Annotated in this window: 209 protein-coding genes and 3 tRNA genes (1 of these 212 only partly in view); 132 read left to right on the top strand and 80 right to left on the bottom strand. The window is 68.0% G+C overall.

What is annotated here, in order from left to right; translation table 11 throughout:
* Together H5395_RS01055 and H5395_RS01050 are read left to right on the top strand one after the other, a co-directional pair.
* Positions 1-211, top strand: the 3' end of a protein-coding gene (locus tag H5395_RS01055) for a DUF5671 domain-containing protein (protein WP_182790663.1). It extends 410 nt beyond the left edge of the window; 211 of the gene's 621 nt are visible here — the last part of the coding sequence; its start codon lies off the left edge, out of view; it ends in the stop codon at positions 209-211.
* On the top strand, positions 201-644 hold the full coding sequence (locus H5395_RS01050; RefSeq protein ID WP_182790662.1) for a hypothetical protein: 444 nt from the start codon (positions 201-203) through the stop codon (positions 642-644). Before H5395_RS01055 ends, H5395_RS01050 begins: the two co-directional genes overlap by 11 nt.
* Before the next feature lie 93 nt (positions 645-737).
* On the opposite strand, the gene H5395_RS01045 is transcribed toward H5395_RS01050, so the two are convergent.
* Both H5395_RS01045 and H5395_RS01040 read right to left on the bottom strand, forming a co-directional pair.
* Complete coding sequence (locus H5395_RS01045) at positions 738-4,172, bottom strand: pyruvate carboxylase (protein WP_182790661.1); 3,435 nt, start codon at positions 4,170-4,172, stop codon at positions 738-740.
* Between the two features lie 63 nt (positions 4,173-4,235).
* The gene (locus tag H5395_RS01040) at positions 4,236-4,682 is read right to left on the bottom strand and encodes a nucleoside deaminase (RefSeq protein WP_182790844.1); all 447 of its coding nucleotides are present in this window, start codon (positions 4,680-4,682) and stop codon (positions 4,236-4,238) included.
* A gap of 117 nt (positions 4,683-4,799) precedes the next feature.
* Here H5395_RS01040 and H5395_RS01035 point away from each other — a divergent pair, with 117 nt between their 5' ends.
* The gene (locus H5395_RS01035; RefSeq protein ID WP_255440435.1) at positions 4,800-6,845 is read left to right on the top strand and encodes a pseudouridine synthase; all 2,046 of its coding nucleotides are present in this window, start codon (positions 4,800-4,802) and stop codon (positions 6,843-6,845) included.
* 383 nt (positions 6,846-7,228) lie between these two features.
* Positions 7,229-7,465, top strand: a complete 237-nt coding sequence (locus tag H5395_RS01030) for a hypothetical protein (protein WP_182790659.1) — start codon at positions 7,229-7,231, stop codon at positions 7,463-7,465.
* A 124-nt stretch (positions 7,466-7,589) separates the two neighbouring features.
* On the opposite strand, the gene H5395_RS01025 is transcribed toward H5395_RS01030, so the two are convergent.
* From H5395_RS01025 to H5395_RS01010, 4 genes are all read right to left on the bottom strand, one after another.
* Positions 7,590-8,243 (bottom strand): YjbF family lipoprotein, encoded by a 654-nt coding sequence (locus tag H5395_RS01025; RefSeq protein ID WP_182790658.1) that lies wholly within the window; start codon positions 8,241-8,243, stop codon positions 7,590-7,592.
* Positions 8,240-10,459 (bottom strand): YjbH domain-containing protein, encoded by a 2,220-nt coding sequence (locus tag H5395_RS01020; protein WP_182790657.1) that lies wholly within the window; start codon positions 10,457-10,459, stop codon positions 8,240-8,242. The genes H5395_RS01025 and H5395_RS01020 overlap by 4 nt, the downstream gene beginning before the upstream one ends.
* 102 nt (positions 10,460-10,561) lie before the next feature.
* Positions 10,562-11,056 (bottom strand): hypothetical protein, encoded by a 495-nt coding sequence (locus tag H5395_RS01015; protein WP_182790656.1) that lies wholly within the window; start codon positions 11,054-11,056, stop codon positions 10,562-10,564.
* A 97-nt stretch (positions 11,057-11,153) separates the two neighbouring features.
* Complete coding sequence (locus H5395_RS01010) at positions 11,154-12,536, bottom strand: L-serine ammonia-lyase (protein ID WP_182790843.1); 1,383 nt, start codon at positions 12,534-12,536, stop codon at positions 11,154-11,156.
* 351 nt (positions 12,537-12,887) lie between these two features.
* Here H5395_RS01010 and dusB point away from each other — a divergent pair, with 351 nt between their 5' ends.
* The 5 genes from dusB to H5395_RS00985 all read left to right on the top strand — a co-directional run bounded on the left by dusB (position 12,888) and on the right by H5395_RS00985 (position 20,107).
* On the top strand, positions 12,888-13,910 hold the full coding sequence (gene dusB, locus H5395_RS01005; protein ID WP_182790655.1) for a tRNA dihydrouridine synthase DusB: 1,023 nt from the start codon (positions 12,888-12,890) through the stop codon (positions 13,908-13,910).
* A complete protein-coding gene (locus tag H5395_RS01000) occupies positions 13,907-15,004 on the top strand; it encodes a nitrogen regulation protein NR(II) (protein ID WP_182790654.1) in 1,098 nt (365 codons plus the stop codon). Before dusB ends, H5395_RS01000 begins: the two co-directional genes overlap by 4 nt.
* Positions 15,004-16,374: a sigma-54 dependent transcriptional regulator gene (locus tag H5395_RS00995; protein ID WP_182790653.1), complete on the top strand. Its 1,371-nt coding sequence runs from the start codon at positions 15,004-15,006 to the stop codon at positions 16,372-16,374. Before H5395_RS01000 ends, H5395_RS00995 begins: the two co-directional genes overlap by 1 nt.
* An 83-nt stretch (positions 16,375-16,457) precedes the next feature.
* On the top strand, positions 16,458-18,722 hold the full coding sequence (locus H5395_RS00990) for an ATP-binding protein (RefSeq protein ID WP_370576328.1): 2,265 nt from the start codon (positions 16,458-16,460) through the stop codon (positions 18,720-18,722).
* The gene (locus tag H5395_RS00985) at positions 18,719-20,107 is read left to right on the top strand and encodes a sigma-54 dependent transcriptional regulator (protein ID WP_182790652.1); all 1,389 of its coding nucleotides are present in this window, start codon (positions 18,719-18,721) and stop codon (positions 20,105-20,107) included. The genes H5395_RS00990 and H5395_RS00985 overlap by 4 nt, the downstream gene beginning before the upstream one ends.
* A 145-nt stretch (positions 20,108-20,252) precedes the next feature.
* Here the strand turns inward: H5395_RS00985 and hflX are convergent, their stop codons facing one another.
* The 6 genes from hflX to H5395_RS00955 all read right to left on the bottom strand — a co-directional run bounded on the left by hflX (position 20,253) and on the right by H5395_RS00955 (position 28,457).
* Entirely contained in the window at positions 20,253-21,656 is a 1,404-nt protein-coding gene (gene hflX / locus H5395_RS00980) for a GTPase HflX (protein WP_182790651.1), read from the bottom strand.
* Positions 21,657-21,890, bottom strand: coding sequence for an RNA chaperone Hfq (gene hfq / locus H5395_RS00975; protein WP_020949330.1), 234 nt, complete (start codon positions 21,888-21,890; stop codon positions 21,657-21,659). It lies immediately after the preceding gene.
* 297 nt (positions 21,891-22,187) lie between these two features.
* The gene (locus H5395_RS00970; protein ID WP_182790650.1) at positions 22,188-23,813 is read right to left on the bottom strand and encodes a potassium transporter TrkG; all 1,626 of its coding nucleotides are present in this window, start codon (positions 23,811-23,813) and stop codon (positions 22,188-22,190) included.
* A complete protein-coding gene (gene trkA, locus H5395_RS00965; protein ID WP_182790649.1) occupies positions 23,813-25,186 on the bottom strand; it encodes a Trk system potassium transporter TrkA in 1,374 nt (457 codons plus the stop codon). Before trkA ends, H5395_RS00970 begins: the two co-directional genes overlap by 1 nt.
* Positions 25,187-25,281: 95 nt before the next feature.
* Positions 25,282-26,715, bottom strand: a complete 1,434-nt coding sequence (locus tag H5395_RS00960) for an HlyD family type I secretion periplasmic adaptor subunit (RefSeq protein ID WP_182790648.1) — start codon at positions 26,713-26,715, stop codon at positions 25,282-25,284.
* A complete protein-coding gene (locus H5395_RS00955; RefSeq protein ID WP_370576326.1) occupies positions 26,712-28,457 on the bottom strand; it encodes a type I secretion system permease/ATPase in 1,746 nt (581 codons plus the stop codon). Before H5395_RS00955 ends, H5395_RS00960 begins: the two co-directional genes overlap by 4 nt.
* 172 nt (positions 28,458-28,629) lie before the next feature.
* Between H5395_RS00955 and H5395_RS00950 the strand changes: the two genes are divergently transcribed.
* Both H5395_RS00950 and H5395_RS00945 read left to right on the top strand, forming a co-directional pair.
* The gene (locus H5395_RS00950) at positions 28,630-29,364 is read left to right on the top strand and encodes a VacJ family lipoprotein (protein ID WP_182790647.1); all 735 of its coding nucleotides are present in this window, start codon (positions 28,630-28,632) and stop codon (positions 29,362-29,364) included.
* Positions 29,354-29,950, top strand: coding sequence for a phospholipid-binding protein MlaC (locus tag H5395_RS00945; RefSeq protein WP_182790646.1), 597 nt, complete (start codon positions 29,354-29,356; stop codon positions 29,948-29,950). The genes H5395_RS00950 and H5395_RS00945 overlap by 11 nt, the downstream gene beginning before the upstream one ends.
* 62 nt (positions 29,951-30,012) lie before the next feature.
* Here the strand turns inward: H5395_RS00945 and H5395_RS00940 are convergent, their stop codons facing one another.
* Positions 30,013-32,643: a transglycosylase domain-containing protein gene (locus tag H5395_RS00940; protein ID WP_182790645.1), complete on the bottom strand. Its 2,631-nt coding sequence runs from the start codon at positions 32,641-32,643 to the stop codon at positions 30,013-30,015.
* Positions 32,644-33,033: 390 nt separating this feature from the next.
* Here H5395_RS00940 and H5395_RS00935 point away from each other — a divergent pair, with 390 nt between their 5' ends.
* Positions 33,034-34,311, top strand: coding sequence for an ammonium transporter (locus H5395_RS00935; RefSeq protein WP_255440460.1), 1,278 nt, complete (start codon positions 33,034-33,036; stop codon positions 34,309-34,311).
* A 136-nt stretch (positions 34,312-34,447) separates the two neighbouring features.
* Here H5395_RS00935 and H5395_RS00930 read toward each other — a convergent pair whose 3' ends face one another.
* The gene (locus tag H5395_RS00930; RefSeq protein WP_182790644.1) at positions 34,448-35,449 is read right to left on the bottom strand and encodes a polyprenyl synthetase family protein; all 1,002 of its coding nucleotides are present in this window, start codon (positions 35,447-35,449) and stop codon (positions 34,448-34,450) included.
* Positions 35,450-35,522: 73 nt separating this feature from the next.
* Between H5395_RS00930 and H5395_RS00925 the strand changes: the two genes are divergently transcribed.
* From H5395_RS00925 to phoB, 9 genes are all read left to right on the top strand, one after another.
* The gene (locus H5395_RS00925) at positions 35,523-35,729 is read left to right on the top strand and encodes a DUF2007 domain-containing protein (protein WP_182790643.1); all 207 of its coding nucleotides are present in this window, start codon (positions 35,523-35,525) and stop codon (positions 35,727-35,729) included.
* Positions 35,726-36,469 (top strand): tRNA1(Val) (adenine(37)-N6)-methyltransferase, encoded by a 744-nt coding sequence (locus H5395_RS00920; RefSeq protein WP_182790642.1) that lies wholly within the window; start codon positions 35,726-35,728, stop codon positions 36,467-36,469. The genes H5395_RS00925 and H5395_RS00920 overlap by 4 nt, the downstream gene beginning before the upstream one ends.
* Positions 36,470-36,535: 66 nt before the next feature.
* Positions 36,536-36,700, top strand: a complete 165-nt coding sequence (locus H5395_RS00915; protein WP_182790641.1) for a YdcH family protein — start codon at positions 36,536-36,538, stop codon at positions 36,698-36,700.
* Between the two features lie 224 nt (positions 36,701-36,924).
* Complete coding sequence (locus H5395_RS00910; RefSeq protein ID WP_182790640.1) at positions 36,925-37,956, top strand: substrate-binding domain-containing protein; 1,032 nt, start codon at positions 36,925-36,927, stop codon at positions 37,954-37,956.
* 98 nt (positions 37,957-38,054) lie between these two features.
* Positions 38,055-39,236: a phosphate ABC transporter permease subunit PstC gene (gene pstC / locus H5395_RS00905; protein ID WP_182790639.1), complete on the top strand. Its 1,182-nt coding sequence runs from the start codon at positions 38,055-38,057 to the stop codon at positions 39,234-39,236.
* Positions 39,233-40,600: a phosphate ABC transporter permease PstA gene (pstA, locus tag H5395_RS00900; protein WP_182790638.1), complete on the top strand. Its 1,368-nt coding sequence runs from the start codon at positions 39,233-39,235 to the stop codon at positions 40,598-40,600. Before pstC ends, pstA begins: the two co-directional genes overlap by 4 nt.
* A 32-nt stretch (positions 40,601-40,632) precedes the next feature.
* Complete coding sequence (pstB, locus tag H5395_RS00895; RefSeq protein ID WP_255440459.1) at positions 40,633-41,427, top strand: phosphate ABC transporter ATP-binding protein PstB; 795 nt, start codon at positions 40,633-40,635, stop codon at positions 41,425-41,427.
* A 12-nt stretch (positions 41,428-41,439) separates the two neighbouring features.
* Positions 41,440-42,174, top strand: coding sequence for a phosphate signaling complex protein PhoU (gene phoU, locus H5395_RS00890; protein WP_182790839.1), 735 nt, complete (start codon positions 41,440-41,442; stop codon positions 42,172-42,174).
* 33 nt (positions 42,175-42,207) lie between these two features.
* On the top strand, positions 42,208-42,897 hold the full coding sequence (gene phoB, locus H5395_RS00885) for a phosphate regulon transcriptional regulator PhoB (RefSeq protein ID WP_182790636.1): 690 nt from the start codon (positions 42,208-42,210) through the stop codon (positions 42,895-42,897).
* Positions 42,898-43,158: 261 nt separating this feature from the next.
* Here phoB and H5395_RS00880 read toward each other — a convergent pair whose 3' ends face one another.
* From H5395_RS00880 to queA, 5 genes are all read right to left on the bottom strand, one after another.
* On the bottom strand, positions 43,159-43,941 hold the full coding sequence (locus H5395_RS00880; protein WP_220494731.1) for an endo alpha-1,4 polygalactosaminidase: 783 nt from the start codon (positions 43,939-43,941) through the stop codon (positions 43,159-43,161).
* 260 nt (positions 43,942-44,201) lie between these two features.
* Positions 44,202-45,593: a dihydrolipoyl dehydrogenase gene (lpdA, locus tag H5395_RS00875; RefSeq protein WP_182790634.1), complete on the bottom strand. Its 1,392-nt coding sequence runs from the start codon at positions 45,591-45,593 to the stop codon at positions 44,202-44,204.
* 38 nt (positions 45,594-45,631) lie between these two features.
* The gene (locus tag H5395_RS00870) at positions 45,632-46,216 is read right to left on the bottom strand and encodes a DUF924 family protein (protein WP_182790633.1); all 585 of its coding nucleotides are present in this window, start codon (positions 46,214-46,216) and stop codon (positions 45,632-45,634) included.
* Complete coding sequence (locus H5395_RS00865) at positions 46,213-47,466, bottom strand: MFS transporter (protein ID WP_182790632.1); 1,254 nt, start codon at positions 47,464-47,466, stop codon at positions 46,213-46,215. The genes H5395_RS00870 and H5395_RS00865 overlap by 4 nt, the downstream gene beginning before the upstream one ends.
* Positions 47,460-48,521, bottom strand: a complete 1,062-nt coding sequence (gene queA / locus H5395_RS00860) for a tRNA preQ1(34) S-adenosylmethionine ribosyltransferase-isomerase QueA (protein WP_182790631.1) — start codon at positions 48,519-48,521, stop codon at positions 47,460-47,462. Before queA ends, H5395_RS00865 begins: the two co-directional genes overlap by 7 nt.
* 117 nt (positions 48,522-48,638) lie before the next feature.
* Here queA and hisC point away from each other — a divergent pair, with 117 nt between their 5' ends.
* Together hisC and H5395_RS00850 are read left to right on the top strand one after the other, a co-directional pair.
* Positions 48,639-49,736: a histidinol-phosphate transaminase gene (gene hisC / locus H5395_RS00855; RefSeq protein ID WP_182790630.1), complete on the top strand. Its 1,098-nt coding sequence runs from the start codon at positions 48,639-48,641 to the stop codon at positions 49,734-49,736.
* The gene (locus H5395_RS00850; RefSeq protein WP_182790629.1) at positions 49,733-50,665 is read left to right on the top strand and encodes a prephenate/arogenate dehydrogenase family protein; all 933 of its coding nucleotides are present in this window, start codon (positions 49,733-49,735) and stop codon (positions 50,663-50,665) included. The genes hisC and H5395_RS00850 overlap by 4 nt, the downstream gene beginning before the upstream one ends.
* Here H5395_RS00850 and H5395_RS00845 read toward each other — a convergent pair.
* Positions 50,662-51,678, bottom strand: coding sequence for a DUF2125 domain-containing protein (locus H5395_RS00845; RefSeq protein ID WP_182790628.1), 1,017 nt, complete (start codon positions 51,676-51,678; stop codon positions 50,662-50,664). The two genes, H5395_RS00850 and H5395_RS00845, sit on opposite strands and share 4 nt — an antisense overlap.
* Before the next feature lie 61 nt (positions 51,679-51,739).
* Here H5395_RS00845 and H5395_RS00840 point away from each other — a divergent pair, with 61 nt between their 5' ends.
* Positions 51,740-52,285 carry a gamma-glutamylcyclotransferase gene (locus tag H5395_RS00840; protein WP_182790627.1) on the top strand — a complete coding sequence of 182 codons (546 nt, stop codon included), beginning with the start codon at positions 51,740-51,742 and terminating at the stop codon, positions 52,283-52,285.
* Here the strand turns inward: H5395_RS00840 and H5395_RS00835 are convergent.
* Entirely contained in the window at positions 52,282-53,223 is a 942-nt protein-coding gene (locus H5395_RS00835) for a glycosyltransferase (protein WP_182790626.1), read from the bottom strand. The genes H5395_RS00840 and H5395_RS00835 overlap by 4 nt on opposite strands.
* Before the next feature lie 88 nt (positions 53,224-53,311).
* On the opposite strand from H5395_RS00835, the gene rnr reads away from it, so the two are divergent.
* Positions 53,312-55,570, top strand: a complete 2,259-nt coding sequence (rnr, locus tag H5395_RS00830) for a ribonuclease R (RefSeq protein WP_182790625.1) — start codon at positions 53,312-53,314, stop codon at positions 55,568-55,570.
* A gap of 229 nt (positions 55,571-55,799) precedes the next feature.
* Here the strand turns inward: rnr and H5395_RS00825 are convergent, their stop codons facing one another.
* Positions 55,800-57,395, bottom strand: a complete 1,596-nt coding sequence (locus H5395_RS00825; protein WP_182790624.1) for a phosphoenolpyruvate carboxykinase — start codon at positions 57,393-57,395, stop codon at positions 55,800-55,802.
* Positions 57,396-57,513: 118 nt separating this feature from the next.
* On the opposite strand from H5395_RS00825, the gene H5395_RS00820 reads away from it, so the two are divergent.
* From H5395_RS00820 to H5395_RS00795, 6 genes are all read left to right on the top strand, one after another.
* The gene (locus H5395_RS00820; RefSeq protein WP_182790623.1) at positions 57,514-57,957 is read left to right on the top strand and encodes an HPr kinase/phosphorylase; all 444 of its coding nucleotides are present in this window, start codon (positions 57,514-57,516) and stop codon (positions 57,955-57,957) included.
* Positions 57,958-58,013: 56 nt separating this feature from the next.
* Entirely contained in the window at positions 58,014-58,988 is a 975-nt protein-coding gene (rapZ, locus tag H5395_RS00815; RefSeq protein WP_182790838.1) for an RNase adapter RapZ, read from the top strand.
* The gene (locus H5395_RS00810; protein WP_182790622.1) at positions 58,985-59,392 is read left to right on the top strand and encodes a PTS sugar transporter subunit IIA; all 408 of its coding nucleotides are present in this window, start codon (positions 58,985-58,987) and stop codon (positions 59,390-59,392) included. The genes rapZ and H5395_RS00810 overlap by 4 nt, the downstream gene beginning before the upstream one ends.
* Positions 59,389-59,664, top strand: coding sequence for an HPr family phosphocarrier protein (locus H5395_RS00805; RefSeq protein WP_182790621.1), 276 nt, complete (start codon positions 59,389-59,391; stop codon positions 59,662-59,664). The genes H5395_RS00810 and H5395_RS00805 overlap by 4 nt, the downstream gene beginning before the upstream one ends.
* Before the next feature lie 12 nt (positions 59,665-59,676).
* The gene (locus H5395_RS00800) at positions 59,677-60,285 is read left to right on the top strand and encodes a TetR/AcrR family transcriptional regulator (protein WP_182790620.1); all 609 of its coding nucleotides are present in this window, start codon (positions 59,677-59,679) and stop codon (positions 60,283-60,285) included.
* 90 nt (positions 60,286-60,375) lie between these two features.
* Positions 60,376-60,783 carry a DUF2852 domain-containing protein gene (locus H5395_RS00795; protein WP_182790619.1) on the top strand — a complete coding sequence of 136 codons (408 nt, stop codon included), beginning with the start codon at positions 60,376-60,378 and terminating at the stop codon, positions 60,781-60,783.
* A 30-nt stretch (positions 60,784-60,813) separates the two neighbouring features.
* Here the strand turns inward: H5395_RS00795 and H5395_RS00790 are convergent, their stop codons facing one another.
* The gene (locus H5395_RS00790; protein ID WP_182790837.1) at positions 60,814-62,175 is read right to left on the bottom strand and encodes a glutamate--cysteine ligase; all 1,362 of its coding nucleotides are present in this window, start codon (positions 62,173-62,175) and stop codon (positions 60,814-60,816) included.
* 143 nt (positions 62,176-62,318) lie between these two features.
* On the opposite strand from H5395_RS00790, the gene H5395_RS00785 reads away from it, so the two are divergent.
* The 5 genes from H5395_RS00785 (at position 62,319) to pgi (ending at position 67,909) form a co-directional block, all read left to right on the top strand.
* Entirely contained in the window at positions 62,319-63,539 is a 1,221-nt protein-coding gene (locus tag H5395_RS00785) for an RSP_2647 family RNA methyltransferase (protein ID WP_182790618.1), read from the top strand.
* Positions 63,536-64,081: an RSP_2648 family PIN domain-containing protein gene (locus tag H5395_RS00780; RefSeq protein ID WP_182790617.1), complete on the top strand. Its 546-nt coding sequence runs from the start codon at positions 63,536-63,538 to the stop codon at positions 64,079-64,081. Before H5395_RS00785 ends, H5395_RS00780 begins: the two co-directional genes overlap by 4 nt.
* 66 nt (positions 64,082-64,147) lie before the next feature.
* On the top strand, positions 64,148-65,584 hold the full coding sequence (gene zwf / locus H5395_RS00775) for a glucose-6-phosphate dehydrogenase (protein ID WP_182790616.1): 1,437 nt from the start codon (positions 64,148-64,150) through the stop codon (positions 65,582-65,584).
* A 19-nt stretch (positions 65,585-65,603) separates the two neighbouring features.
* Entirely contained in the window at positions 65,604-66,272 is a 669-nt protein-coding gene (gene pgl / locus H5395_RS00770; RefSeq protein WP_182790615.1) for a 6-phosphogluconolactonase, read from the top strand.
* Positions 66,273-66,298: 26 nt separating this feature from the next.
* Positions 66,299-67,909, top strand: a complete 1,611-nt coding sequence (gene pgi, locus H5395_RS00765) for a glucose-6-phosphate isomerase (RefSeq protein ID WP_182790614.1) — start codon at positions 66,299-66,301, stop codon at positions 67,907-67,909.
* A 270-nt stretch (positions 67,910-68,179) separates the two neighbouring features.
* Here the strand turns inward: pgi and H5395_RS00760 are convergent, their stop codons facing one another.
* Positions 68,180-69,100: an alpha/beta hydrolase gene (locus H5395_RS00760; protein ID WP_234450703.1), complete on the bottom strand. Its 921-nt coding sequence runs from the start codon at positions 69,098-69,100 to the stop codon at positions 68,180-68,182.
* Between the two features lie 68 nt (positions 69,101-69,168).
* Entirely contained in the window at positions 69,169-69,453 is a 285-nt protein-coding gene (locus H5395_RS00755) for an SCP2 sterol-binding domain-containing protein (RefSeq protein ID WP_182790612.1), read from the bottom strand.
* 159 nt (positions 69,454-69,612) lie between these two features.
* On the opposite strand from H5395_RS00755, the gene H5395_RS00750 reads away from it, so the two are divergent.
* The 5 genes from H5395_RS00750 to H5395_RS00730 all read left to right on the top strand — a co-directional run bounded on the left by H5395_RS00750 (position 69,613) and on the right by H5395_RS00730 (position 74,650).
* The gene (locus H5395_RS00750; protein ID WP_255434587.1) at positions 69,613-70,080 is read left to right on the top strand and encodes a tetratricopeptide repeat protein; all 468 of its coding nucleotides are present in this window, start codon (positions 69,613-69,615) and stop codon (positions 70,078-70,080) included.
* Between the two features lie 70 nt (positions 70,081-70,150).
* Complete coding sequence (locus H5395_RS00745; protein WP_182790836.1) at positions 70,151-73,108, top strand: helicase-related protein; 2,958 nt, start codon at positions 70,151-70,153, stop codon at positions 73,106-73,108.
* A gap of 25 nt (positions 73,109-73,133) precedes the next feature.
* Positions 73,134-73,463 (top strand): RNA-binding S4 domain-containing protein, encoded by a 330-nt coding sequence (locus H5395_RS00740; RefSeq protein WP_182790610.1) that lies wholly within the window; start codon positions 73,134-73,136, stop codon positions 73,461-73,463.
* 80 nt (positions 73,464-73,543) lie between these two features.
* Positions 73,544-73,882 carry a ferredoxin FdxA gene (gene fdxA, locus H5395_RS00735; RefSeq protein ID WP_182790609.1) on the top strand — a complete coding sequence of 113 codons (339 nt, stop codon included), beginning with the start codon at positions 73,544-73,546 and terminating at the stop codon, positions 73,880-73,882.
* Positions 73,883-74,140: 258 nt separating this feature from the next.
* The gene (locus tag H5395_RS00730; RefSeq protein ID WP_182790608.1) at positions 74,141-74,650 is read left to right on the top strand and encodes a CarD family transcriptional regulator; all 510 of its coding nucleotides are present in this window, start codon (positions 74,141-74,143) and stop codon (positions 74,648-74,650) included.
* A 46-nt stretch (positions 74,651-74,696) separates the two neighbouring features.
* Here the strand turns inward: H5395_RS00730 and H5395_RS18680 are convergent, their stop codons facing one another.
* Both H5395_RS18680 and H5395_RS00725 read right to left on the bottom strand, forming a co-directional pair.
* The gene (locus H5395_RS18680) at positions 74,697-74,825 is read right to left on the bottom strand and encodes a hypothetical protein (protein ID WP_255440433.1); all 129 of its coding nucleotides are present in this window, start codon (positions 74,823-74,825) and stop codon (positions 74,697-74,699) included.
* Positions 74,826-75,238: 413 nt separating this feature from the next.
* Entirely contained in the window at positions 75,239-76,624 is a 1,386-nt protein-coding gene (locus H5395_RS00725) for a dipeptidase (protein WP_182790607.1), read from the bottom strand.
* A gap of 178 nt (positions 76,625-76,802) precedes the next feature.
* Here H5395_RS00725 and hemA point away from each other — a divergent pair, with 178 nt between their 5' ends.
* The 3 genes from hemA to ispG all read left to right on the top strand — a co-directional run bounded on the left by hemA (position 76,803) and on the right by ispG (position 80,559).
* The gene (gene hemA, locus H5395_RS00720) at positions 76,803-78,032 is read left to right on the top strand and encodes a 5-aminolevulinate synthase (protein ID WP_182790606.1); all 1,230 of its coding nucleotides are present in this window, start codon (positions 76,803-76,805) and stop codon (positions 78,030-78,032) included.
* Between the two features lie 195 nt (positions 78,033-78,227).
* Positions 78,228-79,373 (top strand): helix-turn-helix domain-containing protein, encoded by a 1,146-nt coding sequence (locus tag H5395_RS00715; protein WP_255440432.1) that lies wholly within the window; start codon positions 78,228-78,230, stop codon positions 79,371-79,373.
* A gap of 64 nt (positions 79,374-79,437) precedes the next feature.
* Positions 79,438-80,559, top strand: a complete 1,122-nt coding sequence (ispG, locus tag H5395_RS00710; RefSeq protein WP_182790605.1) for a flavodoxin-dependent (E)-4-hydroxy-3-methylbut-2-enyl-diphosphate synthase — start codon at positions 79,438-79,440, stop codon at positions 80,557-80,559.
* A gap of 192 nt (positions 80,560-80,751) precedes the next feature.
* On the opposite strand, the gene H5395_RS00705 is transcribed toward ispG, so the two are convergent.
* Positions 80,752-81,501, bottom strand: coding sequence for a DsbA family protein (locus H5395_RS00705; RefSeq protein ID WP_182790604.1), 750 nt, complete (start codon positions 81,499-81,501; stop codon positions 80,752-80,754).
* A 137-nt stretch (positions 81,502-81,638) separates the two neighbouring features.
* Between H5395_RS00705 and H5395_RS00700 the strand changes: the two genes are divergently transcribed.
* The 4 genes from H5395_RS00700 (at position 81,639) to prfB (ending at position 87,759) form a co-directional block, all read left to right on the top strand.
* Entirely contained in the window at positions 81,639-82,781 is a 1,143-nt protein-coding gene (locus H5395_RS00700) for a pyridoxal phosphate-dependent aminotransferase (protein WP_182790603.1), read from the top strand.
* A 2-nt stretch (positions 82,782-82,783) separates the two neighbouring features.
* Entirely contained in the window at positions 82,784-83,989 is a 1,206-nt protein-coding gene (locus tag H5395_RS00695; protein ID WP_182790602.1) for an N-acetylmuramoyl-L-alanine amidase, read from the top strand.
* 73 nt (positions 83,990-84,062) lie between these two features.
* Positions 84,063-86,552: a PBP1A family penicillin-binding protein gene (locus tag H5395_RS00690; RefSeq protein ID WP_182790601.1), complete on the top strand. Its 2,490-nt coding sequence runs from the start codon at positions 84,063-84,065 to the stop codon at positions 86,550-86,552.
* A gap of 79 nt (positions 86,553-86,631) precedes the next feature.
* Positions 86,632-87,759 (top strand): peptide chain release factor 2, encoded by a 1,128-nt coding sequence (gene prfB / locus H5395_RS00685; RefSeq protein ID WP_182790600.1) that lies wholly within the window; start codon positions 86,632-86,634, stop codon positions 87,757-87,759.
* Here prfB and H5395_RS00680 read toward each other — a convergent pair.
* A complete protein-coding gene (locus H5395_RS00680; RefSeq protein ID WP_182790599.1) occupies positions 87,756-88,169 on the bottom strand; it encodes a DUF2267 domain-containing protein in 414 nt (137 codons plus the stop codon). The genes prfB and H5395_RS00680 overlap by 4 nt on opposite strands.
* Before the next feature lie 87 nt (positions 88,170-88,256).
* Here H5395_RS00680 and H5395_RS00675 point away from each other — a divergent pair, with 87 nt between their 5' ends.
* Positions 88,257-89,309: a patatin-like phospholipase family protein gene (locus H5395_RS00675; protein ID WP_234450700.1), complete on the top strand. Its 1,053-nt coding sequence runs from the start codon at positions 88,257-88,259 to the stop codon at positions 89,307-89,309.
* Positions 89,310-89,495: 186 nt separating this feature from the next.
* Here H5395_RS00675 and H5395_RS00670 read toward each other — a convergent pair whose 3' ends face one another.
* The 3 genes from H5395_RS00670 to tyrS all read right to left on the bottom strand — a co-directional run bounded on the left by H5395_RS00670 (position 89,496) and on the right by tyrS (position 92,618).
* On the bottom strand, positions 89,496-90,404 hold the full coding sequence (locus H5395_RS00670; protein WP_182790598.1) for a pseudouridine-5'-phosphate glycosidase: 909 nt from the start codon (positions 90,402-90,404) through the stop codon (positions 89,496-89,498).
* 73 nt (positions 90,405-90,477) lie between these two features.
* Positions 90,478-91,374, bottom strand: a complete 897-nt coding sequence (locus H5395_RS00665) for a PfkB family carbohydrate kinase (protein WP_182790597.1) — start codon at positions 91,372-91,374, stop codon at positions 90,478-90,480.
* Entirely contained in the window at positions 91,371-92,618 is a 1,248-nt protein-coding gene (gene tyrS, locus H5395_RS00660) for a tyrosine--tRNA ligase (protein ID WP_182790596.1), read from the bottom strand. The genes H5395_RS00665 and tyrS overlap by 4 nt, the downstream gene beginning before the upstream one ends.
* Positions 92,619-92,682: 64 nt before the next feature.
* Between tyrS and H5395_RS00655 the strand changes: the two genes are divergently transcribed.
* The 6 genes from H5395_RS00655 (at position 92,683) to H5395_RS00630 (ending at position 96,880) form a co-directional block, all read left to right on the top strand.
* Positions 92,683-93,774, top strand: coding sequence for an anhydro-N-acetylmuramic acid kinase (locus H5395_RS00655; protein ID WP_182790595.1), 1,092 nt, complete (start codon positions 92,683-92,685; stop codon positions 93,772-93,774).
* A 110-nt stretch (positions 93,775-93,884) separates the two neighbouring features.
* On the top strand, positions 93,885-94,688 hold the full coding sequence (locus H5395_RS00650; RefSeq protein WP_182790594.1) for a PRC-barrel domain-containing protein: 804 nt from the start codon (positions 93,885-93,887) through the stop codon (positions 94,686-94,688).
* Between the two features lie 140 nt (positions 94,689-94,828).
* Positions 94,829-95,950 carry a hypothetical protein gene (locus tag H5395_RS00645; protein WP_182790593.1) on the top strand — a complete coding sequence of 374 codons (1,122 nt, stop codon included), beginning with the start codon at positions 94,829-94,831 and terminating at the stop codon, positions 95,948-95,950.
* A gap of 173 nt (positions 95,951-96,123) precedes the next feature.
* Positions 96,124-96,200 (top strand) — tRNA-Asp (locus H5395_RS00640).
* A 27-nt stretch (positions 96,201-96,227) separates the two neighbouring features.
* Positions 96,228-96,304, top strand: a tRNA-Asp gene (locus H5395_RS00635).
* 108 nt (positions 96,305-96,412) lie between these two features.
* Complete coding sequence (locus H5395_RS00630) at positions 96,413-96,880, top strand: SspB family protein (RefSeq protein ID WP_182790592.1); 468 nt, start codon at positions 96,413-96,415, stop codon at positions 96,878-96,880.
* A 3-nt stretch (positions 96,881-96,883) separates the two neighbouring features.
* Here the strand turns inward: H5395_RS00630 and betI are convergent, their stop codons facing one another.
* Entirely contained in the window at positions 96,884-97,459 is a 576-nt protein-coding gene (betI, locus tag H5395_RS00625; RefSeq protein WP_182790591.1) for a transcriptional regulator BetI, read from the bottom strand.
* Between the two features lie 101 nt (positions 97,460-97,560).
* On the opposite strand from betI, the gene choX reads away from it, so the two are divergent.
* From choX to choV, 3 genes are read left to right on the top strand one after another with little or no spacing between them, the layout of a single operon-like run.
* Positions 97,561-98,496 carry a choline ABC transporter substrate-binding protein gene (gene choX, locus H5395_RS00620; protein WP_182790590.1) on the top strand — a complete coding sequence of 312 codons (936 nt, stop codon included), beginning with the start codon at positions 97,561-97,563 and terminating at the stop codon, positions 98,494-98,496.
* 1 nt (position 98,497) lies between these two features.
* Positions 98,498-99,355 (top strand): choline ABC transporter permease subunit, encoded by an 858-nt coding sequence (gene choW / locus H5395_RS00615; RefSeq protein ID WP_182790589.1) that lies wholly within the window; start codon positions 98,498-98,500, stop codon positions 99,353-99,355.
* A complete protein-coding gene (gene choV / locus H5395_RS00610) occupies positions 99,352-100,380 on the top strand; it encodes a choline ABC transporter ATP-binding protein (protein WP_182790588.1) in 1,029 nt (342 codons plus the stop codon). The genes choW and choV overlap by 4 nt, the downstream gene beginning before the upstream one ends.
* Before the next feature lie 169 nt (positions 100,381-100,549).
* On the opposite strand, the gene H5395_RS00605 is transcribed toward choV, so the two are convergent.
* The 5 genes from H5395_RS00605 to fumC all read right to left on the bottom strand — a co-directional run bounded on the left by H5395_RS00605 (position 100,550) and on the right by fumC (position 103,912).
* Complete coding sequence (locus tag H5395_RS00605) at positions 100,550-101,170, bottom strand: LysE/ArgO family amino acid transporter (protein ID WP_182790587.1); 621 nt, start codon at positions 101,168-101,170, stop codon at positions 100,550-100,552.
* 60 nt (positions 101,171-101,230) lie between these two features.
* A complete protein-coding gene (locus tag H5395_RS00600; RefSeq protein WP_182790586.1) occupies positions 101,231-101,977 on the bottom strand; it encodes a YebC/PmpR family DNA-binding transcriptional regulator in 747 nt (248 codons plus the stop codon).
* Between the two features lie 31 nt (positions 101,978-102,008).
* Positions 102,009-102,257, bottom strand: coding sequence for a ribbon-helix-helix domain-containing protein (locus H5395_RS00595; RefSeq protein WP_182790585.1), 249 nt, complete (start codon positions 102,255-102,257; stop codon positions 102,009-102,011).
* On the bottom strand, positions 102,247-102,426 hold the full coding sequence (locus tag H5395_RS00590) for a DUF4169 family protein (protein WP_182790584.1): 180 nt from the start codon (positions 102,424-102,426) through the stop codon (positions 102,247-102,249). The genes H5395_RS00595 and H5395_RS00590 overlap by 11 nt, the downstream gene beginning before the upstream one ends.
* Positions 102,427-102,517: 91 nt before the next feature.
* Positions 102,518-103,912, bottom strand: coding sequence for a class II fumarate hydratase (gene fumC / locus H5395_RS00585; protein WP_182790583.1), 1,395 nt, complete (start codon positions 103,910-103,912; stop codon positions 102,518-102,520).
* A gap of 187 nt (positions 103,913-104,099) precedes the next feature.
* On the opposite strand from fumC, the gene polA reads away from it, so the two are divergent.
* Both polA and H5395_RS00575 read left to right on the top strand, forming a co-directional pair.
* Positions 104,100-106,907 (top strand): DNA polymerase I, encoded by a 2,808-nt coding sequence (polA, locus tag H5395_RS00580; RefSeq protein ID WP_182790582.1) that lies wholly within the window; start codon positions 104,100-104,102, stop codon positions 106,905-106,907.
* A gap of 203 nt (positions 106,908-107,110) precedes the next feature.
* Entirely contained in the window at positions 107,111-108,046 is a 936-nt protein-coding gene (locus H5395_RS00575; protein WP_182790581.1) for a cation diffusion facilitator family transporter, read from the top strand.
* A gap of 205 nt (positions 108,047-108,251) precedes the next feature.
* Here the strand turns inward: H5395_RS00575 and H5395_RS00570 are convergent, their stop codons facing one another.
* Positions 108,252-108,494, bottom strand: a complete 243-nt coding sequence (locus H5395_RS00570; RefSeq protein WP_182790833.1) for a zinc-finger domain-containing protein — start codon at positions 108,492-108,494, stop codon at positions 108,252-108,254.
* A 97-nt stretch (positions 108,495-108,591) separates the two neighbouring features.
* On the opposite strand from H5395_RS00570, the gene H5395_RS00565 reads away from it, so the two are divergent.
* Complete coding sequence (locus H5395_RS00565; protein WP_182790580.1) at positions 108,592-109,548, top strand: ABC transporter ATP-binding protein; 957 nt, start codon at positions 108,592-108,594, stop codon at positions 109,546-109,548.
* On the opposite strand, the gene H5395_RS00560 is transcribed toward H5395_RS00565, so the two are convergent.
* Positions 109,536-109,910, bottom strand: a complete 375-nt coding sequence (locus H5395_RS00560; protein WP_182790579.1) for an HIT domain-containing protein — start codon at positions 109,908-109,910, stop codon at positions 109,536-109,538. The two genes, H5395_RS00565 and H5395_RS00560, sit on opposite strands and share 13 nt — an antisense overlap.
* An 11-nt stretch (positions 109,911-109,921) precedes the next feature.
* A complete protein-coding gene (locus H5395_RS00555; RefSeq protein ID WP_182790578.1) occupies positions 109,922-111,499 on the bottom strand; it encodes a DUF5928 domain-containing protein in 1,578 nt (525 codons plus the stop codon).
* A gap of 140 nt (positions 111,500-111,639) precedes the next feature.
* Here H5395_RS00555 and H5395_RS00550 point away from each other — a divergent pair, with 140 nt between their 5' ends.
* Positions 111,640-112,458 (top strand): sulfotransferase family protein, encoded by an 819-nt coding sequence (locus H5395_RS00550; RefSeq protein ID WP_182790577.1) that lies wholly within the window; start codon positions 111,640-111,642, stop codon positions 112,456-112,458.
* 147 nt (positions 112,459-112,605) lie between these two features.
* Here the strand turns inward: H5395_RS00550 and hemN are convergent, their stop codons facing one another.
* Positions 112,606-113,961, bottom strand: a complete 1,356-nt coding sequence (gene hemN, locus H5395_RS00545; RefSeq protein ID WP_182790832.1) for an oxygen-independent coproporphyrinogen III oxidase — start codon at positions 113,959-113,961, stop codon at positions 112,606-112,608.
* Positions 113,962-113,999: 38 nt separating this feature from the next.
* Between hemN and fnrL the strand changes: the two genes are divergently transcribed.
* The gene (gene fnrL / locus H5395_RS00540) at positions 114,000-114,761 is read left to right on the top strand and encodes a transcriptional regulator FnrL (protein ID WP_182790576.1); all 762 of its coding nucleotides are present in this window, start codon (positions 114,000-114,002) and stop codon (positions 114,759-114,761) included.
* A 15-nt stretch (positions 114,762-114,776) separates the two neighbouring features.
* Here the strand turns inward: fnrL and H5395_RS00535 are convergent, their stop codons facing one another.
* Complete coding sequence (locus tag H5395_RS00535; protein WP_182790575.1) at positions 114,777-115,616, bottom strand: universal stress protein; 840 nt, start codon at positions 115,614-115,616, stop codon at positions 114,777-114,779.
* 196 nt (positions 115,617-115,812) lie between these two features.
* Here H5395_RS00535 and ccoN point away from each other — a divergent pair, with 196 nt between their 5' ends.
* From ccoN to ccoS, 8 genes are all read left to right on the top strand, one after another.
* Entirely contained in the window at positions 115,813-117,429 is a 1,617-nt protein-coding gene (gene ccoN, locus H5395_RS00530; RefSeq protein WP_182790574.1) for a cytochrome-c oxidase, cbb3-type subunit I, read from the top strand.
* Positions 117,430-117,441: 12 nt separating this feature from the next.
* The gene (gene ccoO, locus H5395_RS00525) at positions 117,442-118,167 is read left to right on the top strand and encodes a cytochrome-c oxidase, cbb3-type subunit II (RefSeq protein ID WP_182790573.1); all 726 of its coding nucleotides are present in this window, start codon (positions 117,442-117,444) and stop codon (positions 118,165-118,167) included.
* Between the two features lie 13 nt (positions 118,168-118,180).
* Positions 118,181-118,390 (top strand): cbb3-type cytochrome c oxidase subunit 3, encoded by a 210-nt coding sequence (locus H5395_RS00520; RefSeq protein ID WP_182790572.1) that lies wholly within the window; start codon positions 118,181-118,183, stop codon positions 118,388-118,390.
* 242 nt (positions 118,391-118,632) lie between these two features.
* Positions 118,633-119,514, top strand: coding sequence for a cytochrome-c oxidase, cbb3-type subunit III (ccoP, locus tag H5395_RS00515; protein ID WP_234450944.1), 882 nt, complete (start codon positions 118,633-118,635; stop codon positions 119,512-119,514).
* A gap of 251 nt (positions 119,515-119,765) precedes the next feature.
* The gene (gene ccoG / locus H5395_RS00510) at positions 119,766-121,226 is read left to right on the top strand and encodes a cytochrome c oxidase accessory protein CcoG (RefSeq protein ID WP_182790570.1); all 1,461 of its coding nucleotides are present in this window, start codon (positions 119,766-119,768) and stop codon (positions 121,224-121,226) included.
* A gap of 1 nt (position 121,227) precedes the next feature.
* Positions 121,228-121,695, top strand: coding sequence for a FixH family protein (locus tag H5395_RS00505; RefSeq protein ID WP_182790569.1), 468 nt, complete (start codon positions 121,228-121,230; stop codon positions 121,693-121,695).
* Positions 121,692-123,872: a heavy metal translocating P-type ATPase gene (locus H5395_RS00500; protein ID WP_182790568.1), complete on the top strand. Its 2,181-nt coding sequence runs from the start codon at positions 121,692-121,694 to the stop codon at positions 123,870-123,872. The genes H5395_RS00505 and H5395_RS00500 overlap by 4 nt, the downstream gene beginning before the upstream one ends.
* A complete protein-coding gene (gene ccoS / locus H5395_RS00495) occupies positions 123,872-124,030 on the top strand; it encodes a cbb3-type cytochrome oxidase assembly protein CcoS (RefSeq protein WP_182790567.1) in 159 nt (52 codons plus the stop codon). Before H5395_RS00500 ends, ccoS begins: the two co-directional genes overlap by 1 nt.
* 474 nt (positions 124,031-124,504) lie before the next feature.
* Here ccoS and H5395_RS00490 read toward each other — a convergent pair whose 3' ends face one another.
* Positions 124,505-126,082, bottom strand: coding sequence for a D-alanyl-D-alanine carboxypeptidase family protein (locus tag H5395_RS00490; protein ID WP_182790566.1), 1,578 nt, complete (start codon positions 126,080-126,082; stop codon positions 124,505-124,507).
* A gap of 278 nt (positions 126,083-126,360) precedes the next feature.
* Here H5395_RS00490 and clpS point away from each other — a divergent pair, with 278 nt between their 5' ends.
* Entirely contained in the window at positions 126,361-126,681 is a 321-nt protein-coding gene (gene clpS / locus H5395_RS00485; RefSeq protein ID WP_182790831.1) for an ATP-dependent Clp protease adapter ClpS, read from the top strand.
* On the top strand, positions 126,682-127,677 hold the full coding sequence (locus H5395_RS00480) for a methyltransferase (protein ID WP_182790565.1): 996 nt from the start codon (positions 126,682-126,684) through the stop codon (positions 127,675-127,677). It abuts the gene before it with no gap.
* Here H5395_RS00480 and H5395_RS00475 read toward each other — a convergent pair.
* Positions 127,659-128,069, bottom strand: a complete 411-nt coding sequence (locus H5395_RS00475; protein WP_182790564.1) for a hypothetical protein — start codon at positions 128,067-128,069, stop codon at positions 127,659-127,661. The genes H5395_RS00480 and H5395_RS00475 overlap by 19 nt on opposite strands.
* 78 nt (positions 128,070-128,147) lie before the next feature.
* Between H5395_RS00475 and hemF the strand changes: the two genes are divergently transcribed.
* On the top strand, positions 128,148-129,008 hold the full coding sequence (hemF, locus tag H5395_RS00470; protein ID WP_182790563.1) for an oxygen-dependent coproporphyrinogen oxidase: 861 nt from the start codon (positions 128,148-128,150) through the stop codon (positions 129,006-129,008).
* Between the two features lie 4 nt (positions 129,009-129,012).
* On the opposite strand, the gene H5395_RS00465 is transcribed toward hemF, so the two are convergent.
* Together H5395_RS00465 and hemE are read right to left on the bottom strand one after the other, a co-directional pair.
* On the bottom strand, positions 129,013-129,882 hold the full coding sequence (locus H5395_RS00465) for a DMT family transporter (protein WP_182790562.1): 870 nt from the start codon (positions 129,880-129,882) through the stop codon (positions 129,013-129,015).
* A gap of 4 nt (positions 129,883-129,886) precedes the next feature.
* Positions 129,887-130,954: a uroporphyrinogen decarboxylase gene (gene hemE, locus H5395_RS00460; RefSeq protein ID WP_182790561.1), complete on the bottom strand. Its 1,068-nt coding sequence runs from the start codon at positions 130,952-130,954 to the stop codon at positions 129,887-129,889.
* A gap of 118 nt (positions 130,955-131,072) precedes the next feature.
* On the opposite strand from hemE, the gene hemC reads away from it, so the two are divergent.
* Entirely contained in the window at positions 131,073-132,047 is a 975-nt protein-coding gene (hemC, locus tag H5395_RS00455; protein WP_182790560.1) for a hydroxymethylbilane synthase, read from the top strand.
* Here hemC and H5395_RS00450 read toward each other — a convergent pair whose 3' ends face one another.
* A complete protein-coding gene (locus tag H5395_RS00450) occupies positions 132,048-132,476 on the bottom strand; it encodes an iron-sulfur cluster assembly scaffold protein (protein ID WP_182790559.1) in 429 nt (142 codons plus the stop codon).
* Between the two features lie 58 nt (positions 132,477-132,534).
* On the opposite strand from H5395_RS00450, the gene hisI reads away from it, so the two are divergent.
* Positions 132,535-132,891, top strand: coding sequence for a phosphoribosyl-AMP cyclohydrolase (gene hisI / locus H5395_RS00445; RefSeq protein WP_182790558.1), 357 nt, complete (start codon positions 132,535-132,537; stop codon positions 132,889-132,891).
* A 4-nt stretch (positions 132,892-132,895) separates the two neighbouring features.
* Here the strand turns inward: hisI and gluQRS are convergent, their stop codons facing one another.
* The 6 genes from gluQRS to H5395_RS00415 all read right to left on the bottom strand — a co-directional run bounded on the left by gluQRS (position 132,896) and on the right by H5395_RS00415 (position 138,541).
* Positions 132,896-133,810: a tRNA glutamyl-Q(34) synthetase GluQRS gene (gluQRS, locus tag H5395_RS00440; protein WP_182790557.1), complete on the bottom strand. Its 915-nt coding sequence runs from the start codon at positions 133,808-133,810 to the stop codon at positions 132,896-132,898.
* Positions 133,792-135,129: a methylenetetrahydrofolate--tRNA-(uracil(54)-C(5))-methyltransferase (FADH(2)-oxidizing) TrmFO gene (trmFO, locus tag H5395_RS00435; protein ID WP_182790556.1), complete on the bottom strand. Its 1,338-nt coding sequence runs from the start codon at positions 135,127-135,129 to the stop codon at positions 133,792-133,794. Before trmFO ends, gluQRS begins: the two co-directional genes overlap by 19 nt.
* A 506-nt stretch (positions 135,130-135,635) precedes the next feature.
* A complete protein-coding gene (locus H5395_RS00430; protein WP_182790555.1) occupies positions 135,636-136,262 on the bottom strand; it encodes a 50S ribosomal protein L25/general stress protein Ctc in 627 nt (208 codons plus the stop codon).
* Between the two features lie 121 nt (positions 136,263-136,383).
* Positions 136,384-136,731, bottom strand: a complete 348-nt coding sequence (locus H5395_RS00425; protein WP_182790554.1) for a hypothetical protein — start codon at positions 136,729-136,731, stop codon at positions 136,384-136,386.
* Positions 136,732-136,876: 145 nt separating this feature from the next.
* Positions 136,877-138,040 carry an alpha-hydroxy acid oxidase gene (locus tag H5395_RS00420; protein ID WP_182790553.1) on the bottom strand — a complete coding sequence of 388 codons (1,164 nt, stop codon included), beginning with the start codon at positions 138,038-138,040 and terminating at the stop codon, positions 136,877-136,879.
* 21 nt (positions 138,041-138,061) lie between these two features.
* Positions 138,062-138,541 (bottom strand): hypothetical protein, encoded by a 480-nt coding sequence (locus H5395_RS00415; RefSeq protein ID WP_182790552.1) that lies wholly within the window; start codon positions 138,539-138,541, stop codon positions 138,062-138,064.
* A 283-nt stretch (positions 138,542-138,824) separates the two neighbouring features.
* Here H5395_RS00415 and H5395_RS00410 point away from each other — a divergent pair, with 283 nt between their 5' ends.
* From H5395_RS00410 to H5395_RS00395, 4 genes are all read left to right on the top strand, one after another.
* Positions 138,825-139,412 carry a TetR/AcrR family transcriptional regulator gene (locus H5395_RS00410; RefSeq protein WP_182790551.1) on the top strand — a complete coding sequence of 196 codons (588 nt, stop codon included), beginning with the start codon at positions 138,825-138,827 and terminating at the stop codon, positions 139,410-139,412.
* A 7-nt stretch (positions 139,413-139,419) separates the two neighbouring features.
* Entirely contained in the window at positions 139,420-141,333 is a 1,914-nt protein-coding gene (dnaG, locus tag H5395_RS00405; protein WP_182790550.1) for a DNA primase, read from the top strand.
* Between the two features lie 128 nt (positions 141,334-141,461).
* Positions 141,462-143,441, top strand: a complete 1,980-nt coding sequence (rpoD, locus tag H5395_RS00400) for an RNA polymerase sigma factor RpoD (protein ID WP_182790549.1) — start codon at positions 141,462-141,464, stop codon at positions 143,439-143,441.
* A gap of 116 nt (positions 143,442-143,557) precedes the next feature.
* Entirely contained in the window at positions 143,558-143,971 is a 414-nt protein-coding gene (locus tag H5395_RS00395) for a BLUF domain-containing protein (RefSeq protein WP_182790548.1), read from the top strand.
* Between the two features lie 3 nt (positions 143,972-143,974).
* Here the strand turns inward: H5395_RS00395 and H5395_RS00390 are convergent, their stop codons facing one another.
* Entirely contained in the window at positions 143,975-144,529 is a 555-nt protein-coding gene (locus H5395_RS00390) for an NADPH-dependent FMN reductase (RefSeq protein WP_182790547.1), read from the bottom strand.
* A gap of 106 nt (positions 144,530-144,635) precedes the next feature.
* Here H5395_RS00390 and rmuC point away from each other — a divergent pair, with 106 nt between their 5' ends.
* From rmuC to ribD, 3 genes are all read left to right on the top strand, one after another.
* Positions 144,636-146,288 carry a DNA recombination protein RmuC gene (rmuC, locus tag H5395_RS00385; RefSeq protein WP_255440430.1) on the top strand — a complete coding sequence of 551 codons (1,653 nt, stop codon included), beginning with the start codon at positions 144,636-144,638 and terminating at the stop codon, positions 146,286-146,288.
* Between the two features lie 110 nt (positions 146,289-146,398).
* On the top strand, positions 146,399-146,857 hold the full coding sequence (gene nrdR / locus H5395_RS00380) for a transcriptional regulator NrdR (RefSeq protein WP_182790546.1): 459 nt from the start codon (positions 146,399-146,401) through the stop codon (positions 146,855-146,857).
* Between the two features lie 23 nt (positions 146,858-146,880).
* Entirely contained in the window at positions 146,881-147,864 is a 984-nt protein-coding gene (gene ribD / locus H5395_RS00375) for a bifunctional diaminohydroxyphosphoribosylaminopyrimidine deaminase/5-amino-6-(5-phosphoribosylamino)uracil reductase RibD (RefSeq protein WP_182790829.1), read from the top strand.
* Between the two features lie 217 nt (positions 147,865-148,081).
* Here the strand turns inward: ribD and H5395_RS00370 are convergent, their stop codons facing one another.
* The 3 genes from H5395_RS00370 to H5395_RS00360 all read right to left on the bottom strand — a co-directional run bounded on the left by H5395_RS00370 (position 148,082) and on the right by H5395_RS00360 (position 152,677).
* Positions 148,082-150,079: a capsular polysaccharide biosynthesis protein gene (locus H5395_RS00370; RefSeq protein WP_182790545.1), complete on the bottom strand. Its 1,998-nt coding sequence runs from the start codon at positions 150,077-150,079 to the stop codon at positions 148,082-148,084.
* 2 nt (positions 150,080-150,081) lie between these two features.
* Positions 150,082-151,194 carry a polysaccharide biosynthesis/export family protein gene (locus H5395_RS00365; protein ID WP_255434565.1) on the bottom strand — a complete coding sequence of 371 codons (1,113 nt, stop codon included), beginning with the start codon at positions 151,192-151,194 and terminating at the stop codon, positions 150,082-150,084.
* A 145-nt stretch (positions 151,195-151,339) separates the two neighbouring features.
* Positions 151,340-152,677, bottom strand: a complete 1,338-nt coding sequence (locus H5395_RS00360) for a capsule biosynthesis protein (RefSeq protein WP_255440429.1) — start codon at positions 152,675-152,677, stop codon at positions 151,340-151,342.
* 183 nt (positions 152,678-152,860) lie between these two features.
* On the opposite strand from H5395_RS00360, the gene H5395_RS00355 reads away from it, so the two are divergent.
* The 7 genes from H5395_RS00355 (at position 152,861) to H5395_RS00325 (ending at position 158,197) form a co-directional block, all read left to right on the top strand.
* Positions 152,861-153,454 carry a riboflavin synthase gene (locus H5395_RS00355; protein ID WP_182790544.1) on the top strand — a complete coding sequence of 198 codons (594 nt, stop codon included), beginning with the start codon at positions 152,861-152,863 and terminating at the stop codon, positions 153,452-153,454.
* Between the two features lie 94 nt (positions 153,455-153,548).
* Positions 153,549-154,661 (top strand): 3,4-dihydroxy-2-butanone-4-phosphate synthase, encoded by a 1,113-nt coding sequence (gene ribB, locus H5395_RS00350; protein WP_182790543.1) that lies wholly within the window; start codon positions 153,549-153,551, stop codon positions 154,659-154,661.
* A gap of 6 nt (positions 154,662-154,667) precedes the next feature.
* Entirely contained in the window at positions 154,668-155,225 is a 558-nt protein-coding gene (locus H5395_RS00345) for a 6,7-dimethyl-8-ribityllumazine synthase (RefSeq protein ID WP_182790542.1), read from the top strand.
* On the top strand, positions 155,222-155,701 hold the full coding sequence (gene nusB, locus H5395_RS00340; protein WP_182790541.1) for a transcription antitermination factor NusB: 480 nt from the start codon (positions 155,222-155,224) through the stop codon (positions 155,699-155,701). The genes H5395_RS00345 and nusB overlap by 4 nt, the downstream gene beginning before the upstream one ends.
* A gap of 68 nt (positions 155,702-155,769) precedes the next feature.
* Positions 155,770-156,081, top strand: coding sequence for a hypothetical protein (locus H5395_RS00335; protein ID WP_182790540.1), 312 nt, complete (start codon positions 155,770-155,772; stop codon positions 156,079-156,081).
* A gap of 368 nt (positions 156,082-156,449) precedes the next feature.
* Positions 156,450-157,364: a YdiY family protein gene (locus H5395_RS00330; protein ID WP_182790539.1), complete on the top strand. Its 915-nt coding sequence runs from the start codon at positions 156,450-156,452 to the stop codon at positions 157,362-157,364.
* 365 nt (positions 157,365-157,729) lie between these two features.
* A complete protein-coding gene (locus tag H5395_RS00325) occupies positions 157,730-158,197 on the top strand; it encodes an MmcB family DNA repair protein (RefSeq protein WP_182790538.1) in 468 nt (155 codons plus the stop codon).
* A 163-nt stretch (positions 158,198-158,360) separates the two neighbouring features.
* Here the strand turns inward: H5395_RS00325 and H5395_RS00320 are convergent, their stop codons facing one another.
* A complete protein-coding gene (locus H5395_RS00320) occupies positions 158,361-158,597 on the bottom strand; it encodes a DUF6324 family protein (protein WP_182790537.1) in 237 nt (78 codons plus the stop codon).
* A 108-nt stretch (positions 158,598-158,705) separates the two neighbouring features.
* Between H5395_RS00320 and H5395_RS00315 the strand changes: the two genes are divergently transcribed.
* From H5395_RS00315 to H5395_RS00260, 12 genes are all read left to right on the top strand, one after another.
* A tRNA-His gene (locus H5395_RS00315) sits at positions 158,706-158,782 on the top strand.
* A gap of 74 nt (positions 158,783-158,856) precedes the next feature.
* A complete protein-coding gene (locus H5395_RS00310) occupies positions 158,857-159,561 on the top strand; it encodes a GntR family transcriptional regulator (RefSeq protein ID WP_182790536.1) in 705 nt (234 codons plus the stop codon).
* Positions 159,562-159,663: 102 nt separating this feature from the next.
* Positions 159,664-160,623: a dihydrodipicolinate synthase family protein gene (locus H5395_RS00305; protein WP_182790535.1), complete on the top strand. Its 960-nt coding sequence runs from the start codon at positions 159,664-159,666 to the stop codon at positions 160,621-160,623.
* A gap of 131 nt (positions 160,624-160,754) precedes the next feature.
* A complete protein-coding gene (locus H5395_RS00300) occupies positions 160,755-161,564 on the top strand; it encodes a transporter substrate-binding domain-containing protein (protein ID WP_182790534.1) in 810 nt (269 codons plus the stop codon).
* A 58-nt stretch (positions 161,565-161,622) separates the two neighbouring features.
* On the top strand, positions 161,623-162,288 hold the full coding sequence (locus H5395_RS00295) for an amino acid ABC transporter permease (RefSeq protein ID WP_182790533.1): 666 nt from the start codon (positions 161,623-161,625) through the stop codon (positions 162,286-162,288).
* A gap of 7 nt (positions 162,289-162,295) precedes the next feature.
* Positions 162,296-162,949 carry an amino acid ABC transporter permease gene (locus H5395_RS00290; protein ID WP_182790532.1) on the top strand — a complete coding sequence of 218 codons (654 nt, stop codon included), beginning with the start codon at positions 162,296-162,298 and terminating at the stop codon, positions 162,947-162,949.
* The gene (locus tag H5395_RS00285) at positions 162,942-163,664 is read left to right on the top strand and encodes an amino acid ABC transporter ATP-binding protein (RefSeq protein WP_182790531.1); all 723 of its coding nucleotides are present in this window, start codon (positions 162,942-162,944) and stop codon (positions 163,662-163,664) included. Before H5395_RS00290 ends, H5395_RS00285 begins: the two co-directional genes overlap by 8 nt.
* Before the next feature lies 1 nt (position 163,665).
* Positions 163,666-164,916 carry an FAD-binding oxidoreductase gene (locus H5395_RS00280; protein ID WP_182790530.1) on the top strand — a complete coding sequence of 417 codons (1,251 nt, stop codon included), beginning with the start codon at positions 163,666-163,668 and terminating at the stop codon, positions 164,914-164,916.
* On the top strand, positions 164,913-165,914 hold the full coding sequence (locus tag H5395_RS00275) for a 4-hydroxyproline epimerase (protein ID WP_182790529.1): 1,002 nt from the start codon (positions 164,913-164,915) through the stop codon (positions 165,912-165,914). Before H5395_RS00280 ends, H5395_RS00275 begins: the two co-directional genes overlap by 4 nt.
* Positions 165,911-167,578 (top strand): aconitase X, encoded by a 1,668-nt coding sequence (locus H5395_RS00270; protein WP_182790528.1) that lies wholly within the window; start codon positions 165,911-165,913, stop codon positions 167,576-167,578. The genes H5395_RS00275 and H5395_RS00270 overlap by 4 nt, the downstream gene beginning before the upstream one ends.
* Before the next feature lie 9 nt (positions 167,579-167,587).
* Entirely contained in the window at positions 167,588-168,616 is a 1,029-nt protein-coding gene (locus tag H5395_RS00265) for a proline racemase family protein (protein WP_182790527.1), read from the top strand.
* Positions 168,617-168,641: 25 nt separating this feature from the next.
* A complete protein-coding gene (locus H5395_RS00260; protein ID WP_182790526.1) occupies positions 168,642-169,673 on the top strand; it encodes an Ldh family oxidoreductase in 1,032 nt (343 codons plus the stop codon).
* A 443-nt stretch (positions 169,674-170,116) separates the two neighbouring features.
* Here the strand turns inward: H5395_RS00260 and putA are convergent, their stop codons facing one another.
* Complete coding sequence (gene putA / locus H5395_RS00255; protein ID WP_182790525.1) at positions 170,117-173,524, bottom strand: bifunctional proline dehydrogenase/L-glutamate gamma-semialdehyde dehydrogenase PutA; 3,408 nt, start codon at positions 173,522-173,524, stop codon at positions 170,117-170,119.
* Positions 173,525-173,636: 112 nt separating this feature from the next.
* Between putA and H5395_RS00250 the strand changes: the two genes are divergently transcribed.
* The 5 genes from H5395_RS00250 (at position 173,637) to H5395_RS00230 (ending at position 178,792) form a co-directional block, all read left to right on the top strand.
* A complete protein-coding gene (locus tag H5395_RS00250; RefSeq protein WP_182790524.1) occupies positions 173,637-174,098 on the top strand; it encodes an Lrp/AsnC family transcriptional regulator in 462 nt (153 codons plus the stop codon).
* Positions 174,099-174,164: 66 nt separating this feature from the next.
* A complete protein-coding gene (locus H5395_RS00245; RefSeq protein WP_182790523.1) occupies positions 174,165-175,394 on the top strand; it encodes a putative DNA modification/repair radical SAM protein in 1,230 nt (409 codons plus the stop codon).
* Complete coding sequence (locus tag H5395_RS00240) at positions 175,394-176,827, top strand: UdgX family uracil-DNA binding protein (protein ID WP_182790522.1); 1,434 nt, start codon at positions 175,394-175,396, stop codon at positions 176,825-176,827. The genes H5395_RS00245 and H5395_RS00240 overlap by 1 nt, the downstream gene beginning before the upstream one ends.
* A 111-nt stretch (positions 176,828-176,938) precedes the next feature.
* Complete coding sequence (locus H5395_RS00235) at positions 176,939-177,985, top strand: AI-2E family transporter (protein ID WP_182790521.1); 1,047 nt, start codon at positions 176,939-176,941, stop codon at positions 177,983-177,985.
* Between the two features lie 57 nt (positions 177,986-178,042).
* A complete protein-coding gene (locus tag H5395_RS00230; protein WP_182790520.1) occupies positions 178,043-178,792 on the top strand; it encodes a DUF2243 domain-containing protein in 750 nt (249 codons plus the stop codon).
* On the opposite strand, the gene H5395_RS00225 is transcribed toward H5395_RS00230, so the two are convergent.
* The 10 genes from H5395_RS00225 to H5395_RS00180 all read right to left on the bottom strand — a co-directional run bounded on the left by H5395_RS00225 (position 178,773) and on the right by H5395_RS00180 (position 188,320).
* A complete protein-coding gene (locus H5395_RS00225; protein WP_182790519.1) occupies positions 178,773-179,228 on the bottom strand; it encodes a GNAT family N-acetyltransferase in 456 nt (151 codons plus the stop codon). The two genes, H5395_RS00230 and H5395_RS00225, sit on opposite strands and share 20 nt — an antisense overlap.
* 108 nt (positions 179,229-179,336) lie before the next feature.
* Positions 179,337-179,645, bottom strand: coding sequence for a hypothetical protein (locus H5395_RS00220; RefSeq protein ID WP_255440426.1), 309 nt, complete (start codon positions 179,643-179,645; stop codon positions 179,337-179,339).
* A complete protein-coding gene (locus H5395_RS00215; protein WP_220494730.1) occupies positions 179,642-180,523 on the bottom strand; it encodes a hypothetical protein in 882 nt (293 codons plus the stop codon). The genes H5395_RS00220 and H5395_RS00215 overlap by 4 nt, the downstream gene beginning before the upstream one ends.
* A gap of 5 nt (positions 180,524-180,528) precedes the next feature.
* Positions 180,529-181,557: a UDP-glucuronic acid decarboxylase family protein gene (locus tag H5395_RS00210; RefSeq protein WP_182790518.1), complete on the bottom strand. Its 1,029-nt coding sequence runs from the start codon at positions 181,555-181,557 to the stop codon at positions 180,529-180,531.
* A 4-nt stretch (positions 181,558-181,561) separates the two neighbouring features.
* A complete protein-coding gene (locus H5395_RS00205; protein WP_182790517.1) occupies positions 181,562-182,647 on the bottom strand; it encodes a glycosyltransferase in 1,086 nt (361 codons plus the stop codon).
* Positions 182,644-183,735, bottom strand: coding sequence for a glycosyltransferase (locus H5395_RS00200; RefSeq protein ID WP_182790516.1), 1,092 nt, complete (start codon positions 183,733-183,735; stop codon positions 182,644-182,646). The genes H5395_RS00205 and H5395_RS00200 overlap by 4 nt, the downstream gene beginning before the upstream one ends.
* A complete protein-coding gene (locus H5395_RS00195; RefSeq protein ID WP_182790515.1) occupies positions 183,732-184,841 on the bottom strand; it encodes a glycosyltransferase in 1,110 nt (369 codons plus the stop codon). Before H5395_RS00195 ends, H5395_RS00200 begins: the two co-directional genes overlap by 4 nt.
* Complete coding sequence (locus H5395_RS00190) at positions 184,838-186,073, bottom strand: glycosyltransferase (protein ID WP_220494729.1); 1,236 nt, start codon at positions 186,071-186,073, stop codon at positions 184,838-184,840. The genes H5395_RS00195 and H5395_RS00190 overlap by 4 nt, the downstream gene beginning before the upstream one ends.
* 25 nt (positions 186,074-186,098) lie before the next feature.
* Positions 186,099-187,205, bottom strand: coding sequence for an SDR family NAD(P)-dependent oxidoreductase (locus H5395_RS00185; protein ID WP_370576324.1), 1,107 nt, complete (start codon positions 187,203-187,205; stop codon positions 186,099-186,101).
* The gene (locus H5395_RS00180; RefSeq protein WP_234450696.1) at positions 187,202-188,320 is read right to left on the bottom strand and encodes an SDR family NAD(P)-dependent oxidoreductase; all 1,119 of its coding nucleotides are present in this window, start codon (positions 188,318-188,320) and stop codon (positions 187,202-187,204) included. The genes H5395_RS00185 and H5395_RS00180 overlap by 4 nt, the downstream gene beginning before the upstream one ends.
* A gap of 132 nt (positions 188,321-188,452) precedes the next feature.
* Here H5395_RS00180 and H5395_RS00175 point away from each other — a divergent pair, with 132 nt between their 5' ends.
* The 4 genes from H5395_RS00175 to H5395_RS00160 are packed head-to-tail and all read left to right on the top strand — an operon-like array spanning position 188,453 to position 191,887.
* Positions 188,453-189,046, top strand: a complete 594-nt coding sequence (locus H5395_RS00175; protein ID WP_182790512.1) for a histidine phosphatase family protein — start codon at positions 188,453-188,455, stop codon at positions 189,044-189,046.
* Between the two features lie 11 nt (positions 189,047-189,057).
* Positions 189,058-189,822 carry a TIGR04290 family methyltransferase gene (locus H5395_RS00170; protein ID WP_182790511.1) on the top strand — a complete coding sequence of 255 codons (765 nt, stop codon included), beginning with the start codon at positions 189,058-189,060 and terminating at the stop codon, positions 189,820-189,822.
* On the top strand, positions 189,819-190,751 hold the full coding sequence (locus tag H5395_RS00165) for a glycosyl hydrolase (protein ID WP_182790510.1): 933 nt from the start codon (positions 189,819-189,821) through the stop codon (positions 190,749-190,751). Before H5395_RS00170 ends, H5395_RS00165 begins: the two co-directional genes overlap by 4 nt.
* 11 nt (positions 190,752-190,762) lie before the next feature.
* Positions 190,763-191,887: an inositol-3-phosphate synthase gene (locus H5395_RS00160; RefSeq protein ID WP_255440425.1), complete on the top strand. Its 1,125-nt coding sequence runs from the start codon at positions 190,763-190,765 to the stop codon at positions 191,885-191,887.
* Here H5395_RS00160 and H5395_RS00155 read toward each other — a convergent pair.
* Positions 191,827-192,438 (bottom strand): DUF1003 domain-containing protein, encoded by a 612-nt coding sequence (locus H5395_RS00155; RefSeq protein WP_182790509.1) that lies wholly within the window; start codon positions 192,436-192,438, stop codon positions 191,827-191,829. The genes H5395_RS00160 and H5395_RS00155 overlap by 61 nt on opposite strands.
* A gap of 83 nt (positions 192,439-192,521) precedes the next feature.
* On the opposite strand from H5395_RS00155, the gene H5395_RS00150 reads away from it, so the two are divergent.
* The 10 genes from H5395_RS00150 to H5395_RS00105 all read left to right on the top strand — a co-directional run bounded on the left by H5395_RS00150 (position 192,522) and on the right by H5395_RS00105 (position 201,779).
* Complete coding sequence (locus H5395_RS00150) at positions 192,522-193,487, top strand: zinc-binding dehydrogenase (protein ID WP_255440424.1); 966 nt, start codon at positions 192,522-192,524, stop codon at positions 193,485-193,487.
* Between the two features lie 115 nt (positions 193,488-193,602).
* Positions 193,603-194,586: a Gfo/Idh/MocA family protein gene (locus H5395_RS00145; protein WP_182790508.1), complete on the top strand. Its 984-nt coding sequence runs from the start codon at positions 193,603-193,605 to the stop codon at positions 194,584-194,586.
* Positions 194,587-195,642 (top strand): polysaccharide pyruvyl transferase family protein, encoded by a 1,056-nt coding sequence (locus H5395_RS00140; protein WP_182790507.1) that lies wholly within the window; start codon positions 194,587-194,589, stop codon positions 195,640-195,642.
* 83 nt (positions 195,643-195,725) lie between these two features.
* On the top strand, positions 195,726-197,024 hold the full coding sequence (locus H5395_RS00135) for a Coenzyme F420 hydrogenase/dehydrogenase, beta subunit C-terminal domain (RefSeq protein WP_182790506.1): 1,299 nt from the start codon (positions 195,726-195,728) through the stop codon (positions 197,022-197,024).
* Positions 197,025-197,520: 496 nt separating this feature from the next.
* Positions 197,521-198,186: an amino acid ABC transporter permease gene (locus H5395_RS00130; RefSeq protein WP_182790505.1), complete on the top strand. Its 666-nt coding sequence runs from the start codon at positions 197,521-197,523 to the stop codon at positions 198,184-198,186.
* Between the two features lie 12 nt (positions 198,187-198,198).
* The gene (locus H5395_RS00125; RefSeq protein ID WP_182790504.1) at positions 198,199-198,846 is read left to right on the top strand and encodes an amino acid ABC transporter permease; all 648 of its coding nucleotides are present in this window, start codon (positions 198,199-198,201) and stop codon (positions 198,844-198,846) included.
* Between the two features lie 26 nt (positions 198,847-198,872).
* Complete coding sequence (locus H5395_RS00120; RefSeq protein ID WP_182790503.1) at positions 198,873-199,682, top strand: transporter substrate-binding domain-containing protein; 810 nt, start codon at positions 198,873-198,875, stop codon at positions 199,680-199,682.
* A gap of 45 nt (positions 199,683-199,727) precedes the next feature.
* A complete protein-coding gene (gene aroQ / locus H5395_RS00115; protein WP_182790502.1) occupies positions 199,728-200,168 on the top strand; it encodes a type II 3-dehydroquinate dehydratase in 441 nt (146 codons plus the stop codon).
* Between the two features lie 4 nt (positions 200,169-200,172).
* A complete protein-coding gene (locus tag H5395_RS00110; protein WP_182790501.1) occupies positions 200,173-200,919 on the top strand; it encodes an amino acid ABC transporter ATP-binding protein in 747 nt (248 codons plus the stop codon).
* Entirely contained in the window at positions 200,919-201,779 is an 861-nt protein-coding gene (locus H5395_RS00105) for a shikimate dehydrogenase (protein ID WP_234450693.1), read from the top strand. The genes H5395_RS00110 and H5395_RS00105 overlap by 1 nt, the downstream gene beginning before the upstream one ends.
* A gap of 401 nt (positions 201,780-202,180) precedes the next feature.
* On the opposite strand, the gene H5395_RS00100 is transcribed toward H5395_RS00105, so the two are convergent.
* Both H5395_RS00100 and H5395_RS18675 read right to left on the bottom strand, forming a co-directional pair.
* Positions 202,181-202,957: a phosphotransferase family protein gene (locus H5395_RS00100; protein WP_370576323.1), complete on the bottom strand. Its 777-nt coding sequence runs from the start codon at positions 202,955-202,957 to the stop codon at positions 202,181-202,183.
* Positions 202,851-203,303 (bottom strand): TRAP transporter large permease subunit, encoded by a 453-nt coding sequence (locus H5395_RS18675; protein WP_182790499.1) that lies wholly within the window; start codon positions 203,301-203,303, stop codon positions 202,851-202,853. Before H5395_RS18675 ends, H5395_RS00100 begins: the two co-directional genes overlap by 107 nt.
* A 296-nt stretch (positions 203,304-203,599) precedes the next feature.
* Between H5395_RS18675 and H5395_RS00090 the strand changes: the two genes are divergently transcribed.
* Entirely contained in the window at positions 203,600-204,277 is a 678-nt protein-coding gene (locus H5395_RS00090) for a FadR/GntR family transcriptional regulator (protein ID WP_234450691.1), read from the top strand.
* On the opposite strand, the gene H5395_RS00085 is transcribed toward H5395_RS00090, so the two are convergent.
* Positions 204,225-205,538, bottom strand: coding sequence for an ABC transporter substrate-binding protein (locus H5395_RS00085; RefSeq protein ID WP_182790497.1), 1,314 nt, complete (start codon positions 205,536-205,538; stop codon positions 204,225-204,227). The genes H5395_RS00090 and H5395_RS00085 overlap by 53 nt on opposite strands.
* Before the next feature lie 168 nt (positions 205,539-205,706).
* Here H5395_RS00085 and H5395_RS00080 point away from each other — a divergent pair, with 168 nt between their 5' ends.
* The 5 genes from H5395_RS00080 to H5395_RS00060 all read left to right on the top strand — a co-directional run bounded on the left by H5395_RS00080 (position 205,707) and on the right by H5395_RS00060 (position 211,973).
* A complete protein-coding gene (locus tag H5395_RS00080; protein ID WP_182790496.1) occupies positions 205,707-207,137 on the top strand; it encodes an NAD(P)-binding domain-containing protein in 1,431 nt (476 codons plus the stop codon).
* Between the two features lie 9 nt (positions 207,138-207,146).
* Entirely contained in the window at positions 207,147-209,519 is a 2,373-nt protein-coding gene (locus H5395_RS00075) for a DUF1989 domain-containing protein (RefSeq protein ID WP_182790495.1), read from the top strand.
* 83 nt (positions 209,520-209,602) lie between these two features.
* The gene (gene folD / locus H5395_RS00070) at positions 209,603-210,490 is read left to right on the top strand and encodes a bifunctional methylenetetrahydrofolate dehydrogenase/methenyltetrahydrofolate cyclohydrolase FolD (RefSeq protein ID WP_182790494.1); all 888 of its coding nucleotides are present in this window, start codon (positions 209,603-209,605) and stop codon (positions 210,488-210,490) included.
* Between the two features lie 140 nt (positions 210,491-210,630).
* Positions 210,631-211,515, top strand: a complete 885-nt coding sequence (gene purU, locus H5395_RS00065; protein ID WP_182790821.1) for a formyltetrahydrofolate deformylase — start codon at positions 210,631-210,633, stop codon at positions 211,513-211,515.
* A 101-nt stretch (positions 211,516-211,616) separates the two neighbouring features.
* Positions 211,617-211,973, top strand: a complete 357-nt coding sequence (locus tag H5395_RS00060; protein ID WP_182790493.1) for a cupin domain-containing protein — start codon at positions 211,617-211,619, stop codon at positions 211,971-211,973.
* Between the two features lie 565 nt (positions 211,974-212,538).
* On the opposite strand, the gene H5395_RS00055 is transcribed toward H5395_RS00060, so the two are convergent.
* The 5 genes from H5395_RS00055 to H5395_RS00035 are packed head-to-tail and all read right to left on the bottom strand — an operon-like array spanning position 212,539 to position 217,353.
* Positions 212,539-212,967 (bottom strand): cyanoglobin, encoded by a 429-nt coding sequence (locus H5395_RS00055; RefSeq protein WP_182790492.1) that lies wholly within the window; start codon positions 212,965-212,967, stop codon positions 212,539-212,541.
* 14 nt (positions 212,968-212,981) lie between these two features.
* Positions 212,982-214,313, bottom strand: coding sequence for a type III glutamate--ammonia ligase (gene glnT, locus H5395_RS00050; RefSeq protein ID WP_182790491.1), 1,332 nt, complete (start codon positions 214,311-214,313; stop codon positions 212,982-212,984).
* A 41-nt stretch (positions 214,314-214,354) separates the two neighbouring features.
* Positions 214,355-215,680: an FMN-binding glutamate synthase family protein gene (locus tag H5395_RS00045; RefSeq protein ID WP_182790490.1), complete on the bottom strand. Its 1,326-nt coding sequence runs from the start codon at positions 215,678-215,680 to the stop codon at positions 214,355-214,357.
* Between the two features lie 10 nt (positions 215,681-215,690).
* Positions 215,691-216,452 (bottom strand): GXGXG domain-containing protein, encoded by a 762-nt coding sequence (locus tag H5395_RS00040; RefSeq protein WP_182790489.1) that lies wholly within the window; start codon positions 216,450-216,452, stop codon positions 215,691-215,693.
* Between the two features lie 4 nt (positions 216,453-216,456).
* On the bottom strand, positions 216,457-217,353 hold the full coding sequence (locus tag H5395_RS00035; protein ID WP_182790488.1) for a glutamine amidotransferase family protein: 897 nt from the start codon (positions 217,351-217,353) through the stop codon (positions 216,457-216,459).
* A 611-nt stretch (positions 217,354-217,964) separates the two neighbouring features.
* Between H5395_RS00035 and H5395_RS00030 the strand changes: the two genes are divergently transcribed.
* The 5 genes from H5395_RS00030 to H5395_RS00010 all read left to right on the top strand — a co-directional run bounded on the left by H5395_RS00030 (position 217,965) and on the right by H5395_RS00010 (position 223,719).
* Entirely contained in the window at positions 217,965-219,758 is a 1,794-nt protein-coding gene (locus H5395_RS00030; protein WP_182790487.1) for an APC family permease, read from the top strand.
* Positions 219,759-219,911: 153 nt separating this feature from the next.
* Complete coding sequence (locus H5395_RS00025) at positions 219,912-221,045, top strand: aminomethyltransferase family protein (RefSeq protein ID WP_182790486.1); 1,134 nt, start codon at positions 219,912-219,914, stop codon at positions 221,043-221,045.
* 17 nt (positions 221,046-221,062) lie between these two features.
* On the top strand, positions 221,063-221,683 hold the full coding sequence (locus tag H5395_RS00020; RefSeq protein WP_182790820.1) for a dimethylamine monooxygenase subunit DmmA family protein: 621 nt from the start codon (positions 221,063-221,065) through the stop codon (positions 221,681-221,683).
* A complete protein-coding gene (locus tag H5395_RS00015) occupies positions 221,680-222,645 on the top strand; it encodes a PDR/VanB family oxidoreductase (protein WP_182790485.1) in 966 nt (321 codons plus the stop codon). Before H5395_RS00020 ends, H5395_RS00015 begins: the two co-directional genes overlap by 4 nt.
* A gap of 9 nt (positions 222,646-222,654) precedes the next feature.
* Entirely contained in the window at positions 222,655-223,719 is a 1,065-nt protein-coding gene (locus H5395_RS00010; RefSeq protein WP_182790484.1) for a DUF3445 domain-containing protein, read from the top strand.
* Here the strand turns inward: H5395_RS00010 and H5395_RS00005 are convergent.
* Positions 223,716-224,369, bottom strand: coding sequence for a cupin domain-containing protein (locus H5395_RS00005; protein WP_182790483.1), 654 nt, complete (start codon positions 224,367-224,369; stop codon positions 223,716-223,718). The genes H5395_RS00010 and H5395_RS00005 overlap by 4 nt on opposite strands.
* Positions 224,370-224,751: the final 382 nt, after the last annotated feature.

Raw genomic sequence — 224,751 nt, 5'->3', positions numbered from 1 at the left:
TGCAGGCCGCCGCAGGTCGCTGGTCCGCAGATGGTTCGCGGCGGTCACGCTGCTGCTCGCGTCGCTTGCGCTGCTGGGCGATCTGGTGGCGGTGATCTACGCGCTGCTGAATGGCGAGCTGACGGCGCGCTTCTTGGCCAAGACCCTGCTGATCGCAATGATCGGCGGGCTGGCCTTTGCCTGGTGGCGGGATGAACTGGATGACCGCTAGAAGGACGCAGGGCTGGGCAAGCTGGGCCATCGCGGCCCTTGCGGGCGCAACCGTCGTGGCCGGCCTCGCCATCGGCGGGGGACCATTGCAGGCCCGCAAGGAACGCCGTGACGATGCCCGGATGGAGGACCTGCGCCGCCTTGCGGGCCATGTCGTCTGCCTTGCCGATGAAAGCGAAACGCGCCGACTGCCCGCCGACCTGTCGCCCACGCCCGGCTGCCCCGACACGGTGCCGCTGACCGACAGCCGCTCAGGCGAGCCTTACCGCGTCGAGGCGCTCAAGGCGGGCAAGTTCCGTCTCTGCGCCGCCTTCGAATTGCCGCCGGAGGATCAACGCTGGGTCGCGAACCGCCGTGACGGCGATTGCATCGTCGAGGACCTGCCCCGCCGCCTGCGCGATGACCCGGAAGCCCCCTCCGGGATCGAACGCTGATTCTCCCCCTTCCTAGGCTTCGGACGGTTTCAAATATCCTCGAGGCGGGTGAATGCCGGGCAGCGGCAGAGGGGGCGCGAGCGCCCCCTTCCTTCACTCCAGTTCGACCATCAGGTCCTTGGCGTCGATCTGCTGGCCAGGGCTCACATGGACCGCCTTCACGATGGCCTCGCGGTCGGCGTGGATGCCGGTTTCCATCTTCATCGCCTCGATGGTCAGCAGCAGGTCGCCCGCGCGGACCTTGGTCCCCGCCAGCGCCGCCACCGTCGCCACCACGCCGGGCATCGGCGCGCCGATATGGCCGGGGTTCGCGGGATCAGCCTTGGGCCGTGCGGCAGTCACACCCTTCGCGCCACGGTTCGGCACCCGCACGGTGCGGGGCTGCCCATTGAGTTCGAAGAACACCCGCACCTCGCCCGCGTCATCGGTGTCGCCGATGGTCTGCAGGCGGATCTCCAGCGTCTTGCCGGGGTCGATCTCGACGCTGATCTCCTTGCCCGGCTCCATCCCGTAGAAGAAGGCGGGGGTGGGCAGGGTGCGGACCGGGCCATAGGTCTTGTGGCGCTCGGCATAGTCGCTGAAGACCTTGGGATACATCAGCCAGCCGTTGAAGTCCTCGTCGTCGAGCGCGACGTCCAGCTTGGCCTGAACCTCGACGCGGGCGGCCGCCAGATCGACGGGCGGCATCAGGGCACCCGGACGGTTGGTGATGGGCGCCTCGCCCTTCAGGACCTTGCGCTGCAGCGCCTCGGGCCAGCCGCCGGGGGGCTGACCGAGGTTGCCGCGCATCATGTCCACGACCGAGTCGGGGAAGGCGACCTCGACGGCCGGGTCCTCGACCTGCGCGCGGGTCAGCCCTTGGGCCACCATCATCAGCGCCATGTCGCCCACGACCTTGGACGATGGCGTGACCTTCACGATGTCGCCGAACATCCGGTTCACCTCGGCATAGGTCTCGGCCACCTGATGCCAGCGGTCCTCCAGCCCCAGGGACCGCGCCTGCGCCTTGAGGTTGGTGAACTGCCCGCCCGGCATCTCGTGCAGGTAGACCTCCGATGCCGGGGCGCGGCTTCCCGCCTCGAAGGCGCAATACTGGTCGCGCACCCGTTCCCAGTAGTTCGAGATTTCCCGGACCCTGCCGATGTCCAGCCCGGTGTCGCGGTCCGTCCCGTCCAGCGCCGCGACGATGGACCCGAGGCAGGGCTGCGAGGTGCCACCCGAGAAGGCGTCCATCGCCGCGTCCACGATGGCCACGCCCGAGTCCGCTGCCGCCAGCACCGTGGCCCCCGCGATGCCGCTGGTGTCATGGGTGTGGAAGTGGATCGGCAGGCCGACTTCCTCGCGCAGCGCCTTGAACAGCACCCGCGCGGCGGCGGGCTTCAGCAGGCCCGCCATGTCCTTGACGCCGAGGACATGCGCGCCCGCCTCCCGCAGCTGCCGGCCCATGTCGACGTAATAGGCGAGGTCATACTTGGACCGATCGGGGTCCATCAGGTCGCCGGTATAGCAGATCGCGGCCTCGCAAAGCTTGCCCGAGTCCACCACGGCGTCCATCGCCACGCGCATGTTCTCGACCCAGTTGAGCGAATCGAAGACGCGGAACACGTCCACGCCGGATTGCGCCGCTTGCGCGACAAAGCTTTGCACCACGTTGTCGGGATAGTTGGTGTAGCCGACGCCATTGCTGGCGCGCAGCAGCATCTGCGTCATGATGTTGGGCATGGCCGCGCGGATGTCGCGCAGCCGCTGCCAGGGGCATTCCTGCAGGAAGCGATAGGCCACGTCGAAGGTCGCCCCGCCCCAGCATTCGACCGAGAAAAGGCCGGGCAGGTTCGCCGCATAGGCCGGCGCCACCCGGATCATGTCGATGGACCGCATCCGCGTCGCCAGCAGCGACTGGTGCCCGTCGCGCATGGTGGTGTCGGTCAGCAGCAGCCGCTGCTGGCGGGACAGCCAGTCCACCACGCCCTGCGGCCCCTCACGGTCGAGAAGATGCCGGGTGCCCTCGGGCGGCTCCTGCCGCGGGGCAGGGGGGACGGGCAGCTTGGACTCGGCGGGGCGCGGGCGGCCTTTGGTCTCGGGATGCCCGTTCACGCTGATGTCGGCGAGATAGGTCAGGATCTTCGTCGCCCGGTCCTGCCGGGGCGAGAAGTCGAACAGCTCGGGCGTCGTGTCGATGAACTTGGTTGTCGCCTCGTTCGACAGGAAGACCGGGTGCTTCAGCAGGTTGATGACGAAGTCGATGTTGGTCGAAACGCCCCGCACCCGGAACTCGCGCAGGGCGCGGTCCATGCGCCGGATCGCGGCCTCGGGCGTCTGCGCCCAGGCGGTGACCTTCACCAGCAGCGAATCGTAGTAGCGGGTGATGACCGCGCCTGCATAGGCCGTGCCGCCGTCCAGCCGGATGCCGTTGCCGGTGGCGGTGCGATAGGCGGTGATGCGGCCATAGTCGGGGATGAAGTTGTTCTGCGGGTCCTCGGTCGTCACCCGGCACTGGATTGCGTGGCCCGAAAGCGTCACGTCCGCCTGCGAAGCCATGCCCGTCGCCTCGGAAAGCGTCGCGCCTTCCGCGATGCGGATCTGGGCCTGCACGATGTCGATGCCGGTGACCTCCTCGGTCACGGTATGCTCGACCTGGACGCGGGGGTTCACCTCGATGAAGTAGAAGGACTGGGAGTCCATATCCATCAGGAACTCGACCGTGCCCGCATTGCGGTAGCCGACGGCCTGACCGATCTTCAGCGCCAGCCCGCAGACCTCGGCCCGCTGCTCGGGCGTCAGGTAGGGGGCGGGCGCGCGTTCCACCACCTTCTGGTTGCGGCGCTGCACGGTGCAGTCGCGCTCATACAGATGGTAAAGCCCGCCGTGGCTGTCGCCCAGAAGCTGCACCTCGACGTGGCGGGCGCGAAGGATCATCCTTTCCAGATAGCCCTCGCCGTTGCCAAAGGCGGCCTCGGCCTCGCGCCGGCCCTCGCGCACCTTCTCGGGCAGTTCCGCCGCCGACAGGATCGGCCGCATCCCCCGCCCGCCGCCGCCCCAGGATGCCTTCAGCATCAGCGGATAGCCGACTTCCTCGGCCGCCCGCGCGACCTCGGCCATGTCATCGCCCAGAACCTCGGTCGCGGGGATGACGGGGACGCCCGCGGCAATCGCAACGCGGCGGGCCGAGGCCTTGTCGCCCAGCGCCCGCATCGTGTCGGCAGTGGGCCCGATGAAGGCGATGCCCGCGGCGGTACAGGCATCCACGAAATCCGGGTTCTCCGACAGCAGCCCATAGCCCGGGTGGATCGCATCCGCGCCCGAGGCTTTCGCCACGCGGATGATCTCGGGGATCGACAGATAGGCCGCGACCGGCCCCAGCCCCTCGCCGATGCGGTAGGCCTCGTCCGCCTTGAAGCGGTGGAGGCTCAGCTTGTCCTCCTCGGCATAGACCGCGACCGTGCGCTTGCCCATCTCGTTGGCCGCCCGCAGCACCCGGATCGCGATCTCGCCACGGTTCGCCACAAGGATCTTCTGGAACATCTGCACCCCCGGAGGATTTGCGCGGCACCTTTCAGCAGCCGGACCCCGAGCGCAAGGGCGACGATAAGCTCAGCGCCGCGCGGCGAAGAAGCGGCGCAGCAGATCGGTCGCAGGCTCGGCCGCGATGCCGTCATAGACCTGCGGCCGATGGTGGCACTGGGGATGGTCGAAGACCCGCGCGCCATGGGCGACGCCCCCCATGCGGGGGTCTGGGGCGCCGTAATACAGCACCTCGATCCGCGCGGCGGAAATGGCGGCGGCGCACATGGGGCAGGGCTCCAGCGTGACCCACAGGCGATGGCCGGGCAGGCGTTCGGACCCGACGGCCGCGCAGGCCGCGCGGATGGCAAGGATCTCCGCATGGGCCGTGGGGTCCGACAACTCGCGCGTGCGGTTGCCGGCGGCGGCAACGACGCTGCCCGACGGATCGGTCAGGACGGCACCCACCGGCACCTCGCCGCGTTCGGCGGCGGCGCGGGCTTGCGCCAAGGCGGCATCCATGTGGCTGCGGAACATGCCTGCGGGATGCCGTGACACGGCGCCCTGCGCAAGAACCGCTTTCGCCTCGGCTGCGTTGGGGCTAGACCCGGCACCTTGCCGCCACACCACCGCAGCGATGCGCAGGAGATCGCCATGACCGACCCGAACACGCCCCCCGATCCCGACACCCCCCGCGACGAAGACGAAGCTCTGCCGCCCATCGAGGGCGCAGAGGAAGAGGATACCGACCAGATCGAGCTTGCCGCCGAGGACAAGGCGGGCGAACCCTTCGACGACGACGACGACGACGACGACGACGACGACGACGACGACGACGACGACGACGACGACGACGACGACGACGACGACGACGACGACGACGACGACGACGACGACGACGACGAGCCGGAGAAGGGACCCAAGCCTGTCAAAGCCGCGGCTGCCAAGAAGCCCGCGCAGGCGGCAGGCGGCGAGCGCATTGCCAAGGTCATGGCCCGCGCGGGCGTGGCCAGCCGCCGCGAGGCCGAGCGGATGATCGTCGAAGGCCGCGTCACCGTGAACGGCCGCAAGATTTCCAGCCCGGCGCTGGACGTGCTGCCCTCGGACAAGGTGACGGTGGACGGCAAGCCGATGGAAGCCGCGCAGGAAACGCGGCTCTGGCTTTACTACAAGCCCGTCGGCCTTGTGACCTCGGAAGCCGATGAGAAGGGCCGCCAGACCGTCTTTGACGCGCTTCCCCGTGACCTCCCGCGCGTGATGAGCGTGGGGCGGCTCGACTTGAATTCCGAAGGCCTGCTGCTGCTGACGAATGACGGCGAGCTGAAGCGGCGGCTGGAACTGCCCTCGACCGGCTGGCTGCGCCGCTACCGCGTCCGGGTGAATGGGCAGCCGAACGACCTGACCTTCGACCCGCTGCGCCGGGGCGCCACCATCGAAGGCGAGGAATTCGCCCCGATGGAAATCAAGCTCGACAGTCAGCAGGGCGCCAACGCCTGGCTTACCGTGGGCATCCGCGAGGGCAGGAACCGCGAGATCCGCCGCGCGATGGCGCATGTCGGGCTGATCGTGAACCGCCTGATCCGCATCGGCTACGGCCCCTTCAAGCTGATCGGGATGGAGGAGAACGAAGTGCGCGAGGTCAAGCGCCGCGTCTTGCGCGACCAGTTGGGCGGGTTGCTGACCGGCGACACCGACGCGGCGGAGGAACGCGGCGAACGTCCGGCCCGGAACGCCACGGCCCGCGGGTCCCGCCGCGATGACGCTGCCCCGCGCCCGCCCCGTGTCCCGCGTCGGGATGGAGACGGCGAGCGCAGGCCCCGCACCGAAGGGGACCGCAGGCCATGGGCGGCCGACCGTGCCGAGAAGGACCGGGCGCCGCGAAAGCCGCGCCATGGCAGCGACGGGGGCGATCACCCCGCCCGTGCGGGTGCCGGGCGCGGCGGCCCCGCGCGCGGCGGGCCGGGCGACGGTTACGACCGCAAGCCTCGCGCGTTCAGCCCGGATCGCCGTGACGACGGGGCAGGCCGTGGCCCCCGGCAGGCTGGCTTCGACCGCCGCGGGGAAGGCCGCCCCGATCACGCGGCCGGGTCCACGGGCAAGCTCCACTCCCGTTCCGGCGAGGGCGGCGAGCGGGGACCGCGCCCGCCGGGCCGCTTCGGGCGGCCGGGTGACGGGCCGCGGCCCGAGGGGGACAAGCGCCCCCGCACCCCCCGGGCCGAAGGCGGGACCGAGCGCAAGGGCTTCAGCCCCCGGCCAGAAGGCGCGGATCGCCCCCGCGGACCCAGGCCGCAGGGCGAGCGTCCTCGTTCCGATCACACGCGCGCCGAAGGCGGCAGGGACTTTGACCGGGACCGTTCCGACAGGTTCCGGCCGGATCAGCCGCGCGGCGACCGCAAGCCCTGGGCCGCGCGGGACGACCGGGACGGGAACCGCCCGCCGCGTCCGCCCCGCGAAGGCGGTCCGCGCAGCGCCGAGGCCGAGGGCGGCTTTTCGCGCAAGCCCCGCGCGGCCCGGCCGGATCGCGCCGGTGCCTCGGGTCCGCAAGGGGACCGACCGTTCCGCGGACCCCGGCCCGCCGGGACAGGTGGACGGCCCCCGAAGCCCGGCACCGGCCCGCGCGGGCCTGCGCCCTCGGGCCGTGGACCGGGCGGCAAGCCGGGGCGGGACGGAGGTCCCCCGAAAGGCGGTGGGCGGCGCTGACAGCGACGGCTTGGGGCAGGGGGGAACCATGCCCTTGGCCCGACGATGCGGGGCGTCCGGGAAAAGCGCGTCAGGAACGGACCGGGGAACATCTGCAAGGCCGCTAGGGATCAGAGGAGATGGTTCCCTTCCGCCTCAGTAAGCCCTCGGAAAAGCTACTGCTTTCCGTCACCGGAACTGCAGTGCGGTGCATAACGGCCACAGGTCCGATCGTGCACGAGGCAAAGCGGAACCAAGCCAACCAGAAGGGGTTGGCGATTATGCAACAGTGAGCGCTGACCCGCAGCGGAACCGGTCGTTAGCCGCTTTTCAACTTGAGGGCTTTGTGTAACTGTCGCCTCGATGCTGTCGGGAAACCGGCAGACTTCACAAGAATACGGAGCATGATCATGACCAAATTCGCTACCTTTGCCGCGGCTCTTGGCCTGTCGGCCTCGACCGCACTCGCCGGCGGCTACGTCGCCCCGGTCGTCGACGTCGAGCCCGTCGTCGTCGACACCCGCCCGGCGTCGACCAACGCCGGTCTCGTCGTCCCCGCCCTGCTGCTGCTGGGCGTCATCGCTGCCGTCGCTTCGGACGACGATGACGATGATGACGACGACACCCCCGACAGCGAGTAATCTCGCATCGGTACCGATCAGGGGTCAGTCTTCGGACTGGCCCCTTTTCTTTTGCCTGTCCGGCTGCCCAGCGCATGAAAAAAGCCCGCCATGAGGGCGGGCCTTGGATAAAACGTGGGATGGATCAGTTCCGCAGCACCTGGATCGTCGCATGGCCCAGGCCCGGCCCGATCCACTGGCGCGAGACGCCGGCCGAGGGCAGGTAGCTGTTCTCGAACTGCAGCCCGTGCCCATCGCAATTCTCGACCATGACGCCGGGGTTGGGGCCGCGGCCGATCTGGCAGGCGAAGACAAGCGGCCGTTCCTGCCCGTCGCCGCTGTAATAGCGCATCACCCGCCGCGCCGGCCCGGATTGTCCGGCGGCGACAAGGGCTGCGGACTGTTCGGCCTCGGCCACTGACAGGTCGTGGCCAAGGCCGCGGGTGCCCGTCAGCATGAAGCCGCGCATGATCAGCGCCTGCTCATTCTTCGTCATGTAGGTCCGCATTCCCCGGTTCTCGCCGGTCATGGCAAGCACCTGCGTGGTGCCGAGCCGTTCCAGCCCGACAAGGATCAGCGGGCCGGGGTTCACGGCCAGCGCCTCGGCCGCCATCGCCTGCGGATCGGGCGCGGCTGCCGGTTCTGCCGGGGCCTGGCGCTGGGACAGCACGGCGCGGGCCAGCGAGCCGCCGATCCCCGGTCCCGTCCCCGCGTCGCCCGAGGCCGAGCCCCCCGAGCATCCGGCGGCCAGAAGGGGCAGGGCCAGTGCCAGCGCGGCGCCCCGGATCATGCCGTTCATCGCCAGAATCTCCCCCAGCCGTCATACATCTTGGTCGAATGGCTGTCGCGCACGGCGTCGTACAGCCGGCCCCCCACCCGCACCCGCTGCCCGCCGTCGCGGTTGAGCGAGCTGATCGTGCCGCCCACCGTCCGCTTGGACGGCGTGCCGACCGCGAAAGACAGCGGCACGCGGACGGTGATGCCCTTGTCGAACGAGCCTTCGCCATATTCCTCGGCCGACAGGTCGGTCTTGGTGGCATAGGCGCCGACCGACCAGCCGCTGGCGAATTCGCGCGTCAGCGTCACCGTGGCGCCATCGTCGCCGGCCAGATAGCGGCCCACGTCAAGCTGGCCGACAAAGCCGCCCCCGAATTCGTAATAGGCCGAGACATGGCCGGTCGTGACCTCGTAATCGAGAAACTCGAAGGCGTCGCGGTAGTCGCGCTTGCGGACCCGGTTGACCTCGGCCCCGAGCGCGAGGCGCGAGTTCACCGGCTTCCACAGCGCTTCGGTCGAGACGCCGCCATACATGTTTTCCAGCAGGCCCACGGTCACGCGGGTATAGACCGTCTCGGTCGGCCGCGCGTTCCAGTTCAGCGTCAGGTTCGGGATGCGCGGATCGTCGTTGCCGGAATACATCCGCCCGTCCGAACGGACGCGGTAAACGCCGTTGTTGCGGTCGGCGATCTCCTCGTCCGACAGGGCAAGGTAGTCGTCGACCGAGAGGCCGCCCGGCGCGTCCTGCTCGGCATTGCCGAACAGCCGCTGCCGCACCGTCCCGTTCAGCGTCAGGCCCGGCAGGATCTCGTAGGTGGCGCGGGCCGAGATGCCCACGTCATAGCGCAGCGGCTCGTCGGGATCGAACAACCCGGTATTCAGCGAGGGTCCGATGGACCACTGGAAGCGCGGCGTGATGCCGGGGCTCTGCACCAGCCCGGCGGGGCGCGGGTGGGCGTCGGTCATCACCGCGGCATTGGCGATATGGCTGACCTCGGTGTTCTCGAGCCGCTCGACATCCGCGCGTCGGAAGGTCAGGGACGAGGTCGGCATCCCGTTCTCGACCGAGGTCACGACCAGCGTTTCCACCGAGGGCGGCAGGGCGCGGGTCATCAGGCGGACCGTGCGGCCCACGGCCTCGGCCTGCTGGATGTAGCGGTTGTTGCGGATGCGGACCTCGGCGCGGGTTCCGGTCAGCGTCATCGACTGCAGCGTCTGGCCTTCCTTGGCCAGCGCATCGCCCAGCGCCTTCTGGATCGCCGGCTGTGCGGTCGGGTCCGCCGACCAGGTGCCCGCCCACCCTTCCGGGTCGGCGGCGACGGCGGGACGTGGGCGCACCGGCGCGGGGCCTTTCTCCAGCCCCGAGGGGTAGGGCGCCTGACGCGGGTTCAGCGTCATGCTGGCGGTAACGCCGAAATGCGTGCCACCCAGCACATAGGCGCCGATCTGGTAGTTGCGCCCGGCCTGGTAGGTCAGCCCGAGGTTGATGTTGTTCGACAACTCGTCTTCGTCGCTGAGCCAGGCCGAGCGGGCGCAGTTGTCGGCATCCCCTGTCTCGCAGGCGTAGTCGTCGCCGGAATACTCGGCCAGCAGGGTCAGCTTGTCGGTGGCCTTCCACTGGACGTTCAGGAAAGGCGCGGCCTCGCCCCGGAACCACTGGTCGGTGTTCAGGGTGCCGCCTTCCGCCTCGTCAGGCCCGCCCCGGTCATCGATCAGCGAACCGATGCCGCCCGAACTCGCCAGCCGCCCCCAGCCAAGGCCCGCGCTGACGCGCAGGCGCGGCGACAGCGTCTTGGTCGCAACGATGTATTCCGAGGCATAGAAGCCGGTGCCGATCATGTCCTGCAGGCCAACGGCCATGGCGGGGCGCCAGCCGTCCGGGGCCTCGTCCAGCAGAGACAATCTCAGGTCGAAGGAGCGGTCGCGGACATAGCCGCGCCGCTGCTCGGTGCTGTCGAACTTGCCGTAGCGCAGCACCACCGTCGCGCGGGGCAGGATCTGGAAGCTGAGGCCGACGGTGTTGCCGACCTCGGCATAGCTGAGGACCGCGCCGAGGGTGGCGTCGGGCATCATCTCGGCCGTGGGGGTGTCGATCGCGCCCGGCAGGCCGTAGCGGTTGGTGACGGCACCGATCATCGGATCGGCGAAGCCCGCGCCGGCCGGGACCAGCGCCACCGCAACCGGCAGCGCCGTGGCCAGCAGGCGGCGGGTCAGGGGGGACGGGCGGGCCTTTGTCATGCGGACAGTCCTTTTGCGGTCAAGGCCGGGCGGGATGAAAGGGCGCCGGGCGCTGGGATCCGGCGGGGTAGGCCGGGGCGGTCCTGCCGCCCCAGGCCGCGATCAGGCGGCACTGGCAGGCGTGGCGCAACCGGGCAGCGTGGTGCCGCGGGCGCGCAGGGTCGCGGTCAGCGGCTGGCCGCCGCAGTCCTGCGCGTTCACCCGCAGCACGAAGGGCTGGCCGCCGAGGACGCCGATATATTCGACGCCGCCCGAATAGGGGATGCGGCGGACATCGATGTTGCTGGCATTGCCGCCCGCGGGCTGGAAGCGGGCGGTCGAGCCGGTGACGGATGCCGTCCAGCCCTCGCCCGCGGCGGTCAGGTTCGTCACCGCCAGCGTCTCTGCCTCGGCGGTCGAGACCTTGGCGGTGGGACCTGCGACCTCCAGCGGCTGCACGGTGGGCGAGGCGCCGGTGGGTTCGGGGATCGTCGGCAGGCCGGGTTCTGCAGGGGCTTCGGGGGCGGGCGGCGGGTCCCAGGGCATGCGGAAATCCTGCATCTGGTCACAGGCGGCCAGCGCAAGCGGCAGCGCCAGCAGGGCAAAGCGCAAGGTCATCTTCTATCCTGTCCCACGTATCCGTTTTGCGTTCAGCCTTAGACAGCCCGTTCCACCAGCACAAGCATCCGCGGGTCCTGACGGCACCCTTTCGCCGTCAACAGTTCGGCACGTTGACCGCGAGGCCCCCCAGCGAGGTTTCCTTGTATTTCTCGCTCATGTCGCGGCCGGTCTGGCGCATCGTCTCGATGGCGGCATCCAGCGGCACGAAATGCTTGCCGTCACCCCGCAGCGAGAGGCTGGCGGCGCTGACCGCCTTGATCGCGCCCAGGCCGTTCCTTTCGATGCAGGGCACCTGCACCAGCCCGGCGACAGGATCGCAGGTCATCCCGAGGTGATGTTCCAGCGCGATCTCGGCCGCGTTCTCCACCTGCTCGGGCGTGCCGCCCAGCACCGCCGCCATCCCCGCCGCCGCCATGGCGCTGGCGGACCCGACCTCGGCCTGGCAACCCGCCTCGGCCCCGGAAATCGAGGCGTTGTGCTTGACGAGTCCCCCGATGGCCGCCGCCGTCAGCAGGAAGGTGTCCAGGTCGCGTTCCGAGGCGCCGGGCACATGATCCAGCCAGTAGCGGATCACGGCGGGCACCACCCCCGCCGCGCCGTTGGTGGGGGCGGTCACGACCTGCCCGCCGGCGGCGTTTTCCTCGTTCACCGCCATGGCATAGGCTGACATCCAGTCGTTGATGACATGGGGGGCGGTCAGGTTCTGTCCGCGTTCGGCCAGCAGGGCCTCGTGGATGCCTTTCGCCCGGCGGCGGACCTTCAGCCCGCCCGGCAGCGTGCCTTCCGCCGCAAGCCCCCGGTCCATGCAATCGCGCATGACCTGCCAGATCCGGGCCAGACCGTCGCGGATCTGCGCCTCGCTGCGACAGGCCCGCTCGTTCGCCAGCTTCATCCGGGCGATGGACAGGCCCGATTGCGCGGCCATCTCAAGCATCTGGGCGGCGGTCGAGAAGGGATAGGGGACGCTGGACGCCGCGTCGCTGCGCCGGTCCGAGGCGCGGTCCTCCAATTCCGATTCCGTCAGCACGAAGCCGCCGCCAATGGAATAATAGGTTTCGCGCAGGATCACGTCGCCCTGCGCGTCGGTGGCCATCAGGATCATGCCGTTGGCATGGCCGGGCAGGGGGCGGTCAAAGTCGAAGATCAGGTCGCGTTCCGGGTCGAAGTGCAACTCGCCCAGGCCTTCGGGATGCAGCAGCCCGGTCTGGCGGTTCCGTTCCAACGCGGAATCCGCCGCCTCGCGCTCCATCGTCTCGGGAGTGAAGCCCGCAAGCCCGAGGATCGTCGCCCGGTCGGTCGCATGGCCCTTGCCGGTGAAGGCGAGGCTTCCGTGCAGGCTGGCCCGCAGCCCATGCGCCCCGAAGCGCGCCGCCCGCAGCAGGTCGAGGAACCGTGCCCCCGCTACCATCGGCCCCATCGTATGCGAGGACGACGGCCCGACGCCGACCTTGAAGAGATCGAAGACCGACAGGAACATGGCTGCGCTTTCCCCCTCAGATTCCATGTGAACCTATGGGTGTCGCGGCTTGCGCGCCAGTATGGCTCCGCTTCGTGGCTGGCAAAGCCCGCAGATTTCTTCTTTGTAGAAATATCCTCGGGGGTGCGGGGGCAGACAGCCCCCGGCTCCGACGCTTGACGCCAATCCAGCCTCCGCTGCCTACAACGGGCTTTGTGCGTCGTCGCGCTTGCCTGATTCAGCATTTACAATCTGCCTAATTATTGGGCATATCGGCGGTGTACGCGGCAGATGCCGCCGCGGCCCCATGCCATCAGCCTCATCTGCCGTCCGCCTGCTTTCCGTCCTCTGCCTGCAAGGTCAACTGAACCCATGACCAACGAACCCATCCGCCTTGGCGCCGCCGTGCTGGACCCTCCGGTGTTCCTGGCCCCGATGGCCGGGATCACCGACCTGCCGTTCCGCCGTGCCGTCGTCCGCCACGGGGCGGGGCTGGTGGTCAGCGAGATGGTCGCCTCGACCGAGATGGTGACGCCCCGCCCATCCACCCGCGCGGCCGTGCGCGCCAAGGCGATGGTCGAGGAGAACGGCGTCCCCGTCAGCGTCCAGATCGCCGGGCGGGAACCGGGGCCGATGGCGGAAACCGCGCGGATCGTGGCCGGCATGGGCGCGGGGATCATCGACATCAACATGGGCTGCCCCGCGCGCAAGGTGACGGGCGGGCTGTCGGGCGCGGCGCTGATGCGGGAACCCGACCGCGCCCTGTCGCTGGTCGAGGCGGTGGTCGCCGCCGTCCCCGACCTGCCGGTGACCCTGAAGATGCGGCTCGGCTGGGATGCGGACTGCCTGAACGCTCCCGATCTCGCTCGCCGGGCGCGGGACGCGGGCGTGCGGATGATCGCGGTCCACGGGCGAACCCGGGCGCAATTCTACACCGGCCGCGCCGATTGGGCCGCCATTCGGGCGGTTCGGGCGGCGGTGCCGGACTTGCCGTTGGTCGGCAACGGCGACGTGGTGGATGCGGGTTCGGCCGCCCGTGCCCGCGAATTGTCGGGGGCCGATGCGGTGATGGTCGGGCGCGGTGCGCAGGGCGCGCCCTGGCGGCTGGCGCAGATCGCTGCCGTGAACCACGGCCTTCCCGCCCCGGATGTGCCGCAGGGCGCGGCGCTGGCAGATGCGGTGGCGGAACACCACGCCGACATCCTGTCGCACTATGGCCGCGACCTCGGGATGCGGGTCGCCCGCAAGCATCTCGGCTGGTACGCCGAAGCGGCGGGCCTGCCCGACCTTCCGGCCGCCCGCGCCGCGCTGATGGCCGCAGCAACGCCCGAGGCCGCAGCCACCGCGATCCGCGCCGTCTTTTCGGATGCGCCTGCCGAGGCGCAAGCGGCATGACTGACGCCCTCGCCTCGCCCGACGCCCGCGAGGTGCTGGAGGCGCTGCCGATCCCGGTCGCAACTTTCGACGCCACGGCGCGCTTTACCGGCCTGAACGAGGCGGCGGAACTGTGGCTGAACCTTTCGACGCGGGGCGTCGCCGGGCTACGAACCGATAACCCCTCGCTTTTCGCCCGCCTGCGGGTCGAACCCGAACTCGGCCCCCTTGTCGCGCAGGCGGCGAGTGTCGGCGAGGCGGTGCATCCCTGCGTCCGCTTCCAGATCGGCGACCGCGCGGGCGGCTGGACCGCGCGCCGCGCTGGCCTGCACCTGACCGCGCTGCCGGGTGGCGGGGTCGTCGCCCTGATCCGGCCCGAGCCCGAGGCCGAGAACGTCTTGCCCCGCCGCGCCGCCCGCAGCGCCATCGGCATGGCCGAAATGCTGGCGCATGAAATCAAGAATCCGCTCGCCGGCATCCGCGGCGCGGCGCAGCTTCTGTCCGAGGGCCTCGGCCCCGAGGACCGGGAGCTGACCGACCTGATCGTGGCCGAAAGCCGCCGCATCGTCGCCCTGCTGGAGGAGGTCGAGCGTTTCGGCGATACCTCGCGCCCCCAGCTTCAGCCGGTGAACATCCATGACATCCTCGACCGCGCCCGCCGCAGCATGGCGCTGGGCGGGACTGCGCCGCGCATCGTCACCGATTATGACCCTTCGCTGCCGCCGGCGCTGGTTGATCCGAGCCGCATCATGCAGGTCGTCCTGAACCTTCTGCGCAACGCCGCCGAGGCTCTGGCCCGCGAGGCCCCCGCCGCTGACGGCGGTCCCGCGCTGATCCGCCTTCGCACCGCCTTTGACGGCGAGTCGCGGACGCCGGAGGGCGCCCATTTGGGCTTGCGGGTCGAGGTCGAGGACAACGGCCCCGGCATCCCCGAAGCCATCGCCGACCAGATTTTCGAACCCTTCGTCTCAGGGCGCGAGAACGGCACAGGCCTCGGCCTCGCTCTCGTCAGCAAGATCGTGACCGAGCATGGCGGCTTGGTCCGCGTGGACAGCCGCCCCGGCCGCACCCTGTTTCGCCTATCCCTGCCGCTCGCCGGAAAAGGAGACCCCTGATGGATGGAACCGTATTGATCGCGGACGACGACCGCACCATCCGCACCGTGCTGACGCAGGCGCTGACGCGGGCGGGTTGCCGGGTCCATGCGACCGGCAGCCTCGGCCAGTTGATGCGCTGGGTCGAGGACGGGACGGGCGATCTGGTCGTGACCGACGTGATGATGCCTGACGGCAACGGGCTGGACATGATCCCCTCGATTTCCCGCGCCCGGGCGGACCTGCCGGTGATCGTGATCTCGGCGCAGAACTCGATCGTGACGGCGATCCGGGCGACGGAAGCGGCGGTCTTCGACTACTTGCCCAAGCCCTTTGACCTGCCGGACCTGATGGCGCGGGTGCGGGCGGGCCTCGAACGCCGCAAGCGCCGCGAACCCGACGCGGTGGCCGAGCCGCCTGCCTCCATGCCGCAGAGAATCTCGCTCATCGGCCACACGCCGGTGATGCAGGCGCTGTTCCGCAGCGTGGCGCGGATCGTCAACACCGATCTGCCCGTCGTGGTCGCGGGAGAGCCGGGGGCGGGCCGCAGCACGCTGGCGCAGGCATTGCACGAACTCAGCGACCGCCGCGGCGGCCCGCTGGTCCGGCTAGGTTCGGTGGACAGCGCCGAGGCGCTTGCCGTCCGGCTGGCCGAGGCGCAGGGCGGCACCCTGATTCTTGAGGATGCTGCGGCGATGGAGCCGGGACTGCAGGCCCGCCTTGCCAGCCTGATCGAATCCGCCGAAAGCGGCCCCGACCGCGCCCACGCGGCGCGACTGGTTGCCACGACCGGCCCTGACCCCGAGGGCGATGCCGAGGCGGGACGGCTGCGGCCCGACCTTTATTACCGGCTGGCGGGCATGGTGGTGATGGTGCCGCCGCTGCGGGCGCGTCTGGACGACCTGCCGGCGCTGGCGCGGCTGATGCTGGACCGCGTGGGGCACGGGAATGCCGCGCTGTCGGACGACGCGCTGGAGGCCCTGCGCGCCTATCCCTTTCCCGGTAACCTGCGCGAGCTTGACAACCTGCTGCGCCGCCTCGCCCTGACAGCCCAAGATCCCCGGATCGGGGCCGAGGATGTCGCGGCCGCCCTGCCTGCACCGGGGGCGCGCGTCACCTCGCCCCGCATCGACCCCTCGCGACCGTTGTCCGAAGCGGTCGAGCAGCATCTGCAACGCTATTTCGACCTGCATGGCGACCAGCTTCCGCCCCCCGGCCTTTACGAGCGAATTCTGCGTGAGGTTGAACGTCCCCTGATCCAGATCGCGCTGGACGCGTGCAACGGAAACCAACTGCGGTGCGCCGATCTTCTGCAGATCAACCGGAACACGCTTCGCAAGAAAGTGAACGACCTGAATATCGAGGTGACACGGCGCCGTCGCCTGATGTAAAACGGTCACAGAGACACAGGATCGCGTAACGCCTGTGCAACAAGAAGCCGCGACACAGCGGCGACCGAGGCGAGGCAGACACGGTGGCACACGCAATCGCGGGGCGACCTTGGGAACGGCTGGCGCGGCTGCGCCGGCAGCGACGCGTCCGCACCGCGGCCACGCTGTTCCTGGCTGTGCTGGGGCCGGTGCTGGCGGTCGCGACCTATGTCGTCATGGGCCCGCTCAGCCAGCATACGGCCAGCACCGGGCTGCGGCTGATCTTCCTGGCCGATCTCATCTACATCCTGCTGCTGACGGGCGTGGTCGGCGCGCGCATGGCCGCCATCCTGACCGCGCGCAAGTCGGCCGCCGCCGGGTCGCGGCTGCACATGCGGCTGGTCGGCGTCTTCACCGCACTGGCGCTGTTCCCGACGGTGCTGGTCGCGTTGTTTGCCGGGCTGACTGTCAACATCGGGCTTGAGGGCTGGTTCTCGGGACGGGTGCAGCAGGTGGTCGCCACCTCGCTGTCGGCGGCCGAGGCCTATCAGGACGAACACCGCCATGATCTGGCCGAGGATGCCCAGCTTCTGGCCCGCGTGCTGAACGACGGCGCCCGCGCCTTGCCCTTTCTGGACGACGGCACCATCCGCGCCGTGCTGACGGACGGGCAGGCGCTGATCCAGCGCGGGTTGCGGGAAGCCTATGTCATCGACGCGACCGGCGCGATCCGCGCACGCGGCGACCGCAGCTACCGCTTCTGGTATGAGCAGCCCTCCGAGGCGCAGTTCCTTGCCGCCGACCGGGATGGCACGCTGCTGGTCGAGGACTGGCAGAACAACGAGTTCCGTGCACTTGTCCATCTCGACCGGCTGCCGAACCGTTACCTTTATGTCACCCGCGACGTGGACGGCGACCTGCTGGGCCTGCTCGACGACACCCGCGCCACGGTGGGCGAGTACCAGCAGCTTGAACGCACCCGCAGCCGGGTACTGTTCGAGTTCTCGCTGCTTTACCTCGGCTTTGCGCTGCTGCTGGTGGCCGGAGCGATCTGGCTGGGGCTGTGGTTCGCCGAACGGCTCGCCCGTCCCATCGGTCGGCTGGCGGCGGCATCCGAACAGGTGGGCGAGGGGAACCTGGACGTGCAGGTGCCCGAGCCGGACACCGGCGACGAGATCCAGACGCTGGGCCAAAGCTTCAACCGCATGACCCAGGCGCTGAAGCAGCAGCGGGTCGCGCTGGTCGAAAGTTATCGCGTGACGGATGAACAGCGGCGGCTGTTCGACAGCGTGCTGACCTCGGTCACGGCGGGGGTGATCGGGCTGGGGGACGATCAGCGGATCGACTTCGTCAACCGCTCGGCGCTGCGGCTGCTGGGACTTGATCCTTCCGCCGAGGACCAGCCGCTGCTGGACGTGGTGCCCGAGTTCGGCCCCCTGTTCGCGCGGCTGCAGGGATCGGTCGCCGACAGCGTGCAGGACGAGGTGCGGCTGCACCGCGACGGCCGCATCGAAAGCCTGCTGGTGCGCATGGCCGCGCGGCAGGCCGAGGACGGGTCCGTCGCGGGCTATGTGATCGCCTTCGACGACGTGACGGAACTGGTGACGGCCCAACGCATGGCCGCCTGGGGCGACGTGGCCCGGCGCGTCGCGCATGAGATCAAGAACCCCCTGACGCCCATCCAGCTTTCGGCGGAACGCATCCGGCGCAAGTTCGGCAAGCTGGCGAGTTCGGACGAGGACCGCGAGGCGCTGGCCCAATATACCGATGTCATCATCCGCCAGACCAACGACCTGCGCCGGATCGTGGACGAGTTCAGCCGCTTCGCCCGGATGCCCGATCCCGACCGCAGCGAAACGGACATCGCCGCGCTGCTGCGCGAGGCGGTGGTGCTGCAGAAGGACGCGGTTGAGGGCGACATCTCGACCGAGATTTCCGCGGGTCCGGTGATCGTGGACTGCGACCCGGGCATGATGGGGCAGGTCTTCACCAACCTGCTGAAGAACGCGGGCGAGGCGGTGCGCGACCGCCCGGCGGGCGACTGGACCCCCCGCGTCGAGGTCGTGCTGGATGCCCGTCCCGACGCGGTGACGATCCGCATCTGCGACAACGGCGTGGGTCTGCCCGAGGACCGCGCCCGGCTGTTCGAGCCTTACGTGACCCTGAAGCAGGGCGGCACCGGGCTGGGACTGCCCATCGTCAAGAAGATCGTCGAGGAGCATGGCGGCAGCCTTGTGCTGACCGATGCGCCCCCCGACGCCACCGGCCATCGCGGTGCGATGGCCGAAGTCAGACTGCCCCGCGAACGCCAGCCCGTGCGGCTGGCCCATCCGCGCAAACATAAACTCGAAGAGGCGACAGGCACATGAGCGACATCCTGATCGTGGACGATGAGCGCGACATCCGCGAACTCATCGCCGACATCCTGGGCGACGAGGACTTCAAGACCCGCACCGCCGCCAATGCCGACGAGGCGCTGGCCGCGATCAATGCCGAGGAACCGGCGCTGATGATCCTGGACATCTGGCTCAAGGACAGCCGGATGGACGGGATCGACATCCTCAAGCAGGTCAAGCGCAACAATCCCTCGGTGCCGGTGGTCATCATCTCGGGGCACGGCAACATCGAGATCGCGGTCGCGGCGATCAAGCAGGGGGCCTATGACTTCATCGAAAAGCCCTTCAATATCGACCAGTTGATGGTGGTGATCACCCGGGCGATGGAGACCAGCCGGTTGCGCCGCGAAAACAGCCAGTTGCGCCGGCGCGAGGTCGCGGCGACCGAGATGCTGGGCCATTCCGCCGCCTTCCGGCGGCTGCGCGACAATCTCGACAAGGTCGCCAAGTCGAACGGTCGGGTGATGCTGACGGGCGAGCCGGGCGCCGGCAAGGAACTGGCCGCCCGCTATATCCACGCCCAGTCGCCCCGCGCCGAGGCCGCTTTCGTCGCCGTCCCCTGTGCCACCATCGAACCCGAGCGCATGGAGGAAGTGCTGTTCGGCCGCGAGACGCCCGAACGCGGGATCGAGCCGGGCCTGCTGGAACAGGCCCATGGCGGCGTGATCTATTTTGATGAAGTGGCGGACATGCCGCTGGGCACCCAGCCCAAGATCCTGCGGGTGCTGACCGAACAGCAGTTCACCCGCGCGGGCGGCAGCGACCGGGTGCGGGTGGACCTGCGGGTGATCTCCTCGACCAACCGCGATCTTGGCAGCGAGATCGCCGCCGGCCGCTTCCGGCAGGAGCTTTACGACCGCCTGAACGTGGTCCCCGTGCAGGTGCCCGGCCTTGCGGAACGGCGCGAGGACATCGCCGAACTCGCCCGCCACTTTATCGAGCAGTTCCACGCGAGTCAGGCCCTGCCGCTGCGCGCCCTGCCCGATGACAGCATTGCCGCCCTGCAGGCGATGCGCTGGCCCGGCAACATCCGCCAGCTGCGCAACGTGATCGAGCGCGTGCTGATCCTGGGCGAGGGCAGCGGCCCGATCCAGCCCGCGGAACTGGAGCCCCAGGGTGCGACCCCCGACAACGGCGAGGCGCTGGCGCTGGGTCCCCAGATCACTGCGCTTGCCTTGCGCGAGGCGCGGGAGCTCTTCGAGAGGGAATACCTGCTTGCGCAGATCAACCGCTTCGGCGGCAACATCAGCCGCACTGCGCAGTTCGTGGGGATGGAGCGGTCGGCCTTGCACCGCAAGCTCAAGTCGCTGGGCGTCGTGGGCGGGATGCGGGTCGAGGACGAGGTGATGGCGAAATAGGCCTTCGGACACCGTGCCGGCATCCCCGCTCCGACGCCTCCGGCGGGGATATTTAGGGCCGAAAGACGCAGCATTAGCCTTTTGCGGGCTTTGTCTTTCGGCTGCAAATATCCCGGGGGTTCGGGGGCTGGCCCCCGATCCGGCTTCAATCCTTGGCCAGAGGGTCCCATCCGCCCATGCGTGGGGGCGGATCGTCGTCATCGTCGTCTGGTTCCGTGCGAGCCATCTCGCCACTCAGGGCGTCGAAGGCCGTCTGCTGGCGGCGGGTCCAGAGGACATTGAGGCGAGGCCCTTCCTCGGTCTGCTCCTCGCTTTCCACGACGCCGGCCTCGTGCAGCCAGGCGCGGCGGCGGCCCTCGGCGTGAGACAGCGTCACCACGCCCGGCTCGCGCGGTTCGTCCAGAACCTCGGACAACCGCTGGTCGATGGCGGCGATGAGGTCCGGCAGGCCCTCGCCCGTGAGCGCGCTGACCGCCTGCACATCGGCGCGGCGGGCGTCCGTGCGGCGCAGGGCGGCGCGGGTTTCGTCGGACAGCGCGTCGATCTTGTTCCAGACCTCGATTAGCGCCACGTCCTCATCCACGCCGAGGCTGTCGAGGATGTCGCCCACATCTCCCGCCTGCTCCTCGGTTTCGGGGTGGCTGATGTCGCGGACATGCAGGATCAGGTCGGCCTCCAGCACCTCCTCCAGCGTGGCGCGGAAGGCGGCGACGAGTTCCGTCGGCAGGTCCGAGATGAAGCCCACGGTGTCCGAGAGGATGATCCGGCGGCCCCGCGCTTCGCCGTCGGCGGCAGGAAGGTGGATCGCCCGCATCGTCGGGTCCAGCGTGGCGAACAGCATGTTTTCCGCCAGCACCTCGGCCCCGGTCAGGCGGTTGAACAGCGTGGACTTGCCGGCGTTGGTGTAGCCGACAAGGGCAACGATAGGATAGGGCACCTTGGCGCGGGCGGCGCGATGCAGGCTGCGGGTGCGCGTCACCCGTTCCAGTTGCCGCCGCAGGCGGACCATCTGGTCGTCGATGGCGCGGCGGTCGGCCTCGAGCTGAGTCTCGCCGGGGCCGCCGACGAAGCCGAAGCCGCCGCGCTGGCGTTCAAGGTGGGTCCAGGCGCGCACCAGCCGCGTGCGCTGATAGGACAGCGCCGCGAGTTCCACCTGCAGCACGCCTTCCCGCGTCCGCGCGCGGTCGGCGAAGATCTCAAGGATCAGTCCGGTGCGGTCCAGGATCTTCACGTCCCAATGCTTTTCCAGGTTCCGCTGCTGGACCGGGGTCACGGGGCCGTCGATCAGGACCAGCTCGGTCTCGGCCGCATGGATCGCCTCGCCCAGTTCCTCGAGCTTGCCGGATGAGAACAGCATCCCCGGCGAAGGGTTGCGCAGCTTGGTTACACCGCTGCCGACGACCTCGATCGCCGGCAGCGCGCGGGCCAGCGCCACCGCTTCCTCAAGCGCAAGCTCGGGCGTGCGGCGCTGGTCGCGGCGCGAGCCGAGGTCGGGGTGTATGACGAAGGCGGGCGTGGGCCGCGTTTCGGTCGCCTGTGGCTCGGCCACTCAGTCCTCGCCTTCGTACAGGCTGATGGGCTGGCCCGGCATGATGGTCGAGATCGCGTGCTTGTAAACCAGCTGCGACTGGCCGTCGCGGCGCAGCAGGACGCAGAAATTGTCGAACCAGGTAATGACGCCCTGCAGCTTGACGCCGTTGATCAGGAAGATCGTGACCGGCACCTTGGCCTTTCGGACATGGTTCAGGAAGGCGTCTTGAAGGTTCTGCTTGTCGCCGGCCATGCGGGACACCTTTTCTTGTTATTGCGGCATTGTGTTCACATTAAGGTCATCCTTTGCAATGTGACAAGGCGGGCAGGGAAATGCGCCACAGGTGTTTCCCTTTCGCCACGCTGCGCCATCGTCGGGCGGACCGGCGAGAATAGGCCGCGATACCGCCGCCTTCCACCTGGCCGGTCACGTCACCGATCCAGATAAGGAGTGCCGCCGGAGCCGAGCTTCAGCCCCAAGTCCGGTTCAAGGCCAGCCGGGCAGGCAAGGGGCGATGTTCTTCCGCAACCCTTGGGGCATCTTCTCCTGTCAGCGCTGCCAGGCGCCGGGAGTCAGCAGGGCGAGAATCGCCAGCATCTCGAGCCGCCCGGCCACCATGGCTGCCGCAAGCACGGCCTTGGTGAAGGGGGCAAGCCCGGCCCAGCCCTGCCAGGGCGCCCCCGCGATCCCGGCGCTGCCGTCGAAAACGGGGGTCAGCGGGATCGCCTCGGCCAGATGGCCGGTATTGGTCAGGGCGGCGACGCTGAGGATCGTCGCCGTCTCGAAGGCAACGGGCCGCAATGACACCAGCGCGATGGTCAGCACGACGGACAGTGCGAAAACCATGAAAAAGATGAAGGACAGGTAGGCTCCCGGACCCCTCAGCCGCCGGATCACGGGACTGCCGCCCGCGACCGAGGCGGGGTGGACGATCTTGTCCAGTTCGCGCCTTGCATGCAGCGCCAGCGCAAAGACCCGCAGCAGCTTGACGCCCCCTGCGGTGGTGGCGACGCCGCCCCCCATGATGGCCAGACCCGCCAGCATCAGCCCCGGCGCCGACAGCCCCGCCCAGGCCCGCGCCCCTTCCCAGTGCATCGAGGTCCAGCCGGTCGTGGTCAGGAACGACAGCGCCGTGAACAGGCTGCCCCAGGCGGCCCCGGCCGCGCGGGCCAACCCGCCGGCAAGGTTCGGGGCCGCCGGCTCGGGCGTGGTCACCGGCTGGACGTCTTCCAGGAAGGCGCCGATGAAAGGGCGCAGCACCAGCGTCAGCATCACCAGCGCCACCAGTCCTGCGGCGACGCGCAACTCGGGATCGTGGCGCAAGCGGCGGGTGACCTGCAACTCGCCCCCGCCCGGCCAGGCGCGGCGGGTCAGGGCGGTCAGCATGAAGGCGGCGACCAGCGCCTCGGCCGCCATGCCGCCGCTGGCGCCGACGGGCCGCGCGTCAAGGCCGACGCCGCTGGTGGACAGGGTCCCCATGGCGCGGATCAGCGCGTTCAGCGCATGGTCCCCGGTCATCATCAGCCCCAGCCACAGCGCCCCGGTCGCACCCGCGTAAAGCGGCGCAATGGCAAGGCCCCAGCGGATCAGCCGCAAGGCCGGGTCGCCGAGATGGGCGGCATGGTCCCGGTCCGGGGGCAGCCCGGAGCCGCCGCCCAGCCGCTCGAACCGTTCATCCGCGCCGGTGGCGCGGTCCATGATCTCGAACCCGCCCACGCGCACCGGCGCCATAAGGGCGATCGCGGCGACAAGGATGAACAGCCCGCCCAGCCAGCCCACGAGGCCGCGCCACAGGTGCAGCGTCGGGGCTACCAGGTCGGCCGCATAAAGCGTGGCGCCGGTGGTGGTCAGGCAGGACAGCATCTCCCACCAGGCGTTGAACAGGCCGGTGTCGGGCATGACCAGGGCAAAGGGGAAGGCGCAGACCAGCGGCAGCCCGGCATAGACGCCGAGAAGCGTGCCCAGCACCCCGCGCGAGGGCGCGGAGGCGGGCGTGGCGGCCGTCGCCAGCGCCAGCATCGCGCCCAGCACCAGCGCGCCCGCGGCCGAGCCTGCGAAGATGGCGGCGATGCGGCGGTCGCCGATGGCCTCGGCATGGGCGGCGGGAATCAGCATCGCCAGCCCAACGGCCAGCCCGGCGATGACCAGCACGGGCAGGCGGGCGAGCCAGCCCATCAGAACCAGTCGGCCGAGACCTGCAGCAGACGCTCGACCTCCTCGATGTCGCCCGACAGCGCAAAGATCAGCACCAGGTCGCCGGGGTCCAGCCGGGTGTCGGGCCGCGGCTTCAGCAGCGCGCCGGGCTTCTCGATGGCGGCGATCAGCGCCCCTTTCGGCAGTTCGAGGTCGCGCACCGCCTGTCCGGCGAGCGGAGAGCCGGGCAGCACCTGCGCCTCGATCAGTTCGGCCTCGGCATCGCCCAAGGCATAGACGTCGCGGACTCGACCGCGGCGGATGTGACGCAGGATGCTCGACACGGTGACGGCACGCGGGCTGATCTGGGCGTCGATCCCGAGGGATGAGGCCAGGGGCAGCAGCGAGGGGTCGTTGATCAGAGCCACCACCATGCCAGCGCCCGCTTGCCGCGCCCGAACGGCGGCAAGGATGTTGACATGGTCGTTGGCGGTCAGCGTCAGCACCGCGTCGGCCTTTGGCACCCCCGCCTCGGCCATCAGGTCGATCGACATGCCGTCGCCGTGCAGCACGACCGCGCGGCGCAGCCGCTCGGCCGCGACCTCGGCTCGCTCGCGGTCGGCCTCGATCAGCCGCAGCGTGACCTCGGGGCTGTTGTCCAGAACATGGGCCACGGCGCGGCCGATGTTGCCCGCGCCGATCAGGACGACCCGGCGGATCGGGCGCGCGGGCAGGCCGAAGATGTCGAGGGTGCGGGCCACGTCCTCCTCGGGCGTGACCACATAGGCGCGGTCGCCCGCGTGCAACTGGTCATACGGCTCGGGCGCGAAGAACCGGCCGCCGCGCCGCAGCCCGACCACGACGGCGCGCAAGCCCCAGAAGGTCTGGTCCAGATGCCTGAGCGGCGTGTTCAGGATCGGGCAGTTGTCCGTCAGCGCCATGGCGAGCAGCCTCACGCGCCCGTCCATGAAGGTTTCCGTGTCGAATGTCGTCGGCGCGTCCAGCCGCGAGAGCGCCGCGGCGGCGACCTCCTGTTCGGGGCTGATGACCACGTCGATGGACAGGTTCTGCGCCTGGTAGAGATCGGCATATTCAGGCCGCATGTAGGCCGGCGCCCGCAGCCGGGCGATTCGGCGGGGGACGGAAAACAGCGCCGCCGCGATCTCGCACGACACGATGTTGACCTCGTCGCTGGCGGTGGCGGCGATCAGCAGGTCGCAGTCGGCGGCCCCGGCGCTGTCCAGCACGTCGGGGTGGCTGGCGTGGCCGGCAATGCCCCGCACGTCCAGCGCGTCGTTGACCTGCTGGATCAGCCGCTCGTCGCGGTCGATCAGCACGACGTCGTGTCGCTCGCCCGAAAGCTGCCGCGCGATCTGCCAGCCGACCTGTCCAGCACCGCAGATGATGATCCGCATGAGCCTGTCCCGCGGTGAACGTCAGCTTGCAGCCATAGGCCCCGGCGGTTCGCCCGGCAATGGGAAGCGTTGTGCGCCCCGGTTGCTGGCCTGTGCTATTCCTCGCGGAAGGCGCGGGTGAAATAGTCGCTCAGCGGCTTCATCAGGTAGGCGAGCGGGCTGCGCTCGCCGGTCTGGATATAGACCTCGACCGGCATCCCTGGGATCAGGGACAGATCGCCCAGCTTGTCGCTTTCGGCGGGCGGGATCGTCACCTCGGCGCGGTAATACTGCATCTGCGTCGCCTGATCGGTCACGGCATCGGCCGAGACGCGGTTCAGCGTGCCGTGAATCTCGGGCGTCGTGCGGCTGGAGAAGGCCGAGAAGCGCAGCACCACGTCCTGCCCCACGGACACCTCGTCGATGTTGATGGGGGGGATGCGGGCCGCGATCACCAGCGGGCGATCCTGCGGGATCAGGTAAAGCACCGGGTCGGCGGGCCGGATCACTGCGCGCGGGGTCGTCACCTGCAACTGGTGGACGATGCCCGACACCGGCGCCCGGATGTCCAGCCGCGCGATCTGCTCGGCCAGCGAGCGCCTGCGTTCGGCCAGTTCCAGTTCGCGGTAGCCCATGTCGCGCAGCTCGGTTTCGGCGGTCTCGCGGCGCTCGGCGGCCTCTTTCAGCCGGGTGATGCCGATCTCGGTCAGGCGCGTCTCGCCCTGGGCACGCATCGCCTGCGTCTCGCCCAGTTGCCCGTCCAGCCGTGCGGCCTCGCGTTCCAGCGACAGCACGCGCGTTGCCTGCGCCAGACCCCGATCGAAAAGGCTCTGCTGGTCGGTCAGTTCTTCCTGGATCAGGTCGCGCTGGATGCGCAGTGCGGCGATCTGCGCGTCGATGCCCTCGATCTGGTTGCGGACCTGCTGGGCCTGCTGGTCAAGCTGATCGGTGGATTGCCTGAGCGTGTCCAGCCGGCTTTGGAAAAGCTGGGTCTGCCCCTGCATCATCGCCGCGACATCGGGCCGGGTGGCGGAAATCTGCACCAGTTCCTCGGGGAAGGTGATCTCGGGGTTGTCGGCGCGCTCGGCCTCCAGCCGGCCGCGGCGGGCGAGAATCTCGAAATACTGGCCCTCGACGATGGCCAGTTCCGTTCGCAGCAGGGTGCCGTCAAGACGGATCAGCACCTCGCCCGCTTCGACGGTCTGACCCTCGCGCACGGGGATCGCCTCGACCACGCCGCCTTCGAGGTGCTGGACGACCTGGCGGTGCTGTTCCACCTCGACCTGGCCGGGCGCGACCACGGCGCCGGCGATGCGCGAGGCCACGGACCAGCCGCCGAAGCCCCCGACCAGCAGGATCATGGCCGCCAGTCCCAGGATCAGCGCCCCGCGCGCCGACCAGTTGTTCCCCTCAGGGCGCGGCGGAGCGGGGGCGGGGGGCGGCGGCGCGGAAGGGCGCGCAGCGCGGCGGGGCCCGGCATCCTCGATGGTGCCGACGGGCGCGACGCCGATGCGGGCGGGGCCGGCCGCCTTCGCGGGTTTACGGGTCATGTCACACCTCCGCCCGCGCCTCGGGTGCGGGTGATCGTTTCGGCGTTGCGGACGGTCGAGCGCAACACCTCGTCGCGCGGCCCGAAGGCGCGTCGCATCCCCTGTTCCATCACCAGCAGCATCTCGCATTCCGCGATGGCGGCCGGGCGGTGGGCCATGATGATGACCGCGCCGCCCCGCGCCTTGATCGAGCGGATGGCGAGGTTCAGCGCCTCTGACCCCTCGTTGTCGAGGTTCGAGTTCGGCTCGTCCAGGACGAACAGCACCGGCTCGCCGTAAAGGGCGCGGGCAAGGCCGACGCGCTGGATCTGCCCGCCTGAAAGCCGCCCGCCAGCCTGCGACAGCGGCGTGTCATAGCCCTGCGGCAGGTCGAGGATCATCTTGTGCGCGGCGGCCGCCGTCGCGGCGCGGACGATGGCGTCGGGGTCGGGGCGTTCCGACAGGCGGGCGATGTTCTCGGCGATAGTGCCGTCGAACAGCGTGACCTGCTGCGGCAGATAGCCGATCAGCGCGCCAAGCACGTCCGGGTCGTATTGTTCCAGCGTCGCGCCATCCAGCCGGATCGAGCCGCCCGCCGCGGGCCATGCCCCGATCAGCGCCCGCGCCAAAGTCGACTTTCCCGCGCCCGATGGCCCGATCACCCCCAGCGCCTGGCCGGGTTCCAGCGTGAAGCTGACGCCCCGCAGGGTGGCCGCGTTCTGTCCCGGCGGCACCACCGTCAGGTTCGAGACATCCAGCCGCGCGGCAGGGCGCGGCAGGGGCGTGCGCTGCGGCTGCGGCGGGCGGCGCGAAAGCAGTTCGCCCAACCGCTTCCAGCCGTCCACCGCCCGTTGGACCGACGCCCAGCCGCCGACGATCTGTTCCACCGGCGCCAGCACCCGACCCATCAGGATGGAACTCGCGATCATCGCGCCCGGCGTCAGTTCCTGCCGCAGCACCAGCCAGGCGCCCGCTGCCAGCAGCGCCGATTGCAGGAACAGCCGGAAGGTCTTGGAGAACACCGAGAAGCCCAAGCCCCGGTCGCTGCCCGCGATGGTCGCCTCGGCCGAGCGGTCGCGGAAGCGGCGCCACCGGCCGAAGGCCGCCCCGCGCATCCCCATGGCGCCGATCAACTCACCCTCGTCCCGATAAAGATCAGCGGCGCGGTCGGCGGTCTGGCCCGCGGCCATCGCCTGCTGCAGCGGCCGGCGGGTCATCGACTGGTTCAGCCAGGTGATGATCACCAGGATCACGGCCCCCAGCGTCGCCACGATCCCCATGACCGGATGGAAGAGGTAAAGCCCCGCCAGAAAGACCGGTGCCCAAGGCAAGTCGAACAGCGCCATCAGCACCGGCGAACCCATCATCTGCCGCACCGCCTCAAGGTCGCGCAGCCCCGCCTGGGCCGAGGCCGTCTGCCCTGTCACCGCCCCCTCGGCCAGCGCCGCCTGAAAGACCCGGTTCTGGATACGCTCCTGAAAGCGCATTGCCACGCGGGCCATGACCCGGCCGCGGGCGAGGTCGATCAGCCCCATCATCAGGAACAGGAACGCCACCAGCCCGAACAGCGCCACCAGCGTCGGGACCGAGCCGCTGCCCAGCACCCGGTCATAGACCTGCATCATGAACAGCGGGCCGGTCAGGTTGAGCAGGTTCACCGCGACCGAGAACACGGCCACCGCCGCGACCAGCCCCAGATTGCCGCCGCGCGCCGCGCGCAGTTCGGCATACCCGTCATGCATTGCAGATGTCGTCCGGACCATCACCTGTCCTGTCCATGCGCGGCGAACAGCCGCCATTTACCCCGTTGCACCAACCACCGTTGCCGGCGCAAGGCGCGCTGTCTATCCCGTTCCGAACCGTTCAGACAGGTCCGGCCCGCGAATCCCATCCTTGATGAGCCAAGCTTCGCCGATGGATATTAAGGAGAGATTGATGCGCGCAGCCCTGGTCACGCTGGCCCTGTGTCTTGCCGGCTGCGCCGCCGCCCCGCCGGGCGGGATCCCCGATCCTTACGAGCCGATGAACCGCCGGGTCCATGCCTTCAACAAGGCGCTGGACGCCAGGGTGCTGCGACCGGTGGCAGGGGCCATGCCAAGGGACGCAGCGCCCCGGCCCGAATTAGAAACCCGGCCCCCCGGTCCGATTGAAATGGTTGGAAACTTCGGCGCCAACCTGTCGCTGCCCGGCAAGGTGGTCAACAGCCTGCTGCAGGGCCGGCCGGGACCGGCGATCCACAACGGCTTTCGCTTCGCGGTCAACAGCACGGTGGGAGTCGGGGGAATCCTCGATCCGGCAGGCGAAGGATTCGGTCTGCCCGAGATCGACACCGACTTCGGCGAGACGCTGCATGTCTGGGGCGTGCCCGCCGGCGCCTATCTGGAACTGCCGCTGCTGGGGCCGTCGAATCAGCGCGACCTTGCCGGCAAGGTCGTCGATTTCCTGCTGATCGATCCCTTGGACAACGTCCTGACCGACGAGCAGAAGCTGGCGGGAACGGCGGCGCGGGTCGTCTCAAAAGCCGGTGAGCGGGGGCGATTCGGCTCGACGGTGGACTCGGTCCTGCATGAAAGTGCCGACAGTTACGCCCAGACGCGGCTGCTTTACACGCAGCACCGCCGCTACGAGCTGAAGCAGGAAGAGGACGCCATTGACCCATATGCCGAATAGCACCCGACGCGGGTTCCTGGGACTTCTTGCGATGGGCGGCGCGATGGCCGTGACGCCGGCGCAGGCGATGACCGCGCATGAGGCCTCGGCCTCGATCCGCCGCGCGGTGGACGAGGTGCTGGCGGTGGTCAACTCGGGCCAGCCGCCGGCGCAGCTTTTCGCGGCCTTCGAGACGATCTTCGCCAAGCGCGCCGACATCGACGCCATTGCCCGCTCGGCGCTGGGACCGGCGGCGCGGCAGATGGAGGCCGCGAACTTCCGCGAGTACCGCGAGGCGATGACGGGCTATATCGCCCGCAAATACGGCCGGCGCTTTCAGGAATTCCTCGGCTCGCGCATCGAGGTGGGGGCGGCTCGGCCGCTCAAGTCCTTCTGGGCGGTCAGTTCGACGGCCCATCTGAACGGCCGCAGCCCGATGGAAGTCGAGTGGCACATTTCGGACAAGACCGGGCAGCCGCGCTTCTTCAACCTGATCATCGAGGGCGTGAACATGCTGGCCTCGGAACGTGAGGAGATCGGCGCCATGCTGGCCCGCCGCCGCGGCGACATGGACGCGCTGATCAGGGACCTGCGGCAACTGGGCTGAGGCTTCCCGAGCGAAAAGGAAAAGCCCCGCAGCGACGAGGCTTTTCCATGTACGGGGCCGGATCAGTTCAGCCCGGGAATGCCCCGCAACGCCTGCATCAGCGCATCGTCGGCTGATGCGTCGCTTGCCAGATCGGCAGGGGCGGGCGGCGAGGCGCCTGCTTCCGCGACCGCGGCCTCGATGGCGACATTGCCGGGGGCGCCGGACGGCCGGTCCGAACTGCTGACCGTTGCGGCCGCGGTGCGTGGCGGCGGCGAAGGGGCAGGCTCGGACGGCGGAGCCGGGTTGTCCCCCGCTTCGGTGATCGGGCCGGACCGGACCGGCACGGGGGCCGGAACCGGGGCAGGCGGCGGTGCCGAGGGCGCGGGTTCGGCGAAGAACACCGGCTCGGGCGCGGGCTCGGGCTGTCCCATCGCCTCGGCCAAGGCGGCGGCCAGCGGGTCCACGCTGCCGTCGGGCGAGGTCGTGACGATCGGCGCGGCATCGACCGGCATCCCCGTCGCATCGCCGGGCAGGGCCACATCGGCCACGCGGCCGTCCACCGGCTGCGCCGCTGCCACCGCCTGCGCCAGCGCGGCGGCCAGCGGGTCGTCGGCATCGGCCGAAACGATGTCGCTGGCCACGATCAGGTTGCCCGCGCCGTCAGGCGCGATCACACCCAGTGGATTGGCGGGCAGACCCTCGTGGATCTCGGCCATCACCGCCTGCCAGATCTCGGCCGGCAGGCCGCCGCCGGTCACGCCCTGCAGCGGCGTGTTGTCATCATAGCCCATCCAGACGCCGGTCACATACTGCTCGGTGAAGCCGATGAACCATGCGTCCCGATAGGACGAGGTCGTCCCGGTCTTGCCCGCCACCTCGCGCCCCGGCAGCTTGGCGCGGCCGCCGGTGCCGTTTTCCACCGCCTGCTGCATCATCCAGATCAGCTCGGACGCGGCCTTGGGAGAAATCACCCGCTGGCCCATGCCGCCGATCTGCCCGATCAGCGGATTGTCGTTGCCCTTGATCCGCAGTTCGATCAGGCCATAGGGGCGCACCGCCGTGCCCCCGTTGCGGATACCCGCATAGGCCCCGGTCATCTCCAGCAGCGTGGTTTCCGCGACGCCGAGGCCCATCGAGGGGCTGGCCATGATGTCATTGGCAAAGCCGAAGTCCCGTGCCACCCGGCGGACGTTGTCGCGGCCCACGGCTTCCTGCAGGCGGATGGTCGAGGTGTTGATCGACTTCGATATCGCCGTGGTCAGGGTGATCTCGCCCATGTGGTTGCGGGTATAGTTCTTGGGCGTCCAGGGCTTCGAGCCCTTGATGTGAATTGTGATCGGCGCGTCCAGGATCGTATCGTTGGGCGAATAGCCTTGGTCCAGCGCCGCCGCGAAGACAAAGGGCTTGAAGGCCGAGCCGGTCTGCCGCTTGGCCTGGGTCGCGCGATTGAAGGTGCCGACCGTGGTGGTTTCCCGCCCTCCGATCATCGCCCGCACTGCCCCGTCCGCCGACATCACGACGACCGCCGCCTGCGCCTTGGAGCCGTCCTTCACCTTCTCGTCGAAGATGCGCTTCAGCGCCCGTTCGGCCTGCCGTTGCACGGTCTGGTCGAAGGTGGTGGTAATGGTCACGTCCTCGGTCGTTTCCGAGGTCAGAAATCCGGGGCCGGATTCCATCACCCAGTCGGCGAAGTAGCCGCCTGCACGGGCAGCGGCTGCACGCGACAGGACGGCGGGGTTCGCGCGGGCCTCGGTCAGCTGCACGTCGTCCAGGTAGCCCTGTTCGTGCATCAGGCCGAGGATCAGGTTCGCCCGGTCCTGCGAACGTTGCAGGTTCGAAGTCGGCGCGAAATAGCTGGGCGCCTTCAGCAGGCCGGCCAGCATCGCCGCCTCGGCCGCGTTCACCTCGGCCGCGGACTTGCCGAAATAGCGCTGCGCCGCCGCCTCGAAGCCGCGGGCGCCGGCGCCCAGGTAGCTGCGGTTCATGTAGATGTTGAGGATGTCGTCCTTGGAATACCGGGCTTCCATCGCCAAGCTGTAGGGGACTTCCTTGACCTTGCGCCACAGCGAGGACTTGCGGCAGTCGGCCTCGTATTCGGCCTCGGACTTCCACTTGATGGGGTCGAATTCTTCGCCGAGGCACAGAAGCTTCGACACCTGCTGGGTAATGGTCGAGCCGCCGTTGCCTTCAAGCGGGCCTCGGCCTTCGGACATGTTGATGCGAATGGCGCTGGCGATGCCGCGCGGGTCCACCCCGAGGTGGCTGAAGAAACGCTTGTCCTCGGTCGCGACCACGGCGTTGCGCAGCACCGGCGCGATCTGGTCGCCGCTAGTGGTGTTGTAGGTTTCCCCGCGCCAGGCGAAGACGCGGCCGTCGCGGTCCAGCATCGTGACTGATCCGCGGGCGCGTCCGTCGAACAGTGCCTGCGGGTCGGGCAGGGTGGAATAGTAATAGGCGACCGTCAGCCCGAGGATCAGTGCAAGCGTCGCGCCCGTCCGCCAGAACGAGCCCCAGACAACGCGCCAGAACAGCGACACCGTGCCGGCAACGCCGCGTGTGACGAAGTTGCCGCGCCGGGCCGGACGCTTGGGCGGGGCGCGGCGCTGCGCCTGCTGCGGCGGCAGCCCGCCGCCCGAGGGCGCCTGTGCGTCAGAGGGGGCGGCATAGCGCCGGTCGGCGGCAAGGCGCCGGGGCTTGTCGGGTTTCTTCATGCCTGCATCCAATGGGCCGTTTCCCGGCCTTTTCGTCCGCCCACATATAGCAGTTGCCCTCGCTTGAGAACACGGCGCCTGGGCCTGCGCACCCAGACGTGACCTGCCGTTTTATCGCGCATTTTCCGCAAAATCTGCCGGAATGGCGGGCAGAACCCGCCTGATGCCGGCCGAAATCCGCCTGCTGCTGGACGCGGAACGGGCAGTTGCCGCGTGATCGGGCTCATGGGCGGGCCGGCGCAATGGCCTGCCGCAAGCGACGAGGACATGCCGATGAGCCAGATCTTACCCCTTTCGAGCGCACGGCCTGCGGGCCATGGAACAAGAGCCTTCCGCAAACCATGCACCACCGGCGCGGCGCTTGCTCTGGCCTTCCTGGCCGCCAGCGCGATGCCCGTCCTGGCACAGGTTGCGCCCGTGATGGACAAGGGCGACACGGCCTGGGTGATGATCTCGGCGGTGCTGGTGATGATGATGACGCTGCCGGGACTCGCGCTGTTCTACGGCGGGCTGGTGCGGTCGCGAAACGTGCTGTCGGTGCTGATGCAGGTGCTGTCGGTCTTCGCGATCATGTCGATCCTCTGGGTCGTCGCCGGTTATTCGCTGGCCTTCACCGGGGCCGAGGGGGATGCGGCAGGCCCGCTGACCCCCTTCATCGGCGGTCTGGGCAAGGCCTTCCTGGCCGGCGTCACCCCGGGTTCGCTGGTCGACACCTTCACGGCGGGCGTCCAGATCCCGGAATACGCCTTTGTGGCCTTCCAGATGGCCTTTGCCTGCATCGCGCCCGCGCTGATCGTCGGGGCCACGGCCGAGCGGCTGAAGTTCCCCGCCATCCTCGCCTTTGTCACGATCTGGTTCTTCCTGTCCTACCTGCCGATGGCCCACATGGTCTGGTGGAGCGGCGGATACCTGTTCGCCCATGGCGCGCTGGACTTCGCGGGCGGCACCGTCATCCACATCAATGCGGGCGTGGCCGGGCTGGTCGCGGCGATGGTCGCGGGGCCGCGCCTCGGCTATGGGCGCGAGCCGATGGCGCCGCACAACCTTTCCATGACGATGATCGGCGGCTGCCTGCTGTGGATCGGCTGGTTCGGCTTCAACGCAGGGTCCAACCTCGAAGCCAACGGGCTGACGGCGCTGGCCATCATCAACACGGTCGTGGCGACCTCGGCGGCGGCGCTGGCCTGGGCCGGGGGCGAGTGGGTCATGCGCGGGCATCCCTCGCTGCTGGGCGGGGTCTCGGGCGCCATCGCGGGGCTGGTCGGGATCACCCCGGCGGCGGGCTTCGTGGGTCCGATGGGCGCGATCGCGATCGGGATCGTGGCAGGGCTTGCCTGCCTCTGGGTGGTGGTCTCGCTGAAGCGGCGCATCGGGATCGACGACAGCCTTGACGTCTTCGGCATCCACGGCGTGGGCGGCATCGTGGGCGCCATCCTGACCGGGGTCTTCGTCGCGCCCTCGCTGGGCGGCACGGGGCTGGAGGGCTATGCGATGGGTCCGCAGGTCTGGGTGCAGGCGCTGGGCGTCATCCTCTGCATCGCCTGGTCGGGCGCGGTGTCCTTTGCCGCGGCGCACCTGATCCGCATGACCCTCGGCCTGCGCGTCCCCGCCAGTGACGAGCGGCAGGGTCTCGACCTGACGACCCACGGCGAGAACGCCTATAACTGAGGCAGACCGCCAACCGACAAGGCCCGGTCGCCGTGCCGGGCCTTTCTCATGAGCGGGTTCTTCTTCGTTCAAATATCCTGGGATGAATGGGGGTGGGACCCATTCATGCCGAAGGCCGGGGGCAAAGCCCCCATCTTCACGCCACCCGCGCGACCACGAAATCCGCAAGATCCGCCAGCAGCCCGCGGATCTCTCCCTCCGGCAGCGCCTGCAGCGCCTTGCGCCCGCGCGCGGCCCAGTCCAGCGCATCGGCCCGCGCCGCCTCGATGGCGCCGTGCCGGGCCAGGATCGACAGCGCCTGCTCAAGGTCGCCGTCCCGCTGGTCGCCCTTCTCGATGGTGCGCTGCCAGAAGGCGCGTTCCCCGGTGTCGGCCTTGGCCACCGCCTTGATGACCGGCAGCGTCAGCTTGCGCTCGCGGAAGTCGTCACCGATATTTTTCCCGATGACCTCGGCCGTGCCGCTGTAATCGAGGATGTCATCGACGATCTGGAAGGCGATCCCCAGCGCGTCGCCGTAATCGTAAAGCGCCTGCACCTGCGCATCGGTGCCGCCCGCGATCACGCCGCCGACCTCGGTCGCGGCGGAAAACAGCGCGGCGGTCTTGCCGCGGACGACCTGCAGGTAGATGTCCTCGTCGGTCTTCAGGTCCTGCGCGGCGGTCAGTTGCAGCACCTCGCCTTCGGCGATCACGGCCGAGGCGTTCGACAGGATCGACATGACCCGCATGTTGCCGGTCTCGGTCATCAACTGGAAGCTGCGGGCGAAAAGGTAATCGCCGACCAGCACGCTGGACTTGTTGTCCCACAGCAGGTTCGCGGTCGGACGGCCCCGCCGCTGGCGGCTTTCGTCCACCACGTCGTCATGCAGCAGGGTCGCGGTGTGGATGAACTCGACCGTCGCGGCCAGCAACTGGTGATGCGTGCCCTGATATCCCAGCAAGCGGGCGGCGGCGATGGTCAGAAGGGGCCGCAGGCGCTTGCCGCCGGCGCCGACCAGATGTGCCGTGACCTCGGGGATGCGCGGGGCGTGGCGACTTTCCATCCGGCTGCGGATCAGGGCGTCCACCGCCCTCATGTCCTCGGCCAGCAGTGCGGCCAGGAGGTCCAGCGGTTTCGCCACGGTTTCGTTCACACCCATGAGAGCACCCCTTTTCGTCGCGCCCCTTGCCATGTCGTGGACAGTTTCGCAACCGCGCCATAGCGTGGCGGCGATGAGGGAAGTCCTGCGCACTACCGATCCGCTGACCATGGTCCGGGCCGCCGATCTGCTGGCGGCCGAGGGAATCATGGCCTTCCAGTTCGATCAGCACATGAGCGTGCTGGAAGGCTCGATCGGCATCCTGCCGCGCCGGCTGATGGTGGTGGACCGCGATCACTTCATGGCCGCGGCGATCCTGCGGGACCACGGGCTGGAATGACGCGCGACGACGCCTTTCTGGGCGGGCGGCTTCTGCTGCGCCAGCCCGCGCGGGGCTATCGCGCGGGGGCGGACGCGGTGATGCTGGCCGCCGCCTGTCCCGCGCAGCCGGTCCAGAGGGTGCTGGAACTGGGCTGCGGGGCAGGGGCCGCGCTGTTCTGCCTGGGCGCGCGGGTGCCGGGCGTGGCCCTGTCCGGGCTGGAGCGGCAGGAGGCGCTTGCGGAACTCGCGCTGCACAATGCCGCTGCCACGGGCATTGCGGCGCGGATCGTCACGGGCGATCTTGCCGCCATGCCAGCCGGGCTGCGGGCCGAGCTCTTCGACCATGTCATCGCCAACCCGCCCTTCTTCGCCGCGGGCACCCGCGCCCCCGACGACAGCCGCGCCCATGCGCGGCACGAGGATACGCCGCTGGAAGCCTGGATCGACGCGGGGCTGCGCCGGCTGGCCCCCGGCGGCCGGCTGACGCTGATCCACCGGGCCGAGGCGCTGGACCGGATTCTGGCCGCCCTTTCCGGCCGGGCTGGGGCGGCTGCCGTCCTGCCCGTCGCCCCCCGGCAGGGCCGCGAAGCCGGCCGGGTGATCGTCTCGGCCTGCAAGGGCGCGCGGGGTCCGCTGCGGCTGCTTTCGCCCTTCGTCCTGCACGGAAAACCGGCGCATGAGCGGGACGCAGAGGACCTGACGCCCGCCGCGCAGGCAGTGCTGCGGCACGGGGCCGCCATCGACATCAAACCTTCATGAGCGGCGTGACAGTGCGGGCGAATCGTGCTGCACTGCCCTTCTCGACCCCAGAGAAGGAGTAAAAGAATGTCGGTTCAGTCGCATGTCGCGGAACTGCGCAGGAAACACCAGGTTCTCTCGGACGAAGTCGAACGCGCCCAGCGGGCGCCGGGGACGGACGACCTCAGCATCTCGACCATGAAGAAAGAGAAACTGCGGTTGAAGGAGGAGATCGAGCGTCTTACCCAGTGACGCCGCGACCGGCCACCATCGGGCCGCTTGACCGGCATGTTTCGGGATCGGCGGAAGCGCCGGTCCCTTTCGTTTTCGGCGAATCGGGGGCAGCGCCTGATCACGTCCGTCATGCGTCTGGCGCATAGGCACTTCACGCCGATGCCGTATTTCTGTCACATGACTGACATGCAAGGGGTCTAACCGGTTGCAGGCCTTCATGGCCCACACCGCAGGAGCTGCCAATGAACACCATGAAATTCTCTGCCTCGGCCCTCGCAATCCTGGCTGTCTCGGCCACGGCGGCCGCCGCACGCGACCAGATCCAGGTCGCGGGTTCGTCCACCGTCCTGCCCTATTCGACGATCGTGGCTGAAGCCTTCGCCGAGAACATGGATTTCACCGCCCCCGTCGTCGAAGGTGGCGGCACCGGCGCCGGTCTCAAGCAGTTCTGCGCCGGTGTGGGCGAGAACACGCTGGACATCGCCAATGCCTCGCGCCCGATCCGCGAGGCCGAACTGGCCGAGTGCCAGGCAAACGGCGTCACCGACATCATGGAAGTGCAGTTCGGCTATGACGGCATCGTCTTCGCCTCGTCGATCAGCGGCCCGGATTTCGTGCTGACGCCCGCCGATGTCTACAAGGCGCTGGCCGCCCAGGTCGTCGTCGACGGCCAGATGGCGGCCAACCCCGCCACCACCTGGGCCGACGTGAACCCAAGCCTGCCCACGCAGGAAATCACCGTCTATGTCCCCGGCACCAAGCACGGCACCCGCGAGGTCTTCGAGGAAAAGGTCATGGTCGCCGGCTGCGAGGAATCTGGCGCGTTGGAAGCGATGACCGCCATGTCCGACGAGGACACCGCCGAGGAGGCCTGCGTCACGCTGCGCACCGATGGCCGCTCGGTCGACATCGACGGCGACTACACCGAAACGCTGGCCCGCATCGGCAGCAACCCCAACGGCATCGGCATCTTCGGCCTGTCCTTTTACGAGAACAACACCGACAAGCTGAAGGTCGCCACCATCGACGGCGTCGCGCCCTCGGTCGAAACCGTCGCCTCGGGCGAATATCCGGTGTCGCGCCCGCTGTTCTTCTACGTCAAGAAGGACCACATCGGCGTGATCCCCGGCCTGAAGGAATACGCCGAGTTCTTCGTCGCCGACGCCATCGCCGGTCCCGGCGGCCCGCTGTCCGAATACGGTCTGGTGCCAGACCCGGAACTGGCCACCGTCCAGCAGGCCGTCGCCGGTGAAACGGTGATGGGCGCCAACTGAGCCCCGCCTGACGCTGCACGGGCGGGCCGCCGACGGCCCGCCCCCTTCACGATCATCACGGCTGCCCAGCCGGTTTTCCGCCGCGAGCCCGAGGTCCGATGCCGCCCTTCTGGATAATGATCGCCGTCCTTGCCCTGGCCACAGCAGGCTTCCTGCTGGGACGAAGCCGCTCGATCCGTATGGTCGAAGGCAACACCCGCGTGCTGCATTCGCGCCCCACCTATCACGGCTGGAACGTCGTGCTGTTCACCGCGATTCCCGCCCTGCTGCTGCTGGCGGTGGCGCGCTTCCTCGAGGGGCCGGGCTGGCTGATGTGGGCCGCACTGGCCCTTGCCCTTGCGGGGCTTGCCTTTTCGCTGTCGCGGGTCGCGCCCGAGTTCCGTGCCCGCGACGCGGTCGAACGGATCGTCCGCGGCATCCTGATCGTCTGCTCGCTGATCGCCATCGCGACAACCGTCGGGATCGTGCTGTCGCTGGTCTTCGAATCGGCGCGCTTCTTCCAGATGTATCCCTGGCAGGACTTTTTCTTCGGCACGGAATGGACGCCCAGCTTCGGCGGCGGGTCCCGGCTGGGGATGCTGCCGCTGCTGTGGGGCACGCTCTACATTTCGTTCATCGCCCTGCTGGTCGCGGTGCCGATCGGCCTTTATGCGGCCATCTACATGTCGGAATACGCGACGCCCCGCGTCCGGTCCGTCGTGAAGCCCGCCATCGAGGTGCTGGCCGGCATCCCCACCATCGTCTACGGTCTTTTCGCGCTGGTCACGGTCGGCCCCCTGCTGCGGGACTGGATCGCGCAGCCGCTGGGGCTGGGCAACAGCGGCTCATCGGTGATGACGGCGGGGCTGGTGATGGGGATGATGCTGATCCCCTTCGTCAGTTCACTGTCCGACGACATCATCAACGCCGTGCCGCAGTCGCTGCGGGACGGGTCATTGGCGCTGGGCTCGACACCCTCCGAAACCATCCGTCAGGTCGTCGTGCCCGCCGCCCTGCCGGGGATCGTCGGCGCGGTGCTGCTGGCCGCGTCCCGCGCCATCGGCGAGACGATGATCGTCGTCCTCGGCGCGGGCGCGATGGCCCGGATGGACCTCAACCCCTTCGAGGCGATGACCACCATCACCGTCAAGATCGTGGGCCAGCTGACCGGCGACAACGACTTTGCCAGCCCCGAGACGCTGGTGGCCTTTGCCCTCGGCCTGACGCTGTTTGTCATGACGCTGGGGCTGAATGTGCTCGCCCTCTACATCGTGCGGAAATATCGGGAGCAGTACGAATGACCGACGCCGCCTCGCAGCCGCCCCGGCCGGTGAACCCGCCTGCCGCGCCCGCCCGCAAGTCGCTGCTGGTCGAGGACGCACGCACAAAACGCCGCAACGCAGCGGAAAGGCGGTTCCGCGCCTATGGCGTGATCGCCATCGCGATCGCCATGGCCGCGCTGATGTTCCTGCTGTTCACAATCTTCCGCGACGGCAGCAGCGCCTTCTTCCAGACCTATGCCCGCATCCCCGTCGCCATCGAGGCCGAAGTGGTCGATCCGGCCGGCAACCGCGATCCGGCCGAGATGCAGAAGGTCCTGACGATGGGCTACGGCAAGCTGCTGGAAAACTCGCTTGCCACCTATGTCGAGCAGAACGGCATCGAGGTCGAGGGGCTGGGCGACCGCGACCTTTCCAGCTTCTTCTCGTCGCAGGCGCGTGCCGATCTGCGCGACGCGGTGCTGGCGGACCCCGATCTGGTCGGCACCGTGGCCGAGGCGCCCGCCATGACCTCGTCGCGCGTGGACGGGATGTTCAAGGGCCGCGTCACCCGCGAATCCGCCGCCATCGACGCCAAGACTTCGGTCGCGCAATATGACCTCGCCATGGCGCTGCAGGAGCGGGGCGATCTGCGCACGCAGTTCAACTGGGACTTCATCACCTCGACCGACAGTTCGGACAACCGGCCCGAGGCCGCGGGCCTGGGCGTCGCGATCCTGGGATCGTTCTACATGATGCTGATCGTGCTGGTGCTGGCGCTGCCCATCGGCGTCGCGGCCTCGATCTACCTGGAAGAATTCGCGCCGAAGAACCGGCTCACCGACGCGATCGAGGTCAACATCTCGAATCTCGCCGCGGTGCCCTCGATCGTCTTCGGCATCCTCGGCCTTGCGGCCTTCATCAACTTCATGGGCCTGCCGCGATCCGCGCCCATCGTCGGCGGGCTGGTGCTGACGCTGATGACGCTGCCCACGATCATCATCTCGACCCGCGCCGCGCTGAAGGCGGTGCCGCCGTCGATCCGCGACGCGGCGTTGGGGGTCGGGGCCTCGCGGATGCAGACGATGTTCCACCATGTCCTGCCGCTGGCGATGCCGGGCATCCTGACCGGCACCATCATCGGGCTGGCGCAGGCGCTGGGGGAAACCGCGCCCTTGCTGCTGATCGGCATGGTGGCCTTTGTCACCACCTACCCCTCTGCCCCGCCGGAAGGCTTCTTCGAGCCTGCCTCGGCCCTGCCGGTGCAGGTCTTCAACTGGACCCAGCGCGCGGACCCGGCCTTCTTCGAACGGGCTTCGGGCGCGATCATCGTGCTGCTGGTCTTCCTGCTGGCGATGAACCTTCTGGCCATCACCCTGCGCCGCAAGTTCGAGCGCCGCTGGTAAGTCCCGGAACAAAGGACCACATCATGAACGACATGCGATTGGCGGAGCGAGCGGTGGACATCGACGCGCGGGAGATCAAGTTCCAGTGCAAGGACGTGCAGGTCTTCTATGGCGACAAGCACGCCATCAAGGACGTCAGCGTCGACCTGCTGGACAAGACGGTGACGGCCTTCATCGGCCCCTCGGGCTGCGGCAAGTCCACCTTCCTGCGCTGCCTGAACCGGATGAACGACACGATCAGCGTGGCGCGCGTCGAAGGCCGGATGCTGCTGGACGGCGAGGACATCTATGACCGCCGCGTGGACCCGGTGCAGTTGCGCGCCCGCGTCGGCATGGTCTTCCAGAAGCCGAACCCCTTCCCCAAGTCGATCTATGACAACGTGGCCTACGGCCCCCGCATCCACGGGTTGGCCCGCAACCGGGCCGAACTCGACGAGATCGTCGAAAAGGCCCTGCGCGGCGCCGCCCTGTGGAACGAGGTCAAGGACCGCCTGCAGGAAGGCGGAACCGGCCTCTCGGGCGGTCAGCAGCAGCGCCTGTGCATCGCCCGCGCCGTCGCTACCGCCCCCGAGGTGCTGCTGATGGACGAGCCCTGCTCGGCGCTGGACCCCATCGCCACGGCGCAGGTCGAGGAACTGATCGACGAGCTGCGCGCGACCTTCTCGGTGGTGATCGTCACCCACTCGATGCAGCAGGCCGCCCGCGTCAGCCAGAAGACGGCGTTCTTCCACCTGGGGAACCTGGTCGAATACGCCGACACCGACGACATCTTCACCCGCCCGCGCGATCCGCGGACGGAAAGCTACATCAGCGGCCGGATCGGCTGAGAAGGGGGCATGATGCACAGGGACAAGCATATCCTTTCGGCCTTCGACCGCGACCTGGAAAGCATCCAGGCCGAGGTCATGCGCATGGGCGGCATGGTCGAGGCGGCGATTTCCGAAGCCGGCCACGCGCTGGAAACCCGCGACGAGGAACTGGCCGAGGAAATCCGCCGCCGCGACCGCGCCATCGACCAGCTCGAGGCGCAGATCAACGAATCCGCCGCCCGCCTGATCGCGCTGCGGGCGCCCACCGCGACCGACCTGCGGCTGGTGCTGTCGGTCATCAAGATCGCGGCCGCGCTGGAACGGGTGGGCGACTATGCCAAGAACATCGCCAAGCGCACCAATCAGCTGTCGCAGCTGCCGGTGATCCCCGGCAGCGGCTTGTCGCTGCGCCGGATGGCCACCACGGTCGAGGAGATGCTGCGCGACGCTTTGGACAGCTATGTCCAGCGCGACGCGGCGCTGGCCGCCGACGTGCGCGCCCGCGACCTCGAGGTCGACCAGATGTACAACGCGCTCTTCCGCGAGTTCCTGACCCACATGATGGAGGACCCGCGCAACATCACGACCTGCATGCACCTGCATTTCATCGCCAAGAACATCGAGCGCATGGGCGACCACGCGACCTCGATCGCCGAGCAGGTGCTGTATCTCGTCTCGGGCGAGCTGCCCGAGGATCCCCGCCCCAAGGGCGACAACGTCACAACCGAGCCGGTCGATCCCGCCACCCCCGGCAGGTGGGGCTGACGCGCAAGCCACCCAAGGCGAAAGGAGTCCGAGATGAGTGTTCAGCAACCCTGTGTCCTTCTGGTCGAAGACGAGGGCGCCCAGCGCGAGGTCCTGACCTACAACCTCGAATCCGAGGGCTTCCGCGTGGTCGAGGCCGAGACCGGCGACGAGGCCATGCTGCTGGTCTCCGAAGAAGCGCCCGACCTGATGGTGCTGGACTGGATGCTGCCCAATGTCTCGGGGATCGAGATCTGCCGCCGCGTCAAGGCCGACCCCGGCACCCGTCACATCCCCATCATCATGCTGTCTGCCCGTTCCGACGAGGGCGACCGCGTCCGCGGCCTGGAAACAGGTGCCGACGACTATGTGGTGAAACCCTATTCCGTGGTCGAACTGATGGCCCGCGTCCGCACCCAGTTGCGCCGTACCCGCCCCACGACCATGGGCGAGCGCCTCAGCTTCGAGGACATCTTGCTTGATTCCGGTGAACACCGCGTCTTCCGCGCAGGTCAGCCCCTGCACCTCGGCCCGACCGAGTTCCGCCTGCTGTCCACGCTGATGGAACGTCCTGGCCGCGTCTGGACCCGCGAGCAGTTGCTGGACCGCGTCTGGGGCCGCGACATCTACGTGGACAGCCGCACCATCGACGTCCATGTGGGCCGGCTGCGCAAGGCGCTGATGGCGAACGGCGGCTCGAACCCGGTGCGGACCGTGCGCGGGACGGGGTATGCGCTGGGGTGAGACGGGGGCGGTCCCGGGCCTGAAGGAAAGCTGCATGATCGCCGGTCTTCGGCGGCATTGCTGGAGAGGAAAGCCGCGCACCCTTTGCAGGATGGCTGGACCTCTTGCGGCGGCGCGTGGATGGCCTGTCTGCCAGCGGCGGTGTCGTCCGGGCGGCAGCGAGACAGCGAGCGGTAGCCGTAAGAAGGGCACGTCGCTCCGCCGCTCGACGCAACGAGGGCAGTCCGCGTGCACGGGCTGCCGAGAAGCCTAAGCGAAGATTCAGCGGCAGGTCTCGTGATGATGGCCCGGCGCGCCTGCCGGAGCCAGTTCCCGGTCGCGCAGCACGACCGATCCGGTCCGGCCCCGTTCGCGGCAAGCGCGTTCGAAAGCCGCTCGGGGCGTGTCGGTATATTCGATTTTGAGCACACGCGGACCATAGACCTCCGCATAGCTGTCGCATTCCCCGAAGACCTCGCAGGATTCGGCAATGGCAAAGCCGAAGCCCGCTGCACGGCCCGCCCTTCCCAGTTCGACCGCGTTCTTCTGCCCCGAGGCAAGGCCCAGCGCAGCCGCCCGTTCATTCAACATGCGGGCGAAATCGAGATTGTCGGCCGCCGTGAGCAGCCCGCCCGACCGTGAGAAGCTGTCGAGATTGTCAGCCTCGATGGCGTCATACCCGGCAGCGGCGCAGCCCTGCAGCCAGGGAGTCATGACAACCAGCAGCGCCTTGCGCTTGCTGGCCGAACCCGTGTCCAGCAGCAACTCGCCCGGCCAGTTTCTATCCTCGACGGGCAGGCCGTCGCGGCGCAGGATCAGGCCGGGGTGGGTTGCAAGCCACCATGCCGTCTCGTCCGGCTGGGTCTGGAAGGCATTGACGTAACAGATGTTGTAAAGCCCGGTTGCGGGCGGGTCCTTGCGGTCGCGGCTGACGATCCGTGTGCCCGGCGGCGGCGCATAGGCGCCGCTCAGCTGGCTGTCATAGGCCCCTCCCGCAGGAGGCAAGAGCGGCTCTGCCGCCAGCGGCGCAGCGCTGACCAGCAGGGCGAGGATCGGAAGCCTCATCTGCATGTCCCTTGGCTGCTGACCTGATCCTGCCGCCGCAGGATGCGATCGCCGTCAGGGGATGGGAACTGCCTGCATGATGCGTCTTGTTGCCGGATCATCGTGGGCGTGTTCCAGAACACATCGGCTGACAGCATCTTTCCCCGTCATCGTGACTCCGAGCCGACGACAGCCTGCGCCGCGTGATGGCGCAGGATCACATCCCTTGAAAGCGAATGCTGCGGCAAGCAGGGGGGCGCCTTCGCTTACCCGGGGCAACTTCAGAAATGGATCACCCGCCCGTAGGCGTCCAGCACCGATTCATGCATCATCTCGCTTAGCGTCGGATGCGGGAAGACGGTGTGCATGAAGTCTTCCTCGGTCAGTTCCGCCGTCTTGCCGACCGTGTAGCCCTGGATCAGTTCGGTTACTTCCGCACCGACCATGTGGGCGCCCAGAAGCTCGCCGGTCTTGGCGTCGAACACCGTTTTCACCATGCCGTCGGGCTCGCCCAAGGCAATGGCCTTGCCGTTGCCCATGAAGGGAAAGCGGCCGACCCGGACCTCGTGGCCCAGTTCCTTGGCCTTGGCCTCGGTCAGCCCGACCGAGGCCACCTGCGGCTGGCAATAGGTGCAGCCGGGGATGTTCGAGGGCTTGACCGGATGCACGTGCTTGCCCGCGATCAGTTCCGCCACCATCACGCCTTCATGGCTGGCCTTGTGGGCCAGCCAGGGTGCGCCCGCGACGTCGCCGATGGCGTAAAGGCCCTCGACCCCCGTGCGGCAGTATTCGTCAGTCAGGACATGGGTGCGGTCGATTCTGACGCCCAGTTCCTCCAGCCCCAGCCCCTCGACATTGCCGACGATGCCCACGGCCGAGATCACCGTGTCGAAGTCATGCGTCTCGGTCTTGCCGCCCGCCTCGATATGGGCGGTCACGGTCCCGCCCTTGCGGTCGAGCTTCCTGACCGTGGATTTCTCCATGATCTTCATGCCCTGCTTGACGAACTGCTTTTTCGCAAAGGCGCTGATCTCGGCATCCTCAACGGGCAGCACGCGGTCCATGACCTCGACCACGGTGGTGTCGGCGCCGAGCGTGTTGAAGAAGCTGGCGAACTCGATTCCGATGGCGCCTGAGCCAATCACCAGCAGCTTTTTCGGCATCCGCTTGGGCACCAGCGCGTGCTTGTAGGTCCAGACGAGTTCGCCGTCGGCTTCCATCCCCGGCAGTTCACGCGCCCGCGCGCCAGTTGCCAGCACGATGGACTTGGCCGCCAGTTCCTCAACGCCCTTGTCGGTCTTCACCGAAACCTTGCCGGGCGCGGTCAGCTTCGCCTCGCCCATCACCACTGTGACCTTGTTCTTCTTCAGAAGGTGCCCAACGCCGCCCGCCAACTGCTTGGCGACCCCGCGCGAGCGTTGAACCACAGCGTCCAGATCATAACCGAACTCGCCCGCCTTCAGGCCGAAGTCCTTGGCCCGCTCGAACAGATGGAACACCTCGGCCGAGCGCAGCATGGCCTTGGTCGGGATGCAGCCCCAGTTGAGGCAGATGCCGCCCAGATGCTCGCGTTCGACGCAGGCGACCTTGAGGCCCAACTGCGCTGCGCGGATCGCGCAAACATATCCGCCGGGGCCTGACCCGATCACCACTACGTCGAAATCTTGTGCCATCGGAACCTCCTGCGGGGCGTCGTATCAGATTTGCAGGCTCAGGGCAGATCGGCAAGCGACAGCTTGCCCGAAACCAGCGCGCCGTAGCCGCCCGCCTCCATCACCATCCGCTCGGCCTCGGTCGGGATGCGGCCCAGCGCCTCGTTGCGCCAAGGGAAGCGGCCGAACTTGGCGATGGTGTCTCGGTGGATCTCGGCATGGATCTGGTTCTCGCCGGGCATCCGTTCGGCGAAAAGCTCGACGGCGCGCTGCTGGTCGGGCAGCTGCTCGCTGTGTTCGAAGGGCAGGTAGAAGAACTGCCGCGCGGGTTCGGGAGTGGCAAGGTCGTGGCCTGCGTCTATTGCGTCGATGGCGATGCGCAGCGCCAATGGGTCGGTCGAATAGGCCCGCGCGTCGTTTCGGAACATGTTGCGCGGGAACTGGTCGGTCAGGATCAGCGCGGCCAGCGTCCCTTCGGCCGTGCCCGCCCATTCCGCCGCCAGCCGGGGGGCGTCGATCCAGGCGGCCATGAAGCGGTCGCGCACCGTCCGGTCCAGATCGTCGCTCTGGCTGTACCAGCCCTTGGGGCCGACCTCGTCGATCCAGAAGCGGATGATCCCGGCCGGCGTGACTTCGGTGGTCATGGCGTGCTCTCCTGCGATGTGGGGGTGCTGTCGCCGGCCTCGGCCAGCGCGGTCTCGACGGCGAAGGTGGTGGCGCTGGGCGACAGGACCGCAAAGCTCTGGTCGACATCGGGGGTGGCGCGCTGCGTCATCCGCCAGCCGCCGTAAAGGCTCAGCGCCCCCAGCAGGACGGCGATATAGACCCAAAAGCCTTCCGGCCCGATGACGGCCATCAGCCAGCCGGTCAGGATCGGCCCGAAGACCGATCCCATCCCGTTGATGAGAAGCAGCCCCGCCGAGGCCGCCGCCATGTCCGCGGTGTCGAGGAAGTCGTTGGTATAGGCGATCAGCAGCGCATAGATCGGGTTTGCGACCCCGCCGACCAGCGCCGCGGCCAGCAGGTAGCCCCAGATGCCGATTTCGCTTGCCGCGACGACCGCCGCAACGCCCGTGCCGAAGACCGCCAGCACCGTGATCAGCACCCGCCGGTCCAGCCGGTCCGACAGCCAGCCGATGGGATATTGCGCGAAAAGCCCGCCGATCCAGATCGCCGCGACAAAGGCCGAGATCTCGCGCACGGACATCCCGATGGTCGCCGCCCAGACCGCGCCCATCCCCAGCACGGCCGCGAAGACCCCGCCGATCAGGAAGATGCCGACGCAGCCCAGCGGCGAGGCGCGGTAAAGCTGCCGTATGCTCATCGGCTTGATGGTCTCGAAACGGGGCGCGGGGACCTGCGCCAGCAGGATCGGGGTGAAGGCCACCGACACCAGCACCGAGGGGATGACGAACAGCATCCAGCCGCCCGGATCGCCCACGTTCATCAGCACCTGCCCGCTGACGAGGCCCAGCATCTGCACGATGAAATAGGTGGACATGGCCTGGCCGCGCGTCTCGTTCGCGGCGCTGGCGTTCACCCAGCTTTCGGCAGTGATGTAGACCCCGCAGAAGCAGAAGCCGATCAGCAGCCGCAGAAGCGCCCAAGCGATCCAGTGCGGGATGGCGGCATAAACGATCAGCACCGCCGAGATCAGCGAGGCGAGCGCCGCGAAGACCCGCACATGGCCCACGCGCTGGATCATCCCCGGCACGATCCGGCTGCCCAGCACGAAGCCGCCGAAATAGCCCGCCATGACGACGGACATCTGGGTGGTCGGGATGCCCTCGATCTGCCCGCGGATGCCCAGCAGCGTGCCCTGCATCCCGTTGCCGACCATCAGCATCAGAATGCCCAGCAGCAGGGGCCAGGTCGAGCGCAGGACGGTCAGCATGATTCCTCGGGCAGCAGCAGGGAGGCGTCGCCGTAGCTGAAGAACCTGTAGTTCTCGTGAACGGCATGGGCGTAGATGGCGCGGATGCGGTCGGTTCCCATCAGGGCGGACACCAGCATCATCAGCGTGGACCTGGGCAGGTGAAAGTTCGTCATCAGCCCGTCCGTGACCCGGAAGCCGTATCCCGGGCGGATGAAAATGTCGGTCTGCCCGTCGAAGGGCCGGACGCGGCCCTTCGCGTCGGCGGCCGATTCGATCAGGCGCAGGGCGGTGGTGCCGACGGGGATCACGCGGCGGCCTTCCATCTTGGCGGCGTTGATCGCGGCGGCGGCTTCCTCCGTCACGATGCCGCGCTCGGCGTGCATCCGGTGCTGGCTCACGTCGTCGGTCTTGACGGGCAGGAAGGTGCCCGCGCCGACATGCAGGGTGACATGGACCCGCTGGACGCCCATCTTGTCCAGCGCCGCCAGCAGCGGTTCGTCGAAATGCAGGCTCGCGGTGGGCGCGGCGACGGCGCCGGGGCGCTCGGCCCAGACGGCCTGGTAGTCGGTGCGGTCCTGTTCATCGGGCGCGCGCAGCGCGGCGATATAGGGGGGCAGGGGCATTGCGCCGACCTGAGCGAGCGCGGCGTCGAAGGCCTCGCCCGTCGCGTCGAAGGACAGGGTCAGGCCCGCGTCCGTGATCGCCTCGACGCGGGCCGACAGCGCCTCGCCGAAGCGGATGGTCTCGCCTTGCCGCAGCTTGCGCAGGGGCTTGGCCAGCGCCTGCCACTGGCCACCGGGGGCGGGTTCCAGCAGTGTGACCTCGATCCGCGCGGTGGCGGGGCCCTGGGCGGAATCGCGGGTGCGGGTGCCGGTCAGCCGGGCCGGGATCACGCGGGTGTCGTTCAGCACCAGCAGGTCGCCCGGTCGCAGGAAACCGGGCAGGTCGCTGACCCGTGCGTCGGTCATGGAATCCCCACGCGCGACCAGCAGCCGCGCGGAACTGCGCGGACGGGCGGGACGGGTGGCGATCAGCCGCTCGGGCAGGTCGAAGTCGAAGTCGGACAGGCGCATGACCGCCTTGTCGGCGCGGGCGCGGGCAGGGTCAACAGGGGCCGCGCGGTCCCCAGCCCCTTTCCATCGCGCCCCCGCTTGCCTAAGACGCCGGCAGTCGCAGCCGAGAGCCTCTCCATGACCCAGACGCCCCCCCTTCAGGTCACGCCCCAACCCGGCATCATGGAGATCGCGCTGTATGAGGCCGGCAGCGCCACGCTGTCGGGCCGCAGCGACGTGCTGAAGCTCAGTTCCAACGAAAACCCCTTCGGTCCCTCCGAGAAAGCCCGCGAGGCGGTGGCCCATGCGGCGCAGGCGATGCACCGCTATCCCTCGACCGACCATGCCCGGCTGCGGGCGGCCATCGGCGAGGTCCACGGGCTGGACCCCGACCGGATCATCTGCGGCGTGGGTTCGGACGAGATCATCCATTTCCTCTGCCAATCCTATGCGGGGCCGGGGACCGAGGTGCTGTTCACGGAACACGGCTTTTCCATGTACCGCATCAGCGCGCTGGCGGCCGGGGCCACCCCGGTCGAGGCCCCCGAGCGCGAGCGGACCACCGACATCGACGCCCTGATCGCGGCGGCGACGCCCGAGACGCGGCTGGTCTTCGTCGCCAACCCGAACAACCCGACCGGCACGATGATCGGGACGGCGGAACTGGAGCGGCTGGCGCTGGCTGTTCCGCAAGCCATTCTGGTGATCGACGCGGCCTATGCGGAATATGTCGGCGCGGACTTCGACGGCGGTGCGGAACTGGCGACGCGCCTGCCGAATGTCGTGATGACGCGGACCTTCTCCAAGATCTACGGCCTCGGCGGGCTGCGAGTCGGCTGGGGTTATGGCCCGCGCCCCATCATCGACGTGCTGAACCGCATCCGCGGACCCTTCAACCTGTCGAACCTCGCGCTGGAAGGGGCCGAGGCCGCCGTGCGCGACCGCGCCCATGTGGACCACGCGCGGGCCGAGAACGCCCGGATGCGCGACTGGCTTGCCGGAGCGCTTGCCCGGCACGGGGTGCCCTCGGACCCGTCGCATGCGAACTTCATCCTCGCCCGGTTTGCTGACGAGGCCACCGCCACTGCCTGCGATGCCGCCCTGCGCGAGGACGGGATCATCGTCCGCCGCGTCGGCGGCTACGGCTTGCCGCAATGCCTGCGGATCACGGTCGGGGACGAGGCTGCCTGCCGCCGCGTGGCCGAGGCGATCGGCCGGTTCACGGCCGCGCGATGACCGAGGGTCCGATCTTCCAGCGCGTCGCCCTGATCGGCCTTGGCCTGATCGCCGGGTCCATGTCGCTGGCCATGCGCGAGCAGGGACTTGCCGCCCATGTCGTGGGTTATGCCCGCTCGCCCGAGACGCGAGATACCGCCCGCGAGATCGGGCTGGTGGACGAGGTCACGGAAACCGCCGCCGAGGCGGTGCACGGCGCCGATCTCGTGGTCCTGGCCGTCCCGGTCGGCGCAATGGGCGAGGTCGCCGCCGAGATCGCCCCGCATCTTTCGCCCGGCGCCATCCTGACCGACGTGGGGTCCGTCAAGCAGTCGGTCATCGACGCGGTCGGTCCCCATGTGCCCGAGGGCGTCCATTTCATCCCCGGCCATCCACTTGCCGGGACGGAACATTCCGGCCCCCGCTCGGGCTTCGCCGCGCTGTTCAAGAATCGCTGGTGGCTGCTGACACCCCCGCCGGACAGCGACCCGGCTGCGGTCGAAAAACTGTCCATGCTGGTCCGCGCCATGGGTGCCAACGTGGACAGGATGGAGGCGCCGCACCACGATCTCGTGCTGGCTGTGACCAGCCATGTGCCGCACCTGATCGCCTACACGATGGTGGGTGTCGCCGACCACCTGCGGCGCGTCACCGAATCCGAGGTCATCCGCTATTCCGCCGCGGGCTTCCGCGACTTCACCCGCATCGCGGCATCCGACCCGACGATGTGGCGCGACGTGTTCCTGCACAACAAGGAGGCCACGCTGGATATCCTCGGCCGTTTCGCCGAGGAGCTGTTCGTCCTGCAGCGCGCCATCCGGATGGGCGACGGCGAGCATCTGCACAGGTATTTCACCGGCACCCGCGCGATCCGGCGCGGGATCATCGAGGCCGGGCAGGACACCGCTGCCCCCGACTTCGGCCGGGCGGCGGCCAAGGACGCAGGCTAGGCGCCGGCCGGGAAGGGCGGCGCGTCGCCCAGCGGCAGCGGGCCAAGGAAAACCTTGCCGTCCCGGAAGATCAGCGGGATGCGCTTTTCGCCCCGCGCGGGGTCCGGCGGGGCAGGGGTGCCGGGCGGCAACGCGACCTCGGTCTGCGCCACCTGATCCAGCGCGGTGTTGGCCAGGGCGACCGTGACTGCGGGAATCGCGCCCAGGTCGGCGGCAAGCTGCAGCCATGGGCGGGCGTCGGTCACATAGATGAAGGCCGCGCCCTCGGCCCTGCCGTTGTCCCCTGCGTAGATATTGCCCGCAAGCCGCAGCGATTGGTCCCCCAGGGTCAGCGTCACCCCGTCCGAGGTCAGACCCACCAGTCGGGGCACGGGGGCATCGGCCCCTTGCCGCAAGGGCGCGGTCAGGAAGACCCGCGCGGCGCCGTCCAGCGAGATCGCCCGGTCGGCAAGCGCCGGCGGCAGGGGCAGCAGCCCCGTGCCGGTCAGGTCGCGCAGCCCGCCGGCGAGGTCATAGGCCGCACGGGCGTCTCGGGGCGCGGCCGCACCCATCGCCACAAGCTGCGCCTGCGCGTCCAGCGCCGCCAGCAGCGGGCGGCCTTCGATCGTCACCGGGCCGCTGGTGGCCCCGGCGCGGCTGATCGCCATCTCGCTGCCGGGCGAGACGCGCAGGGTCAGCAGGGCATCCTCGGCCGTGACGGCGATGCCGCGCCCCATCACCGGTAGGGTCATCCGGGGCGGCAGGGCCGCGTGGAACTGGGTGGGCGAGGTCGGTGCCGCCCAAAGCTCGACCTCGGGCAGCAGGGCCGGGCCTGCGGGAGTCGTGACCTCGACATCCGTCAGGCCGAGGCCGATGCGGCCGATCTCGCGCAGCGGCGCCACCGTTGCCGCCCCGACGCGCCCGTCTGCGGTGATCCGGCGCTGGGCCTCATGGGCCAGCCATGTCTCGCCGCCCAGCCAGGCCCCGGCCACGGTTCCGCCGACCAGCAGCATCAGGATCACCAGTGTTCGCACGGCGCCTCTCTTGAAATCATGCGTCTCTCGCCTAACCTGCAGGCGAGGGAAAGGGCAAGCGATGGATGACGGCTTCTGGGTCTTCGGCTACGGCTCATTGATGTGGGCGCCCGAGTTCCCGGTGGCGGAATCGATCATCGCCCAGGCCGACGGCTGGCGGCGCAGCTTCTGCCTGCGGTCCGTCACCTACCGGGGAACCGAGGCCTGCCCCGGCCTCGTCCTCGGGCTGGAACCGCATCCGGGCCGGGACTGCACCGGCCTTGCCCTGCGGGTCGAGAACGCGCTGTGGCCCGAGGTGATCGACGCCATCCGCGCCCGCGAGCTGGTGACGCAGGCCTACCGCGAGATGCTGCTGCCGCTTGCGCTTGCCGATGGCCGCCGGGTCCGGGGGCTGACCTATGTCATGCGGCCCGGCCACGGGCAGTATGCCGGCGGCCTCAGCCTTGACGAGCAGGCGGCGATAATCGCGCTCGCCTGCGGCGGGCGGGGACCGAACGCGGATTATCTTTACAACACCGTCGCACATCTGGCCGATCTGGGTATCCCCGACAATGATTTGGCCGACCTTGCCGCGCGGGTCCGGGCGTTGCGGGGTGCTGCCGCCTAGCGCGGGTCGAGCAGCGTGTATTCGTCGGGAAAGCGGTTCAGGTAGTCCAGCATCGGCCCCGCCGCGCGCCATTGCCTGAGCAGCGCCCGGCCGAGACCGCGCTTTTCGGGCCAGTGGCGGCGGTCCAGTCCCTCGGAGGCTCCGGGCAGGGCGGCATAGGGGGCGCGCCAGCGCATCGGCACGATTCCTTCAGACCGTTTCAACCACGGCTTGTCCGGCCCGATGAAGTGGACAAGGCAGGGGTCCGTCATTGCCGACAGATGCGCCGAGGCCCAGGTGAACTGCCAGTTCCACAAGGGGCTGATCTCGGCCCAGTCGCCGCGCAGCACGCCGTTCAGCAGCGCCTGGTCGCGGCCCAGCCCGGCCAGATGCCTGCGCGCGAAAGCCGCGCAGCGGGCGGGCAGATCCTGTGTGGCCCAGGCCTCGGTGTCCACCATCACCACGCCTGCGTTGAAATAGGGCGCGGCGGGCCAGCCGAGCTTCTTGAAATCCGGTACCCGCTTGCCCGGCTGCCGCCATTGGCGGTTGTCGCGCACGGCGGCGACTGCCCGGCCCCGCATGTCGGCGGTCATCAGCCGCGCCGGATCGCCGCGCTGAAACAGGATATCGGCGTCCAAGACGAGGATGCGCCGCCAGCGCCCCTTCAAGGCGCCCGCGAGGAAAACGTCCATGTAGGTGGCGACCGATCGCCGCCCGTCCAGCGGCAGAGCAGCCTCCAGCGCCGCATCGCGGGCGGCGACATGGCCCACGCCTGCGCTGGTCAGCGCGGATGAAAGCTCCAGCGGCTCGGGCGAGCCGATCAGCACGTCGTAGCCGCGCCCCTTGGCCGCAAGCTGGCCCGCCACGACCGAGGCATAGGGCAGGTAGCCCGCGTCGCAGGCCACGATCACGGCGCGGTCGGAGGTCTGACGGAAGCCCGGCGAGATCACGGCATTCATGGACCCGATCTCCACGCCTTGAAACCGAAAGGCAAGCGCAGGCTTTCCCCTCTAACCCTGCCGCGAGCGGCGTGATAGCGTGACACACATGGTCCAGATCCCTTCCCGCCAGCAGATCCTTGACTGGATCGCCGACAACCCCGACGCCACCGCCAAGCGTGACATCGCCAAGGCCTTCGGCATCAAGGGCAGCGACCGCATCGAACTCAAGCGCATCCTGCGCGAGCTTGAGGACGAGGGCCTGCTGGAACGCCGCCGCCGCCATTACCGCGACCACGAGAAGCTGCCCCCCGTCAGCGTGGTCGAGATCCTGCCCCCCGACGCCGATGGCGACATCTTCGCCAAGCCCTTGGAATGGCAAGGCACCGCGCCCATGCCGCGCATCCTCTTCGCCCCCCGCAAGGCCGACCCCGCCGTCGCGCCGGGCGAGCGCGTGCTGGTCCGCCTGGCCGAGGTCGAGGGCGAGGACTACCAGTACCAGGCCCGCCTGATGCGCCGCATCGGCACCGCGCCCCACCGCATCGTCGGCATCTTCCGCAAGGAAACCGAGGGCGGGCGGATCGTCCCCATCGACAAGGGCGTGGACCGCCAATGGCGCGTTCTGGCCGATGCCACGCAAGAGGCGCAGGACGGCGAGCTGGTCGAGGCCGAGCAGGTCGGGTCGCGCAACCGCATCGGCCTGCCGCAGGCCCGCATCATCGAACGCCTGGGCGATCCTTCCGCCCCTCGCGCCGTCAGCCTGATCGCCATCCACCAGCACGGCATCCCCGACGACTTCCCTGATGCGGTGATGGCCGAGGCCGACGCCTCGACCCCCGCGACCATGAAGGGTCGCGAGGACCTGCGGAATGTCCCGCTCGTCACCATCGACCCCGAGGACGCCCGCGATCATGACGATGCCGTAGCGGCGATGCCCGACGACGACCCGAGGAACGAAGGCGGCATGATCCTGTGGGTCGCCATCGCCGACGTTGCCCACTACGTCCGCCCGCAATCCGCGCTGGACAAGGAAGCGCGGCACCGGGGCAACTCGACCTATTTTCCCGACCGCGTGGTGCCGATGCTGCCGGACGTTCTGTCGGGCGATCTGTGTTCGCTGCACGAGGGCGTGGATCGCCCCGTGATCGCCGTCAGAATGCGGATCGACGCGCAGGGCAACAAGATCGGCCACGACTTCCATCGCGGCATGATGAGCAGCCTCGCCTCGCTGTCCTACGAGCAGGCGCAGGCCGCCGCCGACGGCAATCCCGACGATCAGGCCGTGCCGCTGATGGACAGCGTGATTCGCCCCCTGTTTGCGGCCTACGAACTGCTGAAGGCCGCGCGGAAGCGGCGCGAGCCGCTGGACCTCGATCTGCCCGAACGCCGGATCGAACTGACCCCGGATGGTCGGGTGAAATCCGTGGCCTTCCGCGAGCGCTTCGACGCCCACCGGCTGATCGAGGAGTTCATGGTGCTGGCCAACGTCGCCGCTGCCGAGGAACTGACCCGCCTGCGCCGCCCGCTGCTGTTCCGCGTCCACGAGGAGCCCAGCCCCGAAAAGCTGAATGCCCTGCGCGACGTGGCCGAGGCCTCGGGCTTCGCGCTGGCGAAAGGGCAAGTGCTGCAGACGAGCCAGCTGAACCGGCTGCTCGCGCAGGCGCAGGGGACCGACTTCGACGAACTGATCAACGTCAGCACGCTGCGGTCGATGACGCAGGCCTATTACAACGCCGAGAACCTCGGCCATTTCGGGCTGGCGCTGAAGAACTACGCCCATTTCACCTCGCCCATCCGCCGCTATTCCGACCTGATCGTGCATCGCGCGCTGATCTCGGGGCATGGTTGGGGCAAGGACGGCCTCTCGGCGCAGGACATCGAGACGCTGGAGGACACCGCCCAGCACATCTCGGATACGGAACGCCGCAGCATGGCGGCCGAGCGCGACACGACCGACCGCTATCTCGCCGCCTACCTGGCGGACCGCGTGGGGTCGGAGTTTGCGGGCCGCATCAGCGGCGTCCAGCGCTTCGGCGCCTTCGTCAAGCTGGGCGAGACGGGGGCCGACGGGTTGCTGCCCATCCGCGAGATCGGGCGCGAGTATTTCCACTATGACCGCGACGCGCAGACGCTCGTGGGCTCGGACACGGGCATGGTGATCGGCATCGGCCAGCGCGTCACGGTGCGCTTGGCCGAGGCGATCCCGACCACGGGCGGCCTGACGCTGGAACTGGTCGAGGTCGAGGGCCGCAGCATCGCCAAGGGTCCGCAGGGCCGCCGCGGCAAGCCCCCGCGCCGCCGCGACGCCCAGAACGCCAAGGCCGGCGACGCCCGCGCCCGCAAGCTGCGCCGCATCCGAAAGCGGTGATTTCCCGCAGGTAGCTGCGCCAGCAGGAACTGGCACAACAGCGCATGGGAAATCTCCCTAAGTCCTTGCGGTTCAACCGGCCTCTCCAGCTCAGGCTGTGGCGTCGGCTCCGCTCTTTCTTCTTTGCTTAAATATCCCGGGGTCCGGGGCAGCGCCCCGGTCCGGCGGTGACGCAAAAGAGGAGGGCGGCTCCTTTCGGAACCGCCCTTTCATCAGCTTGGAAGCGAAATCAGATCGCCGCGTCGCGGACGTCCTGATCGACCTTGTCCTCATATTTCCTGAAGTTCTCGCGGAACATGCCCTTCAGCTTCTCGGCCTGCGCGTCGTAAGCCGCGCCGTCGGACCAGGTCTGGCGCGGGTCAAGCAGCTTGTCCTCGACGCCCGGTACCGAGACCGGCACCTCGAAGCCGAAGTTCGGGTCGCGCTGGAACTCGACGTTGTTCAGCGATCCGTCCAGCGCCGCGGTCAGCAGCGCGCGGGTGGCCTTGATCGGCATCCGCGAGCCCGTGCCGAACGGCCCGCCGGTCCAGCCGGTGTTGACCAGCCAGCAGACAGCATCCGACTTCTCGATCCGCTCTTCCAGCAGACGCCCGTATTCCTCGGGGCGGCGCGGCATGAAGGGCGCGCCGAAGCAGGTCGAGAAGGTCGGCTGCGGTTCCACCACCCCGTCCTCGGTCCCCGGGGTCTTCGAGGTGAAGCCCGACAGGAAGTGGTACATCGCCTGCTGCGGCGTCAGCCGCGCGATCGGCGGCATCACGCCATAAGCGTCCGAGGTCAGCATGATGACGTTCTTCGGCTGCCCCGCCATGCCGGTTTCGGACGCGTTCGAGATCGCCTCCAGCGGATAGGCGCAGCGGGTGTTTTCCGTGATCGAGTCGTCGGCGAAGTCCAGTTCCAGCGTGTCGGGGTCGAAGACCATGTTCTCGACCACCGTGGCGAAGCGATGGGTGGTGGCGTAGATTTCCGGTTCGGCCTCGGGCGACAGGTTGATGGTCTTGGCGTAGCAGCCGCCCTCGAAGTTGAAGACGCCCTTGTCCGACCAGCCGTGTTCGTCATCGCCGATCAGCACCCGCGAGGGGTCCGCCGACAGCGTGGTCTTGCCGGTACCCGACAGGCCGAAGAAGATCGCCACGTCGCTTTCGTCGCCCGGCGCGTGGTTGGCGGAACAATGCATCGGCATCACGCCGCGTTCCGGCAGGATGTAGTTCAGCAGCGTGAAGACGCCCTTCTTGTTCTCGCCCGCATAGCCGGTGTTGGCGATCAGGATCATCCTGCGGTCGAAGTTCAGCGCGATCACCGTGTCACTGCGGCAGCCGTGACGCTCGGGGTCCGCCTTGAAGGACGGGCAGTTGATGATCGTCCAGTCGGGGGTGAAGCTCGCCAGTTCCTCGGCCTCGGGACGGCGCAGCAGGTGGCGGATGAACAGGTTGTGCCAGGCCAGTTCGCTGACAACGCGGACGTCAAGCTGATGTTCGGGGTCGGCGCCGCCGAACAGGTCCTGCACGAAATATTCGCCGCCCTTCATATGGGCCAGCATGTCCTCATAAAGCCGGTCAAACGCCTCCGGCTCCATCGGCGGGTTGTTGTCCCACCAGATCGAATCCTCGACCCCCGGCGTGCGGACCACGAACTTGTCCTTGGGCGAGCGGCCGGTCTTGGCGCCGGTAGACACGAGGAAGGCGCCGCCGAGGCCCAGCTTGCCCTCGCCGCGTCGGATCGCGGCCTCGACCAGCGCGGGTTCCAGCAGGTTGTAGTGGACCTCCCCCAGCCCCCGGATGCCCTGATCTTCGAGTTTGCAGTTCGGGTTGACGCGGGGTTGTGACATACCGGGACTCCTGTGGATCGCGCGCTGCGGCTTTGCCGCCCCTATAAACATGGCGAAATGATGAAGATAGACCGGCAATTGCAAGAGTTAGCGCAACCATCTGCCGTTAGCGATATCAATGATAAAACGGTTAACTGCCAAAAAGGGAAATGACCCCACGATCCACGCCAGCGCGGTGGAAATCGCCGGGCGGGGGCTGCTGATCCTCGGTCCCTCCGGCTCGGGCAAGTCGTCGCTGGCGCTGGCGCTGATGGGGATGGGGGCGCGGCTTGTGGCGGATGACCGGGTGATCCTGCGGGTCCGGGGCAGCAGCCTTGTCGCCGAATGCCCCGCCCCGATCCGGGGGCGGATCGAGGCGCGGGGGATCGGCCTCCTGCAGGCCGAGGCGGCAGGGCCGGTCGCGATCGCGCAGGTGGTGGATCTGGGGCAGGCAGAGACCCGGCGGCTTCCGCCCCCCCGCAGCATCATGCTTTCGGATCTGACGCTGCCCCTTGTCTTGGGACCGGCCGGCCCGCATCTTGCACCGGCGCTGATGCAACTGATGCGCGGCGGGCGCGGCTGACGGCGGGCGCCCTGATGGACGGGTTTGGCGTGAACGGCGGACAGGGGATGGAATCGATGGGCAGCGCCGAGCCGGGCGCCCAGCGGCTGGTGCTTGTCACGGGGCCGTCGGGGGCCGGACGCTCGACCGCGATCCATGCGCTCGAGGACATGGGCTTCGAGGCCATCGACAACCTGCCCCTGTCGCTGATCCCGCGGCTGCTGGACGGTCCCGCGCGGCCGGTGCCGCTGGCGCTGGGGTTGGACGTGCGCAACCGCGACTTTTCCGCCGCCAGCCTGATCGAGCTGATCGACGCGCTGACCCGCAACCCGGCCTTCGCGCCCGAGGTGCTGTATCTCGACTGCGCGACCGAGGTGCTGGTGCGCCGTTATTCCGAAACCCGCCGCCGCCACCCGCTGGCCGATGGCGGCACGCCTGCCGAGGCGATCGCGGCCGAGCGCGACCTGCTCGATTCCGTCCGCAACCGCGCCGATGTGCTGATCGACACCACCGACCTCAGCCCGCACGACCTGCGCGCGGAACTTGCCGCCGCCTTCGACCTGCGGGGCGGGCGGGGCCTGTCGGTGTCGGTCCAGTCCTTCAGCTACAAGCGGGGGGTGCCGCGGGGTCTGGACATGATGTTCGACTGCCGCTTCCTTGCGAACCCGCATTGGGAACCCGCCCTGCGGCAACTGGATGGCAGGAATGCAACGGTTCAGCATTACGTGACGACAGACCCCCGGTTCGAAACCTTTTTCCAGAAGGTTCGAGACCTTATACTCTTTCTGTTGCCCGCGCAGGTGGACGAGGGCAAGGCGCATCTGGCGATTGGCTTCGGCTGCACGGGCGGACAGCATCGTTCCGTCACCTTGGCCGAGCTTGCCGCCGACGCGCTTGCGAAAGAGGGTTGGCAGGTGTCTAAAAGGCATCGTGAATTGGAACGTCGCGCCTCGGTGCTGCGCCCGGCGGAAATGACGCCGGCCGAGCAGCGAACGGGTGCGTCTAGCGAAGCGACCGCGCAGAAGCCGTCGCGAGTGGTGGAAGGCAGTTGATCGGGATCGTCATCGTCGCGCATGGGGGACTGGCGCGTGAATATGTCGCTGCCGTCGAGCACGTCGTCGGGCCGCAGCGTGGAATCAGGGCGGTCACCATTGAGGAAAACCACGACCGCGCCGCCAAGGAGGCCGAAATCTGCCTGGCCGCCAACGAGGTGGATGCCGGCGACGGGGTGGTGATCGTCACCGACCTGTTCGGCGGCTCGCCGTCGAACCTGTCGATGCCTGCCTGCCTGCCCGCGCGCCGCCGCATTCTTTACGGCGCGAACCTGCCCATGCTGGTCAAGCTCGCCAAGTCGCGCCACCTTGAGGTCGAGGATGCCGCCGTCATGGCCGCCGAGGCCGGGCGCAAGTATATCGATTTCTACGCCCCCGAACCGGCGGAGCGAGCCGTGCTGTGACGGAACTCAGCCGCGAACTGCGGATCATCAACGAAAAAGGACTGCACGCCCGCGCCTCGGCCCGATTCGTCGAGACGGTGGAACGATTCGATGCCCGCGCCACGGTCGAGAAGGACGGAGAGCGGGTGGCGGGTGATTCGATCATGGGCCTGCTGATGCTCGTCGCGCCCCGCGGCAGCACCATTCGCATCACCACCAGCGGACCCGATGCCGAGCCGCTGATGCAGGCGCTGACCGACCTCGTGGGCGACTACTTCGGCGAAGGCCGCTGAGGGCCGCGCCCCGTGGCCCGCGACAGCTATCACCACGGCAACTTGCGGCAGGCACTCGTCCAGGCGACCGTCGCGCTGATCGAGAAAAAGGGACCGGCAGCCTTCACGCTGGCCGAGGCCGCGCGGCAGGCGGGCGTCAGCGCCGCCGCGCCCTACCGCCATTTTACCGGGCGCGAGCAACTGCTCGAGGAGGTCGCGCGGCAGGGCTTCATCGACTTCGCCGCGCGGCTTGAGGCCGCCTTTGACGACGGCCGTCCCTCGGCGCTGTCGGCTTTCCTGCGGATGGGGGAGGCCTATCTCGGCTTTGCGGCCGAAAAGCCGGGCTTCTACATGGCGATGTTCGAATCGGGCCTTTCGATCTCGGGCAACGCCGATCTTGCCCTTGCCGCCCAAGCCGCCGAGGCCGCACTGTTCCGGGGCGCCGAGGCGCTGTTCGCGCGTCTGCCCACCGCTCGCCGTCCGCCGGCGACCATGGTCGCCAACCATGTCTGGGCCATGTCCCATGGGGTGGTCGAGCTGTTCGGCCGCGGCCGTCCCGGCGCGCGCAGCCCGATCTCGGCCGACGAGATGCTGGAAAGCGGGGTGCTGATCTACCTGCGGGGCCTTGGCGTCATCGAATGAGATTCTTCGTGCAGGGGGATTGACGCAGACCCTCTGGACTCCGACATTGTTAATGTGATTAACATTCACATCGACTCACGGAGCATCCTCATGACCCCAGCCTATGAACCTCGCAGTTATCCGCCCGCAGAAGGCGTCGTTCAGTCCGTTCGGCAGCTTTTGCTGCATGTCCGCGACTGGCTGGACGCGCGGGGCAGGGTGGCATGGCTTGCCGCCATGATCCTCGGCCTTGTCTTCGCCTGGCCCGTCGGCCTTGCCATCCTCGGCTACATGATCTGGAGCAAACGCATGTTCGGAACCTGCACCCGCCGCAGCCGCCACGTCCCGGCTTATCGCACTGAACGCACCGGCAACGCCGCCTTCGACGCCTATCGCGACGAGACGCTGAAGCGGCTGGAGGACGAGCACCGCGCCTTCCTCGACTTTCTGCAGAAGCTGCGCGAGGCCCGCGACAAGGCCGAGTTCGACCAGTTCATGGACGAACGCCGCAATGCCTGAACACAGGGGGCCGGACCAACCGGCCCCTTTTCAATAGGCGCAGTCGGCGTAGATGCGCGACAGGTCGCCCTGCCATTCGCCGTGATACTTCGTCAGCAGGTCGTCGGCAGCGGTGACGCCCCGTTCCACCCGCTCGCGCAGCACAGCAAGGAACTGCCCCTCGTCCACGCCGTTCTGCAGCCGGGCGCGGGCGTTCAGCCCCGCCTCGGCCAGCGTCAGCGTCTCGGCGGCCAGATCCCGCAGGCGCAGACCTTCAAACTCGCCCGCCAGCCCGTCGCGGGAGGCGGCGCGGCGCAGGCCCTCGCGCTGCTCATGCGTCCAGCCGCGGGTGAGTTCTGTCGCGGCATCCAGCGCCCCCTGGTCATAGGTCAACCCGACCCACAGGGCGGGCAGGGCGTTCAGGTGGCTTGAGGGACCGGCGTCGGCGCCGCGCATCTCGATGAACTTCTTGACCCGTGCCTCGGGGAAGACCGTCGTCATGTGGTCGGCCCAGTCCGACAGGGTCGGCACCTCGCCCGGCAGTGCGGGCAGGCGGCCTTTCAGGAAGTCGCGGAACGACTGTCCCAGCGCGTCGATGTATGTCCCGTCGCGGTAGACGAAATACATCGGCACATCGAGCACGTAATCGACCCAGCGCTCGTAGCCGAAGCCATCCTCGAAGACGAAGGGCAAGAGCCCCGTGCGGTCCGCGTCGAGGTTCTGCCAGATATGCGCCCGCCAGGACTTCATCCCGTTCGGCCTGCCGTCGAGGAAGGGCGAATTGGCGAACAGCGCCGTCGCCACCGGCTGCAAGGCCAGCGCCACGCGCAGCTTCTGCACCATGTCGGCCTCGGACGCATAGTCGAGGTTCACCTGCACGGTGCAGGTCCGGTACATCATCTGGGTGCCCAGCGTGCCGACCTTTTCCATGTAGGGCGTCATCAGCGCATAGCGCCCCTTGGGCATCATCGGCATCTGTGCCTGATCCCAGATCGGGGCCGCGCCCAGGCCCATGAAGCCGACGCCCATCCCTTCGGTCACGGCCTTCACCTCGGCCAGATGCTGGCGGGTCTCGTCGTCGGTGTCGTGGATCGTCTCGACCGGGGCGCCCGACAGTTCCAGCTGGCCACCCGGTTCAAGGCTGACGCTGGCGCCGTTCCGCGACAGGCCGATCAGCTTGTCGCCCTCGCGGACCTCGGCCCAGCCGAAGCGGTCGCGCAGCCCTTCGAGGATGGCAAGGATGGACCGCGGCCCCTCGTAGGGCAGGGGCTTCAGCGTGTCCCAGAGGAAGCCGAACTTCTCGTGCTCGGTGCCGATGCGCCAATCTTCGCGCGGCTTCTCGCCCGACGCGACATATTCGGCCAGCTCTTCGCGCTGTTCGATCGGGCCGCCGCCCTGCTGGGGAATGGACATGGGGGCCCTCACGAGGTCGTAATCGGGGGGACAGGTGGCGCGGCGGTCGGGGAGTGTCAAGCCAACCCTTCGACGGGGGCAAGCCTTGCCGGACCCCGGCGCGCGTGTCAGAGGCAGGAGAACCCCGAACGCCCGAGACCCCGATGACCGACCTGCCCGACACGAGTGATGCCCGCGCCCTGCCGCTGGTGCGCCTGCGGCCCAAGGCGAATGCGCGGGCGATCCGGCATGGATTCCCCTGGGTCTATGCCGACGAACTGGCGCTGGACCGCCGCACGAAGGGGCTGGTGCCGGGCGCGATGGCGGTGCTGCAGGATGCCGAGCGCGGAGCCTTGGGCGTCGTGACGGTCAACGTCCACTCGAAGATCGCCGCGCGGGTGATGGACCAGGACGCCGGGGCGGAGATCGACCGCGCATGGCTGGCCGCCCGCTTGCGCCGGGCGCTAGCGATGCGCGAGCGGCTGTCCGACGCGCCGTTCTACCGGCTGGTCCATGCCGAGGCGGACGGGCTGCCGGGAGTCGTCATCGACCGCTTCGGCGATGCGGCGGTGATCCAGCCCAACGCGGCCTGGGCCGACCGGATGCTGGGCGACCTGTCCGCTGCACTGGCCGAGGTCACGGGCGTCTCGACCATCGTGATGAACGGCTCGGGCCGGGCTCGGGGACTTGAGGGGCTGGACGAGCGGACCAAGGTGCTGACTGGCTCGGTCACCGTGCCGATCGAGGTGCCGATGAACGGCGCGACCTATCTGGCCGACCTGACCGGCGGGCAGAAGACCGGCCTGTTCTATGACCAACGGCCGAACCATGCCTTTGCACAGCGGCTGTCCCGAGGCGCGCGGGTACTGGACGTGTTCAGCCATGTCGGCGGCTTTGGCCTTGCCGCACTTGCAGGCGGGGCAGAAAGCGCGACCTGCGTGGACGGCTCGGCTGCCGCGCTGTCGCTGGCGCAGGGTGGGGCGCGCGCGATGGGCCTTGAGGCGCGGCTGACCACGCGGCAGGGGGATGCCTTCGCCGTCATGGAGGCGCTGGCGACCGAGGGCGCACATTTCGACCTAGTGATCTGCGATCCGCCCGCCTTCGCGCCCGCCAAGCAGGCGCTCGACGCCGGCCTGCGCGCCTATGAGCGAGTGGCGCGTCTGGCCGCGTCTCTGGTCGTGCCGGGGGGCTATCTTTGCCTCTGCTCCTGCAGCCATGCCGCGGACCTGACGGCCTTCCGCAACGCCAGTGCCCGGGGGATCGGGCGGGGCGGGCGGCGGATGCAGCTGATCCACACGGGCTTCGCCGGGCCGGACCACCCGATGCTGCCGCAGCTTGCCGAAAGCGGCTACCTCAAGGCGCTGTTCTTCCGGCTGGACGGATGAAGGCGGTCCTCGACGCCTGCGTCCTCTACCCGACCGTCCTGCGGGAAATCCTGCTCGGCGCGGCGGATGCCGGGCTTTACCAGCCGGTCTGGTCCGCCCGCATTCTCGACGAATGGCGCCATGCCGCCGCCCGCCTCGGCCCTGACGGGGCCGCCGTTGCCGGGGCCGAGATCGCGCTGCTGCGCCTGTCCCATCCGCAGGCCGAGGCCGCCGGCGACGGCACCCTTGCCGCGGGCTTCGACTGGCCCGATCCCGCCGACCGCCATGTGGCCGAAACGGCGCTGGCCTCGGGCGCTGAACTCATCGTCACCGCCAACCTGCGCGACTTCCCCGCACGCGTGCTCTCGGCGTTGGGCCTGCGTGCCGTTCATCCCGACGCCTTCCTGCTGGACCTCTGGCGGCACGATCCCGAGCCCGTGGCGGCCAGCGTCGGGGCCGCCCATGCCAAGGCGCAGGCGCTGGGCGGGCGGGTCCCCTTGCGCGACCTGATGGCCCGCGCCCGGCTGCCGCGGCTGGCGAGGGCGCTTGCCCGCGCGGGCTGACGGCTTGCCGGGGCGGGGTACAGCCTCTACCACCATGGCCGAAGCGTGAAGGGGACGGTGAAAGCGATGGCATCGCGTCTGACAGCGGTCGATGACTTCGATCTCGTCATCTTCGGCGCGACTGGCGACCTTGCGCGGCGCAAGATCTTCCCCGCCTTGTTCCGCCGCCATTCGGCCGGCCATTTCCCCGACGGCGCCCGCATCATCGGCACGGCCCGCACCCCCATGGACGACAGCGGCTTCCGCGCCGACATCGCCGCCGCCATCGCCGAGTTCGACCCGCCCCGTGCCGGCGACCCCGGGCTTCCCGCCTTCCTTGGCCGCCTGTTCTATGTCCCCGTGGATGCGACGGGCGCCGAGGGCTGGGCGGACCTTGCCGCAAGGATGCGCAAGGACGTCGTGCAGGCTTTCTACCTTTCGGTCGCGCCCGCGCTGTTCGGCGATATTGCCGACCGGCTGTCAGGCCACGGGATCGCCGGGTCGGATGCCCGGATCGTGGTGGAAAAGCCCTTCGGCCGCGACCTTGCCTCGGCCCGCGCGCTGAACCGCACGCTGGCGCGGCATTTCACCGAAGGGCAGATCTACCGGATCGACCATTATCTGGGAAAGGAAACGGTCCAGAACCTGATGGCGATCCGCTTCGCCAACATCCTGTTCGAGCCGCTGTGGAACGCCCATTACATCGACCATGTCCAGATCACCGTGGCCGAGACCGTGGGCGTCGCCGGCCGCGCCGCCTATTACGACCACGCGGGCGCCATGCGCGACATGGTGCAGAACCACCTGATGCAGCTTGTCTGCCTGATCGCGATGGAGCCGCCCTGGCGCTTTGACCCCGACGCGGTACGGGACGAGAAGCTCAAGGTCATCCGTGCACTGGAGCCGGTGCCCGAGAGCGACATCGTGCGCGGGCAATATGCCGCGGACGGCGCCGGCTACCGCGCCGATGTCGGAAACCCGGCCAGCCGCACCGAAAGCTTCGTGGCGCTGAAGCTGCGCCTTGCCAACTGGCGCTGGCAGGGGGTGCCCTTCTACCTGCGGACCGGCAAGTGCCTTGCCGCGCGCACCAGCGAGATCGCGGTCGTCTTCCGCAAGCCGCCGCACTCGATCTTCGACGCCGAGGAGCGGCAGAAACCGGACCAGCTTGTGATCCGCCTGCAGCCGAACGAGGGGATCAACCTCATGGTGATGATCAAGGAGCCGGGGCCGGGCGAGCTGCGTCTGGTCGAGGTGCCGCTGGACATGAGCTTCGCCGAGGCTCTGGGGGTCGACATACCCGACGCCTATGAACGGCTGATCACCGAGGTGATCCGCGGCGACCAGACCCTGTTCATGCGCGGCGACGAGGTCGAGGCCGCCTGGGCCTGGGCCGATCCCGTCATCCGCGCCTGGGAGGAGGGGGGCGCGCAACCCGCATCCTATCCGCCCGGCACCAGCGGCCCCGATGAAGCGTTGGGGCTGATCGGCCGCGACGGCCGCCACTGGCGTAACCTGCAGTCCTGAACCAAAGGCAAGAGAACCGATGAAGCTGATCGAGCATCCCGACCGCGAGGCGCTGACGCTGGCCGTGGCGCAGGAAATGACCGAGGCGCTGGGCATGGCGCTGAAGACCCGCGACAGGGCGGTGCTGTGCCTGCCGGGCGGCTCGACCCCCATCCCCGTCTTCAAGGCACTGGCGGCGGCACGGCTGGAATGGGACCGCGTGCTGGTGATCCCCAGCGACGAACGCTGGGTGCCGCCCGACCACAACCGCTCGAACGCCCGGCTGATCCGGCGCAACCTGATCGAGCAGGGCGCGGGGGCCGAACTGATCGAGCTTTACGCCGAGGGCCTCGACCCCGCAGCCGGGGCGGCGCTCGCGTCCGAGCGGATCGCGCCCCTGCTGCCGCTGTCGGTCCTGCTGCTGGGAATGGGCGAGGACATGCACACCGCCAGCCTGTTCCCCGGCGCCGAGGGACTGGCCGCCGCGCTTGACGCCGCGGCGCCTCCGGTGCTGCCGATCATGGCTGCGGCAACCGAGGAGCCGCGCGTGACCCTGACCCGGCCCGCGCTGAGTTCCGCGACCGAAAGCTTTCTGATGATCGCCGGGCCGGAAAAGCGCGAGGCGCTGGAACGCGCGGCCTCGCTACCGGTCGAGCAGGCGCCGGTCGCCGCCGTGCTCAAGGGCATGATCGTGCATTACGCGGAATGACCGCGCCTTCATTGAAAGGAACATCGATGACCGACCTCTGGGGTCAACTGGCGGCGCATCGCGCGGCCACGCAGGACCGTTCCATTGTCGCGCTGTTCGACGCCGGCCCCGACCGTGCCCGCGACTGCGCCCTTTCCGCCGAAGGGCTGTGGTTCGACTGGTCGAAGACCGCCATCGACGGGACCGCCCGCGACCTGCTGCTGGCGCTTGCAGCCGATGTGCCGGCCCGGCGCGCGGCGATGTTCGCGGGCGACAAGATCAACGAGACCGAGGGTCGCGCCGTCCTGCACACGGCGCTGCGGGCAAGCGACGGCCCGATTCTCGTCGATGGCCATGACGTGCTGCCCGAGGTCCAGGCGACGCTTGCCCGGATGCGCAGCTTTGCCGATGACATCCGCTCGGGCCGGCGGGCGGGGCAGGGCGGCGCCTATACCGATGTCGTCAACGTCGGCATCGGCGGCTCGGATCTGGGGCCTGCGATGGCCGCGCTGGCGCTGGCGCCGTATCAGGACGGGCCGCGGCTGCATTTCATTTCCAACGTGGACGGGGCGGATGCGGCCGACACGCTGAAGGGGCTGGACCCGGAAACGACGCTGGTGATCGTGGCGTCCAAGACCTTCACCACCCTCGAGACGATGACCAACGCCGATACCGTGCGCCGCTGGATGGCCGGACGGGTGCGCGATCCGGCCAGCCAGTTCGCCGCGGTGTCGAGCGCGCCGGACAGGACGGCCGAGTTCGGGATCGACCCCGACCGCGTCTTCGGCTTCGCGGACTGGGTGGGCGGGCGCTATTCGGTCTGGGGGCCGATCGGGCTGTCGCTGATGCTGGGGATCGGGCCTGACCAGTTCGATCAGTTCCTCGCCGGCGGCCGCGCGATGGACGAGCATTTCCGCGAGGCTTCCCTGGACCGGAACCTGCCGGTGATGCTGGCGCTGGTGGGTATCTGGCACCATCAGGTCTGCGGCTATCCGACCCGCGCCGTCCTGCCCTATGCCAACCGCCTGCTGCGGCTGCCCGCCTATCTGCAGCAGCTCGAGATGGAATCGAACGGCAAGGGCGTCACCATGGACGGCACAGCGCTGGACCGTCCTGCCGGCGCCATCGTCTGGGGAGAGCCGGGGACCAACGGCCAGCACGCCTTCTACCAGTTGATCCACCAGGGCCTGCAGGTCGTCCCCTGTGAGTTCATCGTCGCCGCCTGCGGCCACGAGCCGGAACTGGATCACCACCAGAAGCTGCTGATCGCCAACTGCCTGGCGCAAAGCGGCGCCCTGATGCGCGGCCGCTCGCTGGAGGAAGCGCGGGCTCAGGTCGCCGCCAAAGGGCTGACCGGCCCGGAAGCCGAGAAGCAGGCCCGCCACCGCGTCTTTCCGGGCAACCGCCCCTCGACCACGCTGGTGATCGAGGAACTGACGCCCTTCACCCTTGGCCAGATCATCGCGCTTTACGAGCACCGTGTGTTTGTCGAGGGCGTGATCCTCGGGATCAACAGCTTTGACCAGTGGGGGGTCGAGCTTGGCAAGGAACTCGCCCAGCAGATCGCGCCGCTGCTGGATGGCGCCGAGGCCGAGGGACAGGACGCCTCGACGCTGGCGCTGGTGCGGCAGATCAGGGCGTTCCGAGGCGAGGGCTGAGACGGAACGCCGGAACGAGCCGCAACGGCGGGGGCCGGATCAGAATCTTGTACCGGCATGGCGGCAGGAAGTGCCGGGTTGAGGGGCTGCATGAGTAGCCCTGCTGCCGGAAAGGGCATCAGGACCATGGCCGCCAGGGCAGGGGACCGGCCGGCGGCCGTTTTCTGACGACCATTTCACCATAAACGCATGAGCCAGACAGGACAGGGCGCCGCGTCCCTTGTGGGTGAAAGGATCGGTCGCCGTTGCCGCAGCCACCTGCGTCCCCCGTCAGCCTCGAAACAGGGCGACGGCTGAGGAAAGGAACCGCTCGGCCACGGGGGCCGCCTCGAACATCAGTTCGTGGCGGGCGCCGGGCAGGTCCAGCAGTTGCGCCTGTGGCCAAGCCGCCGCGCGGATGTGGATCGCGGTGGCCGAGACAACGGCCTCGGCCCCGCCCACGGCGATCAGCGCCGGAAGATCGGGCGAGGGCAGGGCGCCGAGACGGCGGCATTCGGCGCGCGCCGCGGCGATCCAGGCATAGGTGGCGCCGCCGAGGGTCAGTTCGGGCCAGCTTCCGGCCTGCGCCACCAGCCGCGCCCATTGCACCGGGTCGCCGGTCAGGGCATTCCCGCGAAAAGGCGCGTCCAGCAGATAGGTCCCGCCGCTGCCCGTGCCGATGGCCGTCAGTTCGGCGCGGCCCAGCCGCCGGGCGATACCCGTGAGGCCGGTGATGACCGCGTCCGGCACCCGAGGATGGTGCAGTCCCCACATCGGGGCCGAGAAGGCCGCGGTTTCCACCGGCAGCCCGTTCAGAAGCGCGGCGAGGCCGATGCAGCCCCCCATCGAATGCGCAAGCAGGTGCCAGGGACGCGGCAGCCCCAGCGTATCGGCCGCCACCACAATTTCCACGACATCGTTCTGGTAATCGGCGAAGTCGGCGATGTGGCCCGCGCGGGGATCGCGCAGCAGCCGGTCCGACAGCCCTTGTCCCCGCCAGTCGATGGCAAGCACGGCAAAGCCCCCGGCCGCAAGCCGGGTGGCGATTCCATCGTATTTCTCAAGATACTCGGTCCGGCCCGGAAACAGCAGAACCGTTCCCGTTGCAGCGTCCCGGGGTTGCCACAGGCCGAGCCGCAGCCGCAGGCCATCCTCGGCCTGCAGGAAGAAGGCCTGTCCCGGTGAGGGCGGCTCACCGGGCAGGCGGTTCAAAGGCGCCGGCTGAAATCCCTGTGACCCGGAGGCCGGTCGGGCGACTGCGTCCATCGGCGCCCGGTCCGTCAGGAGAGCGCCGCGCCCAGCTTCATCGCGGCGGGCAGCGAGCCGTCGATCTTCAGCTTGCCGCTCATGTAAGCCATGGTCGGGTTGGTGTCGCCGTTCATGATTCCTTCGAAGGTGTCGCGGCTGGCGGTCAGCGTCACCTCGGCCGCCTCGTCGCCCGCGCGGACGCCCTGTTCGTCGATCATGATCGCGCCTTCGCCCTCGACGACGAACTTCGCCGAACCGTCGAACGAGGAAATCCGGTTCCCCAGTGCCTTGACGGCACCCTCGATCACTGCACTCATCCAATCTCTCCCAATCTGGCGCCGCGGCGCGGGAATGCTTACATCATCCATATGCGCGTGCCGATGACCCAGTTCCACCCTGCCGCAGCGGCATTTGGCGCGGCAATCTTGTCGATTCTGTTAACGGCTTTGCCCCTGCGCGCGCAAAGCCCCGCCGAAATGGATTCACTTTTCAGCGAACTGTCCTTGCAGCAGGGCGATGCATGGATGCGGGCGCAGTCTGACATCGAGCGGGCCTGGTCGCGCTCGGGTTCGGCCGCGCTGGACCTGCTGCTGATGCGGGGCGAGGCGGCGCTGGACGCAGGCGACGTGCCTGCCGCCATCGGCCACCTGACGGCGCTGACCGAGAACGCGCCCGACTTCGCCGCCGGATGGGCGGCGCGCGGAACGGCCTTTTATCTTGCCGGGCAGACGGGTCCCGCGATCTCTGATCTCGCGCAGGCGCTGCGGCTTGAGCCGCGGCACTGGCCCTCGCTCACGCTGCTGGCCACGATCCTCGAGGATATGGGGGACCATGACCGCGCGCTTGCCGCTTATCACGAAAGCCTGGTGATCCATCCGCATCAGGAGGAAGCGCGCGACGGCATCGGGCGGTTGCTGGCCGAAGGCCAGGGGCAGGACGCCTGACGTGGCGGGACGCGTCACGGCCGTGCTGGGGCCGACGAACACCGGCAAGACCCATTATGCCATCGAGCGGATGCTCGCGCACCGCACCGGCGTCATCGGCCTGCCGCTGCGGCTGCTGGCGCGCGAGGTTTATGACCGCATCGTGAAGGCGCGCGGGCCGTCGGTCGTCGCCCTCATCACCGGCGAGGAGCGGATCGTCCCCGAACGCGCCGCCTACTGGGTCGCCACCACCGAGGCCATGCCCGAGGTGCTGGCCGATTTCGTCGCCATCGACGAGATCCAGCTTTGCGCCGACCCCGAGCGCGGCCATGTCTTCACCGACCGCCTGCTGAACATGCGCGGCCTGCACGAGACGCTGCTGCTGGGTTCTGCCACCATGCGCCCCGCTATCGCCGCGCTGGTCCCCGAGGCGCAGTTCATGCGGCGGGAACGGTTTTCCACGCTGACATGGGCGGGGTCCAAGAAGCTGTCCCGGATGCCCCCGCGCTCGGCCATCGTGGGGTTCAGCGTTGATGACGTCTATGCCACGGCGGAACTGATCCGGCGCCAGAAGGGCGGCTGTGCGGTGGTCATGGGGGCGCTGTCCCCGCGCACGCGGAACGCTCAGGTGGCGATGTATCAGGCGGGGGAGGTCGATTACCTTGTCGCCACCGACGCCATCGGCATGGGGCTGAACCTCGACATCCGCCATGTGGCCTTCGAGGCGACCCACAAGTTCGACGGCCGCCGCCTGCGGCCCTTGTTTCCGCACGAACTGGGCCAGATCGCCGGCCGCGCCGGGCGCCACACCGAACCCGGCACTTTCGGCGTCACTGGCGAGGCGCAACCCTTGGACGAAGGGCTGATCGACGCCATCGAGAACCACCGCTTCCAGCCGATCAGCCGCCTGATCTGGCGAAATTCCTCGCTGGAGTTCGGTACGGTGGACCGCCTGATCCAGTCGCTGGAACAGCCCTCGGGCAGCGAATGGCTGGGACGGGGGCGAGAGGCGGACGACCTGTCGTCGCTGAAAACCCTGTCGGCCCTGCCAGAAATCCGCGACCGGGTGACGCATCCCAAGGACGTGCGGCTTCTGTGGGACGTCTGCCGCATCCCGGATTTCCGCGGCATCTCGCCTGCGGAACACACCACGCTGCTGACCCGCATCTACGGCTTCCTGCAGGACGGCGGCATTCCCGGCGACTGGCTGGCGCGGTCCGTGGCGCGGATTGACAAGCCCGGCGGCGACATCGACGCGATCAGCAAGCGGCTCGCCTATATCCGCACCTGGACCTATGTCGCCCAACGCAATGGCTGGGTCAGGGACGAAGCCCATTGGCGGGAAGAAACCCGCGCGGTAGAAGATCGCCTGTCGGATGCGCTTCATGCCGCGCTGACGCAGCGATTCGTGGACCGGCGCACATCCGTATTGCTGCGCCGGCTCAAGCAGAAGGAGAGCCTGGTGGCCGAGGTGAACGACAAGGGCGAGGTGACGGTCGAGGGCGAATTCGCCGGCCGTCTGGAAGGGTTCCGGTTCCGCACCGACCCCAGCGCCCAGGGCGACGAGGCGAAAATGCTGACCCGCGCTGCCTATGAGGCGCTGCGCCCCGAGTTCCACCTGCGCGCGGACCGCTTCTACAACGCGCCGGACACGGAACTGGACTTCACCGTGCAGGGCGGGCTGATGTGGGGCGGCTCGGCCGTGGGCAAGCTCGTCCGCGGCGCCGATCCCCTGAAGCCGGGCATCGAGGTCTTCGTGGACGAGGACGCCGGGCCGGAGGTGGCCGAAAAGGTCCGCCGCCGCTTGCAGCATTTCATCGACCGCAAGATCGCCGCGGGCTTCGAGCCCTTGCTGACGATGCAGGCCGACGAGGCGCTGACGGGTCTCGCCCGCGGCGTGGCCTTCCGGCTGGTCGAGGCGATGGGGGTTCTGCCGCGCGAAGGCATCGCCTCGGAAATCAAGGAACTGGACCAGGATGCGCGCGGCAGCTTGCGCAAGCACGGCGTCCGCTTCGGCCAGTTCACCATCTTCCTGCCCGCGCTGCTGAAGCCCGCGCCGACCCGGCTGCGGCTGCTGCTGTCGGCGCTCTGGGCCGGGGCCGACGAATTCCCTGAATCGCCCCCTCCGGGGTTGGTGACGATCCCGAACCTGCCCGACGTGCCGCGCGACTATTACACGCTGTCGGGCTACCATCCTGCGGGCGAGCGAGCGATCCGCATCGACATGCTGGAACGGCTGGCCGACATGCTGCGCGCCCAGGACAGCCGCGGCGGCTTCGAGGCGACGCCCGACATGCTGTCGATCACGGGCATGACGCTGGACCAGTTCGCCGACCTGATGGGCGGCCTGGGCTATCGCGGCGAGAAAGCCGAGCGGGTGAAGACCCGCGCTGTCGTCGCCGTTGTTCCCGAACCCGCGCCGGTGCCCGAAGGCGAGCCCGTCGCGCCGATGACGGAAGAGGAAAGCGTCCTCGCCGCCGAGACCCGCGCCCGCTGGGAAGCCGAGCAGGCCGAACGCCAGCGCGCCGAGGCCGAGGCCGAACAGGCGGCCGCAACGGAAGCCGGGGAGGTTCCGGCCGCTGACGGCAACGAGGCCGAGGCAGCCGAAGCGGCGCCGGAAATGGAAAGCTTCTACACCTTCACCTGGGCGCCCCGTCCGCGCGGTCCCCGGCGCGAGGGCCGGGACGGCGAGGCCCGCGGCAACCGCCGTCCAGGCCGCTTCGGCGGCACCCAACCCCAAGGGGGGCAGCAGCGCGAGGGCCAGCCGCGCCAGGCCGCGCCCGCCGAAGGCGAGGACCGCCGCGGCGACCGGCCACGTGCCGAACGTCGTTTCGGCGGCGACCGCCAGGGCGAAGCCCAAGGCCAGCAGCGCCAAGGCAAGTCCGGCAAGCCGAAGGGCGAACGCGGCAAGGGCGGCCCCGCCGGCAAGGATCGCCCGCCCCGGAACGAAGGGGGGCGCAGCTTCGAATCGCGCCCGCCGCGCAACGACAAGCCGATCGACCCCGACAGCCCCTTCGCGGTGCTGGCGGCGTTGAAGAACAAGTCGTGATCGCGGCCAAGAGGTATCGCGCCTGATGGTGCGCAGAGGTAGGGACCGGGACGAGGACGAGGACGAGCCGCCGACCTCGATCCGGCTCGACCGCTGGCTGTGCCATGCGCGGGTCTTCAAGACGCGCACCATGGCCGCGGACCGCATCAGCGAAGGGGGCGTCCGCGTGAACGGCGCCCCCTGCCGCAAGCCGGGGCATGAGGTGAAGGCGGGCGACGTGGTGACGGCCGCAGCACCCGGCGGCGTCCGCAGCCTGCGTGTCCTTGCGCCGGGCGAGCGCCGTGGCCCGGCCAGCGAGGCGCGCGAGCTTTACGAGGATCTGGACGCGGCCCCTGGCGCTGCGCCGGAAGCATAGCCGCCCGTGATCCCCGCCGGGTTGAACCCCGGCGATGAAAGGCATAGTTGAGGCCCCGCACCTGCCTCGCGAGGATTCCGATGACCTATGTCGTGACCGACAACTGCATCATGTGCAAATACACGGACTGCGTCGAGGTCTGCCCGGTGGACTGCTTCTACGAGGGCGAGAACACGCTGGTCATCCACCCCGACGAATGCATCGACTGCGGCGTCTGCGAACCCGAATGCCCTGCCGACGCGATCCGGCCCGACACCGAGCCGGACATGGAGGCCTGGGTCGAGTTCAACCGGAAATATTCCGAACAGTGGCCGGTCATCACCCGCAAGAAGGATCCGCTGCCCACTGCGGCCGAGATGGACGGCCAGCCCGGCAAGATGGAGAAGTACTTCTCGCCGAATCCGGGCGAGGGCGACTGAGGCCCGGATTCGGAACGCATCCGCCGGAAGAAAGGCCCGGGCGGCCTGATGATGGAGGTCGCGGGAAAAACCCCTTCATTTAAGGGGTGATTCGTGATACAACACTGTCATATCGGCCACGTTCTGCGCTGGCCGGCTGCCTTGTGGCCGGACATATGCCTGTCCTGCCAGCAGACAACAATCACACGCACCTCGGGAGGGCAAGTCCTCTGGGGGCATTTTTGCGCCCCGGCAGGGCGTAAGCTGGAAGGAAGCAGGATGTCGAAGACCAAGAAGAACGAGTTCCACCCCGACGATTTCGTGGTTTATCCCGCCCATGGCGTCGGCCGCATCGTGTCCATCGAAGAGCAGGAGGTCGCCGGCCTTCGCCTCGAGATGTTCGTGATCTCGTTCGAAAAGGACAAGATGACGCTTCGCGTCCCGACCGCCCGCGCCACCGAGATCGGGATGCGCGGCCTCGCCTCGCCCGACATGGTCGATCGCGCGATGGAAACCCTGAAGGGCAAGGCCCGCGTCAAGCGCGCCATGTGGTCGCGCCGCGCGCAGGAATACGAACAGAAGATCAACTCGGGCGACCTGCTGTCCATCGCCGAGGTCGTCCGCGACCTGCACCGCAACGACGACCAGCGCGAGCAGTCCTATTCCGAGCGCCAGCTTTACGAGGCCGCGCTGGACCGCCTGACCCGCGAGGTCGCCGTTGTCAGCGGCATCGACGAGGGCGGCGCCCAGAAGAAGGTCGAGGCAGTGCTGACGGCCCGCGCGGCCTGACCGCATTCCCTTAAAGGCAGGGGCGGGTCCGTGGGGCCCGCCTTTTTCATGTCCGTCGCCGCTCGACCAGCGCGATGACCAGCGACATCACCGCGAACTGGGGCACGGCAATCATCAGCAGCAAAGGCTCTGCCATTCCAGGCTGGTAAACCGTGTTGCTGATGTCCTTTCCCAAAAACCGGAGCCTTTGGTCCAGCCCTCCATATAGCTGCAATCCGGCAGGACCGGCTTAGCGGCTGCGAAAGTCAGCCGGGCTGCCAAGGCCGTCCACAGTGGCAGAACGGGGATCAGGCGAAGCAATCGCCTCGATCCCGTCCTTCCAAAAGTGCCCGTGTTGCCTTTGCGCTCTTAAGGCAAGGCCTGCATTATCGCTCCGTCCCCCAAGGACGTCCGGGACGGCAGAACCGCGAGGGCGGCTTCAGCCATAAGGGTGCCGGCGGGGAAAGCGCGGCAGGGCCAGCGCCCGGGATGATGTTGCCGATGCCCTGCCCGGACACAAGGCAGTTGGCGATCTTGCCCCTTTCCCGTCCTCTGCAGGCCAGCAACCATGCTGCCGTGGCATCCGCAAGAACGCGCGCAGCGCCGGGATCACGCCAGCGCCGCCAGGATACGCGCCCAGCTTCGTGCGCCCTTCGAGAAGCTTTGCACGTCGTATTTCTCGTTCGGCGAGTGGATGCGGTCGTCATCCTTTCCGAAGCCGATCAGCATCGTGTCCATCCCCAGCAGTCGCTTGAAGTCGCCCGCCACGGGGATCGAGCCGCCCGCGCCGATGAAGGCGGCCTCGCGGCCCCATTCCTCGGTCAGCGCCTGCTTCGCCGCTGCGAAGGCCGGGTCCGAGGTGTCCATAACACTGGCCTGCGAATTGCCATGGGCGTGGAACTCGACGGTGCAATCGGCGGGGATATGGGCGCGGACATGGGCGCGCAGCGCTTCGCGGATCGCATCGGGGTTCTGGGTGCCCACCAGCCGGCAACTGACCTTGGCGCGGGCCTCGGCGGGCAGGACGGTCTTGAAGCCCTCGCCCGCGTACCCCCCGGCGATGCCGTTGATCTCGAAGGTCGGACGGTTCCAGACCATCTCCAGCCCGGTGCGGCCCTTTTCGCCCACCGGCTCGCGCAGACCGACGCGGGACAGGAACTCGGCCGCGTCGAAGCCCAGCGCTTCCCAGTCGGCGCGCAACTCGTCGGTCAGTTCCGGCGCGCCGTCGTAGAAGCCGGGCAGGGTCACGTGGCCATCCGCGTCCTTGATACCGGCGAGCGCGTTCACCAGCACCTGGATCGGGTTCGCGGCCAGTCCGCCGAAGCTGCCCGAATGCAGGTCGCGGTCGGCGGCGCTGACCACGATCTCCTCGCCCATCAGGCCCCGCAACTGGGTCGTGATCGCGGGCCGCCCGTCGGAATACATGGTCGTGTCGCAGATCAGCGCGAGGTCCGCCCGCAGGGCGTCAGCATTCTCGCGCAGAAAGAGCTGGAGGTTGGGAGAACCCGATTCCTCCTCGCCCTCGAACAGCAGGGTCAGGCCGGGAGGCAGGGTGCCGTGGACGGCCTTCCACGCCCGGCAGGCCTCGACGAAGGTCATCAACTGGCCCTTGTCATCGGCGGCCCCGCGTCCGCGGATCACCTGGCCGTCCGGTGTGTCCTGAACCTGCGGGTCGAAGGGCGGGCGGTGCCACAGATCCAGCGGATCGACGGGCTGCACGTCGTAATGGCCGTAGAACAGAAGGCTGCGCCCCTCGCCCGCAGGCGTGCGCGCCACCACCATCGGGTGGCCGGGCGTGTCCATCACCGAGGCCTCAAACCCCAGTTCGGACAGTTCGTCCCGCAGCCAGCCCGCCGCCAGCCGCACATCCGCCGCGAATACCGGGTCGGTCGAGATCGAGGGGATGCGCATGAAGGCCATCAGCCGCTCCAGCGCCGCGGGCAGCCCCGCGTCCAGCCGATCCAGCACCTCGTCCAGCCGGTAATCCGTCGCCATCATCTGTCCTTTCCCGAGCATATTCATCGAGTTCCCATACGACTTTTCGTCTCAGGGAGGGAATAGAGGCTGTTAATCGCGCCCATTGATCCTTATCAATGCAGGGACCATCGGCCCGAACCATGTTCGGGACAGGCCCGTGAGGCAAGCCCAGCCAGTTACGCAAGGGAGCAAGCTGATGAACTACGATGCCGCACTCGATCAGGCTCTGCAGCGTCTGCATGACGAAGGCCGCTATCGCACGTTCATCGACATCGAACGGCGCAAGGGCCATTACCCGCAGGCAATCTGGAAGCGTCCCGATGGGGGCGAGCAGGAAATCACCGTCTGGTGCGGCAACGACTATCTGGGCATGGGCCAGCACCCGGTCGTGCTGAGCGCGATGCATGAGGCGCTGGATTCGACCGGCGCGGGTTCGGGCGGGACGCGCAACATCTCGGGCACCACGGTCTATCACAAGCGGCTGGAAGCCGAGCTTGCCGACTTGCATCGGCAGGAAGCGGCGCTGGTCTTTTCCTCGGCTTATATCGCCAACGACGCGACGCTTTCGACCCTGCGCAAGCTGTTCCCCGGCCTGATCATCTATTCGGACGAGCTGAATCACGCGTCCATGATCGAGGGGATCAAGCGCTTCGACGGCGCCAAGCGCATCTTCCGCCACAACGATGTGACCCACCTGCGCGAGCTTCTGGCTGCCGACGACCCGGCCGCGCCCAAGCTGATCGCCTTTGAGTCGATCTATTCGATGGACGGCGACTTCGGTCCCATCGCGGCGATCTGCGACCTTGCCGACGAGTTCAACGCGCTCACCTACCTCGACGAGGTTCATGCCGTGGGCATGTATGGCCCGCGCGGCGGCGGCGTGGCGGAACGCGACAGGTTGACAGAGCGCATCGACATCTTCAACGGGACGCTGGGCAAGGCCTTCGGCGTCTTCGGCGGCTATATCGCGGGTACGGCCAAGATGTGCGACGCCATCCGGTCATATGCGCCCGGCTTCATCTTCACCACCTCGATCCCGCCGGCGGTCGCGGCGGGGGCCGCGGCCTCGATCGCCCATCTCAAGAGCGCGCAGGGGCAGAAGCTGCGCGACACCCAGCAGCTGCACGCCCGCATCCTGAAGATGCGGTTGCGCGGGCTGGGCCTGCCCATCGACGACCGCGGCAGCCATATCGTGCCGGTTCATGTCGGCAGCCCGGTCCATTGCAAGATGCTGTCGGACATGCTGCTGGCGGATTTCGGCATCTACGTCCAGCCGATCAACTTCCCGACCGTGCCCCGCGGGACCGAGCGGCTGCGCTTCACGCCCTCGCCGGTCCATGACCCCAGGCAGATCGACCATCTGGTGCGGGCAATGGATGCCCTGTGGTCACGCTGCGCGCTCAATCGCTCGCATGCGGTCGCCTGAACCTCAACAACCTGTGTTGTCCCTCTCGCCGGCATGATAGTCTGTCCTTAAATAAAACAGGCCGGATTCGCGTTACTGGCGCAAAGCGGACCTTCCAGAATGAGGCAGGCAACAATGAGCGGGACGCAAACGCCGTCAGCGGCGGGCGATTCCTTGATGGACAGGGGGGCAGCGCCGGGTTTCGATGGTTTCGAAATGCGGCTCGGTGACATGATGCGCGGCGAGCGGGCCACCATCGGCAAGTCGCTGCTGGATGTGCAGCGCGAGTTGCGGATCCGTGCTTCCTATATCGCCGCGATCGAGAACTGCGACATCTCGGCCTTTGACGCGCCGAGCTTTGTTCCCGGCCATGTCCGCTCTTACGCCCGCTACCTGGGGATGGACCAGGACTGGGTGCTGCGTCGTTTTGCCGAGGAATCAGGCTTCCAGCTTGCCAATGGCGCGGGTTCGGCGCCCGTCGCGGCCCAGCCCGGCCGCCGCCCGGCCGATCTGGCCGAGTCGCTGGCCAATCCCCGCGCCTTGTATCTGCCGCAGCCCGAAAGCTTCTGGTCCTCGGTCGAGCCGCGGGCCATCGGCTCAGTGCTGGTGATGGCGCTGGTGGCCCTGGGCCTCGGCTATGGCGGCTGGTCCGTCCTGCAGGAAGTGCAGAAGGTCAACCTGACGCCCTCGGACCAGGCGCCGGCTGTCATCGCGACGCTGGACCCGGCGCAGGACGCAGGTCCGGCGGGCGAGGTGGACCTTGCCGCGGTTGACCTGCCGCAGCCCGAGGCGCTGGATCGCATCTATCGCCCCCGGGCGCTGGAGGTGCCGGAACTGACGCCGCGTGACACCCCCATCGCCGCCATTGACCCCGGCTTGTCCGAGAACGCCGCCGCGCCGCAGGCCCATGCCGTCGCGGGGACCGGGGCGCAGCCCGCCCCCGCCCAGGTTGCCGTGGCGCAACCGGCCGAAACGCAGGCGGTCCGCACGCTGGGACCGGAAGCGGCACAGGTCGAGATCCTGGCAACCCGCCCCGCCTGGGTCCGGGTCAGCGCCGCCGATGGCTCGGTGATCCTGGAAAAAACGCTGGACGCGGGCGAGCGCTTCACGCTGCCGCCGACCGAACAGCCGCCGGTGCTGCGGACGGGAAACTCGGGCGCGGTCTATTTCGCGGTGAACGGCGACACCTATGGTCCCGCCGCGCCGGGCGCCAAGGTCGTCAAGGATGTCGAGCTGTCGCCGACCGCGCTGACCGGGGCCTTCGCGCTGGCCGATCCGGCAGCGGACCCCGAGCTTGCCAGCATGTTCTCGGTCGCCTCTGCCGCGCCGCTGCAAAGCGAGGGGGTTGCTGCCACGCCTTGACGGGTGCGGTTGCCGCCGCGGGCCCAAGGCCCTATCTTGCGGGCACCAGCCGAAAGGTCCAGCGATGACGCATAATCCGATCCGCCCGTGGCGCAACATCCAGCGCCGGCCCTCGCGCCGCATCATGGTCGGCCCGGTTCCCGTGGGGGGCGATGCGCCCATCAGCGTCCAGACCATGACGAACACCGACACGACGGACGTGCGGGCCACGCTGGCCCAGGTGATCGCGGCGGCGGATGCCGGGGCGGACATCGTGCGCATCTCGGCCCCGGACGAGGCCTCGACCCGCGCCCTGCGCGAGATCACCCGCGAAAGCCCGGTGCCGATCGTGGCGGACATCCATTTCCATTACCGCCGCGCCATCGAGGCGGCCGAGGCGGGCGCTGCCTGCCTGCGCATCAACCCCGGTAACATCGGCGATCCCTCGCGGGTGCGCGAGGTCGTGCAGGCCGCCAAGGATAACGGCTGTTCCATCCGCATCGGGGTCAACGCGGGTTCTCTGGAACGCCACCTGCTGGAAAAATACGGCGAGCCCTGTCCTGATGCGATGGTGGAATCCGGGCTCGATCACATCAGGCTGTTGCAGGACAACGACTTCCACGAATTCAAGATCAGCGTGAAGGCCTCGGATGTGTTCCTTTCGGCTGCCGCCTATCAGGCGCTGGCCGAGGCGACGGACGCGCCGATCCACCTTGGCATCACCGAGGCTGGGGGCCTGCGCGGTGGCACGGTCAAATCGGCGGTCGGCATGGGCAGCCTGCTGTGGGCCGGAATCGGCGACACGATCCGCGTGTCGCTTTCGGCCGATCCGGTCGAAGAGGTGAAGGTCGGCTACGAGATCCTGAAGTCGCTGGGCCTGCGAACGCGGGGGGTTCAGATCATCTCTTGCCCTTCCTGCGCCCGGCAGGGGTTCGACGTTATCAGAACCGTGGAAACCCTTGAACAGCGGCTGGAACACATCAAGGTGCCGATGAGCCTGTCGATCATCGGCTGCGTGGTGAACGGGCCGGGCGAGGCGCTGATGACCGACCTCGGCTTCACCGGCGGCGGCGCGGGCAGCGGCATGGTCTACATGGCCGGCAAGCAGAGCCACAAGATGTCGAACGCCCAGATGATCGACCACATCGTCGAACTGGTCGAGCGCCGCGCCGAGGAACTCTCGCGGTTGCCGCAAGCTGCGGAATAGGGTCCGCCCCGGCCGGCAAGCATCGCCCGCTCGGACATCGCAGGCTGCGCGCGGTCGTTGACAACCGCTCGTGCCGGTTGCGTTGGGCGTCGCCTGCGGCGGAGTTGCTCTTGCTTCATCGCCAGAGGGGGCGCGAAGCCCACTTGTCTTCAACCGTGAAGTCCGGACAGGCGAGAGAGCAAAGGAGAAGCCCTAACCCTCCGCCGCCCGGACCTGCTCGACTGCCGCCGCCAGCCCGGTCGAGGGGATGCCGCGCAACAACTCCGGCCCGATCACGAAGGTGGGCGTGCCCATGATCTGCATCTTCTCGGCAAGCTGGCGGTTGCTGGCGATCTCGGCCGAAACCTCGTCGCTGCCCATCCGCGCGGCCACGGCCTGCGGGTCGAAGCCGAGATCCTCCGAGATCGCCCCGAGCGACTCGGCCGTCACCGCCCCCCGCATTTCGTAAAGCCTGTCATGGACGGCCTTGTAGGCCTCCCCGCCTTCCAGCTGCTTGACCGCGATCGCGTAGCGCGAGGCGAGGTCGCTTTCTTCGCCGAGGATCGGGAATTCCTTGAGGATCAGCCTGATGTTGCCGTCCTTGGCCACGACCTCGTCCACCTCGGGGGCGACGCGGCGGCAATAGCCGCAGCGGTAGTCGATGAACTCGACGATGGTCAGGTCGCCCGCGGGGTTGCCGCCGATCCAGGAATGCCCGTCCTCGAAGATCTCGGCGCTGTAGGTCTGGACCAGCAGCTTGTCGCTCTCGGCCTCATCGGCCAGTCGCCGCGCCTCCATCGCGTTCAGGGCCTCGACCAGAACGGTGGGGTTCTGCATGATGTAGTCGCGCACCGCCTCGCCAAAGGCCGCGCGCTCGGAATCGGACATGGCGGCGGGGTCGAAGGCGGCGGCGGGGGCGGCAAGGGCCGCTGTCATCAGCGCGGCAGTCATCAGGGTTTTCATCGTCGGTCCTTTACCGGAACTCGCGCGGACATTGCGCCAGAGGCGGGGATGCTGTCCACCCCCGTGCGGATCACCGCCGCTTGACCAGCAGGGGGGCGGGGGGCGAAAAGGGCGGCCAAACGGAAAAGGGCAGGCGGATGCGGCAGTCGCGGCGGGGTCAGGTCGATCCCTTCATCGTCATGGATGTCATGGAAGCGGCCCGCCGCGCCGAAGCCGTGGGGCGCCACATCATCCACATGGAGGTCGGCCAGCCCTCGACACCTGCACCCGGCCCTGCACTGAAGGCGCTGGGACGGGAACTGGCGGAACCGCTGGGCTATACCGTCGCGCTGGGCCTGCCCGCGCTGCGGGAAGGGATCGCCGGGCTTTACCAGCGCTGGTATGGCGTCGATCTGGACCCGGCCCGCGTGGTGGTGACGCCGGGTTCATCGGGGGCCTTCCTTCTGGCTTTCGCAGCGCTGTTCGACGCGGGCGATCGGGTAGCGGTGGGGGAACCCGGCTATCCCAGCTATCGCCAGATCCTGCGCGCCATGTCGGTGAAACCCGTGGGGATGCAGACCCGCTTCGAGAACCGCTACCAGCCCGTGCCCGAGGACATCCCCAAAGGCGTGCAGGGCGTGATGATCGCCTCGCCCGGCAACCCCTCGGGCACCATGCTGGACCGGCAGGCGCTGGCGGCGCTGGTCGAGCGCACCCACGGGATCGGGGCCGCGCTGATCTCGGACGAGATCTACCACGGCCTCGACTACGGCCAGCGGGCGGTCAGCGCGCTGGAACTGACGGATGAGGTCGTCGTCATCAACAGCTTCTCGAAGTATTTCAGCATGACCGGCTGGCGCGTGGGCTGGCTGGTGGTGCCGCCCGACATGGTCCGCACGATGGACCGGCTGGCCGCCAACATGTTCATCTGCGCCCCCCACGCCAGCCAGGTGGCGGCGCTGGCCGCCCTGAGCCCGGACGCCGAGGCCGAGGCGCAGGCGAACCTTGCCGTCTATGCCGAGAACCGGCGGATGATGCTGGACCGCTTGCCTGCCATTGGCTTCAACAAGATCGCTCCGCCGGACGGGGCCTTCTACGTCTATGCCGATGTCTCGGCCCTGACCCATGACAGCGCGGCGCTGGCGGCGGACATTCTGGACAAGGCCGGCGTGGCGGTAACGCCCGGCATCGACTTCGACCCGGTGCGCGGGGCGAAAACGCTGCGCTTTTCCTATGCGCGGTCCACCGCGGACATCGCCGAGGGGCTGGACCGGCTGGCCCGCTACATGGCCGGGCGCTAAGGATGCGCCTTGCGCGGCTGATCGCCGTGGCGGCGCTGCTGGCGCTTGCGGCGCCGGTCGCAGCCGAAACCCTGGCGGCGGTCGATCTGTCCCGCACGGTGCTGGGGATGGAGGGGCGCGACCGGGGCAGGCCCAGGCCCATCATGCTGACCATCGGGCTTGATCGCGCCGTGCCGCACCGCATCGCGCTTGTCGACACCCCGCCCCGGCTGGTCATCGACCTGCAAGGCGCCGCCCCGCCCGAGGGGCAGCCTTCCGCCGACCCGCTGGCCTTGCGCTGGGGTCCTGCGCCGCAGGGGGGGGCGCGGGCGATCCTGACTCTGCCGGGGCCGATGAAGCTCGACTCGGCGCAGATGCGGGCCGTGCCCGCCCCGAGCCTTGCCCTGCGGCTTCTTCCCGTCGCGCCCGACGCCTTCCAGCCCCGCCCCGATGCGCTGACCGTGCTGCGGGGATTGCCGCAGCCTGCGGACACGGGCGCGGACCGGAACGCGCTGACGGACGAGCGGCTGCGGGTGGTGCTGGACCCGGGCCATGGCGGCATCGACCCCGGCGCGCAGGTGGGGGCGATTTCCGAAGCGGCGGTCATGCTGGGCTTCGCGCAGGAATTCGCCGCCACCCTGCGCGGTCGCGGCATCGAGGTCGTGCTGACGCGCGAGGACGACCGATTCATCCCGCTGGAACGCCGCACCACGGTCGCGCGGGCCAAGGGGGCGGATCTGTTCATCTCGCTGCATGCCGACGCCCTGCCGGCGGGCGAAGCGGCGGGCGCCAGCATCTACGCCTGGGACGGGCAGTCGAACGACCGCGCCGCGCGCCAGCTTGCGCTGATGCACGACCGCAGCGACATTCTCGCCGGGCTGGACCTGTCGGACACCGACGAGGACGTGAGCCGGGCGCTGATGGATCTCGCCCGGCTCGACACCCAGCCGCGCAGCGTGGACGCGGCGCGTCACCTCGTGGCGAAGATGAACGAGGCCGGGATGGTCATGCACCGCGTCCCCATCCGGGGCGCAGCCTTTTCGGTGCTGAAATCGCCCGACATCCCATCCCTGCTGGTCGAACTAGGCTTCCTGACCCATCCGCAAGACCGCGCCAACCTGTTCGACCCGGCCTGGCGGCAGCGGGTGGCCGAGGCAATGACCGACGGCATCCTTGCCTGGGATGCCGATCAGGACGGGCAGGGACCTGCCGCGGCGGCGTCGCCCTGACGCAAGCTTGCTTTGACCCGAAAGGGGCATGGCGTTATAGAAACCCCTCGCTCGAAAGCCGCATGGGGCATCAGTGATCCGTTTCGTCCTGAACTTCTTCGGCGCGATCTTTTCGTGGTTCGTGACCGCCAGCGTCTTCCTTGCCCTCGTGGTGGGGGGCATCTTCTGGATCTATTCCCGCGACCTGCCGAGCCATGAGGCGCTGGCAAGCTACGCACCCAAGACCATCAGCCGCATCTATTCCGGCGAAGGCCGCCTGATCGACGAATTCGCCGAAGAACGCCGCATCTTCGTCCCGGTCGAGGAGATACCCGATCCGGTCAAGCAGGCCTTCATCTCGGCCGAGGACAAGAACTTCTACAAGCACCGCGGCTATGACCCGCGCGGCATGGCCGGCGCGGCGGTGCAGGCCGTGCAGACGCGGGGGGGCAGCGTGCGCGGCGCCTCGACCATCACCCAGCAGGTGATGAAGAACTTCCTGCTCGATTCCTCGCGCAGCGTCGAACGCAAGGTCAAGGAACTGATCCTCGCCACCCGGCTGGAAAGCACGCTGAGCAAGGACCAGATCCTCGAGCTTTATCTCAACGAGATCTTCCTGGGCCAGAACAGCGCCGGAGTCGCCGCCGCCGCCCAGACCTATTTCAACAAGTCCCTGAGCCAGCTTGCCCCGCACGAGGCGGCGATGCTGGCCGCCATGCCGCAGGCGCCCTCTCGGTCGGTCGTGCGCGACAAGGATCGCATCACCGAGCGGCGCAACTATGTCCTGCGCGAGATGTGGCAGAACGGCTACCTGACCGAAGCCGCCTATCGCGCCGAATCCGCGCTGCCGTTGAAGTCTGTGCAGAACGGCGATTTCCCGGCCTTCCGCAACAGCCTGCCGCCCCGCGACTATTTCACCGACGAGATCCGCCGCCAACTGTCCCAGCAGTTCGGCGAGGACGAGTTCTTCACCGGCGGGTTGCAGATCCGCGCGACCATGGACCCCGACCTGCAGCAGGTGGCCGCCAAGTCGCTGCAGGACGCGCTGGAACGCTATGACCGCAACCTCGGCGTCTGGCGCGGCACGGGGCAGGTGATCCCGCCCGAGGAACTGGGTTCCGAGGACCACTGGCGGTCGGCACTGGCCAAGATCAAAGTCCCGCGCGACATTCAGGGCTGGCACCCGGCCGTGGTGCTGGACCTCACCGACGCCGACGCTATCATTGGCATCGAGGGCGTCGCGCAGGAGGACGAGCCCCAGGTCATCCCCGCCCGCGACGTGCAATGGGCGCGCAAGCTGATGCCGGGGCGCGAACGGGCGCCGCAGGCCAAGGTGGCATCCGACCTGCTGTCGGTGGGCGATGTTGTGCTGGTCCGGCAGATGACGGACGACGATACCGGGGCCTTCATCCGCTGGACCCTGCGGCAGGTGCCGACGCTGCAGGGCGGCTTCATGGCGATGGACGTGAACACCGGCCGCGTGATCGCCATGCAGGGCGGCTTCAGCTACCAGTCCTCGGTCTTCAACCGGGCGACGCAGGCGATGCGGCAGCCCGGCTCGGCCTTCAAGCCCTTCGTCTATGCGGCGGCGCTGGACCGCGGCTTCACCCCGGCGACCATCGTCGAGGACGAGCCGATCACCGTGAACACGCCGCAGGGCTTGTGGACGCCGAAGAACGCGGGCGGCAGCTACTATGGCCCGACGCCCCTGCGGACGGGGATCGAGCACTCGCGCAACCTGATGACGATCCGCATCGCCCGCGACATCGGCATGGACACGGTGGCGAAATACGCCGAACGCTTCGGCGTCTATGACAAGCTTTCACCTTTCCTTGCCAACAGTCTGGGCGCGCAGGAAACCACGCTTTTCAAGATGGTCGCGGCCTATGCGATGTTCGCCAACGGCGGCGAGCGGGTCGAACCCACGCTGGTGGACCGGGTGCAGGACCGCCGCGGCCGCACCGTTTATCGCCACGACAGGCGCGTCTGCGCCACCTGCGAACAGGGCGCTCTGCCGCCCGGTCAGGCGCCGATGATCCAATCGGACCGCGAGCGGGTGATGGACGCGATCACCGCCTACCAGTTGACCTCGATGATGGAAGGCGTGGTCAAGCGCGGGTCCGGCAAGGGCGTCAAGCTGGACGTGCCGGTCGCGGGCAAGACCGGGACCACCAACGACGCCAAGGACGTGTGGTTCGTCGGCTTCAGCTCGAACATCGTCGCGGGCTGCTACCTGGGCTTTGACGAGCCGCGCAGCATGGGCTCGAACGCTTACGGCGGGACCATGTGCGTTCCGGTGTTCAACGCCTTCATGCGGCAGGCGGTCAAGGAATACGGCGGGACCGCGTTCAAGGTGCCGCCGGGTGGTTATTTCGCGGATGTCTCCTATGGCAAGTTCACGATCTCGGAATATTTCCGCGAGGGCACCACCGCCGTGGCCCGTGTCGTGGACGGCGGCTTCGCCAAGCAGAGCAGCGACGTGACCGAGCGGACCGAGAAGGCCGTGACCACCTCGACCGGGCAGCGCAAGGTCATCCCGAAGAAGGCCGATTTCAACAGCATGAGCGCGGGCGGGCTTTACTGACCGCCCTTGCTTGTGCCGGGCGGCCTGCCGCGCTATCAGCCACCCCCATCCGTTCACCGTCCGACCTTAGGGATCGCCCATGCGCGCCGAAACCCAATCCTCTGTCGATGCCATCCGCAAGTCGCTGGGCCTGCTGGCGCAGCGCATGGACTGGGACACCGCCCCGCATCGCCTGGAAGAGATGAACGCGATGATCGAGGACGGCGACCTCTGGTCCGACCCGGCCCGCGCGCAGAAGCTGATGCGAGACCGGCAGGTGCTGTCGGACAAGGTGGAGACCTATCGCCGCATCGACCAGGACCTGAAGGACAGCGTCGAGCTGATCGAACTGGGCGAGGCCGAGGGCGACGCCGAGATCGTGGCCGAGGCCGAGGCCACCCTGAAGTCGCTGGCCGACCTGGCCGCGCAGAAAGAGCTTGAGGCGCTGCTGGACGGCGAGGCCGACGGCAACGACACCTTCCTTGAGATCAACGCCGGCGCGGGGGGCACGGAAAGCTGCGACTGGGCGTCCATGCTGGCGCGGATGTATACCCGCTGGGCCGAGAGAAAGGGCTACAAGGTCGAGCTTCAGTTCGAAACGCCCGGCGAAGAGGCCGGCATCCGTTCGGCCTCCTACAAGATCAGCGGGCCGAACGCCTATGGCTGGCTGAAGTCGGAGTCGGGCGTGCATCGCCTGGTCCGCATCAGCCCTTACGACTCGGCAGCCCGGCGGCACACATCCTTTTCCTCGGTCTGGGTCTATCCGGTGGTGGACGACAACATCGAGATCGTGATCCCCGACAACGAGATCAGGATCGACACCTACCGGTCGTCCGGCGCGGGGGGGCAGCACGTCAACACCACCGACTCGGCCGTGCGGATCACCCACCTGCCGACGAACATCGTCGTGACCAGCAGCATGAAGTCGCAGCATCAGAACCGCGACGCGGCGATGAACGCCCTGCGCGCGCGGCTGTATCAACTGGAACTCGACAAGCGCAACGCCGCCATCAACGCCGCCCATGAGAACAAGGGCGACGCGGGCTGGGGCAACCAGATCCGGTCCTACGTCCTGCAGCCCTACCAGATGGTGAAGGATCTGCGGACGGGCCATGAGACCTCGGACACGCAGGGGGTTCTGGACGGCGACCTGGACGGCTTCATGGCCGCCACGCTGGCGCAGGACCTGTCCGGCAAAAGCCGGGCCGAGGCGAACGCCGAGGACTAGGGAGTCCAGAAGGCCACCGCCTCGGGTCCGATTCCGGTCAGCACCCTGTCGAAGTCCCGCTGCCGCACGGTCGCCCGGACGCCTGCCAGAACATGCTCCAGCATCGAGGGCGGGCAGAAATTGTGATCCGCCCTCAGCGCCAGCATCTCGGCGCGGATCGTCCCACGCTCGGCCCAGGGCAGACGTGGAGCCTCGATGTCCCAGCGCCACACGAAGATCGCCCGCAGAACCGCCGGCAACTCGTCGGCCACCCGCAGCGCGTCACGGGGCGCCAGGCCGCCGCGGAAGCTGCGGAACACGGCTTCGGTACCGGTATAGAGGATGTTGTCGGATTCAATCAGGGTCCTTTCCCGCATATCCGCCAGATATCGCCGGAACTCGTCCGTGGCAGGGCGATAGGTGAAGGGCATCGGCAGGACGCGCTCCTCTCTGATGAGAGCGGGGGTTGGCGGGAAGGCGGGTGAGCCTCTATGCTGCAATGCAGCATGATGGAGCGAATGATGCCGAGGAAGATCAACATTGCCCTGCAGGGCGGCGGCGCGCATGGCGCCTTTGCCTGGGGCGTCCTTGACCGCCTGCTGGAAGGCGACGAGATCGAGGTCGCCGGGATCAGCGGCACCTCGGCCGGGGCGCTGAACGGCGCGGCCTTGGCCGCAGGACTGACCTCGGCGCCGGGACGACAGGGCCGCGCGGCCGCGCGGCAGAACCTCGACCATGTCTGGACCGAGGTCAGCCGCGTCAGCGACCACCGGCTGCTGCGCTGGATGACCTGCCTTGACCATGTGCCCTCGCCCTTCCAGCGCTGGGCGGAACTGTTCTCTCCGGCCGCCTGGATGGAGAACATGTCCCGCATTTTCAGCCCCTATGACAGCGGGCCGTTCTATTCCAACCCGCTGGGCCGGATCATCGCCGGGATGCCGCATCCGCTGGGTCCCTGCGAGAACCGCCGCCCGGCGCTGTTCGTCACCGCGACCAACGTGCGCGACGGTCATATCCGGGTGTTTTCCGGCGACGAGGTGACGCCCGACGCGGTGATGGCCTCGGCCTGCCTGCCCACGCTGTTCCGCGCGGTCGAGATCGACGACCCGAAGACCGGCCGGCGCGAGGCTTATTGGGACGGCGGCTATTCCGGCAACCCGGCGCTGTTCCCGCTGTTCGGCACGGATCTGCCGCGCGACATCGTCATCGTCACCATCAACCCGATGCGGCGCGAGGGCATCCCCCGAACTCCCGTCGAGATCCAGGACCGGATCAACGAGGTCAGCTTCAATTCCTCGCTGCTGCGCGAGTTGCGGGCCATCCAGTTCGTCAAGCGCCTGACCGCCGAGGGCCGCCTGACCGGCCGCAACATGAAGGAGCCGCTGATCCACCTGCTATCGGACGACGACCTGATGACCGCGCTGGGTGCCCGGACCAAGCTGCTGCCGGGGGCGGGGCTGGTGGCGCGGATGAAGGCGGCCGGGCGGCTCGCGGCCGAGAAGTTCCTCGCCGGTGATGCGCGGAACATCGGCGAGCGCGATTCGGTGGACCTGCCACGGCTTTACGGCTGAGGTGCCGTGCAGGTGGCGCGGCCGTGGGGGGCTACCCCCGCCCGGGCTTCGCCCCTGACTCGCTGAAAACGGTCAAGTGGGCCTATCCAGCAGGAAAACAGCCATGATGGCCATTTTCCGTTCCGCCTCCAGTTCAGGCGCTCGTCGGCCAGGGATATTTTCAGCCGAAAGACTTTCCTGCCGGGTTCAGGCGTCTGCCGCCGCGATCCTCGCCGCAAGGCGCACGTTTGCCAGCACCAGCGCGATGTTGGCAGTCAGCGAGCGGCCCTCGGTCAGTTCGAAGATGCGGTCCAGCAGGAAGGGGGTCACGGCCTTGGCGGCGATCCCTTGGGCGGTGGCGTCCGCCAGTGCCTGTTCGACCACCGGCATGATCTCGGCGCGGGGGATCTCGGCTTCAGGCGGGATCGGGTTCACGACGAGTTGGCCGCCGGGCAGGCCGAGTGCCCGGCGCATCCGCGCGGCCTCGGCGATCCGGGCGGGGTCGTCCAGCCGCAGAGGCGCGGGCAGGCCCGAATCGCGCGACCAAAAGGCGGGGATCATGTCCTGTCCCACGGCAATCACCGGCACGCCCAGCGTTTCGAGATATTCGAAGGTGCGCGGCAGGTCGAGGATCGCCTTTGCCCCCGCCGAGACCACCGTCACCGGCGTCGCCGCGAGTTCATAAAGGTCGGCCGAGATGTCCATGCTGTCCTCGACACCCCGGTGGACGCCGCCGATGCCGCCGGTCGCGAAGACTCGGATGCCCGCCAGCGCCGCGCAGATCATCGTGGCGGCGACCGTGGTCGCCCCGGTGCGGCGCATGGTCAGGCAGACGGCCAGATCGGCGCGGCTGACCTTCATCACATCCTGCGCCTGCGCCAGCGATTCGAGCGTCGCGTCGTTCAATCCGATATGGATGCGTCCGTCCATCAGGGCGATGGTGGCGGGCACGGCGCCGGCCTCGCGGATCGCCTGTTCCACGTCGCGGGCCATTTCCAGGTTCTTCGAATAGGGCATCCCGTGGGTGATGATCGTCGATTCCAGCGCCACGACGGGGCGGCCCGCGTCCAGGGCGTCGCGGACCTCGGGGGTGAAGCTCAGCGGCAGGTCGGTCATCGGCGGCTCCTTGTGGTTGGAAAGAAGCCGGGGCGCTGCCCCGGACCCCGGGATATTTGGGCGAAGAAGAAACTCATGGTCCTTCGCCCGAGACATGGGCGGCGGCGGCAAGAATTGCAGCGTCCAGAGCGGTGGCGCGGTCGGCGCCCGCGCGTTCGGCCACCATATGCGCGGCCATGAAGCAGTCGCCTGCGCCGGTCACGCGGGCGATGGTGACGGGGGGCGGCTGTTGCGTCAGCACTTCGGCCCCGCGCATGGCGCAGGCAGCAGGGCGGGCGCCGTCAGTGACCAGAACGCGGGACGCGCCGCGCGTCACCACGGCAGAGGCGGCCTCGGCCGCGCCCGCGCAGGGGTGGCCCGCCAGCGTCTCGGCCTCGGCGCGGTTGAGGTAGAGGGTGACGTGATCCAACCCCAGCAAGGGCGCAAGGCGTTCGGCCTTGCCGGGGCTGGCCGGGACCACGCGCAGGTCGGCCTGGCGCAGGGTGGGGTCGGATGCGATGGCTTCAAGCTGCGGCACGGTCAGGTTGCCGTCGATCACCACCGTTCCGTGCCACGGCGCCTCGGCCGAGCCGAAGGTGCCGTCGCGCAAGGGGGCCAGCACCCGGCCGCCGGCGGCTTCCAGCGAATGGGCGTCGGCGATGGCGGCGATCAGGCCGTGGCTGTCCTCGATCGCCATATACACGTCGGTCGGCCAGTCGGGCAGGCGCTGCATCCAGTCAGTGGCGACCCCCAAGGCGCGCACGGCGGCCAGCAGCGCGTCGCCCTCGGGATCGGTGCCGACTGCGCCCAGCACGGCCACGGATTGCCCCCGTGCAGCCAAGGCAACAGCCACGTTCAGCGCCACGCCGCCCGGCACATGGCGGATGCGGCCCGGCACGTCCGCGCCCGGAGCCATCGGTGCGGGGCTGCGGCCGATTACGTCCCACAGCACCGCGCCGACGCAGAGGATGTCCGGGCGCGGGGATGTCATCCGACGATCCGCAGCATCCGGTGCTTCTTCCGGCCGAGGCTGACCTTCATGCCCGCGCCGATTTCCTCGGCGGACAGCATCCGCTGCGGGTCGGCCACGACGTCGTTGTTCAGCCGCAGGCCCCCTTCGGCGATCAAGCGCTTGGCCTCTTTTCCCGAAGCCGTCAGTCCCGTCTGCGCCAGCATCTGGACGACCGACAGACCTCCTTCAAAGGCCGCGGCCGGCATGGCGACCAGTTCCAGATCGACGCCGGTGCCGCCCTGTTCGAAGACTTCGTGGGCGGTCGCCTGGGCGGAGGCCGCAGCCTCGGCGCCGTGCAGCAAGGTCGTGACCTCGTTCGCCAGCACGATCTTGGCGTCGTTGATCGCCTGGCCCTGCAACGTGCCCAGCCGCTCGCACTCGGCCACCGGAAGCTCGGTGTAGAGCTTGAGGAAGCGGCCCACGTCGGCGTCGGTGGTGTTGCGCCAGAACTGCCAGAACTCGTAAGGCGACAGCATCGCGCCGTTCAGCCAGACCGCGCCCCCCGCCGACTTGCCCATCTTGCGCCCGTCCGAGGTCGTCAGCAGCGGCGAGGTCAGGCCCCAGATTTCCGAATCCAGCACCCGGCGCGTCAGGTCGATCCCGTTGACGATGTTGCCCCACTGGTCCGACCCGCCCATCTGCAACCTGCAGCCGTAACGGCGGTAGAGTTCAAGGAAGTCGTAGGCCTGCAGGATCATGTAGTTGAATTCGAGGAAGGACAGGCTCTGTTCCCGGTCTAGCCGCGACTTCACCGATTCAAAGGACAGCATCCGGTTGACCGAGAAATGCCGCCCGATGTCGCGCAGGAAGTCGAGATAGTTCAGCCCGTCCAGCCACTCGGCGTTGTTCAGCATCATCGCCGCGTCGCTGCCATAGTCGAGATAGCGGGCGAAGACCCGCTGCATCCCGTCGATGTTCGACTGGATCGCGGCGTCGTCCAGCAGCGGGCGTTCCTCGGAGCGGAACGAAGGGTCGCCCACCTTGGTCGTGCCGCCGCCCATCAGGGTAATCGGCTTGTTCCCGGTCTTCTGGAACCAGCGCAGCATCATGATGTTCAGAAGGTGGCCGACGTGCAGGCTCGCCGCCGTCGCGTCATAGCCGATATAGGCCGTGACCGGACCCTCGATCAAAGCGTCATCCAGCGCCTGCAGGTCGGTGCAGTCGGCCAGATAGCCGCGTTCCGTCATGACGGTCAGGAACTCGGACTTCGGACGGTAGGTCATCGGCTTTTTCCTTCTACTCGGCCCGCCTATACAGCCGCCGGGGCACGAGGGGAAGAAAAGGCGGATGCTGGTCCTGGGGATGATGTCGGGCACCTCGCTGGACGGGGTGGACGCGGCGGTGCTAGACACTGACGGCGAGGCGATCTTCGGCTTCGGGCGAGTGGGTTATCGCGCCTATTCGGCGGAGGAGGCGGAGGTCCTGCACGCCGCGCTGCGCCGCTGGCCGGGAGAGCCGGGGGTGGCCGAGGCGGCGGCCCTGTCGGTGCGGGCCCATGCGGCGCTGGCGGCGGATTTCCCCGAGGCGGATCTGATCGGCTATCACGGGCAGACGCTCGCCCATGATCCGGGCGCCGGGCGCACCCATCAGGCTGGGCAAGGCTGGGAACTCGCCCGCGCTACGGGCCGCCGCACCGTCTGGGACTTCCGCACCGAGGACGTGCGGCAGGGCGGTGAGGGTGCGCCGCTCGCGCCCTTCTTCCATCATGCGCTGGCCCGCTGGGCAGTGGGGCAGGGGCGGCTTTCGCCTGAGCCGGTGGTGTTCCTGAACCTTGGCGGGGTCGGCAACCTGACCTGGTGCGACCCGCGCAACCCTGACCCGCTGAAAGCCTGCGTGGCCTTCGACACCGGCCCGGCGAACGCGCCGCTGAACGACCTGATACGGGCGCGGCGCGGCGTTCCGCGCGACGAGGGCGGCGCGCTTGCCGCCCAAGGCAATCCCCGAGAATCACTGATCTTGGACTTTCTGCGCCACCCTTATTTCGCCCGCCCTGCGCCCAAGTCGTTGGACCGTGACTCTTTCGCCATGCTGGCCCCGGCCGTCGCCCAGATGGAGGACGCGGATGCGGCGGCGACCCTGACCCACACGGCGGCGGCGGCGGTGGCGGCGGGGCTGGGGCTGCTGCCCTCGCGCCCGGCCTCGGTTCTGGTCTGCGGCGGCGGGCGTCACAACGCCGCCATGATGCGGGCGCTGGCGGACCGCTGCGGCCTGCCCGTCCGCCCGGTCGAGGATGTCGGGCTAGATGGCGACATGATCGAGGCGCAGGCCTTTGCCTGGCTCGCCGCGCGGGTGCTGCGGGGGCTGCCCACCTCGGGGCCAGGGACCACGGGCGCACCGGGCGCCGTCTGCGGCGGACGGATCAGCCCGCCGTGCCGCTGACAACCACTTGATGAGCAGCCGGGAACGCGGGCCAAGCAACGGACGTTGGAGCGCCAGACCGGGGACGCAAAGCGATCCCGGCTGATTTGGACAAAAGAAGGACGTCACCGATGAAAGCTCTGCTTCTCGCCGCCACTTCGTCTCTTGCCCTGACGGGCTTCGCGATGGCGCAGACCGCCACCGACACCACCACGACCACGACTACCGACACCACTGCCGCCACCGCGCTGGACAACGCCGCCACGGCCACCGGCGATGCCGCTGCGGCTGCCGGTGACCGGATCGAGGACGCTGCCGATTCGGCTGAGAACGCCCTTGATTCGACGATGACGACCGGGACCGCCGACGTGGCCGAGGATGCCGCCGACCGGGCCGAGGACGCAACCGATGCGGCAATGACCACGGGCGCCGACACGACGGCTACCACCGCGGCCACCACAACGGTGCCCGCGGATACGACCGCGACCGGCGGCATGGCCACGATGACCGACACGATGACCACCACGACGACCGGCGCCATGGCCACAGATCAGACCACCGCCACCGCCGCAGGGACGGCGGTGATGTCGGCCGACAACCCCGGCATGCTCGGCTCGTGGATCATGAACCGCCGGATCTGGACCACCAACCAGCCGTCCTCGACCGCCTGGCAGACCGGCACCATGACCGAACGCCCGGCTGAATGGACCGACATCGCCCAGGTGAACGACATCGTCGTGGACCCGCAGAACAACATCGTGGGCTATGTCGCCGACATCGGCGGCTTCCTCGGCCTCGGGGCCAAGTCGGTGCTGCTGGACCCGGACGCGCTGCACTTCGTGCAGATCGGCGATGACGCCTTCTTCGCGACCAACTACACCCGCGAGGAGCTTGAGGCGCTGCCCGATTTCGACACCACCACCGTCATGCGCTGAGCCAGTCCGCGCAGGCAATCAGGGCGTCCCATCCGGGGCGCCCTTTTCGTTCCGGTGGGAACCTGCGCCAGATCGTGGGGTTGTGACCCCGATGCCTGAGACACCGGCGGGCACTTATAAAAAAGACGAAAGGAACCTTCATGCTCATCAAGCAGCTTCTGGGCACGGCCGCAGTACTGTCCTTTGCCGCGGCGGGCGCCATGGCGCAGACAGCCACCGATGCCCCCGCAACCGACCCGGCGGCGGTCACCGATCCCGCGGCCGTCGCCGTCCCGGGCGGCCAGGTGATCGTCGAGCAGGCCGAGCCGACCGTGAACGTCGAGGTGCCCACGCCCGAGGTCCAGGTCACCCAGGCCGCGCCCCAGGTCACCGTTGAGCAGCCCGAGCCGACCGTCACCGTCACCCAGGCCCCGCCGCAGGTCGAGGTCCAGCAATGCGCCCCGACCATCACCGTGACGCAGGCCGAGCCGACCGTGACCGTGAACATCCCGCAGCCTGTCGTCTCGGTGGCGCTGGCCGATCCCGAGGTCCGTATCGGCGAGACCGAGCCGGTCGTGACGGTCGAGACGCCCGAGCCGGTCGTCTCCTTCGTCCAGCCGCAGCCCCGCGTCGTGGTCGAGGGCGCCGAGGCCAATGTCAACGTGACCGATGCCGAGCCGGTGGTGAACGTCACCCGCGCCGATGCCGCTCAGGTCGAGATCCGCCAGAACGAGGCCAGCGTCAACGTCGAGCAGACGGGCGAGGCGCAGGTCAGCGTGGGCGAGGCCCCGGCCCCGAACGTCGAGGTCCAGGAAGCCGGCCAGGCCAATGTCGAGGTCCAGCAGGGCGAGGCCGCGGTGAACGTCACCGGCGCCGATCCCGCGCTTGCCGGTGACGGCGTGCCGGGCAGCGTGGTAACGGGTGTCGCAAGCGGCACCGCGGTTGCCGTCGCCCCGGTCATGGCGACCGACATCGTCGTGCGCGAAGGCTATACGCTGGTCGATCCGGTCGAGGTGACGAACCAGGGGCTGGACGGGCTGCAGGTCTTTGCCCCCGATGGCGCCGACTATGACGAGATCGGCGAGATCGACGCCTTTGACGCGGCGACCAACACCGCCATCGTCGCGGTCGGCGGCTTCCTCGGCATCGGCGAGCGTCAGGTGGCCTATCCGCTTGACCAGATCTCGTTCCAGCGCACTGCCGCGGGCGATCTGGAAGCCTATGTCGGCACCCCCGTCGACCAGATCCAGAACCTGCCGCCCTATACCGCCGGCAGCAACTGACGACAGGGACAGGGGCGTCCCACACCGGCGCCCCTTGCCCGGAAGAACCCCGCCACCGCGCGGGGTTTCTTCTTTTTTGCCCGCCCGCTCTGATCCCCCGTTATTGCGCTTGACCTCATGCGCGGGGCTGCGTAAACCCCCCGCACCCCAGAGGCGATCTGGGAGTGGTTCGGGCGGTTGTAGCTCAGTTGGTTAGAGTACCGGCCTGTCACGCCGGGGGTCGCGGGTTCGAGCCCCGTCAACCGCGCCACCACCATCGATCGCCACGGGACAATGCGCGGTTGTAGCTCAGTTGGTTAGAGTACCGGCCTGTCACGCCGGGGGTCGCGGGTTCGAGCCCCGTCAACCGCGCCACTTTCCCCTCTCCTTCCTTCCCTTCGCGATCTTTCGCCGGTTGTGCGTCATGGGCTTTTCAATCCCCGGCGCATCCCTATGCTGACGCGATACGAGCAGGAGACGTTCATGGCAGGCGAGATCGACTATGGGGGGATGATGCACCGCGCGCTGCAGGGCGTGATCGTCGATGTCCTGCATGGCGTCGCCCAGGACGGCCTGCCCGGAGAGCATCATTTCTTCATTACCTTCGACACCCGCGACGAGGGCGTCGAGATGGCTGGCTGGCTGCGCGAACGTTACCCCGAGGAAATGACCATCGTCATCCAGCACTGGTTCGAGAACCTGCGCGTCACGCCCGAAGGATTCTCGGTCACGCTGAACTTCGGCAGCTCGCCCGAACCGCTGTATATCCCGTTCGATTCGGTGCGGACCTTCGTGGACCCCTCGGTCGAATTCGGCCTGCGCTTCGAAACCCAGGACGCCGAGGACGAGGACGATGAGGAAGGGGCGGCCCCCGGCCAGCCGGCCGCCGAGCCCGAACCGCCGCCGCCCGGTGGGGCCGAAGTCGTCAGCCTCGACAAATGGCGCAGGTAGTCGTCAGCTTCCCTGCAGGGCCTCGTCCAGCCAGCGCCGCACCATCGCATGGGCCTGCGCCGGCTCCGGCCCCTGCCTGTCGATGACGGCGCGCAGGTAGACCCCGTCGATCAGCGCCCCCAGCGTCTCGGCCACCCGCTCCGCCTGCTCGGCCGCGCGGGGCCGCAGCGCATGGACCAGGTTCGACCTGAGCCGTCGGTGATAGATGGCCAGAAGCCGCCCGGCCTCGGGTTCCGACAGCGCCAGCGCATAGAAGTTCAGCCAGGCCGCCGTGGTGTCCTTGTCGAAATGCGTCTCGTCGAGGCTTGCGGCGACGATCGCTTCGGCCCTTTCCCCGGGCGGAAAGGACGCCAGCGCCGCCCGGACCTTCTGGCCGTAGATCGCAAGGATATGCCGCATCGCGGCCACCAGCATCTGCGATTTCGACCCGAAGTAATGATGCGCCAGCGCCGGCGACATTCCCGCCTCGCGCGCGATCTTCGCCACGGTGACATCCTGGGTGCCCGAACGCCCGACGGCGGCAATGGCGGCATCGACCAGCGCAGCCTTTCGACTGGCCTCGGCCCCGGTTTTGGGCATAACTGACCCCTCGGCAGAATCACCCAAGTGGCCGCAAGGGTAGCCCGGCTTGATTGACCCGTCAATCAACAAACGCGCCGGCGACAAAGAAGGAGAAGTCCATGACCTTCCACAAGGCGCTGCTGGCGCTGGCCGCCGCATTGCCCGCCATGGCCACCGCGGCCGAGCCGGAAAGCTGCGGCACCGTCCGTTTCTCGGACGTAGGCTGGACAGACATCTCGGCCACAACGGGGCTTGCGACCACCCTGCTGGAGGCTTTGGGCTACGAGACCGAGGTGCGGGTGCTGTCCGTCCCCGTGACCTACACGGCGCTGTCCACCGACGACCTCGACGTGTTCCTAGGCTACTGGCACCCTTCGATGGCCGCCGACCTGCGCCCCTATGCCGAGGCCGGGACGGTGGACACGGTCCGCACCAACCTGACGGGCGCGAAATACACGCTCGCCACCAACAGCGCCGGGGTTCAGGCCGGGATCACCGACTTCGCCTCGATCGCGGCCAACCGCGACGCGCTGGACGGCAGGATCTACGGGATCGAGCCGGGCAACGACGGCAACCGCCTGCTGCTTGAGATGGTGGCCGAGGACAGGTTCGGCCTCGGCACCTTCGAGATCGTGGAATCGAGCGAGCAGGGGATGCTGGCCCAGGTCGCCCGCGCCGATGCGGATGCCAAGCCCATCGTCTTCCTCGGGTGGGAGCCGCATCCGATGAACGCCCGCTTCGACATGACCTACCTGCCCGGCGGCGACGAGGTCTTCGGCCCCGACCTGGGCGGCGCCGAAGTCCGCACCAACACGCGGGCAGGCTATATCGCCGAATGCCCGAACGTGGGGCTTTTCCTGCAGAACCTGTCCTTCACGCTGGAGATGGAAAACCAGATCATGTCGGCCATCCTTGACGAAGGAAAGGAACCCGGGCGCGCCGCGCGGGATTGGCTGGACGAGAACCGCGACGCCGCGACCCTGTGGCTGGAGGGCGTCACCACCGTGGATGGCGGCGACGCGCTGGCGGCATTGAACGAGGCGCTGGACGGCTGAGATGGACTGGCTGACCGACCTGCTGACCGACACCAAGCTGCCGGTCGGCCAGACCGCGCGCAGGGCCTTCGACTGGCTCAAGCTGAACGCGGCACCCCTGTTCGACGCGGTGTCGGCGGTGCTGGACCGCCTGATCGCCGGGATCGAGACGATTCTGGAACTGCCGCATCCGCTGGTCTTCACCGCGCTGGCCGTGGTGCTGGCCTGGGTGCTGCGGCGCAGTTGGCGGGTCTGCCTGTGGGTGGCGGTCGGTTTCCTGTTCATCCTCAACCAAGGCTACTGGGACGCTACCATGCAGTCGCTGACGCTGGTGTTGTCGGCGGGCGTCGTCTGCATGGCGGTGGGCGTGCCCATCGGCATCGCGCTGGCCCACCGGCCCCGGCTTTATCGCTATATCCAGCCGCTTCTGGACCTGATGCAGACGCTGCCGACCTTTGTCTACCTGATCCCGGCCATCGTCTTCTTCGGCATCGGCACGGTGCCCGGCCTGATCGCCACGGTGATCTTCGTGCTGCCCGCGCCGATCCGGCTTACGCGGCTGGGAATCGCATCCACCCCCAAGGCGCTGGTCGAGGCCGCCCGGGCCTTCGGCGCCACCCCCCGTCAGCTTCTGTGGAAGGTCGAACTGCCCAGCGCCCTGCCGCAGATCATGGCAGGGCTGAACCAGACGATCATGTTGTCGCTGTCCATGGTCGTCATCGCGGCACTGGTCGGGGCGGCGGGGCTGGGCGTCCCGGTGGTCCGGGCGCTCAACAGCGTGAACACCGCGCTGGGGTTCGAATCGGGCTTCGTGATCGTGGTGGTGGCCATTATCCTCGACCGGATGCTGGCCGCTCCTCGGCGGGAGAAGGAGCGATGACCCCCGCCTCGCGCGCGGCGGTCGAGTTCGACCGCGTCTCCATCGTCTTCGGAGACAAGCCCGAACGCGCGCTGCCGCTTGCCGACGAAGGCCTGGATCGCGGCGCCATCCGCGAGGCGACGGGCCAGGTCCTCGGCGCGCATGACTGTTCCCTGACCGTGGCCGAGGGCGAGATCCTCGTGCTCATGGGCCTGTCGGGATCGGGCAAGTCCACGCTGCTGCGGGCGGTGAACGGGCTGAACCCGGTGGTGCGGGGCGATGTCCGCATCCGCATGGGGCAGGGCATGACCAGCGTCACCCGCGCGGACAAGGAAACGCTGCAGACGATCCGCCTGTGCCATGTGTCGATGGTCTTCCAGCAGTTCGGCCTGCTGCCTTGGCGGACGGTGCACGAGAACGTGGGGCTGGGGCTGGAACTGGCGGGCCAGTCCCGCGCCCAGCGCCGGGCGCGCGTGGATGAGGAGCTGGAGACCGTCGGCCTTTCGGAATGGGCCGACCGTCGCGTCAGCGACCTGTCGGGGGGGATGCAGCAGCGCGTGGGCCTTGCCCGCGCCTTCGCCACCCGCGCGCCGATCCTGCTGATGGACGAGCCTTTCTCGGCGCTCGATCCGCTCATCCGCACCCGGCTGCAGGACGACCTGCTGGCGATGCAGAAGCGGCTGCAGCGCACGATCATCTTCGTCAGCCACGACCTTGACGAGGCCTTCAAGCTGGGCGACCGGATCGCCCTGATGGAAGGCGGGCGCATCGTCCAGGTCGGAACCCCCCGCGACATCACCCGCAATCCCGCAAGTCCCTATGTCGCCGAGTTCGTGGCCCACATGGACCCGCTGGCCGTCCTGACGGCCGCCGACCTCTCCGAGCCGGGCGAGGCGGGGGGCGCCCCGCTGTCCCCCGATCTTCCAGCACGCGATGTCATGGCGGCACTCGCCGGGGCCGAGGCGCTGCCCGTCGGGGGCGGCGGGCGGGTGACGCGCGCCGGGGTTCTGGCGCGACTGTCGGCCCCGCCGAAGGCCAGGGGCTGAAACCGGATCGTGGCGTTTGCTGGACGGTTGAATGGGTATTTGGACCAGAAAGAAGACGCCCGAGACGTTTTCCTGGCCTCTTCGCCTTGGCTCCAGGGGCTTCTTTCTGGCCCAAATACCCATGCGAGCGTGACGCAAGGGCGACGCGGCCGGTCAGGGCAGCGTGATTTCAACCGCCTAGGATCAGCGTCGCGGCGATCGTCCACATGACCAGCGCCACGCCTGCATCAAGGATGCGCCAGGCGACCGGACGCGCGAAAAGGGGTGCCAACAGACGCGCTCCGTAGCCAAGCGAGAAGAAGAACAGGAAAGACCCGCTCATCGCCCCCAGCGCAAAGGCCATCCGGTCGGGCTGGATCGCCGAGACGGACCCCAGCAGCACGACCGTATCCAGCCAGACATGCGGGTTCAGCCATGTCAGCGCCGCGATGGTGGAAAGCGTCGCGGCAAGGGACGGCGCGGCCGCGCCCTGCGCCTGCAGGGTATCACCGCCCCGCCATGCGGCGCGGGCCGAGCGGAAGCCGTAACAGATCAGGAACGCCGCCCCGCCCCAGCGCATCGCGGCCAGGAACCAAGGCGCGTTGCGGGCAATGGCGCCCGCGCCCGCCACGCCTGCGGCAATCAGCGCCGCGTCCGAGGCGGCGCAGAACAGGCAGACCGCGAAGACGTGCTGCCGCAGCAGCCCCTGTTTCAGCACAAAGGCGTTCTGGGCGCCGATGGCGACGATTAGGGACAGCCCGATGCCGAGGCCCGACAAAAAGGACGCCGCCGAGGCGCCTTGAAAGATCATCCTGTAGCCTCGTACGAAAAAGCGGCGCCCGGAGGCGCCGCCGCGGTTGCTTCTGGCGGTTCAGCCGAGCTGCGCCGCGACCTCTTCGGTCAGGTCGAAGTTCCCTGTCACGTTCTGGACGTCGTCGTCGTCCTCCAGCGTGTCGATCAGCTTCATCAGCTTCTGGGCGTGGTCGAGGTCGGCCACCTCGGCCGGAGCCTGCGGCTTCCAGATCAGCTTGGCGGATTCGGATTCGCCCAGGGACGCCTCGAGCGCCGCCGAGACCTCGGCCAGATCGCTGTCCGAGGTATAGATCCAGTGGCCTTCCTCGTCGCTTTCCACGTCCGAGGCACCTGCCTCCAGCGCCGCCATCATCACCGTGTCGGCGTCACCGGCGGATGCGGGATACATGATCTCGCCCACCCGGTCGAACATGAAGCTGACCGAGCCGGTCTGGCCAAGATCGCCGCCGTGCTTGGTGAAATAGGACCGGACGTTCGAGGCGGTGCGGTTGCGGTTGTCCGTCATCGCCTCGACGATGATCGCCACGCCGTTCGGGCCATAGCCCTCGTAGCGGATTTCCTCGTAGCTCTCGGCGTCGCCGCCCATCGACTTCTTGATGGCGCGGTCGATCACGTCCTTGGGGACGGAACTCGACTTGGCTTCCTTCACCGCAAGGCGCAGGCGCGGGTTCTTGTCGGGGTCGGGGTCGCCCATCTTGGCGGCGACGGTGATTTCCTTGGCCAGTTTGCTGAACAGCTTGGACCGCAGCTTGTCCTGCTTGCCCTTGCGATGCTGGATGTTGGCCCATTTGGAATGGCCTGCCATGAGATCCTCTCATTTCGCTGTGGCGCGGTTTCTAGTCACCGGGCGGGGCTGGCGCAAGCTGGGCAAACAGGAACAGCCGGATGGCGGTCGCCAGCCCCACCTCGGGCGGGCGGGCGTGGTCGATGGCGGCGATCAGTTGGGCGCGGGTCATGCCGCGTGCGGCGGCGGCATCAGTGGCGGCACGCCAGAAGGCGTCCTCAAGGCTGACGCTGGTAGCATGGCCGTCGATGGTGACGGACCGCTTGAGCGGAGGGGTCAGCGGCGGCAGCTCAATCGTCATCGCGGCGGTGCCGGTCGAGGCTGAGGGCGGCGCGTTCCGCCTCGGCCTCGTCGCGCAGGCGCTCGGCTTTGGTGCGGCCGTGCCTCGCGGCATTGGCATCGCCCTGCCGGCGCTTGTCGGCGCGGGCCTTGTCTTTGCGGGCTCGGCTGAGATTGATGATCTGCGTCATGGCCGGATCATAGCCCGACTCGAGGCGGTGGAACAGGACATGCAAAAGGCGCGCGAGACCGGCCCGCGCGCCCTAGGTCGAGTGGGAAGAATCAGTCCTCAGGGCCGATCATCTGCTCGGGGCGCACCACGCGGTCGAAGGTCTCCTCGTCCACGAAGCCCAGTGCGACGGCCTCCTCCCGCAGGGTGGTGCCGTTCTTGTGGGCGGTCTTGGCGACCTTGGTGGCGTTGTCATAGCCGATGGTCGGGGCCAGCGCCGTCACCAGCATGAGGCTTTCCTTCATCAGCTTCCCGATGCGCTCGACATTGGCCTGAGTGCCCACAACCATGTTGTCGGTGAAGGAAACCGCCGCGTCGCCCAGAAGCTGCATGGACTGCAGCACGTTGTAGGACATCATCGGGTTGTAGACGTTCAACTCGAAATGCCCTTGGCTGCCGGCGAAGCCCACGGCCGCGTCGTTGCCCATGACATGGGCGCAGACCATGGTCAGCGCCTCGGCCTGGGTCGGGTTCACCTTGCCCGGCATGATCGAGGAACCGGGCTCGTTTTCCGGCAGGATCAGTTCGCCCAGACCCGAGCGGGGGCCGGAGCCCAGCAGCCGCAGGTCGTTGGCGATCTTGTAGAGGCTGACCGCCACGGTCTTCAGCGCGCCGTGGAAGAAGACCATCGCGTCATGGGCGGCCAGCGCCTCGAACTTGTTGGGCGCGGTGACGAAGGGCAGGCCGGTGATCTTCGCGATCTCGGCCGCCATGGCCGTGTCCCATCCCTTCTTCGTGTTCAGCCCGGTGCCGACCGCCGTGCCGCCCTGCGCGAGTTCGTAGATGTGGGGCAGGGTGAGCTTCACGCGCTCGATCCCCATGCGGACCTGGTGGGCGTAGCCGCCGAATTCCTGCCCCAGGGTCAGGGGGGTGGCGTCCTGCGTATGGGTGCGGCCGATCTTGATGATGTCCTTGAACTCGTCGCGCTTGGCTTCCAGCGCCTTGGCGAGATGATCCAGCCCCGGCAGCAGCACGTCGCGGGCGACCATGCCGATGGCGACATGCATCGCGCTGGGGAAGGTGTCGTTCGACGACTGGCCCATGTTGACGTGGTCGTTCGGATGGACCGGCTTTTTCGAGCCGATCTCGCCGCCCAGGATCTCGATGGCGCGGTTCGAGATGACCTCGTTCGCGTTCATGTTCGACTGGGTGCCCGAGCCGGTCTGCCAGACGACCAGCGGGAAGTGGTCGTCCAGCTTGCCCTCGATCACCTCTTGCGAGGCCTGCACCATCGCCTCGCCGATCCGGGTGTCCAGCTTGCCGGTTGCCATGTTGACCTGGGCTGCGGCCTGCTTGACCACGCCCAGCGCGCGCACGATGGCCGTGGGCTGCCTTTCCCAGCCGATCTTGAAGTTTCCAAGTGAACGCTGCGTCTGCGCCCCCCAGTAACGGTCGGACGGAACGTCCAGCGGGCCGAAGCTGTCGGTTTCGGTGCGGGTGTCGGTCATGGCGATCCTCTGCGACTGGGCAATGGTTGGCGGCCTTCTAGGACCATCTGGCCGGTTCCGCAATCGGTATGCCGTCGCATACCGATGCCGCGCTGGACGCCGCGGCCTCAAGCCCCCATCTGCAAGCGGGCCGTTTACGCGGAGGCGGGCGGCGTGGCAGAACGGCCGGGTGCGAGAAGGGACAGCGATGAACGACGAAGGCTTCGGCAAGGGCAGCCACCTGCATCTGATCGACGGATCGGCCTTCATCTTTCGCGCCTTTCACGCGCTGCCGCCCTTGACGCGCAAGTCCGACGGGCTGCCGGTAGGCGCCGTCGCGGGCTTCTGCAACATGATCTGGAAATACATCAACGACGCGCGAGGGCCGGATGCGCCGACCCATGCGGCGGTGATCTTCGACCATTCCTCGAAAACCTTCCGCAACGAGATCTACGGCGACTACAAGGCCAACCGCCCCGAACCGCCCGAGGAATTGCGCCCCCAGTTCCCGCTGACGCGGGACGCCACCCGCGCCTTCAATCTCGCCTGCATCGAGATCCGCGACTACGAAGCCGACGACATCATCGCCACGCTGTCCTGCCAGGCGCGGGAACTGGGCGGGCGCGTGACCATCATCAGTTCCGACAAGGACCTGATGCAGCTTGTGGGCGAGGGGGTCGAGATGCTGGACCCGATCAAGGGCAAGCCCATCGACCGTGACGGGGTGTTCGAGAAGTTCGGCGTCTTCCCCGAACGGGTGGCCGACGTGCAGGCGCTGGCAGGCGATCCCGTGGACAACGTGCCGGGCGCGCCGGGCATCGGCATCAAGACGGCCGCGCAACTCATCAACGAATACGGCGACCTTGAGACGCTGCTGGAGCGCGCCGAGGAGATCAAGCAGCCCAAGCGCCGCCAGACCCTGATCGATCATGCCGAACAGATCCGCATCTCCAAGCAACTGGTGGAACTCGACTGCCAGACGCCCATCGACTTCGCCATGGCGACGCTGGAGGTTCAGGACCCTGACCCCGCCGTGCTGATGGACTTCCTCAACCAGATGGAGTTCCGCACGCTCACGAACCGCGTGGCGGAACGCTTCAAGGCCTCCCCGCCCGAGCCGGTCGCGCCTGCGCCTACGGAAGCGGTTGCTCCCACCGCGCCGCAGTTCCCGCCGCTGAACTGCGAAAGCTACGTCACCATCCGCGACATGGACACGCTGCGCCAGTGGCTCGACGCCATCCGGCAGAAGGGCGTGGTCGCGGTGGATACGGAAACGACCAGCCTTGACGAGATGCAGGCGGAACTGGTCGGCGTCTCGCTGTGTCCCGAGGTCGGCATGGCCGCCTATATCCCGCTGGGCCATGTCGAGGGCACGGCGGACCTGTTCGGCGGCGGCGCGAAGTCGGAAGGCCAGATCCCGATGGAGGAGGCGCTGGCGCTTCTGAAGCCGATGCTGGAAGACCCCGCGATCCTCAAGATCCTGCACAATGCCAAATATGACTGGAAGATCCTTGCCCGCCACGGCATCGGGATGAGGCCGGTCGATGATACCATGCTGCTCAGCTATGCGCTGAACGCGGCGCTGCACAACCACGGCATGGACGAGTTGGCGAGCACCTATCTCGGCCACCGCTGCCAGCCCATCAAGGAACTGATCGGCGCGGGCAAAAGCCAGATCACCTTTGCGCAGGTGCCAATCGACAAGGCTGCTCGCTATGCTGCCGAGGATGCCGAGGTGACGTGGCGCCTCTGGCAGCATTTCAAGCCGCAGCTTCCAGCCGCGCAGGTCACGACCGTCTACGAGACGCTGGAACGCCCGATGATCGAGGTTCTGGCGGGCATGGAGATGGCCGGGGTCGAGATCGACTCGCAGCACCTGAACCGAATGTCGGGAGCCTTCGCCCAGAAGATGGCGCAGCTTGAGGACGAGGCCCATGCGCTGGCGGGGACCAGGTTCAACCTCGGCTCGACCAAGCAGTTGGGGGACATCCTGTTCAACCAGATGGGGCTGGCCGGGACCAAGGCGGGCAAGTCGGGGGCGCTTTCCACCAGCGCCGACGTGCTGGAGGATTTCGCCGCCGAAGGGCATGAGCTTCCCGCGAAGATCCTCGACTGGCGGGCCATGTCGAAGCTGAAATCGACCTATACCGACGCGCTGCCGACCTTCGTGAACCCGGAAACGGGGCGCGTCCACACCAGCTATTCCATCGCCGGGGCCGCGACAGGGCGGCTCGCATCCACCGACCCGAACCTGCAGAATATCCCCGTCAGGACCGAGGAGGGCCGCCGCATCCGGGAGGCCTTCATCGCGCCCGAGGGGCGCAAGCTCGTCAGCCTCGACTACAGCCAGATCGAACTGCGAATCCTTGCCCACATGGCCGACATCCCGGCACTGAAGCAAGCGTTTTCTGAAGGCATCGACATCCACGCGATGACGGCCAGCCAGATGTTCGGCGTGCCGGTGGAAGGCATGGACCCGATGATCCGCCGCAGGGCCAAAGCCATCAACTTTGGCGTGATCTACGGCATCTCCTCCTTCGGCCTGTCGCGCAACCTGCGCATCCCGCGGGCCGAGGCGCAGGAGTTCATCGACACCTATTTCAAACGCTTCCCGGAAATCCGCGCCTACATGGACCGCACCACGCGCGAGGCGAAGGCCCAAGGCGCCGTCCGCACCCTGTTCGGGCGGCGCATCCACACGCCGGGCATCTCGTCCTCCGGTCCCGCCGCCGCGGGCGCGCGCCGCGCGGCGATCAACGCGCCGATCCAAGGCACTGCCGCCGACATCATCCGCCGCGCCATGATCCGCATGCCCAAGGCCATCGAGGGCCTGTCCGCGCGGATGCTGCTGCAAGTCCACGACGAACTCGTCTTCGAGGCCGAGGACTCCGCCGTCGATCCGCTGATCGCGACTGCCCGCGAGATCATGGAGAACGCTCACATCCCGGCAGTCCACCTGTCCGTGCCGCTGGTAGTGGACGCAGGCTCGGGCCGCACCTGGGCCGAGGCGCATTGATGCCGGTTCGCTTGCGCCTCAGGCTCGTTTTCTTCTTCGTTCAAACATCTCTGGCCTCCGAGCGCCCGGGCAGGAGGGGGATCAGAAAACAGCCGTCATGGCTGTTTTCTCGCCAGCTGAGTCCGGTGGACTGCTTTTAGCGGAAAAGGCTACGAAGTAGCGAGCGGGGCAGGGCCCCGGTCCCGAGTTCACGGTAAGCGCGAATGCCGCATGATCACGCACACGGTCACCACGCGGGCCACGCCCACTCCCACGACGAGGGGCTGGGGGACCGCGCTCTGCTGTGGGCAGTCGTCATCAACCTTGGGCTGACGGCAGTGCAGATCATCGGGGGGCTCGCGGCGGATTCCACCGCGCTGGTGGCGGACGGGGTACACAACCTGTCCGACGCGCTGGCGCTGGTGCTGGCCTTCGGGGCGCGCAGGCTTGCCGCCCGAAAGCCGAGCCCGGCAATGAGCTTCGGCTGGGGCCGGGCCGAAATCGTGGCGGCCTTCGTCAACTACCTCGCGCTGATCGCCGTGTCGATCTGGCTGATGATCGAGGCGCTCGTCCGTCTGGCCGACCCGCCGGAGGTCGTGGGCGGGCTGGTGATGGCGCTGGCCGGGCTGGCGCTGGTGGTCGACATCGGAACCGCGCTGCTGACGGCGCGGCTGGCGAAGGAAAGCGTGAACATTCGCGCGGCCTGGCTGCACAACCTGGCCGACGCGGGCGTGTCGGTGGCGGTGCTGGTGGGCGGGGCGCTGATCCTGGTCTTCGGCTGGCGCATCGCGGACCCGATCCTGACGATCCTGATCTCAGTCGTGATCCTGTGGCACATCCGGGGCGACCTCGGCCCCATCCTGCGGATGCTGATGCTGGGCGCGCCGGCCCATGTGGACGACTCGGCCCTGCGGGACGCGATCAGGGCGGTGCCAGGCGTCGAGGACCTCCACCACCTGCATTTGTGGCAGATCGACGAGCGGCGGATGTCAGCCGAGATGCACCTCGTCGTCGCCGAGGGTGCCGATCCTCATGCCACCCGGCTGGCGGTCAAGTCCGTGTTGCGCGACTACGGCATCGGCCATTCCACGATCGAAACGGAAAGCCCCTTGTCGGGCTGCGCGGATGATCTGTCAGGGCAGGGCCGCACCCATCATTGAGGCGCGGTGCTGGCAGCATCGTTGCAGGCGGGGCTCTGCCCCGATCACCACCGCCGTGGCCTTCCTTGCTGAAAACGCGCCATTGGCGCCATCCAGCGGGGAAGCAGCCTTGATGGCTGTTTCCTGATCCGCCTTCTCTCCAGGCGCCCGGAAGCCCGGGGTATTTCAGGCAGAAAAAAACACCCGTTGCCGGAGGCGCGGCCCCTCAGTGATCTCCGCCCGCGTGGTCGCGGTCGATGATGAAGCGCTTGTCGCAATAGCCGCAATCGACCCAGCCGGTGTCGGGCGAGATCGCCAGCCACACCAGCGGATGGCCGGTGCCTCGCGCCTCGTCGCCCGAACAGGAGACCTTCCAGCTTGTCACCACCTCGGTTTCCGGCGCAGGCAGCACCTCGGCGGCCGGGTCCTGGTTGGTGGACAGCGGGGTCTCGGTCACGGGATGGCGCATCGGGGCTCTCTTGTGCTGGCGGGGGAAGGCCGGTTTAACGGAGGCCATTCTAGCCAGCCCCCGCCCCGCCGCAAGCCGGGCGGCCCATAGGTTCGCCATGTCCAAGACCTTCACCCCGCCCGACGCCGCCATCCGCCTGACCGGGCTTCGCAAGACCTATGCGGCCTCGGGCGAGGCCCCCGCGAAAGAGGCGCTGAAAGCCGTCGATCTGGTGGTCCCGCGCGGGTCGATCTTCGGGTTGCTGGGGCCGAACGGGGCGGGGAAATCGACGCTGATCAACATCCTCGCCGGGCTGGTCCGCAAGACCTCGGGCAAGGCCGAGATCTGGGGTTTTGATCAGGACGTGAACCCGCGCCAGTCCCGCGCCGCCATCGGCGTCATGCCGCAGGAACTGGTCATCGACCCGTTCCTGACCCCTCGGGCGAGCCTTGAGGTGCAGGCGGGGCTTTACGCCGTGCCCAAGGCGGACCGCTGGACGGACGAGATCCTTGAACTCGTCGGCCTGTCGGATCAGGCCAACAGCTATTCGCGCCACCTGTCCGGCGGCATGAAGCGGCGGCTGCTGCTGGCCAAGGCGCTGGTTCACCGCCCGCGCATCCTCGTGCTGGACGAACCGACCGCAGGCGTGGACATCGGCCTGCGGGACATGCTGTGGCGCAATGTCCGCAAGCTGAACGCGCAGGGGATGACGGTGATCCTGACCACCCACTACCTGCAGGAAGCCGAGGAGATGTGCGACGAGATCGCCATCATCAACCACGGCGCCAAGATCGTGCAGGAGCCGACCGAACGCCTGCTGTCGCGGGCAGGGGCCAAGACGCTGCTGGTGGACCCCGGCGCATGGGACGGCGCGCTGCCGCCCCTGCCGCCGGGCGTCGAGGCCCAGCGGCGCGACGGCCGCATCACCCTGACCTGGCCCATGGGCGGGATCGAAGCGCATCAGGTCATCGACGCGCTGCGGCAAGGGGGCGTGCCGATGATCGACGTAGCGACCGAGCAGCCCGATCTGGAGGAAGTGTTCCTGACCCTGACCCGCGCGCCTCAGCCCGCCTGAAGCATCCGCCCCAGCGGGCGTCCACCCAGCAGGTGCAGGTGGAAATGCGGCACCTCCTGCACGCCATGGGGACCGGCGTTGGTGATCGCGCGGAAGCCCTCGCTGCCCTCGGCCAGCGACAGACCCTCGGACTTCGCGACCTGCGCCACCAGCCGGTGGAAGCCCACGATCTCGGCGTCCGAGGCATTGGCGGCGAAGTCGTCATAGCTGACATAGGACCCCTTGGGGATCACCAGCACATGGACCGGCGCCTGCGGGCGGATGTCGCGGAAGGCCAGCGCGTGGTCGTTTTCCGCAATGGTGTCATTCGGGATCTCGCCGCGCAGGATGCGGGCGAAGATGTTGCTGTCGTCATAGCTCATGGGCGGCCCTTTCAGTCGTCGAACAGATGATCGGTGCGGGCGAGCGTCAAGGCAACCTCGGGATCGACGCCCAGCAGGCGCCGCAGCGCGGCGGCGTTGGCCTGCTCACCCCTGTGCTTCGAGATTGCCTCGAAACCCTCGATCTCGAGGTCGCGGATATGCTCGGCCTCGTGTTCGAGGTCGCTGCGCACCGCCGGGATCAGGCGGTCCACCTGATGGGGGGCGCTGTTCTGCCCGGCCAGCCCCACCCGCTCGATGTGGCCGCGCACATAGTCGTCGTCGAAATCGACCTCGATCAGCAGCAGGCGGGTTTCCGCCTTGTCGCCAAGGAAGTCCTGCACCAGGCCCAGCGCCGAAGGATCGAGGCAGATCGCGATGCTGGGCTGGTCGAACATGACGAACAGCATCTTGACCAGCGCCCGCCGGTGACGCTCGCGCTTGGCCAGCGTCGTCTCGATCCCGCCCATGTCCGGCAGTTCGGCGTCCAGCTCGTTGAACAGGAAGTTCACCGCAGGGATGTCGGTGTGCCAGCGGATGGCGGCGGTCAGGCGCTTGGCCACATGCCATTTCTTGGCCACGATCAGGATCAGCGTGCGACCGCGGCCCAGCGAGCCCTCGACCTCCCAGAAGCGCTGGCCGAAGCGGCGGCCGATGCGGCCACGCTGGGTCAGGAAGCGGTAAAGCCCCGCCGCCTCGTTCGAGATCGCGAACTGCACGTCCTGCGCCTTCCACAGCGCGCCCAGCCGCTCGCGCAGCTCGATCGCCTCGGCGCTGATCTTGCGGGCGAAGAGATAGTCCTGCCCCAGCAGCAGGTCGTAATGGTCGTTGTAGAAGGTCACCGGCATCCCGTAGTCGGTGAACATCAGGAAGGTCAGCGTGCGCGGCCGGATTTCCTTGCGCGGCACGACATGGGGGACGATTGTCTGGAAGAAGGTCTCGTCGGGAATCCAGGTGGTCTGGAAGAAGCGCACCACGTCCGGGCGCTCGTCGCAGAAGGCCAGCACCTTTTCCATCGTCTGGCGGCGCAGGCACCACCATTGCGAGCCGATCATCACCCGGATGTCCGAAGGCACCCGCCGCCTCAGGCCCAGCCGCTTCTGCAATTCATAGCTGCCGTAGAACAGCCGCTTCCGGGTGCGTTCGTTGAACCAGTGACGGTAGATCAACCGTTCTTCCTTGAAGCCGGTCTTGATCCAGTCGCTTTCGAAGAAGTCGAAGTTCTCGATGTAATCGAGGTCATGGGCGTCGAGGAACTCATGCGCGTAATCGGCCGACTTGATCGGCATGCAGTCGCCCGACAGCATGTAGAAATGGGTGGCGGTGGGGAAGGCCGCGACAGCGGCGCGCACCGCTTCCAGCGTGGCGCCGACCAGCGACCATTCACCCCAGCCGCATTTCAGCCGGCGGGTGGCGAAGGTCACCCCAGGGTTGTCGTCCAGCGCCTGGCGGAGCATGTCGAAATCGGCCGGGTTGGCCCGCGCGTCGAAGTGGATCGAGACGAAATCGCCCGAGCCGGTCAGCCGCCGGGCCTGGGCGATGATGCCCTTGGGGTCCTTGTGGCACAGCAGGATAAAGGCAATGCGGGCCATCTTCCGGGTTCACTTCGATCGATGCGACCATCGGCGGAACACTTGCCTGATCGTGACAAATCCAGCGTCGCGAGTTGCCTTGGCTGCATAACGATTTTATGGGCAGGGACAAGCCGCTCAACTGACAGGGGACTCACGCCATGGCTTTTCCCGGCACCTGGATGACCGAAAGCGAAAGCATGGCCTACCGGGTGGTGCCGAAATGCGCCTGCTCGACCATCGGGCAGATCATGTTCTTTTCGGACCACGGCCGCTACTTCGACGGCGACATCCACGACTCGACCGGTGGTCTGCACAAGTGGAACCAGGACAACAGCCAGGAGGCGATCGACCGGGCGGTGAAGGTGCGCAAGCCCGTGTCCTTCACCTGCGTCCGCAACCCTTACGCGCGGATCCTGTCGTCTTTCTTCGACAAGATCGCGGGCATCCAGCGCAACGGCAAGCGCTACCGCGGCAACATGATCCCGCAGATCATGCAACGCTACGGGGTCGAGGTCGGCTCGCCCGAGGACAACTTCGATTTCGACCAGGTGACCAGCTTCCGCCGCTTCCTTCTGTTCGCCCGCGACACCATCCGCTGGCGCCGCCCGATGGAGCCGGACATCCATTGGTCGGCCATGTCCGGCCACATCGCGACCTTCATCGTGAACGGCGGCCGCTATGACCGGATCTTCTTCACCGAGAAGTTTAACGAGGGGATGCAGAAGGTCTTGGACGCAGCCGAGACGCCGGTGAAGCTGGACGTGAACGAGGTGCCGCGCTTCAACGAATCCGAAGGGCATGGACCGAAGCGGCTGCACAAGGTCAGCGAGTATTTCGACGACCTGTCGCGACACCTGGTCTGGGAAATCTACAAGAAGGATTTCCAGTTGTTCCGCTATGACTTCGACAATCCCGACAGCAAGATGCCGAAGGGCGAGGTCGATCTGGACGAGGTCCACGCCAAGCTGGGCCGATAGGGCCTCGGACGAGGCGCCTGCGGCAAGGCTCCGGCGCCTCCGGCGGGGATATTTGGGGCCGAAAGACAGATCAGCGAAGGGGGTTGCGACTCTGGTCTTTCGGCTGGAAATATCCTGGGGTCCGGGGCAAGGCCCCGGTCCGGCGTATCAGATGGCTGGGCTGTGGCCCTTGGCCTCCATCTCGTAGCCGTCGAACATCCGCGCGATCATGCGGGTCAGCGGGCGGCCGCGTTCCGGGATCGACAGGCCCTCGGCATCCACCGTCACCATCTCGCCGAACTGTGCCTTGACCGGAGCGAACAGCGCGGCCAGCGCCTCGGCAGTGAAGCCGTGGTCACGGGTGAACTCATCGGCCGAGATGCGGAAGTCGCACATCAGCGCCTCGATCATGCGGGCGCGCCAGATGTCCTCGGGGGTGAAGACATGGCCCTTGGTGGTCGAGAAGCGCCCCTCGCGGATCGCCTTGACATGGGCGCCGGTCGCGGGGGCGTTCTGCGCATAGCCCTGCGGGAAGCGCGAGATGGAGGAGGCGCCCATGCCGACCAGCACCTGCGCCTGGTCGTCGGTGTAGCCCTGGAAGTTCCGGCGCAGCAGGCCCGCCTTCTGCGCCACCGCCAGCCCGTCGCCGGGGCGGGCGAAGTGGTCGATACCGATCTCGTCATAGCCGTCGGCCACCAGCAGGTCTCGGGCGACCTCGAACAGCCGCAGGCGGGCCGGGGCATCGGGCAAGGCGTCCTCGGGGATCATGACCTGCCGCTTGGCCATCCACGGCACATGGGCATAGCCGTAAAGCGCGATCCGGTCAGGCGACAGCGCCATCAGCTTCTGGATCGAATCCGCGATCCGGTGCGGCGTCTGGTGGGGCAACCCGTAAAGGATGTCGGTGTTCAGGCTTCTGATGCCGCGCTTGCGGATCATCCGAACAGCCTCGGCTGTGATCTCGAAGCTCTGCTCGCGACCGATGGTCTTCTGGATCTCGGGGTCGAAGTCCTGCACCCCGATCGAGGCGCGGGTCAGCCCGTATTCCGCCAGCGCGTCCATACGCGCTTCGTCGATCTCGTTGGGATCGATCTCGACCGAGAACTCGGCCCCTTCCGCCAGCGGGAAGGCGTCGAACACCGCGCCCGCCACGCGCCGCATCATGTCGGGGGGCATCAGCGTCGGCGTGCCGCCGCCCCAGTGCAGCCGCGACAGGCGCACGCCGGGGGCGAGGTTCGCCTTCAGCAGCTCCAGTTCCGCCAGCAGGATGTCGGCATAGGCGCGTACCGGGGCGTCGGACTGGGTGCCCTGCGTGCGGCAGGCGCAGAACCAGCAGAGCCTGCGGCAGAAGGGCACATGCATGTAAAGCGAGATCGACGCGCCCGCCGGGATCGCGTGGATCCAGTCAGTGAAACCGGCCGGTCCCACGGAGAGCTTGAAATGCGGGGCGGTGGGGTAGGACGTATAGCGCGGCACCCGCGCGTCAAACAGCCCCAGCCGCGTCAGTTGCGATTCCTGTTCCATGGCCATAGGGATGCCACCGAAAGCGGGGCAGAACATTGATGCAGGTCAAACTCGGTTCCGAGGCTTCGTGCCGGTCGCTGCAGGTTCCCTGCGAGGATTGCCCGATCCGCTATCGGGCCGTCTGCGCCAGTTGCGAGGCGCCGGAACTGGACCGGCTGGACGCCACCAAATACTACCGCCGCTACGAGGCGGGGCAGGTCGTGGCGCTGGCGGGCGAACGAATGGATTTCGTGGGCTCGGTCGTCTCGGGCGTGGCCGGGCTGTCGCAGACGATGGAGGACGGGCGCACCCAGATGGTGGGGCTGCTGCTGCCCTCGGACTTCCTGGGCCGGCCGGGGCGCGAGACCTCGACCTATGCCGTCACGGCGCTGTCGGACCTGCTGCTCTGCTGCTTCCGCCGCAAGCCCTTCGAGGAACTGCTGCGGTCCAGCCCACGCGTCGCCGCGCGGCTGCTGGACATGACGCTGGACGATCTGGACGCCGCGCGGGAATGGCTGCTGCTTCTGGGCCGCAAGTCGGCGCGCGAGAAGATCGCGTCCTTCCTTGCGGCGCTGGCGCGGCGCGGCGCGGTGCTGCGCCAGTCCCGCCCGCAGGGCCGGGTCGAGATCGAACTGCCCCTGACGCGCGAAACCATGGCCGACTATCTCGGCCTGACCATCGAGACGGTCAGCCGCCAGATCTCGGCCCTCCGGCGCGACGGGGTGATCGCGCTGGAAGGCACGCGGCGGATCACCGTGCCCGATTTCCACCGGCTGGTGCTGGAAAGCGGCGACGATGCCGACGGCGGCCCGCTGAGCTGAGGGCCGCCGCGCGGATCAGCGCGCCATCAGCACCGGCAGGGTCGCGCGTTCCAGCATGTGCCGCGTCGCGCCGCCCATGATCGCCTCGCGCAGCCGCGACTTGCTGTAGGCGCCCATCACGATCAGGTCGGCCCCTGTTTCCACACCGCGGCGGTTCAGCACCTCGGACACGGTCGGCAGGGTCTTGGCCAGCACCGCGATCTCGGCCTTGACGCCGTGGCGCGTCAGCATCTGGCAGAGCTTGCCGCCGGGGTCCGAGCCTTCGGGCGAGTGGGGCGAGGGGTCCACCACCGCGATCTCGACCGCCTCGGCGGCCTTCAGGACAGGCAGGGCGCGGCGGACGGCGTGCAGCGCCTCGTCCGACTGGTTCCAGGCGACCAGCACCCGCCTGCCGATGTTCTCGACCGTCACGGTTTCATGCGGCAGCACCAGGACCGGGGCGCCGCCTTCGAACAGCGTGGCCTCCAGCGCCGCCTCGCTGTCGCGCGCGGCATGGGTGCCGTAGGGCTTTTCCAGCACCACGAGGTCGGCAAAGCGCGCCCGCATCGCGATCAGCGTGGACACGCCGCCCATCTGCGCCACCGCGCTTTCGACCGACCATCGGATGTCCTCGGGGGCAAGCTCGGCGCGGACCTCGGCTTCCAGCGTCTCGGCTGCGGCCATGGCGCGGTCGATCGCCTCCTGGAAGACATAGGCCGAGGCGCCGGCATAGTAATAGCCGGTCTGGGTGTGGTCTACCCCCACCGCGAAGACTTCGAGATGTGCGTCCTCGCGCCGGGCGATCGCCACGGCGGCCTCGATCTGCCGCTTCTGGTCCGGCTGGGTGATGACGGTGAGGATGGTCTTGTAGCCCATGCGCCTGATCCTTCTTCTGGGGCGGCCCTTTCGGCAAAGGTTGCCCGCGACAGTATGCCGCCCTAGCCACTGGTTTTGTTGACGCAGATCAAGGTTTCGTAAACATTCGCTCAATAGAGGACATGGCCAAGACGGTTTGCCGGATCGCCGCAGGGCGATTCGGCCGTGCTGTTGCGAGACAAAGGACACCAACACGATGTGGGATAGCTTGAAGCTGATCGTGCTTGGCTTGATCGCGGTGTTCGCCGCGATCGCGGCCAACTATGCGCGCGATCTGGCCTATCAGGTCAATGCGCTGACGGTCATGCTGGCCGCCGGGCTGACATTCATCTGGGTTCTGCGCCACATGGACGACCCGAACCGCACGCTGGCGGTCGCGGGCGCGCAGAACGAATATCTTGACGGCCCGATCCGCGTGGGCGTCATCGCGACCGCCCTGTGGGGCGTCGTGGGCTTCCTGGTCGGCGTCATCATCGCGGCGCAGCTTGCCTGGCCGTCGCTCAACTTCTCGGACGCGCTGCAGGGCTTCACCAACTTCGGCAAGCTGCGCCCCCTGCACACCTCGGCGGTGATCTTTGCCTTCGGGGGCAATGCGCTGATCGCGACCTCGTTCTACGTCGTCCAGCGGTCCTGCGCGACGCGGCTCTGGGGCGGCAACGCGGCCTGGTTCGTGATCTGGGGCTACAACCTGTTCATCGTCCTGGCAGCGACCGGCTATATCCTGGGCGCGAGCCATTCCAAGGAATACGCCGAACCCGAATGGTACGTGGACCTGTGGCTGACGATCGTCTGGGTCGTCTACCTGATGATCTACCTCGGCACGATCATGAAGCGGCGCGAGCCGCACATCTACGTCGCCAACTGGTTCTACCTGTCCTTCATCGTGACCATCGCGATGCTGCACATCGTCAACAACCTGGCGATGCCGGTCAGCATCTTCGGGTCCAAGTCGGTGCCGCTGTTCGCGGGCGTGCAGGACGCGATGACGCAGTGGTGGTACGGCCACAACGCGGTGGGCTTCTTCCTGACGGCCGGGTTCCTCGGGATGATGTATTACTTCATCCCCAAGCAGGCCGAGCGTCCGGTCTACAGCTACAAGCTGTCGATCATCCACTTCTGGGCGCTGATTTTCATGTATATCTGGGCGGGTCCGCACCACTTGCATTACACGGCGCTGCCGGAATGGGCCGCGACGCTGGGCATGGTGTTTTCCATCATGCTGTGGATGCCGTCCTGGGGCGGCATGATCAACGGGCTGATGACCCTGTCGGGCGCCTGGGACAAGCTGCGCACCGACCCGATCCTGCGGATGATGGTCGTGGCCGTCGGCTTCTACGGCATGGCGACCTTCGAGGGGCCGATGATGTCGATCAAGGCCGTGAACTCGCTGTCGCATTACACCGACTGGACCATCGGCCATGTCCATTCCGGCGCTCTGGGCTGGAACGGCATGATCACCTTCGGCGCGCTCTACTATCTGACGCCGCGGCTCTGGGGGCGCGAGCGGCTGTATTCGACCGCCGCCGTAAGCTGGCACTTCTGGCTCGCGACCATCGGGCTGGTGCTTTACGCCGCCTCGATGTGGGTCTCGGGCATCATGGAGGGGCTGATGTGGCGCGAGGTCGACAGCCAGGGCTTCCTGGTCAACGCCTTCGCCGATACCGTCATCGCCAAATATCCGATGCTGGTCGTGCGGACGCTGGGCGGGGTGTTCTTCCTCGCGGGCGGGATCATCATGGCCTGGAACCTGTGGGCGACGGTCGCCAAACAGCCGCGCATCGCGTCCGATCGCGTTGCCGTTCCGGCCGAATAAAGGGGATCTTCCATGGCACTTCTCGACCACCACAAGATCCTCGAAAAGAACGCGACGCTGCTTCTGGTGTTCTCGTTCCTCGTGGTGACCATCGGCGGCATCGTCCAGATCGCGCCCCTGTTCTACCTGGAAAACACCATCGAGGAGGTGGAGGGGATGCGCCCCTACACCCCCTTGGAACTGACCGGGCGCGACATCTATGTCCGCGAGGGCTGCTATGTCTGCCACAGCCAGATGATCCGCCCGATGCGGGACGAGGTCGAACGCTACGGCCATTACAGCCTTGCCGCGGAATCGATGTATGACCACCCGTTCCAGTGGGGGTCCAAGCGCACCGGGCCGGACCTCGCCCGCGTGGGGGGGCGCTATTCGGACGAATGGCACATCGACCACATGGTGGACCCGCGCTCGGTGGTGCCGGAATCGATCATGCCGGGCTACGGCTTCCTGCGCGACCGGCACATCGACCCGACTTATATCGCGGACCGGCTGATCGCCGACCGCCGCGTGGGCGTGCCCTATTCCGAAGAAATGGTCGCCGAGGCCCGCGCCGATTTCCTTGCGCAGGCGGACCCCGACCTCGACCCTTCGGGGCTGGAGGAGCGCTATCCGGGCGCGCAGGCGCGCAACTTCGACCGGCAGGCGGGCGTGACCGAGATGGACGCGATCATCGCCTATCTGCAGGTTCTCGGCACGATGGTCGATTTCTCGACCTTCCAGCCGGAACAGCACCGCTGAGGGCGCAGGGGGAATGGACCGCTATTCCTTCCTGCGCCAGTTCGCCGACAGCTGGGTGCTGCTGGCCCTGACACTGGTGTTCATCGGCGTGGTCCTGTTCGTGTGGCGGCCGGGCTCGCGCCGGCTGCACCGGGACGCCGCCGAAAGCATCTTCCGCAACGAGACGAAACCCGCCCCCGAGCCAGACGAAAAGGCCAGGGTGGACCGCAAGGAGGGCGAGTGATGGCCGATCCCAAAGACGAGAACCCGCCCCGGGACGAGAGGCCGACCCCGCGCGAACGCGAGGTGGCCGAGAACATCGGCGCGGACATCAACGATCCGCACGAGTCGCCCGCCAACCCCGAGAACCGCATCTCGGTGGAACGGCGCGCGGCGGACCAGGAAAACGCCGAGCAGATCCTCGAGAACATGCCCGAGGTGCTGACCGGGGTGAAGCCGCGGTCGGAACGCGAGCCGCGCCGCAAGATCACGCGCCGCGTGGGCAAGAACGTCGTCGAGGTCAAGTCCACCGGCCACGCTTGGGACGGGATCGAGGAATACGACAACCCGCTGCCGCGCTGGTGGCTCTGGACCTTCTACGCCACCATCATCTGGGCGGTGGGCTACGTCATCGCCTATCCTGCGGTCCCGCTGGTGAACGACTTCACCCGCGGCGTCCTTGGCACCACCCAGCGCGACGACGTCGAGGCCGAGATGCGCCGCTTCGACGAGGCGAACGCGCCGATCGAGACCCGCCTTGCCTCGGTCGATCTGACCGAGATCACCGGCGACCCCGAATTGCTGAACTTTTCCAACAACGCGGGCGCCTCGATCTTCCGCACCTATTGCGCCCAGTGCCACGGCGCGGGGGCGGCGGGGAACCCCGGCTATCCGAACCTGCTGGACAACGACTGGCTGTGGGGCGGCACCATCGAGGACATCCACCTGACGCTGCTGCACGGCATCCGCAGCCCGGACGATCCCGACACCCGCTATTCGGAAATGCCCCGCTTCGGCGTTGACGGCATCCTCGACGACCAGCAGATCGACCAGGTCACGCAATATGTGCTGTCCCTGTCCGACCTGCCCCATGACGAACCCGCCGCCGCCGATGGCGCCGTGGTCTACGAGGAGAACTGCGTGGCCTGCCACATGGAGGACGGCACCGGCGACCGCAGCCAGGGGGCGCCGAACCTCGCGGATGCGGTGTGGATGTACAACGTGGACGGTCGCGGCGACGAGGCGACCATCCGTCGGGTCATCCACGACGGACCCTTCGGCGTGATGCCCGCCTGGTCGGACCGGCTGAGCGAATCCGACATCCGCGCCGTCGCGACCTATGTCCACGGACTCGGCGGCGGCGAGTGACCTTGGCCTCATTCGCCGGCCCGGCGCGGCCCTGACAGGCGCGCCGGGCCGGCGTTGCGGTTCCTCTGTCCACTTTCGGGAGGCCGCCCTTGACGAACCGGCTCGCGTCCTCTTGCATGAATCATGCAGGGGGTGCGACAAACAGTCCCTGAAAAGCCGGCCTGCTTGTGCCATATATGGCAGGCTGCTGGCACTTGATGGAGGTCAAGGCCACCGCTGCAGGGCCCGCCCCTGCACATCAGGAGTCGCATATGTCCACCGTCGAGCAGGAACCCCCCCGCCTTTACGCGGCGCGCGAGCCGATCTTCCCGCGCCGGGTCAGGGGCAACTTCCGCAATCTCAAGTGGGTGCTGATGGCGTTGACGCTGGGCATCTATTACATCACCCCCTGGATTCGCTGGGACCGGGGGCCCGGGATGCCCGACCAGGCGGTTCTGGTGGATCTGGCCAACCGACGCTTCTTCTTCTTCTGGATCGAGATCTGGCCGCACGAATTCTATTTCGTCGCCGGCCTTCTCATCATGGCGGGGCTTGGGCTGTTCCTGTTCACTTCGGTCCTGGGCCGGGTCTGGTGCGGCTATTTCTGCCCGCAGACCGTCTGGACCGACCTCTTCATGATGGTCGAGCGCCGGATCGAGGGCGACCGCAACGCCCGCATCCGCCTGTATGAGCAGGGCTGGGATGCCCGCAAGGTCCGCCTGCGCGCGACCAAATGGGCGGCCTGGCTGCTGATCGGCCTGCTGACCGGCGGCGCCTGGGTCTTTTACTTCGCCGATGCGCCGACGCTGCTGCGTGACCTCGTGACGCTGAACGCCCATCCTGTCGCCTATATCACCATTGGCATCATGACCGCGACCACCTTCTTCTTCGGCGGCTTCGCGCGCGAACAGATCTGCATCTACGCCTGTCCCTGGCCCCGCATCCAGGGCGCCATGATGGACGAGAACACCCTGACCGTCGCCTATCGCGAATGGCGGGGTGAGCCTCGTGGCAAGATCGCCAAGGGTCAGCCGACCAAGTCCGACATCCCCCCCGGCGCCAAGGGCGACTGCATCGACTGCCTTGCCTGCGTGAACGTCTGCCCCATGGGGATCGACATCCGCGACGGCCAGCAACTGGAATGCATCACCTGCGCGCTGTGCATCGACGCCTGCGACGACGTGATGGCTAGGATCGGCAAGCCGCGCGGGCTGATCGACTACATGGCGCTGAAGGACGAGCATGCCGAGAAGACCGGGCAAGAGGGCGAATCGCTCTGGAAGCACGTCCTGCGTCCGCGTCCGCTGCTGTATTTCACTCTCTGGGGCGCGATCGGCGTCGGGTTGATCGTGGCGCTGTTCCTGCGCGCGCCCTACGACCTGAATGTCTCGCCGGTGCGGAACCCGCTTTACGTCACCATGTCCGACGGCTCGATCCGCAACACCTACGAGCTGCGGCTGCGCAACATGCAGGGCGAAGAAAAGACCTTCGCCGTGGGCGTCGAGACTGCCGGGGGCGAGATGCTGCCAAACGCACAGATCACGCTGGAAGGCGGGCGGGACACGGTGGCGGTGCCGCAGGACCAGACCTTCGAGCAGCGGGTCTACCTGACGGCCGAGCCAGGCTCGGCGCTGGCGACCAGCGGCCAGACCCCTCTGACGATGTGGATCGAGGACGTGGACTCGGGCCGCCGTGCCGCGGTCGAGACGGTCTTCCATGGAACGGAGCGGTAGGATGACGCGGGAACTGACCGGGCGGCATGTGCTGGCGATCACGCTGACCGCCTTCGGCGTCATCGTCGGGGTCAACCTGCTGATGGCCTTCAAGGCGGTCAGCACCTTTCCGGGGCTGGAAACGCCGAACAGCTATGTCGCCTCGCAGCGCTTCGACCGGGAAAGGGCAGCCCAGGCGGCGCTCGGCTGGACGGTCACGCCGGAATATGACGGGCGCGAGTTGACGCTGATGGTCCGCGACGCCCAAGGCAACCCGGGCCGCGTCCAGTCGCTGAGTGCGACCGTCGGCCGCCCCACCCATGTGCGCGACGACCAGGTGCCGCAGTTCATCTATGAGAACGGGCTGTTCCGCGCGCCCCTGGCACTGGCCCCCGGCATCTGGAACATCCACGTCACGGCCAAGGCCTGGGACGGGACCGAGTTCCGCCAGCGCATCGACCATTTCTCGGGCAGCAGGGTCAGGGAATGACCGACGCGCGGGTGGATTTCGAAAGCCGCTTCAGCGCCTGCCCGGCCTGTGACGCGGCACCTCTGGCGGGCCGTCTGGCGCGCACGGGGCCGGTCCGGGGCGACGTGATCCTGTCGCTGCCGACGGCCCATTGCGCCGCCTGCATCACCGATGTCGAGCGCGCGCTTTCCGCTGTGCCGGGGGTGCGCGACGCGCGGGTGAACCTGTCGCTGCGCCGCGTCGTCGTGGATGCCGAAGGGCTGCGCGCCGAGGACCTGATCCCGGTCCTCGACCGCATCGGCTACGAGGCGCATGAGCTTGACCCCGGCGCGTTCAGCGCCACCGCCGCCGACCGGCAGGGCCGCGACCTGCTGATGCGGATCGGCGTTTCGGGCTTTGCCATGATGAACGTGATGATCCTGTCCATCGCCGTCTGGTCGGGGGCGGATGCGGCGACGCGGGACCTGTTTCACTGGATCGCGGGCGCCATCGCAGTGCCGACCACGATCTTCGCGGGCAAGCCGTTCTTCGTGAACGCCTGGCGCTCGGTCCGGGCGGGGCGGCTTGGCATGGACGTGCCGATCTCGCTGGCGCTGATCCTCGCCAATGCGATTTCCATCTACGAGACGCTGAACAGCGGCCGCCACGCCTATTTCGACGGCGCGGTGACGCTGTGCTTCTTCCTGCTGATCGGGCGCTACCTCGATTATCGCAGCCGCGCCGTGGCGCGATCCGCCGCCGAGGAACTGACGGCGCTTGAGGTGCCCCGTGCGGTCCGGCTTGAGGACGGGGCCGAGGAAACCGTGCCGGTGTCCGACCTCAAGGCGGGCGACCTGATCCTGGTGCGTCCCGGCGGGCGCATCCCCGCGGACGGGGTGGTGACGGCGGGCGGCTCGGAAATCGACCGCTCGCTGCTGACGGGCGAGTCCGTCCCGGTCGCAGCCCATCCCGGCGACGCGCTGTCGACGGGCGAGGTCAACCTGACCGGCCCCCTGACCCTGCGGGTGACGGCGGCCGGGCGCGACAGTTCGCTGTCGCGGCTGACGGCGCTGGTGGCGGCGGCGGAATCGGCGCGCGGGCGCTATACCTCGATCGCCGACCGGGTGAGCCGTTTCTATGCGCCGACGGTGCATCTGCTGGCCTTTTTCAGCTTCCTCGGCTGGCTCTGGGCGACGGGCGACCTGCGGGTGGCGCTGAACGTGGCGGCGGCTGTGCTGATCATCACCTGTCCCTGCGCCCTGGGGCTGGCGGTGCCGGCAGTCGTGACCACCGCCTCGGGACGGCTGTTCCGCAAGGGGCTGCTCATCAAGGACGGCACCGCGCTGGAACGTCTGGCCGAAGTCGATACCGTGATCTTCGACAAGACCGGCACCCTGACCATGGGCACGCCGGAGCTTGCCGGCGACGGCGGCCTGGACGCCGAAAGCCGCGCGCTCGCGGCGGCACTGGCCGGGGCCTCGGCCCATCCGCTGTCCCGGGCGCTGGCTGCTGCCATCGAGGAGCCTGCGGCGAAGGTCGAGGACCTGCGCGAGATCCCCGGCCACGGCGTCGAGGGGCGCTGGCAAGGGCAACTCGTGCGGCTCGGCCGCGCCGACTGGATCGGGGCTGCGGATGACGCGCCGGGTGCCGCGACCTGGCTGCGGATCGGCAAGCGGGTCAGCCGCATGGACTTCACCGACAGCCTGCGGCCGGGCGCCGCCGAGACCGTGGCGCGGTTGCGCCATGCCGGGCTGCGGGTGATGATCCTGTCGGGCGACGGCGCGGGTGCCGTGTCCGACATCGCCGCGCGGCTGGGGGTCGAGGAATGGCGCGCGGGCGTGACCCCGCAGGAGAAGGCGGCGGCGGTGGCCTCGCTTTCGGCCGAAGGACGGCACGTCCTGATGGTCGGCGACGGGCTGAACGACACGGCGGCGCTGGCCTCGGCCCATGCCTCGATCTCGCCGGCAAGCGCGCTGGACGCGGCACGGGTGGCGTCGGACATGGTGCTGGTCGGCAAGGACTTGGGGCCGATCGCGGATGCCGTGGGCGTCGCGCGCTCGTCGATCCGGCGCATCCGCGAAAACTTCGCGCTGTCCGGCTTCTACAACATCATCGCGGTGCCGGTCGCGCTGGCGGGGCTGGCGACCCCTCTTATCGCTGCGCTGGCGATGTCTCTGAGTTCCATTGCCGTCACCCTGAACGCGCTGAGGGTCCGCTGATGGAGGTGCTGCTGTTCCTGATCCCCGTCTCGCTGTTCCTCGGTGGGCTGGGGCTGGTGGCGTTCCTGTGGACCTTGCGGAACAAGCAGTACGAGGACCCCAAGGGCGACGCGCACCGCATCCTCAGCGACGAATGGGACGACCGGCCCAAGCCGTGAAGGCTGCCTGCGGGGCATGATTGAAGAAGATGCGGCATCTGACCTGTGACGACTTTCAAGGGCACGATGATCCTGTTGCGGCCCTGCGGCTGACGCATACGCTTGTTGCACCGCCGGTCCGGAGGCTGTCTGCCCCGATCGCCGTATACGACGATCCCCGAAGATATTTGTGCGATGAAGAAGGACACCGGGTTGCCCTGCCGCTTGACTAGGCGATGCGGATACCCGCGTGACCAACTGGTTCTGCGGTGACGGGGAACATAAGGGGCGAATGGCGCATTGCCGGGATCATTGATCGGGCGCGGCAAGCTTGATCCATCGGAACATCCGGGAAAGGGCGGCCTTTGACCGGAAACGCCGGTGTTCCTGCGCAATGAAGTTGTTCCGGCGTATCGGGGGGCCGTTGACGATCGTGCACCGGCAAGAAAAAAGGCCCGGTCTCACCGGGCCTTTGTCACCGTCGGCAGCGGTCGCTCAGTTCCCCAGCACCTTGCAGCGCTGTGAGCGGGCAGCCAGCTTTTCGCAGGCAAGATTCGCCGCGTCGCGGGTCAGGCCCGAGAAGTTCGCCTCCCACCCTTTCGGGGTGTTGCCGACATGGCGGTTGGCGTTGTTCAGCACCGCGCTTTCCTGCAGGGCGGTCCGCAGCAGAAGCTGCTCGGCTTCGGCCTTGGTCTTGTAGCGGCCAAGCGTGATGCCGTGATTGCCGCGGCCACGCGTCGAGGGGCGGGACACGATCTCGACCGCCTCGGGTTCGGAGCGGTCGCCTTCCTCCTCCATCGCGGCGAGGATCACCGTGTCGGACTTGCGCACGGGCTTGTCCGACGCTGCCAGCCGGGTGCCTGCCGAGGGCGCGGCGTCCTGCTTCGGCGCTGCCGCCGCCACAAAGGTCGAGCCGGGGGTGCGCGGCGCCTTGGCCATCGCGGCCGGTCCGCTGCGTGGGGCGGGGGCGGGCCGGCTGGCATCCACGATGGCGCCTGCGACGGCAGCCTCGACGGCGGCCGGGTCCGCGGCGGCCAGCCTGACCGGGGCGGCAGCGGCAGCGGCAGCGGCAGCCGGCCGGCGGGCAGGGCGGGCAGAGCCGACGCTGGCCTGTGCGACCACGGGGGCCGCCTGGGCCGGCGCAGGCGCCGTCGCCTGCCGGCGCTCGGGTTCAAGCGGCACGGTCGAGCCCCTGACGGGCCGGGCCGCGACCGGCGAAGGGACCGGCGGCGCGCTGCGGGCGACCTGCACGCTGCGCTTGCGTTCGACCATGTACTCGGGCGGCTCGGGCCGGATCTCCTTGACCCGGGCAGGGGCCTTGCCGAAGCCGGTGTCCAGAAGCTGCGCCATGACCGCGTTGCGCTGCGCCGTGGACTGGCCGCCCATCACCGTGGCGATGATCCGCTTGGACCCCCGCTGGGCCGATGCGGTCAGGTTGAAGCCCGCCGCGCGGGTATAGCCGGTCTTGATCCCATCCGCGCCCTGGTAGCTGTCAAGGAACCGCTTGTTGGTGCTGGCGACCGTGGCGATCCCCGCATCCGCCGAGCGGCGCGAGAAGATCGAATAATACTGCGGGAAGTCATAGAACAGCCGCCGCCCCAGCACCGACATGTCGCGGGCGGTGGAATAATGCCCGTCCTGCGTCAGCCCGTTGGCATTGCGGAAAGTGGTGTTGCTCATCCCCAGCGCCCGAGCCATCGCCGTCATCTGCTGGCCGAACCGCGCCTCGGACCCCGCCAGCCCCTCGCCGATGGCGGTGGCGGCGTCGTTGGCCGATTTCACCGCCGCCGCGCGGATCAGGTAGCGCAATTCGATCTGCTGGCCCGCCCGCAGGCCCAGACGCGAGGGCGGTTGCCCCGCCGCGTGCTTTGTCACCGTGAACCGGGAATCCAGCCGGACCTGTCCCCGCTCGATCGCCGTGAAGGCCATGTAGAGCGTCATCATCTTGGTCAGCGAGGCCGGATGCAGCCGCGCATTCGCGTTCTGCGAATAGATTTCCTTGCCTGTCCTGCCGTCCATGACATGGGCGGCGAAGGGGGCGGCAGATGCCGTCAGGGGTATCAGGGCGGCCATGAAGACAAGCCACCCCGCGATCAGGGTTCTGTGAAGGATTTGCACTGTCCCGGTCTCTCTGCCTGCGGGCGCGTTCTTTATCGCACACCCTTGATTAACAGACTCACGATAGCACGGGGGTTGAGTTGCGAAAACCTTAGAATTGCCACAACCGGAGGTTTTGCGCGGCCTGTTGGCGGCGAGAGGCTTTCACTTGGCGTTTCGCGGTCCTATATTCCATGGCAACCCGCCCGTTCAGGACAGAAGCCGCCGTGACGTCGACGCCCGATTTTCCGCGCATGACCGACTCGCCTTCCGATGGCCAGAACGAGTCAGGCATTGCGGTCAAGACCAAGCCAAAGACCCAGCGCCCGCCGCTTTACAAGGTGTTGCTGCTGAACGACGACTTCACCCCGATGGAGTTCGTCGTCCATATCCTCGAACGCCTGTTCGGGATGACACACGCCCAGGCGATCGAGATCATGCTGACCGTCCACCGCAAGGGCGTGGCCGTGGTCGGCGTCTTTTCTCACGAGATCGCCGAGACCAAGGTCGCGCAGGTGATGGAACTTGCCCGCCGCCAGCAGCATCCGCTGCAATGCACAATGGAAAAGGAATAGGTGGCGGGCTCTCGGCTTGAGCTGATCGACCCCATCGAGGGCTCGGTCCTGCTGATCGGGGCAGGACCGGGGGATCTTGCGGACTTTGATCCGGCCCGCACGACGGTCGTGCAGGGGTTCCGCCCGTCCTATGATTCGATTGCGGCGCAGGGATTCCGGGCGCTGACCTCGGTCGAGGGGCGGGCGGATGCCGCGGTGGTCTTCTTGCCCCGCGCGCGGGCCGAGGCCCGGGCGCGTGTCGCCGCCGCCGCCGCCGCGCTGGACGAAGGCGCGGCGCTGTGGATCGACGGGCAGAAGACCGACGGCATTGACGCCATGCTGCGCGAGATGCGGGCGCTTGCCCCGGTGGATCAGGTGCAGTCCCGCGCGCATGGAAAGATCTTCCGCGTGACCGTTCTCGGCGGCGACTGGCTGCCCGCCGAGTGGAAGAGCGCGAAACGAATGATCGACGGCGGCTTCGTGACCGCGCCCGGCGTCTTTTCGGCGGACGGCCCCGATCCGGCTTCCGTGGCGCTGGCGGCCTGCCTGCCGGAACGTCTGCCGACCCGTATCGTCGATCTGGGTGCGGGCTGGGGCTGGCTTTCCGCGCAGGTGCTGACCCGTCCCGGCGTCGAGTTGCTGCATCTGGTCGAGGCCGAGCATGCCGCGCTGGATTGCGCCCGTCGCAACGTGACCGACCCCCGCGCCCACTTCCACTGGGCCGACGCCACCACCTTCCGCCTGTCCGAGCCGGTGAACGGCGTCGTCATGAACCCGCCCTTCCACGAGGGCCGGGCGGCCGACCCGCATCTGGGCGCGCGTTTCATCCGTGCCGCGGCCGGGCTGCTGACCGGGGCGGGGCGGCTGTGGATGGTCGCGAACCGGCACCTGCCCTATGAGGCGGCGCTGAACGAGTTCTTCGCCAATGTGCAGGAGATCGGCGGCGACAACCGCTTCAAGGTCATCACCGCGACCGGGGCAGGGCGCCCGAAAAGGCGTCAGCCTTCCTCGGGATAGGCGGCGCGGCAGGCGGCGACGGCGCGTTCGGCGTTCGGGCGCAGCGCGGCGACCCTTTCGCGCAGGTTCGCGGCCTTGCGCTGCTCTACAAGCGGATCGATCGGCACCCGGAACCGCTGGGTGTCGGCCACGTCGCGCCAGCAGGAACGCTGCACCAGCACGCGCTCGCCGTCGCGGTTCCGTCGGATCGTCGGGCAGAAGTCGAACTCGGTCCGCGTCACCACCCGCTCGTCCCAGGCATAGCCGCGCACGAGGTTCCCCTCGACCTCGGCCAGCAGGCGGGACACCGTGCGGTATTCGTCGGTGTTGCGGGAAATGCACTGTTCCTGCGGCGTGCCGCAGGCGGCGAGCGTCAGGCAGGCCAGCGCGGTCAGGGTCAGGTTGCGGCTCATCGGCGGCACCTCTAATCAGGTCGGGTTGAATCCTAGCGCGGCGCCGTGGGTGCCGCAATTCACGAAAGGCCCCTGGCGATGGACATGAGCGACGAGCGCCGCGAGGCTTCCGACTGGTTCCGCGCCCTGCGCGACCGCATTACCACGGCCTTCGAGGCACTGGAGAACGAAGGGCCGGGCGATACCGCCCCCGGCCGGTTCGAGATCACCCTGACCGAGCGGGCCGAGGATGGCGGCGGCGGCATCATGTCGGTGATGCGCGGGGGCCGCGTCTTCGAGAAGGTCGGCGTCAACTGGTCCGAGGTGCACGGGACGCTCGCCCCCCGCGCCCAGACCGCCATGGCCGCTCGCGGCGTGCCGGGGATCGAGGATGATCCGCGCTTCTGGGCCAGCGGCATCAGCCTTGTCGCCCACATGCAGAACCCCCACGCCCCCGCTGTCCACATGAACACGCGGATGTTCTGGACCCCAGGCGCCTGGTGGTTCGGGGGCGGGTCGGACCTGAACCCCTGCCTCGAATACCCCGAGGATACCGCGCATTTCCACGCTACCCTGCGGGATGCCTGCACTCCTCACGGCGCCGATTACTATGACCGCTTCAAGGCTTGGGCGGACGAGTATTTCTTCATCCCCCATCGCGGCCGTGCGCGCGGCGTCGGCGGCATCTTCTACGACGACCTGAACACGGGCGACTGGTCCGCCGACTTCGCCTTCACCCGCGCGGTGGGCGAGGCCTTCCTGCCCGCCTTCCTGCCTTTGGCGCGGAATCGCATGGCGCAAGACTGGACGCCCCAGGACAAGGATGCCCAACTGATCCACCGGGGCCTCTACGCGGAATACAACCTCGTCTACGACCGCGGCACCAAGTTCGGGCTGGAAACAGGCCACAACCCCGACGCCGTGCTGATGAGCCTGCCGCCGATGGCGAAGTGGGTCTGATGCCTCAGTGCGTTGTCCACAGAAGCCCGACCACGCCCGCGACGATCAGGGCCATGCCGGAAAGCTGGCGCGGGCCCATCGCCTCGCGCCGGTGACGCGAGACGGCGGCGGCGAAGACCACCTCGACCAGCGCCAGCGTCCGCACATTGGCAGCGGGCGCCAGCGCGAAAGCGAGGAACCAGAACTGCGAGGCCAGCGCCCCGAGGAAGCCTGCGCCCAGCGACTCGCGCCAGGCAGCCAGCATTCCGCACAAGGCAGGGCGGTCGCGCGAGGCAAGCCAAGCGCCGACCAGCACCGTTTGCAGCGTCAGCGACAGCACGAGGATCGTGGTTGCCCGCATCAACTCGCCGCCCGAGGGCAGCGACAGGATGCCGCCGCGAAAGCCGATGGCTGACAAGCCGAACAGCCCTCCTGCAAGGATGGCGAGCGCCGCCGGTCCCGGCCCGGCCCGCCGCCATCCACTGCCCGACATCGCCAGCACACCGGTGGTCGCCACAGCGATGGCCCCAAGCCGGGCTGGGGTCAGCGGCTCGGCCAGCAGCACCGCGCCGAGGATGGCGAGCGTCACCGGCTCGGTCTTGATCAGCGCGGTGGCGACGGCAAAGCCCCGCCGCTGCATGGCCGTCAGCATCAGCGCCGTCGCCGCGATCTGCGACACGGCTCCCGTTGCGGCATAGCCGAAGGCGGTGGCGTTCAACCGGGGCAGCGGCTCGACCAAGGCTATCAGGCCGAGAAACAGAAGGGCAAAGGGCAGCCCGAACAGGAACCGCACCCCCGTCGCGCCCATCGTCCCGATGCGCGAAGTCAGCCCTGCCTGCGCCGCGTTGCGTCCGGTCTGCGCCAGCGAGGCGATCAGCGTCGCGGCGATCCACATCGGCTCAGCGGGCTTCGCGCACCGTGCGGATCATCAGCGCCACGTTCTCGGGGTCCGCGTCCGGCGTGATCCCGTGGCCGAGGTTGAAGATGTGCGGCCCGCCCGAGAAGGCCCGCACAATGGCGCGGGTCTCATCGACCAGCGCCTGCCCGCCCGTGACCATGTGTCCCGGCGCGAGGTTCCCTTGCACGCAGCCGTCACGCTGAACATGCTCCGCCGCCCAATCGGCGGACACCGAGTTGTCCAGCGCCACGCAATCCGCCCCCGTCACTTTCGCAAAGCCGATGTAGCGATCCCCCGCCTCGCGCGGGAAGGCGATGACAGGGATATGCGGATGACGTTCCTTGAGAGCGGCGATGATCTTCCGGGTGGGTTCCACGGCGAAATCGTCGAAGTCCTGCCCGCGCAGGCTGCCCGCCCAACTGTCGAACAGCTTGACGACCTCGGCCCCGGCCTCGATCTGCGCGGACAGGTAAAGGATCGTGGCCTCGGTTACACGGTCGATGATCCCCTGGAAGGTCGCGCGGTCCGTTTCCTTCAGCGCATGCGCCGGCGCCTGTTCCAGGCCGCCGCGGCCCGCGATCATGTAGGTCGCCACCGTCCAGGGCGCGCCCGCGAAACCAATCAGAGTCGTCTCGCGCGGCAATTCGCGCGACAGGATACGGACGGTTTCGTAGACCGGCGCCAGCGTCTCGTGGATAGCCTCCGCCGGTTTCAGCGCGGCCAGTTCTTCGGGCGTTGTAATGGTGGACAGGCGTGGCCCCTCGCCGGTCACGAACCAGAGGTCCATCCCCAGCGCCTGCGGGATCAGCAGGATGTCGGCGAACAGGATCGCCGCGTCGAAGCCGAAGCGGCGGATGGGCTGCAGCGTGACCTCGGCCGCGAGGTCCGGGTTGTAGCAGAGCTTGAGGAAATCCCCCGCCTGCGCCCGCGTCGCGCGGTATTCGGGCAGATAGCGCCCGGCCTGCCGCATCATCCAGATCGGAGGCACCGGCTGGCGCTCGCCCGCAAGGGCGCGCAGGATGGTCTTGGACGGGCTTTGCTGCGGTTCGGGGCGGATGGCTTGGGTCATGCGGCCTTGTCGCAAGCCGCGGCAGCGCTTGCAAGCGGGGCGGATGGCGCAGGCGCGGATGCGCCCTTCTGCCGCAACGCGGTTGTCAAGGCGAGGGCGCGGGGATAACCCGTCGCGCATGGACGCTTTACCCACCCCCGACCGCCCGCTTCGGATCGGCACCCGCGGCTCGGCGCTGGCGCTTGCGCAGGCGCACGAGACGCGCGACCGGCTCGCTGCCGCGCATGACTTGGCCGCGGATGCCTTCGAGATCGTGGTCATCAAGACCACAGGCGACCGCGTGCTGGACCGCCCCCTGCGCGAGATCGGCGGCAAGGGCCTGTTCACCCGCGAGATCGAGGACGCGCTGCTCGACGACCGCATCGACATCGCCGTCCACTCGATGAAGGACATGCCGGTCCTGCAGCCCGAGGGGCTGGTGATCGACTGCTACCTGCCGCGAGAGGACGTCCGCGACGCCTTCGTCAGCCGCCGCTGGGGCTCGATCGCTGAATTGCCTGCGGGCACGCCCGTCGGCTCCTCCAGCCTGCGCCGGCGGGCGCAACTGATCCACTATCGCCCCGACCTGACGATGGTCGAGTTCCGGGGCAACGTGCAGACCCGGATGCGCAAGCTGGACGAAGGCGTGGCCGAGGCGACCTTCCTCGCCATGGCTGGCCTGACGCGGCTTGGGATGCTGGACGTGGTCCGCAGCGCCATCGCGCCCGACGAGATGCTGCCCGCCGTGGCGCAGGGCGCCATCGGGGTCGAGCGGCGCCGGGACGACGTGATCGCGGGTTCGATGCTGGCGACGATCTCGGACCTGCCGACGACGCTGCGGGTCACGGCTGAACGCGCCTTCCTGCGCCGCCTCGACGGGTCCTGCGAGACGCCGCTGGCCGGGCTGGCGGAACTCGACGGCGAGAACCTCTGGCTGCGGGGCGAAATCCTGCTGCCCGACGGCTCGCTGTCGATCCGCGGAGAGCGGCGGGGGCTTGTCAGCGACGGCGTGGACATGGGCCGCGACCTGGCCGAGGAACTGCTGGGCCGCGCCCCGCCCGAGTTCCACGAGTTGATGGGGATCAACCCCGAAAGGATTTCTCCGCCCGTCTGATCAGGCGCCGGCGGCCTCGGCCGCGGCCTCCCAAGCCAGCAGGATCGAGGCGTGGCGGTTCGGGAAATCCCGCGCCGGGGTCAGCGCCTCGGCACCGGAAAAGGGGCCTTCGGGTGCGGATGCCCCTTCGGTCAGCATCGCGCGAAGGCTGTCACGGGCAGCGGCAAGCTCGGCCGGCGTCCGTCCGATGACCGCGCCTCCCAGCACAGCGGCCGAAGCCTGCCCCAAGGCGCAGGCCCGCACCTCCTGCGCGAACTCGGTCACGACCCCATCCGCGACAACCACATGCGCCGTCACCGTTGACCCGCATTGAGGGGATCGCCGCGTGGCCGATCCGGTCGGCGCGGGCAGGCGGCCCAGATGCGGGATGTCGGCAGCCAGCGCCAGCAGTCTGCGCGAATAAAGCGCCATCAGATCGTCGTCGGCCATCGCTTTTCCCCACACCGTCTGCCCGCTAGATAGGCATCCGAGCCTGAAAGGAAAACCGATGTTCGACCCTGCGACCCTGCGTTTCGACGCGAATGGCCTGATCCCGGCCATCGCGCAGGACCATGCCTCGGACGAGGTGCTGATGATGGCGTGGATGAATGCCGAGGCGGTGAGGCGCACGCTCGAGACGGGACGGGTCACCTACTGGTCGCGCTCGCGGGCGGCGTTCTGGGTCAAGGGCGAAAGCTCCGGCCACATGCAGCGGCTGGTGGAAATGCGGCTCGACTGCGACCGCGACTGCCTGCTCATGCTGGTGGAGCAGACCGGCCCCGCCTGCCACACCAACCGCAGGACCTGCTTCTATACCGCCATCCGCGATCAGGCGGAGGTCGAGCTGATGGCGCCCGAACCCTGAAATCTCAAGGGTTTTCCGCCTGACCCGAATATCCATGCGGCGATAGCGCATGGCTACAACTGGCTTGTGTCAGACCAACGGCGCCGGCGATGTCCTTGGGTGAGGCCCCTTCAGCCCGGCAAAGCGAGATCGCGCGGGCGTTGTCGCGCTTGGCCAGCCGCTTGCCCGCCTCATCCCGGATCAGCCGGTGGTGGTGGTAAAGCGGCTGCGGCAGATCGAGCAGCGCCTGAAGAAGCGCATGGATATAGGTCGAATCGAACAGGTCTTTCCCGCGCGTGACCAGCGTGATCCCCTGCGCGGCGTCGTCCACAACGACCGACAGGTGATAGCTGGTCCCCATGCCGCGCCGAGCCAGAACCACGTCGCCCACGCCGGCGATGAAGTCCTCGGTTGTCAGATCATGGCGCTGGCCGGGCAGCACAACCTCGTCCTGAAAGCCGATGCGGTCGAGGCCGAGCCGCGCAAACGCCCACCGCAGGTTCAGCCGGATCGCGTCGTCGGGGCCTGCGTCCTCCATCTGCCGCCCTCGGCAAGTGCCGGGATAGACCGGGCCGTCGGGGCCGATCAACCCTTCCTGGGGGGCAGACAGCGCCGCCGCGATGTCCGCGCGGCGGCAGCGGCAGGGATAGAGCAGGCCCATGTCCGCCAGCCGGTCCAGCGCGGCTTGGTAGGCGGGCAGCCGGTCGGACTGGCGCATCACTGGCTGCGGCCAGTCGAGGCCGAGCCAGCGCAGGTCTTCGTGGATCGCTGCCTCCCATTCCGGGCGGCAGCGCGAACGGTCGATGTCCTCGATCCGCAAAAGGAACTCGCCGGGATCGGCCAGCCGTGCGGCGGTCAATGCGGCGAAGGCGTGCCCGAGGTGCAGCGGCCCGGTGGGCGAGGGCGCAAAGCGCGTCCGCCTTACTGCGCCGAAAGCCACGCCTGGAAATCCTGCTTGGCGCGGTCGGTATAGGCCGGATAGCGGTCCTTGCGGCCGCGCCGACCTGCCTTGGCCTCGACCGGGGGGAACAGGCCGAAGTTGACGTTCATGGGCTGGAAGGTCTTCGCCTCGGCCCCGCCGGTGATGTGATGGACCAGCGCCCCCATCGCCGTGGTGCCCGGCGGCGGCGGCAGGTCGCGCCCCATGGCATGGGCGGCGGCCATGCGCCCGGCCAGCAAACCCATCGCGGCGCTTTCGACATAGCCCTCGACGCCCGTGACCTGGCCTGCAAAGCGGATGTTGGGACGGGAACGCAGCCGCATCCGGTCGTCCAGCAGCGTGGGCGAGTTCAGGAAGGTGTTGCGGTGGATGCCGCCCAGCCGCGCGAAGCCTGCCTCCTGAAGGCCGGGGATCATGCGGAAGACCTGAGTCTGCGCGCCGTATTTCATCTTGGTCTGGAAGCCGACGATGTTGTAAAGCGTCCCCAGCGCGTTATCACGCCGAAGCTGGACCACCGCGTAGGGTTTCTCCTGCGGCTTGTGGGCGTTCGTCAGCCCGACCGGCTTCATCGGACCGTGGCGCAGGGTGTCGCGGCCGCGATCGGCCATCACCTCGATGGGCAGGCAGCCGTCAAAATAGCCGGCGGTTTCCCCTTCGCGGAACTCGGTCTTCTCGGCGGCCAGAAGGGCGTCGATGAAGGCGTCGTAGTCGTCGCGCGTCATCGGGCAGTTGATGTAGGCGGTGCGCTCCTCCTCGGTGTCGCCCTTGTCATAGCGGGATTGCCGCCAGGCCACGCTCATGTCGATGGTGTCGGCGTGGACGATGGGCGCGATGGCATCGAAAAAGGCGAGCGCATTCGCCCCCGTCCGGGCGGCGATGGCCTGTCCCAGCGCGGCCGAGGTCAGAGGCCCGGTGGCGATGATCCAGTTGCCATCGTCGGGCAGGGCGGTGATCTCGCCGGCCTCGATCGTCACCAAAGGATGGGCGCGCAGGGCGGCGGTCACGTCGGCCGAGAAGGCGTCGCGGTCCACGGCCAGCGCACCGCCCGCCGGCAGCTTGTGGCGGTCGGCCGCCCCCATGATGAGGCCGCCCGCCGCGCGCATTTCCCAGTGTAGCTGGCCCACGGCGTTGTTCACGTCGTCATCCGAGCGAAAGCTGTTGGAGCAGACCATCTCGGCGCAGTCGCCCGTGCGATGGGCGAAGGTGCCGATCTGGGGGCGCATCTCGTGCAGGATCACCGGAACGCCCGCCTGGGCTGCCTGCCACGCGGCCTCGGAGCCAGCCATGCCGGCACCGACGATGTGGATGGGTTGGGTCATGGGGGGGATGTAGCAACGAAGAGCCGGGTGCGAAAGGTGGCAGCGCCGACCGGGGCTCTGCCCCGATCGCCACTTCCGCGGCCTTCCTGGCTGGAAATGCTCTGCCGGACCATTCCCAGCCAGGAAGGTCGGGGTATTTGAGGCAGAAAGAAGTTCTCGAGGAAAACGCATGGCGCATGCGGGGGATCGTCTTGCGCGACGATCCGTATGGAAGAATGAACGCTGCGAGGCCGTGTCCCTGAGCAAAGGGATCAACCACAGCTTCCCGGGACCTGAAACGTGAAGGGCACCACGGAGGCGCCAGTTTTCCGGCTGGTCCCTCGGGGGTGCGATCAGGCCAGCCAGGGAGCGTTTTCGGCTTGGCCTTCCTCCGCGTCTCCGGCCCCGGATCTTGGCCCCGGATCTTGGCGCGCGGCGATGTTCGATCGGAACGTCAGCCGAGCGCTGGAAAAGTGAAAGGGCGGCGCCGTGGCACCGCCCTTCGAGTTCATCCGTCCAAGGCGCGATCAGGCCTCGGCGGGGGCGTCCTCGGCTTCGCCTTCTTCCGCATCATCCGAACGCAGGCCTGAAGGCGCGGTGATGTTGGCGATGACGAAGTTGCGGTCGATGGTGGGCTTCACGCCCGAAGGCAGGGTGACGTCCTCGATATGGATCACGTCGCCGATCTTCTTGCCCGCCAGATCCACGGTGATCTGGTCCGGGATGTCCGCGGCGGTCACGACCAGCTCGACCTCGGGGCGCACCACGACCAGCGTGCCGCCGCGCTTGAGACCGGGGCTGTCCTCGTGGTTGATGAACTCCACGTTGACGAACAGGTTCACGCGGGTGTTGCGATGCACGCGCATGAAGTCGATATGCGTCGGCAGGTCCTTGACCACGTCGCGCTGGACGCCGCGGCAGATGACGCGGGTGTCGTCCTGGCCCTCGACCTTCAGGTTCCACAGGGTGGACATGAAGCGGCCGGCGCGCAGTTTCGTCAGCAGGGGGTTGAAGTCCATCTGGATGGGCGCCGGCTCCTTGCCGTCGCCGTAAACGATGCCGGGCACCTTGCCGTTGCGGCGAGCTTGGCGGGCGGCCCCCTTGCCTGTCCCCGCGCGTGCCTCGGCCACCAGATCCGGGATCTCTTTGGCCATGTTCGTTCCTTTCAGGTTGACGCCGGCCAGCCTCCAAGGGTGCCTGACCGGAAGCCGGCCCTATACAGGCGAAGTGGCCTGATTGGAAGCGGGAAGATCGCCGGTCCGGCGGCAGGCCGGATCACTGGTTCAGCACATGCCAGACCCCGCCCTTGCCGTCGCCGGTGACGTCGCCCGGCTGGCTGTCGCCCACATAGTAATAGACGGGCCTGCCGTTGTGCGCCCATTGCATGGTGCCGTCGGTGCGCTCGACCAGCGTCCAGCCCGCGCCCATCTGGGCGCCCGCCTGTCCAAGGAACGGCGGCCAATTCGCGGCGCACTGGTCGTAGCAGGCAGAGGTGCCCCCGCTGTCCTTGTCGAAGGTGTAAAGCGTCATGCCATTCGCGCCGGTGACGACGCCCTGGGCCTGAGCTGCGCCGAGCGACAGCAGGGCAAGACCCGCCGCCATGCAGCCTGCAAGAATCTTCATGATCGACACTCCGGGAGCATCCGCATCCGCATCCAAATCAGGGCCGAGCAGCCACGGCGCTCCGCCTGCTCCTGCGCGGGCGCGAGGATTTGTCGGCCGGGCGCAGGATACGCGCTTTGCCGCCCTGCGTCATGCGGAATGTCGTTCAGACGTAATCGCGGCTCCACTCGGCGGGGACGAGCAGGTTGTGGCGCCCGACGTTGCGGATGTCGCGCCCGCCGCAAAGCGCCATGGTGATGTCCAGTTCCTTGCGGATAACCTCAAGCGCGGCGGTCACGCCCGGCTGCCCCAGCGCGCCCAGCCCGTGGACCCAGGCCCGCCCGATCCAGGTGGCATGGGCGCCCAGTGCCAGCGCCTTCAGCACGTCCTGGCCCGAGCGGATGCCGGAATCCATGTGGATTTCCACCCGGTCGCCGACCGCCGCTACGATCTCGGGCAGCATGCGGATCGAACTGAGCGCGCCGTCCAGTTGCCGGCCGCCGTGGTTCGACACCACGATGGCATCCGCCCCGAAATCGGCGGCGATGCGGGCGTCCTCGGCGTCGAGGATGCCTTTCAGGATCAGCTTGCCGCCCCAGAGGTCGCGGATGCGGGCGATCTTGGTCCAGTCGAGCTGCGGGTCGAACTGCTCGGCGGTCCAGCTTGCGAGGTTGGCGGTGTCGGTCACGCCCTTGGCATGACCGACGATATTGCCGAAATGCCGCCGCTTCGTCCGCAGCATCTCGATCCCCCAGCGCCAGCGGGTCGCAAGGTCCGCGATGGATGAAGCCGTCAGTTTCGGCGGCGCCGAAAGACCATTCTTCAGGTCCTTGTGCCGCTGCCCGAGGATCTGCAGGTCCAGTGTCAGCACCAGCGCGGAACAGTTCGCGGCCCTGGCGCGGGCGATGATGTTTTCCAGAAACTCCTGATCCTTCATCACGTAAAGCTGGAACATGAAGGGTTTGGTCGTATGCGCCGCCACGTCCTCGATGGAACAGATGGACATGGTGGAAAGGCAGAAGGGCACGCCGAAATCCTCGGCCGCGCAGGCCGCCTTGATCTCGCCATCCGCGCGCTGCATCCCCGTCAGGCCGACGGGCGCAAGGCCGACGGGCATGGTCACAGGCAGGCCGACCATGTCGGATGCGAGGCTGCGGCCCGACATGTCCACGGCCACCTTCTGGCGCAGGCGGATCTTCTGGAAGTCGGTGGTGTTCTCGCGGAAGGTCTGTTCGGTGTAGCTGCCCGATTCCGCGTAGTCGTAGAACATCCGCGGCGTGTGCGCCTTGTGCAGGCGCTTGAGGTCGTCGATGCAGGTGATGACGGGCATGGTGTCCTCTGGGATGGCCGTTCAGGGCTGCGGGCAGGTGGCCGCGCCGGGAGGGCAGGAAGGGGCGGGCTCGCCATCGAGCATCCGGCGCGCGCGTTCGCGCAGGGCCTCAGCGCGGGCGGCGGTTTCTGGGTCAGTGGCCTCGGGGGGGTCCGAACCTGCGGGCGCAATGGTGAGGCTGGCGCCGCCCTGGGGCTCGGCTGCGGCAAGCTGCCCGGCCCGGTCGCGCAGCGCCGCCGCGCGGGCCTGAAGGCCTGCGGCATCCGTGACCGGCCCCTGCGCCCCCCCCGCCCTTGCCGCGGCCCTGGCGCGGCGGGCCCGCAGCGCCTCGCCCACTGCTTCGGGATGGGCGGCCGCATCGGCCGCATGGGCGGGAATGGCAGGCGGCGCGGTCAGGTCCGACAGCGGCAGAAGGCGCGGGTAGCTTTCGTCCGAGCCGCCGCAGGCCGCCAGCGCCAGCAGCGCGGCAAGTGCGAAGAGGCGTGAGAGTGCGGCGCGCATGGACATCGGCCGCACGATAGAAAGGCGGCCCGGTCACGGCAAGCGGGCACGGGAAGCGTCCGGGGCTGGGTTCGGGGTCATACGGCTTTTTTTATGGTCCAACTCAGCCGGCCCTCCGGGCATCGGGTTGGCAGTCGGATGGATCGTTTTCAGCGAAAGAGGCCATATGGTCCGCCAGATGCTGCCTGGGCCCGCGCATCCTGCAGGGTCGTCGAGGGCCTGCTTCGGCACGTGCTGCCGCGCCACCTTCCCCCCTGCCGCGCTTCGGCCTACACGCCCTGTCATGGCCCGCACCACAGGTTCCCGCGCCGAGATCACCGGCCCGCTTGTCCGCGACGCAGCCCTGCGGCTGTTCGCGCGGCACGGCTATGCCGCCGTCTCGATGCGCCAGATCGCCGCGGCCGTTGGCGTACAGGCAGGCGCGCTTTACGCCTATACCCCGGACAAGCAGGCGCTTCTGGCGAACCTTCTCACCGAGCATATGGAGAACCTGCTGGCCGCCTGGGACGACGAGCCGGACGGCCCGTCGCTGGTCCGGCTGGAGGCCTTCGTCCGCTTCCACATCGCCTATTCGCTCGACCATGCCGATTCGGTCTTCCTCAGCTACATGGAGCTGAGGAACCTCTCGTCCGAGAACCGCGCTGCCATCGCCGATCTGCGTGGCCGCTACGAGAACGCGCTGACCGCTATTCTGCGCGACGGCGCCGCGGCGGGCGTGATGCGCGTCACCGACCCCCGCCTGACCACCATGGCCCTGATTGCCATGCTGACCGGCGTCACCAACTGGTTCCGCGAGGGCGGGCGGCTCGACCGCCGCGCTGTCGCCGACCACTACTGGGGCCTTGTCCGAGGGGCGGTGGGCGCGGGATGATCAACCCATGAGTCTCCCTCCCGGCTTCCTTGACGAGCTTCGCAACCGCGTCCCGATCAGCCGGATCGTGGGGCGCAAGGTGACATGGGACCTGAAGCGCTCGAACCAGGCCAAGGGGGACTGGTGGGCGCCCTGTCCCTTCCACGGCGAAAAGACGGCCTCGTTCCATGTCGATGACCAGAAGGGCTTCTATTACTGCTTCGGCTGCCACGCGAAGGGCGACGCCCTGAGTTTCCTGCGCGAGGCCGAAGGGCTTGGCTTCATCGAGGCCGTGGCCGTCATGGCCTCCGAAGCCGGGCTGCCCATGCCCGAACGCTCTCCCCGAGAGCAGGCGCAGACCGACCGCCGCACCCAGCTTGTCGAGGTGATGGACCGTGCCATCCGCTGGTTCCGCCTGCAACTGCAGAGCGGGGCGGGCGGGGCCGCGCGTGACTATCTAGGGCGGCGGGGGCTGGAAGCGGCTGCGCTCGACCGCTTCGAGATCGGCTTCGCCCCGGACCTGCGGCAGGGGCTGTTGCGGCACCTGACCGAGGCGGGCGTGCCCGAGGGTCTGGTGATCGAGGCGGGACTGGCGGCCAGGCCTGACGCCGATGCAGGGCGCGCGGGGCGCGACGGCGGCGCGGCTTACGACCGCTTCCGGGGCCGCATCATCTTCCCGATCCGTGACGCGCGGGGCCGCTGCATCTCCTTCGGCGGGCGGGCGATGGACCCGAACGCGCGGGCGAAATACCTCAACGGCCCGGAAACCGCGCTGTTCGACAAGGGGCGCAACCTTTACAACCTCGGGCCGGCGCGGGCGGCGGTGGCGAAAGGCCAGCCGCTGGTGGTGGCCGAGGGCTACATGGACGTGATCGCGCTGGTCCGCGCAGGTGTCGAGGGGGCAGTTGCGCCGCTGGGCACGGCGATCACCGAGGACCAGTTGCGTCTGATGTGGCGCGTCTCGCCCGAGCCGGTGATCGCGCTGGATGGTGACGTGGCGGGCCTGCGCGCGGCGATGCGGCTGATTGACATGGCGCTGCCGCTGGCGGGTCCGGGGCAGGCGCTGCGATTCGCGCTGCTGCCGGCGGGGCAGGACCCCGACGACCTGATCCGCGCGGGCGGGGCGGGGGCGATCCGTGCGGTCCTGGACCAGGCGCAGCCGCTGGTCGATCTGCTCTGGCGGCGTGAAACCGAGGGCCGGGTCTTCGACAGCCCTGAACGCCGCGCCGCGCTGGACAAGGCCTTGACCGATGCGGTCGCCCATATCCCCGACCCTGGGACCCGCGACCACTACACGCAGGAACTGAAACGCAAGCGCTGGGCGCTGTTCGCCCCGCCCCGCGCGGAACGCGGTCGCTTCACCCGCCGCGAGGGCCGCCGCGACCCGCCGCAGCCTCCGGTGCCGCAGACCCGCGCCTCGTCGCTGGTCGCGGCCGATCCCGGCGAGGCGCTGATCGAGGCGATGATCCTTGCCCTTCTGGCCACCCATCCCAGCCTGATCGCCCGCGTCGAATCGCGGCTGGAACGGCTGGACCCGACAGACCCCGGCCGGGCGGCGCTGGTCCATGACCTGCTGGCAGGCGCGTCCAGCCTGCAGGGACGGACCGCCCTTGACGCGATCATGGCCGATCCCCATGTCCGCTCGGCCCCGGCCATCATCCGTCCGACCGGGGCCATTGAAGATGCTGAACGCCTTTTGTTGAATGACCTTGACCGGCTGGAGGCTCGACGCGCCAGGCGCGAAGAAAATCTTCGCGCCGAGCGCGAGATCGAGGGTCTTGCCGATGAGGGCCTGACTTGGCGTGTAACCCAGTCGGCGCGCGCGCTTCGCGAGGCCGATCAGCCGCAGATCAGCGGCAACAATGATCTTGGCGAGGATCGCGAGGCGCTGATTGCCCGGCTCAACAGCGTCAGGCAGGAAAACGGACGGAAACGCCACTGAGGGAAAGCGAATCGCTGGACCGAATCACACGCCGCCTGCTTTGACGGGCGGCGTCTTTCGATTAAAACAGCCGGAATCCCGGCACCCGATTCGCCAGATCAGCGAATCAGTCAAAAAGGAACCGCGCCATGGCCAAGGATGACGATGACAAGCCGGACGCCAAGGAAGACGAACATTCGCTGGACATGAGCCAGGCCGCGGTCAAACGCATGATCGCCGAGGCGCGCGAGCGCGGCTACATCACCTATGACCAGTTGAACGCGGTCCTTCCGCCCGAACAGGTGTCCTCGGAGCAGATCGAGGACGTCATGTCCATGCTGTCCGAGATGGGCATCAACGTCATTGAGAACGACGAAGCCGAGGAGCCGGAGGCCGGCGGCGCCGTCGTGCCCGCCTCGACCAGCCGTGAGGTCACGGTCGCGGCACCGGAAACCGAAAAGCTCGACCGCACGGACGACCCGGTGCGGATGTATCTGCGCGAGATGGGTTCCGTCGAACTGCTGTCGCGCGAGGGCGAGATTGCCATCGCCAAGCGCATCGAGGCCGGGCGCAACACCATGATCGCGGGGCTGTGCGAAAGCCCGCTGACCTTCAAGGCCATCACCATGTGGCGGCAGGAGTTGCTCAACGAGGACATCCTGCTGCGCGACGTGATCGACCTGGAAACCACCTTCGGCCGATCGATGGCCGAGGACGAGGAGGAAGAGCTTCCCGTCAACCTGCCGTTGGGCGAGGCGCAACCCGCCGAGCGCACAAAGTCCTGGGGCGAGGAACTGGACGCCGACGGCAACCCGATCCGCCCCGACGCCGACGAGGAGGACGAGGACGACGGCCAGAACCTGTCGCTGGCCGCGATGGAGGCCAGCCTGAAGCCCCGCGTGCTGGAAACGCTGGAATCCATCGCCCGCGGCTATGAAGGCCTCGCGCAGATGCAGGACGACCGGATGTCGGCCACGCTGAACGAGGACGGCAGCTTCTCGTCGACCGACGAGGCCGCCTATCAGCGCCTTCGCACCCGCATCGTCGGCTTGGTGAACGAACTGCACCTGCACAACAACCGCATCGAGGCGCTGGTCGACCAGATCTACGGCATCAACCGCCGCATCGTGACCATCGATTCGGGCATGGTGAAGCTGGCCGACGCCGCCCGCATCAACCGGCGCGAGTTCATCGACGCCTATCGCGGCTGCGAACTCGACCCCACCTGGGTGGATCGGATGGGCCAGAACAAGGGCCGCGGCTGGCAGGCGCTGCTTGAACGCTCGCGCGATCAGGTGACCACGCTGCGCGGCGAGATGGCGATGGTCGGCCAGCACGTCGGCGTGGACATCGAGGAATTCCGCCGGATCGTGAACCAGGTCCAGCGCGGTGAAAAGGAAGCCCGCCAGGCCAAGAAGGAAATGGTCGAGGCGAACCTGCGCCTCGTGATTTCCATTGCCAAGAAATACACCAACCGCGGGCTGCAGTTCCTTGATCTCATTCAGGAAGGCAACATCGGCCTGATGAAGGCGGTGGACAAGTTCGAATACCGCCGCGGCTACAAGTTCAGCACTTACGCGACCTGGTGGATCAGGCAGGCCATCACGCGGTCGATCGCGGACCAGGCGCGGACCATCCGCATCCCGGTCCACATGATCGAGACGATCAACAAGCTGGTGCGCACCGGCCGCCAGATGCTGCACGAGATCGGCCGGGAACCGACGCCCGAGGAACTGGCCGAAAAGCTGCAGATGCCGCTGGAAAAGGTCCGCAAGGTGATGAAGATCGCCAAGGAGCCGATTTCCCTCGAAACCCCGATCGGGGACGAGGAGGATTCGCAGCTTGGCGATTTCATCGAGGACAAGAACGCCGTCCTGCCGCTCGATTCGGCCATTCAGGAGAACCTGAAGGAAACGACGACGCGGGTTCTCGCCAGCCTGACACCGCGCGAGGAACGGGTGCTGCGGATGCGCTTCGGCATCGGCATGAACACCGACCACACGCTTGAGGAAGTCGGCCAGCAGTTCAGCGTCACCCGCGAACGAATCCGCCAGATCGAGGCGAAGGCGCTGCGGAAGCTGAAGCATCCCAGCCGCAGCCGGAAGTTGCGCTCGTTCCTCGACCAGTGACGTGCTGCTCTGTTAAACTTTGTTGACGGGGCAGTTTTTCAGGTGACGTCAACCTGTCAAAAGCTCCATGGTCTGGAACAACCGGAACGTTACGTCCGGGGGAGCAGGAGGATCGCATGTCGGCACTCTCCTTTATTCTCTACCGCAGCGACACCGGCCTGAGGCCCAACAGCGATGCCGTCCGCACCTTGATGAACACGGCGCGGCGGTCCAACGAGCGATTCGACCTGACGGGCTTTCTGCATCATGAAGACGGGTTCTTCTTCCAATGGCTGGAAGGGGAATCCGACAACCTGGCGGAAATCATGGGGCGGATCGAACGCGATCCCCGCCATTCCAACATCACCTGCATGGCGCATGGCACCCAGCCCGAGCGGCAATTCTCGCGCTGGCGGATGGGCTATTCCACCCGCAGCGATGCCTCGGTCCTCAGGTGGATGGCCGATCATCCCGTCGTGGTCCGCGAGCCGCGGGAATACGCCGCCGGGATGCTGGCCTTTTTGCGCGAGCGCGAGGCGCTCGCGCCCTGACGCTCAGCAGAGCCGCTCGATATGGGCGGCCAGCGCGTCGGCATAGGTTTTCAGGAAACCGCGCAGGCTTTCGTCCTCGACCGAGCCATCCTTGGCGAACTTGCCCGCCTCGAACTTCAGGTAGAATTCGGGATGGCCCATGACCACCATGCCCAGGGTCACCATCTGCGCCTTCAGCGCCAGTTGCGCCGCCGCCGTCCCGATCGCGCCGCCCGCCGCCCCGCAGCAGCCTGCGGGCTTGCTGATCCAGACCGATTTTCCATAGGGCCGGCTGCCCCAGTCCAGTGCGTTCACCAGCACGCCAGGCGCCGTGCGATTGTATTCGGGGGTCACCAGCAGCACCCCGTCGGCGGCTGCCACCTGCGCCCGCATCCGCTCGACCGGTTCAGGCCCGCGGCCGTCCTGCCACAAGTCGTCGTTGTAAAGCGGCAGGTCGCCGATCTCGACGAAGTCGAAGGTCAGCTTGCCTTCCGCAACCTTCGCCAGCGCCTCGGCGACGGTCTGGTTGATCGAATTCGCGCGCAGCGATCCGACAAGGACGGCGACGGTGCGGGTCATGGGAACCTCCGTGAATTGTTCATCGCCTGTTAAGCACAAGCGTGGATGGTTGTTGATGTTTTCGAACAGATTGGCAACACCGCAGGCAGGGACAAGGAGAATGCCGATGTGGAACGATCCGCAGCTTCTACGGTTGCTTGCGATCCTGCTGGCCTTGGCCGGGATCGTTCTGGCTGTGCTGCTGTCGCGCCGATCTGCCGCCGTGGCGGGGGCCGAGGCCGCGCTGCGCGAGGCGCGGGCCGAGGCGCAGGCGGCAGGGCTGCGGGCGGCAGAGGCCACGGCCCGCCTTGAGGGGCAGGTGCATCGCCTGACCGAACTGGGAACCGAGCGGGACGATCTGCGCGACGCGCTGGAGCGGATGCGTGGGCAGGCCGAATCGCTGGCCCGGGATCTCGCGCAGTTGCGCGAGCGCGAGGAGGGCAATGCCCTCCGGCTGGCCGAGATCGGCGACGAACGGGACGGGCTGCGGGATGCGGTGCAGGGCGCGCATGATCGTGTCGCAACGCTTGAACGCGAGCTCGGCAAGGCTGCCACTCGGCAGGAAGCCGACAGGACGCGGATCGCCGAGCTGGAAGGCGAACGTGGAGCCCTGCGCTGCGATCTCGACGAGGCCCGCGTGACACTGGCCGCGCAAGAGCGTGAGCTTGCGGAAATCCGGCTTGCCGCCGCCAAGGACCGCGAGGCGGCCGAGCGCGACCTGACCTTGCTGCGCGAGTTGCGCGACGAGATGACGGGTCAGTTCCGCCTGATGGCGGATGAATCCCTGCGCCGGCAGGGGGCCGATCTGGAAAAGACCCACAGCGAACGGCTGGCTGCGATGCTGACGCCCTTCCGCGAGCAGGTGCAGGGCTTCCAGACCGAGCTTCAGGCCCGCAACAAGATCGTGGACGAGGAACGCGCGATGCTGCGCGAACAGATCGACGGCCTGCACCGCCGGTCCGAGGAGATCGGTCGGGACGCTGTGGCGCTGACCCGCGCGCTCAAGGGCGAAAAGCAGCGGCAGGGTGCTTGGGGCGAGATGATCCTGGAGCGCGTGCTTGAAGGCTCGGGATTGGAACGGGGGACCCATTACGACACCCAGGAAAGCTGGCGGGCCGAGGATGGCAAGCTGTGGCGGCCCGACGTGATCGTGCGCCTGCCCCGCAAGAAGGTGCTGGTGATCGACAGCAAGGTTTCGCTGAACGACTATGAACGCGCCGTGAATGCCGAGATGCCCGAGGAACGCGATGCCGCGCTCAAGCGCCATGTCACCGCGATCCGCACCCATGTCACCACCCTGTCCGAAAAGGGCTATCAGCAGATCGACAATGCCTCGGTCGACTATGTGCTGATGTTCATTCCCATCGAGGGCGCGTTCTCGGAAGCGTTGCGGGTGGATGCGGAACTCGGCCTTTACGCCCTGAACCGCCGCATCGTGCTGGCCACGCCGACGACGCTGATGCCGATGCTGCGGACGGTGGATCACATCTGGACGGTCGAGCGGCGCGAAAGCAACGCGATGGAGATCGCCGACCGCGCCGGCAAGCTCTATGACAAGTTCGCGCTGTTCGTGGATGCGATGGAGGATGTGGGCAAGTGCCTAGACGGCGCCAGCCGCGCGCATAACCAAGCGATGGACCGGCTGACCCGCGGCTCGGGCAACGTTGTCGGGCAGGTGGAAAAGCTGCGCCTGCTGGGCGCGCGGTCGCAGAAGCGCATCGCCTTGGATCACGACGCCGATGCGTCGGCAGAGGTGCGGCTGCTGGAAGCGGGCGAGTAGCGGGCAAGGCCTTTGGCAGCATATATCTTGGGGGTTGATGCTTCATCTATCCAAGTTCTGCGAAAGGCCTTATCGTCTTTCACGATCATGGCTGCACCGGGGATGATTTGATGCGCTGTCCGTTCTGCGGAAACGCCGATACGCAGGTCAAGGATTCCCGCCCGGCCGAGGATAATGTCGCCATCCGCCGCCGCCGCTTCTGCCCGGCCTGCGGCGGCCGCTTCACCACCTACGAACGGGTACAGTTGCGCGATCTCGTGGTCATCAAGTCCTCGGGCCGGCGCGAGGACTTCGACCGCGACAAGCTCGCGCGTTCGATCCGCATCGCTATGCAGAAGCGCCCGATCGAGGCCGAGCGGATCGACCAGATGATCTCGGGCATTGTCCGCCGACTGGAAAGCATGGGCGAGACCGACATCCCGTCAAAGGCCATCGGCGAGATCGTGATGGAAACCCTGGCCCGCATCGACACCGTGGGCTATGTGCGATTTGCGAGCGTCTACAAGAACTTCCAGGCTGCGGATGATTTCGACCGCTTTGTGTCGGAACTGCGTCCGGCCGAAGAGTGACCGTTCCGTCCGACCTGCGCCATATGGATCACGCGCTGCGGCTTGCCCGGCGCGGACTGGGAAACGTCTGGCCGAATCCTGCGGTGGGTTGCGTGATGGTCTCAGATGGCCGCGTGGTGGGGCGCGGCTGGACTCAGCCCGGCGGTCGTCCCCATGCCGAACGGATGGCTTTGGACGTGGCGGGTCCTGCCGCAAAGGGTGCGACAGCCTATGTCACCCTAGAACCCTGTGCCCATCACGGCCGCACCCCGCCCTGCGCCGAGGGACTGGTTCAGGCAGATGTGGCTCGCGTCGTGACCGCCCTGACTGATCCCGATCCCCGGGTTGCCGGGCGAGGCCATGCGATGCTGCGGGCGGCCGGGGTCGAGGTGGTGGAAAATGTCCGAGGCGAACAGGCTCGCATCCTGCAGCGCGGCTTCCTTTCCCGTGTGACCCGTGGCCGCCCGATGGTGACACTGAAGCTTGCGACCAGCTTCGACGGGCGGATTGCCACGGCCAGCGGAGAAAGCCGCTGGATCACCGGCGAGGCCGCGCGCCGCCATGTCCACCTGCTGCGGCTGACGCATGACGCGGTGATGGTGGGGGCCGGCACGGCGCGTGCCGACCACCCGGCGCTGAACGTGCGCGGCTTTGGTCCGGTGCGGCAGCCGGTGCGGGTGGTGCTGGCGAACGGCGCCATTCCCCGCCTGCCGCCCGAGGGCGCGGACCACGGACCATTGTGGGTCGTGCCGGGGCCACCCGCCAAGGCGCTGGCGGAACTCGGGCGCCGGGGGCTGACGCGGGTCTTCTGCGAAGGCGGCGGCCGTCTCGCGGCGGCGCTGCTGGCCGAAGGCCTGGTTGATGAGCTTGTCGGCTATACCGCCGGCGTTCTCCTCGGCGGCGATGGCCGGGCCGCCGTAGAGCCATTCGGCCTTTCGGCACTGGCCGATGCGCCGCGCTTTCGCTTGGCCGAGACGCAGGCGCTCGGGGGGGATGTCTTCCATCGCTGGGTGTCCGCAGAGGCGTGAGGCGGCTTTTCTGCCGGATCAGCCGATGCCTGCACCAGAGGCATCTGCGACGCCCTTGGCGGGACCGTCCGGTTCTTTTGTCCCAAAGGGCTCGGAACCCTGCACCGCATTTGGAAAATACATGCATGATTCATCCGGGGGATGTTGCCGATATGCCGGATCAGGTAAGCAGGTGGCCTAGCCTGAGGTCCAGACCAGAGATCGGGCACCAGCCGGATCAGCGCCGCCACAGCCAACTGTGTCCGCTCAGCCCTCCCTGCAGCTTGGCGAGCCAGCGCAAACCGGGACCAACGGGCGCGAGCCTCGGATCCGAAAGCCGGTCGGCCGCAACTTCGACCGGGCAGGGCAGGCCTGAGACCGGATCGCGATAGCGGGGATAGGCGATCAATGCCGCATGGACCAGCGTTTCAAGGTCGATGCGGACCTGCCTGCGCCCCGGAACGGGGCCAAGGTCGCGCGTCAATCCCCAGCCGGCGTAGAAGGGCGCCCCCAGGGTAGTGACAGCGCGGCCGCGGATCAGCGCCTCGAATCCCAGTGTCGAGGTGATCGTCCAGATTTCGTCAACCGCTTCGATCAGCGCGGCGGCAGGGGCGGCGGCGATGACATCGGCCAGGCCCTTCAGCCTGTCCGCAGGAACTGAGCCGGGTCGCAAGCCTGCCTCGACATCCGGGTGTGGCTTCCAGACGATCAGCGCGCCGGGGTTCTCGGTCCGGGTGCGGGCAAGCAGGGCAAGATTGGTCCGTTCAGCCCCCGCGCCCAAGCGGATCGAGGCATCGTCCTCGACCTGCCCCGGCACCAGGATCACCCGGCGGCCGTCGCGCGGGATCAGCGGCAGCTCGCCGCCAAGGTTGTATTTTGTCAGCGCTCCATCCCGCAGGCGCGCGATCAGGGCCTGCGCCCGTTCGCGTCCGCCGGGTGGCAGGGGCGCGGCCAGAAGCCGCTCAAGGTCGCTTTCCCCTGTGGGATCGTAATAGATCCCGCGGGCATCGGCGACCAGCGACAAGGGCGGAACCAGTTCGGCGCCCAACCCGCGCGAGCGCAGAAAGCCGTCCTCGACCCGCAGTGCCCGCGGCACCTCGGCGGCGCGGTTGGCCCAGGCGAGCGTGACCGCGGGCGAGGGGTGGCGTGTGAAGCGCACGCCACGGCCGTTCCCGAAGCTGGCCGCGATGGTGCGGCGCTTCCACAGGCGGATGCCATAGGCAAGATGCCCCTGATGGTCCTGCCGCCATGCCTTTGTTTCCTCCTCGATCTGGCGGACCGCGCTTTCCAGGTCGGTCAGGCGGTCGCGGCAGGGGTCATGCCACACCGGCGCCAGCAGATGGGTTGCGGCGAACAGCGCGGGTAGGCTGGTCCGACCCTGCCGGCGCGGCACCGCCCCCTCGTCCGCGCTGAGACCCCACCCGGCATAGAAGGGCTGGCCGAACAGCCGGGGACGATGGCCCGCCAGCATCGCCTCATACCCCAGTTGAGAGCTGACGGCGTAAACGCCGGCCGCATCGCCCACCAGCCGCCACGGAGACACGGGGCCGTCGCAGAGGATCTCGCCCGCCCGCAGGTCGGCGCGGCCCAGATGGCCCCGGCGCAGCCCCGCGGCGGTTTCCGGGTGGGCCCGCAGGACAATGCGGGCGCCGGGGTTCTCGTCCCGCGCGGCCTCGAGCATCCGCAGGAAGGTCGCGCGTCCCGCCCCCATCAGAGAGGCGTCCCCTTGTGTCTGGTCGATGACCAGCACGAAGCCGGGTTCCGGCGCCGCCGCGTCCGGCAGATGCGCGTTGTATTTCGACAGATCCGCCGCGCGCAGCCGGGCAAGTGCCGCCCGGGCCTTCGCCGAAAGCGCCGCCGCCTCGGGCGATGAGGCCAGAGTTTCGATCAACGACGGGGCAGAGGGGTCGAAATGCAGGCCGGTCGGGTCGATCAGCAGGCCGATGGGGCCGCGCCGGCCGACCGGGCTGCGGTGGCGTCCGGGCAGGACTGATCGCAGGAACGCGTCCTCGACCGTCACCACGGCGGCACCCGTCCGGGCGGCCAGTGCGCGCCCGCGCCAGGCGGTGGGGCTGGCGCCCCAGACGCCGATGCTGTCTTCGGGTCCCGGCCAGCCGACGGCAAGTCGCCAGCCGGCCAGGTTGAGGATGCGCCTGAGGCGGGGACGCGCGAAGAACCCGCCGTTCAGGACGAAAAGCCGCCGCAGGCCGATCGGGCCGGACGGCTTTCCGGTCATCCTCAGTTCGCGATGTTGTTCAGCGCATTCGCACTGTTCGCGCTGCCGGTGATCGCGCCGAGGGTCTTCTGCCACTGGACGTAGGGCGCCTCGGTCACATAGACCGTGTCGCCGTCGCGCAGCAGGAAGTCCCGCGCCAGGAACAGCCCGTTGGGACGTGTCAGGTCCAGCACATAGGCCATCCGCTGGTCGCCCGCGACGTTCCTGCCCAGCACTTTCTGGGCCACCGACTGCGGCTCGTTGCGCAGCACGAAGACGCCGGTCGGATCGGCGAGGTTCGAACTGAGGCCGCCCACCATGGCGATCGCCTCGATGGCGTTGATCTCTTCTGACCCCAGCGGCACCTTGGTCTGCCCGCCCAACGCGCCCAGCGCGGTGAAACTGCGCTGGTCTTCTTCCACCAGGATCACGTCGCCGGGGCGCAGCGCCACGTCGTTGCGCGGGTTGGCGTATAGGTCGCGCAACCAGACGCGGCCGGTGTTGTTGCCGCGCTTGACGGTCACCACCGCGATGTCGGGATCGACGGTGACGCCGCCCGCCCGCGCCAGCATGGCGGACAGGGTGCGGGTCGGCCGCTCGATCGGGAAGACGCCCTGGCCGCCGACCTTGCCCATCACCGAAACCGTCGCGCCGTCGCCGGCCACCCGGGTCACCGTGACCTGCGGGTCAGGGGTCTGGGTTTCAAGCTGCCGGGTGATGATCTGGCGCAGCTCGTCGGGCGAGTTGCCGGCGGCGCGGATGCGGCCCGCGTAGGGCACGAAGATGTAGCCGCCGCTGTCCACCTGCAGTTCCTGCAGGGGCGTGTTCGACTGGCCCATCGAGGCCAAGAGCCCGTCGTCCACGTTTTCCCAGATCGTCAGGCCCAGCACGTCGCCCGGCCGGATCTCGTCGGCGCCGACGGCGCCTGCGTTGATGAAGTCCGAGCCGAAGCCATAGGCCGGGGTGAAGGACGCGGCGCGGGCCACATGGTCGTTGACATAGATGACATGGGCGTTGCCACCCCGGTCAACCGAGCCGCGGTAGATCTCGTTCTTGTTCGGGCCCGAACGCGGAAGGGCGCAGGCCGCCAGCAGAGTCATCGACGAGAGCGCCGCGATCCTGAGGGCAACCCGCATTGCGCCGCCTTGAGAGGCAGGGGTAAGGGGAAGGTCGGTCAAGTCCAGTCTCCTGTCCATCGGGCGATTCTTGGTCGCTCCGTTTCGTTTTTTCTCACGTTTTCCTTACCGGCTGGCTGGCGGCGTATCCACTGGAACGCGCAAGTCAATGGTCCAGAATGTCCATCTGTTGCCGGTAGCGCGCATATCCGCCCTCCAGCGCGGCATAGGGGTCGTCGGGGTCCAGCATCATGTCCACGACCAGCCGCAGGGCATGGGCGCGGGAACGGGCGGCGTAGAAGCCGCCGGGTACCTGGCAAGTGTCCAGCAGGTAGTTGCGGTAGTCGCGGTAGCGCGCCTGGTCGGGCGGCGCGGGGCGGCGCAGGAAGTCGTCGAGGCTCTGGTCCGACACGAGGCCCGGCTTGGCGTAAACCGACCGGCCCAGCGCCTTGACCGGCAGCCCCCGCCACAATGCCTGCTGCGCCGCCGTCGAGTTGATCGTCACCGCGGAACGCGCCTGCGACAGCAGCCCGGCCAACTTGCCGCCGCCCACGAAATGCACCCGGCCGGCGATGCCCAGCGCGTGGGCCTGCGCGGTGATCGCCGCCTGCAGGGGCGCGCGTCCGTCTTCCAGCGGATGTGCCTTGAAGACAATGTGATGGTGGCGCGGCGCGGCGCGGGCAAAGGCCTCCAGCACCTCGGCGGTGAAGTCGGACATGGTGTGATAGGGCGAATGGGCCCGGAAGCTTGAATCATGCTCAAGCTGCATCAGCACCAGCACATAGGGAAAGCCCCCGGCCCGGATCGCCCGCGCCTGGCGCCAGCGGCGGGCCGCGTGAAGCGCCGACAGCAGCAGGCGCGACAGGTTCAGCCGGAACTCGCGCCAGAGCGTGATGTCGCGGTGCGAGGTGAAGCCCGGATAGCGCCCGTTCGCCACCAGCACCATGAAGTGGTAAAGCGCGCCGTAGAACTTGTGCTGACGCATGTCGCCCCAATGGGCGGGCGGGCGGTTGACCTCCGCCCCGAAGGCGCGCTGGGCGGCCCGCATCCGGTCAAGCCCGATGTCCATCAGCGCCGAGAAGCCGTTCGATCCGCCCCGTTCGTAGGTGATCCAGTAGGGGCGCAGGTAGCCTTCCTCGAAGACATGCAGCACCAGCCCGCGTCGCGACGCCGCCTCGCGCGCCGCGGCATGGATCGGGCGGACGTCGCCGTAAAGGACGATGTCCGTCACCTTCTTTTCGGTGATCAGCCGTTCCAGGTGGCCCGGCCATTCGTCGGGACCGGCGCTGTGGGCGACAAACCGCGCACGGTCGCGCCAGAAGAATTCGTCCCCCGCATTGAAGCCCACGCGCCAGGCCGTCGCGCCGGCCGCGCGCATAAGCCGTGCCAGCCGGTCAAAGAACGGACCATGCGGACCCTGCAGCAGCAGGAACACCCGTTTGTCAGGGGGCAGATGTGCCATCCTTGGAAGGGGGGCGGGAATGCCCTTGATGAAAGCGTTCATGAACATGTCTGCGGTATATCGGCGAACGTTCAAACATTGGGCACGGGAAAACTACCTCCGGGTTAACGCCTGCCGAGTTCATGCGTCAACCTGCCCAGAACGTCAGGTTCCCGGCGGGGCTTGCGCCCGCCCCGAACGGCGGCCATCGTGACGATCTGCAGATCAGGGGCGCAAGGATAGGCGATGTTCACCGGAATCATCACCGACATCGGCACGGTCGTGGCCGTCGAGATGCGCGGCGACATGCGCGCGCGGATTTCCTGCAACTACGACATGAGCGGCGTGGACATGGGCGCATCCATCGCCTGCGACGGCATCTGCCTGACGGTGGTGGCCAAGGGCATGGACTGGTTCGACGTGGACATCTCGGCCGAGACGCTGGCCCGCACCAACATCGGTGCAAGCGGCTGGCGGGTTGGACAGCGGATCAACTTGGAACGGGCGCTGCGGGTGGGGGACGAACTGGGCGGGCATATCGTGTCCGGCCATGTCGATGGCGTGGCCCGCGTTACCGCCGCGCGGGCCGAGGGCGACAGCCTGCGCCTGAGCTTCGAGACGCCGGAGGGGCTTGCGCGCTTCATCGCGCCCAAGGGCTCGGTCGCGCTGAACGGGACCTCGCTGACGGTGAACGAGGTCGAGGGCAACCGCTTCGGCGTGAACCTGATCCCCCATACTCGCGAGGTGACGAACTGGGGCGAGGTGGCCGAAGGCGACCTGGTCAACCTCGAGATCGACACGCTGGCGCGATACGTCGCACGGCTGGCCGAGGCGGGATAGGGGCTGCCCGAAGCTCCTGGAGCCGTGCTTCCGCCTTTCCTCGGGCGGGGGGTTCGGCTAAGTCATCAGCCGAAACGCGCTGCAGGAAGCCAAGATGCACTACGAACAGCCGGGACCGGTCGAGCGCGACTGGTCGGACGCCATCTCCCCGATCGAGGAGATCATCGAGGATGCCCGCAACGGCCGGATGTTCGTGCTGGTCGATCACGAGGACCGCGAGAACGAGGGCGACCTGGTCATTCCCGCCCAGATGGCGACCCCCGACGCGATCAACTTCATGGCGACCCATGGCCGCGGGCTGATCTGCCTGGCGCTGCCCGCCGCGCGGATCGACGCGCTGGGACTGCCGTTGATGAGCCCCAAGAATTCCAGCCGGCACGAGACCGCCTTCACCCTGTCGATCGAGGCGCGGGAAGGCGTCACGACCGGCATTTCCGCCCATGACCGCGCCCGCACCGTGTCGGTCGCCATCGACCCGACCAAGGGGGCCACCGACATCGCCACGCCCGGCCATGTCTTCCCGCTGCGTGCCCGCGACGGCGGCGTGCTGGTCCGCGCCGGCCATACCGAGGCCGCGGTGGACATCGCGCGGCTGGCCGGGCTGAATCCTGCGGGCGTGATCTGCGAGATCATGAAGGACGACGGGTCCATGGCCCGTCTGCCCGACCTGGTGGCCTTTGCGCAAAGGCACGGGCTGAAGATCGGCACCATCAGCGACCTGATCGCCTATCGCCGCCGCCACGACAACCTGATCGCGGAACGCGACGCACGGCCCGTCACCTCGGCCCACGGCGGCGAATGGCTGATGCGCGTCTTCGCCGACGAGGCGCAGGGGGGCGAGCATATCGTGCTGAGCAAGGGCGACCTGACCACGCCCGAGCCGGTGCTGGTCAGGATGCATTCGCTGGACCCGATGCATGACGTGCTGGGGATCGGGCGCGGCAGCGACCTGCCCGCCGCCATGCGCCTGATCGCGCAGGAAGGCCGGGGCGTCGTGGTCCTTTTGCGCGACCTGTGGCCCACCCTGCCGCGCGGGGGCGAGGCTTCGCCCCACACGCTGCGCCAGTATGGGGTGGGGGCGCAGATCCTCGCCGCGCTGGGCATCCATGAACTGGTGCTGCTGACGAACACCGCGCCCCTGAAGGTCGTGGGCCTTGACGGCTATGGCCTTTCCATTCATTCCACCCGCCCCATCCCGCAGGAGTGACATGGCATGGCCGCGCTGACCGAACATTACACCCTGCCCGTTCCGGGCTTTGACGCGCCGGTGCGGCTGCTGATCGTGGTCGCCCCCTATTACCGCGCCATCGTCGACGACCTGATCGCGGGCGCGAAGACCATGGCCGAAGGGGCGGGGGCCGCCGTCGATCTGGTCGAGGTGCCGGGCGCGCTGGAAATCCCCACCGCCATCGGCATGGCCGGGCGGCTGGCGCAATATGACGGCCATGTGGCGCTGGGCTGCGTGATCCGGGGCGAGACGACGCATTACGACACCGTCTGCAATGACAGCTCTCGCGGGCTGACGCTGCTGGGGCTGCAGGGGCTCTGCATTGGCAACGGCATCCTGACGGTCGAGAACATGGAGCAGGCGGCGGTGCGCGCCGACCCCTCGGGGCAGAACAAGGGCGGCGGAGCCGCTGCCGCCGCGCTGCACCTGATCGCGCTGCAGCGCCGCTGGGCCGGGGCGAAGCGTCCCATGGGCTTCGGCCGCGAAGGCGAACGCGACGTGATCCGGCTTGCGGGCGAACTCGACGGATCGGGGCAGGGATGAGCGACATGCCCGCGCAGCCGCGCCCGAACCGCCGTGCCCTCAGCGCCGCCGCCCGCGTCTATGCCGTGCAGGCGCTGTTCCAGATGGAGGCTGCCGACCAGTCCGCCGACCGCGTGGTGCGCGAGTTCGCGAACTGGCGCATCGGCGTCGACTATGACGAGGGCACCTCGCCCCAGGCCGACGAGGACCTGTTCGAGCGGATCGTGGATGGGGTCGTGAACTGGCAGGCCCGCATCGACCAGATGACCGACCGGGCGCTGGTCGCCAAATGGCCCATCGACCGCATCGACCCGGTGCTGCGCGCGGTGTTCCGCGCCGCCGGGGCCGAACTGGTGGCGGCGGACACCCCGCCCCGCGTGGTGATCTCGGAATATGTCGCCGTTACCGACGCCTTCTTCCCGGACGGGAAAGAGGCCCGCTTCGTCAACGCCGTCCTGGACCACATGGCCCGCGCCGCCCGTCCCGAAGCTTTCTAGCAATTCAGGCGGTGACAGGCCGCTTGCGGGACCCTACATATCAGGGATCACGCATGGGAGGTCGCGCGATGCCCGAACTCATCCGCCTATACATCCGCAACATTGTTTTCGGCTTTCTGCTTGCCGTCGCCTTCACCGCGGCGCTGGTCGGGCTGGACGTTGCGAACTTGCGGCACCTGACGCTTGAAACCACGGGCGGGTGGCTGGCGCTGGCAATGCTCGTCATCTTCAACACCCTTGTCTTCGCGGGCGTGCAGTTCGCCATCGCGGTGATGCGGATGGCCGAGCTGCAAGAGCCTCCGCGCGGGGGCGGTCGCGCACCGGTGACGCCTTCACGACCTGCGGTCGTCCGCGTCGCGGCCCCTTCGCGGCGACCGTGACTCGATCCGGCCAAGTGCATAAAAGTCATCTTCGCACTGAGATTGTGGGGATTTTGCAACAGAAATACGCGGCCCGGACCGAAGTCCGGGCCGCGGTTCGTTCCGGAACTGAGGCGATCCAGAGTCCGTCGCCAAGCTGCCGGGAACATCTTAACAACTTGTAAGTGAAAGAAAATCGGGAAATCAGACTTTTGAACCCGCTCACCATACCCTGCAGTTGCATAGGCTTGATGAAAGTTCCTTCACGTTTCCGTGATAAATCCTGTCTTCGACGACTCTCTTAATGACAGGGCACGATCTTCCTACATTTGCGTTGTCACACCGAGCGGCCCGAACCAAGTGGCCGCAAGAGGATCGAGAGGTTCAGTATGAAGAAGATTTCCCTGTTCACCAGTGCATCGGCCCTGGCTCTGCTTCTGGGCGCCCCGGCATTCGCCCAGTCCGAATTCGCGACCGGAGGCAACATCACCGGCGCCTCGGCCATAGAGGACCGTCTGGACGACGTCGAGGACGACGTTCAGGACGATTTTGACCGTTCGGAAGACGCTGCCCGCTTTGGGCCGGCGGACCGCCGCACCGGGACCTTCGGGTCGGTTGCACTGACCTATTCCGGCCGCGACGGCAACAGCGAGAATCAGGACCTGAACCTGGCCGGTCGCATCTCGCACAACGTGGGCCAGTTCCAGCAGTCGGTCGGTATCCTGCTGGAATATGCCGAGGACAACCAGGGTGACGCCGAAACCGAGAAGGTGTCGGTCATCTATGACGGCAGCTACTACTTCAACGACCAGTTCTATGCCTTTGCCATTGGCCGCCTGACCACTGACGGCGTGGACCTGGATGATCTGGACGACGACGACTTCCTGGACCGCAACGGCACCCTGCGCCGCGACGCGTTCTTCGGCGTCGGCCCCGGCTACCGTATCATCAACAACGACACCACCGCCTGGCGCGTGCAGGCCGGTATCGGTATCCGTTACGCCAAGGAAGTCGAAACCGACATCGTGGGCGGCGTCCGCACCCGCAACACGAACTCGGACACCAGCGAAGGCTACATCGTGTCGTCGCGCTTCTACCACCGGTTCAACGACCAGTTCTTCCTGACCAACGACACCGACTACCTGACGTCGGATGCCAACGACACGGCCACGAACGAACTGGGCCTGAACTTCCGCATGACGGACGCCTTCTCGACCCGCGTGTCCTACAAGACCGAGTATGTCTCTACCCGCGACACCCGCACCGACAACACGGTGGGCGTCTCGCTCGTTTACGGCTTCTGATCGTTCCCTGTCGGAAGTCTCATGGGGAAAGGGCGGTCATTTGACCGCCCTTTCCTTTTGCTGGTTCGGCCAAAGCAAAAAGGCCGCTCCCATATGGGAGCGGCCTTTTCAGGTGGCGGGAACCGCAGCGACCGTGGCGGCGCAGGTTCCCCCGAAAGCCTGGATATCCAGGTGGGTGCCGGGTAACAGGACCAGGGCCCTGACAGAGCCAGCCCCCTCGGAGAAGTTATAGGCCAGTGGGAAAAATGGCCGATCACGGGAAGAGCAGAAACCCGCCGGGACCATAGCTAGGAACCCCCGCCGCCCGCTGCAAGGCAAAGCCGCAGGGCTTGCGGGATGTTTATGCTTCGTTCATGGTGGCGGACATGGATGCCCCTTTGTCTGCAGCCGAGTTGCTGCCTTCCCAGCCGGGCCAAAGGCTCGCGCGCGGGGTTGCGCGGATGCTGATCGGCATGGGTCATGCCCCATTGACCGAGTTCGTGCCCATACCGGGGCTGCGGGTGGACGTGATTTCGGTCGCGCCCGCGGGCGAGATCTGGATCGTCGAATGCAAGAGCTGCCGCGCCGACTTCACCGGCGACCGCAAGTGGCAGGGCTACCTGGAATGGTGCGACCGCTTCTTCTGGGCAACCGACTGCGACTTTCCGGTCGAGCTTCTGCCCGAGGACAGCGGCCTCATGATCGCAGATCCCTACGGGGCCGAACTTGGGCGCATGGCTCCTTTGATCAAACTCGCAGCCGCGCGGCGGGCGCGCGTGCTGCGGGACGTGGCGCGGACCGCGGCCTGCCGCCTAGTGCGGGCGACCGATCCGGCGGCCTTTGCGGAAGGTTAGCAGAGGGCTTCGCCCCCTCGCGTGCCACTGCCCTGGCCTTCCTTGCTGGAAACAGTCCGCTGGACTCATCCGGCGGAAAAACAGCCTTGTGGGCCGTTTTCTCATCTGTACCCTGTCCAAGCGCTCGGAAGCCCTCAGGGTATTCGGGCCGGGAAGAAGCGGCTTACCGGCGTGCCGGACCCCTGGGACGGGGCTTGCCCTTTGGCTTGGACCCCTGGCTGATCTCGCGGGCGGCCTCGGCGGCGGCCAGCAGTTCCTCGGCGATCTCGGTGGCCTCGTCGGGGTCGAAATCGAGAGGCAGTTCGATGCCTTCGCCCTCGACATAGATGCGGACCATGCCGACGTCGGTCGGCCCGATCTGCAGATTGGCGGCGACGTCGCTTTCCTTGTTGATGCTCATCGCACCTTTCCCCTGCGGAACCTGTCGGGAACGGTCTAGCCGACCGCGGGCCCGCGCGGCAAGAGACGCTTGCATCGCCCAGGCCGAGGGTTTATCTGCTGCGCCTGTGCCGCCTTAGCTCAGTTGGTCAGAGCGCTGGATTGTGGATCCAGAGGTCCCCCGTTCAAGCCGGGGAGGCGGTACCATCCCCTCAGTCTTTACGCATCCCGGTCCAGCCGGTAACGACCGGCATCGACCCTTGCCGCGTGGAGCCTGCCGGATGTCCGACCCCGAAAGCGAATCGCCGTCCGAACGCAAGCGCGGCTCGGGGGTGCGGCTGGTGCATGGCGTGCTGCGCGACGAGATCCTCGATCTGGTCCTGCCGCCCGGCAGTCCCATCGACGAGGTCGCGCTGGCCGAACGCTTCGGCATGTCGCGCACCCCCATCCGCGAGGCGCTGGTGCGGCTGGCGGGCGAGGGGCTGGTCGAGGCGCTGCCGAACCGCACCACCATCGTCGCCAGCATCGACTTTCTGAACCTGCATCATTTCTTCGACGCGATCACGCTGATGTATCGCGTCACCACGCGGCTGGCCGCCCTGCACCACAAGCCTGCCGATCTGCAGCCGATCCGCGCCGCACAGGCCGATTTTGCCGCCGCCGTCGCCGCGCAGGATGCTCTGGGCATGATCGCGACCAACCGCGCCTTCCATGCCGCCATCGCCGAGGCCGGGGGCAACCCCTATTATCTCGGCCTGTTCCTGCGGGTGCTGGACGAGGGGCGGCGGCTGCTGCGGCTTTACTATCAGTCCTACGAGGACCGGCTGCCGCAGGAATATGTCGACGAGCACGAGGCGCTGATCGCCGCCATCGAGGCGCGGGACGTGGACTTGTGCGACCGGCTGGCGCGGGCTCATGCCGACCAGATCGTCCGGCAGATCCAGGCTTTCGTCGCCCGTGACCGGCGGGACGATGTGGCGTTGTAACACCCGCCAGATTTCTGTCGACACAGAATATACAATCGGTCAAGCTGGCTGCAACATTCGAATCGGCCGCCTTTTGCGCGGCGCTTCACTACAGGAGCCAAGATGAACACCGAGATTTTCACCGGCGTAATCCCGGCGCTGATGACGCCCTGCACGTCCGACCGCCAGCCCGACTTCGATGCGCTGGTCCGCAAGGGGCGGGAACTGATCGAAGCCGGCATGTCGGCGCTGGTCTATTGCGGTTCCATGGGCGACTGGCCGCTGCTGACCGACGCGCAGCGGATGGAAGGGGTCGAGCGGCTGGTCAAGGCGGGCCTGCCGGTGATCGTGGGGACGGGCGCGGTGAACTCGGCCTCGGCCGTGGCCCACGCGGCCCATGCGCAGAAGGTGGGCGCGGCCGGGCTGATGGTGATCCCGCGGGTGCTGTCGCGCGGCAACTCGCCCATTGCGCAGAAGAACCACTTCAAGGCGATCCTTGCCGCAGCCCCTGACCTGCCGGCGGTGATCTACAACAGCCCCCATTACGGCTTCGAAACCAAGGCCGACCTGTTCTTCGCCCTGCGGGCCGAGCATCCGAACCTCGTCGGCTTCAAGGAATTCGGCGGCCCGCAGGCGATGACCTACGCGTCCGAGCACATCACCAGCGGCAACCCCGACGTGGTGCTGATGGCGGGCGTCGATACCGGCGTCTACCACGGCTATGTCAAGGCGGGCGCCTTCGGCACCATCACCGGGATCGGCAACGTGATCCCCAAGGAAATCCTGCATATGGTGGCGCTGTCGCGTGCGGCGGCGGCAGGCGACGTGAATGCCCGCGTCCGCGCCCGCGAGTTGGGCGAGGCGCTTGAGGTGCTGTCTACCTGGGATGAGGGCACCGATCTCGTGCTGTATTACAAGCACATGATGGTCATGCAGGGCGATGCTGAATATGCCTTGCATTTTAATGAGACGGACGAACTCAGCCCCAGCCAGCGTGCCTGGGCCGAAGCGCAGTTCACCCAGTTCCGCACCTGGTACGCGGAATGGAGCAAGCTGCCCGGCGTCAGCGACTGCGCCGCGTGACGCTGCCGCCGTTACGTCGGATCAACCCTGCATACTGTCTGTATTTTCAGGTTGATCCGACGAAGACGGCGCGGATAGCTGACAAAGGTCAGGATTCGATACGGCCAACGAGCCACACAGGGAGTGAAACCATGAAGACCTCGATCCTCGGCGCGGCGCTGGTCGCCGCCACCGCCTTTGCGGGCGCGGCGCACGCCGACAAGCTGGATGACATCATCTCCTCGGGCATCCTGCGCTGCGCGGTGGTGCTGGACTTCCCGCCGATGGGGATGCGTGATGCGCAGAACAACCCGATCGGCTTTGACGTCGACTACTGCAACGACCTTGCCGCCGCGCTGGGCGTGACGGCCGAGATCGTGGAAACCCCCTTCCCGGAACGCATCCCCGCGCTGATGGCGGGCCGGGTAGACGTGGGCGTGGCCTCGACCTCGGACACGCTGGAACGGGCCAAGACAGTCGGCATGTCGATCCCCTACTACGCCTTTGAAAACGCCGTCGTCGCCCGCGAAGGCGTCGAGATGGCGGATTGGGAAGGGATGAAGGGCAAGACCGTCGGCGCCACCGCCGGCACCTACGAGGCGATCTGGCTGGAAGGCAAGATCAACGAATGGGGCGAGGGCACCTTCCGTCCCTACCAGACCCAGGCCGACGTGTTCCTGGCGCTCAGCCAGGGCCAGCTTGACGCGACCGTTTCGACCGTCGAGGTCGCCAACGCCAATGTCGCATCCGGCAACTTTCCCGGCATCCGCGTCGTGGACAAGGCGCCGATGGTGCCGGACTATGTGTCACTATTTACGATGCGGCAGGAATACGGACTTCTCAACTACCTGAACCTGTTCGTGAACCAGCAGGTCCGCACCGGCCGCTACGCCGAGCTTTACACCAAATGGGTGGGCGAGGGCGAACCCGCCAACCTCTCGATCCCCGGCGTCTACCGCTGACGACCAACGCGCGGCGCAGGCTTTGCGCCGCGCCCTTTCCTCGGCAGGGTCAGGCGCGATGTTCGGTTACACATTCCAGTGGAAGCAGGCCCTCGCGCGCCTGCCGCAGATGCTGGACGGCGCGATCGTCACCATGCAGATCGCCGTCCTGTCGATGCTGATCGGCATCGTGCTGGCGATCCTGCTGACGACCTTCCGGCTGTCGGGCAGTCGCGTCCTGGGGGGCGTCGCCACCACCTGGGTCGAGGTCGCGCGCAACACGCCCGCGCTGTTCCAGATCTACATGGCGCATTTCGGGCTGGGCAGCTTCGGCATCCACCTCAGTCCCTACCTGTCGCTGCTGGTGGGCATCACCTTCAACAACGCGGGCTATCTGGCGGAAAACTTCCGCGGCGCGCTGAAGGCCATCCCCGACACGCAGGCCCGCGCGGGCCGGTCTCTGGGGATGACCGCGCTGCAGTCCTTCCGCCATATCGTCATGCCGCAGATGCTGCGGATCGCCTTCTTGCCGATGACGAACCAGATGGTCTGGGCGGTGCTGATGACCTCGCTGGGCGTGACCGTGGGGATGAACACCGACCTGTTCGGGGTCACGCAGGCGCTGAACGCGCTGACCTTCCGCACTTTCGAGTTGTTCGCCATCGCGGCCGTCATCTTCTATCTCATCGTCAAGGTGATCCAGACGGCTGCGCGGCTGATCGCCTGGCGCCTGTTCCGGTATTGAGGCGCGGATGTTTGACACGGCCCTGACCACCGCCGACCTGCTGTTCCTCACCCGTGGGGCGGGAGTGACCATCCTCGTCACCCTGATCTCGGTGGCGCTGGGGACCATCCTGGGGATCGCTTTCGGGGTGATCCGCTACCAGGTGGGACCGTGGTGGGCGGCACCCCTGACCTTCGTGCTGGACGTCTTCCGCTCGGTCCCGCTGCTGATCCAGCTTGTGCTGGCCAATGCCTTCCTGGGGGTCGTGCTGAAGCTGCGCATGTCGGGCTTCACCGTCGCCTGCGGCGTGCTGACGATGTACACCGCCGCCTATTGCGCCGAGATCGTGCGCGGCGGGATCGAGGCCGTGCCCATGACCACCCGCCGCGCGGCGCGGTCCCTGGGCCTGACCTGGCGGCAGGACATGACCAGCATCGTGGCGCCGCTGGCCACCCGCGTGGCGCTGCCGTCCTGGATCGGCCTGGCGCTGGGGGTCATGAAGGATTCGGCGCTGGTCTATATCGTGCAGGTGACGGAACTGCTGCGCTCGACGCAGATCCTCATCACCCGCCTGCAGGAGCCGCTGTTCCTGCTGATGATCTGCGGCGCCTTTTATTTCGTCATCAGCTTCCCGCTGGCGCGGCTCGGCGGCTATCTCGAAAGGCGCTGGACCAATGATTGAGATCGAGAACGTCCGCAAATCCTTCGGCACGCTCGAGGTGCTGAAGGGCATCGACCTGACCGTCCAGAAGGGCGAGGTGCTGACGGTGATCGGCGGCTCGGGGTCGGGCAAGTCCACGCTCTTGACCTGCATCAACGGGCTTGAACCCATCAACGCGGGCCGCATCCTTGTCGACGGGACCGAGGTTCACGCGAAGTCCACCGACCTCAACAAGCTGCGCCAGAAGATCGGCATAGTCTTCCAGCAGTTCAACGCCTTCCCCCACCTGTCGGTGCTGGAGAACGTGACGCTGGCGCCGCGCAAGGTGCTGGGGATGTCGCGGGCGCAGGCCGAGGAAATCGCGGTCAAGCAACTGACCCATGTGGGGCTGGCCGACAAGCTCAAGGTCTATCCCACGCGGATGTCGGGCGGCCAGCAGCAGCGCATGGCCATCGCGCGCGCGCTGGCGATGTCGCCCAGCTACATGCTGTTCGACGAGGTGACATCCGCCCTCGACCCGATGCTGGTGGGCGAGGTGCTGGACACGCTGCGGATGCTGGCCTCGGAGGGGATGACGATGATCTGCGTCACGCATGAGATGAAGTTCGCCCGTGAGGTGTCCGACCGCGTGGCCTTCTTCCATCAGGGCGTGATGGCCGAGATTGCACCGCCCGCGGAGTTGTTCGGTGCTCCGAAAAGCTCTGATCTGCAGAAGTTCCTGGCGGCGACCCACTGACATGAGCGCGGAACTGATCGTCATCGGAGCGGGAGTCGTCGGCCTGTCCATCGCCGCCGCCGCGCAGGCCCGCGGCCTCAACGTCACCGTGATCGACCGCGAAGGTCCCGCCGCTGGTGCCTCGGCCGGGAACGCTGGGGCCTTCGCCTTCACCGACATCCTGCCGCTGGCATCCCCCGGCATCCTGCGGAAAGCGCCGCGCTGGCTGATGGACCCGCTCGGGCCCCTGACGGTGCCGCCGCGCTATGCCTTGCAGATCGCGCCTTGGATGCTGCGTTTCGGCCGCGCCTGCGCGCCCGACCGGGTGGCGCGGTCCATCGTCGCCCAGACGGCGCTGATGGACCTGTCCAAGGCGGAACTGGACGGTTTCCTCGCGCTGACCGGCACCACCCCGATGCTGTGGCGCGAGGGCAACCTGCAGGTCTATGAATCGCAGGCGGAACTGGACGTGAGCCTGCCCGGCTGGGATGCCCGCGCCCGCCACGGGATCGAGTTCCGCCACATGGACGCAGCCGAGATGGCCCAGGTCCAGCCCGGCATGTCGCCGCGTTTCACCTACGGCACCTTCACGCCCGGCTGGTATTCCATCGCCGACCCCAAGCTTTACACCCTGGCGCTTGCCGATCACGTCCGCGCCCGTGGCGGTATCATCGAGACCGCCGAGATCGCCGCCCTGTACCCGACCGACTCGGGCGTGGACCTGCGCGCCACCGACGGCCGCAGCTTCAGTGCGGCGCAGGTGGTCGTCGCGGCGGGCGCCTTTTCCCACCGCATCGCCCGCACCTTGGGCGAGCGCATCCCGCTGGAAACCGAGCGCGGCTACAACACCACGCTGCCCCCGGACGCCTTCGACCTGAAAACGCAGGTGACCTTCGGCGGCCATGGCTTCGTGGTCACGCGGCTGTCCACCGGCATCCGCGTTGGAGGGGCCGTGGAGATGGGCGGGCTGAACCTGCCCCCGAACTTCCGCCGGTCCGAGGCGATGCTGAAGAAGGCCAAGACCTTCCTTCCGGCGCTCAAGACCGAGGGTGGCGTGCAATGGATGGGCTTCCGCCCCTCGCTGCCCGACAGCCTGCCCGCCATCGGCCGGGCGCGGGCGACGCCCCGCGTCACCTATGCCTTCGGCCACGGCCACCTGGGCCTGACGCAATCCGCCGGCACCGCACGGCTGGTCGCGGACCTGCTGACCGGCCGGACCCCGCCCATCGACCTCGCGGGTTTCTCGCCGCAACGCTTCAAGAGGCTGCCATGACGACCCACACCTTCTCCTGCATCGACGGGCACACCTGCGGCAACCCGGTGCGGCTCGTCTCGGGCGGCGGCCCGCGGCTGGAAGGCGCGACGATGCTGGAACGCCGCGCCCATTTCCTGCGCGACTTCGACTGGATCCGCACCGGGCTGATGTTCGAGCCGCGCGGCCATGACATGATGTCGGGCTCGATCCTGTATCCGCCGACGCGCCCCGACTGCGACGTGGCTGTGCTGTTCATCGAGACCTCGGGCTGCCTGCCCATGTGCGGCCACGGGCTGATCGGCACCATCACCATGGGGATCGAGAACGGGTTGATCCAGCCGCGCGAGCCGGGGAAGCTGTCCATCGACGCCCCCGCCGGCCGCGTGGACGTGACCTACCGGCAGGAGGGCCGCTTCGTCGAGGAGGTCCGCCTGACCAACGTCCCCGGCTTCCTTCATGCCGAGGGCCTGACCGCCGAGGTCGAGGGCCTGGGCGAGATCGCCGTGGACGTGGCCTATGGCGGCAATTTCTACGCTATCGTCGAGCCGCAGGCGAACTTCCGCGACATGGCCGACCACACTGCCGGAGAGCTGATCGGCTGGTCGCCCAAGCTGCGCGCCGCGCTGAACGCGAAATACGACTTCACCCATCCCGAGCATCCGGCGATCAACGGGCTGTCGCATATCCTCTGGACCGGCCAGCCGACCGTTCCGGGTGCCCACGCCCGCAACGCCGTCTTCTACGGCGACAAGGCCATCGACCGCAGCCCCTGCGGCACCGGCACCTCGGCCCGCATGGCGCAGCTTGCCGCCAAGGGGAAACTGAAGGTCGGGGACGAGTTCTGGCACGAATCCATCATCGGCTCGATCTTCAAGGGCCGGGTCGAGGCAGCGGCCCGCGTCGGCGACCGCGAGGCGATCATCCCCTCGGTCGCGGGCTGGGCGCGGATGACCGGCTACAACACCATCTTCATCGACGATCGCGACCCCTTCGCCCACGGCTTCGTCGTGAAATGACCGCCCGGCGCATCCTGCCCGGTCTGGTCGAGGGCCCGGTCCTTGCGATGGCCGAGGGCCTCAGCTTCTGGGGCGGCGTCGATCCGCAGACGGCGCGGGTGATCGACGCCCATCACCCGGCGCATGGGCAGGCGCTGGCAGGCGCGGTGGTGATGATGCCGACCAGCCGGGGGTCCTGTTCCGGTTCGGGCGTCATGCTGGACCTGATGCTGAACTCCCGTGCGCCGGCGGCGCTGGTGTTCTCGGAAGCCGAGGACATCCTGACCCTCGGCGCGCTGATCGGGGCCGAGATGTTCGGCCGCGCCGTCCCGGTGTTGCGCGTCAGCCCCGAGGACTTCGCCCGCCTGTCCGCCCAGCCGCGCCTGCGGATCGGGGCGGATGCGATCACCGGCGAGGGTCTCTCGGTCCCCATCGAGAACGCCCCCGAGGCGGCCCTGACCCTGACCGCCGAGGATCAGACGATCCTGAACGGCCGCGACGGAGAAGCGGCGGCACTCGCCATGCGGATCGTCTGCGCCATGGCCCGCCAGCAGGGCGCCCAGCGCCTGACCGACATCACGCGCGGCCATATGGACGGCACGCTGCTGGCCCATCCCGCGAACCTGATCTTTGCCGAGAAGATGGACGAACTCGGCGCCAAGGTCCGGGTGCCCACGACCATCAACGCCATCTCGGTGGACCGCGAGAACTGGCCGGGGCAGGGGGTCGATCCCGATTTCGGCGCCCGCGCCTCGCGCCTGGCCGATGCCTATGTCCGCATGGGCTGCCGCCCCAGCTTCACCTGCGCGCCCTACCTGCTGACCGATCGTCCCCAAGCGGGCGAGAACATCGCCTGGGCCGAATCCAACGCCGTCGTCTTCGCCAACACGGTCCTTGGTGCGAGGACGCCGAAGCACCCGGATTACCTCGACCTCTGCATGGCCGTGACAGGCCGAGCCCCGCTGACGGGCGTCTATCTTGAGGAAGCGCGCCGCCCCGCACTGGTGCTGGACGTCGAGACGCCCGGAGGCGAAGATGATGCCTTCTGGCCGCTGCTCGGCTATGTCGCGGGCCATGCCGCAGGCGGCGCGATCCCACTGCTGCGGGGGCTTGCGGCGCTTCGCCCCACGACCGACGACCTCAAGGCGATGTGCGCGGCCTTCGGCACCACCTCGGGCGCACCGATGCTGCACATCGAGGGCGTCACGCCCGAGGCGCATCTGCCTCCGCTGCCCCAAGCCACCCGAGGCCGCGTCACCCGCGTCGATCTCGCACGAGCCTGGGTCGAACTGAACCAAGGCCCCACGCAGGTGGACCTGATCGCCATCGGCAGCCCACATGCCTCGGCCCCTGAGTGCCGGGCGCTTGCGGATCTGCTGGACGGCCCTGCCGCCATCCCCCTGATCGTCACCGCAGGCCGCGCCATCATCGCGGACCTCGACCGCGACGGCACGCTCAAGCGGCTGAAAGCCAACGGCGTGCAGGTCATCCCCGATCTCTGCTGGTGTTCCATCACGGAACCCGTCTTCCCGCCGCAGGCGCAGGCCGTGATGACGAACTCCGGCAAATACGCCCATTACGGCCCCGGGCTCTCCGGCCGCGCCCTGCGCTTCGGCAGCCTGACCGACTGCGCCCGCGCCGCGCGGACTGGCCGCGCCGCCCCCATGCCTCACTGGCTGACCTGAGAGGCCCCGATGCGTAGCTCGAAGACCATCCATGTCATCTCCGCCCATGCCGAGGGCGAGGTCGGCGACGTGATCGTGGGCGGCGTCACCCCGCCTCCGGGCGAGACGCTGTGGGAACAGTCCCGCTGGATCGCGCGGGACAACACCCTGCGCAACTTCGTCCTGAACGAACCGCGCGGCGGCGTCTTCCGCCACGTGAACCTGCTGGTGCCACCGAAGAACCCCGAGGCCGACGCCGCCTTCATCATCATGGAGCCGGAGGACACGCCGCCCATGTCCGGCTCGAACTCGATCTGTGTATCCACGGTGCTGCTGGACGCAGGCATCCTGCCGATGACCGAGCCGGAAACGCGGATCACGCTGGAAGCCCCGGGCGGCCTCGTTCGCGTCCGGGCCGAGTGCAAGGACGGCAAGTCCGAGCGCATCTTCGTGGAAAACCTGCCCAGCTTCGCAGGCAGGCTGGACGCCGCGCTCAAGGTCGAGGGCATCGGCACCCTCAAGGTCGATACCGCCTATGGCGGCGACAGCTTCGTCATCGTGGACGCCGCCGCGATGGGCTTCGCGCTGACCCCCGACGAGGCGCATGACATCGCCCGCCTCGGCGTCCGCATCACCGCCGCCGCCGACGAACAGCTCGGCTTCCACCACCCAACCAACCCCGACTGGCGGCATTTCTCCTTCTGCCTGTTCGCCGGTCCCGTGAGCCGCGAGGGCAACGAACTGCGCGCCGGGGCCGCCGTGGCGATCCGTCCCGGCAAGGTGGACCGCTCGCCCACCGGCACGGCGCTGTCGGCCCGCATGGCCGTCCTGCACGCGCGGGGGCAGATGGGCAAGAACGACCGGCTGACCGCCGTCTCGCTGATCGGGTCCACCTTCGCGGGCCGCATCCTTGGAACCACCACCGTGGGGGAGTTGCCCGCGATCCGGCCCGAGATCTCAGGGCGCGGCTGGATCACCGGCATCCACCAGCACATGCTTGACCCCTTGGACCCTTGGCCCGAGGGTTACAGGCTGACCGACACATGGGGCGCCCGTTAAGCCCCGCCACGAAAAGGAGCGCACGATGGCCCAACTGATCACCCTCAGTCCCGAGGCCCTGGCCGAAAGGGTCACGCGCATCTTCGCGGCCGGCGGCCTGTCGCAACTTCAGGCGGAAACGCTGGCCGGCGTCATCGTCGCGGGCGAGCGTGACGCCTGCAAGTCCCACGGCATCTACCGGATCGAGGGCTGCCTGCGCACCGTCGCCGCCGGCAAGGTCCAGCCGCAGTCCGAACCCGAACTGCAGGACGACGGCTCGCCCATCGTCCGCGTCGATGCGAAGGGCGCGTTCTCGACCGCCGCCTTCGCCATCGGCCTGCCGGTGCTGGTGGCACGGGCGCGGCAGCACGGGCTGGCGGCGCTGGTCGTGAACTCCTGCACCCATATCTCGGCGCTCTGGCCCGAGATCGAGGCGATCACCGCCGAGGGCCTCGCCGCGATGGCGATGTGCCCCAGCTATTCGACCGTGGCCCCGGCCGGGGGCAGCGCGCCGCTGCTGGGCACCAACCCCTTCGCTTTCGGCTGGCCCCGCAAGGATGCCGCTCCTTACGTCTTCGACTTCGCCACCTCGGTCATGGCGCGGGGGGATGTGGAACTGCACCGGATCGAGGGCCGCCCTCTGCCCGAGGGCACCGCGGTGGACCGCGACGGCAACCCCACCACCGACCCCGCCGAGGCGCTTTCGGGCGCGATGCTGCCCTTCGGCGGCCACAAGGGTTCGGCCATTTCGACCATGATCGAACTGCTGGCAGCGGCCATGATCGGCGACCTGACCAGCACCGAGGCGCTGGACTACCTCGGCACCACGACCCTTGGCCCGCACCATGGTGAGTTGATCCTCGCCTTCTCGCCCGAGCGCTTCGCCGCCGGCCGCGCCGACCCCTTCTCCCGCGCCGAAACGCTGTTCGACGCGATCCTGGGCCAGGGCGCCCGCCTCCCCTCGCAGCGCCGCTTCGAAGCGAGGAAGCGCTCGGCGGCGGAAGGCATCACGCTGATGGGCGAGGAGGTCGAGATGCTGGAGCGGCTTGAGCGCGCGCCTTTCGGCGACAAGGCGTAACGCTCACCGGTCTGGTCCCGGAGCCTGCCGGAGCCGGACGCAGGCTCAGGGTCGCGGTGAACGCGCGTTGATGGCAGGTCGTCCAGAATTCAGCGGCCGGACGTCCTTCGGAATTGCCGTTTTTCCGTGTTGCGCGCTTGTCCATCTCCTCGGGCTGGACTGAAGTATCCCCGGGGCTGGGGAGCGCCCGGACAGGAGGCGGATCAGAAAACAGCCGTCATGGCTGTTTTCCCGCCGGATGGGTCCAGTGGAGCGTCTTCAGTGAGCCGGGGGGCGAAGCCCGATCGGAGGCAGACAACCCCCGGCTCCTTCCGGTGCTACGCCCCGCTGCCTTTGCGCAGCAGTCAGGCAGCCGGTGTAAATTGTCCTGTGTTATTGTTCCGTCACAAGGCTCAGGCCTCGGCGTAAAGACGGCGTCCGCTGCACGAACGCCGCCTTGAAGTTCACCCCGCCAGCAGCGCCGCGTTGCCGCCAGCCGCCGTGGTATCCACGCAGAGATGCCGTTCATGCGCGACATGGGCGCGGTCGGGCATAGCCGTGATCAGCGGCAGGATCGGGCCCTTCCGGCCCGCCAGCGCCTGCGCGTAGGCTTCGGCCATCTCGGCCTCTCCCCACCACAGCGCGCCCGAGAAGCCCTGCAGATGCGCCAGCACGGCGGGCTCGACCCGGCCCGTGGCCTCGACGGCCGAGCCGCCCAGCGCCTCGACCGCCGCGCGCTGGGCGCGGGCCGCGCCGGGGCCGGGGCCGAGGCACAGCAGCGGCGGGCGTGTGTAGAGGCTCAGGCGGTTCATCTCGCCTGTCGGCCCCGGCATCAGGCGCTCGTCGATGCGGCGCTCCTCGGTCGAGCCCAGCGCACGGTCCAGCGCGGCCATGTCCTGTGCGCCCTCAAAGGCGCCTTCGGCCAGGTCCGCCCCTTCGGGGGCATAGAAGCGCGGCAGGTAGAAGGGACCGCCCGCCTTGGGGCCGGTGCCCGACAGGCCCTCGCCGCCGAAGGGCTGCGAGCCCACGACCGCGCCGATCTGGTTGCGGTTGACGTAGATGTTGCCCGCGCGGACCGCCTCGCTGATCTCCTGCACGCGGGTGTCGATGCGACTGTGCAGCCCGAAGGTCAGGCCGAAGCCGCGGGCATTCACATCCCGGACGACCTCGTCCAGCTTGTCGGCCGGGAAGGTGGCGACGTGCAGCACGGGGCCGAAGACCTCGCGTTCCAGGTCGTTGATGCCCCCCACGCGGATCAGCGTCGGCGCGACGAAGGTGCCGCCGTCCGGCTGCGCGCCGCGGTGCAGGACCGCGTTGCCGTTGGCCTGGATGTAGCCGGCGATGTCGGCCTGCGCGTCGCGGTCGATCACCGGACCCACGTCGGTCGAGACATGCCACGGGTCGCCCACCGTCAGCTGGTCCATCGCGCCCTTGATCATCTCGATCACATGGGGGGCGCTGTCCTCCTGCAGGTAGAGGCAGCGGAGCGCCGAGCAGCGCTGCCCCGCCGACTGGAAGGCCGAAGCCACGATGTCGCGCACCGCCTGTTCGGGCAGGGCGGTCGAATCCGCAACCATGGCGTTCAGACCTCCCGTTTCCGCGATCAGCGGTGTGCCGGGGTCCAGATGCTGCGCCATCGTCCGCGCGATGACCCGGGCAGTGTCAGTCGAGCCGGTGAAGACCACGCCCTTGACGCGCGGGTCCGCCGTAATGGTCGCGCCCACCGTCGCCCCGTCCCCTGGCAGCAGTTGCAGGGCATGGCGGGGCACGCCTGCCTGATGCAGCAGCCGCACGGCCATGGCGGCGATCAGCGGGGCCTGCTCGGCGGGCTTCGCCAGCACGGCGTTCCCGGCCATCAGCGCGGCGGCAATCTGCCCGGTGAAGATCGCCAGCGGGAAGTTCCACGGGCTGATCGCCGCGAAGATGCCGCGCGGGCTGCGAGTCTTGGCCTCGCCCTCGGCCGCGTAATACAGCAGGAAGTCCACGGCCTCGCGCAACTCGCCCACCGCGTCGGGCAGGGTCTTGCCCGCCTCGCGCGCCAGCGTGGCGAAGATGGGGCCGAAGTTTTCCTCATAAAGATCGGCGGCGCGGCGCAGGATGGCGGCGCGTTCCGCGGCCGGGGCGTCCCAGACACGCGCGTCGTCCAGCGCACGGGCGACGGTGGCCTCGTCCGCCTCCGTGACCTCGCCGATGATTTCTCCGGTCGCGGGGTTGATGGCGGGACGGGTCGTTCCCGAAGGCTCGGCCACGGTCAGCGGCCCGGCGGCGGGCAGGGGCGCTTGCCGGGCGGCCTCGATCCGCTCCAGCACGCCCTCGTCCGACAGGTCAAAGCCGCGCGAGTTCCGGCGCTGCGGCGCGAACAGCGCCTCGGGCGTATTCAGGCCCTTGGGCGCGCGGGCCTCGGCCAGCGCCTCGAAGGGGTCGCGGACGATGGATTCGGGCGTCACGCCTTCATCCACGATCTGGTGGACGAAGGAGGAGTTCGCGCCGTTCTCCAGCAGCCGCCGGACCAGATAGGCCAGCAGGTCGCGGTGCGCGCCGACCGGGGCATAGATGCGGCAGTTGCCCTTGGTCTCGGCCAGCAGGATGTCGTGCAGCCGCTCTCCCATACCATGCAGGCGCTGGAACTCGTAGGGGCGTCCCTGGGCAAGTTCCAGCACGGCGGCGGCGGTATGGGCGTTGTGGGTGGCGAACTGCGGGAACAGCCAGTCGCCCATGCCGAACAGCTTCTGTGCCAGACAGATATAGGCCACGTCGGTCGCGGGTTTGGTGGTGAACAGCGGGAAGCCGGGCATGCCTCCGACCTGTGCCAGCTTCATCTCGGCGTCCCAATAGGCGCCCTTGACCAGCCGGATGTTCATGCGGCGGTCATAGCGCTGCGCCATCTCGTAGAGCGCGTCGATGGTCGCGCCCGCGCGCTTGCCATAGGCCTGCACGACAACGCCGAAGCCGTCCCAGCCGGCCAGCGCCGTGTCCGACAGCACCGCGTCGATCACCTGCAGCGACAGGACCAGCCGGTCCTGCTCTTCGGCGTCCACGTGCAGGGCGATCCCCGCCTCGCGCGCCTGCCGGGCGAGTTGGCTCACCACGGGCACCAGTTCGGCCATCACACGCCCGGTCTGCGCGACCTCGTAGCGCGGATGCAGCGCCGACAGCTTGATCGAGATGCCGGGGTTCTTCACGATCGAATCCGCCTTGGCCGCCCGGCCGATCGCGGCGATCGCGTGCTGGTAGTCGCGGGCATAGCGGGCAGCGTCGGCTTCGGTCCGCGCAGCCTCGCCCAGCATGTCGAAGGAATAGGTGTAGCCCTGCGCCTCGCGCTTTCGTCCGCGTTCCAGCGCGCCCTCGATGGTTTCGCCCAGCACGAACTGGCGGCCCATCTCTTTCATGGCGCGGGCGACGGCGGTGCGGATCACCGGCTCGCCCAGGCGCCGGACAGCGCCCCGCAGGGTGCCCGCAATGCCGGGGCGCGGCTCGGTCAGGACCTTGCCCGTCAGCATCAGCGCCCAGGTCGAGGCGTTGACCAGCGAGGAGGCCGCCGTCCCGAGGTGCCGGTTCCATTCCGAGGGCGCGATCTTGTCCTCGATCAGCGCGTCGATGGTGGGGGCGTCGGGGACGCGCAGCATGGCCTCGGCCAGGCACATCAGCGCCACACCTTCGCGGGTGGAGAGGCCGTATTCGGCCAGGAAATGCTCCATCAGCGTGGGCTTTGCCTCGCTGCGGATGCGGCTGACAAGGGCCATGGCGCGGTCGGTGATGCGCTGGCGCGTGGGCGCGCCGATCGCGGCCTCTGACACCAGCCGGTCCAGCACGGCCGACTCGTCGGCGAACTTGGCATCAAGGCCGAGGGAGGGAAAGGCGGCAGGGGTCATGGCGGGCTCTCGGGTTCAAGGATGGCACAGGATAGCCGCAGAAGTCTGGACGATGTGACCAAAGATGGGCAAAGAACCAGCCGGAACGGCTGCAAGGAAGGCCATTTTCAGGATGAACCAGCTTGACCCCATCGACCGGCGCATCCTCGAAATCCTCGTGACGGATGCGCGCATCCCGCTGACGGAACTGGCCCGCGCGGTGGGCCTGTCCAAGACCCCCGTGGCGCAGCGGCTGAAACGGCTGGAGGAATCCGGCATCATCACCGGCTATCGCGCGATCCTGTCGCCGCTGAAGCTGGGGCTGACCCATGTGACCTATGTCGAGGTGTCCATGTCCGACACCCGTCAGAAGGCGCTGGAGGCGTTCAACGCCGCCGTCCGCCAGATCCCCGAGGTCGAGGAATGCTACATGATCGCGGGCGGCTACGACTACCAACTCAAGATCCGGTCCCGCGACATGGCGCATTTCCGGCAGGTCATGGCCGAGCGGATTTCCACGCTGCCCTACATCACCTCGACCTCAAGCTATGTGGCGATGGAGGCGGTGGTGGAACAGAACTGGACCGCGATCTGACGTCTGAAACCCGTTGAAAGCGCCGCGCGTTTCCCTAGATACAAGGGGAACATCAGGGGAACTTCCGTGACGCCAGAACTGACCCGGAAGCTGGCGATCCTGTCGGACGCGGCGAAATACGATGCCTCCTGCGCCTCCAGCGGGACGGAACGGCGCGATGCGCGCAAGGGGGGGCTGGGGTCCACCGAAGGCTCGGGCATCTGCCACGCCTATACCCCGGACGGACGCTGCATCAGCCTGCTGAAGATCCTGATGACGAACTTCTGCATCTTCGACTGCGCCTATTGCGTGAACCGCGTCAGCAGCAACGTCGAGCGCGCCCGCTTCTCGGTCAAGGAGGTCGTGACGCTGACGCTGGAGTTCTATCGCCGCAACTACATCGAGGGGCTGTTCCTGTCCTCGGGCATCATCCGCAGCCCGGACCAGACAATGGCCGACATGGTGCGGATCGCTAGGACGCTGCGCGAGGATCACGGCTTCAAAGGCTATATCCACCTCAAGACCATCCCCGACGCCTCGCCCGAACTGATCGACGAGGCCGGCCTTTACGCCGACCGCCTGTCCATCAACATCGAACTGCCGCAGGACGACTCGATCCGCACGCTGGCCCCCGAAAAGCGGCCCGAGACGATCCGCACCGCCATGGCCCGCGTCCGCAGCGGGCGAGAGGCGAGTCGCGAGACAAGCCACACGGGCAAGCGCCCCGCGCGCTTTGCCCCCGCAGGCCAGTCCACGCAGATGATCGTTGGCGCGGACGGGGCCAATGACGCGACGATCCTGAACACCTCGGCCCGGCTTTACGCGGGCTACGGGCTGAAGCGGGTCTATTACTCGGCGTTTTCCCCGATCCCCGATTCCTCGGTCCTGCTGCCGCTGGTGAAGCCGCCCCTGATCCGGGAACACCGGCTGTATCAGGCCGACTGGCTGATGCGCTTCTACGGCTTCGAGGCCGAGGAGATCGCCTCGGCCACCCCGGACGGGATGCTGGACCTGAACGTCGATCCCAAGCTGGGCTGGGCCTTGGCGCATCGCGAGGACTTTCCCGTGGTCGTGAACCGCGCCACGAAGGAGCAGCTTCTGCGCGTTCCCGGCTTCGGGACAAAGACCGTCGAGCGCATTATCTCCGCCCGCCGTCATCGGACGCTGCAATGGGACGACCTCGTCCGCATCGGCGCATTGATGACCAAGGCCAAGCCGTTCATTTCCTTGCCCGGCTGGTCCCCCGGCGGGCTGATCGACAAGGACAATCTCCGCGCCCGCTTCGCGCCCCCGCCGCAGCAATTGAGCCTATTTTGATGCACCGCGTCGTCCTGCCCGAGACCGGGACGATGGACGCTTGGCGCGAGGCCGCGCGCCAGTTGGCCGCCCATGCCGTGCCGCCCGCGCAGGTGGAATGGGCCGTGGGCGAGGCCCCTCAGAGCCTGTTCGACGCCCAGCCGCTGCCTGTGGGCGAGGGGCGCGCGCTGAGGGTGCCGCGCGCCTTTCTCGACCTTGCCGACCGGGCGATCCTGCACCGCGACCCCGCCGCGCCGGGCCTGCTGTATCAGGCGCTCATGCGCCTTCAGGACCAGCCGCATCTGCTGGCGGACGAGGCCGATCCGCTGGTCCGCCGGCTTGAAGCGCTGCGCAAGTCCGTCCGCCGCGACATCCACAAGATGCGTGCCTTTGTCCGCTTCCGCGAGATCCCCTCAGACACGGATCGCCGTCGCTTCGCCGCCTGGTTCGAGCCAGAACACCGGGTCGTGGAAGCCAACGCCGGCTTCTTCGCCCGCCGCTTCGCCGACATGGACTGGGCGATCCACACCCCCGACCTCAGCGTGATCTTCGAGGATGGCGAGATCACCTTCGCCCCCGGCGCCCCGCGCCCCGACCTGCCGGAAGACGCGGCGGAGTCGCTCTGGGCCACCTATTTCACCAACATCTTCAACCCGGCGCGGATCAAGCTGGGCTCCATGCGTCAGCATATGCCGCTGAAATACTGGAAGAACATGCCGGAAACGGCGCAGATCCCGGCCATGCTGGAAGGGGCCGAATCCCGCGTCCGCGCCATGCAGGCCGCTGCCGCGACCCAAGCGCCCGCGCGCGCGGCCACCATTACCGAACGTTACCGCGCCGCCATGCCGAAGGCCCCCGAGGTGATCGAAACGCTGGCCCAAGCCCGCCAAGCTGTCCAGCATTGCACCCGCTGCAACCTTTGCCGCCACGCCACGCAAGCTGTTTTCGGTGAGGGGCCAGCGGATGCCCCTCTGATGGTCGTGGGCGAGCAGCCCGGCGACCAAGAGGATCTGCAGGGCCGCCCCTTCGTCGGCCCGGCGGGCAAGGTGCTGGACGAGGTGATGCAGCAATCCGGTCTGGACCGGGGCGCGGCCTGGATGACGAACGCCGTCAAGCACTTCAAGTTCACCCCGCGCGGCAAGCGTCGCATCCACCAGTCTCCCGACAAGGGCGAGGTCGCGGCTTGCAAATGGTGGCTCGAACTCGAACGCGATTTCGTCAAGCCGCAACTCACCCTCGGCCTCGGCGCGACTGCCGCGCTGGCGCTGACCGGCCGCAACTCTGCTCTTACCAGGCGGCGGGGCACGGTCGAGGAAACCGCCGATGGCCCGGTGCTGCTCAGTTGGCATCCGTCCTATATCCTCCGCATTCCAGACACCTCCCGCGCCGCCGAGGCAAAGGCTGAACTGGCCCACGATCTCGCACTTGCCCGCAAGCTGCTGGCGCAGGGCTGAAAACCCCGCCCCGGGGTGGGAGGCAGCGAACCCAAGGGGTGCTGCTGACGTTGGGCGACAAGGTTCACGCGGCCATGGCCGTTGCCTTCAGCCTTCCGCAACAGGTGCCTCATGCCCCGAGCCGTCCCCGCCGCCGTATTCGTCACCCTGCTGCTCATCCTGCTGGTGCTGGCGGCCTGGCAGTTGTCCTTCGTTCTGCTGCTGGCCTTTGCCGGCATCCTGCTGGCAGTGCTGCTGCGGCATCTGGCGCTGGTGCTGTCGCGCCACACGCCAGTCTCGACCTCGGCCGGGGTGCTTGTCGTGGCGCTGGGGATCGCGGCGCTGCTGGTGCTGGGCATCGTCTTCCTGGGGCCCCAGCTTTTCGGGCAGGTCGACCAGGTCATCCGCAGCCTGCCCGCCGCGTTGGGTCAGGCCGAGGCGCTGCTGCAGCAATACTCCTGGGGCCAGTTCCTGCTGGAACGGGTGCCGACGGCGGATGAAAGGCCGAACTGGAACATTCTCGGCACCATCAGCGGGACCGTGTCCACCGTGGTCGGGGTGCTGGCGAACATGGTGATCGTGGTGACGGTGGCGATCTTCCTTGCCTCGGACCCGCAGCTTTACCGGCGCGGCGTGCTGCACCTGATCCCGCTGGACAAGCGCGAGCGGGCGGCCGAGATCATGGACGCGCTGGGGCAGGGCCTCTGGCGCTGGCTGATCGGGCAGGGCGTGGCCATGGCGACGGTCGCGGTGCTGTCCGGCCTCGGCCTGTGGTTGATCGGGGTGCCGTTGGCGATGGGGCTGGGTCTGATCGCCGGTCTGATGGACTTCATCCCCTATGTCGGCCCTTGGCTGGGCGCCGCGCCCGCCGTGCTGCTGGCCCTGGCGCAGGGGCCGACCGAGGCGGCCTACACGGCGCTGCTGTTCCTCGTCATCCAGCAGGTCGAGGGCAACGTCCTGATGCCCGTCATCCAGAAGAGGGCCAGCGCCCTGCCGCCGGTCCTGACCATCCTTGCCGTCGTGGCCTTCGGCGTCCTTTTCGGTTTCATGGGCGTGCTGCTGGCGACGCCGCTGCTGCTGGTGACGATCATCCTCGTGCGGATGATCTATGTCGAGGATGTCCTCGGCGACCATTCCATCGAGGCGCCAGAGGAGGAAGCCGCGAAGAAGGCATCCTGACCGGCCGGAACTTCCGGGCCCGCTTCATGTTCCTGCAAAAGCAGGGAGGACGCTGCCATGACCGACAGGCGGTGGATATGGGCGGGGGCGACCCTGGGCTTTGCGCTGGGCGGGTTCTTCGACGGCATCCTGCTGCACCAGATCCTGCAGTGGCACCATCTTCTCAGCCTCGTGCCCGGCATCACCGACATCCGCATGCAGGTGATGTGGGACGGCATCTTCCACGCACTGATGTATGTGATCGCGGCGGTGGGACTTGGGGCCTTGTGGCGGGCGCAGCGGCGGGATGCGCCCGTGTCGCGCGGCGTGATCCTGGGCGCGCTGCTGATGGGCTTCGGGCTCTGGCACGTCATCGACACTTTCCTGTCGCACTGGTTCCTCGGCATCCACCGGATCAGGGACAACAGCCCCAACCCGCTGGCCTGGGATCTGCTGTGGCTGGTCGTCTTCGGGCTGGTTCCGCTGGTGATCGGATGGCGGATGCTGCGCGGCGGCGGCGGAGCGGCGCCCGCGCGGGCGGTGGTGACGGGGCTGGCACTGCTGACCCTGGGCGCGGGCGCATGGTCGCTGCGGGTGCCGCCGGACATGCCGCTGACGGCGATCGTCTTCCGCCCCTCGGTCGATGCGGCGCAGGCCGCGGCCATCCTTGACGATGCAGGTGCGCGGGTGGTCTGGGCTGACCCGGAAATGTCGGTGGTGCTGGTCGATGTCCCGCGCGACCGGCGCTGGAGCTTCTACGGCAAGGGCGCGATGCTGGTCAGCGGCTCGGGCGTCCCCGCCGGCTGCTTCAACTGGAGCCGGGCGTGACCCGACGCTTGACGAAGCGCACCTGCCTGTCGTCCAGCACGCCCGCCGGCACCCATCCGAGGTGGCGATAGAAGCCCCAGGCCCGCAGGCTTTCGTCGCTGCCGGTCGCAAGCCAGATCTGATCCCAGCCCTGCCGGAACAGCCAAGTTTCCGCCTCGGCCATCAGCCGGCGGCCGATGCCGCGTCGTTCATGGCCCGGGCGCACGAACAGCGCGAAGACGGTCGCCCGCGCTGAATCCGCCATCGAGAAGCCCACGGCGTTGCCCTCCACATGAGCCAGCCAGGCCCGGCTGCGGGTGCGCAGCATCCCGGCAAGGCTGTCGGGCGTCACCCCCAGACGGCTGAGTTCCTCGCGCGACTGGTGATTCTGCTCGATGCTGGTGCGGATGTCGAACAGTGTTTCGATGTCGTCGGGCGTGGCAAGGGTGATCTGCATGGCGGGCAGCTTACCCCATGTCGGCGGCGGCGTGGTATTTTTCCTCGACCAGTTCCGAGCGCAGCAGGGCATTGATCCGCCGCTTGATGGCCGAGCGTTCGTCGTTCGTCAGATAGACCAGGCGCGCGAGTTCAATGAAGCCGCGCCGAAATCGGCGGCGGCCTCCTTAGCGCGGATGTCGTCCTCGATCCGCCAGAGGGCAGCGTTGACCCGGCGCAGGTCGTCCAGCAGCGGCGAAAGGCCGGGCTGCGCCATCACCGGCGCGGCGACTTGTTCCAGCAGCGCAAGCTCGCGCCCGACATTGGCGCGGGCGGCCTGATCGGCAATCCGCTTGGCTTTGATTTCGAGAATGGTGATCTTGTCCAGAAGCTCGCCCCAGGACACGGGCGCGAGGGGGGCTGCACGGAAGTCGGTCATGTCATCGCCCCTGTCGCAAGCACGGGCTCGTGGCGCAGCGCCCGTGTCACGTCCGCCATCACGGCTTCCCAGTCACCCGGCGCGGGCTGGCGGAAGACGCGCATCGTCGGATACCAGGGCGTGCGGGTGCCCTCGGTCGGCCAGCGCCAGTCGGGGTCGTGCTTAACGAGCAGCCAGACCGGCCACCCCAGCATCCCCGCCAGATGCGCGATCATCGTGTCCACTGTGATCACCAGCGCCGAACCCGCGACAAGCTGCGCGGTCAGCACCATGTCCAGCGGGCATCCGTCCGGATTCAGTACCGGCAGCCCCGACGGCCCCGGCATCAGCGACAGCGCCGGGCCATCGCACAGCGGCGCGAACATCGCCTGCGGGACCGAGCGTTCCCTGTCCCAGTCCCCCGCGCCCCAGCACAGCGCCACCGTGCCGGAGGGCAAGGCCGCCGGCGTGATCCCCATCTGCGGGATGGGCGCATCGATAGGCGAGGCCCGCAGGGCGAGCGGCAGTTCCATGATCTCGATGTCGCACTCCTGCGGAGGCAGGGGGCGGGCGACATCAAAGGGCCTCAGGTCGATGCCGGGGAAACCTCGGAACAAGGGCAGCAGATGCGGCTGCATCTCGACCGTCACACGCGCGGCGCGGCGTGCCAGCAGCGGCAGGAAGCGCGAGAACATCAGCGTGTCGCCAAGCCCGTGATAGCAGCGCACCAGCACCCTTCGCCCGTCGAAGGGCCGCCCGTCCCAGACCCAGCGCAGGTGATAGGGCAGGCTCGGGTCGTCGCGCGTGACCGGATCGCGGGCGGCCAGAGCCTTCGCGGCCATTCCCCATGCGGCGGGAAAGTCGCCGCGCCGCATCGCTTGCGTCCAGGGATCGTCCATCGCGCTCAGCCAGCGACCTCGGCCGCCGGCTCGGCCACGAGCTCCTCGGCGAACCAGGCGCAGGTCGCCTCCAATCCTTCGGTCAGCGGCACCCGCGGCGCCCAGCCCAGCAGCGCGCCCGCCCGGCTGATGTCGGGGCGGCGGCGGCGCGGGTCGTCCACCGGCAGCGGGCGATAGGCCACCGGCGCGCTGGTGCCGGTCAGTTCCAGCACATGGCGCAGCAGTTCGTTCACCGTCATCTCGTGAGGGTTGCCGAGGTTCACCGGCTCCATCCCGTCGACCTCGGCGTCCATCAGGGTGATCAGGCCCGCGACCATGTCCGAGACATAGCAGAAGCTGCGGGTCTGGCTGCCGTCGCCGTAGATCGTCAGTTCGTTCCCGCGCAGCGCCTGGCAGATCAGGTTCGACACCACGCGCCCGTCGTCCGGGTCCATGTTCGGCCCGTAGGTGTTGAAGATCCGCGCGACGCGCACCTGCACCCGGCCCGCGCGGCCGTAATCGAAGGTCAGCGCCTCGGCGGCGCGCTTGCCCTCGTCGTAGCAGGCGCGGGGGCCGGTGCAACTGACATGGCCGCGGTAGTCCTCGGCCTGCGGATGGATCTCGGGGTCGCCATAAACCTCGCTGGTCGAGGTCAGAAGGAACCGCGCCTTTGCCGCTTCGGCAAAGTGCAGCAGGTTGTTGGTGCCGACCACGTTGGTCAGCATCGTATGCTCCGGGTCGCGCTGATACAGCGGCGGCGAGGCCGCGCAGGCGAGATTCCAGACGCGGCTGATGCGCGGGGCCATCCGCAGCACCTCGGCCGGCATGGGCTGGCCGATGTCGTGGCGGATGAAGCGGAAGCCGGGCTGCCCTTCCAGCGCGCGCAGGTTCGAGGGCCGCGATGTCTGCAGGTTGTCGAGGCACAGCACCGATTCCCCCCGGTCCAGCAGCGCACGGCAGAGATGCGATCCGATGAAGCCCGCCCCGCCCGCGACGACGTTCAGCGCCAGCGGCCGCACGGTCGATCGCGGACTGTTCAGGTCGGTCTTCCTCATGGTCTCATCCCTCCGCTGTTTCGACGTGCCGGGCTGCGGCCTTGTGAGCCGCCGCCTCGGCCAGATGCGCTTCCAGTTCCGCCGCCCGGTGGTCGGACGAATGCGCATCCTCGATCCGCGCTCGCGCCGCCCGGCCCATGGCCCCGGCGTCGCCGTCCAGCGCGGTCAGCACGCAGGCAGCGCCGTCGGCCAGCACGATCTCGGACCCCGGACGGAACAGCGTCTCGATCCCGTCCCACTTGTCCGAGATGATGGGCGTGGCGCAGGCGCCCGCCTCGAACAGCCGGACCGAGGGCGACCAGCCCGCGCGGATCATGTCGGCCCGCGTCACGTTCAGGGTGAAGCGGCTGGCCGAATAGAAGGCGGCATGGTCGGCGGGCGGGCAATGCTCGATCCGCTCGACGTTTTCCGGCCATTCGATGGTCGCGGGATACTGCGGCCCTGCCACGACAAAGCGCAGGTCAGGCCGGTGGCGGGCGGGGTCCAGCAGCAGCCGCTCCAGTGTGGGCTGGCGATCGTCGCTGTAGGTGCCGAGGTAGGAGAGATCCCAGCGCTTGGGCACCTCGCGCAGGCCGTAGAGATCCAGGTCCACCGAGCAATAGAGCGCCCGCGCCATGGACGCGCGGTAATGCCGTTCGATATGCCGCAGGGTCGGGCCGCCGGTAAAGGAAAGATAGACGTCGAAGCCGGGGATGACCTCGGGCGAGAGATACTCGTGGTCGCCCCGTTCCAGCTTCGCCAGCGTGACCGGCGTGTCGATGTCGTAGAAAGCCGTCGTGCCGCGTGCCCGCGACTGGACGTGGCGCGAGACCTCGACACCCTCGGGGACGTAGGAGCCGACGATGACGGCATCCGCCGCCGCGATCTCGTCCCGCCAGCGGTCGAGCCCGGCAAGGTGCGCGTAGAACTCCAGCCGGCACCAGTCGGGGTCGGTCAGATCGCGCTGGCTGGCATACCAGGGCACATCGCGCTCAAGGAACAGCACCTCGTGCCCTCGGCGGGCGAAGGACTTGAGCAGCGCCCGGAAGGTGGTCGCATGGCCGTTCCCCCAAGAGGACGACAGCGACAGGCCAAGGACGACCAGCTTCATGCCCGCGCCTCCTCGGGTTGCCGCGCATGGGCCTTGAACAGCGCGTCCACCTGAGCGCCGCGCAGGGCATAGCTGTGTTCGGCCTTGACCCGCGCCAGCGCGGCCTGGCCGATGTCCTTCGCGCGCTCGGGCGTGAGGGTGGCGAGATGGTCGGCCACGTCCTGCGCGTCGCGGGCAACCAGCACCTCGGAATTCGGGGTCAGGAACAGCTCGATCCCTTCCCAGGCGTCGGTGATGAGGCAGGCGGCCGCGCCCGCCGCCTCGAAGACGCGGGTGGCGGGGGAAAAGCCCACGTTCGCCATGCTGTCGCGGGCGACGTTCAGGACGGCCAGAGGCGTGCAGTTGAAGGCGTTGTGCTCGGTCGTATAGACGTGGCCCAGATGGCGGACGTTGCCGGGCATCTCTTTGGTTTCCCAGCCGTTTCCTCCGATAAGAAAGCTGCGTTCGGGCAGCATCGCGGCGGGCTTGAGGAGGAACTCTTCCACCCGCGCCTCTCGATCCGGCAGGCGGTTGCCGAGAAAGGCGAGGTCCGAGGCGAAGCGCAGATCGGCGGGCGCAGGGTGGTGCGTGGCGGGGTCGAGCGCGTTATAGACCGGCTCACAGAGCTTCGCGCCGAAGCCGCGATAGGCCTGCACCACCGGCGGGCCGCCGCCATAGGTCAGCACCATGTCGAGGCCGGGCAGCGCCCGACGAACGGGATGGCTGTCGGCGGCGCGCATCTCGTCCAGTGTGGCGGCGGCGTCCACGTCCCAGAAGATTTTCAGGGCGCCGGGGCGGGCCTGGGCGATCACGCCCTCCAGCAGCTCGCGGTCGAAGACGCCGACGCCGTTGGCCTTGACCACGATGTCAGCGTCCCCTGCCTCGGCCAGCACGCCGCGCATGGCGTCCTCGGTCGCCGGATAGACGACCGAGCGGCACCAGTCCGGCGGGTCGATGTCGCGGTGCTTCTGCCGGTCGAAGGCGTCGGGCTCGTAGAAGGTGATCTTGTAGCCGCGCTTGGCGAGTTCCCCGAGGATGCCGCGGTAATAGGTGGCCGCGCCGTTCCAGTAAGAGGACAGCAGGCTCGATCCGTAGAATGCGATCTTCATGCCGCAGAGGCTCCGTGGTTGAGGCCGAGCGTCGCGGCGATGGAGAGGAGTTCCCGCGCGCGATGGGCGCAGGTGTGGCGGGCGCGGATGGTATCCAGTCCATGCGCCACAAGCGAAGCGCGCAGGGCAGGGTCGTTCGAGAGATCGCGCAGATGGGCGGTCATTTCCGCGCCGTCTTGGGCGAACAGGAAGTCTCGGCCGGGATGGAACAGGTTTTCGCTGTCCTGCCACGGGGCCGAGACAAGGGGGATGCCGCAGGCCAGCGCCTCGAAGACGCGGATGGTGGGGATGCCGGGCAGCATCGTGGTGTAGAAGCGGCGCGGCACGTGGACTGTCGCCATGTGGCGCGAGAAGATCCCCGGCGCTGCGGCATTCGGTGCCCAGCCGTGATAGCGGACGCCGTAGCGGTCCAGCGTCGCCAAGGCTTCGGCCGGATAGCGGACGCCGTAAATGTCGAGCGGAAGGTTTGCGTCCCGCGCGGGGCGGAACAGGAAGCTTTCCAGTTCCTCGGTCCGCTCGCCATCGCCCCAGTTGCCGATCCAGACAAGGCCCTCTCGTCCGGTTTCCTCAGCCGGCGGGTGGAACAGCCTTGTGTCGGCGGCCTCGTGCCATGTCCAGACGCGGTCGCCCCAACCCCAGCGGCGATAGACTTCGGACAACGTTTCCCCAAAGGCCAGCACGCCGTCGAAGCCGGACAGGTCGAAGGCGCGGATCGCATCCGGGTCGCTGACCGCGCGGTGATGGGTGTCGTGGAACAGCAGCCTGAACCGGGCGCCGCCCTTGCGGGCCTTGCCGAGCGTTGCCGCCAGCGAGGGATTGTTCCATTCATGGACGATCACCAGATCGGCGTTGCCCGCCAGTTCCACCGGATCGGCGGCGGGATCGTAGGTCTCGACCGTCAGTTCGGGATAGTTCCGGCGGAAGGGCTCCAGCCCCTCCTGCCCGTGGTCGCGCAAAAGGTTGTCGAGGCTCCAGGCGCCCTCCGGCTCCAGCGCGTGGACATGGTGGCCAAGCGCAGCCAGGTCCCGCAGCACTCCGCGCAGGAAATGGGCGTTGCCGTGGTTCCAGCAGCTTTGCAGCGAATGGGTGAAATAGACGATCTTCATGCGGCTTTGTCCTTGGCCGAAAGGAGGTCGCGGTAGATGCCGGACATCTCTGCGGCCATCGCGGCGGGGGTGTAGCGGGCGGCACGCTGCCGGGCGGCCTGACCAAGCGCCGCATGGCGCGCGGGATCGGACAGCAGCGCGGCGATGGCCTTGGTGAAGCCTGCGGCGTCGCCGGGGCTGACGAAGGTGGCGGCACCGTCCCAGAGTTCGCGAAACGTCGGGATGTTGGACAGCACCAGCGGGCAGCCCGCCTGCGCGGCTTCCAGCACGGCAAGGCCGAAGGGCTCGAACCGGGCGGCGCTGACAAAGACCGGGCGGCGGGAAAGCCAATGGGCGATCTGGTCGGCGGGCAGGGGACCGGTGGCTTGCAGATGCGCGGGCGTCACCGTCGCGCCATGCGGCGCACGGGTGGCGCCGATGGCGATGAAGGGCGCGTCCAGCAGCGCGGCGGCGGCGTCGAGGGTGGCCGTATCCTTCACCTCGTCCCACAGCCGCCCGATCGTCAGCGCGCCGTGGAAAGGATGGGGGGCGCCGAGGGGCAGGCACGGCGCGCCATGGGCAGGCCGAGCGCCGGACAAGGAGCGCAGGGGGGTGCGGCCGTGCAAACCGGTTTTGCCCCCCGTCGGCATGGACGTTTCACGACCGGGTCCAGCCTTCGGCATCACCGGCAAGGACCCTGCGCCGCTGAAATCGCCCTGCGGTATCGTCGGCAGAGCCAGTTGCGTGCGGCCGTTGTGGACGGCCGTCGGCGTCACGGTCAGGCCATAGCGGCAGGCGGTCGCCTCGGCATAGGCGCGAGTCGGGGCGACCACCCGATCCGCCGCGCGCAGGCCTTGGCCCACCAGTTCCGGCAGCCAGGTTAGGCCCGGGTCCACGGGACCGCCGCGCGCAGCGTCCCACCAAGTGCCGAGGCAGCCGTGGTTCACCGCAACGACCGGCTGGGCGAAACGCGCCGCGGCCAGTGCGGGCGCGTTCAGGTGCACCACATCCGCGCCCATCTCGCAGGCGAGCCGCGCGATGTCCTTGCCCGCCGCCAGCACCGGCGCGGGGCCGTCGCTGAGCCAGTCGAGCGGCAGGCCGGTGTCCACCAGCCGCACGACCGCGACCTCGGCTGCCGCGCGCTGGTGCGTATCCGCCATAGGGCCGAGGACAGCCAGCACGACCTCGGCGTCCAGCGCCGAGGCCAGTTCCAGCGAATACTGCCAGACGCCGCCGACCGCGTCGGTGCTCATCAGCACCCGCATCATCCGCGCCCCGTCATGCCGACTGCGCCAGCGCGTCGCGCCGGTCCAGAGGGCTGCCCACGGGCAGGTTGATCCCGCCCTCGGCCGCGAGCCATTGCGCGAGCCGGGTCACGCCCTCCTGCCAGTCCACCTTGGGCGACAGGCCCAGCGCCTTTTCCGCCGCGCGGGTGTCGGCGACGAAATAACGCTGGTCGCCCGCGCGCCAGTCGGAAAACTGGATGTCCACGGGCCGGTCGATGATCCGGCCCACGAACTCCAGAAGCTGCCGCAGGCTGACCGCGTTCTGCGGGCCCCCGCCGAGGTTGAAGACGCGGCCCGAAACTTCCTCGATCCGGTCCCACGCGGCGAGATAGGCTTCCACGGCGTTCGACACGTCGAGGATGTCGCGGACCTGGCAGCCGTCCCCGTAAAGGGTGATCTGCTGACCCTTGAGCGCGCGGATCAGGAAATGGGCGACCCAGCCCTGATCCTCGGTCCCCATCTGTCGCTGGCCATAGATGCAGGACATCCGCAACACGCAGGTGGGCACGCCGTAGCTGCGGGCATAGTCCAGCACATACTGGTCCGCCGCCCCCTTGGAACAGCCATAGGGCGTGTGGAAGTCCAGCGGGCGGACCTCGCCGATGCCAGAGGCGCGGACGTCGCTGTCGGTGGGCTGGTAGGCTGCGCCCTCCAGCGCGAAGTCGAGGTCGGCGAGGTCGCCATAGACCTTGTTGGTCGAGGCGAAGATCAGCGGCGTGCCGTCACCCTTGGCGCGCAGGGCCTCCAGCAGGTTGACGGTGCCGATCAGGTTGATCGTCATGTCCTCGACGGGTTCCACCATGCTGGTGGTCACAGCGACCTGGGCGGCGAGGTGGAAGACCGCCTTCGCCTCGCGCGCCCCCGCCGCCATGCGGGCACCGTCGCGGATGTCGGACTGAATATGCTCGATCCGGTCGCCATGGCGGCTCTGCAGCCAGGACAGGTTGCGTTCCACCCCCGGCCGGCTCATCGCGTCATAGACGATGACCCGGTGCCCGTCCGACGCCAGCCGGTCCGCGAGGTTCGAGCCGATGAAGCCCGCCCCTCCGGTGACCAGCACCGGGCGCGGATCGGCGGCGGGATCGGTCCGCCCCGTCACGCCACCAGCCCGCGCTTGTCGAGTTCGGCGCGCATCTTTTCGACATTGTCCACGGCGGTCTGGCTCGCGACCCATTCGGCCAGTTCCGCCAAGCCTTCGCGGAAGTCGGTGTCGGCGCGGAAGCCCAGCGTCTCGGCGGCCAACGTTGTGTCGCAGAAGCAGTGGCGGATGTCGCCGATGCGGGCCTTGCCGATGATCAGCGGTTCCAGGTCGTTGCGGCCCATCGCGCGGCCCAGTTCCTGCGCGACCTCGGTCACGGAACGGTCGTGGCCCGAGCCGATGTTGAAGGTGCCGCCCGCCGCTTGGGGCAGCGACAGCGCCTCGGCGAAGGCGCGGGCGACATCGGACACATGGACGAAGTCGCGGCGCTGCTCGCCATCCTCGAAGATCATCGGCGCCTGGCCGTTCAGATAGCGCGAGGCGAAGATCGCGAGGACGCCCGTATAGGGGTTCGACAGCGCCTGTCCGGGGCCGAAGACGTTGAACAGCCGCAGGCACACGCCCTCGATCCCGTAGGGAGCGGACATGATGTGGGTCGTGCGTTCCTGCACGAACTTGTTCAGCGCATAGATCGAGGCGAGGTTCGGGCGCTTCCATTCCGGGGTGGCCACAGGTGTCAAGGGACGGCCCTGCGCGTCGGTCGGGTCCCATTGCTTCAGGCCGTCGCGAATGCCCTCGCGCTCGGCGTCTTCCACCATCTGGCCGTTGGCGTCGCGGTAAAGCCCCTCGCCGTAGATCGACATCGACGACGCGGTGACCACACGCCGCACGGGGTTGTCGATCAGTTTCTCGAACAGGACTGCGGTGCCGACGTCGTTGGTCGAGGTATACCGCTCGACCTCATACATCGACTGGCCGACGCCAACCTCGGCCGCGAGGTGCACAACGCTGTCCACGCCCTTCAGCGCACGGGCCACGGCGTCCTTGTCGCGCACGTCGCCCTGGATGAACTCGGCGTCCTTGTTCAGCGCATCGGGGCGTCCTGCGCCCTCGCCATGGACCTGCGGGATCAGGGCGTCCAGCACGCGGACCTGGTGGCCGCGCCGCAGCAGTTCATCCGCGACGAAGCGGCCAATGAACCCTGCGCCGCCGGTGATCAGAACCTTTTCCAACACGTCCCCCGTTGATCTTTGAGAAATTGAAGCGGTCTCAAGTCCGTGATGTAAAGCCGTCATGAGACTTGGGTTCCATCATCTTCTTCATCTTTGTTGCTTGACAGGCGCGCGGCCTGTCCGGGTTGGTCCGGCATGAGCCTTCTGGTGGGACTGGTCCGCCACGGCGCGCATGACGACCTTGGCGCATGGCTGAGCGGGCGGACCCGCGACGTCGCGCTGAACGCCATGGGGCGAGAGGAGACGCTGGCGCTGGCGCGTCGCCTCGCCGGGCGGGGCGTGGCGGCGATCACCGCCAGCCCCCGGCGGCGGACGGTGGAAACGGCGGACATCCTCGGCGCGGGGCTGAACCTGACGCCCCTCCTGGCCCCCGACCTGGACGAGATCGACTTCGGCAACTGGTCGGGCCGGCGTTTCGCCGATCTGGACGGCGACCCGGATTGGAACCGCTGGAACGCGGCCCGCGCCACTGCCCTCACGCCGGGAGGCGAGACGATGGCCGGGGCCGTGGCGCGCGCCATGCGCCACATCGACCACCTCGCGGGGCAGGGGTGCGGGCCGGTGCTGTGCGTCAGCCATTGCGACGTGATCCGGGGGGTGATCGCGCAGGTGCTGGGGCTTTCGCTCGACCATCTGCTGCGGTTCGAGATCGCCCCCGCCTCGGTCAGTTGGCTGATGGCGCATGGACATGGCGCGGGTCATGTCCTAACCGTTAACGGCCCTGCCTGACGGAACGGTTGATGAACGCAACGCAGATCGCAAAGCGAATCGAGGGGCTTGGCCCGTGGTTCCAGAACCTCGACCTGAACGGTGTCCGCACCGCGCCCGAGCATTTCCTGGGCGATTACCCTGCCGACAAGTTCGCCCGCTTCGCGCATCTGATCCCCGCCGACCTGACGGGAAAGACCGTCCTCGACATCGGCTGCAACGCCGGTTTCTACAGCTTCGAGATGCGCAGGCGGGGTGCCGCCCGCGTCCTCGGGATCGACAGCGACCCCCGCTATCTGGCGCAGGCGCGCCTTGCGGCCGAGGTGCTGGGCGATGGTGTCGAGTTCCGGCAGATGGGCGTCTATGACGTGGCGGCCTTGGGGGAACGCTTCGATCTCGTGATCTTTATGGGGGTGCTTTACCACCTGCGCCACCCGCTGCTGGCGCTGGACCTGATCCGCGAATACGTCGCGGGCGATATGATGCTGTTCCAGACCCTGACGCGCGGCCCCGAGACGGTGGCCGTGCCCGCCGAGGACTATGACTTCAGCGAGGACGCCCATTTCCAGCAGCCCGACTGGCCCCGCATGACCTTCATCGAGGGCAAGTGGGCCATTGATTGGACCAACTGGTGGGTGCCGAACCGCGCGGGGGTCGAGGCGATGCTGCGCGCCTCGGGCTTCGCCGTCGAGGATGGTCCCGCCGACGAGGTTTACCTCTGCCGCACCGCAAAGGTGCCTTTCGCCGAATACGGACCGCATGCGGTCTATCCCAGCCAAGGAGACGCCGCGCGATGATCGAAGCCGCGATGATCTGGAACGAGCCGAACAACAAGTCCCATTGGGACCCCGAACTTGACCCGGACTGGTCGCAATTCGGGCGCTGCGTGACGCTCGCGGGGCAGGCGATCAAGCAGGCGAACCCGGCGGTGACGCGGGTGCTGGGCGGCATGTCCCCGATCGACCCGCTGTGGGTGCAGCGGATGGAAGGGCACGGCGCGCTGGACCATGTGGACGTGGTCGCGGTCCACGGCTTTCCGCTGGACTGGAACCTGTGGCAGATCCACGAATGGCCCGCCAAGGTGGCCGAGATCGAGGCCGTGACGGACAAGCCCGTCTGGGTCACCGAGGTCGGCGTAGGCTCCTTCGGCGCCGAGGAAGTGCAGGTCTTCGGCGTCCAGAAAACTGCCGAACTTCTGGTCGGCCGCGTCCCCCGCATCTTCTGGTATTCGCTGTTCGACCTGCCGCAGGAATGGGGCGCGACGACCCGCCACCGCGAGTCCGAGGGGTCGTCCTACTACCGCCATTTCTACATGGGCCTGATCCGCGCCGACGGCACCCCCAAGCCGGGGCTTTCGGCCTATGAGCCTTACGCCGCCGACATAGGGCTGATGCAATGGTTCCACTATCAGGACCCGCGCCTTGACGATGCCGTGGCCTGGATGAATCGGCTGGGCGTCCGACACCTGCGCACCGGCCTGTCCTGGGCTGACAGCTTCCGCCCCGACGCTTTGGGCTGGTTCGACCGGCAGATGGAGGCGCTGGCCGATTTCGACACCACCGTCACCTTCTGCTTCACGCCCGAGCATCTCGGCCCCGGCGCGCATCACACGAGTCCCCCGCATGATCCGCAGCAATTCGCGGATTTCTGCGCCGCGATGATCGAACGATATGCGCCTGCCCGTGTTGAGGCGACGCCGCCCGCGTTTCAGCCTGCCCTGACCTGAAGGCCCTCCGCATGAAAGACGCCCACATGCCGATCAACATCGCCATCATCGGGGTCGGCAACTGCGCCAGTTCGCTGGTGCAGGGACTGACCCACTATGCCGGGCGCAACGATGCCTCGGGGCTGATGCATCACAGCCTCGGAGGCTATCGTCCGGACGACATCCGCGTGGTCGCCGCATGGGACATCGACGCCCGCAAGGTCGGCCGCGACGTGGCGCAGGCGATCTTCGCACCCCCGAATTGCACGGCCGTCTTTGCGCCCGAGGTGCCGGAAACGGGGGCCGTGGTGCGCATGGGCCGCATCCTCGATGGCGTGGCCGAGCACATGGCCGACCACCCTGACGCGCGGACCTTCCTGCCCTCGGACGCGCTCGAGCCGTCGCGCGAGGAGGTCGTGGCGGTCCTGCGCAAGGCGGGGGTGGACGTGCTGCTGAACTACCTGCCCGTGGGCAGCCAGAAGGCGACCGAGTTCTACGCCGAATGCGCGCTGGAAGCTGGCGTGGCCTTCGTCAACAACATCCCCGTCTTCATCGCCTCGGACCCCGCCTGGGCGGACCGCTTCCACAAGGCAGGCGTCCCGGTGATCGGCGACGACATCAAGGCCCAGCTTGGCGCGACCATCGTCCACCGCGTGCTGACGGACCTGTTCGCCAAGCGCGGCGTCAAGCTGTGCCGCACCTACCAGTTGAACACCGGTGGCAACACCGACTTCCTGAACATGGCCAACCGCAAGCGCTTGGAAAGCAAAAAAATTTCCAAGACCGAGGCGGTGCAGGCCGTTGCCGCCACCCGCATCGCCGACGAGAACATCCACGTCGGCCCCTCGGACTATGTGGCGTGGCAGAACGACAACAAGGTGTGCTTCCTGCGGATGGAGGGCGAGCTGTTCGGCGGCGTCCCCATGAACCTTGAACTGCGGCTGTCGGTCGAGGACAGCCCGAACTCGGCCGGGGTCGCCATCGACATGATCCGCTGCGCTGCCATCGCCCGCGACCGAGGGCTGAGCGGCCCGGTCCTCGCGCCCGCCGCGTATTTCTGCAAGCACCCGCCGCGGCAGATGACCGACGACGAGGCCTATGAGGCGGTCGAGGCCTTCATCGCGGAAGATCGGCCCGTGGCGGTCCCCGCATCGTGACGGGCGGGATGGCCGGGCGCGCCGCCGTCCCCCTCGATATCTTCCAGCGCGTCCAGCACCTGTTCGGGATCGACGTTCTTCTCGACCTCCTCGGCGGCTTCCTCGTCGATCGGAACCTCCAGCTTCTCGGCCATCCGGTGGATGACGGTGGCAAGCTTGGTCAGCTCGTCCTCGGTCAAAAGGCTGACATGCAGGGTGAAGTCGGCGCGGGCGTCGGCGCGCTGTTCTTCGCGCCGCTGGTTCATCAGGACGAAAAGCGACAGGAAAATGGCCTCGACCGAGGCGAACGATCCGATCAGCCCCAGGCCCTCGCCAATGGGGACGGGAACGGGGATCAGGTCCGTCAGGATCAGCAGCGCGCCGCCGTAGAAGGCGAGGTGCAGCAGGATGAAGGCCATCGAGCCCGCGACCTTGGTGATCCATTCGGCTATGCGGTCGCTCAGCGAGGCTGCCGCGTCTTCCTGCCGGCGGCGGGCGACCAGCCGGGCAATGTTGCTGGTCAGTTGCTCCTTCATGCCGTCGCCGGGGGGAACGGGGTCTTTTCGATCCATGACGGCCTCGCTAACTATGCCACCGATAAGGGGCGGGGCAGCAAGCCGGTTCCGGGCGTTGATTTTGTTGCGGATGATCGCAGATGACCCAGACCATGCGCGCGGCGGTCCTTGAAGGACCGGGGCGGTTTTCCCTGGCCGAGGTGCCGGTGCCCCGGCCGGGTCCCGGCGAGGTTCTGATCCGGCTGGAAGGCTGCGGCGTCTGCGCCTCGAACGTCGAGCCTTGGGAGGGCCAGCCCTGGTCCACATGGCCGGGTGCCCCGGGCGGCATGGGCCATGAAGGCTGGGGCCGGATCGCGGCTGTGGGCGAGGGGGTCGAGGAACTGTCGGTCGGCCGGCGGGTGACGGCGCTGACGGAACGCTCCTATGCCGAATACGACGTTGCGCCAGCCGAGATGGTGGTGCCGTTGCCCGCCGCTTTGGACGGGATGCCGGTTCCGGGGGAACCCGTTGCCTGCGCCATGAACATCCTTGCCCGGTCCGACGTGCGCCCTGGCCGGACGGTGGCGATCGTCGGCGTAGGCTTCCTGGGCGCGATCCTGACGCGGCTGGCCACCGACGCGGGCGCGCGGGTGATCGCCGTGTCGCGCCGGGCCGAGACGCTTGATCTCGCGCGCCGGATGGGCGCTGCCGAGACCATCACGATGGACGATCACTGGCGCATCATCGAGGACGTGCGCCGCCTGACCGATGGCCGCATGGCCGAGCGCGTGATCGAATGCGTGGGCAAGCAGTGGCCGCTGGACCTTGCCGGGGAACTGGTGGCCGAGGGCGGGCGTCTGGTGATCGCGGGTTATCACCAAAACGGGCCGCGGCAGGTCAACATGCAGATGTGGAACTGGAAGGGCATCGACATCGCCAGCGCGCATGAGCGTGACGCAGGCGTGCGCGTGGCGGGGTTGCGGGCGGCGGTCGAGGCGCTGGCCTCAGGCCGGCTGGACCTTGGGCCGCTGTTGACGGGGACCTATGCGCTGGACGATCTGGGCGCGGCGCTGGCCGCCACCCGCGACAAGCCGGGCGCCTTCGTGAAGGCATGGGTGGCGCTGTGAGCCGTCCGCTCGATCCATTGTCGGGGATGCTGGCGGCCCTGCGCCAGAGGGCGCGGGGTGAAGACGCCGCAACTGCCGCCACCTCGGGAAGCACGACACCGAAGCGGATGGCACCATGAGGCCGCGCTTGGGCTTCTTGGGAACCGGCTGGATCGGGCGGCATCGGATGGCGGCGCTGGCCGAGGCCGGGCTGGCCGAGATCGTCGCGGTGGCCGAGACAGACGATACCAGCGCCGCCGAGGCGCTGGCGCTCGCCCCCGGCGCGCGACGGGTCGAGGGGCTGAACGCGCTGCTTGGCTCCGACATCGACGCGGTGGTGATCGCCACCCCCAGCGCGGCCCATGCCGAACAGTCCATCGCGGCGCTTCAGGCGGGCAAGGCCGTGTTCTGCCAGAAGCCGCTGGGCCGCACCGGCCCAGAAGTCTCCAAGGTGGTGGAGGCCGCCCGGCGCGTCGACCGGCTGCTTGGCGTGGACCTGTCCTATCGCCAGACCGCTGCAATGGGGGCGATCCGGCCCCTGCTGGATGCGGGCAGCCTGGGCCATGTCTTCGGCGTGGACGTGACCTTCCACAACGGCTGGGGCCCGGACAAGCCGTGGTTCTATGACCCGAAGCTTTCGGGCGGCGGCTGCGTCGTGGACCTTGGCGTCCACCTGATCGACCTTGCGCTGTGGTCGCTCGGCTGGCCCGAGGTCCAAGGCGTCGAAAGCCGCCTTTACGCCAAGGGCGCGCCCTTGGCCGATCCCGCGGCCCAGGTCGAGGATTACGCCGTCGCCACGCTGGACCTTGCGGGCAGGACCGTGGTGCGGCTCGCCTGTTCCTGGGGGTTGCAGGCCGGGCGCGAGGCGCTGATCGCGGCCGAGTTCTACGGCACCGAAGGCGGGGCATCCCTGCGCAATGTCAACGGCTCGTTCTACGACCTGCGGGCCGAGCGGCATCACCATATCCGCGCCGAATCCCTTGCCGAACCCCCGGACGACTGGGGCGGTCGCGCGGCTGTGGACTGGCTGACGCGGCTGGCCCAAGGGGCGCGCTTCGACGACGAGGCGCGGCATCTGGTGACGGTCGCGCGGGTGATCGACCGGATCTACGGCCGATAGATGCGGGTCGGCGTCCTGACCTTCCACCGCTGCATCAACTACGGCAGCTATTGGCAGGCCCGCTGCCTGGTCGAGGCTATCGCCGCGCGGGGGCATGACGCTGTGCTGCTGGACCACCACTCCTGCGAAGTGACCTCGCGCGAGTGGCGCTATGCCTTCCAGCCGCTGACGCCGCAGCGGTCCCCGCGCGCGGATGTGGCGCAATACGGGCGCAAGCTGCGGAAATTTCTTGACGCCTTCCAGGCGCTGCCGCTGTCGGCACCCTTCGACCTGGAGGCCCCCGAGGCGATGCTGCCGGTGGACCTGGCTGTGATCGGCAGCGACGAGGTGCTGAACCTCTCGCATCCCTGGTATGGCGGCAAGCCCGTCTTCTGGGGCGAGGGGATCGCAGCCCTGCGCGTCGTGACCTATGCCGCGAGCTTCGGCAACTACGCCGCCGGTTTCATCGAGCCGCAGTGGATGGAACGCCTGCGCAATCTGGACGCGATCTCGGTGCGCGATGACAACAGTCGGGAGCTGGTGGCGGGGGCCACGGGGCAGGAACCCGCGATGGTTCTGGACCCCGTGCTGCTGAACCCGCCCCGCGTCGAGGCGGCATGGGGGCCGCCCTACCTGCTGGTCTATGGCCACCACGTCCCCGACTGGTTCGCCGCCCGCGTGCAGAATTCCGCCCGCGCGCGCGGCTTCCGGACGATCAGCGTCGGCTATCGCAACGACTGGGCGGACGAGCAGCGGCTCGACGCCGGGCCGCAGGAGTTCGCGGCGCTGGTGGCGGGGGCCGAGGCCGTCGCCACGACCTATTTCCACGGCTGCTGCTTTGCGCTGGTGAACGGCAAGCCGCTGGTCTGCGCGCCCTCGGATTACCGCTGGACCAAGGTCCGCGACCTGACCGCGCTGCTGGGGGCGGAACGGCACCTGACCTTCGAGGACCGCGACCCCGCCGATGTCACCGCGCTGCTGGCCGAGCCGGTCTCGGACGCCATTCAGGCGCGGATCGCGGACCTGCGGGCGCAGTCGGCGGCATGGCTCGACGCGGCGCTGGCGGGACGGGCATGACGCAGGCGCTCAGCCCTGCGCAGATCGTCCGCTCGGGCCTTTGCATCGGGTGCGGGGCCTGCGCTTCGGGCGCAGACGCAACCATGACGTGGGACGACTACGGCCAGTTGAAGCCCGCCGGCCCCGCCACCCACAGGCGCAGTGAGGGTTTTGCCCAACTCTGCCCCTTCTCGCCCGAGGCCGCAGACGAGGATCAGATCGCCGCCGCCCGCTTCCCCGAGGCCCCGCATCACGACGCCCGCCTGGGCCGTTACATCTCCTGCCATGTGGGTGCCGCTGCCGAGCCGCCCTTCCGCGAAGGCGGCAGTTCCGGCGGCATGGTGAGCTGGGTCGCGGCCGAGCTGATGCTGCGGGGCGAGATCGACGGCGTGCTGCACGTCCATCCGGGTGCGCCGGGCCAGCCCTTCTTTGGCTACCGCATCAGCCGGTCTCAGGACGAACTGCTCGCCGGCGCCCGGTCGCGCTATCACCCCATCCACCTGGCTGCCGTGCTGGATCAGGTCCGCGCCACCCCGGGCCGTTATGCGGTGGTGGGCATCCCCTGCTTCATCAAGGCGGTGCATCTGGCCTGCGCGCAGGACGCGGTGCTGGCGGAACGGATCACGCATTTCCTCGGCCTTTTCTGCGGCCACATGAAAAGTGCGCGCTTCGTGCAGAGCTTTGCCTGGCAGTTGGGCGTGGACCATGACCGGGTGCGCGCCGTCGAATACCGGCTGAAGGACGCGAACCGGCCTGCGAACTGGTATACGGCGCATCTGACACTGGACGACGGCTCGACTGTCCAGAACGAATGGTTCCACCTCGCCGACGGCGACTGGGGCGCGGGGTATTTCCAGAACCCGGCCTGCAACTTCTGCGACGACGTGGTGGCGGAAACGGCCGACGTCAGCTTCGGCGATGCCTGGGTCGAGCCCTATTCCTCGGACGGGCGGGGGACCAATGTCATGGTCGTGCGCGCGCCTCTGGTCCAGCGCCTGATTGACGAGGGTCAGGCCGAGGGGCGACTGGACCTGCAGCAGGTCGATGCCGATTTCGTGGCGGGCACCCAAGCGGCGGGGTTCCGGCAAAGGCGCGAGGGGCTGGCCTATCGCCTGACATGGGCGAAGCGCGGCATCCGGCCGGTGAAGCGCGTGACGCCCTCGGCCAAGGGGATCGGCTGGCGCCGCAAGCTGGTTTACCGCACCCGCGCGGCGATCAGCCGGGGATCGCACCGGATGGCCTGGCTCGCCGCCCGAACGGGGCGGCCGCAGGTTTATCTGGCCTGGGCGCGCCGGGCCTATGCGGTCTACGAGGGGCTGACCTATCACCGGGGCCGGCTCGCGCCGCTGTTCGACCGGATGGAGCGGATGCGGGGCCGGGGGCAAAAGAATGAGGGCGGGTAGCCCCTGTCGAGTTTCGGCAGGACCATGCCCGGCGTGCTGACGCCCATGAATATCCTGAGCCCGCCTCGTGCGGTCCTGATCCGCCCGGTTGCCTGACGGACCGGGGGGCGGACGCACTCCCTCAAAGGATGCGAAGGGATGAAGCGGCTTTCCCCGGAACGGCGCTCACTGATCCTGTCGCAGTTCCAGCCGCAGTCCCGGCAGTCCGACCCATTGGCCGGCCAGGCGGCGACTGGAAGGTCTGCGGCGACGGTGTCGGCTTCCGCATTGACGTGGTGATGAAGCGCCTGTCCGTTCCGCCGCCGTGCCGGTCCACTGGCGGCAATGGCTCGCCTGCAAGGGGTGTAAACGGCGCTTCGGGATCGGGATGCCCGCATCGTCCATGACCGTCGCCATGGCGGTGTGCGGAAAGCAATGTCTTTGACCTTGCGCCCCCGCCTCGCGCATATGTGGCCGGCAGGGAACGCGCCGGACGCGCGGGGAAGAAAGAACGCCGATGGTGCAACTCGACTTCGGGGTGGTGCTGGAACGCTGGCCGCAACTGGCCTGGGGCACGCTGGGGACGATCTGGCTTGCGCTGGCCGGCATGGGGCTGGCGCTGGCGATCGGCATCGGCGGCGTCGCCGTCCTGCGCAGCCACAGCCGGATCGGGCACATCATCGTCCGCACCTTCGTCGAGGTTATCCGCAACACGCCCTTTCTTGTGCAGATCTTCTTCATCTTCTTCGCCCTGCCGCTGGCGGGCATCCGGCTGAACCCGACCGCGACCGCCATCGTGGCCCTCGGCCTCAATGGCGGCGCCTATGCCATCGAGATCATCCGCGGCGGCGTCGAGGCGATCCCGCAGGGCCAGACCGAAGCGGGACTGGCCTTGGGCCTGCGCCGGTCCGAGGTCTTCCGCTTCATCATCCTCAGGCCCGCGATGCGCTCGATCTATCCTTCCCTCGTCAGCCAGTTCATCATGCTGACGCTGACGACATCCATCGCCACCTCGATCTCGGCCTTTGAGCTCACCTCGGTCGCGCAGCGGATCGACGGCGACACCTTCCGCACCTTCGAGGTCTATTTCACCGTCACCGCGATCTACCTCGGCGTATCGTGGCTGATGATGCTGATGTTCGCCGCCATCGGGCGCCGCGCCTTCGCCTGGCCGACGCGCTGAAAGGGCAAGCCGATGATCGGACCGCAAGAGCTTGCCTTCCTCGGCCGCGGGTTGATGTGGACGCTGGCGCTGACCGCCATCGGCTTCACCGGCGGCATCGTCTTCGGCTTTCTCGTGGCGCTGGCGCGGGTGTCGCGTATCCGCTGGCTGTCGGCTCTGGCGGCGGGCTGGATCGCCATTTTTCAGGGCACGCCGCTGCTGATGCAACTGTTCGTGGTCTATTTCGGCCTGCCGCTGCTGGGCTTCAGCCCGCCCGCATGGGGCGCCGTGGCGGTCGCGCTGACGGCGCACGCGTCGGCCTTTTTGGGCGAGATCTGGCGCGGCGCGATCCAGGCCGTGCCAAGGGGGCAGGCCGAGGCCGCCCATGCGCTGGGTCTCGGCTACGGCTCGCTGATGCGTGACGTGATCCTGCCGCAGGCCTTGCGACTGTCGCTGCCCGCGACCATCGGCTTTCTGGTGCAACTGCTCAAGGGCACGTCGCTGGCGGCCATCGTGGGCTTCATCGAGTTGACCCGCGCGGGGCAGATCGTGTCCAACCAGACCTTCCGCCCCTTGCTGGTGTTCGGCATCGTCGGGCTGGTCTATTTTGCGCTGTGCTGGCCCCTGTCGCTCTGGGGCCGGCGGATGGAAAGACGGCTCGCGGCGGCGACCGCGCGCTGAGACATAACAAACGGGAGGAAGAACCGATGATTCCAAGACTGCTTTCCGGCACCGCGCTGATGGCCGCGCTTGCCCTGCCGCTGGCGGCCCAGGCCCGCACGGTCGAGGAGGCAAAGGCCTCGGGCACGATCCGCGTCGGCATCCAGGGCGACAACTGCCCCTGGGGCTGCATCAACTCGGCCGGCCAGGCGGACGGCTTCGACGCCGACATGGGCCGCGCCTTTGCGGAATACCTTGGGGTCGAGGCCGAGTTCGTGCCGCTGCAGGTCGCGAACCGCATCCCGGCGCTGACCACCGACAAGGTGGACGTGCTGTTCGCCACCATGGGGATGACGGCCGAACGCGCCCAGTCGATCCAGTATTCGCGCCCCTATGCCGCCAACCAGCTTTCGGTCGTGGCGCCGAAAGAGATGGCGGCGGCCAGCGGCGCGGACCTCGCCGGCAAACGCGTGGGCGTCCCCCGCGCCGCAGCGCAGGACACCGCGCTGACCGCCGAGGCGCCCGAGGCCAACATCCTGCGCTTCGACGACGACGCGGCGACGATCCAGGCGCTGCTGTCGGGGCAGGTGGATGCGGTCGGCGGCAACCAGATCTACATCCAGCGGCTGGAAGCCGCGCGTCCGGGCGTCTACGAGAACAAGATGCCGCTGACTGCGCTTTACAACGGCGCCGGCAGCCGGCTGGGCGAGACCGACTGGAACGAGGCGCTGAACGGCTTCCTGGAAAGCCACATGATTTCGGACGCCTACAAGGCGACCTATGACAAGTGGATGCAGCTTTCCCCGCCCGACTTCCCGGCCGAAATGGACGGCATTCCCTATACCGTCACGCAGTAACGCTTTCGCCCGGCGCCACGGCGCCGGGCATCACCCGAGGACGCCATGCCCCGCACCATCTTCATCCTGAACGGACCCAACCTGAACCTGCTCGGCAAGCGCGAGCCCGAGATCTACGGCCACGAGACGCTGGCCGACGTCGAACGCGACTGCGCTCGCCTCGCCGCCGATCTGGACCTCGACATCCGCTTCCTGCAATCGAACCACGAGGGGCAACTGATCGACTGGATCCATCAGGCGCGCGAGAAAGCAGCGGGCATCGTCATCAACCCCGGCGCCTTCACCCATACCTCCATCGCGATCCTCGACGCGCTGAACGCCTTTGCCGGGCCGGTGATCGAGGTCCATGTCTCGAACGTCCACCAGCGCGAAAGCTTCCGCCATCATTCCTATGTCAGCCTGCGCGCGAACGGGGTGATCGTGGGCTGCGGGACGGAAGGCTACCGCCTTGGCCTGCGGCGGCTGGCCTCGCTGACCGGGGCGTGACGCCATGCCGGACGACATCCTGATCAGCATGGAGCGGGTGGAGAAATACTACGGCGACTTCCACGCCCTGCGGAACGTGAACCTTTCCGTCCGGCGGGGCGAGAAGATCGTGCTCTGCGGGCCATCCGGTTCGGGCAAGTCCACCCTGATCCGCTGCATCAACCACCTTGAGCCGATCCACGCGGGCCGCATCGTGGTGGACGGCACGGAACTGACCGACAACCCGCAGGCCATCGACCGGGTGCGGCGCGAGGTCGGCATGGTCTTCCAGCAGTTCAACCTGTTCCCGCACATGACCGTGCTGGAAAACTGCATGCTGGCCCCCATGCGCGTCCGCCGCGTGTCGAAACCCGAGGCCGAGGCGACCGCCCGCCGCTATCTCGACCGCGTCCGCATCGGCAACCAGGCCGAGAAATACCCGGCGCAACTCTCCGGCGGCCAGCAGCAGCGCGTGGCCATCGCCCGCGCGCTCTGCATGGAACCGATCGCCATGCTGTTCGACGAGCCGACCTCGGCGCTGGACCCCGAGATGGTCAAGGAGGTTCTGGATACCATGATCGGGTTGGCGAATGACGGCATGACGATGATCTGCGTGACGCATGAGATGGGCTTCGCCCGGCAGGTCGCCGACCGGGTGATTTTCATGTCCGACGGCCGGATCATCGAGGAGAACGCGCCCGAGGCCTTCTTCCGCAACCCCCGCCACGAACGCACCCGCGCCTTCCTGGGCGAGATCCTGGCGCATCACTGATGGACGCGGCCCTTCCGACCATGCCCCTGATCTCGGGGCGGACCGCGCTGGTGGCGCATCTCGGTTATCCGACCGAGAGCTTCAAGGCGCCGATGATCTACAACCCGTGGTTCGGCGCCCGCGGCATCGACGCGGTGGTGGTGCCCATGGGCGTGAAACCCGAGGACTACCCGGCCTTCCTGCCGCTGGTCTTCCGTCTGTCGAACATCCGTGGTGCGCTTGTGACGATGCCCCACAAGGTCAGGACGATGGGCCTTGTCGATCATGTCACCCCCACCGCCGCCATCGCCGGGGCGGCCAATGCGGTGCGGGCCGAGGCGGACGGGCGGCTCACCGCCGACCAGTTCGACGGCGAGGGCTTCGTGCGCGGCGTCCTGCGCAAAGGCCAGTCCATCGAGGGCCGCCGCGCGCTGGTCGTCGGCTGCGGGGGGGTGGGCCGCGCGATCGCGGCCTCGCTGGCGCGGGCAGGGGCGGCGGAACTGGCGCTGTATGACCCGGACCGCGCGGGGATGGAGGCGCTGGCCAGGCGGCTGGCCGCGCATTACCCGGCGCTGCGGCTGACGCCGGGCCGGAATGATCCGGCGGGCTTTGACATCGTGGTGAACGCGACGCCTCTGGGGATGCGTCCTGGCGATCCGCTGCCGCTGGACGTTGAGCGCATCGACCCCTCGGCCTTTGTGGGCGAGGTGGTGCTGAGTTCCGGGATGACGCCCTTCCTGCGGGCGGCGGCCGCGCGGGGCTGCCGGTACCAGGTCGGGACCGACATGCTGTTCGAGATGATCCCGGCCTATCTGGAGTTCTTCGGCCTCGGCACCGCCACCGCCGGGGAACTGCGGGCGACCGCGCAGATCGCCTGTTGAGGAAGCGATCCCGCCCGCGCGCAACCCTGCGCCGCGCGTTGGGGGCGGCGCTGCGCTCGGGCACTCCCGCCTGCGAGGACCCTGTCGCAGCGTTCAGCCTCTGGCGCTTGAGGCGGCGGCGGGGACTGCCTGTCGCGGCACTCCCGCCTGCCCGTGAAAGCCCCCGCCATCAGGGGTGCCGCGTCCAGCCCCGCGCGCTTCCAGCGACAGCGCAGACCGCTTGTTCGGACACTCCGGCCTGCCGGCACGCTCCTGCTGTCACGGGCGCCGCCTGTTGCCTCTCGCGCCTCGGGTGAGGGCGTGCTGACGCTGGCGGCGGGTTGCCTTGCCGCATCGCTGCGGCTGATCCACGGGCATCGGCCGGCAGGGATGCCGCCGGCCTTTCTCCCGGTCGGGCCGGATCAGCCTTCGGGCGGCGTTTCTCCCAGCACCTCCCAGGCTCTTTGGGCGAAGCGGCCCGCCAGCGGGGCGTAGCGGGCGGCCTCGGGGTCGGCGGCGGTGCCCTGGGCGGCGCGGTCGGCGATGCCCGTGAAGATCACCGCGAAGCGGAAGAGCGCAAAGGCGATGTGGAAGGCTTGGGGCGGGGGAACCTCGGGGTGGACCTCGCGGTAGGCTTCGAAGAACCCGGCCTCGGTGGGGATGCCCTCGGTTTCGGCGCCGAGGATGCCGCCGTATTCGTCCGGGCTGGTGTGGAAGGGCATGGCGGCGAAGCCGAGGTCGGCCAGCGGATGGCCGATGGTGGACAGTTCCCAGTCGAGGACGGCGATCACGCGGGGCTCGGTCGGGTGAATGAGCATGTTGCCCAGCCGGAAGTCGCCATGGGCGATGGAGGACAGCCTGTCGTCGGGCGGCTGCAGTTCGGCCAGCCGTTCCGACAGCGCCAGCAGCACCCTGTCCTCCGCGAAGGAGGAGGCCTCGAGCTGGCTGGTCCAGCGGTGGATCTGGCGGGCGAAGTAGTCGCCGGGGCGGCCGAAGTCCGACAGGCCGATCTCGTCCGGCCGGACCCGGTGAAGCCGGGCGAGGGTGCGGACCATCGACAGGTAGACCTCGCGCCGTTCGGCCGGGGAGAGGTCAGGCAGGCGGCCGTCGGAGAAGACCCGGCCCTCGACGAAGTCCATCAGGTAGAAGGGTGTGCCCAGCAGCGCGGCGTCCTCGTGGAACAGCAGTGCGCGGGGCACCGGCACTCTTGGCGGGATATAGTACCACAGCGCGATGCCGGGCACTTGGGTGGATCGCCGCCAGCATGATCAGGCAGGCCAGCAGGAACCGCCCATTCTGCCGCAAAAGCGCCATGATGGGAATGCGGTTCGTCAGCGCGGCTACGTAGAGGTTGGCGGCAAGCGGCGGGGTCAGCAGGCCGATCTCGATGTTGATGACGACGATGCCGAAATGGATCGGATCGATGCCATAGCGGGCGGCTGCGGGCGCCATCAGCAGGATCGCGGCGCTGGTTTCCATGAACATGCCGACGACCAGCAGCGCTAGGATCACCAGCAGCAGGAAGCCGAAGAGGGCGAGGATCATGCCATGCTTCCCCCTTCGGTGCGGTCAACCACTATCGCGATCGTTTTCGGCACCAGCCGACAAGCGGACGATCCCGGACGAGGTCCTGAAGGGCTGCGCCGGGTCCTGCCGGAAAGGCAAGGGCAGTCGATCCGGGGAAGGCCGCGTTTATCCGGCAGTCTCTCCTTGGAGATCGCGGTCCCGAACGCGTAACTAGGGGCTGAGCCGTCCGGCTCGCCCGGCATGGTGCAATACCACGGAACTCTCAGGCGATGTCCTCCAGTCATGTAATTCCCGCGGCCCGTCGCAATGCCCCGATGCTGGGAGAGACGGTCCAGTATGTCGTCGATACGCTGACCATGCGGATCGTGTCGCAGGAATACGGGCTGGAGGAGCGGCTGCCCTCGGAACGCCAGCTGGCGCAGGACCTGGGCGTGGCGCGCAACACCGTGCGCGAGGCGCTGGATCAGGTCGAGGCCGCAGGCCTGATCCGCCGGCGGGCGGGGTCGGGGTCGTTCGTGACCTTCGATCCCGAAGGCGCCAAGGAATCGGCTTCCGCCGTGGCTGCGGAAACCGGTCCCCTGCAGTTGCAGGTGATGCGCGGGATCATGGAGCCAGAGATGATCCGCCTGGCCATCATCAGCATGTCCCCCCGCCAGATCGAGGCCCTGGGCGAGACCCTGTCGCAGATGGAGGCCGTGCAGGTGGACGCCATGGCCTTCGTCCGGCTGGAGGAGGAGTTCCACCGCCAGATCGCGGCGGGCACCGGCAACCCGCTGCTGATCGCCTGCTACAACCTGGTGCTGGACGCCCGGCGACAGTCCTTCCGCGCCGCCATGTATCGCCGCCACCTGACGCCGGACCGGATCGCCCGCTATCAGCGCGGCTATAATTCGCTGTTCAACGCGATTACCGCCCGCGACATCGAGGAAGCCTGCGAATTCATGAAGCTGGGGCTGATCGAGGATCAGAAGCTGCTGCTTCAGGACGGCTGATCTGGCGGCGCAGGCGCTGGTGCCACGACTGGCCCAGTCCGTCCAGTTGCCGGGCCAGCGCCTCGCCGTGGCGATCGAGCCAGTCCAGCACCGAGCCGAATTCCTGAATGCGCGCGCGGCCGTCCCGGATCGCCACCACGGGCCAGTCGCCGATCAGGGCATTGTCGGTGCCGAACAGCTCGCGTCCGGTCCAGCGCGCGGGACCGAAGGCATGGGGAACCTGTTGGGTGCGCTTCATCGCCGCCAGGACCGAGGCCGGCTCGACCGTGTCTGCCAGTTCCACCGCCCCGTGCCACAGATCCAGGATCGAGGCGTATTCCCAGCTCACCGCGCCCCATTCCCCCGGAAAGCGGGCGTTGTATGCCTCGAAGAAAGCCTGTGGCTGGCGGAAGAAGAAGGGGACGTCGGCCAGCATCGGGTCGTCGAAATCGGGGAACTGGAAGGTGTAGCCTTCCATGAACTCGGGCGAGGTGCGGGCAATCAGGCGCGGATAGCCATCGGCCACGCAGGACAGGATCTGGCCCCTGAAGCCGCGCCGCCATGCCGCCTCGGTCAGCGCATGGACCATCGGCGAGGTGGATGAGCACCAGCACAGCACATCGGGATCATCCGCCATCATCGCGGCCACGATCGCGTCGGCATCGCCCTCGCGCGGGGCATAGCGCAATTCCCTGATCCGCGACCAGCCGACGGCATCGAAGGCCGTGCGATAGACCGCCAGCGACGGCAGGCCGAGGCTGTCGGTCTGGGTGCACAGCGCCACGCGGCGGGCAGGGGGCAACTGCCGCGCCAGCCATTCGACTCCGGTCGCGTTGAAGAACGGATGAACCTCGACGGGGGCGATCAGGAAGGGCGTGTCGGGAGTCAGGTCCGAGGGCAGCAACGTCGCCACCAGCATCCGGCGCTGCATCAGGTAGGGTATGGCGGCCGCGAAGCTGTCGCCCCCCAGCGTCAGGATCAGCCGGACATGCAGCCGCTCGGCCATGTCGCGCGCGGCCTGCAGGGTCTGCTCGGGTCCTTGCGCGCTGTCATGGGCGACGATCTCGACCCGGTGCCGCTTGCCGGCCACCATCAGGCCGCCGCGCGCGTTGATCCAGTCCATCCAGATGCGGCACCCGTCCAGTCCCGGGCGGCCCCAAGGCTCTTCGGGGCCGGACAAGGGGGTGAGGAAACCGATTCGCAACGGGGCGCGATCCGCCGCCCCAAGACGTGGCAGGGATGCGCCGACCGCGAGTCTCTGGGCAAGGCTGGTCCTGTTCATCCCCGCGACAATAGCGCGATTTCCTTGAAGAACAGCGGCAAATCGCCGCATCCGGGTACGGCCAAGAAATCTGTTGCCAGATCGGGAAAGGGATGGTCTGATTGGTTCAGGGTTATTGAACCACTTTTTAAAACTGGTCGGACCATCCTGGGGAGGAGAACGGACCACATGACAAAGCGCATCGCGATCATCGGCGCGGGGCCTTCGGGGCTTGCCCAACTGCGCGCCTTTCAATCTGCGGCCCAGAAGGGCGCGGAGATCCCGGAAATCGTCTGTTTTGAAAAGCAGGCGAACTGGGGAGGCTTGTGGAATTACACTTGGCGCACCGGCGTCGACGAGAATGGCGAGCCGGTGCATGGCTCGATGTATCGCTATCTCTGGACCAACGGTCCCAAGGAAGGGCTGGAATTCGCCGATTATCCGTTCGAGGAGCATTTCGGCAAGCAGATCGCCTCTTATCCGCCGCGCCCGGTGATGTTCGATTACATCGAAGGCCGGGTGAAGAAGGCGGGCGTCCGCGACTGGATCCGCTTCAGCAGCGTCATCCGCTGGGTCGAATACGACGCCGAGGCCGATGATTTCACCATCACCATCCACGACATGAAGGCGGACCGCGTCTACAAGGAGCGGTTCGACAACGTGATCGTGGCCTCGGGCCATTTCTCAAGCCCGAACGTGCCGGAATATCCGGGCTTCGCGCAGTTCAAGGGCCGGATCGTCCACGCCCATGATTTCCGCGACGCCTGCGAATTCTCGGGCAAGGACGTGCTGATCCTGGGCGCGTCCTATTCCGCCGAGGACATCGGCTCGCAATGCTGGAAATACGGCGCGAAATCCGTCACCAGTTCCTATCGCTCGGCCCCCATGGGCTTCAAATGGCCTGATAATTGGGACGAAAAGCCGGCGCTGACGCATATCGACGGGAAGACCGCCCATTTCGCCGACGGCAGCAGCAAGGACGTGGATGCCATCATCCTCTGCACCGGCTACCGGCATTATTTCCCCTTCCTGCCCGACGACCTGCGGTTGAAGACGAAGAACCGGCTGGCGACCGCCGACCTGTGGAAAGGGGTGGTCTATGTCCACAATCCCAGGATGTTCTATCTGGGGATGCAGGACCAGTGGTTCACCTTCAACATGTTCGACGCCCAAGCCTGGTATGTCCGCGACATCATCCTGGACCGCATCGCCATCCCGGCGGACAAGCAGGTGATGCTGGCCGACGTGGCCGAGCGCGAGGCGCGCGAGGAAGCCTCGGACGACGTGAAATATGCGATCCAGTACCAGGGCGACTACGTCAAGGAACTGATCGCCGAGACCGACTATCCCAGCTTTGATGTCGATGGTGCCTGCAAGGCCTTCTTCGAATGGAAGAAGCACAAGGCTCAGGACATCATGGGTTTCCGCAACAACTGCTACCGCTCGGTCATCACCGGGACGATGGCGCCGGTGCATCACACGCCTTGGAAGGATGCGCTGGACGACAGCATGGAGACCTATCTCCAGAACGAATCCGCGCCCCACAAGGACGAGAAAATCCTTCGGGACCAGCCGGCGGCGATGGATCAGGATTGCCGCCTTCTTTCTCTTCCGGCGTGAGGGCCTGACATGCTGTCCCTTCCCTATGACCGGCTGCTTCGGCCCGGTCCGCCGCAGGCGACGCGTTCGCGCCGGGTCGCCAGCTACAACCTCGCCCCGGCGCAGGAACGCTATTCGGTTCCGGGGGCGGGCGCCGTGATGGTGCCGGTCCTGGCCGGCGACCGGATCGAGATCATGAACGACGAGGGCGGGCAGCGCGCCGAGCTGCTGGCCGCCCACCGGGATGGCCGCCTTGACGCGGGCATCCTGGGGGCCGCGGCCGATGTGCCCGCGGACGGGCTGCGGGCGCTGCTGGCCTCGGGCCAGCCAGGTCTCGACCGGCTTCGCAAGGGCATGGCCGCGCGCGGGATCGACATCGGAAAGGCCCGTGCCATCGGCCTTTTCGGCGACCGTTCCACCGCAGGCGACCGGGCGGATTTCACCGCGCAGGCCGAGGGATGGCTGGTGATGGCCGCGCCGGGCGGGGCGATGGACTTCGAGCGGCAGGACACCGCCACGCCCCTGACCCTGCTGGTGAACCGGGCCAGACCGCGCGAGGCGGGCAGCTTCGCCTTGGCCGATCCGCTGGCCGACCCCGTCCTTGACCTGCGGGTGAAGTCCTCGACGGCCGAGGCCTATCTGCTCCGGGCCGGCGAATACCTGCAGATCATCGATGTCGATGGCCGGCAATGCACGGATTTCCAGTGCTTCGACGCCCGCAAGGTGGATCGCGGCATCTTCAACCCGCTGGACGTGACCTCGACGCGGACGCTGATGGGGCATTCCTATCCGATGCCGGGGCTGCACGCGAAATACTACGACCATGACCTGACCCCGCTGATCGAGGTCGTGCAGGATACCTGCGGGCGGCATGACGCCTTCGCCATGGCCTGCGCGGCGAAATACTATGACGACATCGGCTATCCGGGCCACGCCAACTGCACCGACAACTTCAACGCAGCGCTGGCGGAATACGGGGTGCCGGCGCGGCGCGGCTGGATGGCGGCCAACTTCTTCTTCAACACCGGCATCGACGCGCATGGGGTCATGTATGCCGACGAGCCGTGGTCCCGGCCGGGCGACTATGTGATGCTGCGGGCCTTGACCGACATCGTCTGCGTGTCCTCGGCCTGCCCCGACGACACCACCGCCGCGAACGGCTGGACCCTGACCGACATCCACCTGCGGACCTATGCCGCGACCGAACGTTTCCAGCGTGCCGTCGCCTGGCGTCCGACCCCTGACTCGGAACCGATCATGACGCGCGAAACCGCTTTCCACCAGAAATTCGCCGCCATGACGCGCGACTTCGTCGAATACCGCGGCTTCTGGCTGCCCAACAGCTTCCCCGGCTGCGATCCGGTGGAAAGCTACTGGGCCTGCCGCGAGGGCGTCGTGGTGATGGACCTGTCGCCGCTGCGCAAATTCGAGGTGACGGGTCCCGATGCCGAGGGGCTGCTGAACTGGGTGCTGACCCGCGATGTCAGCAAGCTGGGCCATGGGCAGGTCGTCTATTCCGCGATGTGCTATCCGCATGGCGGCATGATCGACGACGGCACCCTGTTCCGCCTGGGCGACCAGAACTTCCGCTGGATCGGCGGCAGCGACGAGGGCGGCGCCTGGATGCGCGAGGAAGCCGCGCGGCTGGGGCTGAACGTGATGATCCGGTCGTCCACCGACCAGATGCACAACCTGGCCGTCCAAGGCCCGAAATCGCGCGAGCTGCTGGCGCAGATCATCTGGACCCCGCCGCACCAGCCCTCGCTGGAGGAGCTTGGCTGGTTCCGCTTCACCGTGGGCCGGATCGGCGGACCCGAGGGCGTGCCGGTCGTGGTGTCCCGCACCGGCTATACCGGCGAACTCGGCTACGAGGTCTTCTGCCACCCCCGCGACGGCGAGGCCGTGTTCGACGCGATCTGGGAAGCGGGCCAACCCCTGGGCATCAGGCCCATGGGCCTGGCCGGGCTGGACCTGGTGCGGATCGAGGCGGGGCTGGTCTTCGCGGGCTATGACTTCAGCGACCAGACCGACCCCTTCGAGGCGGGCATCGGCTTCACCGTGCCGCTCAAGTCCAAGACCGCCGATTTCGTCGGGCGCGATGCGCTGGTCCGTCGCAAAGAGCATCCGTCGCGCAAGTTCGTGGGCCTGATGATCGACGGGCAGGAACGCGTCGGGCATGGCGACTGCATCCGCATCGGCCGGGCGCAGGTGGGCGAGATCTGCTCGGCCATGCGGGTGCCGCGGGACGGGCAGATGATCGCGCTGGCGCGGGTGGACGTGGCCCATGCCGAGCCGGGGACCGAGGTCGAGGTGGGACGGCTCGACGGCCATCTCAAGCGGATCGCGGCGCGGGTTTCGGCCTTCCCGCATTACGATCCCAAGAAGGAACGCCCCCGCGCCTGATATGGCAGCGGTGGCAACGGAACCATCCGCGCCCCGAGGGGCGCGGGCCGGAAAAGCGTCCCTGCTGTCTGAGGGGGAGGAAAATGGGTTCGATCATCGACGGAAAGAGTTTTGCCGCGGGGCTGCGGGCGCGGGTCGCGGATCACGTCGCTGCCCTGAAGGCAGAGCACGGGATCGTGCCGGGGCTGGCGGTGGTGCTGGTCGGCGAGGACCCGGCCTCGGAGGTCTATGTCCGCAACAAGGGCATCCAGACCCGCGCCGCCGGGATGGAAAGCTTCGAGCACAAGCTGCCAGCCGGCATTTCGCAGGATGAGCTGATGGCGGTAGTCGCACGGCTGAATGCCGATCCTGCCGTGCATGGGATACTGGTGCAGCTTCCGCTGCCCGGCCATCTCGACAGCGACGCGGTCATCAACGCGATCGACCCGGCCAAGGACGTGGACGGCTTTCATGTCCTCAGCGTCGGGCTGCTTGGCAGCGGGCAGAAGGCCATGGTGCCCTGTACGCCCTTGGGTTGCCTGATGATGCTGAAGGACCGGCTGGGCGACCTGTCGGGCCTTCACGCGGTCGTCGTGGGGCGGTCCAACATCGTCGGCAAACCGATGGCGCAACTGCTGCTGCGCGAGAACTGCACGGTGACGATCGCCCACAGCCGGACGAGGAACCTGGCTGAATTGTGCCGGGGTGCCGACATCGTCGTGGCGGCGGTGGGCCGGCCGAACATGATCCCCGGCGACTGGATCAGGCCCGGCGCCACCGTCATCGACGTCGGCATCAACCGGATCGAGGAGGATGGCGCGACCCGCCTTGTCGGCGACGTGGATCATGCCAGCGCCGCGCAGGTGGCCGGGGCGATCACCCCGGTTCCGGGCGGGGTCGGGCCGATGACCATCGCCTGCCTGCTGGCCAATACCATCACCGCCTGCTGCCGCGCCAACAATCTGCCCGAACCCGAGGGAATGGGCTCATGAAAGGAGAAGACATCATGGAAGCGGATCAGATCGTGGCGGAAGGCCGCGCCCTGCGCGGCCCTGCCCCGGAGGCCGGGGTCAAGCCGGTGAAGACCACGCCTGCCCCCGCGCCGCGGCAGACGCAGGGCGCCGACGCCTTGATGACGAAATTCTGCCTGACGGTGACTTGCGATTCCACCAAGGGCATCGTCGCGGCGATCTCCGGCTATCTGGCGGCGGCCGATTGCCACATCACCGACAGTTCGCAGTTCGACGACCCGCAGACGGGCAAGTTCTTCATGCGCGTCAGCTTCGCCTCGGAAAAGGAGACGACGCTGGACAAGCTGGGCGAGGGTTTCGGGGAAATCGCCGACCGCTTTGGCATGACCTACAGCTTCCACGACCAGACGCAGAAAATGAAGGTCGTGGTGATGGTCTCGCGTTTCGGGCATTGCCTGAACGACCTGCTCTATCGCTGGCGGATCGGGGCGCTGCCGGTCGAGATCGTGGCGGTGATCTCGAACCACATGGACTACCAGAAGGTGGTGGTGAACCATGACATCCCCTTCCACTGCATCCGGGTGACCAAGGAAAACAAGCCCGAGGCCGAGGCCCGGATCATGGATGTGGTCGAGGACACCGGGGCCGAGCTGATCGTGCTTGCGCGCTACATGCAGGTGCTGTCGGACGCGATGTGCCGGAAGATGTCGGGGCGGATCATCAACATCCACCATTCCTTCCTGCCCTCGTTCAAGGGGGCGAACCCCTACAAGCAGGCCTATGAGCGGGGGGTGAAGCTGATCGGGGCGACCTCGCATTACGTCACCGCCGATCTCGACGAAGGCCCGATCATCGAGCAGGACACGATCCGCGTGACCCACGCCCAGTCGCCCGAGGACTATGTGTCGCTCGGCCGCGACGTGGAAAGCCAGGTGCTGGCCCGCGCCATCCACGCCCATGCCCATCACCGCGTCTTCCTGAACGGCAACAAGACGGTGGTCTTCCCGGCCTCGCCCAGTTCCTATTCCAGCGAACGCATGGGCTGACCACCCCGACAGATCAACCCCTGTCCGCCCGTGCCGATACTGGCGCGGGCGGACACATGACTGTCCGGCACCCGGATGACACGCAGAAAAGGAGCATCACCATGGCCATCATCAAGTTCGGCAGCTACCAGAAACCGAATGTCGAGCCGATCACCACCGATCTGGACTGGTGGCAGCCGGTCGAAGGCTCGCCGACCATGAAGACTTGGATCGAGCGGCAGTCCGACGACGGCAAGTACCTGACCGGCTACTGGGAGGCGACCCCCGGAAGCTACCGCGTCAAGTACGAGGTTGATGAGCTGATCCACATGTTCGAGGGCAGGGCGGTCCTGACCGACAAGGACCAGGAGCCGAAAACCTATGTCGCCGGCGATACCTTCTTGGTCGAGGCCGGCTTCGATGGCATCTGGAAGACCGAGGAAACCGTCCGCAAGCTTTTCGCCATCCGCGCGAAATAGGACGAACAGGGCCGTCGCGCCGGTCCTGTCCGGCGCGATGATGGCCTGCGGCCGGTCCCTGCCCGAAGGGCCGCAAATCAGCCGCCCCCAGCCCCGACGGCACCGGTCCGTCGGGGTCTCGCGCTTCCGGTTTGCATAACAGGGCGAAACGCGCCGCCTTGGCAAAGCCGTAAGGCGCGGCCACCCCGGCCAAGGCCAGCCGCGTCCGGCGCAGCAGTTCGTCGGTTCTGGCCAGCCGCAGGCGCAGCCAGAACCGCTGGACCGAACGCTTGGGCCGCCGATGGAACAGGCGCCGCAACTGCCGGGCGATGACCTTGGCTTGATGGGCTGACCGCTCGGCCAGCAGCGGATCGGCCATATGCGATTCCATCATCTCCTGCAGCGCCGGAGGGTGGGTGCCGTATGGATGAACCAGCCGCTGGAACCCGCCGCCTGATGCGCCTGTTCTGCGCGGCAGTCCGAACCGGGGGTCCCGGGAAACCCGAACCGCAGGTCGAGCCATCACGACAAAACCCGCACCTTCCATGCCGCCGGCATGGCGCGGCCCGCAGTTGCAGCGGTCCTTCTACCGGTCCGAAGCCTGCGCTGCCTCAAGCTCGGTCCCGGCATCGGCCTCCCGGTTGACCAGCATCAGCGCCGCCCGGCGCAGAGCGGGGCGGGCGCGCTCGATCGCGCCGCCGGCAAGGCCGTTGTCGGCGATGGCCTGATCCATCAGGGCCAGCCAGTCCTCGGCCTCCTGCGGGCGGATCGGCAGGTGGTCGTGCAACTCGCGCAGGTTCATGTGGCCGTGCCGCTCGGCGAAAAGGCGGGGGCCGCCCAGGAAGCCCGACAGGAAGGCGAACTGTTCCTCGCGGACATGGGCGATGCCGTGGCCGCGCAGGTGCTGGCCCAGCATCACGGCGCCGCGCGGATCGGTTTCGACCAGGTCGTAGAACCGCCCGACCAGAGCCCGCAGGGCGGTCGCGCCGCCGATCTCGTCATAAACCGAGGGCATCGCCTTCCTCCATCTCAGACGTCCAGGGTGTGCTCCCGTTCCCAGCGCGAGAAATGGGACACGAAGCTGTCCCATTCGCGGTGCTTCATCTTCACATAGGCCTTCGAGAAGCCGCAGCCCATCATCTCGCACAGGACCGTGTCGGCCTCATAGGCGCGCAGGGCGTCCAGCAGGTTCAAGGGCAGCTTCGGCGCGTCGGTGACGGTGTGGCCTTGGGTGTACATGTCGAGGTCGCAGCGGGGTCCGGGGTCCAGTTTCCGGCGCACGCCGTCGATGCCGGCGGCCAGGATGACCGCGTGCAGCAGATAGGGGTTTGCCGCGCCGTCGGGCAGGCGCAGCTCGAACCGCCCTGGTCCGGGGACGCGGACCATGTGGGTGCGGTTGTTGCCGGTCCAGGTCATGGTGTTCGGCGCCCAGGTCGCCCCCGAACTCGTGCGCGGCGCGTTGATCCGCTTGTAGCTGTTGACCGTCGGGTTGGTGATCGCCGCCAGCGCCGAGGCGTGGGTCATGATCCCGCCCAGAAAGTGATGGCCCTGCTCGCTGAGGCCCAGTTCGTGCGAGGGATCGGCGAAGGCATTGTCGGTCCCGTCGAGGTTCCAGACCGAGATATGGGCGTGCATCCCCGACCCGGTCAGGCCCTTGAAGGGCTTGGGCATGAAGGTCGCGCGCAGCCCGTGCTTTTCGGCCACCGACTTCAGCATGAACTTGAAGAAGGACAGCTTGTCGGCGGTCTGCAGCACGTCGTCGTATTTCCAGTTCAGCTCGAACTGGCCGATGGCGTCCTCGTGGTCGGCCTGATACGGCTCCCATCCCATCTGCATCATGTATTCGCCGATCTCGGCGATCACGTCATAGTGCCGCATGATCGCCTGCTGATCGTAGCAGGGTTTTTCCGCGGTGTCGTAGATGTCGGCGATCTGGTCGCCCGCCGGGGTCAGCAGGAAGAACTCCGGCTCGACGCCTGTCTTGACCCGCAAGCCGTCCTTCGCGGCCTCGTCGATGAGGCGGCGCAGGACGTTGCGTGGCGCCTGTTCGAGCGGCTTTCCCTCCATCACGCAATTGGCCGGAACCCATGCCACCTCGGGCTTCCAGGGAAGCTGGATGACGGCCTCGGGATCGGGGACGCCCATCATGTCCGGGTGGGCGGCGGTGAGATCCAGCCAGGTAGCGAAACCGGCAAAGCCGGCCCCGTCCCGGACCATCTCGGTGATGACCTCTGTCGGCACCAGCTTGGCCCGCTGGCTGCCGTAAAGGTCGGTGAAGGAAATCATGAAATACTTGACGCCGATTGCCTTGGCATAGGCGGCCAGATCCCTTGTCTTCGTTGTAACCTCGTCCTTCGCCATCTTCGCGCTAACCTCCCCGTTCCCGCTTGTTGTTGGCGTTCTCAGTAGCCGGTCCTCCCCGGGATCCAGCTTGTTCCGGCGACAGGAACCCCCGCCATGGCTGCGGCTTCCACCGTCAGGGCACACAGATCCTCGGGTTCGAGATTGTGCAGATGATTCTTGCCGCAGGCACGCGCGATGGTCTGCGCCTCCAGCGTCATCACCTTGAGGTAGTTCGTCAATCGCCGCCCGCCGAGGACCGGATCGAATCGGCCGAAAAGCTCGGGGTCCTGGGTGGTGATGCCGGCAGGGTCGCGGCCCTCGTGCCAGTCGTCATAGGCGCCGGCGGTGGTGCCGAGCTTGCGGTATTCCTCCTCCAGCGCGGGGTCGTTGTCGCCCAGCGCGATCAGCGCCGCCGTGCCGATCGCCACCGCATCGGCCCCGAGCGCCATGGCCTTGGCCACGTCCGCGCCGTTGCGGATGCCGCCCGAGACGATCAACTGCACCTGCCGGTGCATCCCCAGGTCCTGCAGCGCCTTCACCGCCTGCGGGATGCAGGCGAGGATGGGCATGCCCACATGCTCGATGAAGATGTCCTGCGTGGCGGCCGTCCCGCCCTGCATCCCGTCCAGGACGACGACATCCGCGCCCGCCTTCACCGCCAGGGCCGTGTCGTAATAAGGCCGCGCGCCGCCGATCTTGATGTAGATCGGCTTTTCCCAATCGGTGATCTCGCGCAGTTCCAGGATCTTGATCTCAAGGTCATCCGGCCCGGTCCAGTCGGGGTGCCGGCAGGCCGAGCGCTGGTCGATCCCTTTCGGCAGGTTGCGCATCATCGCCACCCGGTCCGAGATCTTCTGGCCCAGCAGCATCCCGCCGCCGCCCGGCTTGGCGCCCTGGCCCACGACCACCTCGATGGCGTCGGCCCGGCGCAGGTCGTCGGGGTTCATGCCATAGCGCGAGGGCAGGTATTGATAGACCAGCGTCTTCGAATGGCCGCGCTCCTCCTCGGTCATGCCGCCGTCGCCGGTGGTGGTCGAGGTGCCGGCGGCCGAGGCGCCGCGGCCCAGCGCCTCCTTGGCGGGGCCGGACAGGGCGCCGAAGCTCATCCCCGCGATGGTCACGGGAATGTCGAGATGGATCGGCTTCTTGGCGTGGCGGGTGCCCAGCCAGACATCGGTCGCGCAACGCTCGCGATAGCCTTCCAGCGGATAGCGGCTGATCGAGGCGCCAAGGAACAGCAGGTCGTCGAAATGCGGCAAGCGCCGCTTGGACCCGCCGCCGCGGATGTCGTAGATGCCGGAGGCTGCGGCCCGCCGGATGTCGGCGTTGACCTCGGGCGAAAAGGTCCAGGAATACTTCGGGGGCGTGTGCGGAAGCTCGTTCATGGCCGGACCTTCAATAGGCGGATGCGTTGTCGATGTTGAAGTTGTAAAGCTGGCGGGCCGAGCCATATCGGCGGAACTGTTCCGGCCGGGCCTTGGCGTCGGCCTCGCCCCGGCGCAGCAGATCCTCCAGCGCCTCCAGATGCTCGGGCCGCATCTCCTTCTCGATGCAGTCGGCGCCCAGGCTTTTCACGCGGCCGCGGACGAACAGCCGCGCCTCGTAGAGCGAATCACCCAGCGCGTCGCCCGCGTCCCCCAGGACCACGAGGTTGCCCGACTGCGCCATGAAGGCCGACATGTGGCCGATGTTGCCATGCACGACGATGTCGATGCCCTTCATCGAGATGCCGCAGCGCGACGAGGCATTGCCCTTGATGACCAGCAGCCCGCCGCGCCCGGTGGCGCCGGCATACTGGCTGGCGTCGCCCTCGACGATGACGGTGCCCGACATCATGTTCTCGGCCACGCCCGGCCCGGCCGAGCCATGGACGCGGATGCTGGCCAGCTTGTTCATCCCGGCGCAGTAATACCCGGTCGATCCGCGCACGGTGATGTCCAGGGGCGCGTTCACGCCGACCGCAATGGCGTGGCTGCCCCGGGGATTCACGATTTCCCAGCTTGTCTCGTTGGTGTCCGGCGGCAGGGCGTGCAGCGTGCCGTTCAGCGCCCGCAGGCCCCGGGCTTCGAGGTCGAAGACCTGCGTGCCGGTCTCGATGCTGTTCTGCGGCACGGCCTCGGCGCGCAGCCCGCGGGTGTCGAAATCGAAATTGTTCATTCCTTCAGCGCTCCCAGAAATAGGCGGTCGCGGGCTCCGGCTCCCAGACGCGGGCATTCTCGATCCCCGGCAGGTTGACGAGCGCGCGATATTCGGACCCGAAGGCCACATACTGGTCGGTTTCGGCCATCACGGCGGGCTTGCAGGCGATCGGGTCGCGAATCACCCCGAAGCCGTCCTTCGTGCCGACGACAAAGGTGAAGAAGCCGTCGAGATCGGTCAGCGTCGCCTCCATCGCCTGCTCAAGCGAGGCGCCCTCGTGCATCCTGTGGGTCAGGAAGGCGGCGGCGACCTCGGTGTCGTTCTCGGTCTGGAAACTCATGCCGGCGACCTTGAGGCGGCGGCGGACCGAGTTGTGGTTCGACAGCGAGCCGTTGTGGACCAGGCACTGGTCGGACCCGGTCGAAAAGGGATGCGCCCCGGCTGTGGTGACGGCCGATTCGGTCGCCATGCGGGTATGGCCGATGCCATGGGTGCCCGCCATCCGGTCGACCCCGAAGCGGGCGGCCACGTCCTTGGGAAGCCCGGTTTCCTTGAAGATCTCGATCTCTTCGCCCGCGCTCATCACGGTGACGCCGGGGCGGATCGCCTGCACGGCCTCGCGCGCCTCCTGCAGCTTGTCGGCAGGGACGGTCAGCACGACATGGGTGTCCTTGACCTCGGCCCGCGCCTCGGCACCGATCGCCTGACCCACCGCCTCGGCCAGCCCGGCGAAATCCTGCGCGGGATCGGCGGACTGGATGGTCAGCTTGGCCCGGCCCGGCTCGCCGCGGCCGTAGATCGCGATTCCCGCGCTGTCGGGGCCGCGGTCGGTCATGGTGATCAGCATGTCGGTCAGCATCTCGCCGAGCCGTGGTTCAAGCCCGGGGTCCTTCAGGAACAATCCGACAATTCCGCACATGATGGATATCCTCTTTGCGGGAGGGGGCGGCAGGGCAACGATGTGCCTTACCGGAATGAAACTTTTTTCACTTTGAGGTAACGTCAAGGCGCTGGTCAACGAAAGCTTTGCCGGTCAGCGCAAAAAACTTTCTTGACAGATTGTCGCACCTCCATATTCCCTTCGGGTAAATAAGTTGCCTGCCACGGGATGCGGGATCGCGGTCGGGACGAGGAACGGAAGGCTGGATCTTCGGCCCGCACGGACGTCTCCAAGGCTCTCGGCCACCGCTTCGCGGCTACCCAACCCAATTGATTGCGCCGCGTCATTCCCGGCGCGACCAGCCCCATCCCTCGGGGCAACCCGCCTGCGCCCGCTGCCTGACGGACGCGGAACGATCCCTTCCGGCCCGACATGGCCGGTCGGTTCCCGGACGGGCCGCCCGCCCGCACCATCGCCATGACTGGCGCTTTCCGAGTCCCGCGCATCCGGGCCACGGACCCCGCGACGGCAAGAAACCCCTGACGCGTCCCGCGCAGCCCCCTGTCGGCGGCTGCCGATCACACCTGTCCCGATCTGACCGACCGCGAAGCAGGCCAGCACCCCGCGTCACCTGATGGAGACCACAGCCGATGACATTAATCAGCACGGAACGAGAGGCGCTGGGCAGCTCGCATCCGAACGAGCTGCAGCGGACGCTGACCTGGAAAGGGGCCTTCTGGGTCGCCACCGGCGTCCCGCCCCTGGTCCTGTTCAGTATCGGGGGCATCGCCGGGGTCGCCGGCAAGGCGGCCTTCCTCGTCTGGATCGTCTCGATGACGATGGGCTTCCTGCAGTCCTTCACCTATGCCGAGATGGCGGGGCTGTTCGGCAACAAGTCCGGGGGCACCTCGGTCTATGGCGCGACGGCCTGGCTGCGCTATTCCAAGCTGGTCGCGCCCCTGTCCGTCTGGTGCAACTGGTTCGCTTGGAGTCCCGTGCTGTCGCTCGGTTGCGCCATCGCGGCGGGCTATATCCTGAACGCCCTGTTCCCGATCCCCGTGGCGGGCAGCGCCCCGGTGCTGGACTGGATGCAGGCCAATATCGGCAGCCTTACCGCCTCGGACCCCCGCGTGATCGAGTGGCTGGGGGCCAATGCCGGGCGCAGCGCGCAGGAAGGCATCGACGCCATCCTGTCGGCCAATGCCATCGAGGCGCTGACCCCCGCCTTCCGCGTCTGGGAAGCGGCGGCCCTGCAGATCCCCGGCCTCGGCACGCTGCATTTCAACGCCACCTTCGTGATCGGCGCGCTGATCATGCTGGTGATCTTCCTGATCCAGTGGCGGGGCATCGCCTCGACCGCCTCGGCCCAGAAGATCCTGGCGCTGATCGTGTTGATCCCGCTGCTGGCTGTGGGCATCATCCCGATCCTGACCGGCTCGATCAACTGGTCGAACGTGACCGACATCGTCCCGCCCGCGGCCGCGTATTCGGCCGAGGATGGCAGTTGGGGTGTGGGCGGATGGACGCTTTTCCTGGGCGGCATGTATATCGCCGCCTGGTCCACCTACGCCTTCGAGACAGCCGTCTGCTACACCCGCGAGCTTCGCAATCCGCAGACCGACACCTTCAAGGCGATCTTCTACTCGGGTCTTCTCTGCATCCTCTTCTTCATGCTGATTCCCTTTACCTTCCAGGGCGTCTATGGCCATGAGGCAATGCTGGCGCCTGGGATCGTGGACGGCACCGGCATCGGCGAGGCGCTGGCGCGGCTGGTCGGCGGCAGCCAGCTTTGGGTCCAACTGTTCGTGATCCTGATGATCCTGGCGGTGATGCTGGCGATCATGACCTCGATGGCAGGATCGGCGCGGACGCTCTACCAGGGGTCGCTGGACGGCTGGCTGCCGGTCTATCTGAGCCGGGTGAACCGGAACGGCGCGCCCGTGGGCGCAATGGCGACGAACATCGTCTTCAACCTGTTCCTGCTGGCTCTGGCATCGGACGCGGGCGGATACTTCTACGTTCTCGCGATCTCGAATGTCGGATATCTGCTGTTCAACTTCCTCAACCTCAACGCGGGCTGGATCCACCGGATCGATTCGCCTCACCTGCCGCGGCCGTGGAAGGCACCGACCTGGCTGATCGGGCTGAACACCGTGCTGGCCTTCGTCAACGCCATGTTCCTCGGGGCGGGTGCCAAGGTCTGGGGCTATTCCAACGCGCTCTGGGCCGGTCTGATCTTTTCCGCCCTGATCATCCCGGTCTTCGCCTGGCGGCATTATGTCGTCGACCGAGGCATCTTCCCGCAGTCCGCGCTGGATGACCTCGGGCTGTCCAATGACGGCAAGCTGGGCGAGCGCAGGGCCGGAATCCTGCCCTATCTGGCACTGGCGGGCGGGGTTGCCGTGGTGCTGTGGGCGAACTGGTTCTTCGTCCTTCCCGGATAGGCGGACAGACCCGGCCCCGGCAGGCGCGTCTTGCCGGTGCCGTTTTCAGCCTTGCCGAAAATTGCCTGTCAGTAATATTTTTTCACATAGAAGTTGATTTCCGGGAACTTGCCACGCAACAATCGACCAACAACTTCACGGAGAAGAAAACCGATGACCAATTCCTGGCGTATCTCGACCCTGGCTGACCGTCACCGCGCCCTCGGCTCGAATCTCGAGGACTGGAACGGGATGCCCACCGCCTGGACCTATGACAAGCCGATGATCGACGACTACACGGCCATCCGCACCAAGGCGGGGCTGATGGATGTCTCGGGCCTGAAGAAGGTCCATGTCACCGGCCCCGCCGCGACCCAGGTGATCGAGCGCGCCACCACCCGCAACATGGCCAAGCTGATGCCGGGCCGGGCGGTCTATGCCTGCATGCTGAACGACGCCGGCAAGTTCATCGACGACTGCGTGATCTACCGGCAGGGTCCGAACAACTACCTCGTGGTCCACGGCACCGGCCTCGGGACCGAGCAACTGACCACCGCGGGCGCGGGCCGGAACGTCGCGGTCCTGTTCGACGACAACATGCACGACCTGTCGCTGCAGGGTCCGCTTGCCGTGGACTTCCTGGAAAAGCACGTCGCGGGCATCCGCAACCTCGCCTATTTCGGCCATATCCAGACCTCGCTGTTCGGCAAGCCGGTGATGATCTCGCGCACCGGCTATACCGGGGAACGCGGCTACGAGATCTTCTGCAAGGGCGAGGACGCGCCGGAAATCTGGGACCGCATTCTGGAAGAAGGCCGCGAGATGGGAATCGTTCCCGTGCAGTTCGGAACGCTCGACCTGCTGCGGACGGAAAGCTATCTGCTGTTCTATCCGGGCGACAACTCGGAAACCTTCCCCTTCGACGACGATTCCACCGGCGATACGTTGTGGGAACTGGGTCTCGACTTCACCGTCTCGCCGAACTTCACCGGCTTCCGCGGCGCCGAGGAGCACGCCCGCCTGAAGGGCAAGGAGCGGTTCAAGATCTGGGGCCTCAAGCTCGACGGCGACAGCCAGCCCGACAATGGCGCCGAGGTCCATGACGGCGGCCGCAGGATCGGGGTGGTGACGCAGGGGCTGGCCTCGCCGGTGAACGACTACACCGTCGCGATCGCCCGCCTTCCGGTCGATTACGCCACGGATGGCAAGACCGTGACCGTCAGGACCGCCAATGGCGACGTGTCCGCGACGACCCATTCAATGCCCTTCTACGATGTCGAGAAGAAGCGGCGCACCGCCAAGGGCTGACGCAGGGTGATCCCATGATGATGAACACCGCATTCCCTCCCTCGATCACGACCCGCCCGGTCTATGGGCTGCTCGAACCCCATCCCGGAAGCGAGCATCTGATGGTGGCGGATGGCGAGGGGGGCGGTGCGCTGCTCGACCTCTTCGCCAAGGCGGACGGGCAGGGGATCGACCTGCGCCCGACCGCCCATGTCATCTATGTCAGGGCCGCCAACGGTACCGACATGGGCGACCGGCTTGCCGCACTGGGGGCCGCGCGGTTCTACCACGGCCCCTCGCTGGCAGCGGCGATGCCGCGCATCCGCAAGGCACTGGGCGACGCCCACATGGGCCTGCAGATCTACCTTGCGGGGACCGAGACATTGATCGGCGTGGTCCAGAGCGAGGCGATGAAGGTGGGCTATCCCCATGACGGGGTGCATACCGAGCATCGGGGCTCGCTGGCCCGCCGTGTCCAATGCGTCCATTGCAAGGGCATCACCGAGAACGTCACGACCGATCCGATGGTCTGCAGCCACTGCGGGTTGCATCTTTACGTGCGCGACCATTATTCGCGCCGGATCGCGGCCTTCCAAGGGGTCAACATAGACGCCGAGGACCCCGGCCAGGTGCCGGAAATGGTGGAGAAGTTTCCATGAGCAGCGGAGGCCCCCATATCCAGGCCCGCGTGGCAGACGTGATCCCGGTCAACGCCCTGATCAAGACCTTCCGCTTCGAGCCGGTGGACGGAAGCCCGGTGCCGCCCTTTTCCGGCGGCAGCCATGTCGTCGTCGAGATGAACGACAACGGCACACGCCGCCTGAACCCTTATTCGCTGATGAGCGATCCTTCGGACACCAAGGGCTATTCCATCTCGGTCCGGCGCGATGACTTCGGCCGGGGCGGGTCGCTTTACATGCACAACCATGTCACGCCCGGCATGGAGATGACGATCAGCTACCCGGTCAACCTGTTCCCCGAGGATGCGCGGGCGCGCAAGCACCTGCTGATCGCGGGCGGCATCGGCATCACTCCCTTCATCGCCCATATGGCGCAGATGGATCGACGGAACGCCAATTTCGAACTGCATTACGGGGTGCAAAGCCGCTCGCTCGGCCAGTTGGGGGATGAACTGAAGCGCAGCTACGACAACCGCGTTCATCTTTACTACGACGACGAGAACATCCGCATCGACCTGCCGCGCCTTTTGCGCAGCCAGCCATTGGGGACGCATGTCTATGTCTGCGGCCCGAAGGGCATGATCAACGCCGTCCGTGAGCTTGCCGCCCAGGCCGGCTGGCCGAGGGGAGCGATCCATTCCGAGGAGTTCCTGGCCCCGCCGGTGGGCAAGCCCTTCTCGGTCGAACTGGCGCGGACGGGGATCACCGTCGAGGTCGCCGCCGTCCAGTCGCTGCTGGAAGCCATCGAGGCCGCGGGCGTCGATCCGCCCTATCTCTGCCGCGGCGGCGCCTGCGGACAATGCGAATGCAATGTCCTCGATTGCGAGGGCGACATCGAGCACAATGACCATTGGCTGACGCCCGAACAGCGCGCCTCGCAGAAGAAGATCATGCCCTGCGTGTCGCGCTTCACCGGCAGCAGGCTGGTCCTGGATCTCTAGGAGGAGAGAATGGGAATTCAGTTCAGCGACGTCACCTTCCGCAACGACTATACCTTCCGCAACTCGCCGGAGGGAATCAGGCGCTTTCCCTTTCCGTTCCCCGAAGACGACTACATGTATTCGGTGAACATCGAGCCGCATGTGCCCGGCCGCAAGGGCTCGATCTTCGAGCATACCTTTGACGTGGACGAGCATTACATCTCTGAAATGCGGGACCGCGCGCAGGTGCTGGCGGATGACCCGCTGCGCTGCCAGTCGCTGCCGCACATGACGCTGGCCGGATGGGACCTGCTGGAACTCATCATGGAATCCAAGGCCCGCGACTACCCGGACCTGTTCGAACTGCACAAGGACGGCGACCGCTGGCGCTGGATCAACCGGCCGCTGGGCGTCGATGACACCTTCACCTTCCTGGATGAAACGACGCTGCCCTGCGGGCCGATGGAATACATCACCCGCCAGACGCAGGGCGACTTCACCCTGCAGGACCAGCGCGACGAGAACCTGTGGATCGAGGCCGGCATGGTCACGACCCAGGCCGACTGGTCGCTGGACTTCGACATCGGGATGAGCTTTCACGAATGGCACGCCCCGGTGCCCTTGGCGGGCGGCATGGGCATCTTTGACCGCGCGTTGAAGTTCCTTTTGAAGCTGCAGCACGGCGCGCCTGTCCGTCGCTTCAACTGGACCATGACGGTCGATCCGCTGCTGGACACCAGCCCGGAGAACTATCCCAAATGGGGACCGGGCAAGGCCACGCTGACCCCCGACACCGTCGGCGCGCGCCAGCATCTGCGGGTCGAGCTGCAGACCCTGTATCGCCTGCCGCGGTCCAACGCGATCGCCTTCGGCATCCGCTGCTACCTGATCAGCTTCCAGGATCTGGTGACGGTGCCGAAATGGGGCCGCCGTCTGCACCGCGTCCTCAAGGGACTGCCGGACGAACTCGCGGAATACAAGGGCTTCGCACGCAACCGCGCGCTTCTGGTCGAGTGGCTTTCCCGGCATGACGACGGTGCGCCGACATCGCTGGGCTGGTGGCCCGAGGACGAGCCGGAGGCCGTGCCCGCCTAGCCCTGCGGATAGCAGATCACCGACAGGAAACGGGCCGGAAGGGCGATATGCGCTTCCGGCCCGTGCTGCGCGTCGGCGTCGAAGAACAGGCTGTCGCCGGGACGAAGGTGATAGGTCTGGTCGCCGTGGCGATAGACGATTTCGCCTTCCAGCATGTAGATCAGTTCCAGCCCGTCATGCTGGAAGGTCGGGAACACGTCCGAGGTCGTGGTCAGCGTGATGAGATAGGGCTCCACCACCACGCCCGACTGGTTCGGCCCCAGGTGCCCCAGCAGGTTGTACTGGTGCCCCGACCGCGTGCCACGCCGGGCGATCTCGACATGCTGCCCCGCCTTCACATGCTGCGCCTCGCGGCGTTCCTCGAAAAGGCGGAAGAAGGCCGTCACCGGCGTGGACAGCGCATGGCTGAGCGTCTGCAGCGTCATCAGCGAGGGCGAGGTGACGCCGTTCTCGATCTTCGACAGCATCCCCACGGAAAGCCCGGTCTTGCGGGCAAGGTCGGCGACCGTCATCGAATGTTGGCGGCGGATGCTGCGGACCTCGCGCCCGATCGCCACCTGAAGATCCCTTTCGCGAGGGGTGCTGACCCGGTGAGGGTCCTGGCTGAGTGGTGCATTGGGCGCGTTGGAGATCGCTCGCACCTTGGCCATCGTCATCTCCCTCGCACCCAAGTCGCTATGTATGCCCTGACCTGCTTCCCGTTTCCGGCAGGCATGGTCAAGCCGCCATGGCAGGGGATGACGTTCCCGGAGCCTGATGGAGACACCTCGGGCAGCGCCGGCTTCGGGAAAGAGTCCTGCCGTATCAGTCACGTCTGCCGCCGATCTGGCGGGATCGGCGCCAAGGATGAAAATCATTTCAGGCGGAAAAATCCCGCGGCAGGCTGCCGCGGGACGCATGGCTTGTGGCTTCTGGTTTTCCCGGCGCGCCCCTGTTCCTCACATCCCGTCGTAGAGGGGGAACCTTGCGCACAGCGCCTTGACCTCGCCTGCGACGCGGGCCTCGACCTCGGCATTGCCGCCCTCGCCGTTG

Source organism: Paracoccus sp. MC1854, assembly GCF_014164635.1.
Taxonomy (GTDB): Bacteria; Pseudomonadota; Alphaproteobacteria; order Rhodobacterales; family Rhodobacteraceae; genus Paracoccus.
Note: the sequence above shows the minus strand (reverse complement) of the source record. Positions and strands in the feature narration are given on the sequence as shown.

Excerpts from the sequence above, each read along its gene's own strand:
- H5395_RS01050 (WP_182790662.1), top strand. The coding sequence starts at position 201 with ATGACCGCTAGAAGGACGCAGGGCTGGGCAAGCTGGGCCATCGCGGCC.
- H5395_RS01040 (WP_182790844.1), bottom strand. The coding sequence starts at position 4,682 with ATGTTCCGCAGCCACATGGATGCCGCCTTGGCGCAAGCCCGCGCCGCC.
- H5395_RS01035 (WP_255440435.1), top strand. The coding sequence starts at position 4,800 with ATGACCGACCCGAACACGCCCCCCGATCCCGACACCCCCCGCGACGAA.
- H5395_RS01030 (WP_182790659.1), top strand. The coding sequence starts at position 7,229 with ATGATCATGACCAAATTCGCTACCTTTGCCGCGGCTCTTGGCCTGTCG.
- H5395_RS01025 (WP_182790658.1), bottom strand. The coding sequence starts at position 8,243 with ATGAACGGCATGATCCGGGGCGCCGCGCTGGCACTGGCCCTGCCCCTT.
- H5395_RS01020 (WP_182790657.1), bottom strand. The coding sequence starts at position 10,459 with ATGACAAAGGCCCGCCCGTCCCCCCTGACCCGCCGCCTGCTGGCCACG.
- H5395_RS01015 (WP_182790656.1), bottom strand. The coding sequence starts at position 11,056 with ATGACCTTGCGCTTTGCCCTGCTGGCGCTGCCGCTTGCGCTGGCCGCC.
- H5395_RS01010 (WP_182790843.1), bottom strand. The coding sequence starts at position 12,536 with ATGTTCCTGTCGGTCTTCGATCTCTTCAAGGTCGGCGTCGGGCCGTCG.
- dusB (WP_182790655.1), top strand. The coding sequence starts at position 12,888 with ATGACCAACGAACCCATCCGCCTTGGCGCCGCCGTGCTGGACCCTCCG.
- H5395_RS01000 (WP_182790654.1), top strand. The coding sequence starts at position 13,907 with ATGACTGACGCCCTCGCCTCGCCCGACGCCCGCGAGGTGCTGGAGGCG.
- H5395_RS00995 (WP_182790653.1), top strand. The coding sequence starts at position 15,004 with ATGGATGGAACCGTATTGATCGCGGACGACGACCGCACCATCCGCACC.
- H5395_RS00985 (WP_182790652.1), top strand. The coding sequence starts at position 18,719 with ATGAGCGACATCCTGATCGTGGACGATGAGCGCGACATCCGCGAACTC.
- hfq (WP_020949330.1), bottom strand. The coding sequence starts at position 21,890 with ATGGCCGGCGACAAGCAGAACCTTCAAGACGCCTTCCTGAACCATGTC.
- H5395_RS00970 (WP_182790650.1), bottom strand. The coding sequence starts at position 23,813 with ATGGGCTGGCTCGCCCGCCTGCCCGTGCTGGTCATCGCCGGGCTGGCC.
- trkA (WP_182790649.1), bottom strand. The coding sequence starts at position 25,186 with ATGCGGATCATCATCTGCGGTGCTGGACAGGTCGGCTGGCAGATCGCG.
- H5395_RS00960 (WP_182790648.1), bottom strand. The coding sequence starts at position 26,715 with ATGACCCGTAAACCCGCGAAGGCGGCCGGCCCCGCCCGCATCGGCGTC.
- H5395_RS00955 (WP_370576326.1), bottom strand. The coding sequence starts at position 28,457 with ATGGTCCGGACGACATCTGCAATGCATGACGGGTATGCCGAACTGCGC.
- H5395_RS00950 (WP_182790647.1), top strand. The coding sequence starts at position 28,630 with ATGCGCGCAGCCCTGGTCACGCTGGCCCTGTGTCTTGCCGGCTGCGCC.
- H5395_RS00945 (WP_182790646.1), top strand. The coding sequence starts at position 29,354 with ATGCCGAATAGCACCCGACGCGGGTTCCTGGGACTTCTTGCGATGGGC.
- H5395_RS00940 (WP_182790645.1), bottom strand. The coding sequence starts at position 32,643 with ATGAAGAAACCCGACAAGCCCCGGCGCCTTGCCGCCGACCGGCGCTAT.
- H5395_RS00935 (WP_255440460.1), top strand. The coding sequence starts at position 33,034 with ATGCCCGTCCTGGCACAGGTTGCGCCCGTGATGGACAAGGGCGACACG.
- H5395_RS00930 (WP_182790644.1), bottom strand. The coding sequence starts at position 35,449 with ATGGGTGTGAACGAAACCGTGGCGAAACCGCTGGACCTCCTGGCCGCA.
- H5395_RS00925 (WP_182790643.1), top strand. The coding sequence starts at position 35,523 with ATGAGGGAAGTCCTGCGCACTACCGATCCGCTGACCATGGTCCGGGCC.
- H5395_RS00920 (WP_182790642.1), top strand. The coding sequence starts at position 35,726 with ATGACGCGCGACGACGCCTTTCTGGGCGGGCGGCTTCTGCTGCGCCAG.
- H5395_RS00915 (WP_182790641.1), top strand. The coding sequence starts at position 36,536 with ATGTCGGTTCAGTCGCATGTCGCGGAACTGCGCAGGAAACACCAGGTT.
- H5395_RS00910 (WP_182790640.1), top strand. The coding sequence starts at position 36,925 with ATGAACACCATGAAATTCTCTGCCTCGGCCCTCGCAATCCTGGCTGTC.
- pstC (WP_182790639.1), top strand. The coding sequence starts at position 38,055 with ATGCCGCCCTTCTGGATAATGATCGCCGTCCTTGCCCTGGCCACAGCA.
- pstA (WP_182790638.1), top strand. The coding sequence starts at position 39,233 with ATGACCGACGCCGCCTCGCAGCCGCCCCGGCCGGTGAACCCGCCTGCC.
- pstB (WP_255440459.1), top strand. The coding sequence starts at position 40,633 with ATGCGATTGGCGGAGCGAGCGGTGGACATCGACGCGCGGGAGATCAAG.
- phoU (WP_182790839.1), top strand. The coding sequence starts at position 41,440 with ATGCACAGGGACAAGCATATCCTTTCGGCCTTCGACCGCGACCTGGAA.
- phoB (WP_182790636.1), top strand. The coding sequence starts at position 42,208 with ATGAGTGTTCAGCAACCCTGTGTCCTTCTGGTCGAAGACGAGGGCGCC.
- H5395_RS00880 (WP_220494731.1), bottom strand. The coding sequence starts at position 43,941 with ATGAGGCTTCCGATCCTCGCCCTGCTGGTCAGCGCTGCGCCGCTGGCG.
- lpdA (WP_182790634.1), bottom strand. The coding sequence starts at position 45,593 with ATGGCACAAGATTTCGACGTAGTGGTGATCGGGTCAGGCCCCGGCGGA.
- H5395_RS00870 (WP_182790633.1), bottom strand. The coding sequence starts at position 46,216 with ATGACCACCGAAGTCACGCCGGCCGGGATCATCCGCTTCTGGATCGAC.
- H5395_RS00865 (WP_182790632.1), bottom strand. The coding sequence starts at position 47,466 with ATGCTGACCGTCCTGCGCTCGACCTGGCCCCTGCTGCTGGGCATTCTG.
- queA (WP_182790631.1), bottom strand. The coding sequence starts at position 48,521 with ATGCGCCTGTCCGACTTCGACTTCGACCTGCCCGAGCGGCTGATCGCC.
- hisC (WP_182790630.1), top strand. The coding sequence starts at position 48,639 with ATGACCCAGACGCCCCCCCTTCAGGTCACGCCCCAACCCGGCATCATG.
- H5395_RS00850 (WP_182790629.1), top strand. The coding sequence starts at position 49,733 with ATGACCGAGGGTCCGATCTTCCAGCGCGTCGCCCTGATCGGCCTTGGC.
- H5395_RS00840 (WP_182790627.1), top strand. The coding sequence starts at position 51,740 with ATGGATGACGGCTTCTGGGTCTTCGGCTACGGCTCATTGATGTGGGCG.
- H5395_RS00835 (WP_182790626.1), bottom strand. The coding sequence starts at position 53,223 with ATGAATGCCGTGATCTCGCCGGGCTTCCGTCAGACCTCCGACCGCGCC.
- rnr (WP_182790625.1), top strand. The coding sequence starts at position 53,312 with ATGGTCCAGATCCCTTCCCGCCAGCAGATCCTTGACTGGATCGCCGAC.
- H5395_RS00825 (WP_182790624.1), bottom strand. The coding sequence starts at position 57,395 with ATGTCACAACCCCGCGTCAACCCGAACTGCAAACTCGAAGATCAGGGC.
- H5395_RS00820 (WP_182790623.1), top strand. The coding sequence starts at position 57,514 with ATGATAAAACGGTTAACTGCCAAAAAGGGAAATGACCCCACGATCCAC.
- rapZ (WP_182790838.1), top strand. The coding sequence starts at position 58,014 with ATGGGCAGCGCCGAGCCGGGCGCCCAGCGGCTGGTGCTTGTCACGGGG.
- H5395_RS00795 (WP_182790619.1), top strand. The coding sequence starts at position 60,376 with ATGACCCCAGCCTATGAACCTCGCAGTTATCCGCCCGCAGAAGGCGTC.
- H5395_RS00790 (WP_182790837.1), bottom strand. The coding sequence starts at position 62,175 with ATGTCCATTCCCCAGCAGGGCGGCGGCCCGATCGAACAGCGCGAAGAG.
- H5395_RS00785 (WP_182790618.1), top strand. The coding sequence starts at position 62,319 with ATGACCGACCTGCCCGACACGAGTGATGCCCGCGCCCTGCCGCTGGTG.
- H5395_RS00780 (WP_182790617.1), top strand. The coding sequence starts at position 63,536 with ATGAAGGCGGTCCTCGACGCCTGCGTCCTCTACCCGACCGTCCTGCGG.
- zwf (WP_182790616.1), top strand. The coding sequence starts at position 64,148 with ATGGCATCGCGTCTGACAGCGGTCGATGACTTCGATCTCGTCATCTTC.
- pgl (WP_182790615.1), top strand. The coding sequence starts at position 65,604 with ATGAAGCTGATCGAGCATCCCGACCGCGAGGCGCTGACGCTGGCCGTG.
- pgi (WP_182790614.1), top strand. The coding sequence starts at position 66,299 with ATGACCGACCTCTGGGGTCAACTGGCGGCGCATCGCGCGGCCACGCAG.
- H5395_RS00755 (WP_182790612.1), bottom strand. The coding sequence starts at position 69,453 with ATGAGTGCAGTGATCGAGGGTGCCGTCAAGGCACTGGGGAACCGGATT.
- H5395_RS00750 (WP_255434587.1), top strand. The coding sequence starts at position 69,613 with ATGGATTCACTTTTCAGCGAACTGTCCTTGCAGCAGGGCGATGCATGG.
- H5395_RS00745 (WP_182790836.1), top strand. The coding sequence starts at position 70,151 with ATGCTCGCGCACCGCACCGGCGTCATCGGCCTGCCGCTGCGGCTGCTG.
- H5395_RS00740 (WP_182790610.1), top strand. The coding sequence starts at position 73,134 with ATGGTGCGCAGAGGTAGGGACCGGGACGAGGACGAGGACGAGCCGCCG.
- fdxA (WP_182790609.1), top strand. The coding sequence starts at position 73,544 with ATGACCTATGTCGTGACCGACAACTGCATCATGTGCAAATACACGGAC.
- H5395_RS00730 (WP_182790608.1), top strand. The coding sequence starts at position 74,141 with ATGTCGAAGACCAAGAAGAACGAGTTCCACCCCGACGATTTCGTGGTT.
- H5395_RS00725 (WP_182790607.1), bottom strand. The coding sequence starts at position 76,624 with ATGGCGACGGATTACCGGCTGGACGAGGTGCTGGATCGGCTGGACGCG.
- hemA (WP_182790606.1), top strand. The coding sequence starts at position 76,803 with ATGAACTACGATGCCGCACTCGATCAGGCTCTGCAGCGTCTGCATGAC.
- H5395_RS00715 (WP_255440432.1), top strand. The coding sequence starts at position 78,228 with ATGCGGCTCGGTGACATGATGCGCGGCGAGCGGGCCACCATCGGCAAG.
- ispG (WP_182790605.1), top strand. The coding sequence starts at position 79,438 with ATGACGCATAATCCGATCCGCCCGTGGCGCAACATCCAGCGCCGGCCC.
- H5395_RS00705 (WP_182790604.1), bottom strand. The coding sequence starts at position 81,501 with ATGAAAACCCTGATGACTGCCGCGCTGATGACAGCGGCCCTTGCCGCC.
- H5395_RS00700 (WP_182790603.1), top strand. The coding sequence starts at position 81,639 with ATGCGGCAGTCGCGGCGGGGTCAGGTCGATCCCTTCATCGTCATGGAT.
- H5395_RS00695 (WP_182790602.1), top strand. The coding sequence starts at position 82,784 with ATGCGCCTTGCGCGGCTGATCGCCGTGGCGGCGCTGCTGGCGCTTGCG.
- prfB (WP_182790600.1), top strand. The coding sequence starts at position 86,632 with ATGCGCGCCGAAACCCAATCCTCTGTCGATGCCATCCGCAAGTCGCTG.
- H5395_RS00680 (WP_182790599.1), bottom strand. The coding sequence starts at position 88,169 with ATGCCCTTCACCTATCGCCCTGCCACGGACGAGTTCCGGCGATATCTG.
- H5395_RS00675 (WP_234450700.1), top strand. The coding sequence starts at position 88,257 with ATGATGCCGAGGAAGATCAACATTGCCCTGCAGGGCGGCGGCGCGCAT.
- H5395_RS00670 (WP_182790598.1), bottom strand. The coding sequence starts at position 90,404 with ATGACCGACCTGCCGCTGAGCTTCACCCCCGAGGTCCGCGACGCCCTG.
- H5395_RS00665 (WP_182790597.1), bottom strand. The coding sequence starts at position 91,374 with ATGACATCCCCGCGCCCGGACATCCTCTGCGTCGGCGCGGTGCTGTGG.
- tyrS (WP_182790596.1), bottom strand. The coding sequence starts at position 92,618 with ATGACCTACCGTCCGAAGTCCGAGTTCCTGACCGTCATGACGGAACGC.
- H5395_RS00655 (WP_182790595.1), top strand. The coding sequence starts at position 92,683 with ATGCTGGTCCTGGGGATGATGTCGGGCACCTCGCTGGACGGGGTGGAC.
- H5395_RS00650 (WP_182790594.1), top strand. The coding sequence starts at position 93,885 with ATGAAAGCTCTGCTTCTCGCCGCCACTTCGTCTCTTGCCCTGACGGGC.
- H5395_RS00645 (WP_182790593.1), top strand. The coding sequence starts at position 94,829 with ATGCTCATCAAGCAGCTTCTGGGCACGGCCGCAGTACTGTCCTTTGCC.
- H5395_RS00630 (WP_182790592.1), top strand. The coding sequence starts at position 96,413 with ATGGCAGGCGAGATCGACTATGGGGGGATGATGCACCGCGCGCTGCAG.
- betI (WP_182790591.1), bottom strand. The coding sequence starts at position 97,459 with ATGCCCAAAACCGGGGCCGAGGCCAGTCGAAAGGCTGCGCTGGTCGAT.
- choX (WP_182790590.1), top strand. The coding sequence starts at position 97,561 with ATGACCTTCCACAAGGCGCTGCTGGCGCTGGCCGCCGCATTGCCCGCC.
- choW (WP_182790589.1), top strand. The coding sequence starts at position 98,498 with ATGGACTGGCTGACCGACCTGCTGACCGACACCAAGCTGCCGGTCGGC.
- choV (WP_182790588.1), top strand. The coding sequence starts at position 99,352 with ATGACCCCCGCCTCGCGCGCGGCGGTCGAGTTCGACCGCGTCTCCATC.
- H5395_RS00605 (WP_182790587.1), bottom strand. The coding sequence starts at position 101,170 with ATGATCTTTCAAGGCGCCTCGGCGGCGTCCTTTTTGTCGGGCCTCGGC.
- H5395_RS00600 (WP_182790586.1), bottom strand. The coding sequence starts at position 101,977 with ATGGCAGGCCATTCCAAATGGGCCAACATCCAGCATCGCAAGGGCAAG.
- H5395_RS00595 (WP_182790585.1), bottom strand. The coding sequence starts at position 102,257 with ATGACGATTGAGCTGCCGCCGCTGACCCCTCCGCTCAAGCGGTCCGTC.
- H5395_RS00590 (WP_182790584.1), bottom strand. The coding sequence starts at position 102,426 with ATGACGCAGATCATCAATCTCAGCCGAGCCCGCAAAGACAAGGCCCGC.
- fumC (WP_182790583.1), bottom strand. The coding sequence starts at position 103,912 with ATGACCGACACCCGCACCGAAACCGACAGCTTCGGCCCGCTGGACGTT.
- polA (WP_182790582.1), top strand. The coding sequence starts at position 104,100 with ATGAACGACGAAGGCTTCGGCAAGGGCAGCCACCTGCATCTGATCGAC.
- H5395_RS00575 (WP_182790581.1), top strand. The coding sequence starts at position 107,111 with ATGCCGCATGATCACGCACACGGTCACCACGCGGGCCACGCCCACTCC.
- H5395_RS00570 (WP_182790833.1), bottom strand. The coding sequence starts at position 108,494 with ATGCGCCATCCCGTGACCGAGACCCCGCTGTCCACCAACCAGGACCCG.
- H5395_RS00565 (WP_182790580.1), top strand. The coding sequence starts at position 108,592 with ATGTCCAAGACCTTCACCCCGCCCGACGCCGCCATCCGCCTGACCGGG.
- H5395_RS00560 (WP_182790579.1), bottom strand. The coding sequence starts at position 109,910 with ATGAGCTATGACGACAGCAACATCTTCGCCCGCATCCTGCGCGGCGAG.
- H5395_RS00555 (WP_182790578.1), bottom strand. The coding sequence starts at position 111,499 with ATGGCCCGCATTGCCTTTATCCTGCTGTGCCACAAGGACCCCAAGGGC.
- H5395_RS00550 (WP_182790577.1), top strand. The coding sequence starts at position 111,640 with ATGGCTTTTCCCGGCACCTGGATGACCGAAAGCGAAAGCATGGCCTAC.
- hemN (WP_182790832.1), bottom strand. The coding sequence starts at position 113,961 with ATGGAACAGGAATCGCAACTGACGCGGCTGGGGCTGTTTGACGCGCGG.
- fnrL (WP_182790576.1), top strand. The coding sequence starts at position 114,000 with ATGCAGGTCAAACTCGGTTCCGAGGCTTCGTGCCGGTCGCTGCAGGTT.
- H5395_RS00535 (WP_182790575.1), bottom strand. The coding sequence starts at position 115,616 with ATGGGCTACAAGACCATCCTCACCGTCATCACCCAGCCGGACCAGAAG.
- ccoN (WP_182790574.1), top strand. The coding sequence starts at position 115,813 with ATGTGGGATAGCTTGAAGCTGATCGTGCTTGGCTTGATCGCGGTGTTC.
- ccoO (WP_182790573.1), top strand. The coding sequence starts at position 117,442 with ATGGCACTTCTCGACCACCACAAGATCCTCGAAAAGAACGCGACGCTG.
- H5395_RS00520 (WP_182790572.1), top strand. The coding sequence starts at position 118,181 with ATGGACCGCTATTCCTTCCTGCGCCAGTTCGCCGACAGCTGGGTGCTG.
- ccoG (WP_182790570.1), top strand. The coding sequence starts at position 119,766 with ATGTCCACCGTCGAGCAGGAACCCCCCCGCCTTTACGCGGCGCGCGAG.
- H5395_RS00505 (WP_182790569.1), top strand. The coding sequence starts at position 121,228 with ATGACGCGGGAACTGACCGGGCGGCATGTGCTGGCGATCACGCTGACC.
- H5395_RS00500 (WP_182790568.1), top strand. The coding sequence starts at position 121,692 with ATGACCGACGCGCGGGTGGATTTCGAAAGCCGCTTCAGCGCCTGCCCG.
- ccoS (WP_182790567.1), top strand. The coding sequence starts at position 123,872 with ATGGAGGTGCTGCTGTTCCTGATCCCCGTCTCGCTGTTCCTCGGTGGG.
- H5395_RS00490 (WP_182790566.1), bottom strand. The coding sequence starts at position 126,082 with ATGGCCGCCCTGATACCCCTGACGGCATCTGCCGCCCCCTTCGCCGCC.
- clpS (WP_182790831.1), top strand. The coding sequence starts at position 126,361 with ATGACCGACTCGCCTTCCGATGGCCAGAACGAGTCAGGCATTGCGGTC.
- H5395_RS00475 (WP_182790564.1), bottom strand. The coding sequence starts at position 128,069 with ATGAGCCGCAACCTGACCCTGACCGCGCTGGCCTGCCTGACGCTCGCC.
- hemF (WP_182790563.1), top strand. The coding sequence starts at position 128,148 with ATGGACATGAGCGACGAGCGCCGCGAGGCTTCCGACTGGTTCCGCGCC.
- H5395_RS00465 (WP_182790562.1), bottom strand. The coding sequence starts at position 129,882 with ATGTGGATCGCCGCGACGCTGATCGCCTCGCTGGCGCAGACCGGACGC.
- hemE (WP_182790561.1), bottom strand. The coding sequence starts at position 130,954 with ATGACCCAAGCCATCCGCCCCGAACCGCAGCAAAGCCCGTCCAAGACC.
- hemC (WP_182790560.1), top strand. The coding sequence starts at position 131,073 with ATGGACGCTTTACCCACCCCCGACCGCCCGCTTCGGATCGGCACCCGC.
- H5395_RS00450 (WP_182790559.1), bottom strand. The coding sequence starts at position 132,476 with ATGGCCGACGACGATCTGATGGCGCTTTATTCGCGCAGACTGCTGGCG.
- hisI (WP_182790558.1), top strand. The coding sequence starts at position 132,535 with ATGTTCGACCCTGCGACCCTGCGTTTCGACGCGAATGGCCTGATCCCG.
- trmFO (WP_182790556.1), bottom strand. The coding sequence starts at position 135,129 with ATGACCCAACCCATCCACATCGTCGGTGCCGGCATGGCTGGCTCCGAG.
- H5395_RS00430 (WP_182790555.1), bottom strand. The coding sequence starts at position 136,262 with ATGGCCAAAGAGATCCCGGATCTGGTGGCCGAGGCACGCGCGGGGACA.
- H5395_RS00425 (WP_182790554.1), bottom strand. The coding sequence starts at position 136,731 with ATGAAGATTCTTGCAGGCTGCATGGCGGCGGGTCTTGCCCTGCTGTCG.
- H5395_RS00420 (WP_182790553.1), bottom strand. The coding sequence starts at position 138,040 with ATGCCCGTCATCACCTGCATCGACGACCTCAAGCGCCTGCACAAGGCG.
- H5395_RS00415 (WP_182790552.1), bottom strand. The coding sequence starts at position 138,541 with ATGCGCGCCGCACTCTCACGCCTCTTCGCACTTGCCGCGCTGCTGGCG.
- H5395_RS00410 (WP_182790551.1), top strand. The coding sequence starts at position 138,825 with ATGGCCCGCACCACAGGTTCCCGCGCCGAGATCACCGGCCCGCTTGTC.
- dnaG (WP_182790550.1), top strand. The coding sequence starts at position 139,420 with ATGAGTCTCCCTCCCGGCTTCCTTGACGAGCTTCGCAACCGCGTCCCG.
- rpoD (WP_182790549.1), top strand. The coding sequence starts at position 141,462 with ATGGCCAAGGATGACGATGACAAGCCGGACGCCAAGGAAGACGAACAT.
- H5395_RS00395 (WP_182790548.1), top strand. The coding sequence starts at position 143,558 with ATGTCGGCACTCTCCTTTATTCTCTACCGCAGCGACACCGGCCTGAGG.
- H5395_RS00390 (WP_182790547.1), bottom strand. The coding sequence starts at position 144,529 with ATGACCCGCACCGTCGCCGTCCTTGTCGGATCGCTGCGCGCGAATTCG.
- rmuC (WP_255440430.1), top strand. The coding sequence starts at position 144,636 with ATGTGGAACGATCCGCAGCTTCTACGGTTGCTTGCGATCCTGCTGGCC.
- nrdR (WP_182790546.1), top strand. The coding sequence starts at position 146,399 with ATGCGCTGTCCGTTCTGCGGAAACGCCGATACGCAGGTCAAGGATTCC.
- ribD (WP_182790829.1), top strand. The coding sequence starts at position 146,881 with ATGGATCACGCGCTGCGGCTTGCCCGGCGCGGACTGGGAAACGTCTGG.
- H5395_RS00370 (WP_182790545.1), bottom strand. The coding sequence starts at position 150,079 with ATGACCGGAAAGCCGTCCGGCCCGATCGGCCTGCGGCGGCTTTTCGTC.
- H5395_RS00365 (WP_255434565.1), bottom strand. The coding sequence starts at position 151,194 with ATGCGGGTTGCCCTCAGGATCGCGGCGCTCTCGTCGATGACTCTGCTG.
- H5395_RS00360 (WP_255440429.1), bottom strand. The coding sequence starts at position 152,677 with ATGAACGCTTTCATCAAGGGCATTCCCGCCCCCCTTCCAAGGATGGCA.
- H5395_RS00355 (WP_182790544.1), top strand. The coding sequence starts at position 152,861 with ATGTTCACCGGAATCATCACCGACATCGGCACGGTCGTGGCCGTCGAG.
- ribB (WP_182790543.1), top strand. The coding sequence starts at position 153,549 with ATGCACTACGAACAGCCGGGACCGGTCGAGCGCGACTGGTCGGACGCC.
- H5395_RS00345 (WP_182790542.1), top strand. The coding sequence starts at position 154,668 with ATGGCCGCGCTGACCGAACATTACACCCTGCCCGTTCCGGGCTTTGAC.
- nusB (WP_182790541.1), top strand. The coding sequence starts at position 155,222 with ATGAGCGACATGCCCGCGCAGCCGCGCCCGAACCGCCGTGCCCTCAGC.
- H5395_RS00335 (WP_182790540.1), top strand. The coding sequence starts at position 155,770 with ATGCCCGAACTCATCCGCCTATACATCCGCAACATTGTTTTCGGCTTT.
- H5395_RS00330 (WP_182790539.1), top strand. The coding sequence starts at position 156,450 with ATGAAGAAGATTTCCCTGTTCACCAGTGCATCGGCCCTGGCTCTGCTT.
- H5395_RS00325 (WP_182790538.1), top strand. The coding sequence starts at position 157,730 with ATGGATGCCCCTTTGTCTGCAGCCGAGTTGCTGCCTTCCCAGCCGGGC.
- H5395_RS00320 (WP_182790537.1), bottom strand. The coding sequence starts at position 158,597 with ATGAGCATCAACAAGGAAAGCGACGTCGCCGCCAATCTGCAGATCGGG.
- H5395_RS00310 (WP_182790536.1), top strand. The coding sequence starts at position 158,857 with ATGTCCGACCCCGAAAGCGAATCGCCGTCCGAACGCAAGCGCGGCTCG.
- H5395_RS00305 (WP_182790535.1), top strand. The coding sequence starts at position 159,664 with ATGAACACCGAGATTTTCACCGGCGTAATCCCGGCGCTGATGACGCCC.
- H5395_RS00300 (WP_182790534.1), top strand. The coding sequence starts at position 160,755 with ATGAAGACCTCGATCCTCGGCGCGGCGCTGGTCGCCGCCACCGCCTTT.
- H5395_RS00295 (WP_182790533.1), top strand. The coding sequence starts at position 161,623 with ATGTTCGGTTACACATTCCAGTGGAAGCAGGCCCTCGCGCGCCTGCCG.
- H5395_RS00290 (WP_182790532.1), top strand. The coding sequence starts at position 162,296 with ATGTTTGACACGGCCCTGACCACCGCCGACCTGCTGTTCCTCACCCGT.
- H5395_RS00285 (WP_182790531.1), top strand. The coding sequence starts at position 162,942 with ATGATTGAGATCGAGAACGTCCGCAAATCCTTCGGCACGCTCGAGGTG.
- H5395_RS00280 (WP_182790530.1), top strand. The coding sequence starts at position 163,666 with ATGAGCGCGGAACTGATCGTCATCGGAGCGGGAGTCGTCGGCCTGTCC.
- H5395_RS00275 (WP_182790529.1), top strand. The coding sequence starts at position 164,913 with ATGACGACCCACACCTTCTCCTGCATCGACGGGCACACCTGCGGCAAC.
- H5395_RS00270 (WP_182790528.1), top strand. The coding sequence starts at position 165,911 with ATGACCGCCCGGCGCATCCTGCCCGGTCTGGTCGAGGGCCCGGTCCTT.
- H5395_RS00265 (WP_182790527.1), top strand. The coding sequence starts at position 167,588 with ATGCGTAGCTCGAAGACCATCCATGTCATCTCCGCCCATGCCGAGGGC.
- H5395_RS00260 (WP_182790526.1), top strand. The coding sequence starts at position 168,642 with ATGGCCCAACTGATCACCCTCAGTCCCGAGGCCCTGGCCGAAAGGGTC.
- putA (WP_182790525.1), bottom strand. The coding sequence starts at position 173,524 with ATGACCCCTGCCGCCTTTCCCTCCCTCGGCCTTGATGCCAAGTTCGCC.
- H5395_RS00250 (WP_182790524.1), top strand. The coding sequence starts at position 173,637 with ATGAACCAGCTTGACCCCATCGACCGGCGCATCCTCGAAATCCTCGTG.
- H5395_RS00240 (WP_182790522.1), top strand. The coding sequence starts at position 175,394 with ATGCACCGCGTCGTCCTGCCCGAGACCGGGACGATGGACGCTTGGCGC.
- H5395_RS00235 (WP_182790521.1), top strand. The coding sequence starts at position 176,939 with ATGCCCCGAGCCGTCCCCGCCGCCGTATTCGTCACCCTGCTGCTCATC.
- H5395_RS00230 (WP_182790520.1), top strand. The coding sequence starts at position 178,043 with ATGACCGACAGGCGGTGGATATGGGCGGGGGCGACCCTGGGCTTTGCG.
- H5395_RS00225 (WP_182790519.1), bottom strand. The coding sequence starts at position 179,228 with ATGCAGATCACCCTTGCCACGCCCGACGACATCGAAACACTGTTCGAC.
- H5395_RS00220 (WP_255440426.1), bottom strand. The coding sequence starts at position 179,645 with ATGACCGACTTCCGTGCAGCCCCCCTCGCGCCCGTGTCCTGGGGCGAG.
- H5395_RS00215 (WP_220494730.1), bottom strand. The coding sequence starts at position 180,523 with ATGGACGATCCCTGGACGCAAGCGATGCGGCGCGGCGACTTTCCCGCC.
- H5395_RS00210 (WP_182790518.1), bottom strand. The coding sequence starts at position 181,557 with ATGAGGAAGACCGACCTGAACAGTCCGCGATCGACCGTGCGGCCGCTG.
- H5395_RS00205 (WP_182790517.1), bottom strand. The coding sequence starts at position 182,647 with ATGAAGCTGGTCGTCCTTGGCCTGTCGCTGTCGTCCTCTTGGGGGAAC.
- H5395_RS00200 (WP_182790516.1), bottom strand. The coding sequence starts at position 183,735 with ATGAAGATCGCATTCTACGGATCGAGCCTGCTGTCCTCTTACTGGAAC.
- H5395_RS00195 (WP_182790515.1), bottom strand. The coding sequence starts at position 184,841 with ATGAAGATCGTCTATTTCACCCATTCGCTGCAAAGCTGCTGGAACCAC.
- H5395_RS00190 (WP_220494729.1), bottom strand. The coding sequence starts at position 186,073 with ATGAGCACCGACGCGGTCGGCGGCGTCTGGCAGTATTCGCTGGAACTG.
- H5395_RS00175 (WP_182790512.1), top strand. The coding sequence starts at position 188,453 with ATGAGCCTTCTGGTGGGACTGGTCCGCCACGGCGCGCATGACGACCTT.
- H5395_RS00170 (WP_182790511.1), top strand. The coding sequence starts at position 189,058 with ATGAACGCAACGCAGATCGCAAAGCGAATCGAGGGGCTTGGCCCGTGG.
- H5395_RS00165 (WP_182790510.1), top strand. The coding sequence starts at position 189,819 with ATGATCGAAGCCGCGATGATCTGGAACGAGCCGAACAACAAGTCCCAT.
- H5395_RS00160 (WP_255440425.1), top strand. The coding sequence starts at position 190,763 with ATGAAAGACGCCCACATGCCGATCAACATCGCCATCATCGGGGTCGGC.
- H5395_RS00155 (WP_182790509.1), bottom strand. The coding sequence starts at position 192,438 with ATGGATCGAAAAGACCCCGTTCCCCCCGGCGACGGCATGAAGGAGCAA.
- H5395_RS00150 (WP_255440424.1), top strand. The coding sequence starts at position 192,522 with ATGACCCAGACCATGCGCGCGGCGGTCCTTGAAGGACCGGGGCGGTTT.
- H5395_RS00145 (WP_182790508.1), top strand. The coding sequence starts at position 193,603 with ATGAGGCCGCGCTTGGGCTTCTTGGGAACCGGCTGGATCGGGCGGCAT.
- H5395_RS00140 (WP_182790507.1), top strand. The coding sequence starts at position 194,587 with ATGCGGGTCGGCGTCCTGACCTTCCACCGCTGCATCAACTACGGCAGC.
- H5395_RS00135 (WP_182790506.1), top strand. The coding sequence starts at position 195,726 with ATGACGTGGGACGACTACGGCCAGTTGAAGCCCGCCGGCCCCGCCACC.
- H5395_RS00130 (WP_182790505.1), top strand. The coding sequence starts at position 197,521 with ATGGTGCAACTCGACTTCGGGGTGGTGCTGGAACGCTGGCCGCAACTG.
- H5395_RS00125 (WP_182790504.1), top strand. The coding sequence starts at position 198,199 with ATGATCGGACCGCAAGAGCTTGCCTTCCTCGGCCGCGGGTTGATGTGG.
- H5395_RS00120 (WP_182790503.1), top strand. The coding sequence starts at position 198,873 with ATGATTCCAAGACTGCTTTCCGGCACCGCGCTGATGGCCGCGCTTGCC.
- aroQ (WP_182790502.1), top strand. The coding sequence starts at position 199,728 with ATGCCCCGCACCATCTTCATCCTGAACGGACCCAACCTGAACCTGCTC.
- H5395_RS00110 (WP_182790501.1), top strand. The coding sequence starts at position 200,173 with ATGCCGGACGACATCCTGATCAGCATGGAGCGGGTGGAGAAATACTAC.
- H5395_RS00105 (WP_234450693.1), top strand. The coding sequence starts at position 200,919 with ATGGACGCGGCCCTTCCGACCATGCCCCTGATCTCGGGGCGGACCGCG.
- H5395_RS18675 (WP_182790499.1), bottom strand. The coding sequence starts at position 203,303 with ATGATCCTCGCCCTCTTCGGCTTCCTGCTGCTGGTGATCCTAGCGCTG.
- H5395_RS00090 (WP_234450691.1), top strand. The coding sequence starts at position 203,600 with ATGCTGGGAGAGACGGTCCAGTATGTCGTCGATACGCTGACCATGCGG.
- H5395_RS00085 (WP_182790497.1), bottom strand. The coding sequence starts at position 205,538 with ATGAACAGGACCAGCCTTGCCCAGAGACTCGCGGTCGGCGCATCCCTG.
- H5395_RS00080 (WP_182790496.1), top strand. The coding sequence starts at position 205,707 with ATGACAAAGCGCATCGCGATCATCGGCGCGGGGCCTTCGGGGCTTGCC.
- H5395_RS00075 (WP_182790495.1), top strand. The coding sequence starts at position 207,147 with ATGCTGTCCCTTCCCTATGACCGGCTGCTTCGGCCCGGTCCGCCGCAG.
- folD (WP_182790494.1), top strand. The coding sequence starts at position 209,603 with ATGGGTTCGATCATCGACGGAAAGAGTTTTGCCGCGGGGCTGCGGGCG.
- purU (WP_182790821.1), top strand. The coding sequence starts at position 210,631 with ATGACGAAATTCTGCCTGACGGTGACTTGCGATTCCACCAAGGGCATC.
- H5395_RS00060 (WP_182790493.1), top strand. The coding sequence starts at position 211,617 with ATGGCCATCATCAAGTTCGGCAGCTACCAGAAACCGAATGTCGAGCCG.
- H5395_RS00055 (WP_182790492.1), bottom strand. The coding sequence starts at position 212,967 with ATGCCCTCGGTTTATGACGAGATCGGCGGCGCGACCGCCCTGCGGGCT.
- glnT (WP_182790491.1), bottom strand. The coding sequence starts at position 214,313 with ATGGCGAAGGACGAGGTTACAACGAAGACAAGGGATCTGGCCGCCTAT.
- H5395_RS00045 (WP_182790490.1), bottom strand. The coding sequence starts at position 215,680 with ATGAACGAGCTTCCGCACACGCCCCCGAAGTATTCCTGGACCTTTTCG.
- H5395_RS00040 (WP_182790489.1), bottom strand. The coding sequence starts at position 216,452 with ATGAACAATTTCGATTTCGACACCCGCGGGCTGCGCGCCGAGGCCGTG.
- H5395_RS00035 (WP_182790488.1), bottom strand. The coding sequence starts at position 217,353 with ATGTGCGGAATTGTCGGATTGTTCCTGAAGGACCCCGGGCTTGAACCA.
- H5395_RS00030 (WP_182790487.1), top strand. The coding sequence starts at position 217,965 with ATGACATTAATCAGCACGGAACGAGAGGCGCTGGGCAGCTCGCATCCG.
- H5395_RS00025 (WP_182790486.1), top strand. The coding sequence starts at position 219,912 with ATGACCAATTCCTGGCGTATCTCGACCCTGGCTGACCGTCACCGCGCC.
- H5395_RS00020 (WP_182790820.1), top strand. The coding sequence starts at position 221,063 with ATGATGAACACCGCATTCCCTCCCTCGATCACGACCCGCCCGGTCTAT.
- H5395_RS00015 (WP_182790485.1), top strand. The coding sequence starts at position 221,680 with ATGAGCAGCGGAGGCCCCCATATCCAGGCCCGCGTGGCAGACGTGATC.
- H5395_RS00010 (WP_182790484.1), top strand. The coding sequence starts at position 222,655 with ATGGGAATTCAGTTCAGCGACGTCACCTTCCGCAACGACTATACCTTC.
- H5395_RS00005 (WP_182790483.1), bottom strand. The coding sequence starts at position 224,369 with ATGGCCAAGGTGCGAGCGATCTCCAACGCGCCCAATGCACCACTCAGC.